The organism is Flavobacterium sp. 2755 (genome assembly GCF_031455715.1).
Lineage (GTDB): Bacteria > Bacteroidota > Bacteroidia > Flavobacteriales > Flavobacteriaceae > Flavobacterium.
Map to the genome: position 1 here is coordinate 403,700 of NZ_JAVDTG010000003.1, position 230,686 is coordinate 634,385.

Sequence of the window (230,686 nt, forward strand, 5' to 3'; positions counted from 1 at the left end):
ATCAAACTTGTTTAAAGCCACTAAATCGGCAAAATCAAGCATGTCGATTTTTTCCAATTGTGTTGCCGCTCCAAATTCTGGTGTCATTACATATAAGGATACATCAGAATGATCCATAATCTCGGTATCAGATTGTCCAATTCCAGAAGTTTCCAGAATAATCAAATCGTATTTCGCCGCTTTCAAAACCTGAATCGCTTCGGCAACATATTTAGACAAAGCCAAATTCGACTGACGAGTCGCCAGCGAACGCATATAAACACGAGGATTATTAATGGCATTCATACGGATTCTATCTCCTAAAAGTGCTCCTCCGGTTTTTCTCTTAGAAGGATCGACAGAAATTAATCCGATTGTTTTTTCAGGAAAATCAATTAAAAAACGACGAACTAATTCATCAACCAAAGAAGATTTTCCGGCACCGCCCGTTCCTGTAATTCCCAAAACCGGAATTATAGAATTGGTATTGCTTTCGTGAATTTTATCAAAAACTGGTTTTGCAATTTCCGGAAAATTCTCGGCTGCAGAAATTAAACGTGCAATTGCCGTGGGAACTTTATTTTCGATATGATCGATTTCTCCGTTTAATTTATCTCCAATAGGAAAATCAGACTGCTGTACCAAATCATTAATCATTCCCTGAAGCCCTAACGAACGGCCATCATCTGGCGCGTAAATTCGGGTAATTCCATATTCATGTAATTCAGAAATTTCGCTTGGCAGGATCACTCCGCCTCCGCCGCCAAAAATTTTGATGTGCCCCGCTCCTTTTTCATGAAGCAAGTCATACATATATTTAAAGTATTCATTGTGCCCGCCTTGGTAAGATGTCATCGCAATTGCATTGGCATCTTCCTGGATTGCTGTATTCACCACTTCCTCTACACTTCTGTCATGTCCAAGGTGAATTACCTCAACTCCTGTTGACTGAATTATACGGCGCATGATATTAATTGCTGCATCATGGCCGTCAAAAAGCGAAGCAGCGGTTACAATTCTTACTTTATTTTTAGGAATATATGGTATTTGTTGTTCCATTTTATGAATATGATAATTTAAAGGGAGCAATTTACAAAATATTTTAATATTTGATGATGATCAAACCTTTATGTTTTTAAAAAATATATCGATTTCGTTAATAACTAGGGTAACAAATATGCTAACCTGCTGATTTATACTATATAAACCTACAACATGGCAATCTTGCAAAATCTAAATGTAATAAAGCAACTCATTATCAATAACCTAAAGTAATTTAGCAGTGTAGAAAAGGCCCCAAATTTTTACCCAGAACTTTCGAATCTAAGTAGTAACGTAAAAATTGAAATGAAAATGAAAACAACATATCCACTAAGCATAATTTTAGCTCTAAGTTTCACTATATTATCTTTTGGAAAGCATAATAATAGTAACACCAGAGAAAACATAAGTTTAAATAAATCTTATCTAAATAATAATTCAGATACAAAAGTTGACAGTGAAGTATTGACTGATTTCTTTAAAAGATATTCTGATTTAAAAAAATACCAAAACGAGGTTGTTTCCTTATACAAAACAAGATCATACGGACCAATTTGGTTTGAAGATGACAAAATCAATGAGTTTGGAAAAACCTTGTATGATAAACTAAATGATACTTATGAGGAAGGTTTAATCTTTGAACTTCCTTATAAATATGAAATTGATCAAATTTTCAAAAAAGGATCAAGCGATAAACCATCAAAAGCTGATTCTGATATGCTTTTGACCTCTGCATACATAATATATATGAACCGTGTGTATGTTGGTTTAGATGCCGAAACTGCTAAGAAAACAGGATGGCTTCTTCCAAAAAAAGAAATATCTTATGATACTTTGTTAGATTCTCTAATGACTCAACCTACTTTATTAGAGAAAAATGACGAACTTCTTTTTAGCCAATACTATAAATTGCAAGACGCTCTTAAAAAATACAGAGAAATAGAAAAAGCTGGTGTTTGGAAACCTATTGTTGCCGAATCTCCATATAAAGATCTTCGACCTGATGCCAATACACCTACAATTGGACAAGTTAGAACGAGATTATTTATTTTAGGTGATTTAGATCATGATTCAAAAAGTAATTTTTATGATCGTGAATTAATGGATGGTGTAATGAAATATAAACTTAGAAATGGGTTTAAACCAAATTACATTCTGTCTGAAGATCATATTAAAGAAATGAACATTCCGTTGAAAGACAAGATTAATACCTTGATGGTCAATATGGAAAGATGCCGTTGGATTTCTCCAAAAATTCTAAAAGACAAAGAATATATTATTGTAAATATTCCTTCTTTTGAATTAGTATATGTAAAAAACGGAAAACCGGAACTTACTTCTAAAGTTTTTGTGGGATCTGCGGTGACTAAAACAACTATATTTAACGGAAATATTGATAAAATCGTTTTCAGTCCATATTGGACAGTTCCTCAAAGTATTGTTGATAATGAATTGAAAATGAAAATGGCTGCCGATCCTAATTATCTGGCAGAAAAAAATATGGAAATGGTTAATGGTCAAGTAAGACAAAAACCAGGTCCAAACAATTCTCTTGGATTAGTGAAATTTATTTTCCCAAATCCTGAAGATATTTACATGCACGATACTCCTGCAAAATCATTATTTGATTTTGAAAGAAGAACTTTTAGCCACGGATGTATTAACGTAAACAAAGCAAAAGAATTAGCTATTGCCATGCTTAAAGATTATCCGGAATGGACAACAGAAAAAATCAATACAGCAATGGAAGGAAAAACCGAAACTACTTTTAAACTGCCAAATAAAGTGCCTATTTACATTACTTATTTTACTTCATGGGTTCATGATTCCGGCGAAGTAAGTTTTTATCAGGATGTTTATGAAAAAGATACTGAGTTAAATAATTTCTTATTTCCAGTTGATGGCGTAGCTTCAAACTAATATAGAATAAATCATAAATAAGATAAAATCGGGAATTCACTTAAATGAATCCCGATTTTATGTTTTTAAAAAATAACCTAACTTGTTGTTTTTAAAACTTTTAAGTCTGTAAATATTTTGATTTCTGTCGCAACTTTGCAGTGTAATACTACCACTAATATTAATTGCAAAATCAATTTATCATGAAAACAGAAAATATCGATGGATTAACACTTTTTGAAATAAATTTATTAATTCAGCAAGGAGCAAGATTTGTAATGTTCCCTAATATGATGAGCAAATCTAAAAACTCAACTATTTATTTTGTTCGCCCTGAAGAAAAAACTTTTAAATATGCCATAAAACACTTTTTAAAAAATATAGCAAATTGCTGGCATACAATACCTTTTAGACCACTTTATCTTTCTAAATCTTTATTTTATTTAGCTATTGGCGGTCAAAATTACACTCATGCAGTACTAGCAGATTTAAAAACCATAAATCCTGTCTACAACCCAAACCTATACTGCTTACAATACGTTTAAACTGCCTTTTTTGTCCCTAAAAATCTTAGTTATAAATATGTTTCGGTAAACCAAAAGCTATCCAGCCATCAGGCAATCCCTACTCTGCCTAAAAAAAATGCTTATTAGTAATTTGTTTATCTGAAACAAACAAAAATCATCTTATAAAATTATAAGATGATTTTTTGTTATTAATGCCTACTGAAAATTTCCTGATTTTCTATATCTATAAAACTACATATAGATTTTGTTTGAAATAGCGCCCTCATTTTTTTGTCTTAAAATACTATTTTAAAATCATCTTGAGGCTTATAGGGTGATAGATTAAATAGAGATTTGCAGATTCCAAATCATCCATTTTCAAATGAAAAAATACATTTTAATTTTTAGTTTTATTTTAACAGCTTTACTTATTTCATGCAATAAATTTACAACAGAAAATGGGATTATATCTGATGGAATCAGCAATCCAAAACCACCAAAAGCTATAGGCCCTCCGCGTATATTATTTATAGGAAATAGCCAAATTGAATATTTTGTAAGTGCTCCTACTCTGTTTCAGGAATTATGTAATTGTAACAATAAACATATAAATGTACAGCAATTGGTAACAATGGGAGTTTCACTTGATAAAGTTTATTATACTAACAAAACAGAAGCGAATCAAATTTTTTCTAATATCGATAAGGATGGAAATTATTATGATTTTGTTGTGCTTCAGGAAGCGACGCCAATTGCATTAACAGATCTTGAAAAGTACAGATCAAATTTAAAATTAATTGTAGAAAAAATACATAAAAATAGTCCGGATGTTGCCATATATGTCTATCAAAATATGTCTCCATTACCCTATACAAATCCAGAATATGAAGATTATTACAAAGAATTGCAAAAGAATGCCATTTTAGCCGCCGCTTTTATTAAAAATGCAGGTTTATTGAGGGTTGGTGATGCTGTTAAAGATGCATATGACGGTAAAAGCGGTTATAAATATTTAAGTGATAATAAAGATAATCTTCGTTATGGTAAAAATATACTTCACTTTACAAACGATGGTGGTTTTTTACAGGCAGTTTTACTATACTCAGCTATATTTAACAAAACACCAATTATTCCCAAAAAACTTATTTTAAGCACTGGAACTGGAGAGAAGGACAACATGAGAAAACAAGAAGTGAATAAAGTAATCAGTAATCCAAAGGCTTTAGAAGAAATAGCTTTTAATAATCGTTAAACCTTAAAAACAAAAAATCATCTTATAGTTTATAAGATGATTTTTTTATTTTGTTTCATCTGAAAATTAATATCTTTCAGAAAATTAACCTGATAAAAAATTAACCTTCTATTACTATGAATGACGATTATCAACCTCAAAAAAATTGGTGGGACAGAAACTGGAAATGGTTTGTACCAACAGGATGTTTAAGCCTTTTAGTGCTTTTTGCATTATTTATTGGCGGAATATTTTTTGGAGTAACATCAATGATGAAAGATTCTGATGCTTTTAAAGAATCGATGGCAGCTGTACAGCACAATAAAGTTGTAGTCGAAAAATTAGGAAACCCAATTGAAACTGACGGAATGATATCCGGAAGCATCAGTACAAGCAACAATACCGGAAATTGCGATTTACAAATTCCAATAAAAGGCCCTAAAGGAAAAGCTACTTTATTTGTTGTTGCTACAAAAAGAGGAAAATGGAAATACGATCAATTGTCTGTTTATATCGAAAAAACAAAAGAAGAAATAGATTTATTGAAGAAATAGATTTTTAAAGATGCTAAGACACTAAGGTACTGAGATGCTGAGTTTTTTTTACTATTTGATTTTGTACTGAATTAAAATATTACGAATGTTAATAATAAAACAAAATGTTACGTGTCGTTAAATAAATTGTGGCTTTATTTTTGAATATGTAGTATTTTTGAACCTTAATAAACCCCAATAAATGAAAAAGATTTTTTTATTAGCTATTACCTTTTCTCTAACGTCATGTGCACAGGTACAGCAGACTTTAAATCAATTACCGCAAATATCTTCTCAGATTCCGGGAGTTGGCGGAGTTGATATCGCTTCTGGATTAAAAGAAGCCCTAAACAAAGGAATTACGCAGCAAGTAAGTAAATTAACCGCTGTAGATGGTTTTTATAAAAATGAAGCCGTAAAAATTTTAATGCCGGAAGAATTACAAAAAGTAGATGCTACATTACGTAAAATTGGTCTTGGCTCGCTGGCCGATGAAGGAATAAAAGTTTTAAACCGTGCTGCCGAAGATGCTGTAAAAGAAGCAACACCTATATTTGTTTCGGCAGTTAAAAATATGTCGTTTACCGATGCTAAAAATATCTTGTTAGGAAACGACAGTGCAGCAACAAGCTATTTACAAGGAACTACATCAACAGCTTTATACGGAAAATTTAATCCGGTAATTAAAAGCTCTTTTGCAAAAGTGGGTGCCGATGTTGTCTGGACAAAAATCATTAACAAATACAACACTATCCCGTTAGTAAAAAAAGTAAATCCTGATTTAACTGATTATACAACTAATCAGGCACTAGCCGGGGTTTTTAAAATGATTGCCGTAGAAGAAAAAGATATCCGTAATAACATCAGTGCAAGAACAACGCCTTTATTAAAAAGTGTTTTTGCAATGCAGGACGGAAAATAGTTTTGTTGAACTGTTTAATCGTTTAATTGTTTAACTGGAATTTACGATTTAGCATTTAAACGATTAAACAAATCAACGATTAACCGATTAACCAATAAAACCAAATGCAAAAAATAACCATTCTGATTCATTGCAAAGACCAAAAAAATATCATTGCATCAGTAACTACTTTTATTGCAAAAGTAGAAGGAAATATTACCTACATCGACCAGCATGTTGATGTGGAGCAAAATGTATTTTTTATGCGATTGGAATGTGAATTTACCAATCCTAAAATTACCATTCAATCCTTAAAGGAAGAATTCAATAAAACTCTCGCTGTCGATTTTAATATGTCATGGGATTTGTACAATCAGGAACAAAAGCCAAAAATGGCATTGTTTGTTTCTAAATATGATCATTGTTTATTTGATATTTTAGGACGATACAGCGCAGAAGAATTAAATATTGAAATTCCGGTTATTATAAGCAATCATAACGATTTACGATCTGTTGCAGAACGTTTTGATATTCCGTTTCACTGTGTTCCTTTTACGAAAGACAACAAGGAAGAAGGCGAAGCAAAACAAATTGAGCTTTTAAAAAGATATGATATCGATTTTATTGTTTTAGCGCGCTATATGCAGATTATTACGCCAAAATTAATTTCTCTTTACGAAAATAGGATTATCAATATCCACCATTCCTTTTTACCGGCATTTCCGGGTGCAAAACCATATCATTCGGCGTTTAAACGCGGAGTGAAAATTATTGGCGCAACAAGCCATTATGTTACCGAAGAATTAGATGAAGGTCCAATAATCGAGCAGGATATTGCTAGAGTTTCTCATATTCATTCTGTTGAAGATTTTATTATGAAAGGACGTGATTTAGAGCGTATTGTTTTGGCAAGGGCTATTAAATTACATTCTGAACATAAAACAATGGTTTATAGCAATAAGACGGTTGTTTTTTCTTAGATACTAAGGTTCTAAGATGCTAAGTTTTTTTCACAAAGGTTTTGTGTATAAGTTTGCCCACGGATTTAACTGATAAAACGGGTTTTCGCGGGTTTATTTTATTAACCTTTGAACCTAAATAAAAACCCGATGGGATTTTAAAATCTCATCGGGTTCTTTGTACATATAAAACTGGACTGAAGTCCAGTCCTACAATACGGGTCGAGCCGAAGGCTCTTTTATAGTTCCGAAGGAACAAATTATATTGTAGAGCTGGACTTCAGTCCAGTTTAAATTCATATTGATATCAAATAACAAACCCGACAGGTTTTAAAACCTGTCGGGTTTATTTTATTACATCCGAGAGAAACCTTAGAATCTTAGAAACTTAGTCCCTCAGAACCTTTTTTAACGAACCACAATCGATAATCTTGGATCGTCAAAAGTGTTTACTTCATCCATTGTTAAGCCTAGTGCATTTGCAACACCTTCTCCGTAAGCAGGATCAGCTTTGTAGCAGTTTCTGATATGACGAATCTGGATAAACTTTTGAGCACCTCCAACTTGTGCTGCGGTATTTTTAAACAACAATTGTTTTTTCTCTGGAGTTAATAAGTTGAATAATAACCCTGGCTGAGTGAAATAATCGTTATCGTCATCTCTAAAATTATGTGCCCATGCATCACCGTGAAGTTTCAATGGTGGTTCTTTAAATTCTGGCTGTTCCTGCATTTCGCCAAAACTATTTGGTTCGTAATGTTTTTTAGATCCGTTATTTCCGTCAACACGCATTGCTCCGTCTCTATGGAAAGTATTGTATGGGCATCTTGCTGAATTTACCGGAATTTGGAAATTGTTTACTCCTAAACGGTATCTGTGTGCATCACCGTAAGAGAACAAACGCGCTTGCAGCATTTTATCTGGTGAGAAGCTAATTCCCGGAACCACATGCGCCGGATTAAATGCAGCCTGCTCTACTTCTGCAAAATAATTTTCAGGATTTTTGTTTAATTCGAATTCTCCAACCGGAATCAATGGGAAATCTTTTTTCAACCAAACTTTAGTCAAATCAAACGGATGAAAACGATAATTTTCAGCTTGTTCTTCGGTCATGATTTGAACAAATAATTTCCATTTTGGGAAGTTTCCTTCTTCAATAGCATCAAATAAATCTCTTTGGTGGCTTTCTCTGTCGCCGCCCACTAATTGAGCTGCTTCTTCATCCGAAAGGTTATCAATTCCCTGTTGTGTTACAAAATGGAATTTCACATAATGTCTTTCATTTTGTTTGTTAATAAAACTAAATGTATGACTACCAAATCCGTGCATTTGTCTGTATGATCTAGGAATTCCTCTATCACTCATTACAATCGTCACTTGGTGTAAAGCTTCTGGTAATAATGTCCAAAAATCCCAATTGTTATCAGCACTTCTCAGGTTGGTTTTTGGGTCACGTTTTACGGCGTGGTTTAAGTCTGGAAATTTCATTGGATCTCTAAAAAAGAATACTGGAGTATTGTTTCCAACTAAATCCCAGTTTCCTTCATTTGTATAAAATTTCAAAGCAAAACCACGAATATCTCTTTCGGCATCAGCAGCACCTCTTTCTCCTGCAACAGTAGAAAAACGAGCAAACATTTCTGTTTTTTTACCAATTTCCGAAAACAAATCGGCTCTTGTGTATTTTGTAATATCGTGAGTTACCGTAAAAGTTCCGTAAGCGCCAGATCCTTTCGCATGCATACGACGTTCCGGGATTACCTCTCGATCAAAATGTGCCATTTTTTCTAAGAACCAAAAATCTTGTAATAAAACGGGGCCTCGCGGACCTGCTGTTTGAATATTTTGGTTGTCTGGAACTGGAGTTCCTGTAGCAGTTGTTAATTTTTTGTTTGAATCCATATCGCTGATTTTTAATGTTTTATCAAATATACAAACTAATTCCTACGATATTCATAAACAAAATTGATTGTTATTATATTTTAATAATCAAAAATTATTTAACGCTGCAGAAAGCTCAAAAACGGGTTTTGACAAATCTTAACTTATGGTCAACAAAGTAATAACAAAACCTTAACAGCTTAAGATTGATATATGTCGGACATTTGTAATGTAATAAACTGGTTATTTATTATTTTGGTTTTGGTTAGTTAAATGATGCCGGCGTCTTCGAGATGCCGGCATTCTTTTTTTATGAAATTTTGGTTTCAGGTTTCAAGTTTTCTTTGTTTCAAGTTGCTTACTTTGAGCATAATTTTAACCGCAAAGAGCGCTAAGTTTTTTTCGCAAAATTCACAAAGTTATATCCCTAAATCTTTAACATTAACTTATATCCAACAAAGTAATAACAAGAACTTAACAGCATAAGATTGATATATGTCGGATCTTTGTAATGTAATAAACTGGTTATTTATTATTTTGGTTTTGGTTAGTTAAATAATGCCGGCGTCCTTGAGATGCCGGCATTATTTTTTGTGTAAAGTTTGTTTCAGGTTTCATGTTTTCTTTGTTTCAGGTTGCTTTACGTTGAACGTAATTTCAACCGCAAAGCACACAAAGGTTTTTTATTTTTGAGTGTTTTATACAAACGCAAAGTTCGCAAAGCTTTGTGTAAAAAACTTTGCGAACTTTGCGTAAATCTTAGCGCTCTTTGCGGTTAAGCTTCCAAGAACTTGAAACCTGAAACTTGAAACAAAAGAAAACTAATTCTTCAATCTTTCGTGTAGTAGTTTAAAATAAGAGAAAGCTTTTAATAATCGGCTGCCGTGCCACGAGAACATTTCGCCGTCGACAAAAATTGTTTTGGCGTGATGTGTAAACCTTCCAATTTCAAAGGCATCTTCTTCTTTATAAGCGTACGGTTCTGAGGAAAGAAAGACGATATCAGGATCGCCTTCTAAACGTATTTTTTTAAGTTCGATTTCAGGATAACGTCCTTTATCTTCGTAAATATTTTTAAAATGATTCAGTTTTAATAACTCATTTATATAAGTATCTTTTCCTGCAACCATATAAGGATTTTTCCAAATAAAATAAGCTGCTTTCTTTACTTCAATATCCTGAATATATTTTTTGAAATCGCTCAAGGCGAAAGTCAATTTATCATTCCACTTTTGAGATTCGGTTCTGCAATTGAATAATTGTCCGAAATCTGAAATCATTTGGAAATTATCTTCTATAGAAACTATATTCGTAACCCAAACCGGGCAGATTTCCTGTAATTGTTTTACGATTTCTTCTGTGTTTTCTTCTTTATTACAAATGATAATATCGGGTTGTAATAGCTTTATTTTTTCGAAATGGATTTTCTTGGTTCCACCAACAATCTTCTTGGTAGATTTTAAATGATACGGATGCACGCAAAACTTCGTAATCCCGATGATCTTTTCTTCCAAACCTAAATCATACAATAATTCGGTTTGAGAAGGAACCAAAGAAATAATTCTTTTTGGAGCTGTCTCAAAAGAATGAACGGTCCCTATTTGATCAGTTAACTGTTTCATTTTATTTAGATTGTCTTTTTTAACCGCAAAGTTCGCAAAGATTTACGCTAAGAACGCAAAGTTTATTTCTTTGCGAACCTTGCGTTAAAACCTTAGCGAACTTTGCGGTTAATTTATTTATAAAGTTATTTAAAACCTAGCATCAATAATCTCTGCCATTTCTTTTTGAACTGATAAAGCCTCTTCCCTGGCCTTTTCTGCAAAGTCTGTTCCTTTTGAAGCGTAGATAATGGCTCTTGCCGAGTTTACCAGCAATCCGATTTTATCGTTCATTCCGTATTTGCATACTTCAGATAAACTTCCGCCTTGAGCACCAATTCCGGGAACTAGTAAAAAGTTATCTGGGACAATTTTTCTTATGTCGGCAAAATATTCTGCTTTTGTAGCTCCAACCACATACATTAAGTTATGGCTGTTTTTCCATGTTTTAGAGGTTTCTAAAACTTGTTTGTATAATTCTGTTCCGTTTGTGTTTAAAGTCTGAAAATCGAAAGCACCTTCGTTTGAAGTTAAGGTTAACATAATGGTATGTTTATTTTCGAAGGCAAGAAAAGGCTCAACAGAGTCTTTTCCCATATAAGGTGCAACGGTTACACTGTCAAAATTTAAATCTTCAAAAAAAGCTTTGGCATACATGCTCGACGTATTTCCAATATCACCGCGTTTAGCATCGGCAATCGTAAAAATATCAGGATAATTTTCGTTGATGTAATTGATTGTTTTTTGCAGAGACATCCATCCTTTTATTCCGTATGCTTCAAAGAAAGCGGTGTTTGGTTTGTAGCCAACGGTTAAATCGTGAGTAGCATCGATTATCGCTTTATTAAATTCAAAAATTGGATCTTCTGTTTCTAATAAATGCGGTGGAATTTTAGCCAGATCAGGATCTAAGCCTACGCATAAAAATGTTTTTTTTTGAAGAATTTGTTCGTGTAGTTGTTGTGTAGTCATATTGTTTTTTTAGTTCTTTTTCAAAGATTTTATTCTTTTTAGAAAGTATGCAAAAATAAAAAAAGCCACTCAATTAAGAATGGCTTTTTGGTTTTATATTCAACAGCAATTATAAATTACCTAAGTAAACAATTTCTGTTCTTCTGTTTTCGGCTCTTCCTAAAGCAGTTTTATTTGTTTTTACCGGTTTTGAAGCTCCATAACCTTTCGAAGTTAAATTAGCAGGATTTACTCCTTTTTCAATTAAAAGATCCATTACCGCTTTTGCTCTTGCCTCAGATAATTTCTGATTTGCTTTTGCATTTCCAACATTATCGGTATGTCCGTTAATTGCAAATTTAGCATTTGGATAGTTTTTCAAAATTTCTTTGATTGCGTCAAGTCTTCCTGAAGTTTCTCCCATTTTAGCATTGTCTAAAGTTGCTTTTCCTGTGTTGAAGAAAATAGATTTAGCTTCTACTTTTAATTGTGCTAATGTTTCTTTAGTTACTTTAGGACAGCCTTTATTATCAGCTGGTCCAAATACAAGAGGACAATCATCTTCTTTATCTAAAACACCATCTTTATCTGCATCAAGATCTGGACAGCCTTTGTTTTCTGCTAATCCAGCAACATTTGGACATGCATCATCTTTATCTAAAACACCGTCTCCATCTGTATCTGGCCAAGGGCATCCTTTATTTTCTACCGGACCTGCAACTGCTGGACAAGCATCAACATTATCTAACAAAGTATCTCCGTCAGAATCTTTCCACGGACATCCTTTGTTTTCTTTTGGACCTTTTACATCCGGACAAGCATCGTCTTTATCAAAAACTTTGTCACCATCTGTATCTGGCCATGGGCATCCATTATTTTCTTTTGGGCCGGCTACTTTTTTACAAGCGTCTTCTTTATCAATAATTCCGTCTCCGTCTGTATCTTTAAATTGTTTTTCGTAAACCGGAATTTTCATCCCAATATGAAAATCTGCTCCTTTTGATTCTTTTGAAACTAAATTGCTCAAAATAGAACCAGAACCTATAAAGAAAACTCCTGTGCGTATACCTGTACCAACTTGCATACCGCTGTATTCCATATACGTTACCGGAACATAAAAGCTAAACCATCTGCTTTCATAGCGAGGCGTTAACGTTACTCTGTCTGCGATTCCGTATGAATTTAATTTATCAGCAGAAACCATACTAATGTCTCCGTTAAGATTCAAATAGAATTTATTGTACATATTCCAGTCAACATCAGCATGAATGGCTGTTGGCAGATTTGTTTTAACTCCTTTTGAAGTTGAAACTTTAGTATAATAGTAGTTTAAAAAATCATATAAATTATCTTCATTATCAATCATTTGTCGTGTTACAACACCATCTATATTGTATGTATCTAATTTAGAATTTTTGTAGTTAATCGATCCAATATCTGTAACCGATAATCCGAAACGTAATTTGTATTTATTTAAATCTCTGAAATTATTATCTGCAGGTCTGGCATTTCTCAAATCGTATTGATCATAATCTGGTCTCCATTCGTAAACCAATCCAAAATCAAAACCAAATCCGCGTGAAGCAGAATCAAAATCATAATCTCGATTATTTTCCCAATCCTGACTCCCCCCTATTGTAATTTCTCCACTCGATTTTACTAATCCTAATTGGGGATTTGTTGTGTTCTCCACATAAGTTACACTAACATTTTTACCTTGAGCATAAGCATTAGCTCCCCCTTGTAGATATTTAGCGGTCAAACCTCCTTTTAAAAAGTGCTGATTGTTTTGGTATAAAACCGCCGCATACGAGATTCCTAATTCTCCCCAAGCATGTGAGGATCCGTTTGGGTTTCCTAAATTAAAATTAAAATCGCTTGCTTCATCTAAACCATCTTTTACCTGATCTACCAAATATCCGTTGATTTTCTTTGCATTTGTTATTGATCTTGCTCTTGTAAATACTGCAATTGTGTGTTTTGGAGCAATATTAAACATGAATGACGGTCCCATAACATCAACATTTACTAATGCATTATTGGCATTTTTTGGAAACATTTTAGACTCGCTGTCAAAATCATAACCTTTTTTATAAGTATCAAAAACTTTAACTCCGTACAAATCATTTTGTACAGATCCGCTAACAGAAAATATATTTATATCTGTTTTAAAACGGGAATCGGCTATAGAAGCCGGATTAAAAAGAACGCTTTGTACACCCGCGTAATTATCATGAAAATAACCTAAATAAGACTGTGCTTTGGCTGATACGGAAGTAATTAAAATAAATAAAATGAGTAACTGTTTTTTCATTAATCAGGGGTTTTAGTTTTAGTTGGCGGCAAAACTACAATTTTGAAATCATTAATATGTTATGAAAACATTGAATTCATGTAACATCTTTGGCTAATTATGTAAGATGCGCCAAGCTCTTCCTTTTTATTTTTGAATCGAACCCAAAAAACAACAATTATGACTCCACATATCGGAATATCTGCTTCAAACTTAAAAAAGAGCTCTACTATATTAGCCACGATTTTATCAAACGAAATGACACTTTACGTTAAAACGAGAAAGTTTCACTGGAATATTTCAGGAAATAGTTTTATGGAACTGCATAAATTATTTGAGGAACAATACCGAATTTTAGAAGCGCAGATTGATGAAGTTGCAGAAAGAATTAGTCAGCTTGGCGAAAAAACAATTGGTACAATGAAGGAATTTATCGAAAATTCGACTCTTAAAGAATCTCCAAAAGAATATACTTCGCAAAAACATATGCTTGAGGAACTTTTAGAAAACCACGAACAATTGGTTACAGAATTTAGAGGTTATATTCCGGTTTTTGAAAATGAAGCAAAAGATGCCGGATCTGCAGATTTTGTTACGGGACTGCTGCAGGAACACGAAAAAATGGCTTGGATTTTACGTCGTTATCAGGCGTAAATAAAGGCAAAATGTGAATTATGCAACGATCATCGAAATTCCTGTAACACCATTTTCATGTAGAAACTGCAACTTTACATTGTAATAATCACAAAACAAACGCGATCATGAATACTACAGAAATAAAAGGAAATTGGAATGAGTTAAAAGGAAAACTAAAGCAAAAATATGCTGAGTTGACAGATGATGATTTAATTTATGCTGAAGGAAAAGAAGATGAATTGTATGGAAAACTTCAGCAAAAGTTAGGTAAAACTAAAGAAGAATTTCATCAAATTTTGTCAGATTTGTAAACCTTCTGGCTCAATCAGGAAATACCGTCTAGTAATTAAATGTATTAGGCGGTATTTTTTTGAAACTTTTAGCGATTATTATTACTGTTTATCGATTTTTAAAAAACATTAAACGCGGTAACCCCAAATAATTTATTTATCTTTAACCAAATTTTTTACAAAAATGAAGCTATTTATAAAGTTCGACATAAATACCATCTGTTCACTTTATCTAAAACAAAACCTGGAAGAGCAAAATATTAATTTTACCAGTTTAGGATTTGGCGAAATTGAGATTGATGACAATCTTGATGCTGATGCACTCGAAACTTTAAAAAATAATTTAACCCCGCATGGTTTTGAAGTTGTCGAAAATCAGAAAAGTGTTTTAGTACAGAAAATCAAAGATGCTATAATTGAACTGGTTTTTATGGAAGACAGTAACAATTATAAAAGTTCTGTATTTTTAGCAGAAAAACTCAACCATAGTTATGGTTATTTATCCAATGTTTTTTCAGAAGTTACTTATTCGTCTATCGAAAACTTCATCATTTTACAAAAAATAGAAAGAGCAAAACAATTAATTATTATTAATGAAATGAGTTTGACAGAAATTGCTTTTTTGTTAAATTACTCCAGCGTTGCGCATTTAAGCACGCAGTTTAAAAATACGACCGGAATTACTCCGTCGGCATTTCAAAGAATAATTAAAAAACGAAGAGAAAATTTAAAATAAAAAACCAAATACCATACTAAAATGCAAAAAAACGCATTAAATATTTTACTGGCGGATGATGACGAGGATGATCGTCTTTTTTTTAAGGATGCTTTTGAGGAAATCAAGATACAAACAAACGTAGAGTTTGTTCATGATGGAATGCAGTTAATGGAGCATTTAATGGACCAGGATAACAAACTGCCTGATATTTTGTTTCTGGATTTAAATATGCCAAAAAAAACTGGTAAAGAGTGTTTGATTGAAATTAAAAAAACAGAGCATCTTAAAAATATAATTATTGCAATCTATTCTACTTCATCTTCTGAAGAAGATATTGAAGACACTTTTATTCAGGGTGCCAATATTTATATCAAAAAACCAAGCGATTTTAATACGCTGAAAAAAATAATTAATGAAGTCGTGACCGTAAACTGGCACTATCATACCTCTGGGTTAAATCGTGATAATTTCTTGCTGCGACTAAAATAAAAGTATACCAATGAAATGGATACCAAATTTTAATTCTTCAAACTCTTTGAGAGTTATTTTTGTAATCGCAGTTTTCATTCTGTTATTTCTTTCTTCTATTGCTTATAAACATAATCAGGACTTGAACGAATCAAGTAAACTGGTTATGCATACATACGAAATAAACATTCAGTTAGAAAGATTAATGTCGGCAATTAAGGACGCCGAAACCGGGCAGAGAGGTTATATTATTACCCGAAATGCCCGTTTTTTAACTCCTTATATTTATTCTCGCGATAAGGTAAACACTTCATTTATTACTTTAAAAAAATTAACTGCTGACAATCCCGTTCAGCAGGCAAATCTTCGAAGGCTATTCAAACTCATTATTCAGCGTTTTGTTTCTTTCGAAAATTGTTTAAAATACAGCGATCCCAAAACATATGATAAACGACGACTCGATAATCATATGTTTGGGGGACGAATCCTGATGGAAAACATTCGTTTTAAAGTAGACGAAATGAACGACATCGAGAAAACGTATTTAAAAAACAGACTTAAAATTTATGATGACGAAATTTCTTTAAGTCCTCTTTTCTCTATTTCTCTTTTTTTAACGGCTTTATTTTTTATCCTTTTAGCTTTCAGACAAATCAGCAAAGATTTCCAGCGTTTAAAAGTTTTCAATAAAAGGCTTTTAATTTCAAACGGATTAATTTCAGAATCTGAAACTATTGGAAAATTCAGTACCTGGCAATGGGATTTAGATTCTAATAAAATCGATTATTCAGACAATCAATATCGTTTATTGGGCCATGATCCGGGTTCATTTGTACCTGTAAAAGAAACTTTTTTAGATTTCGTACATCCTGATGATAAAGAAAATGTTTCCAATTCGATTGAAGGAATTATAAAAAACAGGCAACTTCCGTTTGTTTATTATAAGGTACTGCTTCCGAGCCACGAAATCAGATATTTTAAATCTACCGGAAAATTATTGACCGACCAGCAGGGAAGTAAAATTTTACTGGGAATTAATTTTGATATTACAGATGAGCATTTGCTAAATATTGAATTGCAGGAACGTAATAAAGAATTGGAAAAAAGTAATAAGGAATTGGCTTCTTTCAACCACGTTGCGAGTCACGATTTACAGGAACCGCTGCGAAAAATCCAGACTTTTATTTCAAGGGTTTCTGATGCTGATAAAGCGGTCATGTCCCAAAGTGCCAGAGATTATATTGATAAAATTGAAGTTTCGGCAAAAAGAATGCGTGTATTGATTGATGATTTGCTTTTATTTTCGAGAACGAATACGACTAAGAAAGAATTTATAAAAACGAGCTTAGAGGAATTGCTTGAAAATGCCGAATCTGAATTAACAGAAGTTATTGATGAAAAAAGCGCCGTTATAGTTTCTAATAAACTTCCTAAGCTTGCCGTGATTCCGTATCAAATTGAACAGCTTTTTATCAACCTGATTGGAAATTCTTTAAAATACAGCAAACCAAATGTTATACCTTCTATAACTATTGAAAGCAATAAAGTCAATGCTGAAGATTATCCAAAATTGGATCAAAATATTAAAAAATACCACAAAATAACTTTTACGGATAACGGAATGGGATTTGATCCTCAGTTTAAAGAAACGATCTTTATTTTGTTTCAGCGTTTACATTCAAAAACTGATTATCCCGGAACCGGAATTGGTTTGGCGATTTGTAAGAAAATCGTAGAGAACCATAAAGGATTTATTATGGCCGACAGTGAGCCAAATAAAGGTTCTGTTTTTACCATATTTCTTCCTGACTAAATTCGTCAGCACCCTAAAACACTACATTTTAAACGTTATATAAATTCTTTATGGGAATTATATAACGTTTCTTTTTTATGCTGTAAAGCAAAACGTTGTATTCGTTAGCATCTTTGTAATGTAATACTTTAAGAAGTAATAATGAAAAAAATTCAAGTACTAAAAGCAGCATTTTTTAAGGTACTAATTTTATTGATTATGATTTGTGTTTCATCATGCAGACAAAATAATTCAATAGAAAATACATTAAAAAAAAATGAAGCTTTTACCAAAAATGAAGAAGAAGAAACAACAGCCTTTTTTTTTATTGAAACGGCCAATCTTGGAAAAACAATTATTTCTAAAAGTCAAATTGCACAACAAAAAAGTTCAGACAATTCAATAGTGATTTTAGGTAAAAATATCGAAAGACATCAAAATCGACTGCTGCAGGAAATAACAGAATTAGCAAATAAAAAACTGATTATAATTTCTGAAATAAATGCAACACACAGAAGAGATACTTATGAATTGATTACCGCAAGTCCTAAGGATTTCAACAAAGTGTATTTAAATTCTATGAAAGAATGCCTGGAACAGCAAATTAAGTTATTAGAAACCGTTTCGAATGAAACTAACGATAAAATAATTTTAAAATTAGTATTAAAGTATTTGCCTGAACAATTTGATCTCTTAAGGGAAACCGAAAGAATCAGTAATGAAAAAAATTAAAAAAGAGAATTATTTAAAAGCCCGGATTACTAACTAAATTATTTTATTATGAAAATGCAAAACAATTTTTTATGCGCCTTAACCCTTTTTATCTCAGCTTCATTTGGAATGCTGCACGCTCAGGACAATAATGTAAACACAGAGTTTGGTGTAAAAGGAGGATTCAACATGTCTAACCTTTATGGTAGTGGAGAAGATGTAAATGACAACAATGTTTTATACGGTTTTAATGCCGGTGTTTATGCCACATTGCCAATTTCAGATTTTGTAGCTATTCAGCCAGAGGTTTTATTTACTACAAAAGGTGCTGAATTAGAATATGATAACGTTTTATCCCCAGGAACAGGAAACGCTAAATTCAAATTAAACTATATCGAAGTTCCTTTATTAGTGAGAGTTAACATTACTAAAAACTTTAATGTTCATGCCGGTGGATATGCATCGTATCTGGTAAGTTCTAAAGTTACAGGAAGCGGAGATATTGATTTTGATCAGAATATCGACACAGATGACCTAAACAAATTTGATGCGGGTATTGCTGCAGGTGTTGGAGTAGATTTTGACCCTATAAGCATCGGATTACGTTATAATTATGGTCTTACAACTGTTGGAAAAGAAAGAACTGATGCCGGAATAACTTATACTGTTCCAGACGCAAAAAACAGCAATTTGACCTTATACCTTTCGTATAAGTTAAATTAAAACATTAATTACTAACCCATTAAAATAAACAACCATGTCAAATTTATTATATACCGTAGCAGTAATACTTGTTATTCTGTGGGCTCTTGGGTTCTTTGTATACAGTTTCGGAAGTATCATCCATATTTTATTAGTAATCGCCATTATCGCCATTTTACTGAGACTTATCAAAGGCCGGGAGATTTAAAAATTAATCAACATTAAATAAATATATTAATCTATTAAAAATCAATATTATGAAAGCATCTAGCACAATTTTAGGAATCGTAGGAGCTGCAGCAGCAGGAGCATTATTAGGAGTATTATTTGCACCGGACAAAGGTTCAAATACCAGAAAAAAAATCAAAGATAAATCGAAAGATTACGGAGATAATATCAAAACTAAATTTGATGGTATTGTAAGCACAATCACTTCAAACGGTAAAGACATCATCGAGGAAGGAAAAGCAAAATTCAATCAGGTAAAAGATGATTTCAATACAGCTAAAGATGAAGCTAAAACTGTAAAATCAAACTACTAATACAAAGTGATTTTTTCAAACCATAAATACCAACATCATGGAACCAAATGCAACAACAAACCAGGACTTAAATCTATATGAAAAAGCTGAAAATTATACAAAAACGAGTCTTGAATTATTAAAACTCAAAACAATAAGTTCAGTCGCCGATGGTGTTTCATCATTAGCATCAAAGATAGCAGTGGGTGTTGTTGTTGCATTTTTTACTTTGTTCCTTAATGTTGGTTTAAGTTTATGGATTGGAAAAGAACTTGGGGAATATTATTTTGGCTTTTTTATCATGGCACTTTTCTATTTAATAGTGGCCATTGTACTGCACAAATCGCATCACAAGCTGATAAAAACCCCAATTGGGAACTCGATTATTTCGAGTATTTTAAAAGAGAAATAAAACTGATTTAAAACTATTAATAACTAAAAAAGACTATTATGGAGCCTATTTTCACTATTGATGAATTAAATCAGAGAATAAAACTATTAGAAGATCGTCAGGATACTGAATGGTGCGACATTAAAGACCATATCGAGGATATTAAAGAGAATTTAAAACCTATTAATCTCATTCGAAATACGGTCGAAGAAATCAACGAAACTGTTGGTTTTAAAAGCCATCTGGCACAATCTGCCATCAGCATCGGAATTGGATATCTTGCCAAAAGATTTATTGTAGGTAAAGGCGATTCGATGTTTAAAGGAATTTTAGGCTCAATCATTCAGCTTATAGTAACCAATCTGGTTTCGAAACCAAGCGAATCTTCGCATGATACTTCTGAAGAAGAATCATCACAATACGAACCATCTAGAGAGTAATTTGTTAAACTTAAATTTTAAACGTTATGGAAAAATTAAGCCACATAGTATTAAAAAACGGTGTATACATGTACTCTAATCTATATAAATGTTTTGAATACACACGAGTATTTTTTGGTATCTAACTCGTTTATACGTTTCTGCTATTACAAACGGTTAAACAGTTAATACTTTTAATATATTTTTAAGGTTCTGAGGTTCTAAGTTGCTAAGATTTTTAGTTTCTAAGTAATAAAGTTTTCTGAACCAAAAAAGAGATTGTTTCACATAAGTGGAACAATCTCTTTTTCATTTTAAACCTTAGTACCTTAGCACCTCAGAACCTTTAGTTGTAATTTTGATAAATTGGAAGTTTCAATCCAACATACACATTCGCAGCTTTTGAATTATCCGAAAACAAATTCGAAATCAAAGATCCAGAACCAATAAATAACGGGCCAGCCCTAAAACCAGTTCCTATCTGCGTTCCGCTATATTCCATATAAGTTATGGGAATATAAAAACTGAATTGTCTGGTTTCGTATCGAGGCGTAAATGTAACCGAATTTGCAATCGCAGTTCCGTTGATCTTTTTAGCATCAACTAAACTAAAATCGCCGCTTAAATTCAAGTAGAACTTATTATCAATATTCCAGTCAAAATTGGTGTGCAATGCCGTTGGCAAATTTGCTTTTACTCCTTTTCTCGATGAGATTTTGGTATAATTAGAATCAAAAAATTCGAAAATATCGCCTGCATTGTCAATGTCATCTTGAGTAACATTTCCAGTTAGATCGTATGTATTTTCAGTAAGATTTTTATAATTCAGTTTACCAATGTCTGTTACCGCTACAGCCGCTTTAAGCTTATATCTGCTACCTATACAAGTATGGCAATTAGTGCGGTATTCATAAGTAAATCCCAAATCAACACCCACGCCTGCCGAAGTCATATCAAACTCCGGATCTTTTCCGTTTTCATAATCATAGCTTGCAGCTGTTTTCAAAGTTCCTGTTGAGTTATAAGTACTCAAAGCCGGATCTGCATCATTTTTATTGAAGGCGACACTCAAATTATTTCCGTTGATATAACCGTTTACTCCTGCCATTAAATATTTTATGGTAATTCCAGCTTTAAGAAAGTGCACATCATGATCTAATAAAATCGTTCCGTAGCTGGCTCCAATTTCTGCCCACGAATTATTGACACCGTTAGGATTTCCTCCCGATATTAAAAAACTCTTTGACGCATCAATATCTTTATTGACCTCATCAACAAGCTGTCCGTTTACATCAACCAAATTGGTAATGCTTCGCACACGTGTAAAAACACCAATGCTGTGCTGCTCATTAATATTCATCATAAAAGAAGGACCAAGAATATCGACATTGAAATTCCCTCTGTTATTTGATTTGAATTTCTTTTTGGCATCGGTATCGAAATCGTAACCACCGTCAAGTAATTCGGCAAAATTAACCCCATACAAATCATTCTGTGCGGTTGCGCTTGCCGAAGCAATGGTAATATCAGCTTTGTATTTAGAATCTACAATTGCCGACGGATTAAATAAAACTCCCTGAATCCCGGCATAATTGTCGTCCCGAAATCCGAAATAAGACTGACTCCGGGCATAAAAAAAGCTTCCAAAGAAGCATAATAATAGTAAAGTTCTCTTCATAAATTGGCTATAATTGGTTGATTAGTAACGCAAATATGAAATAAAAAATGAGAATATAAAATTTTTTGGAAGTTTCTAAGGCTCTAAGATGCTAACGTTCTAAGTTTCTCAGAAAACCTTTATAATTAGAAAAGCTAGATTCGTAAAAAAGGGACAAAGATTCAAAGGTGCAGAGGGACAAAGTTTTTTTAATTAACAAAAAAAAGCCGAACGTTAGTTCGGCTTTAAATTTATATAAATGTCAAAGAGAAAAAACCTTTGAACCTTTGTAACTCTGTAACTTTGTACCTTAGATTAGTAAACTTCTGACGCTTCTTTCAATTTCTCCATATTGTTTACCAATTGTAATTCGGCAACAATTTTTTGGATATCACCATTCATGATGTTTCCTAGATCGTAAAGCGTTAAACCAACTCTGTGATCCGTTACACGACCTTGAGCGTAGTTGTACGTACGAATTTTAGCCGAACGGTCACCAGAACTTACCTGAGAACTACGTTTTGTAGCATCTTCCTCTTGTTTTTTGGCTAATTCCATTTCGTATAAACGAGAACGTAATACGATTAAGGCTTTATCTTTATTTTTATGCTGCGATTTCTGATCCTGACATTGCGCCACTAATCCGGTTGGAATGTGCGTTAAACGTACTGCCGATTTCGTAGTATTTACAGATTGTCCTCCAGGTCCAGACGAACAGAAGAAATCTACACGAACATCGTTCATATCAATTTGAACATCAAACTCTTCTGCTTCTGGCAAAACCATAACAGTAGCTGCCGATGTATGCACACGACCTTGTGTTTCAGTCTGCGGAACACGTTGTACACGGTGAACACCCGCTTCAAACTTCAAAGTTCCGTAAACATCCTCTCCCGAAACCTCAAAAATAACCTCTTTGAAACCTCCAGAAGCTCCTTCGTTCATATCAACAACCGAAGTTCTCCAGCCCATGCCTTCGCAATATTTAGTATACATTCTAAATAAATCCCCTGCAAAAATACTAGCTTCGTCCCCACCCGTTCCGGCGCGAATCTCTACCATTACATTTTTAGCATCTTCAGGATCTTTAGGAATCAACATAAATTTGATTTCCTCCTCTAGCTGCGGCAAGCGCTCTTTTGCTTCGTCAAGCTGCATTTTGGCCATTTCAACCATATCAGCATCGCTTCCGTCAGCAATAATTTCGTTTGCTTCGTCAATATTTGCTAAAACAAGAATGTATTCTTCTCTCTTTTCAACCAGTGCTTTTATGCTTTTATATTCCTGGTTAAGCTGCACATAACGTTTTTGATCAGCAATAACATCCGGCTGAATAATCAAATCCGAAATCTCATCAAAACGCTGCTTTACATATTGAAGTCTATCTAACATTTTCTAATTCCTTTTATTGGACTGCAAAATTACAAAATTTTTGTGGAAAATTCTAGTGTTGATTTTTTGGGAATTTTGAGAGGGATTTAATGATTTTTTCTTTTCTAAAATCAGGTGTTTTTACGTAGTGATAAATTTAAATTAAAGACGATGTTTGTTTTTATATTCAGATTTGTCATTTACCTAAAAAAGATGTTATTTCTGATACTTAGATCTTATAAATATTACAAACCCATAAAATACATGAATCAAACATTACTAATTATCATTTTATCAACAATAGTATTATTAATCGAAATATATTCGGAAACTCATTTAAAAAATTATGGAACCTTTTTAGAAAGAACTAATTATTTATTTAGTATTAAAACTCTTTTCAATATTTTAAAATTTAGTTCTTTATTTAGTTTTTGTTATATCTTATTAAAATTAGATAGAACAATTTTAGATAGTAATTTAATAACTACCAAGATAATAAATATTGATTTTGAAAACATTTTATCTTATTACATCCCATCTGGAATATTTTCTCTTTGTGTCATTTTTTCCAATTCTAATGAGTTATTTAGGCAATTTCAAGGATATTCAATTAGAAATGAAAAACTAAATCAATTAGCTGCTAATTTGAAATATATTGTTTTTAGATTTATTTCATTTACTTTAACGTTTTGTATTTTTAAGTACACTTTACAAAATATTATTAAACTTGATTTATATTTTAGTAAAAATAACTTATCATTATTTGATTGGCTTGAGTATAGTAAAAATGAAATAGATAATTATAATAGAGGTGTTTATTTTTCTCTTTTATTAACCATTATTATTTTCTTTTTATTCAACAACTGTTTTATAAAAAAAAATAGCAATTATTGGAATTATCGTGTACTAAATTTTATTTTTTTTAAATACTTTTTTATTTCAATAATTCTTTGTCTTGGGCTTTTCTTTGGAATTTTTTCAATTCTAAATGGTGTTTATAATATTTTTAACTCCAGTCTTACTCAATGGATAAGTAAGGAAAATATCTTAGGAATTTTACCTATTAGGATTTCTTCTATATTAATTGTAACATATTTGATTGGTTATATATATAAAGAAGTACTTCACAAAAATTTGATTAATTTCTTAGTATTAGGAATATTTCCCATTAGAACGCTTTCTAAATATCCTGAAAGTATAGTTTTTGAAAAAAGAGAAACTCTATTCTTTTCACAAATTTCATTTTATATATTAAATATCGCATTAGCAGAATTGTTTATTATTATTGGCTATAAAAATATATATTTAAGTATTTTAAATTTTGCAATATTATTTATTTTTGATGATTTTAAAATAATTAATGATTATTCTCGTGGATTAGTCAGCGTTTTACCTTCACATTTTTTTAGAATTTGGGTTTTTAATATAATAATGATTATAGTAGCTATGATATTACTAGCAAATAAAGAATACTATTGGATATTAATAACTTACTTATTGTTCACATCCATTTTATTTAGATACTATTTTAAAAATTTTCATTTAATATCTCTCAAATCTCCTTTTTTTTATAATTAAAACTACTCAACTAAAATTAATCTAATGAGTATAAACAAAATAATCGCTGTTGCTATAAATGAATACGATGATATTGAATTAAACAAAATACAGAATACAAAAAGCGATATTGAAGAAGTAATTTCTATTTTAACCAACAAATATGTCTTCGAAGATGTCGACTTTATCTTTGAAAAAGAAAACACCACTAGGAAAAAACTTTTCTCCATATTAAATAATTATTTTGTAAATGCTTTAGACGATGAAAATATTCTTTTAATTTTTGCAGGTCATGGTGAATATAATAGTGTTCTTGAAACTGCTTATTGGTTACCATCTGACTCGGATCCAAAAGATCCTTCTACATGGATTAATATTAATGATCTATTAACTTTTATTAATGCTTCCAAAGCATTTCATGTGGCAATTATTTCAGATTCATGCTTTTCTGGAGCAATTTTTGAAGCGCAAAAAAGAGGCGGGGGAGTTCAAGCATATGGGAATAAAAAATCAAGATTAGCATTAACTTCAGGAGGAATCGAAAAAGTTAGTGACGGTATTGGCGGACAAAAAAGCCCTTTTGCAGAAAATTTAATTAAGGAACTTTCTGAAAATAGTCTAGAAGAAATGCCTTTTAATGTTTTAGCAAATAATATAATTTTAACTTTTAATGAAGATCGCGCCCAAACTCCTATGTTTGGAGCTTTAAATAATGTAGGACACCAAGGAGGAGCTTTCATATTTAAATTGAAAGGTACTGAAACTGCTCAACCTGACAATTTAAATTTCTATTTAAAATCAAGATTAGGGAATTTATTTATTCCAATTTCAGAAGAACATATTCAAATTATAAAAAAAATCCAACCAATTAATAAAGAGAAGCATGAGCTTGTGAAAAAACAAAAATATGAACATGCTATGAAGTTGAGAGATGAAGAAAAAGCTCTTGAAGATATTCTTTATAAAACTTGTCCTGAATATATCGATAAAATATTTAAAGATGTAAAAATATCCGAAGAAGATTATTCCAGAATTAAAACGATAAAAAAAGAAATAGATGTTTTTGATAGTGAATACATAGGGAAAAAAGAGATTATTAATGAAACCCTAAAAGAATTAGAAATAGAACATTTAAAAACTAATAAAGAACTTTCGTCGGAAGATAGATTAATTTTAATAAATATTGCTGAACGAAATGCAGGCTATTTTGATTTTTTAAACCCTGTTAGAGATTTTTTTTCTAGTGAAAAAACTAACTTGATTGAAAAATATCTTCAGAATATTAACAGTTTATATGCTTATTTTTTACAAATCGAAGCAAAATCAAATATTAAATTTCTAGAGGAAAAAAAAATGACATTAAGAAATTTATTAATTAAGATATATGAGCTTCAAATAAAAATGCTTTATAGATGGTATACAGATGATATTGATGAATTTATTGCTTTAAAAAAAATCGATATGGAACTCCTAATTTGGATCAGAGGCTAAATATTTTCACTAAATAAACTACTCCATTCTAAAATTACAAACATTAAAAAGTTTTACTTCCTAAAATCCCTAATTGATCACCGAATTTTCTGATTTTCTTTTTTATTAGATGAGTTTGCAAAGAAATATGTTAACTTTGAGTGAGCTAAATTTTTCAAAAATGATGGAAAAAAAAATAAAAGTATATTGGCTAGTTCTAATTGTTATAATAATAATTTCTGTATTTGTTTTTATAGAAACTTCAAATGATAATTCAGATTTGGTGCAATATTTTAGTTTTGCTGGTTCAATTACTTCATTGGTTTTAGGATTAATTGCAATCTTTTATTCAATTATCTCAAATCAGGAAGCTACATCAAATTTTGGTAAGTTAAAAGAAGCTGTGACTAAAATTGAAGAAGGAGCAAATACAATTAAACAAGTTTCTGAAACAATTAACTCAAGACTTGATAGAATTTCAGATGATATTGTTAAATTCGGTACAAAAGAAAATCAGAATCAAACAACTGAAATTTCAGAATTAGTAAGTGAAGAGCAAATAATTTCCGATTCAGATGCAGATGTTCCTGATGAGAATAATGAAGAAGAAAGTAAACCTGAAAAAAAAGAGTCTCATGAATAATTTTTTGCATATATACATAAAACCAAGGAAAGAAATATCTAGGGAAACTATAGAAGAAAAAATCAGTTTAGCAATAGACTGGTATAGGTATGATGATGGGTTATACATTGTATACACATCTTCGGATGTAAGTAAGTGGCAAGATAGACTTCTACCTTTAGTTAAAAGTGAAGGTCGTCTTTTTATATGTGAACTTAATATTTTAAAAAGAAATGGTTGGTTTAATAAAGATCTTTGGGCTTGGATCAAAAAAAACAATAATAACATAAGTCCAAAAAAACGACCACACTAAGTTAATCTATAAATAAAAAGCTAAAAAAACTTGCTTATACACTAGTACGAGCGTTCGTTTCGCTCTTTCATTTAAAACGATAAATTCATAAGAAGATAATCAGTCAAGAGCGGAACACTCACACTCCGCAGAAAATTTATAATGTATCAGATTGTAAATAAACCTTATGCAAATCATCCAATAGCTCCATTTCTTCTTCCGGCAGAAGCTGTAATGCAATTTCAAGTAAAGTCAATACATTAATATCTGTTTCTTTATGGAAAACGGCTAAACTTCGGGCTTCTTTATTCATTAGAACAATACTTGCTTTAAGCAAATCTGAAACTATTAGATTTAATTCGTTATAAGAAGAAACTTTTAGCGGTATTGTAAATGAACTGTCTTCTTTATGCTCTTGTTTTAGTTTGGTGAAATAATTTCTTTTATTCATTAATTCTGATATTTTATCTTCATTTTGCGTTTTCATATATTATAAGATTTGATTTACAATTTTAAACAAATATATAAATTTCGGTTGAAAACAATCGATTTTTAACAATCATATCAAAACAATCTATTACTTGTAATTTCATTTCTATGAAAAGAGAAAGAAAAAGTGAAATTCCAGAAGTTGTAAAAGAACTGGGAATCAAGATAAAAGATGTAATTAATAACAATCAATTAAAGTCAAGAGAAGTTGCTCACGATGCCGAATTGGATGTAGAGAATTTAAGAAAATATATCAAAGGTTCTCAAGAAATGAAAATTAGTACTTTGTTTAAAATTGCTCAAGCTTTAAAAATTCATCCAAGTGAATTAATTAAAGATTTGTAATCTTATATTTATTTATATGAAGAATGTAGTTTACCTCATATTTTTTGTGATTTTTAGCGGCTGTAACAGTAACACTCCGAAGGATTTAACAAAAAAACCTGAACCAACAGAATTAATTGGAGAATGGAAGCTTGATTTAGCAAGTTACAATGCAATGATGCATTATGGTTATAAATGCAATGACGTTAGGTTAACATTAAATGAAGATGGAAGTTTTGAGACCGAAAATTTTCCTAATGTAATTAATAAAGTAACTAAGGAACAATATGCAGACTGTCAATCTATTGATGGAGAATGGAGTATCGAAAAAAGATTTTCTAAAGAGAAATGGGCTGTGCTTTTAAAATTTGATAAATATCAAATTTATGGAGGAAACAACTTAATTCTTTTTGAAGTATTAATGGAAAATAAAAAACTTATTTTAAGGCACTCTTTTTTAGATTACAAAGATTTAAATTCAGAGGAAAGACTGCAATTTTTTAAAATAGAACATCAAAATTCATCACGCTAGCAGGTTAAAAATATTCCGTAAGAAAAATCTATATTTACAAAGCAAATTTATAGGAAGATGAAAATACACACCACCAACTATTTTGATACTTTTATAGAAACAGCAGAAGACAGCAAAGTTTCTCACGGAACAAAACCGCCAAGCAAAGACAAAAAAACAGTTGCAGAAATGCAATACGAACTAATTAGCAAAAACCCGTATAAATATACCTCAGACGATGTTCTTTTTCAGGTATTTGCAGATCGAAATGATGTAACAAAAAGTGAATACGAAAAAGCCAGAGAAGATTTTTTTTCTAAGGGACAAGCTTGTTTTCGCGCCTCACCTCTTTCAAAAACATATGGTTTTGGAATCCATAATGACCATAATGGAAAAATAGCCATTTTCGGCATGGAAACAGATGAATACCTAAAGTTTTTAAAAGATCCCAAAATCAAAAAAGTAAAGGCCATGAAATCTGCTCGATAATTTCTCGCGTCAGTGACGAATACAGCGTGAGAAATTAATAATCAATCTCAATCCAAAATGAAAAAAATTATACCACAGCAAAAGTGGACTTATCACGACAAAACTTTAAAAAACAAGTTATTAAAACTTATAATATGCTGTTTTGTTAGTATAATTATCAACTTTTTATTTGACTCTAAAAATTTTGATAAAAGTGATATTGTATTTTCAATCATCTTTGCAATTGCAATGTGGGGACTTTTAATAGCACAGAAAAAAATCTAAAGAAAACTGTAATTCCAATATAAAAATGACTGAACCCAAAAAGAAAAACTGGCTCAAAATAATTGTCGAGAATTTATTGAGTTTTATTTTAGACTGGAAATAATACTTTGTTCTTTTTCGTTGTGTTCTCTTTCAAAATCAAGCCACAACACATTCCATATTTTTTTCTTCCATTATCTGCATATCGATTATTTTTTGAGCGACAGTTCCTCTTTCAAACAAACGGATGAATTTGAAAACAGCACTAACAAAATATCCTGGGTTTGAAACTAATCTGGCAATTTCTGTTATTCTTTCGTCTCTTAGTTTTGTACACGCTTCTCTTTCGTTTTCTGGAACTGCTACAAATTCGTTGGCAAATTTCCAGGCTCCGTTTCTTGCTTCTTCCATACTGAAATCAATAAAGAAATTATCTATTTTGCCTGTGTATTTTAATATCCATGTTAGCGTTGGCCAAATTTTGATTAAACATTTTTCGACACCTGCTACGAGACTGCTAAGAATAGCGTTTATTTGGTCAAAATCATGTTTTAAATCTGCGATGTCTTCAACGGTACTAATTTGAGCCGAGGCAATTCCTAAATCAAGGTTTACGTGCGCATTGATTCCGAGTAGTAAATGCTGCAAAACTATTGGCCAAAACTTTTCGGCTTGTTCAAAAGCAAATCCCCAGCATTCAGATGGTTTTTCTTTGGCCTGATATTGATAATAAGCTTTTAAGTATCTATTGGCAAAAATAACATCCAATTTTTCCATTCGCTCACCATTTTGAAAAGAACCAGCCTGAATTCCTTGTTTTACTTTTATTGTAACTTCACGATACAGAATAGCAAATAAACCTATATTGCTTTGGTCAATCTTTGATTTTTCTATTATTTCATCCAAAAACTGAATTACTTCATCAATAGTATTTGCTTGTTTCATAGTCGTTTATTGTTGGTTATTAGTCAAATTGAGAGCAACGAATATAATTATTTTAATCTTTCAATGTGCATTTTTTGAAGTAATTATCTTATTATTTTTTATCTTTAATACAATAAAAATCCCAAAAGAAAACTCTTTTGGGATGTTACTAACTTAAATCGAAAACAGCTGCATATTAAGCCTCTACTTCTACTTTTAAAATTTCTAATTTTAAATTGCCTTTTTTAGCCGGCCATTCTACAAGATCTCCAACCTTATAGCCAACCATTGCAATACCTTCATCAGAAAGAACCGAAATTTTGTTTTTACTCACTTTTACTTTTTCGGGACCAACCAGAAGAATTGTTTTTTGTTCATTATTGATATGGTCTTTGTAGGTTATTTTTCGATTTATGGAAACAATATCTTCCGGCAGATTTTTTCTCAATACCTGAGACGCATTTTTTAACTGACCCAGCAACAATTCTTCTTCCTGAGGCGTTACTTTTTTTCTTCTTACGTGATCTTTAATTAAATCGTATGTTCCTGTAGTTAATATAATATTTTGTGACATGACTTTCTTGTTTCTTCACTTTCATTGAGTATGATATACAACTCTTCACTGAATATCTTGCAGCTCCATCTAATTCAATGATATCACATCCTGAATGAAAATTGAAGATTAAATAAACGAACTTTATAAATAAAGGGTTTCCCTGCCTAGAGTTTTGACAGGGCAAAATGAATAAACTCTTTTGAGTTTTTTAAGAAAGTATCATCATGCAAATACAATAATGTACACATTAAGCACATTAAACAGCTGTTTACCAAATATGTATTTGCAGTTATCATTATTATAATTCTAAATGTTCTGCAAGATACATTTTATTTCTTACAAAAAACAATAAAAAAGCACCACCACATTACTTTTATAAAAACATAAATTTCATAAAAAATGCTTTACGGTTTTTCCGTAAAACAATTGTAAATAAATAAGTTAATTTTAACAAAGAGATTTATTATACAATTTAGCCTGTTAGTATTTTATTTCAAAAAACCTTAAAAACACAATCAAAACCACTTACATTTTTTAGGGTTTAACAACTAGATTTTATAATAAATACTTCAAAGAATTTCCTAAACAAATTAATTTGAAAAATTATGAAAAAAATGAAAAACCAATTATTTGGTAAATCAATGCTGTTTGCTTTTGCAATTTCAGCCCTGTTTTTATTTCAAAATTGTTCTGATGAAAATCCTGATTCGAACAGTACAGAAAGCGCATTAAAAGATTCCCCTGTTGTTGATAAACTTATTGAAATGGGGTTCGCAAAAGAAAGAATTACAGAATATGAAAATTTCTATTTGGTTGAAGGCGATTTAATGTTTTCTAAAGACATAAAATCTTATTCAAAAAGTATTACAGACAGACATGCACATACTAACAATTTGGTTTCACAAACCAATGTTACTTCTATGACAGTTTATGTAGCCCCGTCAATTCCAACTGGCGGATCCGACGACTGGAGAGCTGCCATTAACAATGCTATTAACGACCTGAATACTATTTCTGGATCTAAAGTTAATTTTGAAATTTCTACAAGCTCTTCATCTGATATAATTATTCAGAGTGACGGGAATCAATTGGCTGACAATGTTATAGCAAGTGCTGGTTTCCCAACAAATAACCAGCCTTATAATCAGGTTATTATAAATCTAGATTTCTTAAGCAATGTTACGGTTACCGAAAGTAGTAAACGCTACAATATGGTACACGAACTAGGCCACTGTATAGGTTTACGACACACAAACTGGGATATTAGAGGTGAAACAGCAGGAACTGTTGGTGCAAACCTGATACCGAATACGCCAAATCAGGATCCAAATTCTGTAATGAACGGCGGAACTGCCAATTACGAATGGAGCGGGTTTTCAACTTACGATTTAATAGCCATCAAATACTTGTACCCAGAGCCTGTAATTTTACCTCAAATAACGGCATCCGGTCCAAGTTATCTGTCATCTGGAATCAGTTTATTTACATGGACCTACACAGGAAATTTAGCAAATGCCGATTTAGACAGTATTATTTGGTGGTACTCAAAAGTAAATGGCGCCGGAGCTCCTTATGCCATTGGCTGGGGTGAAACCGGCTATTTTATGGCTGTAGCCGATACTTTTTATTCTGACCCTGGATTTCAAACTTCTAATTTTATAATTTATTATACTATACGAGATACAACCGGTAATCTTTACAGAAGCCCTGACTACAACATTATGAAAAAAGGAAAATTTAAACTGGAAGGTTCACTATAATAATACAAAAGCGCAAATGTCTCTGACTTTGCGCTTTTTTTATTTTCTTCCTCTGGATTAAACTTGTAAATACATCGTGAAAAAACTACAAGAAATATCTTATATTTGTTATAATTAAATCTATCTACAATGAATAAACTGATCTACTTAAGTTTTATTGGAGCGATTTTATTTCTTAGTTCCTGCTCTTCTTCAATGTCTCCAATCCAAGTGAATAATACACTTCCCTCTTTAACAAAATCAAAGTACATTTCGCAATCAGAAATAGAAACAAGCAATTGTAAATATCTAACTAAAAACAGAAGTTATACTGCTCCGATTGGGTTATTTGCAAAAGATGATTTAAGAAATGGAGCAAGAGGAATAGATGAATGGGTAACTTTAGATGGAGGAAATGCTTACATCTTAAGAAATTATAGATGGGTTAATGTAGGTGATGAAGCAACACAACTTCATTTAGAATTTGATACTCTGTTATGTGAATAAATAAAAACCAAACCATGGAAAATTTCGACTGGACATCTTTCACCAAAAAAATAGCAATTAAAGCTCAACTCAGCGACATTTATAATGCCTGGACAATTGCAGATGAATTAGAAAAATGGTTTCTCGAAAAAGTATCCTTTTTTGATACAAATCAAGAACCAATCAGCAAAGGCAAAAACGCTGTAGAAGGCACAACTTACGATTGGCTTTGGTATTTGTATAAAGATTCCATGAAAGGAAAAATTACTGCTGCCAATGGAAAAGACTATTTACAATTTACTTTTGAAGGAGCGTGTCTCGTAGATATAAAACTAACCGAAATAGATAGTTATACGATCGTTGAACTTCGTCAGCACAATATCGCTGCAGATGATTATTCTAAACAATATATCAGACTTGGCTGTTCAAATGGCTGGGGTTTTTATTTGGTTAATCTTAAATCTGTTTACGAAGGCGGTTTAGATTTACGCAACAAAGATGAAAATTTGAATCCCATGATTAACAATTAGAAACAACAATCAGTATCTCAAATATTTACCCAATAAAAATAACCTAAAATCTGGACTTTTAAAGACATAAAATTTGGACTTTACAGCAAAATAAGCTGTTCGTTTTAATCTGAACTTTGCAGTATTAAAACTTAAAAAAATGACAAATTCAGAAAAAGACAAAACAGTTTTGGTTACAGGCGGTTCAGGTTTTATTGCCGTTCATTGCATTTTAAAATTATTGAAAGAAGGCTATTCGGTAAAAACAACGCTTCGTTCCTTAAATAGACAAGACGAAGTAAAACAAATGCTTAAAGTGGGCGGTATTAGCACATTTGAGAATCTTTCATTTATTCAGGCTGATCTTTCAAGCGACAAAAATTGGGATGAAGCAGTAAAAGGCTGCGAGTTTGTACTACATGTTGCCTCTCCTACTCCGGCGATTCAGTTTACACACGAAGACGAATTAATTAATCCGGCAAAAGACGGCGTTTTAAGAGTCCTTAAAGCTTCAAGAGATGCCAATGTAAAACGAGTAGTTTTAACTTCTGCTTTCGGTGCTGTCGGTATGGGACACAAAAACCGTAAAAAGCCATACACCGAAGACGATTGGACAAACATTGACAGTAATATTCATGCTTATCAAAAATCAAAAACCATTGCAGAACAAACTGCTTGGGAATTTATAAAAAATGAAGGCGGAAATCTGGAACTTTCGGCAGTAAATCCGGTTGGTGTCATGGGGCCATTATTAGGTGCAGATTATTCGCATTCGCATCAAATGATTAAACAAATGCTGGAAGGCGACATTAAAGCCTGCCCAAAAATCAGTTCTTGTTATATCGATGTCCGCGACGTTGCCGATTTGCATTTACTGGCAATGACAAATCCTAAAGCAAATGGCGAACGCTTTTTAGCCACTACAGGAAATGTTTTATCCATGCTTGATGTCGCTAAAATTCTTAAAAAAAAATTAGGCAATGAAGCTGATAAAGTTCCAACTAAAGAGCTGCCTAACTGGGTTTTAAAAGCTAGCGCATTAAAAAAACCATCGTTAAAAATGCTGGTTACTTTACTGGGACAATACATGCAGGCCAGCGGAGAAAAAGCAAAAAAAACATTAAATTGGTCTCCTCGTTCGAATGAAGAAGCAATTTTGGCAACTGCCGAAAGTTTATTGAAATTAGGTCTAATCAAAAAATAAAAAGATGAAAGTAATCATAACAGGAGCCACAGGAATGGTTGGCGAAGGTGTTTTATTTGAGTGTTTAGAAAACGAAAATGTAGAAGAAGTACTGATCGTAAATAGAAAACATTACGATCTCGATCATCCTAAATTAAAAGAACTTCTTGTACCTGACTTTTTGCAGTTAGAAAATTTCTCTGAACAGTTAAAAGGTTATGACACCTGTTTTTACTGTGCAGGAATTAGTTCTGTCGGCATAAAAGAAGAAGAGTTTACCCGAATTACTTATGACACAACACTTGCTTTTGCAGACCAATTATTACAGTTGAATCCTGATATGATTTTCATTTTTGTTTCCGGAAACAGAACAGACAGTTCTGAAAAAGGAAAAGTAATGTGGGCCAGAGTTAAAGGCAAAACAGAAAATGCCCTGATGAAATTATATGGCAAAAATCAATACAATTTTCGTCCGGCGATCATGAAAGGAACTAAAGGACAGGTAAATGTAAAAGCAATCTACAAAATATTAGGGCCAATAATTGCACCATTTTTTCCGCAAAAAACATTGACACTTCAACAAGTAGGGCGCGCTATGATTCATGCTGTTTCAAAGAGTTATCCAAAACAAATTTTGGAGGTCGATGATATTGATCAATTAGCAAAACAATAAAAATTCTGAAAAATGAAAGAAACTACTATATCTGCCTGTTACGTAAGTCCTTCACTTAATAATGAGCAATTTGTTCCTGAACATTGCTTTATGTATTTAGTTTCGGGTTCGATGCTGGCTTACGACGGAAGTAAAGAATACAAAATTAAACCCGGAGATTTTGGTATTGCAAGAAGAAATCATTTAGCAAAGTATACCAAACAACCTGATAATGGTGAGTTTAAAAAAATCTACATTTTGTTTGAACAGGATTTTTTAAAAGAGTTTAATGAAAAATATCAATTTAAAGTCGAAAGTGAGAAACCGACAAATGGTATTATAGCATTAACTAAAAATGCATTAACTAAAAATTTCATTCAGTCGCTTACTCCTTATTTCAACGAAAAAGGCACAATTGACGAGCAGTTTTTGAATGTAAAACGCACCGAATTACTGCTTGTACTATTAAAAGTTAATCCTGAACTGGCCAATATTTTGTTTGATTTTGGCAGTCCCGAAAAAATAGACCTTGAAGCTTTTATGATTCGTAATTTCAGGTTCAACGTAAGTATAGAACGTTTTGCCTACTTAACAGGACGCAGTTTATCGGCTTTTAAAAGGGATTTCGAAAAAATATTTAATGCTACTCCAAGTCATTGGCTAGTTCAAAAACGACTTGAAGAAGCATATCATTTAATTGATAAAAAGAACAAAAGGCCGTCTGACATTTATCTGGACTTAGGCTTTGAGAACTTTTCCCATTTTTCGTTTGCCTTTAAAAAATTGTTCGGCCATTCGCCAACCCAGCTTATTGAAACGAAGAAAAATAATTAATTAAAATTGAAAGTTTAAGTCTGTAAACGCACCTTTTATTTTGGAGCATAACGATTGTGATCATACGATTTTCTCTCTGAGATATATTGTATAATAAGGTTCTTTTTCTGGTCGTCGGTCAAATTTTGAGTATAATTTTTAGCCACTACAACCTCAAGTCTGTTTAATTCATCCGTTGATAAATTATCAAAATAAGAAAGTACTAGTTCCTTATTTTCGAGCTCGTTAATATCAACATAAGGAACTACTTCCGGTCCTGTAGTAATTGCTTCCTTTTTCTTGGAAACATTTATTTTTTCTACTTTTTCAGATTCCTTCTGAGATGAAACTTTAGCTTTAGTAAGGTTCACATTTTCATTTATTTCAACTTTTAACGTCGAAGATAATTCAGCATAATTCATTTGAGAAGTCTCTTTCAAAATATAACCTAAAACTGCAGCCACAATTGCTTTTGGCAAAAATATAATGATATCACTGTCGATGACAGAAACTGCCTGCAACGCAGAACCAACTCCAAGTATAATAAGCGAAAAACCTAAAATCATGAAAAGATCTTTCAGAATAACATCAATTTTTCTGATACGGTTTCCTAATAAAATAGTAACCACTATCATTACAATATTAGAGAGAATCAGCAATATTGCACTCGAAATAGAGGTCGAAGCAAAAGAAGCTAATGAATTAAAACCTTGTTCTTCTTGTGCGAAATATATCGGTATTGAACTGAATAAAACTGAACCTAAAGAATAAATAGGTATTGCCAGGAAAACTAAAGATATAATTATTAATGAATCGGCCTTGCCATACTTAAGCACTCTATTTAAAAAAAGTTTAAAAACCAGTAGTATTCCAAACCAAACCGCAGCACTAAAAACTGCAAAACCATTTGCTAAAAAACCATGAAACCAGGTTTTGTCTACATAAAAAAATTGTTTGTAAATGGCAAATACAATTATTAAGGCAGCATAGATATAGGCAATTAATGCGGTAGTGTTATAAATTTTTGGTAAACTGGTTTCTTGGGTAGAGTTACTCATAAAGTTGGCAGGTTTCTGAAGTGGTTATTTGGGAGTTAAATTTTATTTTGATCAAAAATATATAAATTTAATTAGAAATCATTAGAAGATTTTTTTCGGTTCACAGAAGCTCTCTTTCGTAAATATAATCTGAATCTATTTTATCAGATTAGCATTTTTAATCGTATTTTCGTTTAACTAAAAATAGCATTTAACGTACTCCCAAATAAAAATGAAAACTTATTTTGTTGACTCATTTACCAATGAAAAATTTAAAGGAAATCCAGCTGCAGTTTGTCTTCCAGATATAGAATTAGACGCAGAAAGTATGCAAAACATTGCAACCGAAATTGGATTTTCGGAAACTGCCTTTATAAAACAAATAAAAGACAATACATATAGCATAAGATTTTTTAGTCCGAAAACAGAAATTCCGTTATGCGGACATGCTACATTGGCTTCGTCTAAAATTCTTTTCAGCACAACTTCTTTAGAAAGTATAAAATTTATCAACTGCGATAATGTTGAATTATTTATTGAAAAAGAAGCAAATAAAATCAAAATGCAATTTCCGGTTTATGACACAGAACAAACAGAAGTTCCTCAAAAACTCCTTGACGCTCTGGGAATTTCTGAAACTATAGAAAAAAGGTACAGCCCAAATAACAAAATAATTTTAGTTGAAATTGAAAGCGCTCAGGAACTGGCAAATTTAAAACCAGATTTTACAGCATTGATAAACTCACATACCGGAATAAACGGTGTGCTTGTAACTGCTGTTTCAGACAACGAAAATTTTGATTTTCATTACCGATATTTCTGGCCGTGGGCAGGAACTAATGAAGATCCTGTAACGGGTGGAATTCAAACCTTTTTGACAAAATATTGGGCCACAAAACTCAATAAAACAAAATTGAACGCATACCAATCTTCTTTAAGAACCGGAACTATGAGTACAGAACTTTCAAAAGATAAAGTTTATATTCTTGGAGAAGCAGTGATTGTTTTAGAAGGTGAATTTATTTTATAAATCTTTAAAAAAAAATATGAAAGCATTAATTACTACTTTATTTTTACTTTGCAACATCACTTTATTTGCACAATCAAATCAATTTGCGGGCGATTATTCCCGTTCACTTGGTGAAGAAGGAAAACATATAATTGAGTACAAATTGACCTTAAATCAAGATGGAACATTTGTATTTCATTCGTATTCTAAAATTCAAGGCGGAACTCCTCCAGAAGCAAATAAATACGGAAAAGGAAAATGGAGTTCAAAAGATAATCTGATTACTTTTTCTTCTAATAAAAAAGAAGATTTTGACGAAAAATATACTTTGGATTTTAATAATTCCACAGCCAGATTTGTCACTAAAAATCCCAGAGATAAAAGTGATAAAGTCGTAAAAACTAAACTTCAATTTTTAGAATCAGAAATTAACTGGATGCAGAGAATTGATGTTTTTAGAATATAATACACAATCTATGATAGAATTGTTAATAAGAAACAAAGACAATTTTATTTAATCAATCCAAATTGGCCTGAAAATAAGGCTTTAATAAAAAAGTGCGTAAAAAACCTTTGGCTTTTTTTACGTACTTTTTTTATACAATTCCCTTACCTGCCTCAAAAAACGGAAATCCGTAATTATTTTTCTCGTTTACGGATTTCCGTAAAACTACTGATTGTAAAGCCCTTAGTTTTGAATAACAAATTTATATCCTGATTTGTTTGTATGCTTTTATGTTATAAAAAAAGCCGGGTATTTTTTTGAAACCAAAAACTAAAACAGATACATAATCTTAAATTTTACAAACAATGAGCAGAAAATCAATTCAAGTAACCGACATTTTTTTGGCTATACTGGCTATATTATTAATTAGTGTAAGTTTTTACCAAACCTGGCTAGGATTAGATCAGATTTTTGGTCCGGCTTCTTTTATAATCGCCTTAGTCTTATCTTTCTTATTGTTGTTTTTAATCTGGATGATCAGAACTGCAAAAGCAGAAGGCCGCACTACTTCAAATTTGGTGGGAATTTATCTTTTTATTGCCTCATTTTGTTTCATAGCCAACTTTAATGCTTTATACACCAGATTCATGAAAACCGATATTTATACTACCGAATTAAGAGATATAAACGAACGTTTTAATAATCTGGAAGCTGATGTTCAGTCCAAACTAAGCTACAAATACAACAGACAAACTTCTCAGGATATCGAAATTAAAAAGAAGCAGATGATGGAGCAGATCAAAGATCCAGGAAATAAAGGAATAGGCACAAGAGCCCAGTCCTTAATACGGGACATTGAAAAACTAACGGGACAAAAGGTTGATTTCCTGACTCCGGTTGCTAATGATTATGATGATTTGGCAGAAAGAATGGGATTACAGATCGACAATATGATTTCTGACCTTTCGCCAGAAGAAAAAGCTTTAAAAACAGATATAAACAATGCCGTATTAAAATGGAATAAAAAGATTCAGGACTTATTACTGCTTTCTAAAAAAGAAAAAGACGATCTCTCTCAGGGATTAATCGATGATTCATTATCAGAATACAATAAACTTGGAAATCGTGCCCACTCCATTTTAGGTGACGACAAATTTAAATTTACTCCTGAAATCTCCAAAACACAAGATGTCGGCAAAATTGGTTTTGCCTTTGATCACGCCGTCAAAAATTTTGGAATGTACCAGTTTGTTGTATTAATGGGCTGTATTCTATTAGACTTTGTTATTGTAATTATTGTGTTACTAGCTACTCCAAGCAGCGGAAACAGCAGTAATAACTCCAGCATTTTTAGCGGTAGTAAAAGAAACGGAAAAGTATTAATTGCTAAAAACTAAACAAGATGACTGAAGACAACAACACCTTAAAACCTTTAACCCTGAGCAATGAAACATTAAAACCAATTTCATATGAAGCTCAAAATAATGCAAGACCAGATTTTGTTCCTTTGGCAAATGCCAGCACCAATCAAATTAAAAATAAGGAAAGTAACTTTATTTTCTTTTTTGGTGTAGGAGAATCAGGCAAATCGGTTATACTTTCTTCTATTTTGTATTATTTAAGTTCACAAGCCGGCGTTTTACGTCCTAAACTGGGTACTCCCAATACAAAAGAAGCACAGGTTTTACTAGCCGATTTTTTTGAAAACATAAGACAAGGTATTCTACCCAATAGAACTACCCGCGATCAGGTTACGAGACTGGACTTAATATTTGAACCAAACAATAAATCTAAAAAAGTTCCGCCTATAAACCTGACTTTTCTGGAAACTTCGGGAGAAAACCATAAAGATATCAGCAGAGGCGGTACTTATCACAGTAGTATTGAAGCATATTTGAATGCTAATATTCCACTGACTTTTATAATTGTGACCAGCTATGACAATGCACATCTGGAAGATACTTTAATAAACGAATTTCTGGACGAACTGGAGAGAAAAGGTAAAAATCTGAAATCAATAAACGTGATTTTAGTTGTTTCTAAATGGGACAAATCCGGCAGAACAGATGTTTCAAACGAAGATGAACTGGAAAATTTTATCAACGAAAGGCTGCCAAGAACCAATACCCGAATAAATTCTTATGAATTGAATAAAACCTATTTTACAATTGGCAGTATTGAAAACAATGGCAACGGAGAAAGAATCACACTTTTAAATTTAGCTCCTGCCGAAGTTTTGTCAAACTGGCTTTACGAAAGCATAGTAGGCTATCCGTTAGATTACGAAGGAACTTTTTGGGAACGATTAAAATTTAGCTTTTAAACTAATGACACAAAATATATACCTGCTGGCTTTTGGCACATTTGGAAACCCTTATGGTTTTAGACAGACCTTTTATTTAGGAAACCAAAATGTTGTGAAATCAATTAGAACTTTCGATCTCAATACAAATGCCATAAAACTATTCGAAAACAGCACCCTTTACTCCATTCGTAAAGAATCAGTAAACGGATTAAATGCCATTGCTTACTCCAAATACTCTTTTGCAAAAGAAAAAAATTCTGACCGAGGCGGAACCTTTGTTGGAGCCAGCATCCTGTTTACCAATGAAATTGCAGAAGATAATTTGACGATTACCAAGCTCAATGAATTTCATAAGATATTAGTTAGCAAAAATGTCGTTGATAAAACCATAATGGTGAATCATTCTGATGATTTTACCGTTGACATGCCTAAAGATTTTGATAAAATCAGCTTTCATCTTAAAAGTATTGACGAACCTTCTAATTTCAGGTTATCAAATTCAAATCTGGTTGTTTATTCTCATATAGATGAAAATTCACTACAGCAAAACCTGAAAAAATCATTAGAACTATTGAATAATTTTGACACTATCTTTTTTACTGACCATCAGGAAATTGCAAATTTCACTGTCGCTAAAAGTCTTTACAAAACAATAGATGAAAAAGGATTTAATGATGAAATACAAATTGTAAAAGAGGAAAAAAAGAAACAGCGACAGATTATACTTCATGATTTCGAAAAAGAATTTTCTGAACTTGAAGAAAACAAAAAAATGAGTATCAGGGTACTTAAAGACAGTATTGAGCAAAATATAAAACTGCATCAGGAAAATGGCAGAAAAATAGAAGAGTCAAAAAAACAAGTTGCTATTGTAGAAAATAAATATTCGGAATTTTCAAGGAAAATAAAAGAAGCAATAAGCTACATACACTCCGATAAAAAAATTGAGGAAATAAAACTATTTCACAATGAAAACAAACGTGAATTTATAAACTATATAAATGAAAATACTAAACCGCAATATCTAAATAGTTTAAGTAATATACAGTCAAAAACCAGCTCAACTCTTAGAAATCAACCAGCTCCAGATTGGCTTCAACCTGAGAACGAATTTAAAAGAAGAGAACAAACAAAAGAAAAATCATCCCGAACTTATATGTTCCTTTCGATTTTATTTTTCTCGTTATGGATTTTAACCTTTTTATATTTTCTTTTTTTAGATGAAATAAATAAGTTGCTTTTAAGTGCATAACTTTAGTGTTTGTCTTTATCGGCTTTGCGATTTCACGAGAACCAACACAAGAGCAGAAAAAACTTAGTGTCCTCGCGCCTTTGTAGCAAACCGAAAAAAAATCCTAACTTCGCTCTTTAAATAAGAAAAGGAGAAATGAAGGTCTGTATTGCTGAGAAACCAAGTGTAGCACGTGAAATCGCATCCGTTTTGGGCGCCAATACCAAACACGACGGATATTACGAGGGCAACGGTTATGCCGTAACCTACACTTTTGGGCATTTATGTACCTTAAAAGAACCTAACGATTACAAACCGCACTGGAAAAGCTGGGATTTAAACAATCTGCCTATGCTTCCCGAAAAATTCGAAACCAAAGTCGTTCAGAATTCGGGGATTCAGAAGCAGTTTAAAATCATCAAAAGCCTTTTCGACAAAGCCGAATTAGTCATAAACTGCGGGGATGCCGGACAGGAAGGAGAATTAATCCAGCGCTGGGTGATGAATGAAGCGCATTATAAAGGCGAAATAAAACGTCTATGGATTTCATCCTTAACAACCGAAGCCATAAAAGAAGGTTTTGACAACTTAAAACCTTCTGAAAACTACGATAATTTATTCTACGCCGGATTTTCAAGAGCCATTGGCGACTGGCTTCTGGGAATGAATGCTACACGTTTGTATACCGTAAAACATGGCGGTTACAAACAAGTATTGTCTATTGGACGGGTACAAACGCCAACTTTAGCAATGGTGGTTGACCGATTTAAAGAAATCGAAAACTTTAAACCTCAGCCTTATTGGGAATTGCAGACTTTATACAGAGAAACACTTTTTAGTTATGAAGAAGGGCGTTTTCTGAAAAAAGAAGATGGAGAAATTCTGGCTGAAAAAGTCAAAGAAAGTGATTTCGAAATTGTTTCGGTTGATAAAAAGAACGGAAACGAATATGCTCCAAAACTATTTGATTTGACAGGTTTACAAGTTTATTGCAATCAAAAATTTGGATTTTCGGCAGAAGAAACACTTAAAATTGCACAGACTTTATACGAGCAAAAAGCCATTACATATCCCAGAGTTGATACCACTTTCCTGCCGGGAGATATTTACCCAAAAGTGCCAGGAATTCTGCAAAAGCTGACTAATTATAGTCATTTAACAGAACCGCTTTTAGAAAAGAAAATAAAAAAATCGCCAAAGGTTTTCAACGATAAAAAAGTAACTGATCACCATGCAATTATTCCAACGGGAATCGAAATTAATCTGCCGTACAATCAGCAGCAGGTTTACGATATTATTGTAAAACGTTTTATTGCCGTTTTTTATGATGATTGTCTCGTTGCAAATACAACAGTTATTGGAAAAGCGGCCGATGTAACTTTTAAAGCGACAGGAAAAGAAATTCTAAAAAAAGGTTTCCGTGTTGTTTTTGAAGATCCAAATGCAAAAGAAAAAGAACCCGATTTACTGCCGAGTTTTGTTGTGGGCGAAAAAGGTCCGCACGAACCTTCTTTCCTTCAAAAAGAAACCAAACCGCCCAATCATTTTACCGAAGCAACTTTACTGCGTGCCATGGAAACTGCAGGAAAACAAGTCGACGACGAAGATTTACGTGAATTGATGAAAGAAAACGGAATCGGACGTCCGTCAACGCGTGCGAATATTATCGAAACACTTTTTAAACGTCAGTATATTGTTCGAAATAAAAAACAGGTTTTGCCAACAACAACTGGGATTCAGTTGATTGATACAATTCAAAATGAATTGATAAAATCGGCAGAGCTTACGGGTTCTTGGGAAAAACAATTGAAAGATATTGAAAAAGGAACTTTTACCGCCGCTGCTTTTATTAGAAACATGAAACGCATGGTTGAAGCTTTGGTTACCGAAGTTCGAAGCGAAACAAGACACGCTAATATTTCGCATGCTGCAACGATTCAAAAACCGGCTGTAAAACCAGAGAAAAAGAAAGCTGAAGGAATTTCGGCAGAAACTTGTCCGAAATGTCAGAAAGGGAATCTTATAAAAGGAAAATCGGCTTTTGGATGCAGTGAATATAAAGCGGGTTGTGATTTTGTGCTTCCTTATGTTTTTTTAGATAAAAAAATTACCGAAAGCCAGTATTTACGATTGGTTCAAAAAGGTTCAACCGTAAACATAAAAGGCTTTAAAACCGAGTCTGGAACTGTTGAAGGTTTAATTCGTTTTGAGGAAAATTACAAACTTAAATTAGAACCGAAGAAAACCGAAGCGAAAAAGACAAAACAAGAATCATCAGATTCTTTAATGTGTCCGAAATGTAAAAAAGGAACCATCTTAAAAGGAAAAACCGCTTACGGCTGTGCTGAATATAAATCGGGCTGTGATTTTAAAGTTACTTTTGATGAAGTCCGTGCCAAACTAAAAGATCAAAAACCAACGAAAGAACTGGTTTATTCAATTTTAGAGGAAAGCGTTTAGTTTTTTTAGCCACAGATTAAAGGGATTAAAAAGATTTTTTTTTCGCCACGAATTACGCGAATTTTCACTAATTTTTTCACGCAGATTCTGCAGATTTAAGCAGATGTGCGCAGATTTTATAATTCTGAATCAAAAATTAAATCTGCCTAAATCTGCAGAATCTGCGTGAAAAAAATCATTTTAATCCCTTTAATCTGTGGCAAAACAAATTCAGTTTTTCAAAAAGAAATTAGTGAAAATTAGTGCAATTCGTGGCAACAATTTTTTTCATACTTTAGTGCTTCCATTTAACATCAAAAACTCATAAATATGTTTCAGAAAATTACTCTTTTAGCGCTTGTATTAGCTGTTGTTTCTTGCCAGAAAAAAGAATCTGTTGAAAAAGATAAAATCAAAATCGCCGACTGGCTTATCGGAAACTGGGAAAATACTTCTCCGGATGGTGTTTTAACTGAAAACTGGGAAAAGTTAAACGACAGTACTTTCAACGCTTATTCTTATTATATAAAAGGAAAAGATACTTTGCATTTTGAAACTATTGTTTTAGCCCAAAAAGGCGAAACTCTAACTTATTTTGCAACCGTAAAAGGACAAAACGAAGATAAAGCAGTAGCTTTTCCATCAACTGCAGAATCTGACAAACAATTGGTTTTTGAAAATACAAAACACGATTATCCTCAAAAAATCACCTATACAAAAGTTGCAAATAATACTTTAACTGCTGAGATTTCCGGAAAGTTGAATGGAAAAGTGAGTTCTGAGAAGTTTGTTATGACGAAGAAATAAATCAATGAAACAAAAAATAAATTATATCCAGATAATTTTTCATTTCATTGCAACATATTTTATTATATTTTCTTTTCAGTCGTATTCATGGCTTCACGATATAAAATTGATTGAACTAACAGAAATTCATGGTGCTAAAAATATAATGGACAACCATGAAAAATATGGAATAACTTTAAAAGACATCACGTTTTTTAGTTTTTGGCCAAGTGTAGCTTGTTTAGCAGGAATTGTTTTTGCATTTGTAATATCAATTGTGATTTCAAGATTTAAAAAATGGTCTGTTTGGAATAGCTTCATCACTCTGATAATAATTTATCTTTTATACCGATTTGATCTTCTGGGTTGGGATTATCTTCGACCATTTTTATCACTTGGTCGATTTATAGATGATTATCAATCAAAATTTATAATTAATGGCTCATTTTTGCTACTTATTGGACTTGTAATTTTCTTTTCAAAAAGGACAAATAAATTAATTCAAAATCAATTTCAAAAACAAACTGAATGAAAAGATACTTTGTTTTATTTTTAGTTTTGTTTTTCATTCTCAGCTGCAGTAATAAAACTCAAAATACAATTGAGAATATTTTCGATAATTTTTCATTTAATACTACATTATCAAATAGTTCTGAAATAATTATCAAAGTTTACGACTCGACCATAACACACAATCGATCTGGAAGTCTTGAATCTCTTATTCCATTAAAAGAATGTAAAACAAAAACCAATCAGCAAATTCAAGATTTCAAAAATATTTTCGAAAATGCTGAAAAAACTGGTTATTGCTGCTGTCCAGTAAGTACTTATTCTATTCTTTTTTTTAACAAAAAAGACACACTTGCTCTTTTCTATGTTGATACCCTTGAATTTAAAAATAAGGTACGAATCTTCGAAGGAAGTTTTCAATATTCATATATCATTGAGAAACAAAAGTGGAAAAAATATCTTAAAGAAATAGAAAATTAAAAATGCTATAAACATTAAAGTGAATCAATCAAATCGAAAATTCGTTTTTGGAAAATTAGAAATTAGAAAATTTATAATTTCAGATTATTTATATCTGGCGGCTTATATAATTGGAGTTGTATATTATTTATTTGCTACCAAATATACCCCTGAAAATAAATTTGTAACCTCATGGATAGTATCCTTTGTAGTTGGCTTTCAAACCATTTCTTCTCCTTTTGGGTTAAGATTTAGAAACGTTTATTTTTCAATTATATGGCTAATACTTTCGCTAATTTTATTAATTGATAATTATTTTATATCATTAATGCCTATCTCTACTTTTATTTTATATCATATAATTAGGCTGATATTTTGGAAGAAAAACAAAAGAGAATTCATTCCATATGAAACTGGAAAAGGAAATATGTATCGATATAAAAGTTCTTTTGAAGGCAAATATGGAGATTTAAAAGATAAAAAATATACTAAAATTCTTTTAAGAATTGGTCTTTTAATAATCTTTCTTTGTTTTACCCAAATAATTGGATTAAAGGTTTAAATCGACAGAATACTCAATTTGAAACTCTTTGCAAATTAATTATTTTCAAAAAGAACCAAAGGTTCAACTAATTTTGTAGGGCCGGATTTTAATCTGGTCTACGCAAAAATTATGCACAATGCAAAAACCCCAGAACCGTAGAATATCAGCATCTTAGCAACTTAAAAACCTACTCATTCTCCCCGATCTTATTCACCATAAAAATCATCAGAATACCTAAAAGTGCCATAATCAAAAATGCCCATTTCATACTTAGATATTCAGAGATAAAGCCAACCATTGGCGGAACTAGCAAAAACCCAAGATAACCAATTGTAGATATAGAAGTTAAGGCAGAGCCACTGCTCAATTTTGAAGATCTTCCCGCAATACTAAACACCAACGGAACAACGCAGGAAACTCCAAATCCTATCAAAACATAACCAAAAATAGTTGGGTAAGCATACGGCAGAATAAAACAAAGAGCGAAACCTACCGTAATTAAAATACCGCTGTAAAGCAGAATTTTTTTAGTTCCAAATTTCATTACACCATAATCGCCAAATATACGTCCTAAAGTTACCGCTGTAGCAAAAAATACAAACGCTGCGCTGGTTAGCTTTGGCGAAGCTTTTAATATATTTTCAAAATAAATTCCGCTCCAGTCGTACATTGTATTTTCGCACGCCATTGAAACAAAACAAATCAAGGCAAACTTGACAAGATTTTTTTCAGGCATTGAAAAGAACTTCTTTTTAACCGGTACAGGTTCATTATGAATACTTAACGGATAAAAACAAGCCGTAAGAGCCAGCATAAAAACACTTACTCCTAATAAATGATGCGCCGGTGCAATATGCTGTGTAACCATTACATACCCCAAACCAGCTCCCGAAAAAACAGCAATACTCCAAACCGCATGAAAACGGGTTATAATTGATTTTGGATATAGTTTCTGCACTTCCAGAGATTGCGCATTAATCGATAAATTGAAAATATTACGTGAAGCGCCAAAAATTAAAAGTATAATAACCAGCTGCCATACAAAAGCGGCCAAACCCGGTAAAGACAGCACAATATTAAACATAATCGCTCCTAAAAGCATAATGTAACGGCTGCTGTATTTATTTAATAATTTTCCTGTAAACGGCATTGTGAGCATTAAACCTATTGGAAATGCAAATAAAACAGCTCCAAACTCAGCTTCGCTTAAATGCAATTGCGCTTGTATATGCGGAATTCTGGATACCCAGGAAGAATAGCCAAATCCGGAAAGGAAAAAAAACACAGTATTTGCTATACGGAATCCTCGAGGTGTATTTTGTATTTTTTTGAAGAAAGGTAAAATCATGAAGTCTGTTTTTCAGATTGCAAAAATAAAGCTTTTAAAGGGAATTACTGTTCTTTTTACATTTAATAAAAATCTGTAAATATTACTTTTATTCCTTCCATTTTCTTTTATTCTATGCTTCTATTTTTTTTCTAAAAATAGATTTCTATCACTAAATTTTAAAAATATTTTCTTTAAAAGTCCCGTATTTGTTGGTAAAGAGATTAAAATTTCTAAATTTGCGTTGTTTTTATTTATTCTAAATAATAAAACATATCCAAAAAAAAAGAAATCCCATGAATTATTCAAATGTCAGCTTTAAACAGGTCCTTACCAAAATCTGTTTGCTGCTATTCTTTAGCTGTAATGTATTTGCACAGCAAAACTTAGGTAAAATTAAAGGAGTAATAACTACATCTGACGGAGAACTTGCCGTTGGAGTTAACATCATCCTTAAAAATTCAAAATACGGCACAATTACTAATGAAGATGGTGCTTTTGAATTTAACCGCGTAAAACCTAATACTTACACATTGCAAGTTTCGCTGACTGGATATGAAACACTAGAAAAACAAATAAATGTAACTTCTAATGAAACAACTTCTCTTAATCTAAAATTGACGGTTTCTAACAAGCAATTAAAGGAAGTTATAATTACCAGTAACAGAGGAAAAGCTTTTCCTAAGCAAAGTACCTATGTTTCAAAACTGCCACTTAAAAATATAGAAAACCCACAAGTTTATAACATCGTTTCATCTGAATTGATGAAAGAACAAGCGATTACGAATTACGAAGATGCTTTGAAAAATGTTCCCGGAATTCAGAAATTATGGGAATCTACAGGACGCGGCGGCGATGGAGGTTCGTATTATTCGCTTCGTGGTTTTGAAGTTCAAGCGAATATCGTTAACGGATTGCCAGGTTTAACAAGCGGAACATTAGATCCCGCCAATATCGAACGCATTGAAGTTATAAAAGGGCCGTCTGGAACTTTATTTGGCAGCAGTTTGGTGAGTTATGGCGGACTGATTAATACCGTTACCAAAAAACCTTACGAAGGTTTTGGAGGAGAAGTTTCCTATCTTGTGGGAAGCTTTGGTTTGAACAGAGCTACAGCAGATATCAATACTCCTCTGGATGATAATAAGAATATTTTATTCAGGGTAAATTCTTCTTTTCAAACAGAAAACAGTTTTCAGGATGCCGGCTTTAGAACTTCATATTTTATAGCTCCAACTATCTCTTATAAAGTAAATGAAAGACTCTCTTTTTTATTGAATACAGAATTTATGCAGGAAGAAAAAACAACGCCGTCAATGTTGTTTTTAGGAAGAGATGCACCTTTGCAATATGCTAATTTGGCGGAGTTGAATTATAATACCAATTTGTCATTTTACAATGATGATTTATCAATAAAAAATCCCCGATTCAATTTGCAGGCTCATATGAATTATAAGATTTCATCTAAATGGAGTTCACAAACCGTATTTTCAAGAGGAACCTCTAAATCAAATGGTTATTATTCATACATCTATGATAATGAAGACGGTAACAAAGATTTTGGATTTTGGATTACCAAAGAAAAATCGCAGACTGCAACTACAGATATTCAGCAGAATTTTATAGGCGATTTTAAAATTGGCCCAATGAGAAACCGTATTGTAATTGGTTTTGATTATTTTAAAAGAGATGTGACTTTTGGAGGTACAGGTTATGCAAAACTTTATAATCTTACGGCACAAGGAGAAGTGAGACAATTTGATGATCTTAATCCAAATTATCTAACGGTAGAATCTGTAGATAAAGCTCTTTCTACAGAAGCTGGGCCTGATTATCATTCTAAGGATGCAACTTACAGCGCTTACGTATCAGATGTATTAAACATCACTCCGACTTTATTAGCGATGGCAAGTTTAAGGGTTGATTATTTTGATACTGAAGGTGAAGTAAAAACAAATGATGACAATTATAACCAAACGGCTTTGTCTCCAAAATTTGGACTTGTTTATCAGCCCATTAAAGATCAGCTATCTGTTTTTGCTAATTATATGAACGGCTTTAGAAATATTGCACCGTCGGCGATATATGATAATGATGGAAATTTTATCAAATCTCAAACTTTTAAGCCTGAGCATGCTAACCAGTTAGAAACTGGGATAAAAGCAGATTTATTTTCAGATAAATTAACGGCAACTGCAAGTTTTTATATTATTAATGTTGCCAATTTAGTAACAAGCAACCCAATGTACAGCGCACAAGGCGGTGAAGCCAGAAGCAAAGGTTTTGAATTTGATTTGAATGCTGCACCTGTAAAAGGTTTAAGTATAATTGCCGGATACAGTTACAATGACAGTAAAATTACAAAAGGAGATCAAGGAAATGTTTGGTTGGATCAAGGACAAAGACCTTTTTGGGCCGGACCAAAAAACTTAGTAAATCTTTGGGCAACTTATAGATTTAACGAAGGTTTATTAGAAAATTTCGGTCTAGGTTTTGGTGGAAATTATGCCAGTGATAATGCTATTTTAGATAGTTCTGTAACCGGAAAATTCATTTTACCGGCATATACAATTATAAACGGATCTGTTTTTTACAACTCAAATAAATTCCGCGTAAGCTTCAATGTAAATAATATTGCAAACAAAGATTATTTCAACGGAGGCTGGTCTACAGTAAATCCTCAAAAACCTAGAAATGTTGTAGCGAGTTTTGCTTATAAATTCTAAAAGATTTGTCAAGTGCAGCTTAAGCTTTGTCAGGCTGAGTGAAGTCGAAGTCCTTCGCACTATAAAGCCCTTCTACTTCGCTCAGGGCGACAGACGTTAAAAAAGGGACTATAAAAATTAGTCCTTTTTTAATTTTAAATTTATTATTAATAATTAATCTAAATAAGCATTGCGCAACGAATATTAAGCATTACATTTGTGACACAAAACAATAACCTATAAATCAAAAATTCTGAGTGTCCATCAGGATTTTTCAATATTAATTTTAAATCTCATTATCATGAAATCAAAAACTTTTAAATTAATAACATTTGCATTTTTAATGCTTTTTACAGCACCTCAGCTTTTTGCCCACGCTCTTTGGATCGAAACAAAAGCAACCGGAACAAAAGGAAAAGCACAGGAAATTTCAATTTATTTTGGAGAATTTTCTGAAAATGATATTACAAAAGCAGACAAATGGTTTTCTGATTTAAAAGATTTTACTCTAGTATTAGTTTCTCCATCAAAAAAAGAAACAAAACTTACTTCAAAAGCTTTAGACAATAAATATCAGGCATTTTTTACTCCAGATGAAGATGGAGTTTATACAATTGTGATGCATCATAAAGTTAAAGACGTTTATGGAAATATGGTTTTAGATTACAATTCCAGCGCAACTGTAGTTGTTGGAAATAAAACTGCAGGAAACTATGCAACGGCCAACAATAATATTATTGGTTTGTTCAGCGAAAACGCTGACATCGCAAAAAAGAATGTAAAAATTGATGGATTTGCTTTGTATGAAGGCGTATCTGCAAAAGAACAAAAAATCAAAGTAATTGCTCCAAACGGCTGGGAAAAAGAATTATGGACAAATGATAAAGGTCAATTTTCATTTACACCAATCTGGCCAGGAAACTATATGGTAGAGTTTGCTTATACTGAAAAAGCTGCCGGAGAACATAACGGTAAAAAATATGATGAAATCTGGAAAATGGCTACTTACTTAATTACAGTTAAATAATTTTCAAAACTTTTTTAGATTTTAATTTTCGATTAAACCTTATCCTTCGGGTAAGGTTTTTTTGTTTTAATGCCTTAAATTTATATATAATAAAAACATTAATAACAAATACTTAAGACAATCTTAAGGCAAAACTAATAAAACTTTAAGCAAGATAATCATCTCATAATTTTTTGTTAAGGTATTCGTGTTTCTATATTTGCATTCGATAATTTTTATTGAATCTAAATAAATACCATGAAACATAATTTAATTACATTCTTAGCCTTACTATGCTTTGCTTCTTCTTATAGCCAAAACTATACAAGTACAGAAAACAGTACAGCAGCCGATACCGTAAAAAACAAAAAAGGAGAAATCCTTAATGAAGTATTAATCACGGCAAATAAACCTAAAAAGCCAGTTGAAGCAGCACGTTCAGGTATTAAAGTAATGGACTTGCCACAAAGCGTTCAGGTTATTGGCAGCGAAGTAATCGAACAACAACAAGCAATTAGATTAAGTGAAGTAGTAAAAAACCTTAATGGTGTTTATGTAGGATCTGCTCGTGGTGGTGCGCAGGAATCATTCTTTTCAAGAGGATATGATATGAGTGCTAACAATATGTTTAAAAATGGTTTTAGATATAATGCCGGTTCAATACCTGAAGTTTCTTCTTTAGAAAAAGTTGAATTTTTAAAAGGAGGTTCAGCTTTATTATATGGAAATGTTGCTCCGGGCGGAATCATGAATTTAGTTACCAAAACGCCAAAATTTACAAGCGGTGGAGAAGTTTCTATGCAAATGGGAAGTTACTCTTATTATAAACCATCTATTGACTTTTACGGCCCCTTAAATAAATCTATTGCTTACAGATTTACAGGATCTTATGAAAATTCAGAAAGTTTTAGGGATTTTGTAAAGAACGAACGTATTTATATAAACCCTTCTTTCCTATTTCATATTTCAGATAAAACCCAAATTACATTACAAGGAGATTATCTAAGTGCTGACTGGACTCCGGATTTTGGAACCGGAATTTACGGAAAAACAATTTTAGACTTACCTCGTAATGAATTCTTCGGAGCACTTTGGTCTACTGCAAATACTAAATCTTCTAGCGCTTCTTTATTATTTAATCATGATTTTAATAAAAATTGGAAATTAAATTTTAATTCTTCTTACCAATCTTACAGAAGAACACAAACTTCTACAGCCCAATTAAGTACAATTGATGCAAATGGAAACTGGAAACGTGGTTTAACAAAAGCGGATGCTGCCGAACAAATATTTGGAGACCAATTAAGTTTACAGGGAAATTTTAATACCGGAAGCATTAAACATCAGATATTTACAGGAGTGGATTATGAAAATTCTCTTGCACCTAGTTATACTTTTGGATTTTATGCTCCTGGAAAACCTGCAGACCTTTTAACAACAGAAGCTACGGCTATAAATTTATATACTTATGATTATAGCACCCAAAGTACTGTTATTCCTTATCCAACAAGAACTACACAATTAACCAATACAGAAACACAGCGTTTTGGAGCTTATTTTCAAGATTTAGTTTCGGTTAATCAATACATTAAAGTTCTGGCAGGATTACGTTGGTCGTGGCAGCAAAGTGAAGCTACCACTACAAAAGAAGTGATTGAGAAAAAGAATAATGTAAATGTCATTACAACTGCTTATGAAGATGCAATACCTGTAACTGGTGCAAAAACTATAAGCAAAGCTTTTTCGCCTAAAGCAGGATTGGTTGTACAGCCAACTAAAGATTTATCGTTGTTTGCGAGTTACTCAAACTCCTTTACTCCAAATACAGGAACTACAGTAGATGCAAAACCATTAGATCCATCTATTATAGATCAATATGAAGTTGGTGTGAAAAAAGATTTTTTTAGAGGTCTTTTGACTACTAACGTTACACTATATCAAATTAGCAATAATAATTTAGCACAAACAGCTCAATTTTTATCAGACGGTGTTACACAAAACGTTAATACTAATCTAAAAGAATTAGTTGGAGCTACAAAAGGAAAAGGAGTCGAAATAGATATTACTGCGACACCTGTAGAAGGTTTGAACATTATGGCTGGTTATAGTTTTAACGAAACCAAAGTATCTAAATCATCTGGTACAAGCGGAAGCCTTGTTGTTGGAGATGTTTTAGCAAGAACTCCAAAAAACACTGCTAATTTGAGTTTTTTCTACAAATTGCCTAGCGGTTTATTAAAAGGAGTAACTTTTGGAGCGATTGGAAATTATGTTGGAGATCGTACAGGAGGTTGGAATGATGATTATTTATGGACAGAAAACACACCTTCAACCAATCCAAAAACATATACGGTAACAATTAGAGATCGTGATATTCCTTTAGAAGGTTATGTTACTGTAGATGCTTCTCTTGGGTATGAATGGAAAAAATTCTCCATCTTATGCAGATTATCAAATATAACAAACGAATTGAATTATACCGTTCACGAAAATTACAGTGTAAATCCAATTGCGCCAAGACAGGTAATGACAAGTTTACGTTATAAATTCTAAAATTTTGAATTAGATTTTTTCCATTCAGCATTTTCTGATTATGAAAAATTAGAATGTTTTTAGGAAACTTTAAACCTCATCTTGCAAAAGGTGAGGTTTTTTGTTTTGTTAAAAAATGTGTATCATTTTATAAGTACTTTTGTTCGTATAAACCATTCTAAATCGCAAAACCCAAATATGTCTGATTCTACAAAAACCCAATTAAAGAAAAGTTTAGGTTTAAGTTTTAATATTGCCGTATTAATTGGAGGAACAATTGGTGTTGGAATCCTACGCACGCCAGGCTCGATTGCAGATTTATTAAATAATTACTGGCTTATTCTTGCATCTTGGCTTTTTGGCGGTTTGTATGTTTTATTTGGCGCGAATTCGTATGCAGAACTTGCAACGATGTTGCCAAAAGCCGGAGGATCTTATAATTATATCAAAAGAGCTTTTGGTGAATATGCAGGATTTTTATCCGGTTGGTTTGATTATATTACAAATGCCATTCCGCCTGCATTTTACTGTATTGTAATAAGTGAATATATGATCATTTTGTTTCCGGCTCTTGCTAATTATTCAACAGTTATGGCGATTTCCTTATTGGCTGCTTTTGTATTGATTCATTTGAGCGGTGTAAAAAACGGAAGTGTGATTCAACAGATTACCAGTTTCCTGAAAGTGATTTGTTTTGTCGCTTTGGTTGTAGCCTGCTTTATGTATACTGGAGTTGAAATTCCACCTATAAAAACAGATAATTCGTTCTTTCAAATTGGTTTAGTATTTGGATTTTTCAAATCATTGCAATTAATAATCGGAACTTATAATGGCTGGAATGCCGTTTGCTTTTTTGCGGAAGAAAATGACGATCCTGGTAAAAATATTCCGAAATCTTTATACAGTGGTGTTTTACTTGTTGTAGCGATTTATGTTTTGGTAAATGCCGCCTTTTTTCATGTTTTACCTATTGAAACTTTAGCCAAATCAAATCTGGCTGCCGCCGATGTTGCTAAGATTTTATTTGGAGAAAACGGCGCAATTATCGTTACGGTAATTTCAATATTCTCTTTAATCAGTATTTTGAATGCTTTTATGATGATTCCGCCGAGAATCCTTTACGGATTAAGCCGCGATGGATTTTTTATCGAAAAAGGGACAACCGTAAATAAAGGCGGAACACCAATTGTGGCTCTTTTGGTTTCATCTGTTTTCAGCTTATTGCTGATTATTTTTGTAGGCTCTTTTGAAGTTTTGTTTGGATTCGCCGCTTTTATCTCGATTATCGTTTGGGGATTGGCCTATTTTTCGCTTTTAAAACTAAGAACTTCTGAGCCAGATTTACCAAGACCTTATCGTTCGTTTTGGTATCCGTGGACGACCATAATTGCTATTATTGCTTCGATTGCTTTATTGATTGGATTTATTTACAGCGATCCTAAAAGCTTTATTGTTATTTTGGGAATTACGATTGTTTCTTATCCTTTGTTTTTGGTTTTGAAGAAGAAGAAATAGAACTCTTTATTAGCCACGAATTCACGAATTTTATTTTAACCTTTCAGAGTAAAATTAATTCCTGAATTCGTCGCTATTATTTATCTCCTTGCTTTAAAATAGTCTTCAAAGGCATTACAACCAAAAGCTAACCTTTCATAATCATATTCATAATTTAATTCCAAATCCTTATAGTATCTATTTTTATTCCAAAGAAAAGTTTCATGATTTTTCTTTGGTTTATTATAATCATCCGGATATTTATGAGCTAATTTATTTGCCTCGCACCTGGCCATCATACTTAGACACAAAGCTTTAAACTTAGCTGTTTTAGCATTTTTATACGCCTGTGTATAATATTTTTTTGCCAGATTACATTCATAATATTCATTGTTATCTTCAATAGGAAAATCTCTAATATCAGTTGTTTCTCCTTGTCCGTAACGTCTCATTTGCCAAAGGCTTCCATAAATACTCATGTTATAGTAGCAGTTGGCAACCAAAAAATTATAATAATCTTTATTTTTCTCTGCAGGATTTGAAGCTTGTTTTAAATACAAAATTAATTTTTGAGTTATTGCATATTTATCAAACCTAAATATTTTTTTTTGCACAACAAATTCTGGCGTGTATTTTAAAACAAGAAAAGGGTCTTTTAATCTATAGTCACAATTTTCTTTCTCCCACAAACAATCAGAATAATTAATTTCTCTATATGATTTGTTATCATTTTTTTCAAAATAAAACAAAGCCTGTTCTAATTTATTCTGACGAATGTATTTTGTGCCTATTAAATCGTAAAGTCTTGGAATTTCTTTTTTAATAAAACTATGTTTCCAAGCAGAAAATTTATCTGAATCTTTTTCACTTTTTACAGTTTCATCAATTATGGTTTGAACTTGTTCCGGAGAATAAAAAACATTGATATAAGTAAAATAGTCCGAATAATAATCTGTGTAGTAACCAACTTTTGCCTTAGAACTTTTCCAATAAGCAAAATTATAATAATTATAATTATCTGGATGTTCCTCTAATTTCGAATATAGAAATGAAGCATCAATTCGATTTCCTTTAAATTCTAATTCTCTTCCAATAGCAAATAAAAATTTCTTGTGGTTTTTATTTTTTAGCAAAATAGGTTTAACATCATTCAGAATAACTGCTTTTTCGTTTTTTTGATTTGCTGTTAATGCCAAAGCTTTAATAATCTCAATCTGATTATAAAGTGAATCTTTTTTAGGTATGTTTTTCTCCAATTTTGAAATTTGATTTAAACAACCCTGATTATCCTTTGTTACAAATGACAAATAAGCTTTACAAGTTTTCCAAAAAATAGGATTTTGTACTTTTTTTAAATTAAGGTTCTTGATAAAATCCAATACTTCACCAGCATAAATTCGGTCCCTTTCTACACGTTTCATAATTTCCTTGACCGAATTCTTTTCATTTTCATCATAAGATACTATCGATGGATTAAAAAGAGAATAATAAGGTGTAAAAACCCAGTCTTCAATTTTATTGACTTCTCTTAATAGCAAAAATGAAAGCCCATCCAATTCAGGATTGTATTTATAAACCTGTTTTAGGTAATCAAGCGAACGGTCTGCTTTTTTTATTCCACCAAGTAAATAAACATTCGCTTTTTCCTTATTTGTTTTAGCGTATTTTAAAATTGCTTCAATTGGAATTTGTGAATTAAATGCAGATGAAACTACAAAACGCTTATCTGGTGCATTTGCAAAAACCTGCGAGGCATAAAAACTAGCAACAGCTTTGTCTGGTTCTGCAAACGTCCTGAAATACAAACTCCAATATTTTAATATATTATCTTGTTTTTGAGTTTCGAAAACCTTGGTATATAAAGTTCTGATTTTTGGAAAATCTCCATTGTAATACGCTAATCGTATGGCTAAAAAAGTATATCGTTGTTTAAGGTTTTTGTTTTTAATTGAATTTGAAACTAAAATTGCCTCATCAATACATTTTGTTCTGTTTTCAACCTTTAATGATGCAGGATTATGCTCCCAAAGATTCTCATTAAAAATATTAAAAACTTCGCATTTTTTGGCAAATTTCAAATAATTGACAGCGTCAATATCTTTGATTTTATAAAGGTAACGAAGCATTTCATTTGTACTTTTATCTGTAATATCTTCTAAAGTAAAATCAAGCAAAACCTCTTTTATCGATTCTAGAGAAACTTTGTTTCTGCAATATTGCCTCCAAAGTTTTTCATTTGCATCCATTTTTATTATTCCATCTGCAAACTTTTGATTTGGACAAAAAGAGTCTGAAGAATAATCAAAACCAGAATACCAGTAATAGTTGAAGTTTTCCGGATTAAAAAACGAAAAACGAACATCTTCGCCATAAGGATAAAATCCGCAAGCAAAAATAGCATTACTTGCTAAAATTAGTATAAAAACCAGAAAGTGCTTCATCGTTGTATTTACTTAATTGTTCTTCGTCTAAATGAAATAATCTTACAGTTGTTTCAGGATCAAAAACAACATTTTTCTTGATAATTTCAATGGCTTGGTTTATTTGTTCGGGAGTCAATACTTCATATTTAATTTTATCCCCTATTCTTAAATAAAAATCGCCTGCAAGCTGGTCTTTTGTGACTTCATACCACAATGGTTTTATTTTTTTTAATGATTCTAAAATTTCCTTTTGATTGTCATAAATTACTTTTGAGAATTTATTATTCTGATACACCTGCATCCAGGAATAAGTGGGCAATGCAATATCGAGATGCAACGGGTATTTTTTTTCTTTATTAAGATAAAGGCCTAATTCCTTAAGGTCCAGAATAGAATTTTTAGAATGATTATCCAGCGGGTTTACTAAGTTATAACACATCAAAGTTGCTTTGTCGACCGGCGGAGTTCCCATTTTTTCAGGATATTTATAAGGATACAATCGTAATGTACAACTTATTTGCTTTTTAGAAATCGCTTTTAATTTCTTCAAAAAATAGAAGTAATTGTCTTTTGTTTTTAAAGTCCAATCGCAATCCATTTGAAATTCAGTAACAGGATTAGCCTTCTCAAAATTCTCTTTTGTGTATTTATTTATAAGAAAGTTTACATTATCTGCCAAAGTATCCATTCTTTTTTCATTGGTATTTTTAAAGACTTCGTTTTTTATATATACAGTAGGAACAATAGTTAGTATTTGTTCTCCATAATAGCGCAAAGATGTTTTTGAAATAGGAAAATCTCCATAATTTTCATCATGATCTACTTCAAAAAATTTGACATATAGCTTGTTAACTTGTAAATCGCGCATTCTTGCCTTTTCATTGTCAGATAACTGCCAAGAATTACTTTTCCAGTAATAAAAAGATTTTTCAACGTTTTCTATTTTATTGGAACAACCCAAAAAAAGAGAAGGAATAAACACAAACAACATGATTTTTTTCATTCAGAAGACAGATTTTATTTTAATAGAAATCGTATTAAAATTATATCATTTTTGAGATATAAAATTTAAAAAATGAAAATATTTTTTAGCTAAAAACAGAATATTTTACAAATAAGAAACCCGACAGATTTAAAAAAAATCTATCGGGTTTTTATAATAAAAAAAGAAATTCTGATTCTTATTTCAAACCAGCTAAACTCTGCTCGATTGTAGCAATTTTTGCTAAAGCATCGGCTTGTTTTTGTTTCTCTATATTTAAAACTTTTTCTGGAGCTCCGTTTACGAATTTTTCGTTTGAAAGTTTTGCTTCAACAGATTTTAAGAATCCTTTTGTGTAATTTAATTCTTCTGTCAGTTTTGCGATTTCAGCTTCAACATCAATATTTCCTCCAGTAATTGGAATAAAATATTCATTTGATTTTACTCGGAAAGATAACGCTCCTTCAACTTTTGCAGAAACATATTCGAAAGCCGAAACGTTTCCTAATTTCGTTACGATTGAATCAAAATATGTCGTTATGTTCTCACTGTTGATTGCTTTTAATTCAATAGCATCTTTCATCGCAATGTTTTTACTTTTTCTAATGGTTCTAATTCCAGAAATTACTTCTGTAATATTATCAAAATCAGAAATTAAACTAGCATTGAATGGTTTTAATTCCGGCCAAGTTGAAACAATTAAAGCTTCTTCCGGCGTTCTGTCAGCAATTAACTGCCAGATTTCTTCCGTTAAGAAAGGCATAAATGGGTGAAGTAATTTCAAATTACTTTCTAACATTTCGATTGCTTTATCAAATGTTGCTTTATCAATTGGTTGTTGGTACGCTGGTTTAATCATTTCTAAGAACCAAGAACAGAAATCATCCCAAACCAATTTATAGATTGCCATAAGAGAATCTGAAATTCTGTATTTTTCAAAATTATCTTCAATGTCAACTAAAGTCTGCTGCAATTTCGCTTCGTACCATTCGATTGCCACTTTTGATGATTCCGGCTGCGGAATTGTTTCTGAAACTTCCCATCCTTTAATTAATTTGAAAGCATTCCAGATTTTATTTGTGAATGATTTTCCTTGTAGGCATAATTCTTCATCAAACATAATATCGTTTCCTGCAGAAGCGCTTAAAAGCAATCCTACACGAACACCATCGGCACCAAATTTATCAATCAAATCTAAAGGATCAGGAGAATTTCCTAATGATTTAGACATTTTGCGACGTTGTTTATCACGTACTAAACCTGTTAAATACACATTAGTAAAAGGTTTTTCGCCAGTATATTCATAACCTGCGATAATCATTCTGGCAACCCAGAAAAATAAAATATCCGGACCTGTAACTAAGTCGTTTGTTGGATAATAGTATTTGAAATCTTCATTTTCAGGATTTACAATACCATCAAAAACTGACATTGGCCATAACCATGCAGAAAACCAAGTATCTAAAGCATCAACATCTTGTCTTAAATTGTCGATTGTTAATTGTTGATTGTTAGTTTTTTCTTGTGCTAATTTTAAAGCGCCTTCGATTCTTTCAGCAACTACGAAATCTTCTTTTCCATCACCATAATAATAGGCAGGAATTCTGTGCCCCCACCATAACTGACGAGAAATATTCCAATCGCGAATGTTGTTTAACCAATGCGCATAAGTGTTTTCAAAACGTTTTGGATGTAATTTAATATCTCCTGTTTCTAAAACCGATTTAATTGCAGGTTTTACCAATTCTTCCATTTTCAAAAACCATTGATCTGATAATCTTGGTTCGATTACGGCTTTAGTTCTTTCAGATGTTCCTACTTTATTTAAATGGATTTCGGTCTTCGCCAAAGCTCCAATTTCTTCTAATTCTTTTGCAATTTCAGTACGAACTACAAAACGATCTTTTCCTTGATAATGTAATCCGAAGCTGTTTAATGTTGCATCTTCATTAAAAATATCAAAGATTTCAAGATTGTGTTTTTCTCCAAGAGTTTTATCGTTCATATCGTGTGCAGGAGTTACTTTTAAACATCCTGTTCCGAATTCAACATCTACATACTCATCTTCGATAATTGGAATTACACGACCGCAAATAGGAACGATGGCGCTTTTACCTTTTAAATGTGTAAAACGCTCATCGTTTGGATTGATACATATTGCGGTATCTCCAAAAATAGTTTCCGGACGAGTTGTGGCAATGGTCAAAAATTCCTCAGTTCCTTCGATTTTATATTTTAAGAAAAATAATTTTCCTTGTTGTTCTTCGTAAATAACTTCTTCGTCAGAAAGAGTTGTTTTAGCTTCCGGATCCCAGTTTACCATTCGGTATCCTCTATAAATTAAACCTTTGTTGAATAAATCAACAAAAGAATGAATTACAGCTGCCGACATATCTGGATCCATTGTAAATTTAGTGCGTTCCCAATCGCATGAAGCCCCTAATTTTTTAAGTTGTTCAAGAATTGTTCCGCCGTATTTATGCGTCCATTCCCAAGCGTGTCCCAAAAATTCTTCACGAGATAAATCATTTTTATTGATTCCTTCTGCTTTTAATTTAGCCACAACTTTTGCTTCAGTTGCAATAGATGCGTGATCCGTTCCCGGAACCCAGCAGGCATTGAACCCTTTTAAACGTGCTCTACGAATTAAAACATCCTGAATAGTATTATTCAACATATGTCCCATATGCAAGACACCAGTGACGTTTGGAGGCGGAATTACAATAGTATACGGCGTTCTATGATCTGGTTCTGAATGAAAATAGTTGTTTTTCATCCAGTAATCATACCATTTGTTCTCAATCGTCTTAGCGTCAAATTGTGCTGGAATTGTCATTTATTAGGTTGTTTAATCGTTTAACTGTTTAATCGTTTTTTTGTTTAACTGTTTAATTGATTTTTGCTTTTTCAAATCATCAATCGATTAAACGAATTAACGATTAAACAATTAAACAGAAAATTTGGTTCAATTTTTGTAATTATAATTGACAGCAAAAGTAAATAATTAAGTACACTATAAAAAGCGAATTAATAATTTGTGTGTTAATTAAAAGAATGTATATTTACTTACAACTTAAAAATAATTTCAAGATGAAAAATGTTGCCTCTTTTATTGCTGTCGTATTGTTTAGCGCAATAGGTTATGCACAAAATGGCCCAAAAATTGAATTTGCAGCCCCGGACAATACAATTGATTATGGAAAAATTTCTAAGACTGATAATGGAGTTCGCTCCTTTGAGTTTACTAACACCGGCGATGCACCGCTGTTAATTATCGGTGCAGAATCGACAGTTAGTTCTATAGTTGTTACAAAACCTGCAGCAGCTGTAATGCCTGGTAAAAAAGGAAAAATTGATGTTAAATATAACATGGCTGCCGGTCCAATTCGTAAAACAATTACGGTTGAAACCAATGCTGTAAACTATCCTGATGGCCGTGTTGCCTTAAAAATTAAAGGTGAAGTTTTATAACAAAAATAAAATCTGATAAATAGTAAAAGCCGTTTCTAAATTTAGAAACGGCTTTTTTATGTTGAGTTAAACCCGACAGGTTTTTAAAACCTGTCAGGTTTAGCAATCTTCTTTATTTCTTCACAGCACATTCAGCTGCTTCAAATTTATATTTTACTTGATCAAAATCGATTGGCTGGTCTTTTACTAAATAAGTAACTCCCATTGTAGTCTGCATTGTTCCGTTTCCTAAAATAAGCTGTTTGTCTTTCTTTAAAAATGCCATTGGATTTTTAAACGTTTTGTCCTTAGTTGCTAAATCCTTAAAAGTATAATCCGCGAATAAAGTATCTCCATGAAATTCACCTTTAATTTCACCCGTTCTTACGGTTGAAGGCGCCACTTTCATAATCATATTTCCGCTTAATTTTCCATTTTTTAAAGTGTTAAGCTTTAATTGAAGAGTATCTTTTTCATATACGGCCTGATAACACTCCGTTTTTAAAACTGTTTCTGCATCAGCTTTTGCTGTTTCTGCCTGTTTTTGTTTTTCTTCATTTTTACAGCTTTGAAATCCAACGCAGATAACTAGCAGACAAGGTAAAACTAGGTTTTTCATATTTTAATATTTTGTTTCAAGGTTATTTTATAAAATTAAAAAAAAAGAAGCCAAAATAAAGGCTTCTTAATTAAATTATTTGTTTTCACAGAATTTATAAATTCTTAATCACAAATTCAGATCTTCTGTTTAATTCATGTTCTTCTTCAGAGCACGCTTCATCGGTTTTACATTTTATAATTGGCACCGATTCTCCGTAACCTTTTGCTGTAACTCTTTTTGCATCAATTCCGGATTGGATGATAAACTCTCTGGTTGAATTGGCTCTTTTTTGAGATAAATTTTCATTGAATTTTGCATTTCCACGAGAATCTGTATGCGAACCAATTTCGATTACCATTCCCGGATATTTATTCATCAGCGCCACAACTCTTCCTAAAACAACTTTTGATTCTTTACGAATGTACCACATATTGTAATCAAAATAAATAGGATCTGTTTTAATAATTAATCTGTCTTTATCTCTTACAACATCTTTTTCCTGCTCTAAAATTTGTTTTACTTTTTCGTTCTTTTTGACTTCTGCGGCAGCAATTTCAGCTTCTTTTGCTTTTTTCTCTTTCTGCTTTAATTCTACAGCAGCAAGAACTTCTTTTTTCTTATTTTCTTCCTCTATAATAATTTCCTGCTGTCTTTTCTTTTCGGCATTTTCTTTTTCTTCGAGTTTGATTTTTTCCAAAGATTTTAATGCTAAAGATGCGTCATTTTCTTTATCTCTGATATTATCTAAAGTTATCGTTTTAGACTCATTTGTGTATTTTTCTTTAAAAGCCGAAACTTTATAAGAAGCTTCACAAGGAACTCTAAAACTAAACTTTCCGTCTGCAGAAGTTGTTGCTGTATTCAGGGTTTTATTATTTGAATCTTGCAGTATTACGGTTGCATTTTCTAAAACTAATTTAGTGTCAATATCTGTAATAATACCTGCAATTAACTGATGACAGTCTTCAACAATTAAATCTTTAGTTTCTTTAAATTGATAAATATCGTCGCCGCCCTTTCCTCCTTCTCTATTTGATGCAAAATATCCTTCTTTGGTTTCAGAATCAATATTGAATGCAAAATCGTCTAAGTTTGAGTTTAATGGAAGTCCTATATTTATTGGTTTTGAATATTCATTCCCATTTATTTCAGAAACAAAAACATCTAAAGATCCGTAACCTAAATGCCCGTCAGAAGAAAAATAAAGTTTATTATCTGCGGAAGCAAAAGGAAACTGCTCTCTTTTATTGGTATTAACTTCTGGGCCTAAATTCTTTGGAGTATCAAAAGCGCCTTTATTTATGTTTACCGAATAAATATCAAAAGAACCTATTGAACCCGGCATATCTGAAGCAAAATACAACACTTTTTCGTCAGCGCTAAGTGCAGGATGCTCTACTGAATAATTTGGACTATTAAACGGAAGCGATGTGATGTTTGTCCATTTTCCTCCAACTAATTCAGCCTTGAAAATTTGAAGATTTGAAATTTTCTTGTCGTCTTTCTTTTTCTTTCCGTTTTTAGAATTATTCCTTGTAAAGTAAATAGTTTTACCATCTTTTGTAAAAATGGCATTTGATTCGTGCATTCCAGTTTTTAATTCTTTGGCAAAATAATGTGTAATAGAATCTGCCGAATTAATATTTTTTAGCGGAACTGTAACCAAATTTAAATAGGTTTCACCATCCCATTTAAATTTTTTATCGAATATTCCCGGCTTCAATTTAACTCCTGCAAAAACTAAATTGTCTTTGTATTTAACTGCTCCAAACTCTGAATTTGGTGTATTTATTGGCAGATTTTTTATCTCAAATCGTTTTCCAATTGCTGAAACATTTTCTAGAGTTTTAATGTCTTTTTCGAAATTAACAACATCTTCCGGATTTGACGATTTTGCATAATATTCTTTTAAAACAGTATTTGCATCGTTGTAAGCATTTGTAGCTTTTAGAGTTTGCGCGTATCTAAAATAATATTCTCTATCTAAATTGTCATTATAATTTTGAACTAATAAACGATAATAACGCTGTGCTTTTATTAAATCATTTGTATAATAATAGGAATCTGCAAGGTTTTTTATTACTTCTTGCGATGGTTTTTCTTCGGCTAATTTTTCATATAAAATAATAGCTTCACTGTAATATGTTCTATCAAAAAATTTCTTTGCTCTAATCAATTCCTGATCTTGGGCATTTATAAACTGTATTGAAAATACGAATATAATAACGAGTAGTTTTTTCATATTTTTCATTTTAGAAGAATCTTGGTGATTTATCAAATCCTTTACCTAATAAATCCAAATCAAAAAGCAGCATAATTTCATGCGTTCCCGAGTTAAACTGACCTAAATTTGTAAGTGTGTAATCGTACGCATAACCAACTCTCAAGGTAGGCGTTACATTAAAATTAAACAAAGCACTTACCGAATCGTCAATTCTATAAGCTGCACCAAGTTCAAATTTTTCATTGTACAAAACATTGGCTGTTAAATCGATTGAAATAGGTGCTCCTTTTACAAATTTTGTCATAAATGCAGGTTTCACTTTCCACATATCATTTACCTGGAAAACATATCCAGCGGTTAGGAAAGTGTGAATATTTTCTGCCCCAAAAGCATTTACTCCTGATTTTTCTTCAATATATTTTGTTTTCAATAAGTTAGGCACCGAAAGTCCAACATATAAATTATCTCTAAAATAATAAGCCCCAACTCCAATGTTAGGTTTTGTAGCATTTATGTTTTCGGCGAAAGCCATATCTGTAGCAGGATCATTAAACTTAAATCCATTAAAATTGGTTTGCATTGATGATAATCCAGCTTTTAGACCAAGAGAAAGTTTATTTTTTCCTCCTAGTTTTAGAACGTATGCAAAATCAGCATAAATATTGTTTTCTTTTTTAGCACCATCACCAATATCATCTGATATAAAAGAAAGCCCAGCTTCAACTTTATCAGAAATCGCCGTGTGACCAAAAAAGGTAAAAGTTTTTGGCGCGCCTACTGCACCAACCCATTGTGTTCTGTACAATCCTCCAAAATTCATCATAGCAGGAACCCCTGTCGCATATGCCGGATTCACAACACTCATGTTGTACATATAATGTGTGTATTCAGGATCCTGCTGTGCAGAAACTGATGTTATATAGAAGAAGAAAGTTATATAGAGTATTATTTTTTTCATTTGAAATTTATATTAAAAATTATCGATTTAAATAAAGACGTCCTTGCTGTGGGGGTCTATTGTCTTTATTAAAATAGAGAATGTAAAAATATACTCCGTTTGGTGCTATTCCGCCGCCAATTCCACTTTGTTCGTAATTTATTCCATCCCATGCCGGCTTATTTTTAAAGCCTTTATACATTCCGTTTCCATATCTGTTAAAAATTTCCAGCGAATAATTTGGGTATAAAAAATCGATGTCCGGAATAGTAAAAGTGTCGTTAATTCCGTCTCCGTTTGGAGAAAATCCGTCGGGAACAAAAAATGTATATTCTGGAGAATCACAAACTATCAATGAAACCGTAACAGCAATATTTTCTTGTGAAACACAATTTTGTGTCGGCGAAAAATCAAACCCATAATAAGTTGCTTTATCTACTAAAGGAGTTGAAGCCGAAAGCAAGTTTCCATTATTTGGTGCGTCATACCAAACTATTGTTGAAGGTGATCCTGTATTATTTGACAAATCAAGAATTGTAGGATTGTCTAAGCCGCAAAAGTTTTGTCCATCCTGATTTAAAGTTGGCGCTGGTATATCATTTATTGTTACAGTAATTTGCGTCGCAGGAGATACACAACCAGCGGCAGAAGTTTCCTTAACAAAATAATCTTCCGATTTTAAAACATAAGTATTTGGGAGAGGTGTAACTTCGGTCGCAGAAATATACCATTTATACTGATTTCCCTGAGGTTGCAAATTGGCAATAGTGGCTTGATCTCTTTTACAAAATTCTTGATTGTTTACTGATGGTGCAGCTGGAATTGGATTTAATATTAGTGTACCCGATATTCCTGCTACATCATTTTCGCAGGTAGTAGTATTGTTTTTTATTTTAACAATGGAAATTATTGTATTACCAGAATTGACCAATAAAGAAGCGGGAACAATAAAACTTGCACTCCCATTTTCTGCAGTTAAATTAACTGTTTCTATATTAGACGTGTTTCTTCCTGACAGTATATAAGACAAAGTAACATCCGTTAAGGTCTGCAATCCAAAAACATTAACCCTCACAGCTTCACCAAAACAAACAATTGGAATCTCAAATCTTATAAGTGAACCGTTTGGTAAGGGATTAATTGTAATTTCTCCTTTTAAATTAGCAGCATTAACACATTGTGATATAACATGAGTGATTGCTGTAATTGTGACAATTGAGACACCACTTCTTGAATTAAATATTTCAGGCACAACAAAACTTGCATTTCCTCCTGACATTGTAATTCTGGTAGCTTGCGAAGGTATATTGTTTGCCCCTGATAAATTATAAATTATATCATAATCTCCATCAGCAAGTTTTACGGCATTTGAAATCTGAATTAATGCATCCTGATTTTGACAAGTCGCTACAGGACTAATTACAGCTCCCTCTAAATTTGGAATTGGGTAAATGATAAGATCATCTGACAAGTTATTTATAATGTTTTGGCACAATCTTGCACTGTTAGACAAAAATATATTCAAGATGTTTACTTTAAAACTTCCAGCTCTTTGAAAATAATCTGATTTTATAGGAAAGGTAGCGACACCATTTGTAAAATTAGCAGAGACAGTTTCTATTGTACTCGATCCTACAACATTGAAGGATACATAATATAATCCGTTTGGGATTGTGGTCGGTCCTCTTGTAATGGTTACTGTATAAGAAGCAGTTGGAATTTCTGTTTCACAAATATCTGAGTTAACTTCTACTATTGCACCTGTAAAATCTAGTTTATTTTCAAGACTGATTCTCACTGTAGTTTGATCATCTGGACAAACAAAATCACTAGAAGGCACTTTATAAGTAAAATTATAATTACCCGGGCCGTAATTATTATATATTTTTTCAATATTGATATTATGATCACCTGTAAAAGTTAATTCGTTAGTTCCGTTAGCTTCAACCCACGTACCCCCTGTATCATAATCTGAAATTAAAGAAAATAAATCATAGTTGGTATAAGCTGATAAACCATCACTTGCGCATAAACCTAATGGTATTGAATTTCCCGACTTTGGAGCTCTAAAGACTGATATAATTGCTGTTGAAGACATTGCAGGACAAGTACCAATTGCAGGCATAGTATATGTGAAATAAAAATCCCCTTCTAAATTTTCGACATTTACAGAAGAACCAATGTATTCATTTGTCGTATCATTGTGCCATTGTCCATTAGACTGTGGACCTAATTCGACACCATTAAAAGCCTGAAAAAGATTAAAATTAACTACAGAACTACAAACTGAAAAATTGGGAGAAGTAACACCTGAATATCCTCCTACTGTTATTGTAACAGTAGCAGAATTATCAACACACCCATTATTTCCGATAACAGTATAAGTGTAACGATACACACCGCTTGCTCTAATTAACTGGGCATTTAAAATTCCGGTTGCTACATTTAGTCCACCGGAAGAATTATCATCTTTCCAAGTTCCACCTGCAACAGGAGATCCACCTAGTAATGAGAATAAATTTATTGTTTTGCTGCTAGGATTAGGAATATCACAAACTGTTAAACTTCCGTCATCCCCTGCACATTGAGCATTTACTATTTGAGGCAAAAATGATAAAAAAACAAAAAATAAAATTATACGTAAGAAATCATTGTATTTTTTGGCCATAAACTGCTATTTTTTGATAAACTTAATAAATTATTAATGTTTCTTAAACAAAAAAGTAGTTTTAACACTTATTTTTTCACAAAATTCAAACAATTTTAAAAATCATTAATGAAACAAAACTTTTTAATCTAATAAATTAAAGAATCATAATCGGTAATTTATAACTCATCTTCAAGTTTAAATCTAAACTTCAAAATCAGACTGCTACGTTCTACTTCAAGATTAATCCATTTATCTTCTTCTGATTTTAAAAGCTGGTTAATTTGCTGTAACGAATATTTATAAGGTCGTTCACCATTTATGGAGATTATAATATCACCTTTTTGCAATCCGCATTTTTCTGCTGCAGATTGTTTTCTAATATTAACAATCTCATAAACAGGTTTTAGAGAAAATTTATATCTAAAATTTCCACCGTTATTTTGGTTTGGTTCTCCTTCTGTTAATGATGTAGAAACCTTTACTGTCTCTAAATGAACCGTTTCCTGAACCCACTGTAAGCCGTTATGCTGAATTGTAATTCCGCTTTTATTATAAGTAAAAGGATCTTTAAACTTGTGATTTTTTTTAAGATACAGCTTTTTATCAGCATAATCTAAAACTACTGTAAAACGCTTTAAGATTTCACCGCCAACAGAACCGATACGATCTGGAACCATCTTTACATTTCTAATAGATGTTGAATCTGGAAAAGCTACAATTGGCTTTTTAAATTCAAATTCATCAATTGTAAATTTTTGAATTCTCGCACGATGCCCTTCAATGTCTCCACTAAAGCCTTTTCCTAGAAAATCAGGAAAATTTCTTTTTGGAAGCTTTATTTTATTATTGTCAAAAATCCAAAAGGCGTCGCTATTACCAATATCAATTAATAATTTTGCTGGAATTTCCTTGTCATCTACAACTGCAGTTGTGTAAATATAAGGCTTAGATTTTTCAATTGTAATAGGAATAGCCCTAAACTTTTTATCGAGTTTTTTTCTAATTGATTCGTTATTTGAATGTACAATAACTTTTCGCTTTTCATAATTCACTTCCACAATATTGTTTTTAAAGAATTTATGCCCAATAATTCCATTTACCGGAATACCAATATGTGACGAAAGATTAAAACTTTGATCTAAAATTACAAACAACATATGATTATCAGATCTTAATCCGTGTGTTTCAAAAGTGTTTTTTGTCGATTTAAGCCCTTCAATTTCACTTTCAGATCCTAATCCTCTAAGTCTGATTTTTTCGACATTATTAAACTTAACCTCCTGCATTTCATCCATACTGAATAAAATAGTTTCTTCGACGCCGGAATCTAACAAAAAATTCAGCTCGATTCCATTCACTTTAATTGGAATAAAAATGAGGTTATTTATCAGTTTAAAAGGTATTACAGCCTTTTTTTTGTTGTTTTGAATAATGAAACTATCTTGAGCTTTTAAGCAAAAAGGCAGCAATAAGCCAAAAAATAGGACGATATATTTTTTCATTGACAATATTTTATTATAAAATTAGTAAATATATTTATTATTGTTAGATTTTTATAAGTCCATGCATTGTTTACGTTAAATTCGAAAAAAAAATGCATTTTTGCACTTCAATAAAAAATCTCATGCCAACAATTTCAAGCAAAGGCAGAAACATGCCCGAATCACCGATACGCAAGCTTGCTCCTTATGCAGATTTAGCAAAGCAAAAAGGACACAAAGTGTATCACTTAAACATTGGTCAACCGGATATCAAGACACCCGAAGTGGCCATCGAGGCGGTAAAAAATATTGATTTAAGTATTATAGAATACAGTCCGTCAGCCGGATATGAAAGCTACAGAAAAAAATTAGCAAAATTTTACCAGCGCCAAAATGTAAACGTTAACTCAGAAGACATCATTGTTACAACTGGTGGCTCTGAAGCCCTTTTGTTTGCACTGGCCACAATTACAGACCCTGGAGATGAGATCATTATTCCAGAACCTTTTTATGCTAATTATCATGCGTTTGCCTCTTCTACAAGTGCAACCGTAGTTCCTCTTGTTTCGACTATCGAAACGGCATTTGCTTTGCCAAGTATCGAAGAAGTTGAAAAGTTAATTACACCAAAAACAAAAGCAATTTTAATTTGTAATCCGGGTAATCCAACCGGATATTTATATTCAGAAGCTGAAATTAAACAATTAGCTGGTTTAATTAAAAAATACGATTTGTATTTAATTGCTGACGAAGTTTATCGTGAGTTTTTGTACGATGGCGATGATGTACATTATTCTGTTATGAATTTAGACGATGTACAGCAAAACGTAATCATGGTCGATTCTGTTTCAAAACGTTACAGTATGTGCGGAGCAAGAATTGGATGTTTGATTACTAAAAATAAAGAAGTACTGGCAACCGTAATGAAATTTGCTCAGGCACGTTTAAGCCCACCAACAATTGAGCAGATCGCATGTGAAGCTGCAATAGATACACCTCAAAGTTATTTTGATGAAGTAATTGGAGAATATAAAGAACGTCGAGATACTTTAATTTCAGAATTAAATAAAATTGAAGGTGTAGTTGTAACGAAACCAAAAGGTGCTTTTTACTGTATTGCTGAGCTGCCTATTGCAGATTCTGATGATTTTGCTCAATGGCTTTTAGAAAGTTACGACTTAAATGGCGAAACAGTAATGATTGCCCCTGCAAAAGGATTTTATTCAACTCCGGGAATGGGACTGAATCAGGTTCGTATTGCGTATGTTTTAAATAAAAAAGACTTAATAACTGCTGTAAATATCTTAAAAGAAGCGCTTTTGGCATACAACAGCAAATAAAAAACAAACTAAACTTAAACTTTCAAAAGACAATAGCCATTTGTGTTATTGTCTTTTGTATTTTAAAGAAGTCACAAAATTAGACCATTTTTAAATTATATCCAAAAAGGATCAATTAAATAGTAAAAACCATAGAAAAGGTTTCCTATTTATTAATTATCTTTACCGCCTTAAAAAGATATACCCATTATAATAGTAGTTTTTAATGATAAATAACGAAGATTTTTTAGACGAAATAGGTGACAGTCATTTCAGCAGTAATGCAAAAAACCCTTTAAGAGCGGACGCATTTGACATAACTGATGAAGAAAAAATAGAAAAAATTAAAAAAGATGTTGAAAACATTCTGCAAACGCTTGGGATGGATTTGACAGACGACAGCATAAAAGGTACTCCAAACCGAGTAGCTAAAATGTTTGTAAAGGAAATTTTTGGTGGTTTAAACCCTGCAAAACAGCCAAAAGCTTCAACTTTTGACAATAATTACAAATATGGTGAAATGTTAGTAGAAAAAAACATTACTGTTTATTCTACCTGCGAACACCATTTACTGCCAATTATAGGACGTGCTCACGTTGCATATATTTCAAGCGGAAGAGTTATTGGTTTATCAAAAATGAACCGTATTGTCGAATATTATGCTAAAAGACCTCAGGTTCAGGAGCGTTTAACAATGCAGATAGTTCAGGAACTTCAAAAAGCTTTAGGAACCGAAGATGTTGCCTGCGTTATCGACGCAAAACACCTTTGTGTTAACTCAAGAGGAATTAAAGATATTGAAAGCAGTACAGTAACTTCTGAATTCGGCGGAAAATTCAAAGATCCTCAAACAAAAAGAGAGTTTTTGGATTATATTAAATTAGATACTCAGTTCTAATTTTTTACGATATTTCTATTATATTTATGGTCTAGCCCTGATGGAAGCGGCATTGTTTTATGGTCTCGTCATTACGAGATAAAAGATACAGCGGACAGCAGGAATAGCTCCTAAAAAAATCAACTAAAAAAATATGCCTTTATATACAACGCAGCCACTAAAAATATACAATTCACTTTCGGGTGAAAAAGAAAATTTCAAACCAATCCATGAAGGAAATGTTGGAATGTATGTTTGCGGACCAACGGTTTATAGCAATGTGCATTTAGGAAACGTAAGGACTTTTATGTCTTTTGACGTGATTTTCAGGTATTTTTTACATCTGGATTATAAAGTTCGTTATGTCCGTAATATTACCGATGTTGGTCATATTGTAGATGATGTTGATGAAGGCGAAGATAAAATTGCTAAAAAAGCACGTTTAGAGCAGTTAGAACCAATGGAAGTTGTTCAGCGTTACACTGTTGATTTTCATGACATCCTAAAAGCTTTTAACTTTTTACCGCCAAGTATTGAACCAACTGCAACCGGTCATATTATTGAACAAATCGAAATTATCAAAAAAATCATTGATAACGGAATTGGCTATGTTGCCAACGGATCTGTTTATTTTGATGTTGTAAAATATAACGAAACCAATAATTACGGGGTTTTAAGCGGCCGAAATATCGAAGATATGCTGGCCAATACCCGTGATCTTGACGGACAATCGGATAAAAGAAATCCTCAGGATTTTGCACTTTGGAAAAAAGCAGAACCAGAACATATCATGAGATGGCCTTCTCCTTGGAGTGATGGTTTCCCGGGCTGGCACTTAGAATGTACCGCAATGAGCACTAAATATTTAGGAAATCATTTCGACATTCACGGAGGTGGAATGGATTTAAAATTTCCGCACCACGAATGTGAAATCGCTCAAAACGAAGCTTGCACTGGACAATCGCCGGTAAATTACTGGATGCACGCCAACATGCTTACGCTTAACGGAAAAAAAATGGCAAAATCTACCGGAAATAATATTTTACCGGGAGAGATTTTAAGCGGTGATAATACTATTTTAAGCAAAGCCTTTTCTGCTTCGGTAACTAGATTTTTCATGTTACAGGCACATTACAGAAGCATTTTAGATTTCTCTGATGATGCTATTACAGCTGCTGAAAAAGGATATAAAAGATTAATAGAAGCTCTTGAAGCATTACCAGCAATAACAGCCGGTTCTTCAAGTTCTGTTGATTTTGCAGCTTGGAAACAAGCTTGTTATGACGCAATGAATGACGATTTTAACACGCCAATTTTAATTGCGCAATTATTTGAAGGTGTTCGTTACATCAATTTATTAAAAGAAGGAAAAGAAACCATTTCTGCAGAAGATTTAAAATTATTTTCGACAGCTATAAACTCTTTTGTTTTTGATGTTTTAGGTTTAAGTGACGAGAAAGCTGCTGACAGCAATAATGATAAATTAGAAGGTGTTGTAAACATGCTTATCGGAATGAGAAATCAGGCCAGAGCAGATAAAAATTTTGCTCTTTCTGACCAAATTCGTGATCAGTTAATTGCTTTAGGAATTCAGCTGAAAGACGGTAAAGAAGGAACTTCTTTTAGTATTTAATAAAAAAAAGTATTCAGTGTTCAGTATTTAGTGATCAGTTTAACGCAAAGCACAAATCTGAACACTAAATACTGAACACTAATTATCATTGATTACTAAAAATATGTTTTCAAAAATTCTGATATATCCGTTTGTAATACTGGTGCGCTTTTATCAAACTGCGATTTCACCTTTTACTCCCGCTTCATGCAGGTTTGAGCCTACTTGTTCAACGTATATGATTCAGGCCTTGCAAATGCACGGATTATTCTACGGAGGATATTTAGGAATGAAACGAATTTTAAGCTGTCATCCTTGGGGAAGAACTGGTTATGATCCCGTTCCTGAAAAGAAATGTTCACATAAACATTAACTTTTTATAAAGACTTGCTCCACATTTAATATTTATTTTTACAACATATATAAAAACATTACTCTATATGACACAGCCTTTAAACATCGTTTGGAATCCTTCAGAAGGAATAGATTTAGGATTTTTTATGATTCGTTATTACAGTTTAATGTTCGTAATTGCTTTTGGTTTAGGATGGTTCCTAATGAAAAAGATTTTCGAACGCGAACATGAACCGTTAGACAAATTAGATTCGTTATTTGTTTGGACTGTTTTAGCAACGTTAATTGGAGCTCGTTTAGGTCATGTTTTCTTTTATGATTGGGAATATTTCAGAAATCATTTACTTGAGATTTTCTTACCAGTTAGGTTTGAACCAAAATTTGAATTTACAGGATTTCAAGGTTTAGCAAGTCATGGTGCTGCAATTGCTATTGTCCTAGCTATGTATTACTATAGCAAAATAATTTTAAAACGTCCATTATTATGGATTTTAGACCGTGTAGTAATTCCTGTTGCCAGCGGTGCTATTTTTGTTCGTATAGGAAACTTTATGAATTCAGAGATTATTGGACATGAAACTACATCGGCTTTTGGAATTCGTTTTTTACATGATAAATTCAGCAAAGCAGAAGCAGTGAATGCTACTCAAATCGCAAATCCAAAAGAGGCTTATACTGCAATAGCAACAGATCCTAAATTTGCTGATTTATTAGCACAAGTTCCTGCAAAACATCCAACGCAATTATATGAAGCTTTTTGCTACATTTTTGTATTTGCAATTTTGTATTTCTTGTATTGGAAAACTAATGCAAGACTTAAATCAGGATACTTATTCGGATTATTTTTAGTTCTTTTATTTGTAGTTCGATTTATAGTTGAATTTGTAAAAGAAAGCCAAGGAGGTATCGAAGAAGAATTAGGTTTATTCTCAACCGGACAATGGTTAAGTATTCCTTTTATTATAATTGGTCTTTTCTTTATTATTAGAGCACAAAGAAACCCTTTAGCGGCTTCTTAATTAAATTAGAATCTTAAAATATAAAAGTCCAGTATTTCGAAATACTGGACTTTTTTTATAGTCGATATGAAATCCCAAATTCTATATTTTTAGTATTATAACCTGCATTTGTACTACTCAATCCTGCATTAGAAACATGTCGTATTTCAGGACGAATATCAAATTGAACCTTCTGCACCCTAAAAGAAAAACCAAGCGCTAGAACATCTGCAAAAGCAAAACCTTTAGACATTCTTTCGGTTTCCGTATCTGTTATCATTGGACCAACACTTCCCAAAACATAAAAGGAGCAATTTTTATTGATTGGTTTCCGAATTAAAAAACCAAGATTCATTACATATTCCCGCACATCTTTTAATCGTGTATATTCATCTCTTTTTTCCTGATAATCGGGAGTTTCGGGTTTAACAAAATAAAAATTCAACAATTGATGTTTGGCAAAATTAATTTCGGGCTGAACCAAGATTTCGTATTGAAAATGTTTCGTCTCTTTCAATTTATAATATAACTGTACTTTATAAAAGTGATTTTCAAAAGTGTAATCTTTATTATTGAATTCACTTCCAAAACCATAATTAAAACCAATTGAGAATCGCGAGTTATCTTCTTGTGCAGTAATTCTTAATACTCCAAAAAGAAGCAATAAACATAAAAGTAATTTTCTACCCATAAATCATTTTAAGGTTCATTAAATATAGTACAAAAAAAAGATCCAGCTTTCACCGGATCTTTTTTATATAGTTTAAGCAATTAATTATGCTTTGTTGTGCTTGTCTTCGATTGTGTGTTTATCATCAGAAGAAATCGAATCTACCAATACTGGAGTCGCGATAAATAATGATGAATAAGTTCCCACAATAATACCAATTAACATGGCAAAGATAAATCCTCTGATTGATTCTCCACCAAAGATAAACATCGTTAATAATACAATGATCATCATTAATGAAGTATTCAATGTTCTAGATAATGTAGTATTAATAGAAGCGTTTACAATATCTTCGAAAGTACCTTTACGGTTTCCGATGATAAACTCTCTAATTCTATCAAATACAATTACAGTATCGTTCATAGAGTAACCAATTACGGTAAGAATCGCAGCAATAAAGTGCTGATCCATTTCCATGTGGAATGGCATGAACTTATAACATAAAGAATAAATTCCTAATACGAAGATTACGTCATGCGCAACAGCTGCAATCGCACCTAATGAATACTGCCATTTACGGAAAGAGATCATTAAGTATAAGAAAATAACTGCCATTGCTCCAAGGACTGCCCAGTAAGAGTTAGTTTTAATATCTTCAGAGATAGAAGCTCCAACTTTAGATGCTTGTAAAACCCCTACTCTTTTTCCGTCAAACGAGTTGATGAATTTATCGTAAGTTGTATTTGGGTAATACTTTTGTAATCCTTTGTATAATTTTTGGTTTACTTCTTCATCGATAGCAACACCGTCTTCTTTAATTTTATATTTAGTTGTGATTTTCAATTGATCATCATCACCTAAAATTTTAGCTTCAACAGGAGTTCCGAATTCAGCAGATAATTCATCTGATACTACAGTAGCATCAACTGGTTTTTCAAATTTAACCTGGAAAGTTCTACCTCCAACAAAATCAACACCTTCATCTAATCCGTTAACGAAGAAGATAGAAATTAAACTTACAACAACTACAATTGAAGAGAAGATATAAGTGAATTTTTTGATTTTAATAAAGTCAAAGTGGAAATTAGTAAACCAGTTTTTAGTAATGTTTGTAGAGAAAGTTAAATCACCTTTTCCAGCAATGTTTCTGTCAATGAAAATTCTAGCAATAAAGATAGAAGTAAACAATGAAGTTACGATACCAATAAGTAATGTTAAAGCGAAACCTTTGATTGGTCCTGTTCCAAAGATAAATAAGATCGCTCCAGTTAAAACGTGAGTAACGTTTGCATCAATAATAGAACGCATTGCACCATGCCATCCGTAAGATGCAGCTACAGCTTCAGATAATGATTTGCCTTCACGCAATTCCTCTTTTGCTCTTTCATATATAATAATGTTCGCATCTACCGCAGTACCTAATGTTAATACGATACCTGCAATACCTGGTAATGTTAATACAAAACCAAAACTTGCCATAATTCCGAATAAGAAAAGTAAGTTCAATAATAAAGCAAGGTTTGCATACCATCCAGCTTTACCATAATAGAATACCATCCAAACACAAACTAATAAGAATCCTAATACAGATGAAATTGTTCCTGCATCAATTGCAGCCTGACCTAAAGATGGTCCAACAACAGTAGATTGAATAATGTCTGCAGAAGCTGGTAATTTACCTGCATTTAATACGTTAGCTAAATCTTTAGTTTCAGCAACATCAAAAGAACCTGTAATTTCAGATCTTCCTCCAGCAATAGGGCCACTTGTAACACCTGGTGCAGAATATACGATGTTATCTAATACAATAGCGATATAACCTTTTTGAGAGAAAGCTCTTCCTGTTAATTCTTCCCAAACTTTAGAACCTTGACTGTTCATTTGCATAGAAACAGCTGGTTTACCCATTTGGTCAAAAGTATCTTTTGCATCAGTTACAACTCCACCGCTCATAGCTGGTATGTTATCTCTGTTACCTTTTAAAGCATATAATTCAACTGCTTCAATATCTTTAGCGCTTGCTAAATCTTTTGCTTTAGGATCTTTTACAGTTGTTGGTTTACTCCATACAAATTTTGCATAGTGTTGGTCAGCAGCCAATAAAATTCTGATTTCTGGTCTTTTGAAATAAGCATTGATTGTTGCAGTATCTTTTGTAGCGAAGTATCCTAAAACCGGACCGCCACCTTGAGTAATCATTTTGTCAAATAAAGGATTGTTTCCTTTTTTAGTATCAACTGAATCTTTAGCATCAGTTAATAAAGCATTCAATGAATCTTTAGCAACTGTTTTAGTTTCTACTTTTTTAACTTCAGTTTTCTTTAAAGCTTCGTTAGCAGCAACTAAGAAGTTACCAACTTCTTCAATTTTATAAGTTTCCCAAAACTCTAATTGAGCTTTTCCACCTAATAATTTTTTAATCCTGTCAACATCTTTAGCACCTGGAAGCTCCACTAAGATTCTTCCTGTTTCTCCTAATTTTTGAATGTTTGGTTGTGTTACACCAAATTTGTCGATACGCTCTCTTAATACTTTGTAAGCACTTTCGATAGACTCATCAACTTTTCTTTTAATTACTTTTTGAGCTTGTGCATCTGTCATTTGGAAATCAATTCCACCTTCACCTTGTAAACTTCTGTTTGCAAAGATATCTGGCGAAGCCAATTTTGTATTTCCGTTTGAGTTAGCTTCAAAAGCTTCAAAGAATTTATTTAAATAGGTCTTATTTCCTTCTAAATTTGCAGTTGCATCAGCTAATGATTTATTAAAAACCGGGTTTTTAGAATTGTTTGCTAATCCTTTTAAAACATCTTTAACAGAGATTTGAAGAATTACGTTGATTCCTCCTTCTAAGTCAAGACCTTTATTTAATTGTTTATTTTTTACTTCATTATAAGTGAAGTCAGTAAAACCAAGATTAAACACTTTTTCTTTACCAATAGAATCTAAATATTTTAGCTCTTTATCAGGATTATCTCCTGCAAAAGCTTTAGCCTCACTTTTGACATTATTTGCCACAAAAGTGAATGATAGTTGGTAAATACTTACCAATGCAAATAGAATTGCGAAAAATTTAATAAGTCCTTTATTCTGCATTATTACTAAAAATTAATTATGTTTTATGTTTGTTTTTGGTTTTAAATCCCCTAAAAATAAGCCCTGACATGAGTTTTTAAAACTAAAAAATCGAGATCACGAATTACTACATTTTTTTTAAATCGAGCAAATATATAATTAACGAAAACATTAACCAATTTATTTATTAATTAATCTCAAAAAAAAGACTGCAAAAGTGCAGCCTTTTTCTTTTTTTCCTGTTTTTATTATACTAAAATCGATTTTAGAGCATCATTCATGCCACGAACTGCATCTGCACTTTTGGCAAATAAAGCCTTTTCCTGGTCGTTTAAATGAATATCTACAATTTCTTCAATACCGTTTTTACCAATTATACACGGTACTCCTATACAAATATCGTTTTGTCCATACTCCCCTTCTACGAAAACAGAGCATGCAATCATTTTCTTTTGATCGTTTAGGATACTATCTACTAAATAAGCAACAGAAGCTCCCGGAGCATACCACGCAGACGTTCCTAAAAGCCCTGTAAGGGTTGCACCGCCTACCATTGTATCTGCAGCAACTTTTTGAAGTACTTCTTCTGAAAGGAATTGCGAAACCGGAATTCCGTTATAAGATGCTAAACGTGTTAACGGAATCATAGTGGTATCACCGTGACCTCCAATTACCATCGCAGAGATATCATTTGCCGGTTTATCTAAAGCAAGGGAAAGATACGTTCTAAAACGAGAACTATCTAAAGCTCCTCCCATACCTATAATTCTGTTTTTTGGCAATCCTGTAGCTTTCAAAGCTAAATAAGTCATAGTATCCATTGGGTTTGAAACTACAACTATTATAGTATCAGGAGAATATTTTAGTACATTTTCGGCAACTGTTTTTACAATTCCTGCATTTATACCAATTAATTCTTCCCTTGTCATTCCTGGTTTTCTCGGAATTCCTGATGTAATAACCACTACATCACTTCCGGCAGTTTTAGAATAATCGTTGGTTACACCAGATACTTTAGTATTGAACCCAGTATTTGTGGCGCATTGTGTGATATCCAACGCTTTCCCTTCGGCAAAACCTTCTTTAATATCCAACAACACTACTTCACTGGCAATTCCTCTATAAGAAATAACATCTGCACAAGTAGCTCCAACATTTCCTGCTCCTACAATGGTAACTTTCATATTTTTTACTTTATCGGTTATTAATTTGTTCGTTTGTTTTATAAATGACAATTCGCTTAATTGTTTAAGTAAATTTAAACAATTAAACGAATTGAAAGTTAATTTTTATTAGGCATCGATATTTGCGTAAACTGCATTTTTCTCGATAAATTCTCTACGTGGCGGAACTTCGTCTCCCATTAACATAGAGAATACTCTATCTGCCTCTGCAAGACTATCAATTGTAACCTGACGTAATGTTCTGAAGTTTGGATCCATTGTAGTTTCCCATAATTGCTCCGCGTTCATCTCTCCAAGACCTTTATAACGCTGGATAGCTGCACTTCCTCCCATTCTTTCATTCGCCTGATCACGCTGAACATCGTTCCATGCATATTCTTTTTTGTTTCCTTTTTTAACTAAGTATAAAGGTGGTGCTGCGATATAAACGTGGCCTTCTTCGATAAGTTCTTTCATGAAACGGAAAAAGAACGTTAATATTAAGGTAGAAATGTGACTACCATCGACATCGGCATCACACATGATGATTACTTTATGATATCTTAGTTTTTCAATATTAAGTGCTTTGCTGTCTTCTGCTGTACCAACTGTAACTCCTAAAGCAGTAAATATGTTTCGAATCTCTTCGTTTTCAAATACTTTATGATGCATCGCTTTCTCCACGTTCAAAATCTTACCACGTAATGGTAAAATTGCCTGAAAGTTTCGGTCACGACCTTGTTTTGCTGTTCCACCAGCCGAATCTCCCTCGACAAGGTAAACTTCACATCTTGCAGGATCCTGTTCAGAGCAATCTGAAAGTTTTCCTGGTAATCCACCGCCGCCCATAACGGTTTTACGCTGTACCATTTCACGAGCTTTTTTCGCTGCGTGACGTGCCTGAGCCGCTAAAATTACTTTTTGAATAATGATTCGGGCATCATTTGGATTTTCTTCCAAATAATTCTCTAACATTTCTCCAACTGCCTGAGAAACCGGAGAAACTACTTCTCTGTTTCCAAGTTTTGTTTTTGTTTGTCCTTCAAATTGAGGTTCTGCAACTTTTACCGAAATAATAGCTGTTAATCCTTCACGGAAATCATCTCCGGAAATTTCGAATTTCAATTTATCTAATAAACCAGAAGAATCTGCATATTTTTTAAGTGTTCTTGTTAAACCACTTCTAAAACCTTGTAAATGCGTTCCTCCTTCGTGTGTATTAATATTGTTTACATAAGAGAAAATATTCTCTGTGTAACTTGTATTATAGATTAAGGCAACCTCAACCGGAATTTCACCTTTTTCGTGATCCATGCTGATTACGTGAGAGATAATTGGCTCACGGTTTCCATCTAAATAACGAATGTATTCTTTAAGACCTTCGTCTGAATGGAAAACTTCGCTTTTGAATTCGCCTTTTTCATCAACTTCTCTTTTATCTGTAAACGTAATTGTGATTCCTTTATTTAAGAAAGAAAGCTCACGCATACGAGCAGATAAGGTATCGTATGAGAATTCTGTAGTTTGTGTAAAGATTGTATTATCAGGATAAAAAGTCTGACGTGTACCTCTTTTTTCTGTTTCCCCGATTTGTTTTACCGGATATAATGATTTTCCTCTTTCATATTCCTGCTCATAGATTTTTCCATCTCTAAAAACAGTCGATTTCATATGAACCGAAAGTGCGTTTACTACAGAAACCCCAACACCGTGAAGTCCTCCGGAAACTTTATAAGAATCTTTATCAAATTTACCTCCGGCACCAATTTTAGTCATTACAACCTCAAGTGCAGAAACTCCTTCTTTTTTATGTAAATCAACTGGAATACCACGTCCGTTATCTTCAACTGTAATAGAACCATCTTCATTAATTGCAACACCAATAGTATCACAATGTCCGCCCATCGCCTCATCAATAGAGTTATCAACAACTTCATAAACCAAATGATGCAGTCCTCGAACTCCCACATCTCCAATATACATGGATGGACGCATTCTTACGTGCTCCATTCCTTCTAATGCCTGAATACTATCTGCTGAATAATTGTTCTTCTTGATCTCTTCGCTCATATAATTTATTCTAAAAAATGTATTTACTGTCTAACACGCAAATATATAAAAACGCAAGGTATATACCCATAAAATTCCGACTTAAAGCACTTAAGTTATTAACACAATTGTCTTAAAAACCAAAAAATAAATCTAAAAGGCAAGTTTAAATTCCAATTTTAATAAATTCCAAATTCTAAAAATAGGAATAACATAAAAAATATCAAATTTCAAGTTTTAAAAATTCCAAATTCCAACGTTGAAACTGGACAATAAAAAACCGAAATAACATTATAAAATGCATTTCGGTTTTATATTTTAAACTCCTTTAAATTGGAATTTGGATTTTCTCAATTTTGGAATTTCTTTTTTTTATTGTTTTTTATTAAAATCCCCGGCATAAACAGAGGTCATTTTATCTAAAGTCAGGTATTTTTTCAATACTTTATTTACTTCATCCACTTTTAAAGCTTTTACTTTAGTCTCAAGTTGATCATAATCATCAAGAGTTATTCCGTATTGCAAATAAGTATTTACCAACTCCATTAAAGTATAATCAACCCCTAATCTTGTTTTTCTTTCATTTTGCCAGCTCACTAAATTTGATTTTAATTCTTCGGCTGTAAATCCATCTTTTAAAGCTTTTGCAATTTCCTCTTTTGCAGCTGTTTCAACAGCATTCTTTTTCGTAGGGTTTAAGAAAGCATAATAAGTCCAGGCTGCCGCATCATTGGTAATTGGTACATCAATAAAAGAACCTGCACCGTAACTAATACCCTCTTTTTCTCTTAATCTCATCGGAATTCTGGCGCTTAAAAAACCACCGCTCCCTAAAATTTCATTTGCCATAACAAATGCCGGATAATCTGGATTTTTTCTATCCATTTTAAAACTGATTCTTCCTAGCGCCACAGCATTTTCTTTATCTGGTGTAATAATATCTTTATCTAATTTTTGTGTTTCAAAATAAGCCGGCTGAGCAAGTTCGTATTTTGATTTAGAATTCCATTTTCCAAATGTATTTTCTAAAATCTCTCCTGTAGTTTTTGCATCTAAATCTCCTACTACACTTCCTATTCCATTATTTCCGCCTAAAACATTGGCATAGAAATCAACAATTTCAGCTTGTTTGATCTTTTTAAAAGCATCAATCTGCTCCTGAATAGTTGGTGTATAAAAAATACTTCCTTTTGGATATTTAGTAGTTATTCTCGAAAGTTCTGTAAATGCAACAGCTTGCGGATCATTTAAACTTGACTCCAAATAGGTGTTATATTCGCTGATTGTTTTAGTTAGTTCATTTTCAGGAAAAGTCGAATTTGCTAATAAATCTGCTAAAATTCCCATTACTTCTTTAAAATGTTCCTTATACGTATTAACGCTAACCGATAATGTTTGGGTCGTAAAATTAAAATTAATTGACGATTTCAATTGATCCAATTTATCCTGAATTTGCTCTTTAGTCTGCGTTTTAGTTCCTGTTTTTAACAATTGGGCCAAAATTCCGGCAATATCACTTTTACCAGTTAAATCTTTTTCATTACTAACCGGAAACTTAAAACTTGCCTGTACTTTTCCGCCTTTAATCTCTTTTTTGATTAAACCGTATTTGATACCATTTGTTAATTTTCCTTCAACAAGATTTTGTTTTAAATTTTTAATGGATGCTTCAAATGGTGCAGCTTCTTTCTCTAAAGCTTTCCCTTTATAATCTTTAGTAAGTGCCAACAATTGTTCATCAGTATATTCATTTGCTTTTACTCTTACCTCATCTTTAGATGGAATAAATACTCCAACTGTTCTATTATTAGGCTTAAAATATTTCTCAGCAACTCTTTGAATATCTTCTTTTGTTAATTTCTCAACAGCATCTCTGTATAAATAACCAAGTCTGTAATCGCCCGCTCCAATAATTTCGGTTAAATTAATAGCGTACGAAATAGTATTATTTTTTACAGCTTCTATTTGCTTGATAATTTTTGCTTTTGCTCTGCTTACGTCCTGATCCGTATATTTTGTGGTGGTTATTTTATCCAGCTCACTTCTTACAATATCTTTTGTTGCATATACATCTTTATCATTAGGAACTGCAACTCCAAAATAAATAAAACTTGCGTCTCTTACTGAAGGCTGCCAAAAATAAATATTGGATACTTTTTGTGTTTCAACTAATGTTTTATATAAATAGCCAGATGGATCTGCAGTTAAGATTTCTCCTAAAGCATCAATCGCTGCATAATCTTTATCTGCATAAGATACCGTATGATATAAAGCGCCAACATTTTTGCTGTCACCCGCTCTTTTAAGCTCTACATATTTTTCGCCGTCCTGAGCAGGTTCTATGGTATAGGTTTTATCTAAAACTCTTTTTGGTCTCGGAATTGCCCCAAAATACTGCCCAACATATTGCAATGCTTTTTGTTCATCAAATTTACCTGCAATTATTAAGGTTGAATTATCTGGCTGATAGTATTTTTCATAAAAAACGCGAAGTGTATTTGCTTTTACCCTTTCAATATCTTCTTTACTGCCAATGGTGCTGTTTCCGTAATTGTGCCATAAATAAGCCGAAGAAAGAATTCTGTCCTGCAAAACGCCGTCAGGATTATTTTCGCCTATTTCAAACTCATTTCTAACTACAGAAAATTCTTTATCAAGATCAGTTTGCAAAATGGTAGAATTAATCATTCTGTCGGCTTCCATTTCGATGCTCCATTTTAGGTTTTCATCGCTTGACGGAAAAACTTCATAATAGTTTGTTCTGTCAAACCAAGTAGTTCCATTGGCATTTCCTCCTTTGTCTGAAAGCATTTTTTTAATATCCCCTAAATTCTTAGTGCTTTTAAAAAGCATATGTTCTAATAAATGCGCCATTCCTTTTTCTCCATAACCTTCATTTCTGGAACCAACATTGTAAACAATATTGACTACCATATTACTTTGAGAAGCATCTGGAATTAAAAGAACTTTTAATCCATTATTTAAAGAATATTCTTTGACGCCTTCGACATTTGTGATGTACTTGGGTGTTTCCGCTTTTTGTGCATAAACTGGGCCCAATGAAACTAATGAGCAGCATAAAACTCCACTAAGAAATAGTTTTTTCATAAATTGTTTTTAAGGGTTATTTAATTGTTCGTGGTAATCAAATATAGTATTTTTCTGAAATACGATTTATTCTTATTAACTTACTTTTAGCAATTTACGGGAAACCACAAAAAAAGCCGAAACTACATTGTGAATGTATTTCGGCTTTTTATATTTTAGTTCCAAATTGAAATTCGGAATTTGGATTTTTTTTATTGAAATTTTCTATATTAAACAGCAACTCCAGATTTTACATTTTCAAAATTTCCCTGTAAGTGGGCTGCATTTGCTCTTCCGCTTGGATCAAGATTTTCCTGCCATTTCGGAATCCATTTACGAACCGTTTGCGCTGCACTAACCTGCGGATAGTATTTGTGGAAAATAGACCTGTAATAATACGCTTCTTTTGTTGTTGGGGTATTATAAGGAAACTCTGCACTTGCACCGGCCAATTGTTCATCTGTAACTTGTGTAGCACAATATTCGATTAATTCATCAACCCAGTTATATCCTACTCCATCAGAAAATTGTTCTTTTTGTCTCCATAAAACTTCTTTTGGTAAATAAGGATCATTTGGAGTATCAAAAGCTTTTCTTAAAATGTATTTTTCAATTCCTTCATACGTTTTAGGCTGTTTTTCTTCGGTTTTAATTCGAATGGTAACATCTAAAAAATCTGTATCTAAAAACGGAATTCGTGCTTCGATTCCGTTTGCCATAGTAGTTTTATCAACACGAAGTAAATCGGCCGTAAATAACTTCTGAACTCTTTCTATAGTTTCATCCTGAAATTCTTCTGCCGAAGGCGCATTTCTAAAATACAAATGTCCACCGAAAATTTCATCGGCACCTTCACCCGAAAGAATCACTTTTACTCCCTTATCAATTATTGCTTTTGATAATAAATACATTGGAACTCCTGAACGAACCGAAATAATATCGTACGTTTCAATATGCGAAATCACTTTTTCTAAAATCGCTACACCTTCTTCAACTGTAAAATGTATTTCATGATGATCTGTTCCTAAAAATTCAGCTGCTTTTCTTGCCGAAACATTATCCGGAGCATCAGCATCTAATCCGATAGAAAAAGACGGAAGTTTTTTACCATTTTCTTTTAATAATCTAGATGCGATTGATGAAATTAAAGAGGTATCTAAACCTCCTGATAATACAACTCCAACAGGAACTTCACTCATTAATCGTTTGCGGGTTGCTTCGATTAATGATTCACGAATTAAATCTAAATCAAGTGACTGAGTGGCATTTTTATGATCTTCGTATTCTGGATGATAATATTTTACAAAACCGCTTTTTGCTGTATAATAATGTCCCGGAGGAAAAGTCGAGAATGACTTACATTGATCTGCAATTGATTTCATTTCAGAAGAAAAATAAATCCTTCCTCTTTCATCTAAACCATAATATAAAGGTTTAACTCCAATAGGGTCTCTTCCTGCAATATATTTATCTCCGTCGATTATTACGAAAGCAAAATCTCCGTCTAGTTTATTACAAAAATCATATCCAAATTCTTCGTACAAATGCACAATTACTTCTGAGTCAGAATTTGTTCTAAAAGTATGATCTTTTAAAACGGTATTTTTTAATTCCTGATAATTATAAATTTCCCCGTCGTGAACCATCCAGGCTTTATCTGTTCCCTGAATAGGCTGTTTCCCCGATTTTAAATCGATAATAGAAAGACTTTCATGACAAAGAATACTGCCATTTTCCATAATGTGCAAATCGCTTTCATCAGGACCGCGATGCGACATTCTTTCAGAAAGTGCTTTTACAAGCTGCGGGTCTTTTCCTTTACCAATAACGGCCAATAATCCAGACATACTATTCTATTTTTTTATTTTTATTCTACTGTTTCAGACTTAAAATAAGCCGAACATTAAAAAATCATTAAAATTTTCTGCTAAAAGCAAAACTAAATATTATTTTTTGCTTTCCTACATTTTCAGTATTAAAATCTTAGGTATTTAACTTTTTTGGGGAATGCCAAATATAAAAAAAGTAAGTTAAATAATTGCCGAAATATTTTTATAAAGAACTGAAATATAGAATTTAACAATTTTAGACAAGAAAGACGTTCTTAAAGTAAGAACGTCTTTCTGCAATATATATACTAATTCTAATAATTAAACGTGTTTATGCTTTTACATAGGCATCGTCGTGAACGCTTGCCACTGCTCTACCAGAAGGGTCGTTCATGTTTTTGAATGCTTCATCCCACTCTAAAGCGATTTTTGTACTACAAGCTACACTTGCTTCCTGAGGAACGCATAATGCTGCTGCATCGCTTGGGAAATGTTCTGTAAAAATTGAACGATAGTAATATTCTTCTTTTGAAGTTGGCGTTTGTAACGGGAATTTAAATCTTGCGTTTGCCAATTGTTCGTCTGAAACTTCTCTGCCTACAACTTCTTTCAAAGTATCAATCCAGCTGTATCCTACTCCATCAGAAAACTGTTCTTTTTGTCTCCATGCAACACTTTCAGGAAGCATATCTTCAAAAGCTTTACGAACAACCCATTTTTCCATTGGATGTTCTTTGTTGATCATTTTATCTTGTGGGTTGATGCGCATGGCAACATCCATAAATTCTTTATCTAAGAAAGGAACACGACCTTCAATTCCCCACGCCGCTAAACTTTTGTTGGCACGTAAACAATCATACATATGAAGTTTACTTAATTTACGAACGTTTTCTTCGTGGAATTCTCTAGCGTTTGGCGCTTTGTGGAAATATAAATATCCTCCAAATAACTCATCTGCACCTTCTCCAGAAAGAACCATTTTGATTCCCATTGACTTAATAACTCTCGCCATTAACCACATTGGAGTCGAAGCTCTTACTGTAGTTACATCATAAGTTTCTAAGTTGTAAATTACATCACGAACAGCATCTAAACCTTCTTGAATAGTGAATTTAATTTCATGGTGAATAGTTCCAATATGATCTGCTACTTTTCTTGCTGCTGCTAAATCCGGAGATCCTTCTAAACCAACAGAGAAAGAGTGTAATTGCGGATACCAGGCATCTGTTGTATCATCTGATTCAATACGTTTTTGCGCAAATTTTTTGGCTACAGCCGAAGTAATAGACGAATCTAAACCTCCTGAAAGTAAAACTCCGTAAGGAACATCACTCATTAATTGTCTGTGAACTGCAGCTTCAAGCGCTTTTTTGATTTCAGGAATACTTGTTTCGTTGTCTTTAACCGCATCATAATCAACCCAGTCTCTTTTGTACCATTGTACAAATTCACCGTCTTTACTTGATAAATAATGTCCCGGAGGGAATAATTCGATTTTTGTACAATATCCTTCTAAAGCTTTTAACTCAGAAGCTACATAGAAAGTTCCGTGTTGATCCCAACCAATGTATAATGGAATAATTCCCATATGGTCACGAGCTACAAAATATTCATCTTTATCAACGTCATAAATTGCAAAACCAAAGATTCCGTTTAATTCATCAACAAAACTTACTCCTTTTTCTCTATATAATGCCAAGATAACTTCGCAGTCACTTTCTGTTTGAAAGTTATATTTTCCTTCGAATTGCTTACGTAAATCTCTGTGATTGTAAATTTCACCATTTGCAGCCAAAACCAATTTTTTATCTTCTGTAAATAAAGGTTGTTTTCCTGAAGCTGGATCTACAATAGCCAAACGCTCATGAGAAAGAATCGCTTTATCATTACTGTAAATTCCGCTCCAGTCTGGTCCACGGTGACGAATGATTTTAGACATTTCTAATACTTGAGGTCTCAAAGCTTCGGCTTTTTGCTTTAGATCAAAGGCACATACAATTCCACACATAATTTTATATTTTAAACTTTTAATTTTATTTTGATAAGGCAAAGATGCGGTATTGGTTATAATTGAAAAACACAAATATCAATTTCAGTTACAATTTTAAACAACAATTAAATATTTACATATAAAATGTAAAATTTTAGCATAAAAAAATGCCCGAAACTTATAATTTTCAATTTTGAAGGTAAAATGCGAGTAAAACCGAAGGTTTTGGAGAAATCTTTGAATTAAATTTTGAGATATTTCAGAATCGTTAAAGATATTTCAAACCATGAACAAATTCTCGAATAGAAATATGATTTTTCACAATATTGTCATTTCGAGGAACGAGAAACCTTCGTAAGAAACTCTACAAAGATTGACAACGTTATTATTCATATGTAGTCCCTAGGGACTAAACCTAAAACAATAAATCACAAAACACTTTCAATAGTATAATGTGTCTTATTAATCTCAAACTGAAACCCCGCTTTATTCCCCATCAAATGATTTCCCAAAGGTGACTGCGGAGAAAGCGCAATAACATTAATTCCGTCAATTGCTATTTTAGGAAGTGCAACACTTACATATAAATAGATTCCGTTTGCTTTTACCAAACTTCCTGAAATAATGTTTTCAGTATTTTTAGAAGGATCAATTTTATCTAAAATTGCTTTTTGAGCAATAGCTTCTTTAAGTTTATTGGTTAGTTTTTCCTGTTCGATATGCATCATCGACAAAGCTGTTTCGTGCTTATCGCCCGCCGAACCTTTAGCATCGTTTTTAGAATCTTCTGTCAATCCCGAAATCATGTCTTTAAAAACATCAATTCGGTCTTGAACCATTTGTAAATAATGAGAATGTATTTTTTCTTTGAAAGTCATTTTTTTTAAAGGTACTGAGGTTCTGAGGTACAAATGTGCAAAGGTTTTTCTTCTGTCGCAAAAAAATAGCCACGAATTCACGAATTTACTCCAAAAAATTCACGAACTCATGGCTAAAAAAAAGGCACTTTTTATATTTTATATACTCTTTGTGCCTTGGTGTTTTTGCGGCAAAACCTTCTTAAAAATCGAATTTATAATTCCCTCCTACTAAAACCTGGAATCCCTGAACAGGGTAATTCAGCCATCTTTCGTAAGCTTGGTTTCCGATATTATTTAATTTTAAGAAGAAAGTCAAACGCTCATTATATTTATATCCTAAATGCGCATTGGCATCAAAATAACTTTTTAAAGTCGTAATTACAGGATCTGTTCCAAAAGTCAGATTGGTCTGCATGTCTTTACGTTCTCCAACATAAAACACATTTAAACCTGCATACCATTGATCTGTAATATTTACATCAAGATTTGAACTCAATTTCATTGAAGGCAAATTCCACGCTTCTAATCCATCTGTTTTGTAGCTGTTAAAAGTTCCGTTGATTCCAAAAGAAACATTTTTAGAAAAATCAGCTTTCAATTCTCCGTAGAAACGGAAAGTTCTAACATCATCATAAATTACACTAAACGAGTTTCCGAAACCATAATTCTGGTTCGAAAAATCTTCTGTATAATCGTTGCTTTTAAATAATGCTTTGTCTTTTTCATTCAAATAAGAACCAGTTACGTTATAACTCACATTATTAGCCAGTTTTCCTTTTAAACCTGCAAAAACTGTATATTGATTACTGGTTGGCCTCATATTTAAAGTTGGAGACAAAAACGGGTTTTCGGTTACAAAATCAGCGTATGAATTTTGATTTAAACTTCCGTTAACTCCAGTATAGAAAATCATTAAATCACCAACTAACTTATATGAAGCATTTACTTTTGGGTAAATGTAAAATTTGTTTCCGCTGTTTTCAGAGTCCAAAGCATAAAACAAACCAGCCCCTAATTCTAATGTCCAGTCATTTTCATTAACCACAAAACTTGGTTCAATTCCAAAGTTTGTCAAACTATATTTTAAAGGTTCAATATTATCCCAAGCGTAATTATGTTCGAAAGAACCGCTAACATGATCTACAATAATATTAGTATTAATTGCCTGATCCATAACATCCACTTTAAAAGTCGGTTTTAGATAAAAACGATTTTCTGAAGAAGAAAAACTATCCGAAAAGTTCGTAAATCTTGTTGAAATTTTGCTAAAAATACCTTCCGTAAATTCAGCATTTCCACCTAAAGAAATTGTGTTATAAGAATGATTCGGATTAATGCCTCTAATCAAATCTTCCTGAGTTCCAGGTGCCAAAGTCATTCCGAAATCAGCTGGTAAACCATACCAATTGTATACTTGATTTTGATAACCTAAATCAACACCCCAAGATACATCACGATCTTTTACACCGTAACCAATATTTAAACCTGTATCGTAAAATTCATCGTTTAGATTTACATCTTTAATTCCGCCCTGAGAAGAATGATGACGCAGCATTCCGGCTAAATAATCGTTGTTTCCTAAATCCTGAGTTACGAATAATTCAGCATTTAGCGTTCCGTAATTTCCAACTCCAAGCGTTGCATAATTATTAAACAATCTTTCTTTTTTAGATTTATCTACAGCTTGCGCGTTTCCTTTTGACGGCGTAAAAGTCGAAGCCACAGGAACCGATAAAATACTATATTTAATAGTTTCTTTTGGCTGATTTCCCGCATCGTCCAGCGAAGGCGTTTCTTTCACTTTAAAAGCGTCGGATATTGTTGGCGAATAAGGTTTTACTACGTTTACCGTTTCAGTTCCAATGCTTTCATTCTTCTTAACTTGCGAAAACGAAAGCTGGCAGACAAACAACACTAGTAAAACGATAATTTTATTTCGGCACTTAATTTTCATATTTATTTCTTTTAAGAGAATAGAGAAAAGAGTATAGAAAATAGACTTACACTATTTCTTAATTCTTAACCTCAATCTCTTTGTTCAGTTTCTATATTCTAAAATCTATATTCTTTGTTCTTTATTCTATTTTCTCTTCTCTAAAAATCAAGCTTCCCACTCTCCTTTTGCAACAAACTGAGCTTTTCCTCCAATATTAATATCAAAGTGATTATCAGTTAATTTCCCTTTAAAAAAAATCTGAGACGGACGCCCAATATAATCTCCCTGATAATTCGTTAATTCAAATTCAGGTTTATGGTATTTTAGCAGAAAAGCTTCAAGACACGTACTTGCACTTCCTGTTGCGGCATCTTCTACCAATTGATTATGTTCAATGCATAACATTCGGCTAAATAGTTTTGAACCTTCCAGATAATAAAAATACAAGCCTCTGTGATCTGTTTTACAATGATTTCTCATCCAATGATCTGCTTTATCTTTATCTAAAACCAGATTTTCCAACGCTCTTTTACTGCTTAATCCAACCATTACAAAGGCGCTTCCCGTTGTAACTTCCTGGATTGGAAATTGATTTTCAAAATCTTCTTTTTTCAGATTACTGAATAATGTAAAATCTTCTTTAGAGAAAATATCCCAAAATTTTGGCTGTGCTGCTTTTAGCCAGATCAAATCTTCTGACTGCTGAATCTGAATAGGTCCAATCGGAACATTCAATGTTATACTTTCAGGCGAATTATCAAATATTTTATTGATCAAAACCCACGAAGTTCCAATTATTGGATGTCCTGCAAACTGCATTTCCTGGGCCGGTGTAAATATTCTTATTTCTGCTTTATTGTTTTCTCTGTCCAGTTTTGTTATAAATGTGCTTTCCGCAAAATTAATCTCGCGCGCCATTTGCTGCATTTCTTCTGAACTTAAATTCTCAGCTTCTAAAAAAACCGCCAATTGATTTCCGGCATATTTTTTATCAGCAAAAACATCAACTATATAAAAAGGTAAACTCATTTCTTTCTTTTTTCTTTAGAGAATAGAACCAAGATGAAAGATGAAAGACTTTCCAATCTTGCTTCTTGCCTCTTTCTTCTACAATTTTCTTATTTATTAATTGACGAATTCGTTTTTGATTCTTCCGCCTTAATCTCACTTAATTCTTTTTTCGCTTCTTCAACAACATCCGGATAATCTGTAAAATTGTTGATTACGTTATCCAGAATATAAGTTGCCTGATAACTGTCTTTTAATCCGTAGAAGTTTTTCGCCATTAAAACCAAACCTTTTGCTCCGTAATATTTGTATGCTGAATAGCTTTTTGCCAGTTTTTGAACTGCAGCATTCGACGCATCAAATTTTCCTTCTTTGGTTTTAAAATAAGCATCATAATACAACGCTTCTGCTGCTAATTCTCCTTTTGAAGTTGTAGACAGTTTTGCATACGCTGCTTTTGCTTTATCTTCATCTCCGGTTTGAATTGCCGCGCGTGCTACAATAATCTGCGCATCGGCTTTTACGTTGGCATCTGCTTTTGGATTCGCTAAAACTTTATCTGCAGCAATAACTGAATTGTCATAATCCTTTTTGTCATAATAACATTTCATCAGGTTGGCCTGAGCAAAGTTTTTGTTTTGCGGATAATCTGCTTCGCTTTCTAAACGAACTAAAACCGGAATCGCTTTATCACAATCTTTCGCTTTTAAGTAAATCTGAGCCAATCTGTTTAAAGCTTGTTCTGTAAATTCATTTCTTGGCTGGTCGATTACATATTGATAATTCTGAGTCGATTTTGTTTCAGATCCTTCAGCGTAATATAATTGTGCCAAATTGAAATTAGCTTCTAAAGCATGCAATCCCGAAGGAAACTTGCTCACATAACCTGCAAATCCTGTAATCGCTGCTTTGCTATTATTTTGACTGTATTGTTTGTTGGCCGCATCGTAAGTATCGTTATCTAACTCAGCATCTGTAACCGAAACGAAATCTAAAGTTCGAACCCAAGTTGCATATTCATCTACTTTTCCTGAATCAACATAAATTAATCTTGCTGTCGAAACGGCTTCAAGTGCTTCCGGCGTTTTTGGAAATTCAGCGGCTACTTTTTTGAATTTTGCCAGCGCTTGTTCATCACGATCTGAATTGTAATAAATCAAACCTTGTTTCAATATAGATTTTGAAGTAAAAGATCCGTTTTTGTATTCAGAAATCAACTGATCGTATGTTTTAATTGCCAAGTCATTCTTTTTATCCGCCACATATGTATTTCCTAATTCGAATAAAGCATCATCGCGATATTCTGATTTTTTATACATTTTTAGAAAGTTATTCAGCTCGTTGATTTTCTGATCATTTTTAGACATAAAACCATAGGAAAGTGCTTTTTGAAACTGAGCGTAATCGGCATCAACACTTTTTGCGTCCATTGCTTTTCCGTAAGCTTCATTTGCCTGCGCGTATTTAGAATTTACAAAACGTGAATCTCCTAAACGCAAATATGAATCATTTAAACGTACTTTATCAGAAGGAGAATTATCTATCTGCGCCTGAAACGAGTTCGCCGCCTGATCGTATTCTTTCAGTTTAAAATACGTGTAACCAATATTATAATTGATGTTTTTATACTCGTCTGTAGATTTTGCTGCAGGAAGTCCAGCGAATTGTTTGTATGTCAATAATGCATTCTGAAAATCATCTGAGACATATTCTGTTTCTGCTTTCCAGAAAGTGGCACGCGCTGTAAATTCAGGTGTTTTTTGTTCGCTTATCGCACTTTTAAACATTTTTCCGGCTTCCGTATAATTCGATTCATTATACAATTCAACTCCTCTGTAAAAAAGTACTTTTTGATACGCCGCTTTATTTTCGGCGCTTCTGTTTTTTTCTAATAAAGCCAAAGCTTCTTTGTAATTTTTAGTCGAAATATAAGAGTCAACTAAAAGTTTTTCTACTTCTGCCCTGTTTGAATTGTTTGGATATTTCTTTAAGAAATCAAGTAAAATTCCCGGAACAGTTTGGTAAGCGTTACCGATATCATAACTTACTTTGGCATAATTTAAAGCTGCATCTTCCTGAATTTGTGCATTGAAATCCATTTCTGAAGCATTTTTAAACGCGTTCAAAGCTTCTTGTTTTTTACCTGTATTTAAATAACTTAAACCTAAATGATAATAGGCATTTTGAGCCACGAAATCTTTTCCTTCAATAATTTTATTGAACTGAGAGATGGCTTTTTCGTAATTTTTCTGTTCGTAATACGCATAACCTAATTGGTAGAAATCGGTATTATTCCATTTTCCTTTTTTACCCGCGTATTGCTCTAAATACGGAATCGCTTTTTCGTATTGTTTTAAATTGAAATAACTTTCTCCGATAATTTTATTCAGCTCTGATTTTTCCATTTCATTTGATTTCGCCATTGCTTTTTGGCCCAAATCGATTGCTTTTTGAAAATTTCCTAATTTGAAATTCATATCAGCCTGATAATAAGAAAGCTTTTCTTGGTATTTTTCTTCGCCCGAAACTTCATCAAAATATTTTGTTGCTTCTTTATAATCGTCGCCTTCATAGGCCATAAATCCTAAATAATATTTGGCTTGCGAACCAAATTCTGGAGAATTCACGACTTTATTAAAATACGTTGTAGCTTCTTTTTTCTTTTTAGCTGTAAAGTAGCTGTATCCTTTCTGGAAATTAAATTTATCCGATTCTGATTTACTCATGTAACCTTCGTCAACTTTGTCAAACCATTGCAAAGCTTTTGGATAATTTCCCTGTTCAAAGAAATATTGTGCCACTTCAATATAAGCCTGATTTTGTTTGGTGCTTGTTGGATAATCTTCTACGAATTTTTCCATCAAAGCATCGGCGTTGGGCTGATTGGTTCTAATAGCGCAATTGGCGATATAATAAGCGCAGTCTGATTTTACTTCTTCTGTTTGTGCCGTATTATTTTTTACATACTCAAAAATATGTTGTGCCGAAGCGTATTGTTTGTCGTTATATAAAGCCTGTGCTTTGTCAAAATCCTTTAAATCGTAAGTATAAATAGCTGATTTTTGTGCCGAAACTATGGTCGAAGTAAGGATAATTTGGAATAAAAAGAACCAGGAAAGTCTACGCATTTTAGTTATATTTAGTATTCAAATTTATCATTTTATACCGTTTATAACGAAACGTTTCTTGAATTTATTATGAACAAACATGGAATAACAAACATTTTAGAGGTAGTTTGAAAAATTAAAATGAACCCTATAAGTTATATAAGTAATTATAAGCTAGTACCTTTTAGCAGATTAACTAAAATGAACTTACTTTACTTATATGGTTTAAATTTTCATTCCTTTTTCTACAAATTTTCTTAAGAAATGATTGAAATTTATTTTGAATCCAAACGTTATCTTATTACTTTTACCATTCAAATCAATTTTATTATGTCAGAAACCGTACTATCTCTTAAAGAAGTCACTATATATCAAGAAGGAAGAAAAATTTTATCTCATATTAACTTAGATGTTCAGCATGGAGAGTTCATCTACATCATTGGGAAAACTGGTTCCGGAAAAAGCAGCTTTTTAAAAACTTTGTACGCAGATTTACCTTTAACTGAAGGTGAAGCTCATATTGTTGACTTTGATTTGGCAACTTTAAAAGAAAAAGATATTCCGTATTTAAGACGTAAAATCGGGATTGTTTTCCAAGACTTTAAATTACTTCCAGATCGTTCTGTTCAGGACAATATGCTTTTTGTTCTTAAAGCTACTGGATGGACTGAAAAAGAAGCGATGGAATACAAAATCGACGAAGTTCTGGATAAAGTTGGGATGAAAGATTTCCTTAACAAAATGCCTCACCAGCTTTCTGGCGGTGAACAGCAGCGTGTTGCAATTGCAAGAGCTTTACTTAACGATCCTGAGTTTATCCTTGCAGATGAACCTACAGGAAATCTTGATCCGCAGACAAGTTCTGAGGTTTTAGAAGTATTAAAAAACATCAACGCACTTGGTAAAACTGTTATCATGGCGACTCATGATTATGCTTTATTGATGAAATTCCCTTCTAAAACATTAAAATGTGAAGATGAAAGAATCTTCGAAGTGGTTCAAAGAAGCGTATAAATCTTAAACTTTTTTTAGAATTAAAATATCCTGATAATCAAACAAGTCGTCAACTGCTCTGTTTGACCAGGTTCCGTATATCTTATTTTCTAATTTTAATTGACTTGTTTGAATCATCTTAAAAAGCAATTCTTCTTTAAAAGCAATATTTGCCGAAGGAACTTTTTCATTCATCAATCTGTAATTTTCTTTTTGATAAGGGAAACAGAATCCTTTATTTTCTTTTGAGATGTATTCTTCATTTTGATCATCATAAAGAAAGAAAGTCGAAAGACATTTTCCATCGGTTTTTAAAACTCTGTAAATTTCATTTAAATAGTTTTGAACTTCTTTTGGCTGCATGTGTGTAAAAACCGAGAACAGAAAAACGGTATCAAAAGAATTATCTTCATAAGGAAATTTAAAATTCTCTGCCTTTTTATTGGTTAGATTGTATAAATCATTATTGAGCGAAATGTGCTGAAAATTAAAATTAGAGAAATCTTTGCTGATGTTTTTTTGACACCAGTCAATTCCTTTTTTTACAACATCAAAACCTTCGTATTTTCCTTTTGTTGACAAATACTGCGTTAAGGGCACTGCAGCACGGCCAATTCCGCAGCCAACATCTAATACAGAATGATCAGGCTGCAACGAAGTGTATTCTTTTAAGAGTTCTAAATGATGTTTTCCTTGTGACAAAAAATCACCGGAACCAATAAAAATGTCTCCTTTTTTAGGCTCATATTTGTTTTTGTTTCTGCTTAAAGAGTACCAAAAATCAGCAGGAAAATAATAAATCTTACGAACAAGAAATCTTGACTTTGGAGAAATAGCATAATAAAGAGACCTTAAATTCATTTTTGATTTATTATTTTAATAAAAAACATTTCCTTTACAAATATATTTTAAAAAAGAGAATAAATGCTTTCTATTTTAATTCCGGTTTATAATTACAATGTGTTTTCGCTTGTAGAAGAACTTGCTGAACAATGCCGTTTTATTGGAATTAACTTTGAAATTCTGTGTCAGGATGATGCTTCAAATTCTGTACTGAATAAAGAAAATGAAAAAATAAATACTCTACAGAACTGTTCTTTTGTTTCTTTAGAAAAAAACATTGGGTTAAGTTCTAACAGAAATCTTTTAGCATCAAAAGCACAATACCAAAATCTTCTTTTTATTGATGGCGATTCTATCGTAATCAACCCCAATTACATACAAAATTATTTAGAAAATATACAGGATTTTGACATCGTATATGGCGGCCGAATTCATCCTGAAAATGTTTATTCAGACAAACAAAAATTACGCTGGAAATACGGGCGTTTAATTGAAGACAAAACGGTTTCTCAAAGAAATACCGCTTTGTATAAAACTCTGATGTTCAATAACACATTAATTAAAAAGGATTGTTTTAGCAGTATAAAATTTGATTCTAGTTTAATTAAATACGGACATGAAGATACACTTTTTGCTTATCAGGTAAGTCAGTCTGATTTTAAGGTAAAACATATTGAAAATGCGATTCAGCATGGCGATATTGACGAAAACCTTATTTATATATCTAAAGTAAAAAACAGCTTAGAAAACCTGCTTATTCTTGATCGCAAAAAACAAATTGATTCTGATTTTTTAAAAATACTGAAGGTATACCATTTACTGAAACGTTTTAAACTACGTTATCCGGCAGAGTTATTCTTCAAGACATTTAATGCCCTAGTTTTAAAACAGCTAAACTCTAAAAGCCCTTCTTTAAGGCTGCTTAATATTTACAAATTAACGTATTTGTGCAGTATAAAAACAAATTAGAAATTCTCTAATAAAGTTTTCCATTGTTTCATGACAGGATCAAGCTGATATTCTTTCATTTTTTCTTTTGATGCCGAGCCAAATTTTATTCTCAATTCTTCGTTTTCAATTAAAAAAGAAAGTTTTTCAGCAAATAAATCTAAATTTCCATCCGGGATTAAAAAGCCATTTTCATTATCTGTAAGGATAGATCTCGGCCCCGAAGGACAATCATAAGAAACACTTGGTAAACCTAAAGACATTGCTTCTATCAAAACCATTGGAAATGCTTCAAATCGCGAAGTCATAACTAAAATAGAAGATTCAAGATATTTCTCTTCTATATTTTTTACAAAACTAAAAATATTTATTGTGGAAGTTAATCCTAAATCAATGACAATATTGTTTAAAGAATCGACTTCATCTGTATAAATATCTAAAGTCCATTCTGGATGTTTTTGGGTTACTTTTTCCCAGATTAACAATATTCTGTCTAAACCTTTTTCATACGAATTTCTTGCAACAGCAATAACCCGTTTGTTTTTTAAAACTGCAGTATTTTCGGTTTTAATCCAGGTCGGATTCGGAATTATTACGGCGTTATTAATATGCCAATTTTTTAGATTTTCGGGAGATAAAGCCACTACTTTAGTATATTTTCTGGCACCAAAATCTTTGAATCGATATTTTAATTTTGAAAAGATATTTGGTTTTAATGATTGTCCTTCAATAAATTTAGAAGAATGAATCTCCAAAACAATTGGATTTTTCTCTTTAACAATCATTGGTAAAATAAAAGCTTTCAAACCATTATCAGCAACAAGAATTACATCTGGTTTTATCGCTGCAATTTTTTGATTTAACTGCTTTTTATAGGAATTTAGAAAATGAAAAGCATTTCCTTCCAAAATCATATTATGAAAGACAATCTTAGAACTGAAATCGTAAAAAGGTAAATTATCTTTTTCATTTTGTGACAGAATATGAACTTCGTAACCAAAGTGTTCAATAAAATAATTGGCTTTAATGGACAAAACTCTGGCAACTCCTCCCGCATTTTTTATGTTGGGAACAATGTAAAGCAGTTTCATTTTTTAGAATTCAAGAAAGTTTCATAATCCCGAATATAATCAGTCTCTTCAAAAACATCTGAAGCCAAAACCAGACAAACCGCGCCCGAAGAAAAGTTTTCTAACTCTCTCCAAATTCCTTTCGGGAGATACAATCCAACATTGGGTTTGTTGAGTAAATAGCTCTTTTTGTCTTTTCCGTCATTTACCGTTACTTCAAAACTTCCGCTTAAAGCGATCAAAACTTCATGCTGTTCAATATGCGAATGTCCGCCGCGAAAAGCACTGCTTGGAACATCAAAAAGATAATAAACACGCTTGAATTCAAAAGGCAGAACTCCGTTTTGAATAAAAGCCAAATTTCCGCTCAAGTCTTCGACAACCGGAATTTTAAGTAATGAAATATCTTGAATTGTTGTCATATTTTTAGTGTTCCTCAAGCAAATTTAACCATTGCTGACCAATTTTTTCTAATAAAAAAGGTTCAATACTTTTTAATGCATTTTTTTTACAATGCTGATATAAACTTTCATCAGCAGTAAATAAATTCATTGTTTCTGTTAGTTTGTCCCAATTTTGATTCTCAACTATAATACCATTTTCAAAAGAAGTAATCATATCTCTTGGCCCGAAATCACAATCAAAAGATACAACTGGAGTTTCGCAGGCTAAAGATTCTAAAATTACATTTGGAAAACCTTCATTTTTACTGCATAAAACTAAAAATTTAGCTTTGTGTACATATTTAAACGGATTATTTTGGTAACCCAAAAGATGAACAAAATGAGAAATATTATTTGCCGCAATTACATTTTCGAGTTTTGTTTCGTCACCATTTCCAATAATTACCAAATGAATCTGTTTTTGAGACAGATTAGATTTGCTGTAACTTAAAATCAGTTTATCAAATTGCTTAATTTCATTTTCATATTGGCCAATTGCAATTATAAAATCAAATTCCAACTCTATTTTTTCATCTTGTTTTTCCTTAATTTCTTTAAGATTCACCGGATTATGAATTGTAATTACATTTTGCAGTTTATGTGTACTTTCAATCAGCGTTTTCATTTCATCTGTAATTGCCACATTAGCATAACAATGATTGTACATTAATCGTGTCAGCCATGATTTTTTTGGCATATAATGATCGATTAAAAAACTGTGAACCGTAAAAATAGTTTTGGTATTGTATATAAATCGGGCTAAAATAAGTTCCTGTAATATTTTGGTACGAAAGCGGAAATCAATAATAAAATCAAATTTATTTTGGTGTAAATAATCACTTAAAGCCTTTAACCTTTTGACTTTATTAAAAAATCCGTTGCTTTTGTTTTTCAGCAATCCTAAGTTCACCAATTTCCCCGAATAAGGAAAACTAACTTCATCCAAAACAATAAGTATATCAACTTCAAATCCTTGGTTTTCAAAAAAAACAGACAAATTAGCCATTACTTTATCGCTTCCGCCTCCGCTTAAACGATAACCAATAAGAGCAATTTTCTTTTTTTTGTGAGATGATATCATTCTTGATTTCTTATTTTCGTATCAAATATATAACTCTAAAAACAATATGCAAGATAAATCAATAGTGAGCATTATATGCCTGTGCTATAACCATGAAAAATTTGTTTTGCAGAGTTTATTATCTGCTCTCAATCAGGATTATCCTTTTATTGAATTGATAATTGTTGATGATTTTAGTACTGATAATTCACGAGAAGTTATAAAAAACTGGATTGCAGATTATCCTGAAATTCAATTTATTGAAAATGAAACTAATTTAGGAAGTACAAAATCTTTTAATAAAGCCCTAAAACTTGCCAAAGGCGAATATATTATAGATCTGGCTTGTGATGATATTTTATTGCCAGATTGTGTTTCATTACAATTAAAAGCTTTCGAAAAAAACAGGTTTGAAAATCTTGGGATTGTTTACGGAAATGCTGAACTAATCAATGAAAAAGGCGATTCTTATTTTTATTTTTTCCCTGTTGATGAATCCAAAAAAACAATCGAAAAAAGAGAAACCGGAGACATTTATTTGAGTGTACTTTCGGGTGGAAATAGTATTTGCTCTGTTTCATCAATGGTTAAAAAATCGGTTTTTGATGATTTGCAGGGTTATGATGAAAATCTGGCTTATGAGGATTTAGATTTATGGATTCGTGCTTCACGTAAATATGATTTTGATTATATCGATGAAATTTTAATTAAAAAACGAATTACAACAACATCTTTAGGAACTCATTTTCATATCAAAAATGATTCAAGATCCAGGAAAATAAATTACTCTACTTATTTGATTATCAAGAAAGCGATTCAATTAAACAGAACAAAACAAGAGCATAAAGCCATTTTAAAACGAATCCATTTTGAAATGTTTTTGAACTTTAAAACCTCTAATTATAAGCTGCTGTTCAAATATATTGCTCTTGAAATAAAACAGCGGTTTCGTATTTTATTTAAGTGATAAAGCGATGTCTGGAATAGAACGCGGATTTTACGGATTCGCTAAAGCGAAGACGCGGATTAACACTGATTTTTTTTTATTAGTCAATTTAAAAACTTAGATAAAAAATCCGTGTCAATCCGCGTCTTTACGAAGTAAATCCGTAAAATCCGCGTACTTAAACACACATTTTTAAATTGTCAAAAAATCATCTAATTGTTGTTTTTCTCCGCTCCAATCGCGTGATATATTACTTCGGATTAATTTAGCGGGAACGCCCCCAATTAAGATATTTTCGCCAAGCGAAGTATAATCTTTTGTGCATAAACTATTTGATGCAACGGTGCAGAAATTTGGTGTTTGAGTTCCTTTTAAAATAGAAACCCTGTTGCTCATAAAATTATAATTTCCAATAGTAATTGGAGCTGATTTTTTAAGTTTTTCTCCGGTTTGAGTATCAATTAAATCATGGAAATTGGTATCAATAATCTGCGATTCAGAGCCGAAACGGGCATATTCACCCAAAACAATTTTTTCGGTACAAATTATTTTTCCGCTGGAAGCAATAGAAGCCATATTTCCAAGTTCGCAAACCGCATTTTCTCCAACGAAAACAAAACAATCTTTGCCAAACTGGAATTTTCCTTTAAAAATTAATTTTCCTAAAATATTGATTTCAGCGATGCCTTTATGAACAGTATTCAATTCATAAGGCTGACCAAAGCCAATCATTCCTTTTTGGATTTTTCCATCTAATTGAATTTCACCATAAATAGAAGTGAATTTTACTTTTCCGTAAAAGAAAACGGGCAGTTTTTTAGCGGTTGTAAAAGGAAATTTCTTAAAGTTAAAATACAGCGTTTTGATCCAGTTTACTTTCCAGTAAAACTTTAGTGTATGATAAAATGACCTGCATTTTCTATAACTATTCTGAATCATTATTCTCTTTTTTTCGCTGAACAAATGACGTAAATATTTCGCTTAAATTCATCTTTTTATCAATATGATATAAACTAAAACCAAAAGATATTAAAATCATAGCCGATAATAAACCATATTTTAAAACCGATATTTCGATAAATCGGAGTAAAAACGAAGTGATACAAATTACAAAACAAACTAGGTAAATTTGATAGAATTCAGTTTCAAAATAAAAATTATATCTTTTTTTAGTGATGATTTTTAAGCCGATAAAATGACATAAAAAATAAAGACAGAAACTAAAACCTAAACCTTCTAATCCGTAAAAATAATATCCTAAAACATTCATTACTAAAGACAAAACATTAAAACCAACGGCTGTTTTTATAAACATTTTAGAATCGCCTTTTGCAATTAAAATAAATCCCATTGCCCAGGAAACAGCGCGAAAAAGCATTCCTAAAATTCCAACGCAAATCATCGGTAAAATAGTTTCGAATTTTAAGGTATAAAGCAGCTTAACAATAACTGGGCTGAAAGCAAGAAACAAAACAATTATAGGCGTTATAATCAAAACCGAAATAAAAGCCTGCTGTTGTACACTTATTCTAACTTTATCATTATCAGAGTTTATAGAAGCCAATTTCGGGAAATAATCGGTGCTCATAACCGTAAAAATAATTCCCACATAGGAGTTTAGCAATGTAAATCCGGCGTTATAAAATCCTACTTGTTCCAAACCTCCGGTTTTTCCAATATAAATTTGAATTAGATAAGCAGTCAAAAGCGTTAAAACACTACTTATGGTAAGCATAAAACCTAATTTTATAATCGATTTTCCTTCGGTTACAAAGACATCTTTTGTAATTTCTCCTTTCTTATTTTCTACTCTTACTTTAGTTGAATAATAAAAAGAAAAAATCAATGAAGTTACGGATGCCAGCAAAATGGTTGGAATTATGGCATCGATCTTAAAATAAATATAGAGCGGAATTGAAAATAATAATCCGAATAAATTTCCATAAAAATTGGCTTTCGCCAAAAACTTCAAATGTCTTAAACCTTGCAAAACAGCCAATTGTCCAGAAGATAATTGTTTGAATAAAATAGTAAGAGAAAGAAATATAAACGAATATGTTTGGCTTGAATCGCCAAAAGTCAGAATACTTAAAGCTTTTGAGAAAATTATAGTCAATAGCATTCCTAATATTCCGGTAAAAAAAACAATTCTTTTTACAATCCGAATTGTTATTGAAACCATCCGAATATCGTCTTTATTGAAATTTTCTGAAATACTTTTGACTGCGCTGGTTTCAATTCCAAGACCCGAAACACTGCTTAAAACACTCAAAGTCGAATTTAGTAAAGCTATAATTCCCATTCCGGCCGGACCTATAAAAACGGCTATTAATTTGGTACGGATTATTGAAATTAAAATCGAAAAAAACTGAACGCCTCCAAAAAGTGAAGTTGTTTTTAAAATCTGCTGATATGATTTTTTGCTATCAGTCACGAATTAATACTGATTTAGAATTTCGATAATGTAATCTACTTCCGTTTCTGTCAAAACAGGACTCATTGGTAAACTTAAAACTTCATTGTGAATCTTTTCCGTAATAGGAAATGATAGGTTATTCCAGTCTTTAAATGCCTTTTGTTTATGCGGAGGAACCGGATAATGAATTACGGTTTGGATATTATTTTTGGTCAAATACTGCTGTAAATGCTCTCTGTTTTTAGTTCTTATAACAAACAAATGAAAAACATGATTGTTTGAAAAATCCCAAAATGGCAATTCAATTTTATCATTTTTAATTCCTGCTAAATAACGTTTTGCAACTGTTCTTCGCTTTTCATTATCAGCATCTAAATTGGGTAGTTTTTCGTTTAAAAATGCAGCTTGCAATTCATCTAATCTTGAATTTACGCCAATATATTCATTATAATATTTTTGCTCAGATCCATAATTTCGAAGCGAAAACAACACTTTTGCCAATTCAGGATCGTTCGTAGTAATTGCGCCGCCGTCGCCAAGACAACCGAGGTTTTTTCCGGGATAAAAACTATAAGCGATTGCAGATTTTAGATTGTAGATTTTAGATTTTAGATTTCTTTCTGCTCCGTGTGATTGTGCTGCATCTTCTACAACAATAAGATTATGTTCTTCTGCAATCTCGTTTATTTTATCCATTTCGGCTAATTGTCCGTAAAGATGAACGGCTAAAATGGCTTTTGTTTTTGATGTGATTTTTTCGAAAATTAAATCCGGATTGATGTTGTAGGTTTCTAATTTTGGTTCAACTAAAACCGGAACTAAATCTGCTTGTAAAATGGCTAAAATACTGGCAATATATGTATTTGCGGGAACAATAACTTCATCGCCTTTTTTGAGTTTTCCCAGTTCAATATAACCTTTAAAAATCAAAACTAAAGCATCAAAACCATTCCCTACTCCAATGCAATATTTGGTTTGGCAATATTCGGCATAAGCTTTTTCGAAGGTTTCAGTTTCTTTTCCTAAAATGTACCAGCCATTGTCTAAAACCAATTTCAGTTTCTCCTGAAAAGCGGTTTCATAAGGTTCATTAATTTTTTTTAGATCTAGAAACGGTATCATTTTATATCCAATTTATAAAAATCCTGATTGTAAACTGCACAGCCTAATTCTTCTTTCTGCTTTAAAAGACCAGAATGATAACCGGATTCATTTTGTTCATTTACAATTCCCATATCAAAAAAGTGTTTTCCTTTTCGTTTATATCGGTGAATCAAATTAATGAATAAAAAATCTAACGCCCGTGTTTCTTCTCCTTTTTTAGAAGTGGCGCCATATTGTGATTTTACTACATTTTGGGTTTCAAAAATGGTTATTCCGGCAATAATTTCATCATTTTGATAAACTGAAAATTGTTTGATGTTTTTTGGGAATCGCTCTTTTAAAAGCGCTATTTCTTCTTTTGAATGAACGGGTTTTTCATTAAACTTTTCTAATAATCTCGGTTCTAAAACTTCATTCCAAAACGGTTTAAAATCTTCTTCTTCAATAATATCCAAATCTAGATTTTCAATTCTTCTAAAATGTTTTAATTTACTTTTTGAAATTTTTAGAGGAGAATTTAAATTGGCTGCCAAATTCATTTCTTTTCGTTCTAAAACCGCTCCTCTTTTAAATAAAAAAAAGTCAAGTTCCTGATTTCCTTCGGGAAAATAAAAAATCGGAATGGGTTTGTAATAGAACGTTTTTATGGCGTTTTCTTTCAAAAATAATAAAACCGAATCCAGAATTGATTCCGTTTTTTCGGCATTTAATTTAGACGAAAAAACCAATCCTCCATAAGTAAGTCCCTGATGCGAATAAATGGAGTTTTCTTTTTTATTGGCTGGCAGAATGGCTCGTAGTTTTTCTTCTTCAAAAATTAAAAGGGAAAAATCTTCAAACCGATCTTTATGATATTCCATAAAATCACGATGAAATAAAAACGTTGCATTTTTGGCCTGAACAATAAAGTCATTCCATAATTTGTAATCGTTTTGATCGTATTTTTTTACGGTGTATATCGTCATCTTTTGGTTTGTTCTTTTTGCCACGAATTTCACTAATTTGCACTAATTTTTCCATTGCTGATTGTAAAATTTGTAATGCTTAATTACTACATTCAACCAATTAATTCGTGGAAATTAGTGAAATTCGTGGCAAACAAAAAATCTTTATTTATGTTCAAAAGCCGGCAGATACCATTTGTATTTTACCGCTAATAAACGAACTGAAATTATTACAACAGAAGTCACAAGGTACAAAACATCATCTTCTAAATTTAATTTCTTAAGCCCAAAGAATACGATACCGCCAAAAATACAGATTGTTGCATAGATTTCTCTTCTAAAAATTGTTGGAATTTCGGTACACAAAATATCCCGAATTACACCGCCAAAACAAGCTGTCATAGTTCCTAATGCCACACAAATTACTGGATGAAGACCCGTTAAAATTCCTCTCTCAAGGCCAATTAAAGTAAAAACTCCCAGACCAATGGTATCAAACAAAAACAGGGAAGTTCTTAGTTTGTCAAACTTTTTTCTGAAAATAATGGCCAGAAAAAAACCTAAAATAATAACATAAACATATTGAAGATTCATCATCCAGCCCACTGGAGTTCTTCCAATTAAAACATCACGAAGTGTTCCGCCGCCAACAGCCGTAACAAAAGCAATAATAAAAACCCCAAACGGATCGAGTCTTTTATGCATCGCAGTTAATGCTCCTGACATTGCAAATGCCATCGTGCCAATAATATCTAATAAGTGAAACATGCTTTAAGGTGCAAAAAATTTAAAGGTGCAGAGATACAAAGATTAAATTAATTGCAACTCCTCAATTTGTTATTTTTTTGTGTAAATAGGGCTTCTTTTCAATAAATAGGTAATCGAATCCATCCAGCTGTCTTTTATTGCTAAAAATGGTTTACGAGTCTGCGAATATATTTTTGAAGCATTTTTATACATGTCAAAATAAACCGTGTAATAGTAATAAACCTGTGTGCTTGCCGTTGTTGTCGAAACTTCATTCGCCTTAACCTTCTTGTTATTGTCGCTTACTTTTGCATCTCCGCTGCTGTAAGTTGTGGCAGTTGTTCCTGAATTCATAGTGTACGAAACTTTTGCTGCCACAATATTATCAACTCCAAGAATTTTTTCCAAATCTTCAATTGGTGTTTCATCAATATTATTATGATCAATTCCCGCTTTATGCAGTAAACTATTTGTAGTTCTTAAATCCTGAACCGTCAACGGAAAAATATTCGATGATTTATCAAGCAGTTTATTGTAAAGATCATTCTGGGCAAATTTTGCCATGTCTTCGGAACTTTCCTGTGTATCTGAATTTAAATACGGAACCGGAAGTACGGCAATAGTATTAGGCTTTGTTTCTGCAGCAGCAATAACCGATGAATTTGAAGATGCATTATTTCCCTGACTTACATCAAAAGTCTGCGAGCGTCCGCTTGCAAAATCGATTCTGGCTATTTGCGAAATATCGAGAGAAATGACCAGCGTTTCTCCGGGTAAAGAATATTCAACTGTTTTATCAGATATTTTGCTGATTGTACCTTCAATAATCTGATAATCCCTTTTAATAATTTTATCTAATTTTTTTCCGCCTTGAGCAAAACCAAAAAAAGATACAAAAAACAGTAATAATACGGCAGTTAATTTTTTAATCATCATATCATTTAGAATTTAATTTATAATCCGGATTTTCCACGTCTGATAAATTTATAAAATTTAAACGGATAATTAACACTAAGAAAAACAATGAATTAACTCTTGCCCATTCATTACATATGCTGCGTATAGAAATTGTAATCTTTTAAAATTACCCTGATAAAATCGTTATTATTACCTGATTGATTTTTGATTCCGGTTACACCTTCAATTTTGGCAACCAGTTTATAGATAATTTCGTGATCATTTTTAGCCAGCGCACTTTGGTACGTTTCTTTAATAATTCTCATATCATTATCAGATAATTTAATTACCAAAGGATAAGTCGGTACGTAAGCTTCGCCAATATCTTCCAGAATTGTATGGCTGATATTAATTTTATTTTTTAAAGTAATTACAGCTGTTCCGGCTGCCATATCTCCTAATCGCTGTGATTTTTTACTTGAAGCCACGGCAATTAAACCAATGATTCCGTTGAATAAACTAAAATCAATAATTCTAAAAAACCAACGAATTAGGTAATCACCAAAACTAGCCTGATAACCGTCTATTTTTACAACTTTAATTTTTACCAGTTTTTTTCCAAAGGACTGCCCTTCAAAAATACTTTCTAAGGTTATCGAGTAAATAATTAATGGAAAAAATAAAATTAGAAGTATTGCTCCTCTGGACCAAGTATCCAAATTTGTCATTAACCTATCAATGTCGATCCAGTAAAAAAACACCCAAATAATGAGGAATATATACGAAAGTTTAATGCCTGCATCAATGAAATAAGCACCTAATCGCTCGCCTACAGAGGCCGCGATAAAATTTATTTTAACATTTTGTGTTGTGTTAATAGATAATTCTGACATATTTTATATTTTAGCCCTCAATGAGAGAAGTTGCCTTTATAAAACAAAATAAAGAAAAATGGCTGGAATTTGAGCTAGCTATTTTCGGTAAAGCTAAGAAAAATCCTGACGAATTAGCTAATTTGTACATTCAATTAATGAATGATCTTTCCTACGCGCAAACTTATTACCCTAAAAGTAAGACAGTTATATATTTAAATCATTTAGCTTCACAGATTTATCAAAAGATTTATAAAACAAAGCGAACGGAAAAAAACAGAATTGTAGAGTTTTTTAAAATAGAAGTTCCTCTTTTGCTTTTTGAATACAAAAGATATCTTTTATATGCTTTTGTTCTCTTTTTTGCCACAGTTGCAATGGGTGTAGTTTCTGCACGCTATGATCAAAATTTTGTTCGATTGATATTAGGCGACGATTATGTCAATATGACTTTAGAAAATATCAAGAAAGGAAATCCTGTAGCTGTTTACGAATCCGGATCGAACTGGGGAAGTTTCATTGGCATTACGATGAATAATCTCTTTGTAGGAGCAAAATGCTATATGTATGGAATTTTTGCAGGAATTGGAACCTTTTTGGTAGCAATGAACAATGGTATTATGCTTGGGTCATTTCAATATTTCTTTTATGAACAAAATGTATTCTGGAAAAGTGTTCGCGGAATCTGGATTCATGGTGCAATGGAAATTTTTGGTATCGTAATTGAAACTGCTGCCGGGTTTATTTTGGGTGCTTCTATCCTGTTCCCTAAAACATATTCAAGAATTAATTCTTTTAAAATTGGTTTTAAAAACAGTTTTAAAATATTTTTAAGCACTTTCCCTTTTACCATTGGCGCAGGTTTTCTTGAAGGATTTATTACGAGATATTCTATCGATATGCCTAATTGGTTAAGCTGTTTTATTATATTATTTACTTTAGCAATAATTTCATTTTATTACTTGGTTTACCCTACTATTGTTTACAAAAAAGTGCATAAATTATCAGCCAAACCGAATTAATTAAACCAGTAATGAATAAAATTTTATTTATTTTATCTTTTTTCCTTTTCTGCAGTATTTCGAATGCGCAGGATTCTTTGGTGACGGAAGATCCTCCAAAAATTGCTGCGATAAAATACACTGAAAAAGATATTCAAATTGATTCAGACTCAATTGAAAGCAGGACTTTTTCAAAAAATTACCAGAAAAAATATACTGATCCAGATTTTGTTTACGAACATAAAGCTCCGGAAAAAGGGCTTTGGGATCGTTTTAAAGACTGGCTTGCCAGTATTTTTAGAAGCCTGTTTTCGTTTAGCACAAACGAAGCCTCTTTGAACTTTGTGGGTATATTGATCAGGATTATTTTGACTTTAGGAGTTATTTTAATGATTTATTTAATCGTTAAAGCAATTATTAATAAAGAAGGACAATGGATTTTTGGCAAAAATTCTAATAAAAGAACTGTTTATTATTCTGATATCGAGAAAAACATTCATCTTCTTGATTTCGAAAAACTGATAAAAGAAAGTCTCGAATCGGGTGAAAAACGTGCAGCAATTCGATACTATTATTTGTGGCTTTTAAAAATAATGGCTCAGAATAATTATATCGAATGGGATATCGAAAAAACAAATTCAGATTATTTATACGAGCTTCAAAGACCTGCTCATAGAGAAGAGTTTACATACTTATCCTATCTGTACAATTATATTTGGTATGGCGAATTTGAAATTGATGAAAACACTTTCAACAAGGCACAAAGTAGATTTAAGAATGCAATAAAAACCTTTAGTTAATGAATAAAAGTATCAAAATATACATTTCTGTTCTGGTTTTTATTTTCATCTTAATTCTGATTTCAGATTACGACAAACCAAAACCAATTGATTGGCGTCCAACTTATTCTGTCAATGACAAAATCCCTTTTGGGTTATATGTTTTTGATAAAGAAATTGGCGGTATTTTAAAAAAGCAAAAAATCCAGAGAATTTCAGCTGTAACGCCTTATGAATTTTTAGATTCAAAATACGATGAAGATTCATTGGTTGAAACTTATTCTGTAAAAGGGACTTTTGTTAATATTTCTGTACAGAATAATATTGACGATCAGTCGATGAAAGAAATTATGTATTTCGTTTCACACGGAAATAATGCCTTTTTAAGTATGGCAAATTTTCCAAAGCCTTTATTAGATAGTTTGAAGTTTGAGTATACTTCAAATTTCCGTCCAACAGATAGTTCATTAGTCTGGATGGCTAATAAAAAACTGAGTCGAAAAGCATACAAATCAACAGGTGATATTGCTGATTATTTCTCTAAGATTGATACACTAAACACAATTGTTTTAGGTTATCAGGGAAATCCAAAAAAGAAGAAAAACATCAATTTTATACAAATTCCGTATAAAAATGGAAATTTCTTTCTGCACATGCATCCTGTTGCTTTTACAAATTATAATCTGCTCAAAAAAGATCGTTATCAATACGCCGAAAATGTGCTTTCTTATATTCCAAAAGGAGATGTTTTTTGGTACACAAAATTGCAGACAGATGAAAACATTTCCGGGTCACCGCTTCGATATATACTAAGTCAGCCGGCCTTAGCATGGGCTTGGTATTTATTCCTTATTGGGATGCTGATATTTATGATATTTAATGCCAAAAGAAAACAGCGAATTGTTCCTATTTTACAGCCGCTCTCTAATTTGACAATTGATTTTACCAAAACAATTGGTAATTTATATTATCAGGAAGGCGATCACAAGAATATAATTGATAAAAAAATTATTTATTTCTTAGAAAGGATCAGAACTGAATATTTAATCGACACCACAAAACTAGATGACGAGTTTGTTAAAAAAATGCATCATAAAACAGGTAAAGATGAAAAAGATATTCAGGAACTGGTATTTTTAATTAACGAACACCGAAATAGTTATCATGACAGTATTGAACAGGATTTAATCCGAATTAATAATGCAATCGAAAAAATCATACATTAAAAATATTTGTCAAGATTTAAAATTAAAGAGTTAGCAAAAATCTTTTTTAATCCTAATAATCTTTGGCAAAAAAATAAAATAAAACGAATTAAAAAACACACCAAACATGGACGATATTAATACACCAGAAACAGAAATCACAAATGAAAATGTGAATTTTGAAACCAGAATAAATTTAGCACCGCTTTTAGATCACGTAAATGCAATTAAAAAAGAAATTGAAACCGTAATTGTGGGACAGCATAAAATGGTTGACCAGCTTTTGGTTGCTATTTTATCAAACGGTCACGTTTTATTAGAAGGTGTTCCTGGAGTTGCAAAAACGATTACAGCAAAATTATTGGCAAAAACATTAAATATTGGCTTTAGCCGAATTCAGTTTACTCCGGATTTAATGCCATCGGATATTTTAGGAACTTCTATTTTCAATTTAAAAAGTTCAGAATTTGAATTCAAAAAAGGGCCAATCTTCTCTAATTTAATTTTAATTGACGAGATCAACCGTGCGCCGGCAAAAACTCAGGCCGCTCTTTTTGAAGTTATGGAAGAACGCCAAATTACAATTGACGGTTCCGGATATAAATTAGAAACTCCGTTTTTGGTAATTGCAACGCAAAACCCAATTGAACAGGAAGGAACTTACCGTTTGCCAGAAGCGCAATTAGACCGTTTCTTGTTCAAAATCACTATCGATTATCCAAAATTAAACGAAGAAATCCTGATTATTCAAAGAGAACATTTATTGCAGGATCACGGGAAATTAGAAGCTATTCAAACGCTTCTTTCTTCTGCAGAAATTAATCAATATCAGGCTTTAGTTAAACAAATTAGAGTAGAACAAAATCTATTAGAATATATCGCAAGAATCGTAGTAAACACGCGTGAAAATGCCTTTTTATATTTAGGAGCTTCGCCTCGTGCATCGATTGCTATTTTGAATGCTTCAAAAGGTTTCGCTGCTATTCGCGGACGTGATTTTGTTACTCCGGAAGATATTAAAGAAGCTGCGATTCCTGTTTTACAGCACCGTGTTATCGTTGCTCCAGAACGTGAAATGGAAGGAATTACAAGTTCTGAAATTATCAAACAAATTATCGAAACAGTAGAGATTCCTAGATAATAAAAAAAGTTATCAGTTACGAGTTTTAGGTTATGAGTTAACCTGAAACTTGAAACTTTAAACCTGAAACTATAAAAAAAGTGAAATTCATAAAAAGTCTATATCTCAATAATTTCTTCTTCTATGTGCTTTTGGGCATTATAGCATTATTTGCCTGCGCTTTTATTTTTCCGAATTTGTACAATGCAGTTTGGTTTATTGTTTTGGTTTTGATCACTTTTGTAGGTTTGGATATTTTAATATTGTATCTGGCCAAAACAGGAATTGAAGCCAAGAGAATTACACCGGAAAAGCTTTCAAACGGAGATTTAAATCCAATAAACATTCAAATCAAAAATCATTATACCTTTCCAATTTTGGTCAGGATAATTGATGAAATTCCGTTTCAATTTCAGGTTCGTAATTTTAAAATTGCAAAAAGAATAAAAGCATCAGAAGAAAAAGAAATCGGATACGATCTTCGTCCAACAGAACGCGGAGAATATCATTTTGGTTATTTAAATATTTATGTTTCTTCGCCTTTACGATTAATTTCAAGAAGATTTTCATTTGCAAAAAATCAAATGGTGCCGACTTATCCGTCTTATATTCAATTGAGAAAATACGATTTAATAGCATTTTCGAATAATTTATATCAATACGGAATCAAGAAAATCCGCCGAATTGGTCATACCATGGAATTTGAACAGATTAAAGAATACGTTCAGGGTGATGATCTTAGAACTATAAACTGGAAAGCCACAGCAAAGAAAAATGCGTTGATGGTGAATCAGTTTCAGGACGAAAAATCACAGTCTGTTTATTTAGCAATTGACAAAGGGCGCGTTATGCAAATGCCGTTTGATGGTTTAAGTTTACTGGATTATGCGATAAATTCAACGTTAGTTTTATCAAATGTAATTTTGAAAAAACAGGATAAAGCAGGAATTTTTGCTTTTTCTAAAAAAGTAGAAAACAGAGTTTTTGCAGAAAGAAGAGGTTCGCAAATGCAAAAAATCCTTGAAACTTTATACAACATCAAAACCGACTTTTTTGAAAGCGATTACAGCCGATTATATGTTGATATCAAGAAAAATATCAACCAAAGAAGTTTAATTATTCTGTACACGAATTTTGAAACAATGGATGGTTTACATCGTCAGCTACCCTATTTAAAAGGAATTGCAAAAAGTCATTTATTGGTTGTTGTCTTTTTTCAGAATACGGAACTAAACGCTATCATCAATAAAAAAACTGATACGATTCAGGAAGTTTACGATAAAGTAATTGCCGAAAAATTCATGTTTGAAAAACGTCTTATTGCAAACGAATTAAAGAAATACGGAATCCACTCGGTTTTAACGCAGCCTGAGAATTTAACTTTAGATGCTATTAATAAGTATTTGGAGATTAAAGCGAGAGGGATTTTGTAGAAATTGTGAAATGTAGTTTATAAAAAGTAAGATGATTACAGAAAAACATTGATTTATGAATGAGCTCGAATCTCACGTTTTCACTTACATTGTTCAATTTCGCGGAGGAACATATTGCACTCAGGTTACATCTGAAAACATAGAAAATTCAGTTTTCAAATGGCTAGAAAAAATAAGAGAAGAAAAAAACGAAATACAATATTTAGGAAATAAAACACTTGAAAATTTAGAATTTCAAATACTTAATCAAATGGATTCCCCAACTAAACTTAATAGATTAAACAACGTTTGGTTTCTACAATTTAGTTCTAAATCAGGTTCTTTTTTTATAAATATTATAAAGACTTCTAATACTTAAAAAGCATTATTAAAATTTAAGCTTTAGAAATAGAACCATTTTATTCTCTGTTAATTAATGGTTATATTTAAAAATATGAATTAAGTTCATTTGAATTATTGATTAGTTTTGGATATCAAATAACTTCTAAATCATTAAAAAATGAAAAAAGCAATTCTAATTGTATTCATTTTAACCAGCCTATTTTGTTCTGCACAAAAAACAGAAAACATTATCATCATTACTACTGACGGTTTTAGATGGCAGGAAGTTTTTAAAGGATTAGATCCGGCGATTGCCAATGATAAAAAATTCAATCAGGGAGACAGTACTTATATTTATAAAAAATACTCCGCTTCAGATTTTGCTGCTTCACGCCAAAAAATCATGCCTTTTTTCTGGACAGAAATTGCTTCGAAAGGTCAAATTTACGGAAATCGCGACCTTGGAAGTAAAGTAGATGTTTCAAATCCCTATTGGTTTAGTTATCCTGGTTATAGCGAAATCATGACCGGAAATGTTGATGTTCAGATAAATTCTAATGGTTACAAACCCAATCCAAACGTAAATGTTTTGGAATTCCTAAATAAACAATCTAAACTAAAAGGAAAAGTTGCTGCTTTTGGTGCATGGGACGCTTTTGACCGAATTTTAAATGAAGAAAGAAGTGGCTTTCCTGTAATTTCGGCTTTTGATAATGTAGGCGGAAACAAACCTACAGCCTCTCAAAAATTATTAAACGAAATGCGAAATAATTCGTTTAAACCTTTTCATGAAGATGAATGTCTTGATGTTTTTACGCATTATGAGGCAATGGACGAACTTAAAACCAAGAAACCAAAAGTACTATATATCTCTTACGGAGAAACCGACGAATGGGCACATCATGGTCACTACAGATCGTATCTTGATGCCGTAAATCAGGTAGATAAATGGATTAAAGAAATCTGGGATTTTGTACAAAATGATCCGCAATACAAAAACAAAACGACTATTTTTATAACTGTTGATCACGGTCGCGGCGACAAAATAAAATCACAATGGACAGATCACGGAGCTGATGTTGCTGGCGCATCGCAAATTTGGTTCGCCGCAATGGGACCAGAAATTGCCCCAAAAGGCGAAATCAAAACAGATTCGCAATTCTACCAAAAACAATTCGCCCAGACTTTTGCAAAAATCATGGGATACAATTTCACCACAGATCATCCTGTTGAAACTGAAGTTAAAGAAATCTTTGAAAAATAGTTTTTTTTGCCACGAATTACACGAATTTTCACTAATTATAATTGAACACAATCAAAAGAAATTAGTGAAAATTCGTGTAATTCGTGGCAAAACCTATAACAATTCAAAACCTACAAGGTTTTAAAAACCTTGCAGGAAGAAAAAAACTCTGTACCTTTGAGCCTTTGCAACTTTGAGACTCAAAAAAAATGAAACAAATAACTTCAGTTCAAAATCCGTTTATAAAATCGCTTGCTTTATTACAAGAAAAAGCAAAAGCCAGAAAACAAACCGGAACATTTTTAATTGAAGGACAACGCGAAATTTCATTAGCCATAAAAGGCGGTTACGAAATTGAAACCGTTTTATTTTTACCCGATTTAGTTACAGAAAGTCAAATTAACAAACTAGTTGCTCAATCAGTTCAGTTAATCGAAATCAACAAAGAAGTTTACCAAAAACTAGCTTATCGTGATACAACCGAAGGTATTTTGGCTGTAGCCAAAACCAAATCCTTAAAATTATCTGATTTAAAATTATCTGATAATCCATTAATTTTAGTGGCGGAATCTCTGGAAAAACCCGGAAATGTTGGTGCAGTTTTACGTACCGCAGATGCCGCAAATCTTGATGCCGTTTTAATTGCTGATCCCAAAAGCGATTTATACAATCCGAATATTGTCCGCTCCAGCGTTGGCTGTTTGTTTACCAACCAAATCGCAACCGGAACAACCGAAGAAATCATTGCTTTTTTGAAAGAGAAAAAGATCAATTTTTATTCGGCTACTTTACAAAATTCAACTTCCTATCATACCCAAAACTTCACTACTCCAACCGCTTTAGTTGTTGGTACAGAAGCAACTGGCTTAACGCAAAAATGGCGTGACGAAGCAACACAAAATATTATTATCCCAATGCAGGGCGAAATCGACAGCATGAATGTTTCTGTCGCTGCAGCTATTTTAATTTTTGAAGCAAAAAGACAAAGAGGGTTTTAGATTTTAGATTTTAGATTTTAGATTTTAGATTTTAGATTTTAGATTTTAGATTTTAGATTTTAGATTTTAGATTTTAGATTTTAGATTTTAGATTTATAAAAAATCGCTTTGCTCTTTTTTATTGGGATTTGGAATTTAAAAAATTGGAATTTATTTTCTGTCAGGCTGAGCGAAGTCGAAGCCATTTTCAACGACGAAAAATTCAAAATCAAACCCTCAAAAATCTAAAATCTTAACTCTAAAATCAACAATCCATTCCCTTGCGTATGTTCTAAGTTATTCTTATTTTTAGTACTTGAACTATGCCGTTATGATAGAAATAGATATTGAAAAAGAAAACAAAGCAATTACGCACGAATACAAGGAATTACTGCGAATTAGTTACCAGACTTTAACCCCTGCCGACAAAAAATTAATTCGGAAAGCTTTTGATGTTGCTGTTGATGCTCATAAAGAACAAAGACGTAAATCTGGTGAAGCGTATATCTTTCATCCTATTGCAGTTGCGAAAATTGTTGCCTCAGAAATTGGTCTGGGAGCGACCTCTATTGCTGCGGCTTTATTACACGATGTTGTCGAAGATACTCCTATAACTGTTGAAGATATTGAGCGTTTATTTAACCCAAAAGTAGCGCAGCTTGTTGAAGGTTTAACTAAGATTTCATTAGTTCAAAAAGACTTAAATGCATCCATGCAGGCGGAGAATTTCCGCAAAATGATTCTGACCTTGAACGATGATGTGCGTGTAATTTTGATAAAATTAGCCGATCGTCTTCACAATATGCAGACGATGGATTCGATGGCAGAATATAAACAGACGAAAATTGCTTCTGAAACGCTTTATATCTACGCTCCTCTCGCCCATCGTTTGGGACTTTACAATATCAAAACCAAATTAGAAGATTTAGGGTTAAAATACACAGAACCTGCTGTATACGAAGACATTGTAAGCAAAATTAGAGAAACTAAGGAAGAACAGGATGCTTACATCAAAGATATTTCGGATGTTTTGAAGAAATCTCTTGATGCTGAAAATATAGATTATATCATAAAAGGCCGCCCGAAATCTATTTATTCAATTCGTCGTAAAATGCGCGCGCAAAACGTAAGTTTTGATGAAGTCTACGACAAATTTGCGCTTAGAATTGTTTATAAATCAGATCCGCATGATGAAAAATTCATCGCCTGGAAAATATATTCCATCGTAACCGATCATTACAGACCTAGCCCGAGTCGTTTGCGTGACTGGATTTCATCTCCAAAATCAACTGGTTATGAAGCACTTCACATTACCGTTATGGGACCAAAAGGACGCTGGGTTGAAGTTCAGGTTCGAAGTGAACGTATGGATGAAATTGCCGAAAAAGGTTATGCAGCACATTACAAATATAAAAATGGCGCAAGCGAAGAAAGCGGCTTGGATGTCTGGCTGAATTTACTTCGCGAAGCTTTAGAAAATCCTGAAACAAATGCGGTAGATTTTGTGGAAGATTTCAAAATGAATTTATATTCAAAAGAAATTTTCATATTTACCCCAAAAGGAGAAATAAAATCATTGCCAAAAGGAGCAACTTCGCTTGATTTTGCTTTTAGTATTCACTCAGAAATTGGAATTAAAACAAGAGGAACCCGCGTAAACGGGCGTCTTGTGCCTTTGAACCATGAATTAAAAAGCGGTGATCAGGTTGAAGTTATTACATCGGCAAACCAAAAACCTACGGTAAACTGGCTGGAATATGTAACGACTTCAAGAGCAAAAAATAAAATCAAAAACGTTCTTAACGAGAACACGAAAAAAATTGGTGAGGAAGGGAAAGAATTACTTACCCGAAAACTTAAACATTTAAAAATTACACTTAACGAACAAGTTACAAACGAGTTAGTTAACTTTTTTAAATTAAAAACCAGTTTAGATTTATTTTATCGCGTTGGAATTGGCGCTATCGAAAATCAGCAGTTAAAAGATTACGCAGCACAAAAAGGAAATACGTTTATCAATTTCTTTAAAAATAAAATTAAAAGAAATAAGGACAATACCGCTGCCGAAGATATTCACAAACCAGTCATTAGCAGTAATTACGACATGTTGGTTTTTGGAACGGAACATGATAAACTTGATTATAAACTTTCGCAATGCTGCAACCCAATTCCGGGTGATGATGTTTTTGGTTTTGTGACCATAAACGAAGGAATTAAAGTGCATAAAAAAGATTGTCCAAACGCTATTGGAATGCAGTCTAATTATGCCTACAGAATCATGAGTGCTAAATGGATAGATTCTTCTCAAGAAGAATTTAAAGCCATTATCAATATTACCGGTATGGACGTTTTAGGACTTACAAATCAATTAACTCGTGTAATTTCAAACAATATGAGCGTTAATATTCAGAGTATTTCTTTGAGTACTGATGCCGGAATTTTTCACGGTCAAATTGCTGTAATTGTTCAAAACAATACCATTTTGAAAAAAATGATTAATGCTATTAAGAAAATTGACGGCGTTGATAAAGTTACCAGAGAATATAGAACCTAGCTTTTAAAATATTTTACAAATTGAGTTATGAGTAATGAAAACCTAGAAATTCCCGAAGTTGTTTTTGATGAAAATGGAGAACTTTTAATTGTTGCTTCTAAATCTTCCTCAAAAGATGATTTCGATTTTTTTCAGGGAAAATCGGTTATTCGTAACAAAAAATTAAAAACAAGATTTGCCAATTGCACGGAGTGGATTGAATTTCCATCAACTCAGGAAATGTATAAAATTTTAAACGGAATTGGCAATATTGATAATTTTCTTGCCACTTTTGATGGTGAACCTTTTGAAGGAATGACCGTTAGATTATTTAATCCGAAAACAAAATTGTGGAGCATCTATTGGGCCGATTCCAATTCAGGAACATTAGACAAACCCGTTGTAGGCTCTTTTGAAGATAAAATTGGACATTTTTTCTCTAAAGATATTTATGAAGGCAAAAATGTAATTCAGGTATTTAGATGGGATGCCCGTGACGAAAATAATCCGGTGTGGAGTCAGGCTATGTCTGACGATGAGGGAAAAACATGGGAATGGAACTGGTACATGTATATGTCAAAAACGAGCTGAAAATCTGTTATTTTTATCCCAAATTAAAATAATTATGTTAATTAAGTTCTGTTGGACTTTGTAAAATATAATAGCGCAAAAGCCTGAATTTGGTACATTCTCTGTTATCAAATTCCAGTTTAAACGTTAAACTTTAAACCCGAAACTTTTATTCATTAAAAATAAAAAATTATCTTTGCAGGATATGACACTTATTTCAACTGACAACACTAAGAATCAAGAAATTGTAAAAAATGTTTTTACAATGTATCTTGAACAAAAAGGGCATCGCAAAACTCCTGAGCGTTATGCTATACTTCAGGAAATTTACGATAGCGAGGAGCATTTTGACATAGAAAACCTATACATCAAAATGAAAAACAAAAACTACCGTGTGAGCAGGGCTACGCTTTACAACACGATTGAGTTATTGTTAGACTGCGCTTTGGTTAGAAAACATCAATTTGGACAAAATCAGGCTTACTACGAAAAATCATATTTTGATAAACAGCATGATCATATCATTATGACAGATTCTGGTGAGGTAATTGAATTTTGCGATCCAAGAATTCAAACCATCAAAAAAACTATCGAAGAGATATTTGATATTGAAATCACAAATCACTCGCTTTATTTCTACGGAAACAAAAAACAGAGTTCACAGTCTTAAAACAAAGACTTTTTCAAAAAATTAAAAAAAGAAAATTAACTACATAATCAGTAGGACAGCTTTTAATTGTCCTAACGCAAATTAAAAACAGAATGACGGTAGATTTATTACTAGGATTACAATGGGGAGATGAAGGTAAAGGAAAGATTGTTGACGTTCTTACCTCAAATTATGATATTATTGCACGTTTTCAAGGAGGACCAAATGCAGGACATACATTAGAATTTGATGGAATTAAGCACGTACTTAGAACTATTCCTTCTGGAATTTTCCATAAAGATTCAATAAATATTATCGGAAATGGTGTTGTAATTGATCCTGTAGTTTTTCAAAAAGAAATTGAAGGTTTAGAAAAATTCAACCTTGACATCAAAAAGAAATTAATCATTTCAAGAAAAGCACATTTAATTTTACCAACACACCGTTTGCTTGACGCGGCTTCTGAAGCATCAAAAGGAAAAGCAAAAATTGGTTCTACTCTTAAAGGAATTGGTCCAACTTATATGGACAAAACTGGTAGAAACGGTTTACGTGTAGGTGATATTGAATTAGAAGATTTTAACGAGCGTTACAGAGCATTGGCAGACAAGCACGAAGCTATGATTGCTTTCTATGATGTTGCTATTCAATACAATTTAGCAGAACTTGAAAAAGAATTTTTTGAAGCTATAGAAGAATTAAAAAAATTAGATTTTATTGACAGTGAAGAATATATCCACCAAGCTCAAAAAGCAGGTAAATCTATTCTTTGTGAAGGAGCTCAGGGTTCATTATTAGATGTTGATTTTGGAACTTATCCTTTTGTAACTTCATCAAATACTACTGCTGCGGGAGCTTGTACTGGTTTAGGAATTGCTCCTAACAAAATCAAAGAGGTTTACGGAATTTTTAAAGCTTATGTTACTCGTGTTGGTAGCGGACCTTTCCCAACAGAACTTTTTGACGAAGTTGGTGCAACAATGGCGAGAGTTGGTAATGAATTTGGATCTGTAACCGGAAGACAAAGACGTTGCGGATGGTTAGACCTTGTGGCTTTAAAATATGCTGTTCAGGTAAATGGAGTTACTCAGTTAATGATGATGAAAGGTGATGTTCTTTCTGGTTTTGAAACTTTAAAAGTTTGTACAGAATACAACTATAAAGGTCAAAACATTGCTCACTTTCCTTATAACATTGAACCAGAAAATGTTACTCCGGTTTATAAAGAGTTTAAAGGATGGAAAGCAGACTTAACAGGATTGACAACTTATGATGCATTGCCAATCGAGCTAAAAGAATATATTGAGTTTATTGAAAAAGAAATCGAAGTGCCAATCAAAATTGTATCGGTTGGACCAGACAGAAAGCAAACAATAACAAAATAATACATTTAAACGCTCTGATAATCAGGGCGTTTTTTTATGAAACTATTTTCGAAATGAGAAAAAATCCAGAAATTGAGATTACAGAAACCAAGTTATTATCAGACAATTGGTATGTATTAAACAAAGTTACTTTTAACTATAAAAAGGAAAACGAAAAAGTAGAATCGCATATTCGTGAAGTCTATGACCGCGGAAATGGTGCTGGCATATTATTATACAATACTGCAAAAAAAACGGTTATACTAACCAGACAATTTCGTTTGCCCACTTTTCTTAACGGAAATAAAACAGGAATGATGATCGAGGTTTGCGCCGGACTTTTAGACAAGGACAATGCAGAACAAGCCATCATTCGTGAAACGGAAGAAGAAACAGGTTATCGCTTAAAAAAAGTTCAAAAAGTTATTGAAACCTACATGTCTCCGGGTTCTGTAACAGAAATTCTATATTTATTTGTAGGAGAATATGATGAAAGCATGAAAGTAAGTTCTGGCGGCGGGCTTGATGCTGAACAAGAAAATATTGAAGTTCTGGAATATACTTTTGATGAAGCATACGCTATGATTGAATCTGCTGAGATTACAGACGCTAAAACTATTTTGTTATTACAACATGCAAAAATTAAAGGTTTGATATAGTTTTTTGAGTATTTTTAGATTCTAAAAACTTTAAAATGTTCCAATCTAAAATATTCTTTTTCTTGTTTTTTCCGTTTGTTCTAATGGCGCAAAATGAAAAACTGCCAGCCGAAAAACTAAAACAAGATCTTACTATTTTTAAAGAAATAAGAGAAAAAGCGAATTCAGGTTTATACAAATACCGCACAAAGCAACAAATTGACAGTATTTATTCCTGGGGATTTTCACAAATAGATAAACCTGCAACGCTGCTGGAATTTTACAAAATCATTTTAAAAATTACTGATTTTGAAGGCAGCGTACATAATGATACTACTCTTCCTGATGAATTTCAGAATAAATTTTCATCAGGAAATGTATTTTTTCCATATCCCGCTAAACTTATTGAAGACAGATTAGTTATAAATTTTCAAAACGATGAAATTCCGTTAGGTTCAGAAGTTCATAGCATTAACAAAATTAAAACCAATAAAATAATAAAGGATTTCTATAAATATTACACCACCGACGGTTATAATATTTCTGGAAAATATATTGGATTAACTGGCGCGTTTGGGAAATATTTTGAAATGGAATATGGACCTCAACAAAGTTTTTTGGTAGAATATTCTCTTCTTAATAGTTCTAAAAAACTCACTAAAAAAATTACAGCAGTGTCTAATGATATTCGAAAAGAAAATTTCAAAAATCGTTTTTCTCTTCCTATTGACAGTCTGCAGTTTAACAAGGCTAAAAACAAATATTCATTTAAGATTATTTCTAAAAATACTGCCGTACTTTCTGTTCATACCTTTTCAATTGGTAAAAATGCAAAAGCAAAAGAGCATTTAGCTTATAAAAAATATTTAGACAGCTGTTTTCAATATTTAGGCAAAAACAACCAAATAAATAACTTAATTGTAGATGTAAGGAACAATGGCGGCGGCAGCGATCCAAATGATATTCTAACCTTTTCATATCTTACACAAAAGCCGTATCGCGAAAATGCTGCTGCATATGTTAGTTTTCAGGAAATTCCGTTTGCAGATTATTTTGTTTATGATGAAACCGAACCTCAAAAAAAGCTGGAAGAAAAAAATGATTTTGAAGCTGATTTAAAAGAAGAATTTCCGAAATTAGAAAACGGAAAATACATTCAGGATGAAAAATTCAATCAATTATTACATCCTGACACAAACAAATTTAAAGGACAAATCTACTTATTGATAAGTCCGAGAATCGCTTCTGCAGGATCATTATTTGCTTCTTTAGTGACAGGAAATACAAATGCCATAGTTATTGGTGAAGAAACTATGGGCGGTTATTTTGGACATAACGGCCACACTCCTATTGAATATGAATTGCCAAACACAAAAATTAAAACAAAATTTTCGATTGTAAATTTAGACCAAGATGTTCCTAAAAAAGCCAATCAGATTTTTGGCAGGGGCGTTATACCAGATCATGAAGTCAAACAAACTTTAGAAGACTTTTTACAAAATAAGGATACGCAGTTTGAATATACTTTGAAATTAATTGAATCGAAATAATATGAATATCTGGAACCAATTTGCAAACCAAACTAATGGAACTTTTAAAGAAGGTTATTCCTGGCAATCAGATTCCGTTGAAATTGAATATAAAAACTGGAAAATTGTTTTTGATAATTATACACTTTGGTCTGGAAAATACGGTGCCGAAATGACAAGAGTTATTGTTCCGATTATTTTGCAGAATAATTTTAGGTTCGAAATTTACAGAGAAGGATTTGTTCGTAAAATTGAAAAAATATTTGGTGCACAGGATATAGAAATCGGTTATGCTGATTTTGATAAATCCTTTACAATCAAAAGCAATAATGAATCTAAAATAAAAACATTATTACAAAATAACAAGATAAGAAACTTTATTGCTTCTCAAAAAGATGTAAACATTCAAATCTCTGATCAAAAAGGGATTTGGGAAGGAAAACTTCCTGAAAACGAATTTGAGCTATCTTATTTTATTGATGGAGAAATTCGTGACATCAATACTTTGAATCAATTATTAGAGCTTTTTATACTTATTCTCGATGAAATGTTTCAAATTAATGTTATAGCTGTCAAATGAAAATCCAGCAAACAATTCAAAAAATTATGTAACCCTTTTTAACTATCATATGTATAATTTTATTTCTATAAAAATTACGACCTATGAAAAAGTTATATTATACAGCAAACGTACTACTTATATTGATTTTAGGATTATTAGTTTCTTGCAAAAAAAGCGATACTATAAATCTGACTGATAATAAAGCAGATAAAAAACCTAAAAAAACAATCGAATATAAGAAACCAGAATCTGCAGTTTCTTATCAAATTTCTAAAACAAAAGACTGGCTTAAAACTAACGAAGCCGACAGCAGTAAACTGGATATTGTTTATGCAGTAAACAGAACTGATAAGGCAAATTTTAAAAAATTAGATTCGGTAGTTATACCGGCTGATTTTAGCGGAGATTTGGTTTATTATTTACCATTTCCACTGCATGTTGGTGCTTTAGAAGAAGTTTCGAAAATCATTATTTTCTCCTATCCTACTCAGACTTTTGCTGCTTACGAAAACGGCGAACTGGTTTACACAGGACCAACAAACATGGGAAGAAAAAAAGATCCAACACCAACCGGATTGTTTTTCACCAATTGGAAAGCAGAAAAAACAACGAGTACTTTTAATGACGAATGGGATTTAAAATGGAATTTCAATATCGAGAACAAACTTGGAGTTGGTTTTCACCAATATGAATTACCAGGTTATCCTGCATCACATTCTTGTTTGAGATTACTGGAAAAAGATGCTAAATATCTTTACAAATTTGCCGACGAATGGATTTTAAAAGACAAAGAAAATGTAAAAGTAAAAGGAACTCCCGTTGTAGTTTTTGGAAGTTATAATTTTGACAGCCCAAAACCGTGGCTGCAATTGGCCTCTGATCCAAAAGCTTTAAATATATCTGAATCTGAAATTGAGAAAGAGGTAAAACCTTTTATTCAGAAGATTTTAGATAATCAAAAATTAAGAGAGGCGGAACAACAAACTACTGCTCTTTAAAACAAGATCTATATTTAATAAAATCAGCTAAAGCTTAAAAGGTTACAGCTGATTTTATTATTTAAAAGAAAACATAATGTTTAAATATCTTTTTAGTTTATATCAGCTTGTTTTTATTTGCTATTTTAGTTTTATAAATACAACCTTCCAATCCTTACATACAAAATGTCTAAAAAATTAATCTTACTATTTTTACTATCAAGCTTTTTCGCGATAGGACAAACCAAAAACACTTCGAAATCAGAAACTTATACTAGTCGAAAAAATATTTACGAGATAAAATACAATCCTGAACATTGGATAAAAAATCCTGAGTCACAAAATTGGGATGTTGAATTTCATGATAGATATAATTTGATAAGTGCTTATTTTATTGAATACGATCATTTTATACCTGATAAAAAACTCAAAAGTACTATTGAAGAACAGTACAAAGAGTTTGGAAAAATTAAAAACCTAAAAATTTACAAGAAAAAGATAAATAATATTGAAGTAAATTACTTTGATTGTGAGTTAGATTACAATGATTATTTATACAAATATCAAGGTTTTATTTACAACGGAAAAGGCGGTTCGATACAATTGCAATATAGCGCTCAAGCCGAAGCATTGGAACAAAATCAAAATATTATTGATGAATTGAATAACGGAATTTCAATTATCAATTGAAATTAAAAAAGGCATAAGAATCAAACTCTTACGCCTTTTTTTAATATTTGAAAAACTAAAAATTATCTAGAATAATTTGGAGCTTCTTTTGTAATAGTTACGTTATGAGGGTGACTTTCAGTGATTCCGCTTGACGTGATTCTAACAAAACGTCCAGATTCTTGTAAAGTTGGAATATCTTTTGAACCACAATATCCCATTCCGGCACGAAGACCTCCAATAAACTGAAGCATACTTTCGTTTAATTCACCTTTGTAAGGAACACGACCAACAATTCCTTCCGGAACTAATTTTTTAACGTCGTCTTCAACATCCTGGAAATAACGATCTTTTGAACCAGTCTGCATTGCTTCAACAGAACCCATTCCGCGGTATGATTTGAATTTTCTTCCTTCAAAAATAATAGTCTCACCCGGAGATTCTTTTGTTCCTGCTAATAATGACCCTAACATTACACAGTCAGCACCTGCAGCGATTGCTTTAGGAATATCTCCAGTATAACGAATTCCACCATCAGCAATAACCGGAACTCCAGTTCCTTTAATAGCCGCAGCAACTTCTAAAACTGCTGAGAACTGAGGGAAACCAACACCTGCAACGATACGTGTCGTACAGATAGAACCAGGTCCGATTCCTACTTTTACACCATCAGCGCCATTTTCTACTAAATATTTAGCAGCTTCCGGCGTTGCAATGTTTCCAACCACTACATCTATTTGAGGGAATTTTGATTTTACTTCTTTCAATACATTTACCACACCTTCAGTATGTCCGTGTGCTGTATCGATAATAATAGCGTCTACACCGGCAGCAACTAAAGCCTCAGCTCTTAAAACTGCATCTCCGGTAACGCCAATTGCAGCGGCAACTCTCAAACGACCAAAAGTATCTTTGTTAGCGATTGGTTTTTGAGTCAGTTTTGTAATATCTCTAAACGTAATTAAACCAACTAATTCGTTTTTAGCGTTTACAACTGGTAATTTTTCGATTTTATGGCCTTGTAAAACTACTTCGGCTTGTTCTAGTGAAGTTCCTTCGGCAACAGTAACTAAGTTTGCACTTGTCATTACTTCAACGATTGGTCTTGCTCCATTTTTTTCGAAACGTAAGTCACGATTGGTAACAATTCCTTTAAGGATTCTGTTTTCGTCAACGATTGGAATACCGCCAATTCCGAATTCTCTCATGGCGTTTTTAGCGTCTGCAATAGTTGAATTCATTGGTAATGTTACCGGATCGATAATCATTCCTGCTTCAGCGCGCTTTACTTTTCTAACCTTCGCAGCTTGCTGCTCGATTGTCATGTTTTTATGTAAAACTCCAATTCCGCCTTCTTGTGCCATAGCGATTGCCATTGCACTTTCGGTCACTGTATCCATAGCAGCAGATACGATTGGAACGTTTAATGTTATGTTTCTTGAAAATTTTGATTTGATACTCACTTCGCGGGGAAGCACATTCGAGTAGTTAGGTACTAATAATACATCGTCGTAAGTTAAACCTTCGCCGATAATCTTGGAGTTGTGTGCTATCATGGTGCAATTTCTAGTTGAATTGCGTGCAAATATAGTGAATAAATTGCTAACTTAAATACTAACTTATTCATAAATTTAAGTTTACAGGAAAGTTCCTGCAATTATTTGAACCATATAAGTGATATAAGAAAATTTAAGATATGTTCTAATTTCTCTTGAACAGACAGTAAAATTAAATGAAACTTATATCATTTATATGGTGAAAAACCTATTCTTTTTTATCTTGAAAAATGAAGTTTAAGCCAAATTGAAACGCAAGACTATGCGCTTTTGTGACATCTTTATATTCTAAAACATTATCGAATAGAGCGTAAATATTAAATTTTCCGAGAGTTCCGGAAAGCCCCAAACCAATATTTTTATTCGAATACGGATCGAATGTATAAGTTATTTTCGCATCTAGCTTTTCAAAAATACTGCGTTGATAAAAAGCCGTTAAAGCAACGTACGGTGTTTCAGGCATTGTCATTAAAAATAATTGTGCGCCGACTGCGTTTAAATATTTTCTTTCGTTTTCAACTTTACAATTACACTCTCCGTCATACCTGGATTCTCCAAATGAATATTGAATGGAAGAATTAAATTTTACCGGTCGCCAGGTTGTATATTTAGCATAAGACGTATCGCGCGGAATGGCGGCATCAAATTCATCAAAAATATTTTCCGGTTCATTTACAGCATCAAAATTTGGATTTACTCCATCGTATCTGTACGTTCCTTTATACCTTAACGTCTCAATATCTTTAGTATGTTTTATAAAACCAACATCAAGGATACTTGCCGTAAGCTGCAGATTTTCTTTAATATTATATGTAATACCAGCATCAAATCCCAAACCTAAACTTCCATTGAGAAAAGTATTGTGTGCAATATCACCCGGAATACTTCCTTCATATTCATCTTTTGTAAATTTTCCGATGCCCGAAGTTTTAAGTTCTAAGTTTGATTCGATTATTTGGGTATACAAATTTGTTCCCGTTCCTTGTCCGGTGTAAATATATCCTGAATTTTTAGTCGAAGTTGCATTGGCACCGCTTGAATAAATTTTTGCTCGTCCGCCTAAAACCAGTTTTTTGTTTATCTTTTTATGAAATCCGACATGGAAAACAGAAAGCACTTCGGCACGTAAATTTAAATCGGCTAAATTGAATGATTTTCCAATATGATTTTGATTTCCGTCTACGCCTAAAATGGCGAGATCTTTTGGAAAATACATTAAAAAATCAAATTCCTGATAAGCACCAAACGAAATATACGATTGGCTATCCTGGCCTCCTACTCTAAATCCGCCGGAAAAAATTTCTAACTGTTGGTTTACCTGAGTTTTATCATTTGGGGATGATTTATTGATAATATTTCGGACTTTATCATTAAAATCTACACCATTATCAGCAAATAAATCATAGGCAGAAAAACTGCTCGAACCAATATTTGCCGAAACTCCGGACAAAAGCGGCACGCCAAAATAGTATTTATACGAAACATCGGCACCAGGATTTACAAGCAATGACTGCGGAATCGAAGTAAAATTGTACAACACTTGTTTATTTTGAGAATAACAAAAGAGCTGCAGCATCAGTATCAAAATTAAAAGTGCTTGTCTCATTTTATTTTCATATAAACGGTTGCACCTGATTTGAATTTTAAATTACCTGTAATATCTCCCGATCCAGATCCTGTTACGGTTGTTACTATAAAACCTATTTTCATGGTCTTTTTTAATAAATTCAACTGTTCTCCTTCAAAAACCTCTGTTGGATATTTTATGATATTTGAGCCTCCTGTGTAGGTTGGAACAGCTAAATCAATAGTTTCTAATACCTGGTTATCACCATCTATAAACTGCAATTCAATTTCAAAAGCTCTGTTTATTGTATTTTCGATTTCGAAATTAAGTTCGGCTTTTGCCAGATTATCAGTGAAAAATTTCTTTTTAAAAATATCAAAATCTTCAACATCAGGCGGTATTTGCTGTCCTGATCCATTATCATCGATTTCGTCAGCAGAAACATCAAAGTAAGCTAGATTTGCTACAAAAACAGGTTCAAGTACAAAATCATCGATTTGGTCAAAGTCTAAATCACTTGAACAAGAGAGTAATAAAACTGCAGAAAAGAGTGTTATAGAGATTCTATTTAAAAGATTTCGTTTCATTTTTTAATTTTAATTAAAGATAAATAAAAACGCCTTTTCTTGTCAGATATTACTTATTTTACATTATTTTTTCAATGAAATTTTCCAAATAATTTAGATGCTTCATTATAAGCACTTTCAAAACTTAAAGAATTAAGTGCAGATTATAATTTAATATTATTCTTAATTACTATGCTTGAGTTTAATATGACTTCCAGATTGTCAGTTTTTAATAAATCTTCAATTGTTTTTTCTATACAACTTCTAGTTAATTCCTTTACAAATAAATCAGGCGGAATTACATATAAACCTTCGAGATTATTTCCGTTCGTTTTATCATATTCTACTGCTGTTTTCAGAAATTCATAAGTCCAAACATTCATTCCATATTTCCTGCCATCAGCTAACTCAACATTTATATTGCAAAAATCATTATTGATCTGCCAATTATCTGGATTTACTTCTTCAAACTCTAACCAAAGTTTAAAATCACTCATAATTTCATCATTTTTTAATGAAATTTTCCAAATAATTTAGATGCTTCATTATAAGCACTTTCAAAACTTAGAGAATTAAGTCCGGTTATTTTTTTATTGGCAGTAAAATACGAAATCAATTTTTCTGTCGGCATGTTTCCAGTCAATTTATCAGTCGCCATTGGGCAGCCTCCAAATCCCTGAATTGCTCCGTCAAAACGTATGCATCCGGCTTTTGATGCTGCATCGATTTTTTCAAACCAGCTGTCTGGCGTAGTATGCAGGTGCGCTCCAAATTCGATTTCAGGATATTTGGGAATTAAATTTGAAAACAAATACGTAATAACATCTGGTGTAGAACTTCCAACTGTATCTGAAAGCGATAAAATTTTAACGCCCATTCCAGCTAGTTTTTCTGTCCATTCGGCAACAATTTCAACATTCCACGGATCTCCATACGGGTTTCCAAATCCCATTGAAAGATAGGTTACAACTTCTTTATTTTTTTTATCGGCGATTTCCAAAATTTCTTCCAAAGTAATTAAAGATTCGGCGATTGTTTTATGCGTATTACGCATCTGAAAATTTTCAGATATCGAGAAAGGAAATCCTAAATATTGAATAGCTTCATGTTCTGCAGCCTGAGCTGCGCCTTGTGTATTGGCAATTATCGACAGTAATTTACTGGTTGTTTGCGACAAATCTAATTGTGCCAAAACCTCGGCAGTATCTTGCATTTGCGGAATTGCTTTTGGAGAAACAAAACTTCCAAAATCGATTGTATCAAACCCTACACGAAGCAAAGCTTGTATATAAGTTACTTTATTTTTTGTTGGAATAAAGGTTTTGATACCCTGCATGGCATCTCGTGGGCATTCGATAATCTTGATCTCTTTATTCAAAGCTTATTCTTTTGTAAAAGCTAAGTTAGCTTCTTTTTTAAAGAAATAAAAATTAACTCTTTGCGAATTATTTATTTTAACCTTATCGGGCTTTTTTTTTAAAACCATATAAGTTATATAAGGTCATTTAAATTTTAATGCTGGATAGTTTCTTGTAAGTTACATATAAGTGTAACTTTCTTTATTACGCTATATCATAATAACTATTATTATTACATAAAAACGTAATATTTTAAAATATTACCAAAAAGTGTAATAATTAAATTTATTACTTATATTTGTAATAGAATTTTTATTATTTTTTAATTATATTTGATTATGACTAGTGTAATTACAGGTGACATAATTGGTTCAAGACAGCAGGAATCGCAGCATTGGGTCGAAGATTTAAAAAAAATCCTGGCTCCGCTTGGCAAAACACCAAGCGAATGGGAAGTGTACCGTGGTGACGAATTTCAAATTGAAGTTAAAAATCCCGAAGATGCTTTGTTGACTGCGATTTTGGTAAAAGCACATTTACGAACCATAAAATCTGATGCGCGAATGAGTATTGGTTTTGGAAATAAAACGCATAATGCTGAAAAAATTTCAGAAAGTAACGGAACGGCATTTATCAATTCGGGGGAGCTTTTTGAGACTTTAAAAAAACAAAAAGTGACTTTAGCATTGCGAACAGGCGATATTAATTTTGATGAAAAAATGAACTTAATGATTCAGCTTGCTTTGACTTTTATGGATAACTGGCTGGTACAATCGGCAGAATTTGTTGCAAAGGCAATAGAAAACCCAAGCCTTTCGCAGGAAGAATTGGGACAAAAATTAGGTATTAATCAAGCTGCAGTAAGCCGAAGACAAAAACGCGCTCAGTTTGATTTGGTTATGAATTTAGATCGTTATTTTAGAACACAAATAAAACAACTTACAGCCCCATGATTTTATTTATAAAACTGTTTTTGGCCCATTTATTAGGCGATTTTATCTGGCAGCCTAATTCCTGGGTTACCGATAAAGAGAGTAAAAAACACAAAAGTATTTACTTATATATTCATGTTTTATTACACGGAGTTTTAGCCGCGATTTTGGCTTGGGAAATAAGTTTTATTCCGTATGCGGTTTTAATTGCAGTTGCACATGGGATAATCGATTTAATCAAACTCAATTTTCAGAGAGAGAAAACAAAACGTACTTGGTTTATTGCAGATCAAATTGCGCATGCTTTGGTTTTAATAGGCGTGGTACTTTTATATCAAAATAAAGGCATTATTTATTTTTGGCAGGATAATACATTCTGGATTTTGATTACCGGAGTATTACTATTGACGAAACCAACTTCTATTTTCATCAAAACTATTATTTCGATCTGGGCTCCCGAAAACGAAAACAGCCATCAGGATAACTCACTGATAGCTGCCGGAAATTATATTGGTATTTTAGAACGCTTATTTGTGTTCGGATTTATCTTAACCGGACATTTTGAAGCAATTGGATTTTTATTGGCTGCAAAATCTATTTTTAGATTTGGAGATTTAAAAGAAGCCAAAGACAGAAAACTAACCGAATATGTTTTAATTGGCACATTAATCAGTTTCGGAATTGCAATTCTTGCCGGAATACTTGTTCAGGCGCTTCTTTTACAATTGCCTTAAAACTTTTTTATTGATTGCTTTTATCAACGCTGGTCCTTCATAAATAAAACCGGTGTATAACTGCACTAAACTTGCTCCTGCATTTAATTTTTCGATGGCATCATCGGCAGAGTGAATTCCTCCTACTCCAATAATTGGGAATGCTTTATTGCTTTTTTCCGAAAGAAAACGAATTACTTCTGTAGAACGTTTCGTTAATGGTTTCCCGGACAAACCTCCGATTTCTGATTGGTTTTGAGATTGAAGTCCGTCTCTTGAAATAGTCGTATTTGTTGCAATTACACCCGCAATCTGTGTAGTTTTCACAATATCAATAATATCTAATAATTGCTCATCTGTAAGGTCTGGAGCAATTTTTAATAAAATTGGTTTTACTTTTTGAGTGCTTGTTTTTTGCTTTTCGACATTTCTATTTTGTAACGTTTGTAATAAAGCTGTTAAAGGCTCTTTGTCCTGTAATGCTCTTAAATTTGGCGTATTTGGCGAACTTACGTTTACTACAAAATAATCTACATGGTCAAAAAGTGCATCAAAACAAATGATATAATCGTCAACCGCATTTTCGTTTGGTGTCACTTTATTTTTTCCGATGTTTCCTCCAATTAAAACGCCCGAATTCTTTTTCAAACGCTCTACCGCTTCCAGAACTCCGCCATTATTAAATCCCATTCGGTTAATAATCGCCTGATCTTCTTTTAAACGAAATAAACGTTTTTTAGGGTTTCCTTCCTGACCCACCGGAGTTACGGTTCCTATTTCGATAAAACCAAAACCAAAATCAGAAAGCTCTTTGTACAACTTCGCATCTTTATCAAATCCTGCCGCAAGTCCCACCGGATTTTTGAATTTAATTCCGAAAACTTCTCTTTCTAATCGAGTATCTTTTACTTCATAAATTGATCTTATAATTGCCGAAACTCCAGGGATTTTTGAAATGAATTTTACAAATGAAAAAGTAAAGTAGTGCACTTCTTCCGGATCAAACCAAAAAAGTATTGGGCGAATTATCAATTTATACATAAGAGTTGTGTTGTTGTTATTTTGGCTGCAAATTTAAATATTATAGTTTAAAAAGGTACTGTTTTACAAAAAACAAATTAATAAGAGGTTGCAAGTTATAAAATGAAACAATTTCAAACCTTTTAATACCCTTCACCGGCTTATTTATTCTTTAATTTTGAATGAATTACAAAAAATCTTGTTATAAATTTTTCATTTCAAGAATTAGAAATTATGCAAAATGAAAGGAAAACAAGCTTCAATTATCATCTTACAGAAATAGTTTTTACTGTAATACTATTTTATTTGACTGGCTGTACTAAAATTACAGCTCAGGAAAGTGAAGAAAAATCTTTTAGTCCGCATCATCAAATAGGAATTTCAATAAATCATGTACATGTTTTTGAAGGAAGGGATGATGAAGGAAATCGTGAAGTTTTAAGTCTTCCTGCATGGGGAATTGATTATACTTTTCAGTTTCATGAAAAATGGGCAATTGGTCTTCATACAGATTTTGTAATTGAAAAATTCAAAGTTGAGAAAGTTTACGCAAACGATGAAGACAATGAAACTGTAGAACGAAGTTATCCTGTTGCTCCTGCCTTAATGGGAATTTATAAACCAAACGAGCATTGGAGTTTTCTTTTAGGTTTTGGAGGAGAATTTGCAAAAGAAGAAAACTATTTCTTAACGAGAGTTGGTACAGAATACACCTATGAACTTTCAAAAAATTGGGAAGTTTTTGGAACATTAAGTTATGATCTCAAATGGAATGCCTATGACAGCTGGGGAATTGGTTTAGGAATTGCAAGAAACTTTGGAGGAAAATAATTTTACACAACCCATTTGAACTTATGTACAGTGCAAAAAAAACAAATCGTATTTCGAAAAATCTATTTTTAGTTTTTATCTTATTGATTGGTTTTAAAGGATTTTCTCAGCAAGAAAAAGACACCACAAAACTGCTTAACTTTCGGTACGGCGATAAAGGAATTGAACTTCGTACCAATGACAATAAATTTCTTTTTCAACTGCAAAGCCGGCTTCAGTTTCGGTTTTCTACACCAAATGATACAGATCCTTTGACTTATGACGATTACAGTCAGGATAAAAAAACTACTTTCAAAATTAACCGCGCGAGACTCAAAGTAGGTGGTCACGCTTTTGAGCCTTGGTTAAATTATTATTGGGAATATGAACTCAGCCAGTCTAATTTATTAGATTTTAGAATTATGGTGGAGAAATGGGAATGGCTTAGTTTTAAAGCCGGACAATGGAAAGTAGAATTTACAAGAGAACGTTTCATTAGCAGCGGCGAACAGCAAACCGTTGATCGTTCCTTAATCAATCGTCCCTTTACTGTAGACAGGCAAATGGGAGTTGAAATTTACGGTCATTTAAAAGGAAAAGGCATTGCCGATTTTAATTATTGGGCCGCAGCTCTAACGGGAACTGGTCGGGGAAATACTTCTAACGACGATAATAATTTGATGTATTTCGGAAGAGCACAATGGAATTTTTTAGGAAGGTTTCTTGATTTTGAAGGAAGTGATCTGGAATTTCATGAAAAATTAACTCCAATTATTGCCTTTTCAGGTTTAACAAACCGAAGCCCTTACACCCGATTTTCACAATCTGGCGGAGGATATTTAGAAGGATATGAAGATGGTGCGCCAGGACAATACAGGGTGAACCAATGGAATTTAGAAACCGCATTTATGTATCGGGGTTTTTCCTGGCAGAGCGAAATGCATACCAAAAAAATCATCGATAAATTAAACAATGATGACGAAACAACATTAAAAGGCTACTATGTTCAGGCGGGATATTTTTTTCATAATGCTTTTGAATGGTGGCCCAAACATTTAGAAATGGCAGGAAGGCACGCCGCTTACAGACCTGATAATACTATTAGGCAAAACCGACAAGATGAAACCACTATTGCTTTTAACTGGTTTTTTAAAGGACACAAAAATAAATTGACTTCAGAAGTGACTTATTTCAGCTTTCAGGATAAAACACTTCCTCTTGAAGCCGGATGGAGATTTAGGATACAATGGGATATTTCATTGTAAAATTCTTACTTCTTTTTTTAATATAAATTCATTTTTTTAATAACTTTATCTGACTTAAAATACTGAAAATGAAAAATATAAACAAAACAATAAGAAAAGCAGTAACAATATGTCTGGCTGGATCGTTTTTTTTGATTTCTATTGACAGCATAGCACAACGTCGTGTAGGCGGCGGTGGCGGCGGCGTTCACAGACCTAGTGGAGGAACTCATACAAGACCATCGGTAAACAGACCGGCTAATCAGTCACGACCAGCAGTAAACAGACCTTCTGTAAATAAACCTGCGGTAACAAGGCCGGGTTCAAATGGTTCAGGAACTAAAGTTACCAGACCCAATAATGGTTCGAACACAAAAATTAGTAACAGAACTAATAATTCTAACCGAAATTCTAATAACAACATACGAAACTCCGGTAATAGAAATACCAATATAAGCGGTAATACCAGAAACGTTGACAGAAGCAGGGACATCACAATAAATAATAACCGAAATACTGTTGTTAGACGAAATACTGTTGTGTACGCTCGTCCTCCTTATGTATATGGCGGTTACAGATATCATGCTTACAATCCGTATTACTTTCATCCTTACAGACCCTTTTATTATGGTCCGGTTTGGCATCCGTGGGGATTTTTTGTTGCCACTTTAGCCGTAACTGCGATAGTTGTAAGTGTTGAAAGTACGCAATATCATTATGATCAGGGAGTTTGGTATGCACCTTCAAATGGAGGTTATACTGCTGTTCCTGCACCAGTTGGAGGAACTGTAAACAATATTCCGAGTGGAGCGCAAACTGTTAATACAGGAACGGTCAACAATTATTATTACGGAGGAACGTATTATGAAAAGGACGGCAGTACGTACAAAGTTGTACCGCCAACAGCAGGAACGGTTGTTGACAATTTACCAGAAGGTGGTGAAGAAGTTACCATTGGCGATGTAAAATATGTTAAGTTTGGTGAAACTTACTATCAACCTGTAAAAGTTGACGGAAAAGATAAATATGAAGTAGTTTTGGTTGAACAAGATAAATAACAAAATACAATTATTTTATTAATTCTATCAAACTAATATAACTTTAAAAGTTATTTTCATACTTTTGATTCAACTTATTGACAACCAATACAGCTTAAAAAACCATCACAATGAAAAATAAAACTTTTTGGATTTTTGCTATTCTTACAATCTCCATAATTTCAATTACTTACGGTGTAACCAAATTAATTACGCCTAAACCCAAAGTAACAGAAGCGGCTTTAGATTGTCATGAAACTCCAAATACGTCAGAACCATCGGCATTTAAACCTACAATTGAAAATAAAAATAAACCAGCAGGAAAAGCCCCGGAAGGAATGGTTTGGATTCCGGGCGGCGAATTTTCAATGGGAAGCAATGTTGCAGATGAAAGTTTATGCAGTTTATCTGGCGTTACAAAAGATGCTGCTCCTATTCATCGTGTGTATGTTGACGGCTATTATATGGATAAAACCGAAGTGACAAACGAAGAATATGAAAAATTTGTAAAAGCTACGGGATACATTACAGTTGCAGAACAAAAGCCAACTAAAGAAGAATTTCCAACCGCTGCCGAAGAAGATTTAATTACAGGTTCTGTAATATTTACACCTACGACATCAGCAGTAAATTTGAATAATTTTCTGCAATGGTGGTCTTACGTTGGCGGAACGGACTGGAAACATCCACTTGGGCCTCAAAGTTCTATAAAAGGAAAAGAAAAATACCCTGTTGTTCATATTACTTATGAAGATGCTGCAGCTTATGCAAAATGGGCAGGAAAAAGACTTCCAACAGAAGCTGAATGGGAATTTGCAGCCAGAGGCGGAAAAACGGGAGAAATTTACGCTTGGGGAAACACACTGAAACCAAACGGAAAATTTCAGGCTAATATCTATCAGGGACATTTCCCAATTAAAGATGGTGATACTGGAGAAGATGGTTTTAAAGGCATTGCTCCTGTCGCACAATTTGCTCCAAATGCTTACGGATTATATGATGTTGCAGGAAATGTATGGGAATGGACAAATGACTGGTACAGTGTTGATTATTATAAAACATTAAGCGAAAGCGGAAAAACAGCTAAAAATCCACAAGGGCCGGATGCTTATAATGATCCTAACGATCCAACGCAGATAAAAAGAGTGCACCGCGGCGGATCTTTTTTATGTACAGATCAATATTGTACCAGATATATGGTGGGAACCAGAGGGAAAGGCGAAATTAGATCTGCAGCTAATCATCTTGGTTTTAGATGTGTGAAAAGTATTTAAAAGATAAAAAATTACCATAAAAAAGGATTCTCGAAAACAGAATCCTTTTTTTATTTTTGAAGATAAACCGCAAATTTACCTGCTAAAAAAAATGTCTATATTTGCTAAAAATAAAAAGAAATGCAACATATCATAGATCGTTTTATCAGTTATGTAACAATTGATACAGAATCAGATCCGAATTCAAAAACAACCCCAAGTACAGAAAAACAATGGAATCTTGCCAATAAATTAGTTGAAGAACTAAAAACAATTGGTTTAACAGATGTTACAATAGATGACAAGGCTTACATTATGGCAACTTTGCCAAGTAATGTGGATCATGAAGTTCCAACAATTGGATTTGTTTCTCACTTTGATACTTCGCCAGACTTTAGCGGAGCAAATGTAAAACCTCAGATTGTAGAGAATTACGACGGAAAAGATATTGTTTTGAATGCAGAGAAAAACATCATTCTTTCTCCAAACTACTTTAAAGATTTATTGCAATATAAAGGGCAGACAATCATTACAACCGACGGAACAACTTTGTTAGGTGCCGATGATAAAGCCGGAATTACCGAAATTGTTTCGGCAATGGAATACTTAATCCAGCATCCGGAAATTAAACACGGGAAAATTAGAATTGGTTTTACTCCCGATGAAGAAATTGGACGCGGTGCGCATCATTTTGATGTTGAAAAATTTGGTGCTCAATGGGCTTACACCATGGACGGAAGCCAGATTGGTGAATTAGAATATGAAAATTTTAATGCTGCCGGAGCTAAAATTACTTTTAAAGGAAAAAGCGTTCACCCTGGTTATGCAAAAGGAAAAATGATCAACTCAATGTTGATTGCTAATGATTTTATCAATGAACTTCCAAAAGGTGAAACACCTCAGGAAACAAAAGGTTACGAAGGCTTTTTCCATGTTCACCATTTAACGGGAAGTATTGAAGAAACCGTTTTAGAATTAATTATCCGCGATCATAATAAAAGCAAATTTGAAAAACGTAAAGATTTAATTGGAAAAATTGCCAAAAAAATCAATAAGAAATTTGCGAAACAATTTGGTGAAGATATTGTAACTACTGAAATTAAAGATCAGTATTACAATATGAAAGAAAAAGTACTTCCGGTAAAACATATTGTTGATATTGCCGAGAAAGCAATGCGTGAATTAAACATCAAACCTATCATTAAACCTATTCGCGGCGGTACAGACGGATCTCAATTATCCTATATGGGATTACCTTGTCCGAATATTTTTGCAGGCGGTCATAACTTTCACGGAAAATACGAATATGTTCCTGCAGAAAGTATTCAAAAAGCGACTGATGTTATTGTAAAAATTGCTGAACTTACAGCAATTCCGGGAATTTTTGATTCAAAAGAAAAACCTAAAGCGAAAAAATAATTGGAACCAGCTTCTGAAAATAAAGGCATGTGGAAATATAGCGGTCAATGGGAAGAAGAATTGCTTCTCCTAAAAGCTATTATTGACAAAACCGAACTGACAGAAACCACAAAATGGGGCGGTCCGGTTTATGTTTATGAGAAAAAAAATGTCATTGGTTTAGGAGGTTTTAAAGATTATTTTGCGATTTGGTTTTTTAATGGTGTTTTCCTGAAAGATGATAAAAAGAAACTTATCAATGCACAAGAAGAAATTACAAAATCCTTGCGTCAATGGCGTTTTACTTCAAAAGAAGAAATAAACGAAAAAGAAATTTTAGAATATATCTTAGAAGCTATTGAAAATGAAAAACAGGGAAAAATCATTAAACCTTCAAAAAAAGAAGCCATAGTTTCTGAACTTCTTAATGCAGAAATGATTAAAAATCCAGCTTTGGCAGCAGCTTTTGAAAAGTTTAGCCCTTATAAACAATACGAGTTTCTGGAATATATTGAAACTGCGAAACAGGAAAAAACAAAACTTTCGAGAATTGAAAAAGTGATTCCGATGATTTTGGCGAATGTTGGGTTGAATGATAAATACAGGTAAAATTTAAAATTCCAATTTTTTAAATTCCAAATTCCAAGCTATATAAGACCTTTGTCAAAGTTTAAAACTTTGACAAAGGTCTTTTTCTTTACACAAAGTATTGTCATTGCGAGGAACGAAGCAACCGCACTAGGTGAATTGACAAAGATTGACGACAAACTTTGCGGAGTTTCTTGTGCGATTTCTCCCTTCGGTCGAAATGACAAAATTGCGTTATCCCTTCTACTATGAAGTATTCAATACAATAATTCATGTTTTTGTCATTCCGAGGAACGAGGAATCTTCGTAAGTGGCTCGACAATCTATATCCTCAATCTTTGTAGAGTTTCTTGCGAAGATTCCTCGTTCCTCGGAATGACAAGATTGCGGGGTATGCAATGCGTCTAAGCATTTGCGATAAAGATCGTGAGATTGCTTCGTTCCTCGCAAAGACATTCCAGACGTTTAGCATAAACAAAAAAAATCCCAAACTCCATTTGGAATTTGGGATTTTAAATATTTTAATTAAAAAAGCTTAAGCCTTTTTATTCAAAGCAGCGCTTAATTCTAAAGAAATAGCAGAACGCTCTAATTTTAATTTTCCTGACATAGTTTCGATTACTACAGTAGTTTCTGCTAATTCAGCAATTTTACCGTGGAAACCACTTTTAGTAACTATTTTATCACCTACTTTTAGGCTGCTTTCAAATTCTTTTTCGTTTTTTGCTCTTTTTTGCTGTGGTCTGATCATGAAGAAATAGATTACCACAAACATTAATAGAAATGGCGCAAATTGAGTTAATTGTCCCATAATTTAAATTCTGTTTTTTGATTTATTATTAATATTTTATTTTTGGACTGGCTCTTCGACTTCGTCCAGAGTGACAGCACAATTTCTTTTATTTTTACATTAAACCTCGACCTACTTTTACCATCTTTTTATTGGCAGTAAGTTCTTTTACAAGGTTATCTAAAATTCCGTTGATAAAAATACTACTTTTTGGTGTAGAATACTCTTTTGCAATTTCTAAATATTCGTTAAGAGTTACTTTTACAGGAATTGAAGGGAATTTCAAAAATTCGCAAATTGCCATTTTCAGGATAATCGTATCGATTTCGGCAATCCTTTCGCTGTCCCAGTTTGGCGTTTTATCGTCGTATTCTTTTGCTAAAACAGCTTCGTTTAAAACTGTTCTTCTAAATAAATCTTTAGCAAAATCTTTATCCTCAACATCTTTATACAATTTAGGAACTCTAAAATCATCTGGATCTTCGGTTTTAATTGCTTTCAATTGCTTAATGATATGCGTATTTACAACCGGAATATCATCAACCCAAGTCAATTTATCATCTTCTAAATATTCGTATAATTTGTCATTTGGAACAATAACCTCAGCAAATAAATCAGCAATAAATTGTTTGTCTTCTTCAAAAGTATTGACATTATTGCTCATGTATTTTTTATACAAATCGCTTGCTTTAATATCATTTAAAAGCAAAATAATATAATCGTCGTTTAATGACCAGTTGTTGATTTTACGGTTTTCTAAAGCGATGCTAAGGGAATTACTTTCGGCAAGAAGCTGAAAGATTTTGTTTTTGATGAACTTTTCGTTCGGGTTACGTTCTGCTGCAGTAGCAAGATGTTTTTTGCTCGAAAGATGCAAGAATACAGATTCTTTTTTGCAAATTTCAATCAATGAAGAAAGCATTATAAGATATAAGTCCTGAATATTATCAATACTGTAAAAAAGAAATTTCTCTTCTTTTTCCATATTATCAGAACCGCTTTGGTGCATTGCATAAATGGATTGCATTACTTTAACGCGTATGTGTCTTCTATTTACCACCTTGTAAGAACATTTAAAAATTAGTCTGCAAAAGTATAACTTTTAAGGCATATTTTAAAATTAATTCGCAAAAAAGTCATGGTTTTAGTGGTCAGTTTTCAGAATTTAGTGGTCGGTTGCAGTTTTCAGTGATCAGTTTTCAGGATTTAGTGATCAGTTGAAATATATAGAAAAAAAATCTCAGTTTACAGACCAAACTGTAAACTGAGACTGAATACTATAACTGAACACTAAAAAAAGTGAACACTGAACACTAATTATTTCTTAGCGTTTTCAATTTTTCTCGCATCGATACGATTTTGAGCAATTGTAAGTGCAGCTTTGTGAGTTGTCATACCGTTTTTCACAGCATAATCGATAATTTCTAAAGTAGTATTGTAGATATTTTCGGTTTTAGCCATGATTTCAGCTTTACCATAATGCTCTAATTCAGCATAAACATTGATGATTCCACCAGCGTTGATCAAGAAATCAGGAGCATATAAAATTCCTCTTTCCTGTAATCTTGGACCGTGAACATTTTCATCAGCTAATTGGTTGTTTGCTGCACCAGCAATAACTTTAGCTTTAATTTTGTTTACTGTATCATCATTAATTGTTGCTCCCATTGCACAAGGCGCATAGATATCAACATCTGCTGTATATAAATCTTCACCAGTATAAATTGTCGCATTGTATTTTGAAGCAACCTGATATAATTTTTCTTCGTTAATATCAGTAATTGTTACCTGTGCTCCTTCTTTAGTTAAATACTCAACCAGAGTTTCACCCACGTGTCCAATTCCCTGAACCAAAACTTTTTTACCATCTAAAACATCAGAACCAAACTGACTTTTAGCAACAGCTTTCATTCCTAAATAAACTCCGTAAGCTGTTACAGGTGAAGGATTTCCAGATCCGCCTCTTTCTTCAGAGATTCCGGTAACATAAGGCGTTACGTCTCTTACAGTATCCATGTCTTTAGTTTCCATTCCAACATCTTCAGCTGTAATATATCTTCCGCTTAAAGAGTGAACAAACTCACCAAACTTACGCATCAATTCAGGAGTTTTCTGCGTTTTAGCATCACCAATAATTACTGCTTTTCCACCACCAATATTTAAACCGGTAATTGCAGATTTATAAGTCATACCTCTTGAAAGACGTAAAACATCGTTTAATGCTTCCCATTCAGTATTGTAATTCCACATTCTAGTACCTCCTAAAGCTGGCCCCATAACTGAATTATGAATACCAATAATTGCTTTTAAACCTGTATCTTTGTCATTGCAAAATACAATTTGTTCGTGATCGTCAAAAGATAATTGACCAAAAACAGGATCCATTTTTTGAAGTTCCTTTCCAGTTGCGAAAGTTGCATCCATAGCGTTACTATTTAGTTGTTTAAAATTATGAATTTGTCAAAAAGACAACTCAAACATAAACAAAAAATATACATGTGCTAATTTTTTATCTTTAAAATAACAATTATACAAAATATTTATTTTGATTAGATTGCATTTTATTATACTTTTAATTAAGAATAATTCATAAAATTAAATCAAGTCAATATTGAATCTCTTAAAAAAATGAAAGAATTAAGCTATTTAAACAAATATTTCATTAAATATAAATTCAGTTTTTCCTTCGGAATTTTAATCACCATAATCGCACAAATATTCTTTTTATTTACTCCCAAGCTGGTTAGCCATTCTTTTGACGTTATCGAAAAGTTTTTAAAACTATCCGATGCCGATAAAAAATCTTCTATGCTTGTAGACTTTTATCAGCAGGAATTAATTCATAACGTGCTCTTAATCACCGGAAGTGCAATTGTTGGAGGATTCTTAACTTTTTTAATGCGCCAGACTTTAATTGTAATGTCTCGCCATATTGAATTTGATTTAAAAAATGAGGTTTTTAGACAATACGAAAACCTTTCTCAAAATTTCTACAAACAAAACCGTACGGGAGATTTAATGAACAGAATTAGTGAAGACGTTTCTAAGGTTCGTATGTATGTAGGCCCGGCGGTAATGTATACCATAAATACGTTTATTCGTTTTGCCATTGTAATATTATATATGTATAATGTTTCGCCTTTGCTGACATTGTATACAATTTTACCATTGCCAATTTTGTCTTATTGTATTTTTAAATTAAGCTCAGAAATCAATAAACGAAGCACTACTTTTCAGCAGTATTTATCTAAGGTTTCGAGTTTTACCCAGGAAATATTTTCAGGAATCAGAGTTATAAAAGCTTATTCTTTAGAAAATCAGCATCAAAATAATATGATAAATCTTTCGGATGAAAGTAAACGCAAGAGTTTAGATTTAGCCAAAGTTCAGTCGCTGTTTGGGCCTTTAATGATTGCTCTTATCGGAATCAGTAATTTGGTTGTAATTTATTTTGGAGGCGTAATGTACATCAACGGAACGATTCCGAATATTGGTACAATTGCCGAATTTATTTTATATGTAAATATGCTAACCTGGCCTGTTGCTTCTCTTGGATGGGTTTCGTCTATGGTTCAGGAAGCAGAGGCTTCTCAAAAACGTTTAAATGAGTTTTTGAAAATCGAACCGGAGATTAAAAACAACAATCAAAATGCATCAGATATACAAGGTTCAATTGCTTTTGAAAATGTAAGTTATACGTATGAAGATACTAATATTGAAGCTTTAAAAAATGTAAGTTTCACGGTAAAAAAAGGAGAAACACTTGCCATTTTAGGAAAAACCGGCTCCGGAAAATCTACTATTTTATCTTTGATTTCCCGTCTTTATGATGTTACCGATGGTAGAATTACAATTGATCAAAACGAAATCAGTTCTTTAAATTTAAACGATTTAAGAAACAGCATCGGAATTGTTCCTCAGGATGCTTTCTTGTTTTCGGATACCATCAAAAATAACATCAAATTCGGAAACCAAAATGCAACTGATGAAGAAGTTGTAAATGCTGCAAAAAATGCTGTGGTTCATGATAATATCATTGCATTTAACAAGCAATACGATACTATTTTAGGAGAAAGAGGAATTACACTTTCTGGCGGACAAAAGCAGCGTGTATCGATCGCAAGAGCCATTATAAAAAATCCGGCGATTTTACTTTTTGATGATTGTTTGTCTGCTGTTGATACCGAAACTGAGGAAACAATCCTACATAATTTGTTTGAATTTTGTAAAGATAAGACTACGATAATTGTCAGTCACCGAGTATCTTCTGCCAAAAACGCTGATAAAATCATCATTATTGAGGATGGCGAAATCATTCAACAAGGCTCTCATAATCAATTAATAAATCAGGAAGGTTACTATGCATCGTTATATTTAAAACAACTTTCGGAAAAAGAATTACTTTAATTGTTGCGTAATCGATAAATTTTTATGATTTTTGAGTACTATTAATTACCAAAAATGATAGAACGTATTATGAGAGAAAATGACATGTTAGAAAAAGAAGAGATTTTTTCTAAAGTATTACGAGCAGGAAGAAGAACTTATTTCTTTGATGTGAGAGCTACTAAGGCTGACGATTACTATATCACGATTACCGAAAGTAAAAAGTTTACAGAAGAAGATGGTTCTTTTCACTTTAAAAAACACAAAATTTATTTATACAAAGAAGATTTTAGTGCTTTTGCCGAAATATTAGAAGAAATGACTTCATACGTTTTGAACCACAAAGGTGAAGAAGTAATCTCTGAAAGACATCAAAAAGATTTTAAAAAAGAATACGGTTCTGATAAGGCTGAAACACCAAGATCTAGCTTTACTGATATTGATTTTGACGATATTTAATCTTATATAACTTTTCTAAAAGTTCAAGTCCAATATGTGCAGCATTTTTGGACTTTTTTTATACTTTTAAATTCTATAATTTTAGTCGAAGATCCAAATTTTAGATTTCTGACTTTAGATTTTAGATTTATTCAAACTCTTATAAAATGAAAAAATTAATTCTATTACTTAGTTTCATTTTGATTACTTTTTCAGCATCTGCTCAAAAAACAGAATATGAAACAAAATCAAACATTCAATATTATTCTTCAGAAATAAATAAATCCGACAGTTACATTAATGAAAGATGTGTTCTGGATATTTATTACCCAAAAAACACAAAAGGCTTTGCTACAATTGTCTGGTTTCATGGCGGAGGTTTAACAGGTGGAAATAAAGAAATTCCCGAAGCTTTAAAAAATAAAGGTTATGCCATTATTGGCGTAAATTATAGATTGTCTCCAAAAGCAAAAACTATTAAAGCAATTGAAGATGCTGCAGCAGCTGTTGCCTGGGCATTTAATAATATCAGCAATTATGGTGGTGATTCTTCTCTAATATTTCTTTCTGGTCATTCTGCCGGAGGATATTTAGATATGATGATTGGTTTAGATAAAAAATGGCTGCAAAAAGAAGGAATTGATGCTAATAAAATTGCAGGGCTTATTCCGTTTAGCGGACAATGTATTACGCATTTTGAAGTTAGAAGAGAAAACGGAATCCCGGAAAAACAACCTACAATTGATGCTTTTGCGCCTTTATACCACGTTCGCGCCGATGCTCCGCCACTTTTATTAATTACCGGAGATCGTGAACTGGAAATGTTAGGCCGATATGAAGAAAACGCATACATGGCACGAATGATGAAATTAGTTGGTCATACACAGACTAAACTTTATGAATTAGACGGCTATGGCCACGGAATGACTGAACCTGGTTTTCCGTTATTGTTAAACGAAGTCAACCGAATTTTAAAAGAAAAACAAACTAAAAAATAAACATATAATTCCACGGCAATGGAAACACAACTTTTAATTTTACCGGGATTAGGAAATTCTGGAGAGAAACACTGGCAGACCTTTTGGCATGAAAAATTTAAAAATTCAATTCGTTTGGTTCAGGACAATTGGGACGAGCCTGTTCGCGAAGATTGGATTGCTCGTTTAAACGAAGCTGTTTCTAAATTGGAAAGTCCAACGATTTTAGTAGCGCACAGTCTTGCCGTTTCTTTAGTTTTACATTGGGCAGAAAACAATTCTAATAAAAATATTATCGGCGCTTTATTAGTTGCTCCAGCCGATGTTGATTCACCTGAACATACACCAGATATTATTAGAAATTTTGCACCAATGCCGCTTTATAAACTGTCTTTTCCGTCGATAGTTGTGGCGAGCGAAAATGATCCTTACGCCTTATTTGAAAGAAAACAATATTTCGCCGAAAAATGGGGAAGTGATTTTGTAAACGTTGGAGAACAAGGACATATTAACTCTGACTCTGATTTAAGATATTGGGAAGAAGGACAGTTGATTTTACAACAATTAATTACAAAAATAGATCCTAAAAACTAAAGCTTTGCAAGCGAATTTAATCGCAAAGCACGCAAAGGTATTACGCAAAGTTCGCAAAGTTTTTATTTAAAGTTTGCTGAATCTTTGATTCAATAAAGATCACAAAGCTAGGGTTTAAAGAATAATTCGTGTAAATTAGTGTAATTCGTGGCAAAAATTCACCTCAACATCAAAATCCTTTTAATCTGTGAAATCTGTGGCAAACTTAAAACTGAGACTGCGACTGTAAACTAAAACTAAAACTACCCTATTCGAAGACCATTTGGTATTTTAAAATCAGGAGATAATAATATCACATCTCCCTCCTCGCCTACAGCGCCGAGAACCAGACATTCGCTCATAAATTTTCCAATTTGCTTTTTAGGGAAATTTACAACCGCTACGATTTGTCTGTTTACTAAATCTTCTTTTTTGTAGCGTTTTGTAATTTGTGCAGATGATTTTCTGATGCCAATTTCGGTACCAAAATCTATGGTGAGTTGAAATGCAGGTTTTCTGGCTTCGGGAAAATCATTTACTTCGATGATTGTTCCTACGCGCATATCTGTTCTTTCAAATTCGTTCCAGGTTAAATCCATTTTAAAATTGTTTATTTACAAACCTATAAATTTTGTAAGTAATACAACTAATTCTATAACCTATTTTTTTAGACTCTATTTAATTTTACTAGACATGTATTAGTAACTAATTAGTAAAAAATATAAAAATGGAAAATAGTGTAATAAATGCCAATCCGACTCTAAGAGATTTAGATTTTGATATCCATCAATTAAATACAGATAAATTCATTGAAACTGCCAAAAACGTAAAGCTTTATGTAAAAGATTATGGAGAGGGAAAACCAGTTATTTTAATTCACGGATGGCCGCTTTCTAACGAAATGTGGGAATATCAGGTTGAATATTTGGTTAAAAATAATTACCGTGTAATTGCCTACGACCGCCGTGGTTTTGGTAAATCGTCACAGCCTTGGGAAGGATATGATTATGATACTTTAACGGATGATTTAAGCGAAATTATAAATCAGCTGGAATTAGAAAATGTGACTTTGGTTGGATTTTCAATGGGCGGCGGCGAAGTGGTTCGTTATTTTAGCAGATATCAGGGGAAAGGTGTTGCAAAAGCAGCTTTGATTTCGTCGATTATTCCTTTTTTATTAAAAACAGAAGATAATCCAGACGGACATCCAAGAGAAAAAAGTGAAACTACCGCAGCAGCAATCAAGGAAGACAGAATTGGATTTGTTGATAATTTCGGAAAGACATTCTTTGGCGTAAATATTATCAATAAACCGTTAAGCACAGCTTTATTAGAATATTACAGAATGCTTTGTTCTTTTGCTTCGCCACACGCAACTTTAAAATGTGCCGAATCTTTTTCATTTACTGATTTTAGAGACGAATTAAGTACTATAACAGTTCCAACTTTAATCATTCACGGAAATGATGATAAAATTGTTCCAATCGATCTAACGTCTAAAAAAGCATCAGAAGCTATTGCAAATAATACGTATATCGTTTACGAAGGCGCTCCGCATGGTTTGTTTTATACTGACAGAGATAAATTAAATGAAGATTTACTTGAATTTTTGAATTCATAAAAACAATATGACCCACAGATTTAACGGATTAAACAGATTATTAAGTTTTGAAATTAATTTTAATCTGTGAGAATCGGTTTAATTCGTTAAATCTGTGGGCTATTCTTCTTTGTGCTCTTTTTTATACAGAATTTAAAAGCTATTTTTGAATATTAATTTCTGTAAAAATGGCACGCACTCCTTCAAATATGATTCCGCTTGGGACAATTGCTCCAGAATTTTATCTAAAAGATACAAATTCGAATCACATTTATTCGTTTGAGGATTTAAAAGGATCAAAAGGAACACTTGTTATTTTTATGTGTAATCATTGTCCTTTTGTGCTTCATGTTATTAATGAAATTGTGATGATCTCTAATGATTATCGCGTTCAGGGACTTGGTATTATTGCTATTTCAAGTAATGATGTTGTAAAATATCCGCAGGATTCTCCAGAATTAATGACTGATTTTGCTTTACAGCATAAAATTGATTTCCCTTACTTGTTTGATGAAACGCAGGAAACAGCAAAAGCATACGATGCAGCCTGTACGCCCGATTTTTATTTATTCGATAATCAGGATAAATTGTTTTACAGAGGTCAATTAGACGATTCCAGACCGGGAAACGGAATTCCGTTAAGTGGAACTGATTTAAGAAATGCCATTGACGCTTTGATTTACAACCGAATTTTAAATGAAATTCAGAAGCCAAGCATTGGCTGTAATATCAAATGGAAATAAAATTTGTAAGAATCAAAAAACTTTACCTATCTTTGCAGATCATAATTAAAATCACTCATTGTGAACACTATAACAATATTCACAGTTTTTAGATCTACGTTTTCTTGTAAGAGAAAACCGCTTTCGGCTGTATTTATTTCACATAGTAAGGCCTTTATTAATTAGGCCTCCGTCTATTTCAATTCTTCTTTCAGGCGGAGGATTTACATCAATTTAAACATTTACTTATTTGACAAAATTTAAGTTTTGGTCAGATACTTTTTTGTTTTTCAAACTAAATACTTTACACGTTTATCTTGTTTTTAACAAGCTGAGCTACAACTCGCTTTAGAAAGCATAAAAGAAGAAAAATCATTCAAATTTTTAAAACAATAAATTCAATATAGATATGAAACCAACACCCACTTTCTGTAAATCAGATTATCAATTTTTAAGGGAATTGATTTTAAAAAGTAAAAATTCGACAAATACAAAAGAAGCAAATCAACTTTCGCAAGAACTGGATCGTGCTGTAATAAGCAAGGAAAGCGAACTCGACAACACCGTTATCAGAATCAATTCTGTTGTAACGATTGAAGACGTAATAGCGAAGAAGCAAATGAAAATTCAGATTGTTTTACCTTCATCTGCAGATATAAAGCAATCAAAAATTTCAATTCTGGCACCTTTAAGTGTTGCTATTATTGGTTTTAAAGAAAATGACGAAGTTGACTGGGAAATGCCGGCTGGTATCAAAACTTTAAAAATTATCGCGGTAGACAATACGGCTGTACATCATTCCTAACTTTTTAAACACCTCATTTTGTGAAGGTGTTTTTTTATATCTATTTGAAAACAAAAAACCTGTTCAATGATTTGAACAGGTTTTTTGTTATGTTTTTTTAAGATACAGAATTACAATTGTGAATCAATATAATTTGAAATTGATGCCATTTGGGTTTCATCTAACTTAGCTTTTTTGCCCATTCTAACCAAAATTGGTCCCCATTCTTCTTTTGTATATTTCTTTGGATCTTTCAATTTGTGGCATTTTGCGCAATTGTTTTCATACAAATCTCTACCTGCTTCTAATTCAGGAGTTAATGCTACCGTTTTTGCAGGTTCGGCAGGAGTAGCTGCAACAGCTGTTGTTTTTTGAGTTCCGCAGGAAACTGCAAATAAAGCAAGTGCTGCAAGGATTAAAAAATTTTTCATTGTCTCTGGTTTTTATAGTAAATATAAAAAAAATCCCATTCGGCTTGCGAATGGGATTGCTATTTAAAACAATACTAAATTGCTTGTAAATCCTTATTTTACGTCCATTAATTCAACGTCAAAAATCAAAGTTGCATTTGGCGGGATAACTCCTCCAGCTCCAGATGGTCCGTAAGCTAAATCAGATGGAATTACAAAACGAGCTTTGTCTCCAACTTGTAATAAAGCAATACCTTCGTCCCATCCTTCGATAACTTGTCCAACTCCTAATTTGAATTCGATTGGTTTTTTACGTGGGTAAGATGAATCGAAAACTTTTCCGTTTTCTAAAGATCCTTCGTAGTGAACAGAAACTGTTTTTCCAGCTTCAGCTCTTTTACCTTCACCTTTTTGGATCATTTTGTAACGTAAACCGCTTTCTGTTTTATCAAAACCAGCAGCTAATTGTTCCATTTTTGCTTCAGATTCTGCTTTTAAAGCCGCTTCACGTTTAAGGCGAGCACCTTTTAAACCAATGAAAGCTTCAATAGCATTCCATTTTTGAGCTTCTTCTCCAACTCTGATGATTTCTAAAGTCTCTAAAGCATCACCTTGAGCAACAGCATCAACTACATCTTGTCCTTCTACAACGTGACCAAAAACACTATGTTTTCCGTCTAACCAAGGAGTTGGAACGTGTGTAATAAAAAATTGAGAACCATTACTTCCAGGTCCTGAATTTGCCATAGATAAAACTCCCGGACGATCGTGTTTTAAACTTGGATCAAATTCATCATCAAATTTATATCCCGGATCTCCAGTTCCAGTTCCTTTAGGACATCCACCCTGAATCATAAAATCAGGAATTACTCTGTGAAAGTTTAATCCGTCATAGAATTTTTGTCCTTGAGGTTTTACTTTATTTTCCATATTTCCTTCTGCAAGAGCTACAAAATTCCCTACGGTTCCTGGTGTTAAGTCGTGTGTAAGTTTAACTAAAATCGAACCTTTGCTTGTGTTGAATTTAGCGTATATTCCGTTTTCCATGTTGTTATTTTTTAATTGAACGCAAATTTACAAATTAATTTTATATCAATTTGTGCTTTCTATTTTTTAGTCCCGACACTTCGGGATGATTTATAAGTAAGTCCGTAAACAGTTAATGATAGTGCAGATAAAACCATACAGCCAATTGTTACAGCGTGCCATCCGCCCAGTTTCCACAATAATAATCCGTAGGCAGATCCCGCAGCAGTTCCCAAAAAGCTAAACGACATAAATACTGTGTTTAGTCTGTTTCTGGCATCTGGCAATAGTGAATACACTCTGGTTTGGTTTGAAATATGAACGCCTTGAATTCCGATATCAATAAATACAATTCCAATCGCAATTCCGATTACGCTTTCTATTGAAAAATAAAAAATCAAGAAGCTTATTAGAATTAATAAACAGCCGTAACCAACTGCAATTCTTGAATTTCCTTTATCGCCAATTTTCCCAACCAAAGGTGCGGCTAAAGCTCCCGATGCACCAACAATTCCGAATAAACCAATTGTGGCACTATTAAAATGAAACGGTTCTCCAGAAAGCAGTAATACCATTGTAGTCCAGAAAGCTCCAAACTGAGCAAAACTAAAAACATTGATTGCCGTAGCTTCACGCAAAACCGGCTGTGTTTTTATAAGTGTAAATAAAGACTGGATTAATTGACCGTAAGTTCCCTGAAACTGTGGTTTGTTTACCGGGAATTTACTCTGAATTACGAAAAAGATTAAAAGACAAATTCCGGCGGCGATATAAAACATCGATCTCCAGCCTAAAACTTCTCCAATAAAACCACTTAAAGTTCTGGAAAGCAAAATTCCGACTAATAAACCGCTCATAATAGTTCCGATAACTTTTCCTCGCTGTTCTGGCGTACTTAACGAAGCTGCTAAAGGCAAAATAAGCTGCGGTACAATCGAAGTAATTCCGATTAATAAAGAAGCAATTTGTAAAATAAGAAAACTTTTTGCTGTTGCTGCAATCAATAATGCAATTACAGAGGCGAAAGTGGTGATTAAAATCTGCTTTTTTCGTTCTAATTTATCACCAAGCGGCACCATAAAAAATAACCCAATAGCATAACCCGCTTGAGTTAAATACGTTATAGTTCCGGCGCTGGCTTCTGGAATTTTAAATTCATTGGCAATTAAAACAATTAAAGGCTGGCAGTAATAAAGATTTGCGACTATAAGACCAGTGCAAACTGCCATAAACAGGACGTTGGTTTTAGATAAATTCATTTTGCAAAAATACCATCAATATTTATAATTAAAGTTATTTTTTTTTATAAAATCTGTCTAAATCTGCGTCTTCGCGATAGCGAATCCGTTTAATATGCGTCAATTTTTAGAACGCGGATGACGCAGATTCGCTATCGCGAAGACGCGGATATTTACTGATTTTCTTTATAATTTATTTTAAGAAATCTTCTCTTGCGGGGCTAAAAACGTCTGTAAGCATGCCGCTTTCTAAACAAACAACTCCATGAATTGCGTGAGGCGGAATATAAAAACTATCGCCTTCTTTTAAAGTTTGTGTAACACCGCTTATAGTTACGTCAAATTTTCCGCTTGCGATATACGTTACCTGAGAATGATAATGTTCGTGTAAAATGCCAATTCCGCCAGTTTCAAAATGAACATTTACAAGCATCACTTTATCATCAAAAGCCAGGATTTTACGTTTGATTCCTTCACCAACTACTTCCCACTCTATTTCGTCTCCTTTTATAAATTCTTTGCTTGTTCCTATATTCGACATAACTTTAAAAATTGATTTTTACAAAAATAAGGCTTTTTAATGGTTTGGTTTTAGATCAATTCTTTTGAAATAAAATCAGAGCTTGTTTTAATGGATTGAAAAGAATCTCCAGCATAATTATTTTCCTGCTCTACAAAAAAGTGAACCATTCCGGATTGTTTTGCCTCTTTGAAAAAAGGCTTAAAATCAATTGATCCTGAACCAATTTCGGTGTTTAAAGCCGGATTTGTTTTGTCCATGTCTTTTACATGCCACAATTTAAAACGCCCCGGATTTTCTTTGAATAATTTTAACGGATCATTTCCCGAACGAACTACCCAGTATAAATCTAGTTCAAAATAAACCAGGTTTTTATCAGTTTCATTTAATAAGATTTCATAACCCGTAACGCCATCATGTTTTTGAAATTCGAAATCATGATTGTGATACGCTAATTTTAACCCCACTTCTTTGCACATTTTTGCGGCCTGATTCAAACGCAGCGCAATCTTTTTATAATCTTCTATTTTTCTAAAAGGTTCATCGATCCACGGAACGGTTAAAAATTCATTTTTTAAAATCTTTGCGGCTGCAATTGCTGCAATTAATTCCGCTGTATTTCCGTCATATAAATAACTCCCTAAATTATAATGTCCGCTAACTGCTTTTAATTTATTATCGTCTAATATCTTTTTCAATTCAACTGGAGACAATCCCCAAAACTGATCTTTAATAGAAAAACCATACGTTTCTACATTTGTATATCCTGACGCAGCAACTTTTTCTAAAGTTTCTTTTACATTTTTCGGAAGTTCTTCACGCAATGTATATAACTGCAAACCAATTTCTTTTTTATTCATAGAAAATGCTAATGACGGTAAAGCCAGAACAGCCGTAGCAGCCAGACTTGTGTTTATAATAAAGTTTCTTCTTGTAACCATTTTGATCAAATTTTAGAAAGTAAATCTAATATAAAAATTGATTCTCAAAATTATTTATAAAGTTTTGAAGCGCAATTTCTGTTTCTTCGTTTATAATTTTTCCTTCAGCATCAATTTTACCACGAATTCCCTGAATTAAAAGCTGTGTATTATTGTCAAATTTAGCTTCAAGGGTTTTCATAATTAATAAAAGCTGTTCATGTCCCATTTCTCCAGAAGCAGAAGCGGTAATCAATCCAGCTTTTTTATCAGAAAAAATAGTAGTCGACACACACCATTCTAAAGCATTCTTTAAACTTCCGGGCAGGCTAAAAACATATTCCGGAGTGCAGATTATAATTCCGTCGGCCTCCATTATTTTATTTCTGAACAAACTTATTTCTTCCGGCGGATTCTCTGTATCTAGATCTGGATTAAAATGTGGAATTCGATCTAAATCTTCAAAAATCTCAACTTCAAAATTCGGTTTTATATGTTCTGAAATATATTTTAGAATTTTATAATTACTTGATTTTTTTCTTGTACTGCCTGTTATGGCAACTATTTTTATCGCTTTCATTTTTATTAGATAACTGAAATATCTTTCTTCATTGCATCAGATTCCTCAGTCAGGTTATTTCTTTTAAAAAAATTGTCTAAGTCGGTTAATCTCTTTTTATTGTCATATTGAATACATGAATTTAACTTTCTCTGGCAGACAGAGCACAATCGTATCGTACTTCTATCAGTTTCAGATAAACTGTTAGTACCATTCATTACACAATCAGCATTAATACAATGGTGCATTCCAAACATATGTCCAATTTCATGAGAACTCGTTTTTAGTAATCTTACTAAACATAAATCAAAATTTTCTGCTGTAAGTTCACCATCCTGAAATCTGTAAATAGAACTTACACCTACTTTATCTCTATAGGAAGCAAGTCCAAAAACATAATTCCATTCCGGTTTAGGATATAAATCCAATTCTGAAAGTCCCATTAATGCAATTCTATTCTCCGGTTTTTCTTCTTTTAATATATCATTTAAAAGATATCCTGCCAGTAATTGTTCATGACCTTCCGTAGACATTCTTCTTGCAGAATTTGGAACTATATCATTAGAAATTGGTTCTAATGTTTTTGTTTTTAATTGAAAAAAGAGCTCTAAATACTCATTAACAAGCTGAATCTGTTTCTTTTGCAGGGAATTAAAATTCCCAATCGGTTTTATGTAAATAATATTCTCCTCTTTAGTAGGAACAATATGCTTAGATCTAAAATATTGTTCGAAAGTCTGTCCATCTTCAGGATGAGAAAACAGCCAATCTCCATAACTTGGTTTCGGCAATTTAACATCATTAGTTTTGATGTCTTTAAAATAAGACGCTTCTTCTGGAATTTGTTTTGGAGCTTCTTTTGAGGTTAATTTCGCTTTTTCCTTGTTACAAGCGCATAATAATATAAGAATGAAGAAGGTTATTTTTTTCATTTACGTTTTGGATATAATTAAAAAACCAATTTTAGATTAATTCCTTAAAAATAAACTTTTCATCATAATCAACTTCAAATTTTTCGAGAAAATTGATGTATTCCTCTTTAAAAGTTTTCTTTTTATGATGTTCTTCTTGATTCTCTATATAGTCAGCAACTGCGCTTAATTGAGATTTACTATATGAAAATGCTCCATAGCCTTCCTGCCATTCAAAATGAATATTGGTGAATTTATTTTCGTTTATCCATTTGGAAGAATTTTGCTTTATGCTTTTCATTAATTCAGATATTGATTGTGCCGGTCTTATCCCGATTAAAATATGAACATGATCAGAAACACCATTGATTGCTAAAACCTTATGATTGTTGTTTCTAATAATTCCAGAAATGTATTTATATAAATCATTTTTCCAGTTTGTATGTATAGCCGCTTGTCTATATTTTACAGCAAAAACAAAATGAATGTGGATTTGTGTATAGGTATTTGCCATAATAATGTGTAGTCCCTAAGGGACATCTTTTCTTAAATATTATTTTTCTACCGATATGTTATTCCTAGCGGAATATTTTTTGATCGTTTTCAAATATATAAAAAAGAAAGAATATTCTTTCTTTTTATTTTAATAGAAATGTATAGTCCCTAATGGGACATTATGAATGTTGATCCATTTTTTTTCTACCGATATTTTATCCCTAGCGGGATATTGTATTGATTTTAATTGGAATTTATTGAAATGAGATTATGCTAAAAAGTTCCGCTAGGAACAAAATATCGGTAGAAAAAATATCGGTACGTTTTTTTGTTCCGTAGGGACTATACACCTAATCTAATTCCTGAGTTTCAATAAAAATGGTGAAATTTTATCAATAATATTATTTCATTAAATACTATACATCCAAAAAACAAATTGTTCCGCTAGGAACATAATATTGGTAGAAAAATTTGTATCAACATGATTTTTTGTCCCGTAGGGACTATACATTTTACATCTTCATTTTTAACTTCGTATCTTTGCCCAAATTATTGAAGAAAAAATGAGAATTGACATTGTTACACTTTTACCTGAATTATTAAGAAGCCCTTTTGAGGCATCGATTATGAAACGTGCCATTGATAAAGGCTTGGTCGAAGTACATTTTCATAATCTTCGTGACTACAGTACTAATAAACAAAAAAGTGTAGACGATTATCCTTTTGGCGGCGGTGCCGGAATGGTAATGACAATTCAGCCTATTGATGATTGTATTACGCATCTTAAAAGTCAGCGTGAGTATGACGAGGTAATTTATATGTCTCCCGACGGTGAAACTTTAAACCAAAAAATGGCCAACAAAATGTCAATGTACGAAAACATTATCATTTTATGCGGACATTATAAAGGTGTTGACCAGCGTGTTAGAGATCATTTTATTACTAAGGAAATTTCGATTGGTGATTACGTTTTATCTGGCGGAGAATTGGGCGCATTAGTTTTATCAGATGCGTTAATCCGTTTAATTCCTGGTGTTTTAAGTGATGAAACCTCAGCGTTGACCGATAGTTTTCAGGACAATTTACTTTCAGGACCAATATACACAAGGCCTGCCGATTATAAAGGATGGAAAGTTCCGGAAGTTTTAACCAGCGGTCATTTTGCCAAAATAGATAAATGGCGCGAAGATAAAGCCTACGAACATACAAAAAACAGACGTCCGGATTTATTAGAAGGAAACTAAAGTTGTTTCAAGTTTAAAGTTTTTTTTGCTTCAAGTTCTCACACAAGAACAACTTGAAACCTGAAACTTGAAACAAAAAACGCCCTTAAACATCATTTTATCAACAACTTAAAATAATTTCAAATTTATAATTCATAATTTATAATTATTTTTTACATTTGCACCCGAATTAGACTAACCTCTGGCGAGATCCGTGAATGTTACTCTATTAAAACTATAATAATAAAATTATCATGGCAGATTTATTAAAATTCGTTCAAGACGAATTCGTTGCTAGAAAAGATTTCCCTGTATTTGGAGCTGGAGATACTATCACAGTATTCTACGAAATTAAAGAGGGTGAAAAAACAAGAACTCAGTTTTTTAAAGGAGTTGTTATTCAAAGAAGAGGTTCTGGTAACACAGAAACTTTCACGATTCGTAAAATGTCTGGAGCTATTGGAGTTGAGCGTATCTTCCCAGTAAACTTACCAGCTTTACAAAAAATCGAAATCAACAAAAAAGGTGCAGTTCGTAGAGCTAGAATTTTCTACTTCAGAGAACTTACTGGTAAAAAAGCTAAGATTAAAGATAAAAGAAGATAATCATTTATCAATCTGTTATAAAAAACTCGTTTCATACTATTTGAAACGAGTTTTTTTTATGACTCTATTTTAAGCAATATCAAAACCGTAATTTTTTAATATCAAAATCATCGATTTAGCAATTTTACGAAATCGTATTAGCAATCTGATAATTTCAGCAATTATCAGGAAAACTAAACCGTTTTCGGACTGTTTTTATTATATTTGCTCCGCTCATTTTGAGCCAACTCATACCTTTTACATCGCCATTCTTTGACGACACGATTATAAAAAAAAAAAAAAAATGACACAGAATTCAAAAATTTTTTACACCTTAACTGATGAGGCGCCTTTATTAGCGACTTATTCTTTATTACCTATTGTTCAGGCTTTTACTTCAACAGCTGGTATTGCTATTGAAACTAGAGACATCTCTTTGGCAGGAAGAATTTTATCTAATTTTCCTGAGTCTTTAACAGATGCTCAAAAAACAGTAGATGCTCTTGCTGAATTGGGTCAATTAGCAACAAAACCAGAAGCTAACATCATCAAATTACCAAACATTTCAGCATCTGTACCACAATTAAAAGCTGCTATTGCTGAATTACAATCTCACGGTTACAACGTTCCTAATTTCCCGGAAGATCCGCAAAACGATGCTGAAAAGGAAATTAAAGCAAAATATGCAAAAGTATTAGGTTCTGCTGTAAACCCTGTTTTACGTGAAGGAAACTCTGATCGTAGAGCGCCAAGAGCCGTTAAAAACTTTGCAAAAGCAAATCCACACTCAATGGGTGCATGGTCTGCTGATTCAAAAACTAAAGTGGCTTCTATGCCAAACGGTGATTTTTACGGAAGTGAGCAGTCACTTACTGTTGCTGAAGCTAACGATGTAAAAATCGAGTTTGTTGCAAAAGACGGAACTACAACTGTTTTAAAAGCAAGTACACCGCTTAAAGCTGGTGAAATCATCGACAGCTCTGTTTTAAGTGTAAAAAAATTAAAAGCTTTTGCTGCTGATGCTATTGCAGAAGCTAAAAAAGAAGGTGTTTTACTTTCTGTGCATTTGAAAGCTACAATGATGAAAGTTTCAGATCCAATTATCTTTGGCGCTATCGTTGAAGTATATTTTGCTGATCTTTTCAAAAAATACGAAACTTTATTTGCAGAATTAAATATTGACACAAGAAATGGTTTAGGTGATATCTACGCAAAAATTGCCGGAAGACCTGAACAGGCTGAAGTTGAAGCTGACATTACGAAAGCTATCGAAAACGGACCAGCTTTAGCAATGGTTAATTCTGATAAAGGAATTACAAACTTACACGTTCCATCTGATGTTATTGTTGATGCTTCTATGCCGGCAATGATCCGTACTTCTGGACAAATGTGGAACAAAGATGGTAAGGCACAAGATACAATCGCAGTTATTCCAGACCGTTCTTATTCTGGTATTTATACAGCAACTATTGATTTCTGTAAAAAACACGGTGCTTTTGATCCTAAAACAATGGGAAGTGTTCCTAACGTTGGATTAATGGCTCAAAAAGCAGAAGAATACGGATCTCACGATAAAACTTTCCAAATAAAAGGTGACGGTGTTGTTCGTGTTGTTGATGCAAACGGAACTGTTTTAATGGAACAAAACGTTGAAACAAACGATATTTTCAGAATGTGTCAGGCAAAAGATGCTCCTATTCAGGACTGGGTTAAACTAGCTGTAAACCGAGCTCGTTTATCTAGCACTCCGGCTGTTTTCTGGTTAGACGAAAACAGAGCGCATGACAGAGAATTGATCGTAAAAGTTCAAAAATACCTTAAAGATTACGATACTACAAACTTAGATATCCGTATTTTAAACCCGGTTGCTGCTACTGAATTTACTTTAGACAGAATCATCAAAGGTTTAGATACTATTTCTGTAACAGGAAACGTTTTACGTGATTACTTAACAGATTTATTCCCAATTTTAGAATTAGGAACTTCTGCAAAAATGTTATCTATCGTTCCGTTAATGAACGGTGGTGGGTTGTTCGAAACTGGTGCTGGAGGATCTGCTCCAAAACACGTTGAGCAATTTACAGAAGAAGGATATTTACGTTGGGATTCATTAGGAGAGTTTTTAGCTCTTGGTGCTTCATTAGAGCATTTAGGACAAACTTTAGATAATTCTAAATCAATTGTTTTATCTGAAACTTTAGATCAGGCTAACGATAAATTCTTAGCAAACGATAAATCTCCAGCTCGTAAAGTTGGACAAATTGATAACCGTGGTTCTCACTTTTACCTTGCATTTTACTGGGCTCAGGCTTTAGCGGCTCAAAATAAAGATGCAGAATTAAAAGCGATCTTTACTCCTATTGCTGCAGAATTTGAAGCAAACGAAGCTAAAATCGATGCAGAATTAATTGGTGCACAAGGAAAAGCTCAAAACATTGGCGGATATTACCAGCCAACTCCTGAGTTAGTAAGCAAAGCAATGCGTCCTAGTGAAACATTCAATGCAATTATTGCAAAAATAAAATAAGAAATGCACGTTGTGTATTTTTAAAATATAGACAAAAAGGGCAGCTTTTATAAGCTGCCCTTTTTTATTCTTAACTAATGTTTAACAATAGTTGGACTCTAATATTTAGTAAGAATCGCTAACTATGTAACTCAAAACCAAAAAGATGATTACAAAAAAGATTAGTTTCCTTCTTATCATTATTTTTACCACACTTCATTCTTTTTCTCAGGATAAATTTACGCTAAGCGGTACTATTAAAGATTCAAAAAACAACGAAACCTTAATTGGTGTCAATATTTATATTCCGGCTTTAAAAATAGGAACTACGACAAACGAATACGGATTTTATTCTATTACAGTTCCTCGCGGCGAGCATGAAATCGAAATTAGTTATGTGGGGTATCAAACTATTCAGCAAACTATCATTTTAAACCAAAATACCAAAAACAATTTTTCCATCAGCGAAAGCGGCGAAGAACTTCAGGAAGTTGTCATTACAGATAAGAAAGGAAAAATAAATATCAAATCGCCAGAAATGAGCGTTAACAAACTCTCCATTTCAACCATAAAAAAAATGCCCGTAGTTTTAGGCGAAGTGGATGTTTTAAAATCAATTTTATTACTTCCCGGAGTCACAAATGCAGGCGAAGGCGCTTCTGGATTTAATGTTCGGGGCGGCGGTGCAGATCAGAATTTAATTTTGTTAGATGAAGCAACAATCTTCAATTCCTCTCACGTTTTTGGATTTTTCTCAGTTTTTAATCCTGATGCGATTAAAGATTTAAAATTGTATAAAGGCGGAATTCCGGCGAGATTTGGAGGAAGAGCTTCTTCTGTTTTAGATATTTACCAAAAAGACGGAAGCAGTAAAAATTTCCACATGAATGGAGGAATTGGTTTAGTTTCAAGCCGATTGCTTCTGGAAGGTCCAATTGTAAAAGACAAAGGTTCTTTTTTAATTGGCGGAAGAGGATCTTATGCCCATTTATTTTTAAAACTTTCAGAAGACAACAAAGACAATTCGGCTTATTTCTACGATTTAAATGCTAAACTGAGTTATAAATTAAACGATAATAACAATTTGTATTTATCGGGATATTTTGGCCGAGATGTTTTCAGCTTAAACAAAAGTTTTACTAATATTTACGGAAATTCAACTTTAAACCTGCGCTGGAATCATTTATATTCTGATAAATTATTCTCTAATTTATCTCTTATTTACAGCGATTATTATTACGGACTTGACTTGGATTATGTTGGGTTTAAATGGGATTCGGGAATTCAGAACTATAATATCAAATACGATTTCAAACATTATATTTCAGATAAATTCAAACTGAATTATGGTTTAAATGGTATTTACTACGAATTCAATCCGGGAACTATTATTCCAAGTAATACTACTTCTGGAATTAATCCTGATCAATTGGATAAAAAATATGCGTTTGAACCTTCGATTTATTTAGATGCCGAAAATCAACTTTCGAAGAGAATAACATTGGCGTATGGATTACGTTACAGTTTATTTTATCGCTTGGGTTCTTCAACTATTAATTATTACGACAATAATAATCCGGTAGTTTTCAATTCAGATACAGAAGTTTATGAAAAAGGAGTTCCAACTTCAACAAAATATTTCGGTAAAAATAAAGTAATTCAGGATTATAATAATTTCGAACCAAGACTTTCGATATCCTATCAATTAAATGATGATCAATCCATAAAAGCGAGTTACAATCGTATGGCGCAGTATCTTCAGTTAATTTCAAATACTTCATCTCCTACTCCACTTGACGTCTGGATGCCAAGTGATAATTATATCAAACCTCAAATTGCAGATCAGGTTGCTTTAGGATATTTCCGAAATATAAAAGAAGGCGCTTATTCGCTGGAAGTTGAAACGTATTACAAAAAAATACAGAACAGATTAGACTATATTGACGGTGCCAATTTAATTGCCAATAATGCCATCGAACAAGTTATCCTGAACGGAAGAATGCGTGCTTATGGTTTAGAAATTATGGTTAAAAAAAATGAAGGTAAATTCAATGGCTGGGTTTCGTATACTTTATCAAAATCAGAACAGCAAACGCCTGGAAGAACTCCGGAAGAAATTGGAATCAACAACGGGCAATGGTATAGTACTCCTTACGACAAAACACATAATTTAGCCATAACGTCTGCTTATAATTTAAACGAAAAATGGTCTTTTGGTGCTAACTTCGCTTTGCAATCCGGGCAGCCGGTTACATATCCGAACTCGCAATATGAATATTTAGGAATTACAGTTCCAAGTTACGGCCTTCGAAATGAAAATCGTCTTCCGGCTTATCACCATTTAGATATTTCGGCAACTTTAACACCCAGAAGCAATAAAGGCAGAAACTGGAAAGGTGAATGGGTTTTCAGCATTTATAATTTATATAACCGAAGCAACGCAGCTTCAATCAATTTTAGGCAAAATGCTGACACAGGTTTAAATGAAGCGGTACGATTATCCATCTTCGGAGTTGTGCCGGCAGTTAGTTATAATTTCAAGTTTTAAAAAATTCATTTCCGTAAAGAAAATAAAAAGATATAGTATGAAAAAAATAATCGCATTAATCGTCTTATTTACCTCGGTTTTCTTCACAAGCTGTGAAGATGTTGTAGATGTTGAGCTGGATACCGCGCCTCCAAAATTAGTAATCGAAGCGGCCATAAACTGGCAAAAAGGTACGACAGGAAAACAACAGGTTGTAAAATTAACAACAACTACTGGTTATTTTGAATCGGTAATTCCAACGGTTTCCGGAGCAACTATTTATATTAGGAACAGTAAAAACGTGCAATTTAATTTTACCGAAGTTCCAAAAACGGGACGCTATCTCTGTAATAATTTTGCACCTGAAATTAATGAAACTTATACACTAACCGTTATTAGCGGAGGAAATACCTATACAGCCTCTGAAACTTTAAAATCTGTTGCGCCAATTACGCATATTGAACAAAATAACGAAGGCGGATTTACAGGAAAAGATATCGAAATAAGAGCTTATTTTAATGATCCCGCAGATGTAGACAATTTCTATTTATACAAATATGTGTACTCTAATAAAGTTACTTCTAATTTTTATGTTGATGAAGATAAGTTTTTTCAGGGAAATGAATTCTTCAGTGTTTCTGATGATGATGAACTTAAAGCTGGAGACGAATTAGAAATAACACATTTCGGCATTTCAAAGCAATACTATAATTACATGAATATTTTGGTAAGTATTGCCGGCAGTAATGTTGGCGGGCCTTTTCAATCGCCGCCCGCAACCGTAAAAGGAAACATCATCAATACAACCGATAAAGCAAATTATCCTTTAGGTTATTTTTCGCTTAGCGAAAGTCAGACAAAAAAATTCAAAATAGAATAATAAAACATGGAAGCCAGAATTGAAACTTTAACCGAGAAAAAACTGATCGGACAATACATTGAAATGTCATTTATCGAAAATAAAACATTTCAATTGTGGAGTAATTTTATGCCAAAACGAAAGCAAATCAAAAATACCATTAACGAGAATTTATATTCACTTGAAGTGTTTTCTCACGGTCATTTTGATGACTTTGATCCAGGCAAAACATTTCAAAAATGGGCTGCTGTAGAAGTCGGAAATTATGACGAAGTTCCATTAGAAATGGAAACTTTAATTATTCCAGATGGTTTATATGCCGTTTTTATACATTACGGTCCTGCTTCAGAAGGACATAAAACCTATCACACAATTTTTGCAGAATGGCTTCCGAATTCAAAATACACAGTTGACGACAGGCCGCATTTTGCCGTTATGGATCATAAGTACAAAAAAGAAGATCCGGAATCAGAAGAAGAAATCTGGATTCCGATAAAAAACAGAGATTAAACGCTTGCCTACAAATTATTCTTTTTAATCTTCAAATAAAAAATATGTTAATCGAAACACTAAAAATACTTTTTAACAGGGATTTAAATAAACTCAAATTTGAAATTGAATCATACGAATTCGAAAAGCAAATTTGGGCAATTGATAAAAACGTTTCTAATTCTGCCGGAAATCTTACGCTGCATTTAGTTGGAAATCTAAACACCTACATTGGAGCGCAAATTGGAAAAACAGGATATATTCGAAATCGTCCTTTAGAATTTTCTCTTAAAGATATTCCAAAATCAGAATTAATCGATAAAATCGAAAATACAATTATAGTTGTAAATGACGTGCTGGATATCTTAACTGAAGAAGATTTAAGCAAAATATATCCTGAGATTGTTTTTGAAAAAGAAATGACAACCGGATTTTTCTTAGTTCATCTTTCAACACATTTAGCGTATCATGTTGGGCAGATAAATTATCATAGAAGGTTACTTGATTTCTAACTTAGAATTTTGTTAAAAGAATAATTATAATTTATTTAAAAGAGAAAGGCTAACAGGAAAGTATTAATATATTTGCATTTTAAACCCAACTATATGAAACAAAAATACTTTCTGTTTTCTTTTCTTTTTATTATATCTTTTGCAAAAGCACAAATTTCTTCAGATCCTGATCCAACTTTTGATTCCAGAGATGTACTTCCAAAATTAACTTTATTTACAAGAGAATTTGCGGCACAACCTGACGGAAAAATAGTGGTCGTTGGAAATTCATGCTCCTATACCTCATATAATGATATTTTAATTACGCCTGGTAAAAACATCATAAGATTAAACAAAGATTTATCTGTTGACGAAACCTTTAATATAGGAACCAGTTTTGACACACCTCCTAGAAATCTTGCAATTCAGCCAGATGGAAAAATACTTGTCTGTGGAGATTTCGCAAGATATAATGGCAAATCAGTTGGAAGAATTGTTAGATTAAATAACGATGGATCATTAGATAATACATTTAGTTTCTCTGGTGCTTCTAATATAAAGGTGGTTAAGATATTAGCCAATGGAAAGATACTAGCAGGTGGAAGTATCGGCTTAAAAAGTGTGGCACGTTTAAACTCAGACGGAACATTTGATCAAACTTTTAATCAAACTGCTAAGCTTCCTCTTTTATATAAACTTGACGTGCAAAAGGACGGAAAAATTATTATAGTTGGTGCTTCTGGGCGCAGCTATAGTATCAATAGAATAAATGCAGATGGAAGTACAGACACTTCTTTTAAAACTATTGACGAATTTGAATCAATTTGTGTATCAAATATTTCAGGATATAGCAATATGGATGACTGTAAATTAGCTATTCAAAGTGATGATAAAATATTATTTGGCGGATGTTTTAATATTTTTAAGACTTCTGACGTAAGTGGTTTTATAAGATTCAATGCTGATGGAACTCTAGATAAATCTTTCAAATATGTTTATCCAGGAACGCCTCGAGCTACCGTAAAAGATTTTATTTTATTTCCTAATGATAAAATATTAACGTTCGATTTAATATCAGTTAACACAGATGGAAGTGTAGATCCTTCACAAATTGCCAAACTAGATGCAAACACTACCGGAAGCAAAGTTTTATTATTGCCAAACAATGAATTATTGATATGTTCTAATAATGAAACCAGATTAGATGGCAGAATTTTAAGCTATCATAAGTTTATTAAAGTAGATTTAAACACATCTAAAATTAATGAGATTTCTCAACCCTCAACCTATTTTGCAGGAAACGATATTATAGAAAAACCTAATGGCGATATTGTTGTTTTAGGATATAGTAACACTATTCATAACACAAAATATCATGATGGATTAAAACTGCTAGATAAAAATGGAAAATTAATTACTAATAGTGCTTTATACAACAATGTTTTTGGAGCTCCATTAAATGAAAAAAATTATTTTAAAAAGGGAATTGCTCAACAAGATGGTAAAATAATTGTATTTAAAATCGAACCGAAAGGAAATGGCGGCGGTCTAATAAGATATAACGCTGACTTTACTATTGATAAATCTTTTCCAACTACTTATGGCGGCATAAATAATTTATTATTACAACCGGATGGAAAAATAGTAGTTATTAAAACTGATTCTCCTAGTCTTATAAGATTAAATGCAGACGGTTCTAAAGATATTACATTTAATAAAATAAAAGACTTTGACAACATTTGCAACACAGCAATTCTTCAGCCTGACGGAAAAATAGTTGCAGCTGGAAATTTCACTACTTATGATGGAATTAAAAATAATAAAATAGTCAGATTTAATACTGATGGAACTTTAGACAATACCTTTCAGGCAGATCCTGTATATGGAAATATACATTCTTTAGGTCTTCAATCTGATGGAAAAATTATAGTTGGCGGTAAATTCGAATTAGATGAAATACTTAAAAAAAATTGCGTTATAAAACGTTTAAATACAGATGGTACTGTCGACAAATCATTTAAGAATTATTTTTCTGGTATTGTACCGCAATATGCCAAAGGAATAGTAATACAGCCGGATAATAAAATTATATTTTTTACTAATTTAGAAAGTACAACCAATTCATCAAAAAATGATTTCAAAAGATTATTAGGTAACGGAGAAATAGATAATACGTTTGACGCCGGTGATGCTTTTGATGGAAATATTAATACGATAAAATTTCAAAAAGACGGAAGCCTTCTTGTTACCGGAAATTTTACTAAATATAAAAATACCTGGGTTAACGGAACAATTCGATTACTTGGAAATAAAAATACGTTAGCAATACCTGATTTTGAACTAAACGATAATAAATCTTCATTTATCCTACATCCAAATCCCGCTTCAAATGTTTTAAATATAGAAGCTGACGAAAATATATCGATAAACTCAATAGAAATATTTAATATTCTTGGGCAATCAGTATTAAATCTTAAAAATCAAAAAACATTTTCAAGTATAGATATTTCAGGTTTAAATAAAGGAATTTATTTTATTCGAATAAACTCAAATAAAGAAATAACAACAAAGAAATTTTTTAAAAACTAGAAAATGCCCTCATAAAGAGGGCATTTTTTTATACCGTTATGGCACTTGCAAAAGCGAATTAAATCACAATATCCTCTACGAATATCTTTCGTATATTTGCGCTACATTCAAAAAAACTCACATGTCATCACATCATATAGTTCGCGACGATCAGGAACCAGCTTTAATAATTGCAAACGGAGCGGCCTGCGATCCTGAATTATTAGGACAATTGCTAGAATGGTCTCCGCTCGTTATCGTTTTAGATTCGGCAATAGAAAGAGTTATTGAATTGGGTATTAAAGTTGATGTGCTTTTAGGAGATTTTGACCGAGGTTTTGATCCTGAAATCTATAAAACGTCACAATATCCGTTAGAAATTGTTCATACTCCAGATCAGGATAAAACCGATTTAGAAAAAGCTTTTGATTATTTAGTTAAAAGAAAAATTCCTGCCGTAAATGTAGTTTGGGCAACCGGAAGACGTGCAGATCATACGATTACCAATTTAACTAATATTGTTCGTTACAGAGATTTACTTAAAATTGTAATTCTTGATGATCATTCAAAAATCTTTTTGCTTCCAACAAAATTTGAAAAATGGTATACTGCCAAAACTCCAATTTCTCTAATCCCAATTGGTGTTGTAAACGGCATTTATTCTACCAATTTAGAATATCCTCTGCAAAATGACACCTTAACAATGGGTTACAGAACCGGAAGCAGTAATTCTGTAGCAAAAGATGGCTTAGTTACAATTAACCACACAAACGGCGATTTGTTATTGATGGAATGTTTTGATTAAAGAGTCGAAGGCTCGGTTTATATTGTAAGACTGGATTTTAATCCAGTCAAAAAGGAATGCGTACCTTTGCATCGAAATAAATCAAAATGAAAGCAGAAAACAATTCCCAAAAAGACAATTTACATCCAAGAAATCTTCATCGTTCCAGATATGATTTTGAACTTCTAATTTCAAATTGTCCCGAATTAAAGGCTTTTATTTCCATTAATAAATACGGAATCGAAACTGTTGATTTCGCTAATCCAAATGCGGTAAAAACTTTAAACAAGGCTTTATTGCAAACTTATTACGATATTCAAAACTGGGATATTCCTAAAAATTATCTTTGTCCGCCAATTCCGGGCCGAGCCGATTATATTCATTACATAGCCGATTTATTGGCCGAAACAAACAATAATCAAATTCCAGAAGGAAATTCTGTTTTAGGATTAGATATCGGATCGGGTTCAAATTTAATCTATCCGATATTAGGGAATTCCATTTACAACTGGAGTTTTGTTGCGACTGATATTGACAAAAAAGCAATCGAAAACTGCAGTAAAATTATCGAAGCTAATCCAAGATTAATCGATGCAATCAGCTTACAACAACAAACCGAATCTCGATTTATCTTCAAAAATATTATAATTCCCGAAGACCGATTTACATTCACAATGTGTAATCCGCCTTTTCACGCATCGGCAGAAGAAGCCAATAAAAGCACTTCCAGAAAAGTTTCGAATCTAAATCCAAAAGAAAAAAGAAATACAAATCCTGTTTTAAACTTCGGAGGGCAAAATGCAGAATTGTGGTGCAACGGCGGCGAAATTGGTTTTGTAACCCAAATGATTTATGAAAGTGCAAAGTATGCTTCGCAAGTTTTATGGTTTACGACTTTGGTTTCTAAAAAAGAGAATCTTTCTTCGATTTACAAAACTTTGAAAAAAGTAAATGCTGTTGAAGTCAAAACAATTGAAATGTCGCAAGGTCAGAAAAATAGCCGTATTGTAGCGTGGAGTTTTTTAAATGAAGCTCAACAAAAGTCTTGGAAATTAGATAATCACAAAAAATCATCTGAAAACTATTCACAAGAATATAATGACGATTTAGAAACTGCTGAAGAAAATATCAAAAAAAGTAACTTTCATTCACATAATGAAATGAAAGGCAAAATTGAGCAATGGAAAAAGAAGTAATTTAGAAATTTACTACTTACAATTTAAAATTTTAGACCAACAAAACAACACCCTATATTACTGATTTTCAACTAAACTCTTGATTATATAATTTGGTTTTGCTAAATTTAGTAAACTATTTAAAATCAAGGTTATGGCAGAATATATTGGTTATCTCGCATCTGTTTTTATTGTTGGAGGTTTTTTGCTTAAAGATCTTAAAACAATACGACTCATAAACTTATTTGGATGTATTTGTTTTGTAGTTTACGGCATCTTTTTAAAAGATTACAGAGATTTCAATCAATGGCTTTTACCGATTATTATCCCAAATGCAATTTTATCATTTGTTCAAATCTATCATTTGACAAAAAAGCATAACAGATTGTAATTATGATATTTTAAAACAAAATTCTGATACAATTTCCTTTTTCGATAATCGTAACTTTAAGTTCAAATTGAACTTATAACCATGTCAAAATTATACTCCAGATTAGCAATACTCTTATTTTTAGTAACAAGCTGCGCTTCAACAAAAAAGGCAAAATTTGAAGATTATGTTTTTAAAACCAAAAGCGAAGAACAAAAATATGAAACCGCTTATAACAAGGCTTTAAAACTTTGGGATATTCCGTATACCGAAGAAAATGTAAAAACAAGTTTTGGAACTGCCCATGTTATTATCGCCGGACCAAAAAACGGAAAAGATTTAGTTTTACTCCACGGAATGGACGCCAGTTCAACGATGTGGTATCCTAACATTAAATCTTTAGCCAAAAATCATCACATTTATGCCATTGATTTTTTGATGGAACCTAACAAATCACATTTAACAGCAAAACCTCTTTCATCCGAAGAAATTATCGTTTGGTACAACGAAATTTTCGATCATTATAAATTAAAGAAATTTGATATTATCGGAGCTTCCCGAGGCGGCTGGATTGCAACATTACTGGCGACACAAAAAACCAATTCTATAGATAAAATTATATTGTTAAGTCCTGCGCAGACTTTTAAATTTATAGATAAACCAAGAAAAACATCATCGGCTTTAATGTTAAAATTTTTTCCTAGTGAAAAGAAATTCAGCAAAACATTAAAAGCATTTTCTACGCATCCGGAAAAAATAAGTCCTATCTATAACAGGCAATTTTATTTGGCTAATAAATACGCCAAATCAAATTCGAGCATGTTAAAAATGACGCCTTTTTCAGATAAAGAATTAGAATCAATCAATAATCCGGTTCTGGTTTTAATTGGCGATAAAGATGTTATTAATTCTGAAGAAAGTTTAGAGCGGGCACAAAAACACTTAGTTAACAGCAAAACAAAAATCATAAAAGATGCCGGTCATTTTTTGACAATCGATCAGCCAAAAATTATAAATGATGCTGTTATTAATTTTTTAGATTAGCATTCAAACTTTGTATCTTTACAAAACCAACTTTTCATCAGTAACAAATGAATTTCCAAGTATCTTCAGAATATAGTCCAAAAGGAGACCAGCCGCAAGCCATACAAAAACTCGCACAAGGTGTGGTTGATGGAGAAAAATACCAAACATTATTAGGAGTTACAGGATCTGGTAAAACATTTACAGTAGCCAATGTTATTCAGGAAGTACAGCGTCCTACCATAGTTTTGGCACACAACAAAACTTTGGCTGCACAGCTATATTCAGAGTTCAAACAATTTTTCCCGAATAATGCGGTTGAATATTTCGTTTCTTACTACGACTATTATCAGCCAGAAGCTTTTATGCCAGTAACAGGAGTTTTTATTGAAAAAGATTTATCTATCAATGAAGAGCTTGAAAAAATGCGTTTAAGCACCACTTCTTCCCTACTTTCAGGAAGACGCGATGTTTTGGTTGTAGCCTCAGTTTCGTGTTTATACGGTATTGGAAATCCTGTTGAGTTTAAAAAGAACGTTATTGAGATCAGCAGAGATCAGGTTATTTCTAGAACTAAATTACTCCACAGTCTTGTACAAAGTTTATACGCCAGAACAGAAGCCGATTTTAATCCGGGAACTTTCAGAATTAAAGGCGATACGGTTGAAATTTATCCAAGTTATGCTGATGACGCTTACAGAGTTCATTTTTTTGGAGATGAAATTGAAGAAATAGAATCTTTTGATGCAAAGACTTCTCAGGTAATTGAGAAATTTAAAAGACTGACGATTTACCCGGCCAATATGTTTGTGACTTCGCCTGAAGTCCTTCAAGGCGCAATTTGGGAAATACAGCAGGATTTAGTCAAACAAGTAGATTATTTTAAAGAAATAGGCAAACATTTAGAAGCAAAACGTTTAGAAGAAAGAACCAATTTCGACTTAGAAATGATTCGTGAATTGGGTTATTGCTCTGGAATTGAAAATTATTCCCGTTATCTTGACGGAAGACAAGCTGGAACAAGACCTTTCTGTTTGTTAGATTATTTTCCAAGTGATTTTTTAATGGTTGTTGATGAAAGCCACGTTACGGTTTCGCAAGTTCACGCCATGTACGGAGGCGACCGCAGCCGTAAAGAAAATCTGGTTGAATATGGTTTCCGTTTACCGGCTGCAATGGACAACAGACCTTTGAAATTTGAAGAGTTTGAGGCTTTGCAAAATCAGGTAATTTACGTTTCGGCAACTCCGGCAGATTATGAATTACAGAAATCGGATGGAATTTATGTCGAACAGATTATTCGTCCAACGGGATTATTAGATCCGGTTATTGAAGTGCGCCCAAGTTTAAATCAAATAGATGATTTAATTGAAGAAATTCAGGTTCGCTGTGAATTAGACGAAAGAGTTTTAGTGACAACTTTGACTAAAAGAATGGCCGAAGAATTGGCCAAATACTTAACTAAAGTCAGCATTCGATGCCGTTACATCCATTCTGAAGTTGATACTTTAGAACGTATCGAAATCATGCAGGATTTACGAAAAGGAATTTTTGATGTTTTAATTGGAGTAAACTTACTTCGTGAAGGTTTAGATTTACCCGAAGTTTCGCTTGTAGCAATTCTAGATGCTGATAAAGAAGGTTTCTTAAGAAATTACCGTTCGTTAACCCAAACAATTGGTCGTGCAGCAAGAAACTTAAACGGTAAAGCGATTATGTATGCCGATAAAATTACGGCGAGTATGCAGAGAACAATCGACGAAACCAATTACAGAAGAACAAAACAAATCAATTTTAATGTCGAAAATAATATAATACCTCAGGCATTAAACAAAAAAATAGAAAGTGCTTTTACTAAAAATCCTTTGGTAGAATACGAATTAGGTCACACTTTGTCAGTCGCTGCAGAACCGGAAACGGCATATATGTCTAAAGCTGATCTTGAAAAAATGATTCGTGAGAAACGAAAATCAATGGAAAAAGCAGCTAAAGAATTAGACTTTATGCAGGCCGCAAAACTGCGTGACGATATCAAAAAACTACAGGAACAATTACCTTAATTGTGTTGTTCCTGAAAAACTCTTAATAAAACTTTAGGCTCTATCATGGCATTTGGAGCCTTTTTCATTAAATCTAAAATGCGTTTTACTGCACTTGGGTTCAATCCCATTTCGATTGCAATTTGCTGAATTCCTATTGCCTCTTTTTCATGTAAAATTCCGTCGCAGTGCATAATCAAAGCCAATCTGTAAAACTGCTGAATGCGCTGAAATTCTGATTTTACAACTACTGGTTTCGTTTCCTGATGAAATAAATCATGAAAAACATCCAAATCAATCTTTAATTCCTGAGCAACGTGCCACAAAAAATCATATTCTCTTTTATGCAATTGCCCATCAACTGTAGAAAAGGCAATCAATTCTAAAAGTAAACTTTTCTTTTGTGCTTCGGTATTCATCAATTTATTATTTTTAGCTAAAATATTGCTTTTAAATTAAAAATACAAAATCTAATGATGAGGGGATTTTTCATATTTATATTTCTTTGGATGATTTCCGGAAATGCACAAAGTACGGCTTCAAAAAACGTATCTACTTTCGAAATTGACGCACCTCAATTAAAGACTAAAAAGAAAATCTGGATTTATCTTCCCGAAAATTATTTGGCTTCTGCCAAAAAATACAGCGTGATCTATATGCACGACGCTCAAAATTTATTTGATGCAAAAACTTCTTATGTAGGCGAATGGAATGTCGACGAAAAACTAGACAGTTTAAAAGCGCAGGTGATTGTTGTTGGGATTGAACACGGAAATGAAAAACGTATCGAAGAATTAACGCCTTTTAAAAATGAGAAATACGGTGGAGGAAATGCCGATAATTATTTAGAATTTATCGTAAAAACATTAAAACCTTATATTGATAAAAACTACAGAACCAAAACAAAAGCTAAGAACACAATAATTTTTGGAAGTTCATTGGGCGGTTTGGTTTCGTATTACGGAGCTTTAAAATATCCCGAAGTATTTGGTAAAGCCGGCGTTTTTTCGCCTTCATTTTGGTATACAAACGATATTTTCACTTTTACAGAAAAGATACCAAAAATTAAAACCAAATTTTACTTTTTATGTGGCGATAAAGAAGATGAAAATATGGTGAAAGACATGACCAAAATGGAAAAATTATTAGACACAAAGCGTTGTTACTGTCTTCATCTTACCAAATCTAAAATTGTAAAAGGCGGCGAACATAATGAAAAATTGTGGCGGGACGGTTTTGTAAAAGCGGTTCTTTGGCTTAATTATTGAGAAAAAACATAAAAAAAACAGCACAAAAATCATGAAACTAATTTTAAGAGAATATAACCTAAAACTAAAACACACTTTCACGATTTCAAGAGAATCAATTGATTTTCAGCCTTCGCTGATTGTTGAATTGCAGAGTGATGGTTTTTCAGGTTTTGGAGAAGCAACTTCAAATCCGTATTACAAAACAACGGTTCCAATGATGATGCAGGATTTAGAAAAAATCAGAAGCATTATTGAAAATACTGGAGATGAAACTCCAGATGTATTTTGGGCAAAAATTCATCCGTATTTAAAAGAGGATATGTTTGCACTTTGCGCTTTAGATTTGGCTTATAATGATTTGTATGCTCGTAAAAAAGGCAAAAAATTATACGAATTATGGAATTACACAACCGAAAGAAATCCGCTTACTGATTATACTATCGGAATTGCTTCTATTGAAAAAATGGTTTCAAAAATGCAGGAACTTCCCTGGCCTATTTATAAAATTAAATTAGGTACCAAAGAAGATATTGCCATTATAAAAGAACTTAGAAAACATACCGATGCTATTTTTAGAATCGATGCCAACTGCGGATGGGGCGTTGAGGAAACTATTAATAACGCCATTGAATTAAAAAAACTGGGCGTTGAGTTTTTAGAACAACCTATGAAAGCAGATAATTGGGAAGCCCATAAAGAAGTTTTTAAACATTCTGTTCTTCCTATAATTGCTGATGAAAGTTGTATTATTGAGGAAGATGTAGCCAAATGTCACAACCATTTTCACGGAGTAAATGTGAAATTGGTAAAATGCGGTGGATTAACTCCCGGCAAACGCATGATTGAAGAAGCTAAAAAATTAGGTTTAAAAACAATGGTAGGCTGCATGACGGAATCTACTGTTGGAATCTCTGCAATTGCCCATTTATTACCTCAGCTTGATTATGTCGATATGGATGGCGCATTACTTTTAGCACAAGATATTGCAACCGGAGTAACCATAAAAAATGGCGCTGTGAGTTATTCTGAACTTAACGGAACCGGAGTTACACTTCTATAAAAATGATAGTAGAAAAATTTCCCGACCGTATTATTGAAATTGACCAAGAACAGTATTTGTATTTTGGCGGAACTGCTTATTTAGGATTGCCAACAAACAAAAGTTTTCAGGATTTGGTGATTAAGAACATTCTTAATTGGGGAACTACTTACGGAAGTTCCAGAACAGCCAATATCAAATTAAAGGCTTACGATGAAGGAGAAAAGTTTTTAGCCATTCACATAGGCTCAGAAAGTACGGTTACAGTTTCTTCAGGAATGCTGGCCGGAAAATTGGTTATAGATTTAATGAAAAAGCAGACAGATTGTTTTTTTCATTTTAATGATACGCATAATGCAATCAGAATTGAAAATAGTCTTCCGTTATTCGTTAATGACAAATTAAATGAACGTTTATTAGATTCCAAACGGGAGAAAATAGCAATTCTTACTGACGGTGTTCCTTCTTTTGAAACAAAGCCCGTTGATTTATCATTTTTAAAACAAATTCCAAGTCATAAAGAAGTTACTTTAATTTTGGATGAATCCCATTCTTTTGGAATTTTAGGCGAAAATGGAGCAGGAATTTATTCCTCAATTCAATATCCAGTTAAAAGAAAAATCATGGTTTCTTCCTTAGGAAAAGCTTTCGGATTAACTGGAGGAGTAATTGCTTCCGATTTTGATTTTATCAATGAAATAAAAGAAATGGAAACTTTTACAAGTGCTGCGGGAATGAACCCTGCTTTTGTACAAACCCTTTCTGACGCTGCAGAAATTTATGCTTTGCAGCACATCAAACTACTGGATAATTTAAAGTATGTGGATTCGATTTTAGGCAAAAATAAGAATATCAAGTTTGATAAGAACTATCCTTTGATTTATCTTTTATCAAAGGAATTAGTGGAAAAATTAAAAACCGAAAAGATTATTATTGCCAGTTTTAAATACACAAAAAACGCTGAACCTTTAAATCGAATTGTAATTACAGCCAACCATCTCAAAGAAGATTTAGATAAACTTGCTGTGGTTTTAAATTCTTAATATTATTTAAGGTTGCCACGAATTACACTAATTTCCACGAATTAATTTTTATGCTTTTTGCCACAGATTAAATGGTTTTAATGATTTTTTTAAGCAATTTATAAATCCCGATAATCTTTTTAATCTGTGGCAAAAAAATTAGTGGAAATTAGTGTAATTCGTGGCAAAAAAAATAAATAGCCCGAATTGTTTTTAAACCGTACCTTTGCAAAAAATAAACGATGACAAATAACGATATACTTAAAAAACTTCGCGTGGCTTTGATGCTCCGTGATGACCAAATAGTTGAGATTTTAGAATTAGTAGATTTTAGAATTTCAAAATCAGAATTGGGTGCTTTTTTTAGAGCTGAAGATCATCCTAATTATATGGAATGCGGCGATCAGGTTTTAAGAAACTTCTTAAACGGATTAGTTATTCATTTAAGAGGAACAAAAGAAAATCCTAAAAACCCAACGGATGTTTTAGCGAAACATAAAGCAGAGATTCCGAAGAAAGAAACTTCTAAAGAAAGACCTGAGTTTAAGGCTGCTCCAAAAGATTCTGAAAGAGCTAGAGGCGATCAAAGTCCATCAAAGTCGGGTTCATCAGCTGGAAAACCTAAAAAGAAATCATTCCCAAAAGGAAACGGAAAAACATCTGTTGTAGAAAAAGTGGTTTACAAAAACGGTAAGAATAAGAAATAATCAATATTACGATATCATAATTTCATAAAATCCCTTCGAATATTTGAAGGGATTTTTTATTACACATCATTTATCGTAGAGACGCACAGCAGTGCGTCTACGTCTCGGCAATCCATAATGAGAAATACGTTGCGTAGACGCACTGCTGTGCGTCTCTACGATATACTTTGTCTTAAAAAATATTCTCAAACAAAATGCTTTTTGACATAATTTCAAAAAAAATCCCTCCGAATATCGAAGGGATTTTCTATATAAATTTATTTCTTATTTAATTAAGAAAGAGCAGCTTTAACTTGATCAGCAGCTTCTTGGAATTGAACAGCTGATAAGATTGGCATACCAGAATTGTCAATTAATTCTTTTGCAATCTCAGCATTTGTTCCTTGTAAACGAACAATGATTGGCACTTTAATAGCATCACCCATGTTTTTGTAAGCATCAACAACACCTTGAGCAACACGGTCACAACGAACGATTCCTCCAAAGATGTTAATTAAAATAGCTTTTACGTTTGGATCTTTTAAGATAATTCTGAAAGCTGTTTCAACACGTTTTGCATCAGCAGTTCCTCCTACGTCAAGGAAGTTAGCAGGCTCAAAACCAGCGTATTTAATTAAATCCATAGTTGCCATTGCAAGACCTGCTCCGTTTACCATACATCCTACAGTACCGTCAAGATCTACATAGTTCAATCCTACTTCTTTAGCTTCAACTTCGATTGGATTCTCCTCACGGATATCTCTCATTTCAGCATATTTAGCTTGTCTGTATAAAGCGTTATCGTCGATATTCACTTTAGCATCAACAGCTAAGATTTTGTTATCAGATGTTTTTAAAACCGGGTTGATTTCAAACATAGAAGCATCAGAACCAATGTAAGCATTGTATAATGCATCGATAAATTTCACCATTTCTTTAAAAGCATTTCCAGAAAGACCTAAGTTAAAGGCAATTCTTCTTGCTTGAAAACCTTGTAAACCTACAGAAGGATCAACTTCTTCAGTAAAAATTAAGTGAGGAGTATGCTCAGCAACTTCTTCGATATCCATTCCACCTTCAGTAGAATACATGATCATGTTGCGTCCTGTACCTCTATTCAATAAAACAGAAACATAAAACTCAGAAGTTTCACTTTCACCAGGATAGTAAACATCTTCAGCAACTAAAATTTTGTTTACTTTTTTACCTTCAGGCGGAGTCTGAGGTGTGATCAATTGCATTCCGATGATTTGTTCTGCTAACTCTTCAACTTGCTGTAAGTTTTTTGCCAGCTTAACTCCACCACCTTTTCCACGACCACCTGCGTGAATTTGTGCTTTTATTACGTGCCATCCTGTACCAGTTTCGGCAGTTAATTGTTTTGCAGCAGCTACAGCTTCAACCGCATTGTTAGCCACAATTCCGCGTTGAGTGCGTACTCCGTAACTTGCTAAAATTTCTTTTCCTTGATATTCGTGTATGTTCATAATATAGAATTTGTCTGGTTCTGAATTTAGTTCAGAATAAAAGTCGGACAAAAGTAACAAAATACAACTTAATAGTAAAATCTTTTTCTATTAAAAAATGACACATATAGGTATTAAACGTTTATTCTTTTTCAATGCAAAGAAATAGTTACCGAAACGATTTGTTAAAGTTAACTCAAAACCACTAAAACGTTTGATATTTAACAAAAACATCACCGTATTTATTAGCCTTGAGACGATTTTTCTTAATATATTTTAATTTGGATTATCATTTTATCATTTCGCAATGGTTAATATAATAATATTATCAATTAAGAAGCCTTTTTCTAATATTACAACAAAAATGTAAGCTAAAGTATAATTTCACTACATTATGTTTAACGAAATCTTTATTTTTGTAGAAAAAATATCAAGAATGAAAGTTAAAGAACAAGGGCTTTATCTGCCTGAATTTGAACACGACAATTGTGGTGCAGGATTTATTTGTAATTTGAATGGTATTAAATCAAATGATATTATTCATAAAGCATTAGACATCTTAATTAAATTGGAACATCGTGGTGCCGTTAGTTCTGATGGAAGAACTGGAGACGGGGCGGGAATCTTATTTGATATCCCTCATGATTTTTTTAAGAAAGTTTGTGACTTTGAAATCCCGGAAACGCGTGAGTATGCAGTAGGAATGGTTTTTTTACCAAAAAGCAAAAACCAGGTATCTTTTTGTATCAATGCATTTGAAGCAACTATTAAAGATCAAAATTTAAAGATCTTAGGTTGGAGAGATGTACCTGTTGACGTTGAAAATTTAGGGCAGATCGCCGCAGAAAAAGAACCAACAATTAAACAAGTTTTCGTTTCTAAAAACGGACAAGATTTAACTGAACAAGAATTTAATGCAAAACTTTTTGCAGCTAGAAAAATTGCTGAACATGCAGTAAGAGGTTCGAAGACTTCTGAAAGCCACATGTTTTATTTTACTAGTTTATCGACAACTACTATAATATATAAAGGTCTATTGATGCCGGAAGACATCAGCCGTTATTATATAGATTTGAAAGATCCGGACTTGGTGACTCGTTTAGCGCTTGTACACCAGCGTTTCTCTACAAATACATTCCCATCCTGGGACTTGGCTCAACCGTTTAGATACATGTGTCATAATGGTGAGATCAACACACTTCGTGGAAACGTAAGCCGTATGCGTGCTCGTGAAGAGCTTATGCAGAGCAAAGTTTTTGGCGATGATATCAAAAAATTATTCCCAATTATCTTAGAAGGAAAATCAGATTCTGCTTCTATGGATATGGTGGTTGAACTTTTATTAATGACAGGTCGTTCGTTGCCAGAAGCCATGATGATGGTGGTTCCTGAAGCTTGGGAAAAACACCAGACAATGTCTCCGGAGAAAAGAGCATTCTACGAGTTTAACGCTTGTATCATGGAGCCTTGGGACGGTCCGGCTTCTATTCCGTTTACAGATGGTAACGTAATTGGAGCTTTATTAGACAGAAACGGATTGCGTCCTTCTCGTTATACACTAACACATAGTGGTTTCGTAATCATGTCATCAGAAATTGGTGTATTAGATATCGATCCGGAAGATGTAATTCAGCACGGTCGTTTAGAGCCAGGAAAAATGTTCTTGGTTGATATGAACGAAGGCCGTATTATTGAAGACGAGGAAGTTAAAAAAGCAATCGTTACAAAACGTCCGTACCAAGAATGGTTAGATGCCAACTTATTGCCTTTAGCAAAAGTTCCTTATACGAACAATCCAACTCCGGTTGAAAAATTAGATTTCCAGACAAGACAGCGTTTATTTGGTTATACAATTGAAGATTTAAAAACAATCATCAACCCAATGGGAGGACAAGGGGCTGAAGCAATCAGTTCTATGGGTAACGATACGCCTTTGGCAGTATTATCAGAGCAGCCTCAATTGTTGTATAACTATTTCAAACAATTATTTGCTCAGGTTACTAATCCGCCTTTGGATGGTATTCGTGAAGAAATCATTACCGATATTAGTTTAGCTGTTGGAGGAGATTTCAATATTTTTGAAATTGAATCTAAACAATGTAAAAAATTAAAAATCCAAAATCCGGTTATTTCAAACGAAGATTTAGATAAAATTAGAAACATTGATCACGTAGATTTCAAATCGGCTACAATTTCTACTTTATATAAAATAGAAAAAGGAGTTAACGGTTTAGAGCGTGCGCTTGAAAAATGTGTTCAGGCAACTTTCAAAGCTGTAAATGAAGGATGTAATGTCATCATTCTTTCTGATAGAGGCGTAAGTGAAGAATTAGCTCCAATTCCTATGTTATTGGCTTGTTCTTACATTCACCACTCATTGAACATTTTACAAGTTCGTTCTAAATTCGGAATCATCATTGAATCTGCAGAACCTCGTGAACCTCATCATTTTGCTTTATTATTTGGATACGGTGCAAGTGCAATCAATCCTTACATGGTAAACGAAATCATTCACGATCAGGTAGCGCAAGGTTTCATTACCGGAGTAAAAGCTGATTATGCTGTTGTAAACTACAACAAAGCGATTGCAAAAGGTATCGTTAAAATCATGAACAAAATTGGTATCTCTACATTACATTCATACAGAGCTGCCCAGATTTTCGAGATTTTAGGTTTAAACAAAACATTTACTTCTAAATACTTCCCTTACACTCCATCAAGAATTGAAGGAATTGGTTTAATGGAAGTTGAAAAAGAGGTTAAAAAACGTTTCCAAAAAGCTTTCCCAAATTCAAAAGTAGCAAGTTTGCTTTCTTTAGAAATTGGAGGTATTTACAGATGGAGACGCGGTGGAGAAAAACACATGTTTAACCCAACCACTATTTCTAAATTACAACAGGCAGTTCGTTTAAACAGCCCTGAAAGTTATAAAGAATACTCAAATGCCGTTAACGAGCAAAGCTCAAACTTAATGACTATTAGAGGTTTATTTGAATTCAACAATTTGGATCCAATTTCTATTGACGAAGTAGAACCTTGGACAGAAATTGTAAAGAAATTCAAAACGGGTGCAATGTCTTACGGATCTATCTCTAGAGAAGCACACGAGAATTTAGCGATTGCAATGAACAGAATTGGCGGAAAAAGTAACTCTGGAGAAGGTGGAGAAGATCCAAAACGTTTCCAGAAAGAAATCAACGGAGATTCTAGAAACAGTGCTATCAAACAAGTTGCTTCGGGACGTTTTGGTGTTTCGATCAACTATTTGACAAACGCTAAAGAAATCCAGATTAAAATGGCTCAGGGAGCGAAACCTGGTGAAGGTGGACAATTACCTGGAGAAAAAGTGGTGCCTTGGATTGCTGAAACAAGAAACTCAACGCCTTATGTAGGTTTGATTTCACCTCCTCCTCACCACGATATTTACTCAATTGAAGATTTATCTCAGTTGATTTACGATTTGAAAAATGCAAACCGTGAAGCGCGTGTAAACGTAAAATTAGTATCTGAAGTTGGAGTTGGAACCATCGCAGCCGGTGTTGCCAAAGCAAAAGCTGATGTTATCTTAATTTCTGGTTACGACGGAGGAACGGGAGCTGCACCATTAACATCTTTACAACACACAGGTATTCCGTGGGAACTTGGTTTAGCCGAGGCGCAGCAGACTTTAATCTTAAACGATTTAAGAAGCCGTGTAGTTTTAGAGTGTGACGGACAGTTGAAAACAGGTCGTGACGTTGCTATCGCAGCTTTATTAGGAGCTGAAGAATTCGGTTTTGCAACTGCACCGCTTGTAGCTTCCGGATGTATCATGATGAGAGCTTGTCACTTAAATACTTGTCCGGTTGGTATTGCAACTCAGGATCCTGAATTAAGAAAAAATTTCAAAGGAACTCCAGAGCACGTAATCAACTTTATGTATTTTATTGCTGAAGAGTTAAGAGAAATCATGGCTCAGTTAGGTTTCAGAACTCTAAAAGAAATGGTTGGTCAGTCACAAAAGTTAAATGTGAACAAAGCGATCAAACATTACAAAGCAAATGGTTTAGATTTATCACCAATTCTATACAAACCGGAAAAAGCTAAAACACAGCCAAATCACAATACAACACAACAAGATCACCAACTTGAAAACGTATTAGATTTTGACATCATTAAAGAAGCAATTCCGTCTATTTATAGAAAAGAGAAAACAAGAGTAACATTTAAAATTAAAAATACAGACCGTTCTGTAGGTGCGATTTTGAGTAATGAAATCTCAAAAATTTATGGCGCACAAGGATTACCTGATGACACTATTTTAGTTGATTTTGAAGGTTCTGCCGGACAAAGTTTTGGTGCTTTTGCAACAAACGGATTGTCGTTTAAAATTCACGGAAACTGTAATGATTATTTAGGAAAAGGTCTTTCTGGAGGAAAACTAATTGTAAAAGTCCCTCCTACTGCAACTTTCAAACCTGAAGAAAATATCATTATTGGAAACGTTGCCCTTTACGGAGCTATTACCGGAGAGGCTTATATTAATGGAATGGCCGGAGAGCGTTTCTGTGTTAGAAATTCTGGAGCAACAGCAGTTGTTGAAGGAATTGGAGATCACGGATGCGAGTACATGACCGGTGGTACAGTAGTAGTTTTAGGAAAAACAGGAAGAAACTTCGCAGCTGGTATGAGCGGTGGTGTAGCTTATGTTTACGATCCAAATAAGAAATTCGACTCAACAGTTTGTAACATGGAAATGGTTGCATTCGACCCTATGGAAGAAGAAGATCTTACAAAACTAAGACGATTGATCAAAAATCATTCATTGTACACAAGCAGTCCATTAGCAAAAAGAATTTTAGCAGACTGGGAAAATCAACAAAAGCACTTCGTAAAAGTGATGCCAACTGATTATAAAAAAGCATTACAAAGAATTGCAGAAGAGAAAAAAATAGAAGAATTAATAGCTTAATTAAAAGGTTCTGAGATACAAAGGTGCAGAGGTGCTAAGTTTTCTAACTCACCTCTCACATTTTACAACTCACAACTAAATTTATTTAAATGTCATGGGTAAAATAGGCGGATTTAAAGAATATAACAGAGCCGACGAAAGTAATTTAGCAGTAGCAGAACGTGTTTCGAACTACAACGAATTTACTATTCCGTTAGCAAAAGATAAAGTAAAAGAACAAGGTTCAAGATGTATGGATTGTGGTATTCCTTTTTGCCACAGTGGTTGTCCGTTAGGAAATTTAATTCCAGACTTCAACGACATGGTACATCAGGAAGAATGGCAGAGCGCATTAGAGATTTTACAATCGACTAATAACTTTCCGGAATTCACAGGTCGCTTATGCCCTGCTCCATGCGAAAAAGCATGTGTATTAGGAATCATTAAAGATCCGGTATCAATCGAAAACATCGAGAAAAACATTGTTGAAATTGGTTTTGCAGAAGGATGGATTAAACCTCAGCCTCCAAAAACAAAAACTGGTAAAACAGTTGCCGTTATTGGTTCAGGACCTGCGGGACTTGCAGCAGCGCAGCAATTAAACAGAGCCGGACACACAGTTACGGTTTTTGAAAGAGACAATGCTATTGGAGGTTTATTACGTTACGGAATTCCGAATTTCAAATTAGAAAAAGGAATCATCGACAGACGTGTAGCAATCCTTGAAGCTGAAGGAATCACTTTTAAAACAAATGTAAACGTTGGTGTAAACTTTAGCGTAGCAGAATTAAACGAATTTGATTCTATAGTTTTATGCGGAGGAGCAACAGAAAGAAGAAGTTTGCCAACTAAAGGAATCGAAAGCAAAGGCGTTGTTCAGGCAATGGATTTCCTTACACAACAGACTAAAGTTTTATACGGAGAATCAATTCCGGACCAAATTAAAGCTACTGGTAAAGATGTAATCGTTATTGGTGGTGGAGATACTGGTTCTGACTGTATTGGAACTTCAAACAGACACGGAGCAAAATCGGTAACTAACTTTGAGATTTTACCAAAACCTCCAGTTGGAAGAAGCGAATCAACTCCTTGGCCTTTCTGGCCGCTGCAGTTAAAAACATCTTCTTCTCACGAAGAAGGCTGCGACAGAAACTGGTTAATCAATACTAAAGAATTCATTTCTAATGATAAAGGTGAATTAACTGGATTAAAAACAGTTGAAGTGCAATGGAAAATGACTCCTGGTCAACGTCCTGAATTAATCGAAAAAGAAGGCTCAGAAAAAATCTGGCCTTGCGATTTAGCTTTATTGGCTCTTGGATTTACAGGTCCGGAGAAAACATTAAGCGAGCAATTAGGTCTTGAGTTAGATTTTAGAAGCAATTACAAAGCGCATAATTATCAAACAAACGTTCCTCACATTTTCACGGCAGGTGATATGCGAAGAGGACAATCATTAATCGTGTGGGCTATTTCAGAAGGTCGCGAAGCAGCAAGAGAGGTAGATTTGTTCTTAATGGGATCTACCAACCTGCCTACTAAAGGAAGAGGAGATTTACCGAGTTTATAATTTTTTATAGATTCTAAGATACTGAGATGCTAAGGTTCTAAGTTTTTTTCCTTGCATTTTATTTAATCTTTATTCCAATAAACAACATAACTACTAACAAACCCTTGAATTTATATTCAGGGGTTTTGTTTTTAAATTTAGCCCGCAGATTTCGCAGATTAAACAGATTTAAGCGGATTTATTTTTATCTTTATTTAAATCTGTGTTCATCCGATTGATTCGTACAATCTGTGGGCTATTTTTTTTATAAAAATCCGAAATAAAGCACTTTTTGTTTAAAAACAAACAATTTGTTACAATTTGTTATTTTTCTACAAATAATTTGCAGATAGTTAAAAGTGTAATAACTTTGCCCAAAATGATTTAAAAATGCAAGCAAAAGATTTACTGCAGTTAGCAGACCAATTTGGAAGTCCATTATATGTTTATGATGCCGAAAAAATCCAATCTCAGTACAATAGGTTAACTAAAGCTTTCTCTAAGGTAGAAAACTTAAGAGTTAATTACGCCATGAAGGCATTGTCAAACGTTGCGATTCTTCAGCTATTAAAGAACATGGGGTCTGGTTTAGATACTGTATCAATTCAGGAAGTTCAGTTAGGACTTCATGCTGGCTATGAACCCGAAAGAATTTTCTTTACACCAAACGGTGTTTCTCTTGAAGAAATTGAAGAAGTTGCCGCAATGGGTGTACAAATCAATATCGATAATTTATCTATTTTAGAACAATTCGGAACAAAACATCCTCATATTCCGGTATGTATTCGTATTAATCCACACGTAATGGCGGGCGGAAATGCTAATATTTCTGTTGGACATATCGATAGTAAATTCGGAATCTCTGTACATCAAATTCCGCATATATTGCGAATTGTTGAAAATACAAAAATGAGCATTGTTGGAATTCACATGCACACAGGATCTGATATTTTAGATATCGAAGTATTCTTGTATGCTGCCGAAATTTTATTCGATACTGCAAAACATTTCAAAGATTTACAATTCTTAGATTTCGGAAGCGGATTCAAAGTTCCTTACAAAAAAGACGATATCGAAACTGACATCGAAGAATTAGGTAAAAAATTATCAAAAAGATTCAATTCTTTCTGTGCAGAATATGGCAGAGATTTAACCTTGATTTTCGAACCAGGAAAATTCCTTGTTAGTGAAGCCGGTTTTTTCTTAGCAAAAGTAAACGTGGTAAAACAAACAACATCAACAGTTTTCGCCGGAATCGATAGTGGTTTCAACCACTTAATCCGTCCAATGTTTTACGGTTCACAACATTATATAGAAAACATCTCTAACCCAAAAGGAAAAGAGCGTTTTTACTCCGTTGTAGGATACATTTGCGAAACTGATACTTTTGCCAACAACCGCAGAATCTCTGAAATTACCGAAGGCGATATTCTTGCTTTCAGAAATGCTGGAGCATATTGTTTCTCAATGTCATCCAACTACAATTCAAGATATAAACCAGCCGAAGTTCTATGGATGAACGGACAAGGAATCTTGATTCGTGCACACGAAACATTCGAAGATTTACTTAAAAATCAAATTCCGTTACCGCAAGAAGTTGCAGCAACAGTTTAAAATAAAAAAAAAGAGAATATCACTCGAAGTCCCGTTTCTTAATTGAGGCGGGATTTTTTTATTGTAGATTTTAGAGTTCAGATTTTAGATTTATAAACACCTGTCAGGCTGAGCGAAGTCGAAGCCTGCGCAAAGTAACCGCAGGATTTGGGATTTAAAAAAACCGAACCATTAAAAACATAACCACTTGATAAACAGGTAAAAATACTCGATTACAATTAAAAAGATATAAGTATTTTTGACTTATCTACCTGATTTATAGAAACATAAATCTTCGTTACTACTATTTGCCAAAAAATAGAAATATTAGTCTTCTCCACAATAAATAAACTATCTCGCCAAATACTTGATAAAATTTATATTAACTAATAATTCAATTTAAAGTTATGAAACTTATAAAAATTGGCTCAACAGGAAATGACGTTAAAAAATGGCAGTTTTTTTTAACCGGTTTAGGATTGTATAAAGGAACTGCATCTGGAGTTTTTGATGAAGCTCTGGATTTTTCGACTAAAGAATTTCAAAAAACACACAATTTAAACCCAGACGGTAAAGTAGGAAATTTTACGATTGGAGCCGCTATGTTACTCGGTTTTGGCGTTGTTGTAGATGATGAACAAAATATTACGAATGACAGTTTTCCTCCAAAACCAAATTTTGAACCTATTGTTTCAAATGCCGAAAAACAAAAAATATTTGGAGAACTAAAATTTAAATCTGCTCCTTTACCAGATAATCCCGAAAATATTATAGTTACTAATAATTGGGATAAAGAGAATATTATAAAAATCAAAATTCCACAGCTCATAAAAATTAAAGGTACAGACACCGTTTATTTTCATAAAAAAGCCGAAAAACAATTAATAAACCTTTGGGCAGAATGGGATAAAAACAAACTACTACATCATGTTTTAACTTGGGAAGGCTCATACAATCCAAGATTTATTAGAGGAAGCAAGACAACTTTAAGTAATCATGCATTTGGCACAGCATTCGACATAAATTACAACTGGAATAAACTAGGCGCAGTTCCTGCTTTAGTTGGACAAAAAGGATGCGTTAGAGAATTAGTCGAAATTGCAAATGCAAACGGTTTTTATTGGGGCGGACATTTTACAAGAAGAGACGGTATGCATTTTGAAGTTGCGAAAATTTTAAAATAATTCCATGTTTCACAAAGCAACCGTCATGTTTGTCATTTCGACGAAGGAGAAATATCCGCAACGTAACCACAACGCTTGGAATTTAGAAAATTGAATTTTATTTGGGCATCTCCCTACGGGCAGGGATTTCGGCTATATCTTTTGCTCCGTTTCACTTCACAAAAGGATAACGCCTCTATCCCTGATGCAAAATCGTTTTCATTACAAACAAACTTATTTAGCAAGAAATATTATATTTGAAATAAATACAGAAATAAATCGCAATATTTTTATAGCCTATGAATTCTTTTGAGACGATTTATGATTTTGCATCCGTAGATGGATTTAAAAAATTTCAAGTATTGTTTATACCAATTGGCATTTTTTTATTTTTAAAATTTATTTTATTCTTGATCGAAAACGATGAGGAAGAAAATTTATTTAAAGATCCCGAACGCCAAAAATTCATTGTAAAAATATTCCAGTATCTATCGATATTCCTTTTTTTACTATTCTTAGTACTATTTGGTCGCGGATATTACAAAACAAATGATTTATACAATAATGCCAAATTGCAAACCGAAGGATTTGTAACTAATTTTCATCCAATGCCATCTGGAGGTCATGATAATGAAAGATTTATTGTTAACGGAGTAGAATTTGAATTTTCAGATTTCGACATATCTGAGTTTGGATACAATAATTCGAAGTCACATGGAGGAGCGATTGATGCAAATAAATATGTTCGAATAAGTTATATTAAAATAAAAAATTCAAATCAAATTTTAAAATTAGAAGTACGAAAATAAAAATCAAATTAATATATATACACAAACGAGATACTTAAATAGCTAGTGAACTTTAACCCTAGCTAGCACGAGCGTCCCGCTCGTGAACATTAGTTGAGCAAATCAACAACATAACAACTTTGCCGGCACGAGCGGGACGGTCGCGCAAGCAAGTGAATAAAAATTTCTATTATGAAGATTTCCCGATTTGATTTGTAATCCTTTCATGAATATTGGCAACAATTTTAAAATTTTAAAATGTCTATAACTAAAATTATACTATTATTGATTTCTTTCTTTATATGGTCAAATAATATTCATGCTCAGGACACAATAAAATTGAAGAAAAAACCAAAAGTTATACTTCATAGCTGGTATCCAGAATTTAAAGAATTTCCCAAGCTCAAAGTCGGAGAAAGTAAGGTCCTTTTTTCTGTAGTTCCTGAATTTGAAAAATTAGCTATTCGAAATAACCACATAGATTTAAAAACAGCAAATAGCGATATTCAAATTGAAGAAACTGAAAAAAGAAATCAATATGTAATTACTGTACATTCAACAAATTCAAAATATATTGAATTTGAAGTATGGTTAGATTTAGGAGATGAAAAAATTCTAATCATACAAAACGGGCAATGGAAAAAGATTACTGAAGTTTACACTACTAAAGACAATAGAATTTTATTAGATATAATAAAACTAGAATTAAAAAAATAATCCCAATTAAATTCTATGAAAATCATAATACGAATATTATTTTTTATTGGGCTTTTTCTTTTAATTGTCAGCTATTTTATTACTCCGTATATTATCAACGATGGAGAATATATAGTGGTTGACGAAGATGGAATAGGATTCTTAAAAATGTTATATATCATTACTAGTATTATTTTTGGATATCTATCTTTTACATTTCTTAGAGTTTTTAAAAATAAAGGTTATTTAATTTTTTCTTTCGTTTTTCTTATTCTTAGTTTAATATATTTAGGCAAAATGTTTTTGTATTTTGATAAATTTTTAGCGTGAATACAAGTTTTCAAACATAAACTAAACACTAGAATTAGCAGGTAAACTTTAAAAACAATATACACTTCCTACACTTCACTATGAAAAACCCATTTCTACTAATTTTAATCACTACCATCAGCTTTTATTCACAAACTAAAATAGAACTAAGAGATTTGACTTTTCAGGTTCCAAGTGAATTTACACAAGTAAAAAAAGAAAATGGAGGATTAAATTATAGTGACTTTTATGAAAATGGAAAAATTTTTATTGATTCTACTAATATAGAAGGATCAACGTTCATTGGATATCAGTATTATGAAAATTTGTATGCAGGCGAAGAAAGATCTGAAAGTGTGCTAAAAATGCTTAACAAAATAACTGCAGAAGACTATAAATGTGACACTTTAATAATTGACGCCAATAAAAATTATTCACTTGCCAGATATAATGTATTCGGAAAAACATTATTTGAAGCAAAGGGCCTTGGAGAAAAAGGCTGGATTAATATTCAACTTTTTGCGGATCCTAAAAATGACAAATCAAATTTTCAAAAAATGTTGTTCGTTCTGGGAACTATAAAACATTCAGGTCCTTATGGCAAAGAATATCAAGAGCGAATGAATGAGTCCGGAAATGCTTCAAAATTTGCAATTTTAGCATTTATTGTCTTTTTAATAATTCATTTTTTAAGAAAGCAAATGAATAAAAATAATGCATAACTAGTATTGGAAATTCTCAATATAAGAATTATATCACTGAAATTATTTACATAACTTGCATTAACAAAAACAAACAAAATGAAACCACAAATACGAATCCTCTTTTATTCAATTCTCTTCTTTTTATATCTTACTGCAACTTCCCCTTTATTGTTGCTGGGCGAAAAATTAAAAACAGATCCTTATTTAACTTTAGGTTGTGGATTTGCCGTTCTTAATCTTATATATGCATTTTTAGCCTTAAAATGGAAACCTTTACTAAATATACTTTTCGCTGTTGGGATTGCTGCTTTGGCTTTATTTCTGGCTCTGAAGTTTACAAACTTGCATTTGCTTTTAAATTACGATCCGTATCAGGTTAAAACTGCCATATTTGCAAATGCTGTATTTTCAATTATTTTTTGGGAAATTGTTTATCAGGTGAAAATTAGAAGAGGATAAAAAATATGAAAAACCTACTTTTCTTAGTACTCTTTTTATTCTTTTTCCAAACATCTTATTGCGATGTTGTTCCTCCAAACACGCATTATTATGGAAAATGCGTCAAAATAATAAACATAGATGAGTTTCCGGATTATTCTTTTATTGGCTATATAAAACAAGTTTCAGGAGACCACTCTACTGAATCGTATATTATAAATTCTAAAGATTGTATTCACAAAGGATATAAATTCAACATGTTTTATATCGTAGCTGCCAAAAAAAGTTATCTTTTAAATAAAAATTTAGATACTCTGAATTGGTTAGAGGATAAAAATGTTCTAAAAGCTAATATTTCTATTGGCAGCGAGGGCGGATATACTGATAATGACGACCCTATGTCTTTTCTCGAAGAACAGTATAAAATTGTAAAACTTACCAAGACAAGAATTATATTATATAAATGCAAAGAATTATTTGAATATAGTAATGGAGAACCGTTTTCGGTAAAAGAATATGCTTATGAAGAACAAAGCAAAAGCGATGTTTATCCTTTTAAAAATGACGACAGAGTAATTGAAATTTATCCAAACACTAAAATATTTCATTTTTTACTCGCATTGCTGGTTACCATTTTCATTGAAACTCTTGTTTTATTTCTTCTATTTAAAACCAAATACAAGAAACTAAGCATAACAAATAAGCTGTTATTAATTACAGGATTTATAACTTCATTTTCAACATTACCTTATGTTTGGTTTGTTTTTCCTGCCTTTATAGCATCTCGATTTCCTTATATCGCATTTAGCGAATGTTTTGCAATCATAATTGAATCGGTTATAATTTATAAATTATTAAAAGTAGATTATAAAAAGGCGCTTTTAACTTCTGTAATCTGTAATGTAATCTCATTTTCAATCGGACTGCTTATTAATTGGAATAGTGTTTATGATATTATTGTGAATTTTATAAACTAATAAATAATTTACCAAGATTAAAATTGATAATTTAAAGACCAGTAAAAAATGAATTTTTTCAAAAAAATAATTCAAACAATAACACCAGAGCCGACAGTAGCTTTAACAGCAATTACACGAACTGAAACAATCGAAGGTTTTTCGGTGCCCGGAATCATATTAAATATGCAGTATCATTTTACAGATCTTCAAATTTATAGTGACGGACTTATTTCGTGTTGGGAAATGGTTGATTTACCAATGTTCAAGAATAAACTAATGACAAGCTGGGTTGTTACATCAATTCCTGATGGGCAGACTATTTCTATATTTAATCTTGGAAGCTGGGTAATTGAAAACGGAGATTGGACTTACGATGAAGAATCTTATTATAAACATGTAAAAGGTTTAATTAAAAAACTAAATCCAAATCTTGAAAATCTGCACAATTATAATGGTGATAATTGTAAAATGATTGGTAATGTAAGTGTAGCAAAACATTTCTCAGATAATCCAAAACCATATTATTATGATAATCCAAATTCATTTTTATCTAAAAGAAATGATGGAGAAAACTTCCATATTTTTTACAGAAATGATGATGGCAAAACTTATCTGGCTCAATTGTCAATATACAAAACCGGACAAGTTGAAATTACAAATCTTCCCATTAAAAAGATTTTCAAGTTTGATGATATTAAAAATTTAATAAGTAGTAATCAACTAACTACAGAAGTAAATATAGGAGAAAATATTACTATTCTTGGTTTAGGTTCTTTTACAATTAAATCTGGACAAGGAGTTAATATTTCTTTTAAACACAATGAATTTGCTGACAAATACAGCCAGTTAAATGGTAATGAAGATAGTATTTCAAAATGTGCAAGAATTTTTGCTGCATATAAATTAAATCCAACTATTGAATTAAAACAGCAGCTCAAAAAAGCATATGAAGAAGTTCCGGAACATCGAAGGATGTTTGTTGGCGATATGGACACGAAGGATTATGAAGTACGTCAAATAATTTATGGTGATATTGTAAAAAAAGAATGGCAAGATCATTATGGTTATGATTATCCGTATGATGATATGCCAAACCCTATTGATGAATAATGTATATAGTAACAAACTTAACCTAAATCAAAACCTAAAACCTATGAAAATTACGATTCCCCTATCGGCATTATTTTTATTATTTACGGCAAACGTATTCAGTCAAACCCTCGCAGATTTAAAACTAAAAGCTAAAGAAATTCCAAAAGGCTACGCAGCTAACGACGGTCAGATTTGTGTTACTCCTCAGGCTTGTAATTTTTATACAGATATTGAAACGTACAGCAACATTGTTGGAACCGTAAAAAGCAAACAAATTCAGAGTTTTAAAAATAGAGCAGACAGCGGATCTATCATGTATTTTGAATTTGATCACGTTTTTAAAGGCGATCGATTTCTACAGGGATTATTATGGGGAAAAGACGGTCAGCCAACAGATGAACATCCGGAAGAATATCTGGTAAAAGGAAAATTTCTAATCATCTGGAGTTTTCATCCTGACAGCCCAATCAAAGAAAAATCTGAAGCCAAAATAGAGGCGATTTTGAATAAGATATAAAACCTAACCTGAGTTATTCTAAATGGGCAATTTTAATTGCTTTAGATCCCGAAAATAAAAATTTATGATGCCCTATTCGATTATTTTTTACTGGGAATACTTTTACAAAAAATCATTAGATTTACTTTTAAGTATTTAAAAATCAAAATCATGAAACGACATCCATCAATCGACATTGTTCGCGGAATTGTAATGATTATTATGGCTCTTGATCATGTGCGTGATTTGATGCATGTCAATTCGATCACGCAAAGTCCCACCGATTTAGCGAATACTTCACCTTTATTATTTTTTACCCGTTTTATTACACATTTATGCGCACCCACTTTTGTTTTCCTGGCAGGAACTTCGGTTTATCTTTCAATTCAAAATACAAATAATTTTACCGAAACCAGACAGCTTTTATTAAAAAGAGGTATTTGGCTCATTCTGCTTGAATTTACAATCGTCAATTTTGGATTGTTCTTCGATATTGGTTTTCACACACTTTTATTTGAAGTGATAGCTGCAATAGGTTTTGGTTTTATAGCTTTAAGTTTATTACTCAAAATCCGTTCTAAAACACTTGGAATAATAGGATTGCTGATTCTCGCTTTTCACAATCTTTTACCGCTTATTCCATTTGCAGAAAATTCAGTTATAAAAACTGTTTTAGCACCTTTTTTTAGTCCGGTTGTGTTTCCGTTTTCAGGAAGAGCTTTCATTATGGGATATCCGCCGATTCCTTGGCTCGGAATTATGCTTGTTGGTTTTGCAGCAGGAAAATTCTTTGAATTGGCAGAAGAGAAAAGGAAAAAACTATTCACAAAAATTGGTTTAAGTACTTTAGTCCTATTTACAATAATTCGCTTTATAAATATTTATGGCGACCCCGCTTTATGGACAATACAAAAAAATGCTGTTTTTACATTTTTGTCTTTTTTTAATGTGACCAAATATCCGCCTTCACTCCTATTCTGTTTAGTTACTTTGGGCATTACTTTTTTACTTCTTGCTTTTGCAGATCAATTTCACAACAAAGTTAAAAAGGTGACTTTAGTTTACGGAAAAGTACCTTTATTTTATTTTGTCAATCATTTTTATGTTATTCATATTTTAACCTTAGGCATGCTTATTATACAAGGTTTTGATTGGTCACAATTTGAATTTGCTTCTGGAACTTTCGGAAGACCTAAAGGCGTTGAAAGCGGCTTACCACTTTGGGCTATTTATTTGATTTGGATTTTTGTTGTTGGATTGCTTTACAAACCTTGTCAATGGTTTGGAAAATATAAGGCCGAAAATAATTTTTGGTGGCTGAAATATATTTAAATAATTAATGAAAAAATAACATCTTAAAGGACTTAAGAACTCAAAAAAACAACGGTAAATACGAATGGGTTCAGCAGGAATAAATCAATTCTTATTATAGATTCTAAAATATTGAAATATGAAAAACACTGTAGAAATTGCCAATCGTTTTAGAGAAACTATTTTAAACGGAACTTGGATTGCGAATACCAATTACAAACACCAGCTCGAAAATTTAGACTGGAAAATTGCTGTGACTCCGGTAAAAAACCTCAATACCATTTCAATTTTGGCACAGCACATTCATTATTATATCAACGGAATCAATAATGTTTTTAAAGGCGGGCTGCTGGACATAAAAGACAAATTTAGCTTTGACTTCCCTCCCATTACTTCGCAGGAAGACTGGCAGACTTTTTTAGATAAATTCTGGAATTCGTCCGAAGAATTTGCCTCTTTTATAGAACAAATGCCCGACGAAAAATTAGATCATGTTTTTGTAGATGAAAAATACGGAACCTACAAAAGAAATATCGAAGCCATGATTGAACATAGTTATTACCATTTAGGACAGATTGTTTTGATTAAAAAGCTTCTAACACAATAATTAAACAAGAAACAACAATGAAAAAATTCTATGTATTGCTTTTAATGATTATTTCAAATTTTGCAATATCTCAAACCATAAATGAGATAGATTCAGTTTCAATAACAATGTGTAATTATTTGCAAACTACACGAAACATTAAAAACGATACTTTAAGAATTAAAGATTTATATGAAACTAAGTTTTTTCCTTATCTCGAAAAAATAGATTCCTCAAAAGTGCAAAAAGTTGGTATACAAGCTTATTACAGACTTCAAAGAAACTGTGTTGAATTTAGAAATTTACTGGATAGACTTGAACCTCCTAAAGAGGCTGTTGTAAGGAAAACGACAAAACCTGTTTCAAAAATGACAAAAAAAGATAGTGAAAAATTTAAAAATCAAATCAAGTTTAAATATTTTGAAGTTAACGGAGATACTACTTACGTTACAATGCAAAATAATATCTGGCTCGAAAAATTTAAAGATGATACCTATTCAAAACTAGAATATAAATGGCTAAACGATACTGAATTTATATTGACTTTTATTGAAAGCAATAATGAAACAAGATCTAATTTTAGTATCAAAGGAGATCAATATATTTATTATATAATTTCTAAAGAAAAAGACCATTATCTAACAAGTTCTAAGACACCCGGCGAAGATATTTATGAAGAAGCTAAAATATATTTTGAATAAATTAAAGGCGAAAGCGGGACAAAAGGTTATGATGAAAAACGAAATTCCCTGCTCCTAAAAAAACTAAAAAAGGCATAGTTGTTGAAAGTTAAAAAAGATATATTTACACCTTCAAAATGAATATCATGCAAAAAATTACTTTTTTATTTTCTATACTATTTTTAGCCTTTTCTTCATGCGGCGTTAAAACAACTCAAGCTTTAATAAGCGATGGTAATTACGACGGCGCAATTGATCGTGCTGTAGAGGCTTTGAGAACCAATAAAGATTCTAAAGGAAAACAAGATTATGTGTATTTGCTTGAAGAAGCGTATGCAAAGGCAAAAGACAGAGATTTGCGCGATCTTGATATGATGTCTAAAGAAGCCAATCCGGCAAATGCAGAACGTATTTACAATACTTATTTACAGTTAAATAACCGTCAGGAAAAAATTCGTCCTTTACTGCCTCTTCGTTTATTGAAACAAGGAAAAAATGCGAGTTTTCCGTTTGATAATTATTCAGATCAAATTGTGAGCAGCAGAAATGCACTTTCGAAATATTTATACGAAAATGCTTCGGCACTTTTGAAATCAAAAAACAAACTGGATTTCAGAAAAGCATATGATGATTTTTTCTATTTGGAAAGCATAAATCCGAATTACAAAAACACCAAAAAACTGATGGACGACGCTCAGTTTAAAGGAACTGATTTTGTGGATGTTTATGCTAAAAACGAAACCAATATGGTGATTCCGAAACTGCTTCAGGATGATTTACTGGATTTTAAAACATACGGACTGAACGATAAATGGACGGTTTACCACAATGCGCGACAAAAAAATGTAAATTACGATTATAGTTTAATCATTAATTTTAAAGAGATTTTTATTTCGCCAGAACAGATTAAAGAGAAGGAATTCATTAAAGAAAGACAAATTAAGGACGGTGTAAAAACACTTCTTGACAGTCGCGGAAGACCTGTAAAAGACAGTTTAGGAAAAGAAATAAAAGTAGATAATTACAGAACGCTTCGTGCCAATATTTACGAATTCAGACAATTTAAATCTTGTCAGGTAACGGCAAAAGTAGATTATGTTGATTTAAAAACGAATCAGTTACTGCAGACTTTCCCCGTAAGCAGCGAGTTTATTTTTGAAAATATTTATTCAACTTATAAAGGCGATCGAAATGCCTGTGACGACAACTACGTTTCGTATTTTAACAAACGTGCCGTTCCGTTTCCTAATAACGAACAAATGGTTTATGATACGGGCGAAGATCTAAAAGCAAGACTAAAAGATATTATTGTTCGAAATAAATTTAGAGGATAATTTAACACTACACAAAAGACGCATTTTATGCGTCTTTTTTCTTTTATAAAAATCTCACATTAAAAAAATTGCAAAAAAATAATTGCGCAACCAAAAAGTTGCTTATATTTGCAACTGATTAGTTGCGTAAATTATATTTAAAATGAAACGAGATATATTTCAGGCCATTGCCGATCCTACACGAAGAGCAATTTTAGTTTTGGTTTCTGCCAATGCATTAACGCCAAATGCTATTGCAGATCAATTTAATACGACAAGACAAGCGGTTTCGAAACACATCAAAATTTTAAATGAATGTGAATTACTCGACGAAAAAAAAGTGGGCAGGGAAATTTATTATCAGCTCAAAATTGAAAAAATGAAAGAAGTTGATCAATGGCTGGAGCAATTCAAAAAGATTTGGGAAAGCCGATTTAGTCAATTAGATCAAGTATTAATTAATCTAAAATCTAAAAAAAATGAAATCTAATCTATTAATGAATTTTGAGGTTGACAAAGAAAATAAAACCGTAAATATAAAACGTGAGTTTGACGCATCGCTTTCAGATGTTTGGTCTGCGTGGACAGAAGCAGAAATTTTAGACCAATGGTGGGCACCGGCTCCGTATAAATCTAAAACAACAGTTATGGAGTTTAAGGAAGGCGGAAAAAGGCTTTATGCCATGGTTGGCCCGGAAGGTGAAGAACGCTGGAGTATTTTTGAATATAGTTCGATTTCACCAAAAACAAATTTTAAACATGCTACCACCTTTTGCGATGCCGAAGGAAATCCAAATTCAGCTTTTGGAAGTTCATATTGGGATTTAACGTTTTCTGAGCAAGGCGATTTGACGGTTGTTGATATTGCAATTAAACGAGACAGCTTTGAAGAATTAGAAAAAATCATCGAAATGGGTTTCAAAGAAGGAATTACAGCTACAATGCAAAGCCTGGATAAAATCTTTGAAGCGCGAAAATAAAATAGTTTCAATAAAGTAAGAATGAATTTAAAATCTAGAGAATTATGAAATCAAATCTTTTAATGAATTTTACTGTAGACAAAGAAAATAGTACTGTAAATGTAAAACGTGAGTTTGACGCATCATTAGCAAACGTTTGGTCTGCATGGACAGAACCTGAAATTTTAGATCAATGGTGGGCACCGGCTCCGTGGAAATCCAGAACAAAAAGCATGGATTTTAAAGAGGGCGGACGCCGAATATATGCTATGGTTGGCCCTCAAGGCGAAGAGCATTGGGCAATTGCTGATTTTACATCGATTAGTCCGAAAACTAATTTTAAATATCTGGACGCTTTTAGCGACAGCGAAGGAAACTTAAATACTGATTTTCCGAGATCAAACTGGAATGTAAATTTTTCTGAGCAAGGAAATTCAACCATTGTTGATATTGCCATCAAACATGAAAATTTATCTGATTTGGAAAAAATCATAGAAATGGGTTTCAAAGAAGGTTTTACTATTGCAATGGAAGGTTTAGACAAGATTTTTGCCGACAAAAAGAAATAAATCTGTTTAAATGGTATGAAAGGCGAAAGCTGCAAAAAATAAAAATTGTAACTTTCGTCTTTTTACAAATCATTTTTACTTCTATAATGAACAAGTTTTTTATCCTCACTTTTTTACTTTTTTCTTCAACTCTAATTTTCAGCCAAAACAACAAACCTAAAACCACAGAAACCACTAAACCTTTTGTTTTGGGCGTTATAGATGAAATTCAATCTAAAGAATTAGGCGAAAATAGAATTTTAAATATTTATCTTCCTGAAGGTTATAATCCTAAAGATCAGGAAAAATATCCCGTTATTTATTTATTAGATGGCTCTGCCGATGAAGACTTTATTCATATTTCAGGTTTAGTGCAATTTAATAGTTTTGAATGGATCAATCAGGTTCCAAAATCGATTATTGTGGGTATTGCAACTGTCGACAGAAGAAGGGATTTTACTTTCCCAACAACTGTTGAAAAGGATAAAAGCCGATTTCCAACAACCGGGCATTCCGATAAATTTATTGCTTTTATCGAAAAAGAATTACAGCCTTTTATTGATAAAAAATACAAAACAAACAATTCTAAAACGATTATCGGTCAATCTTTAGGCGGATTACTGGAAACCGAAATTTTATTTAAAAAACCTTCTCTTTTTAATAAATACGTAATTGTAAGCCCAAGTTTATGGTGGGACAATGGTTCTATTTTAAATCTGGATTCTGAAATTTTTCAGGAGAACTTCAATCAACAAATAGAGATTTACATTGCTGTAGGTAAAGAAGGACTTGCACCAACTCAGATTCCGAGAGTTATGGAAGTTGATGCTAATTTATTAGCCGAAAAAATAAAAGCATCAAAAAGCAAAAACATCAAAAGCTATTTTGACTATTTTCCTGCAGAGAATCACGGTACGATTTTACATCCGGCAGTTTCGAATTCTTTTAAATTCTTTTATCCGCAAAGCAAAGAATAAAATTAACAATACAGAAGAAAATAAATTAGATAATCCCGTTTGGAATTCGTTGTCTGAAAGCCATGATAAATTTGCTTTTGACTATAACGGAACCAAATTTTATAATCCTGATTATTGTCCGTTTGGAGGATTTTTTGAGCTTGAGAGTACTTTAGAGTCAGCAGAAAAATATGCTGCATTATGTGAAACCTTTTTTATTGTTGGAGAAAAACCTAAAATCTCCGATACTTTAAAAATTATAAAAGAACTAGTTTGTCTTCAAATGATTATCCATGAAAAGATTCAAATAACATTTGATAATGAAATTATTAAACTGAGCGGAGAGCATTCAGCAGAATTATTCGATTTAGTAAATTTAGTTCAGCCTGGGTATTTTAAAACCAAAACATCTTCATTAGGCAGTTATTACGGAATTTTCAATGATGGAAAATTAGCCGCAATTGCTGGTGAACGTATGAAAATGAATAATTTTACAGAAGTCAGCGCTATTATTACGCATCCGGATCACACCGGAAAAGGTTATGCTAAACAGCTGACTTCGCACGTTGCAAATAATATTTTTGATGAAGGTAAAATTCCGTTTTTGCATGTTGTTGAAAGTAATATAGGTGCTATAAAACTATATGAAAAATTAGGTTTTGTTACCCGAAGAAAGATGAGTTTCTGGAATATTTCTAAAAAACTCTGAAATTTACCTTTCATTAAAGAACTAATTCAAGGCTCAAAAAATAATAAGAAATTTCACTTGAAAAAAAACAACAGATTATTAAAAAACTCTATATTTAACCAAAATTAAACATTACCAAAAACCACTATTTTGAAACAAATCAAACTACTTAAATTTTTATTTCTTGCATTGTTTATAACTTCTTGTTCTAATGATGACGCACCTGTAAATAATCCAGATAATGAATCTTTAATTACAGAAATAGACCCTTATTTATTTTTATCGAGATTTTTACCTATTTACGGGGAAGCAATGAAATTTACTTTAGAATATGATTCAAACCAAAGATTAACGAAAAAAAATGGTGGCTTTATAGATGCAAGTACTTCAACTGGTTTCAATAAAATGTTCTCAAATGAAGTCTACACTTCATTCACTTATGCAAACAATACGGTAACTATCGAAAATTTTTCCACCTCTCCTATTTTTACTGTTCAAAAAGAGACCAAATTAATAACTTTAAACTCTTTAAATCAAATTGTAACAAAAGAAATTCCAAACACATTCAATGCTCGTCTCTCCAAAAAACAAAACTTTACATATAACGGAAATAAACTTGTACAGATAGTTACAACCTATCCAAATATACCTTTTGATGCTTCTGATCCTGACGATTATATTTGGTCATATGTAGAGAATTTTTATTACGATGCAAATGGTAACCTGACAAAAGCTGAGTACCTTGAACAACAAAACGGAGTAAATAAAGGCAAAAAAATCATACGAACTTTTGAAGATTATGACCACTCAACAAATCCCTTTAAAAAGTTACAATTGTTAGATGATACTTTCTACCGTTCTCTTTCAAAAAATAATTACAGAAAGTATACAGAAAACCAATACTCTGATGATGTTTTAAGTTTTGAAAGTACAACAACCTGGGGTTTTAATTATGACTCAAATGGACAAATGATTTTTAAATAACATGATAAAAAAATTACTGCCTTTCGAAGAATTATTTTACCGTTCAAAACTAACAAAAGAAGAACTTTTATTGCATTTACAAAACGAAATTGAAGCTGAAAAATCTTTTGGTTTTGGCGCCAATAACTTTTCGTATTCTAAGCCTTATGTTGGTAAAATTTTTAATAATAGTTTTGAGATTAAAAGAGCTATAAACTATAGAAATTCGTTTTTGCCTATCATAAAAGGAGAAATTAAAGAAGATATAAATGGCTCTAAAGTAATTGTAAAAATGAGTTTGGTTGAACTTGTAAAAGTTTTTATGATTATTTGGCTTGGCGGTGTTTCTGTTGCCTGCATAGCCGTAACATACAATATTTTATTTAACAACGGACTTAATTCTGAAGCTGGATTTTTTATGTTTATTCCTTATGTAATGTTTATATTCGGAATTGCAATGGTTGGATTTGGTTTTAAAATTGAAAGTAAAAAAAGTACTCAGGATTTAGAAAGAATTCTTCAGGCAAAAATAATAGAACGATAAAATAGTAATTAACTTTATTTCTTTCTTATTATGACACCAAATAAACAAACCGTAAACGAATACATGGCCGCTTTTAGAGTAAGTGATCATGATAGGGTCCTTGCCTGCCTTACTGATGATGTAATTTGGGAAATGCCCGGAATTTATCAGCATGTGGGAAAAGAAGCATTTGATAAAGAAATTGAAAATGACAATTTTATAGGCAGTCCAACGATTCAGATTATAAAATTAATCGAAGAAAATGATATCGTAATTGCCGAAGGTGCAGTTCAGGGAAACATGAAAAACGGAAATAAATTAGATGCCGTTTTTTGCGATGTTTTTGAAATGGAAAATGGAAAAATTAAAAAGCTTACCTCCTATTTAATGTCGAAAAATGCCCATTTAAAATTTGAATAATCTGAGATTCAAATCTTAAAAAAATATTTTTTATATCTTTGCATCATCAAATAAACCACACAAACTCTATGTGAATAAAAATTTCTTTCGGACAATTTTAAGGTAAGCCCAAAAACGGCTTGCTCATTTGTTTATTCCTTAAAGAAAGAAATTATGGTTATTTTACAGAATATCTCATACTTACATTCAAACAAAGATTTGTTGTTTGATAAAATTACTTTTACAGTTAATCATCACGAAAAAATTGCTTTAATTGGCAATAACGGCGTTGGAAAATCAACATTATTAAAAATTATTTCGGGTGAATTACAGCCTGCCGATGGTTTATTAAAAACAGATTCAAAACCATATTATCTGCCACAAATATTTGGGCAGTTTAATCATCTTACAATTGCTGAGGCTTTGCAGGTGGAAAATAAGTTGAATGCGCTTCAGGAAATTCTTAACGGAAATGTTTCTGAAGAAAATCTCAACACTTTAAACGATGATTGGACAATTGAAGATCGTTGCAATGAAGCGTTGCAATATTGGCAATTGCAGGATTTAGATTGGAACCAAAAACTGGAAACATTGAGCGGCGGGCAAAAAACAAAAGTTTTCCTTGCCGGAATTTTAATTCATGAACCTGAACTTGTTTTACTTGATGAGCCGAGTAATCATTTGGATATTTCGGGAAGAGAATTATTGTATGGTTTTATCAAAAACACTTCATCAACTTTAATTGTAGTAAGCCACGATAGAAAGTTACTGAATTTATTAAATTCTGTTTACGAATTATCGAAACATGGAATTACGGTTTACGGCGGTAATTATGATTTTTATGCTGAACAAAAGCAGATTGAAAATAATGCTTTGAGTCAGGATATTCAGAGTAAAGAAAAAGCTTTACGCAAAGCAAAAGAAAAAGAACGTGAAACGCTGGAACGTCAAAACAAACTGGATTCTCGTGGCGAAAAAAAGCAGAAGAAAGCCGGAGTTTCAAGAATTATGATGAATACTTTACGCAACAATGCCGAAAACAGTACAGCAAAAACAAAAGGTGTTCATGCAGAAAAAATTGGCGGAATCTCAAAAGATTTACAAGAATTGCGTTCGGCTTTGCCTGATATTGATCAAATGAAATTTGGCTTTGACAAAACCAATCTTCATAAAGGAAAAATACTTTTTACAGCGACTGAAATTAATCACAGTTATGAAGATCAATTGTTATGGAAAAATCCACTTAGTTTTCAAATTGTAAGCGGACAGCGTATTGCCTTGAAAGGTTTAAACGGTTCCGGAAAAACGACTTTGATAAAAATAATCATGGGCGAATTTCAACCCAAAACAGGAACTGTCTACAAAGCCGATTCCAAAACAATTTACATTGATCAGGATTATTCGCTTATTGAAAATGAAATTTCGGTTTATGAGCAAGCTCAGAAATTTAATGTTTCTGTTTTACAGGAACATGATATAAAAATGAAACTGAATAAATTTCTGTTTTCGCAAAATGACTGGAACAAGCCTTGTTTTGCTTTAAGCGGAGGAGAAAAAATGCGTTTAATGCTTTGCTGTTTAACGATTAATAATCAGGCTCCGGATATTATCATTCTGGATGAACCAACAAATAATCTTGATATTCAAAATATCGAAATCCTGACAGCTGCAATTAATGAGTACAAAGGAACTTTAATTGTGGTTTCGCATGATGTTCATTTTTTGGAAGAAATCCATATTGAGGATTTTATAGAGTTGAATTGAAATTAAGCGTATAATTTGTCATTCCGAGGAACGAGGAATCTTCGCAAGAAACTCGACAAAGATTGAGTCTTTTGATTGCAGAGTTTCTTGCGAAGATTCCTCGTTCCTCGGAATGACAAGATTGCGCAGAACTTTGTCAAAGTTTTCACCTCAAAGTATTACAATCTAAAATCAGAAATCTAAAATCAATTACCCCAGCCATCCTTCACGATCCAAACTTCTATATTGAATAGCCTCCGCAATATGCTGCGAAATTACAACCGGAGCATTATCTAAATCAGCAATCGTTCTGGCAACTTTAGTCATTAATATTAATATATGGTTCATTTAATTTTTATACTTTTACAAAAAATCATAAGTAAATGAAAGCAGTCGCATATCTTCGAGTAAGTACACAAGAACAGTCTTTAGAGAGACAATATGATGATATTTATGAATTTGCATCTAAAAAGAATTTACAGCTAGTAAAAATGTTTGAGGATAAAATCAGTGCTACAAAAACAAAAACTGACGAAAGGTTCGGGTTTAATGAAATGAAAAGATACCTTGAACTGAATGAAGATGTTAGAAACATTTTGGTTTTAGAGATTTCTAGGCTTGGAAGAAAGAATAATGATATTCAAAATGTGGTAGAGGATTACACCGAAAAGGGAATTAACATTCATATTAAAGATTTAAATATATCAACTCTTGACGATTACGGACAACGATCTTTTGCATCTGAAATGATGATCTCAATGCTTGGCGTAATGTCTTCTAATGAGACACGTCTATTGAGCTCGAGAATAAGCTCGGGAAAAATGTCCCGTGCAAGAAAAAATTTAGCATTTGGAGGAAAAATTATTGGTTATAAAAAAGGTGAAAATGGCACTCCAATAATTGATGAAACGGAAGCACCAATGATTCGAAGAATATTTGAACTTGCATCAAAAAATCTCGGTATGCGTAATATTTCTACATTGATTGAATCGGAGTTTAAAAGAAAAATAGCTATTGGGACACTAAGCGGGATTATTAGAAACTCATTCCATAAGGGTGAAAGAAAATATATTGATTTACAATTACCTGTTCCCGAGATTGTTTCAAAAGAATTATGGAAAAAGGCAAATGATTCTATTAATAACAGGAGTAAATTTGGAAGTAGAACGAATGTAAATCCTAACATTCTGCAAGGGAAAATCACTTGTGAGTGCGGCAACGTCATGCATCAAAAAGTAATTCCTCAAGGAAGAATTGATAGTTTTATTTGCAAGGATGAAAAATGTAAAAATTCGATTAATAGACCTTGGCTATTTAGGATGACTCGTAAAATAGTTGAACGACATGCTCAAAAAACTAAAGATGAACAAGTTCGCGAAAACTACAAATTACAAATGTCATCACATAAAATTAAAATTGAATTAAATAGCAAAGAAATTGATAAGCTTGAAAATAAACTACAAAGAGCTAGAAACCTTTATATAGATTTAGACTTGAGCAAAGAAGAATATAATGCAACTAAAGCCGAAATAAGTACAAAAATTGAGCATTACAATCAAGCTAATAAAAAGCTTACAGAATTTATCATAACTTCTGAAAATGCTTTAAAAACAGATATTAAGCATTTTAGCGAAGACTTAAATCTATTTAAAAATGAAATTAAAGATATTATTGAAGAGGTGATTATTAACAAAGAAATGGTTGCAATAAATATCTATGGATGGACACCATATTGCCTTGACAAGCCCAATCCAATTAAACTAGGCTGGGAAGCTCGAAAACCAGTACAAGAGAGATATCTTGAAGAAAAATTACCAATAAGGCATCCGTTTAGCAAAGACGATTTAGAGCTTATGGTAGATGACTATCTAAAAATCCATCCAACAGCCTAAAAACTAAAGGAATTACAATCCTAAATCAAAAAGTGTTTTTAACTCTATTTCAAGTGCTAAAGAAAGCTTTATGGAAGTAGTTAAAGTTATATTAGTACGTCCATTTTCAATTCTTGAAACTGTAGTTTTATCAATAAGAGGCTCAGAGCTTAACTCATTCATAGCAGTTGCTAAATCTAGCTGAGTCATGTTTTTCGATTCTCTAATCTTCTTTAAATTGATTCCGAATTGCTTAACGTAAAAATCGATATTTATTGACTCTTTTGACATAATTGTCAATAATAGTTTATATATTTATCCCTCAGGTAAACATATATGTCAACAAAATTCAATTTTCATTTATAGCCTGAAAATTATAAAAACATAAATTATTAAAAATCAAAGAAATGAAAAAATCCTTACTACTATTTTTAACATTATTATGCTCATCATTAGTTAATGCTCAAATTATTGACAACAAAACAATAGAACCAAAATTTGTGACAAAAGCATCTATAATGGGTGCTACACTAATAGAAGCTAACTGGTATGACCATTATACTTCTTTTACATTTCAAGATGCAAAATATCGAATTTTAGATGTCCAAGCTAAATTTATATTGACTCCTCAAGAAATTGATTCTTTTTACAGCGAAGTTAAAAATCGCTTTAACAAAGACGAATATACAGATAATGAAGGCTTTGTTTTTCAAACTAAAGAAGGAACAGCCGTACATGCAAATTTTAAAAAATCGATGGGAACTAAATCATTATATATTGCAATCTCAAAAAACAATGTAGTTTCCTTAGGCATGTATTTAACCCAAAAGCAGACTAAGAAACTCTTTAATGATCAATCAAAATAGCAATGTAATATACAATCCTAAAAAAAAAGAGACCATCTCACAAACTGTGGATTAGTCTCTTTTTCTATTTTTGAATTCCTGTGAATATCATTGTCTAAAATATTCCATTCCCTTAGACTTAAATTTTTCCAGTATTTATACTGTAAAGTTTTATACTATTTATTTCTTATGTTTGTCGTGATAGACTTAACATATTACATATAAGAACAATGCCTAAATCTAATTTAGAATTCTGGATAGACTTGTTAACCTACATTCTTCCATTTTTACAACTTTTAATACTTGTGATTCCATTTCTAGGAGAAAGACCTCTGTTTGATTTACAGAGGGATTTTTGGAATATCTTTTCTAAAAGAGGATATGCAATATTATTTTTGGGAGCTTTATTAACATATTTCACGATAAAGCAGAGTATAGTAACAAAAGATTTAGCTGTCATAGATGCTCAGGAAGTAAAAGACGCGGAAATAAAACGAGATAAATATAATCAAGCAAAAATAGATTCTGCATCTCAAAAAACGAATGAAATGCTTGCAAAATATGGATTCAAAGTTGACTCTAAAAACGAAGAAATAGTAAAAATATTACAAGACCCTAATCTTAAAAAACTTACTATTGTTAACGGAGAATCACCTCTGCTTTCTATAACTGATGTAATTTTTGATAAAGAAAATAAAAACAAATTAACATTCAAAATTCGTTCATTTGATGCATCAAGCTATGATTTAAATCTTCGCCTTGATATATTCGGCTTAACGAATAACGATAAAGATTTTATTTTATTGACAAAAGATTTTAATTTATTTGGCACAGTAAATATCGTTAACAAAGATCAAAGCCTTGAATTATATAAAGAATTTAATTTTATAAAATCTTATAACGTCTTATATTTTAGATTACATGGTACATATGAAAAATACGATGGAACATTAATACCAATCGACAATTACGCAATGTTGAATAAAAGTCAAAACGATGGTAAATTACAGATACCGACTTTAGAATCTGTAAACCAAATAAAAATTTATCTAAACACAAGAGGATTAAAATAGCATTAGAAATAACTAAAAAAAACGTCAATTTAATATTTTTCTAATCTTAATAATTGTGTTATTTGATAAATTCGTAATTGATGCGAGTTTTCTTATTGAATATTTGTTATCCTTTATTAATTCTAAATGAGATTGATTGTATTTAGACAAAAACTGTTGAGGTGTTTCAATAGTATTTAATCGCCTTCCCTTGTAAACACCTTTTGCTTTTGCAATAATGATACCTTCCTTTTGTCTTTCTAACAATGATGCACGTTCCATTTCAGCAACATTGCTCAAAACATCAGTTATCATTTTAAAAATAGAATTAGGTTTGTTATCTATCATTGAGTATAAACCTATATTTTCTACATAGACATTAATACTAAGGTTACTTAATGTATTTAATGTTGTTTGAATATCAAAAGCATTTCTTCCTAATCTATCTATTGAATGCACTACTAATGTATCAATTTTTTTATTAAGCAAATCACTCATTAATTTTTTTGCATTCGGACGTTCGTTGAATGGAATAGAGCCACTACATTTATCAACGTACTCTTTATGATTTGAGTTAGATTGTCTATCTATGTTTTGATCTGTCGTACTAACTCTTATATATTTTGCTGTTTTCATAGTTGTTTATTTTTGTTGAAGTAAAGGTAAAAATTTATTTAAATTGTATCATTTTTAAGGTTGTTATTTTTAACACAATTAAAACTCAATAAAACTGTTTATATTTTAGTTTGAAATTGTACTAGCACTAACCCATAGTCTAAAATAGGTACATAACAAATTACTAAAAATCTCAAAAAACTCATACAAGCAAGTTTCTTCAAAAACAGGTAAAAACACTTAGCAAGCAATTTAAGAAAGAGTAAGATATTTGTTTAGAACTAATTTTAAATATATTTATATGAGTGTCAATTTACACAGCGTTGATAACGCAGAAAAACCACAATCAGAATTTGTATGGATTGAAGCAACAGCCAAAACCAATATGAAGGGTTACGCCTTAGTTGATCGAACCTTTAACTCAAGTGATAAAGTTTCAAATGAGTTTCGTCACATTTTTATCTTTCCTGATCTTGAAGTCGAAAAAGGTGAATGGATAAGAATTTGCACAGGTAATGGTAAATACGAAAAAGTGAAAAGCACGAGTGGGGCTTATGTTCACAAATTATTTTGGAACTCAAGTGAATGTGTTTGGAATAATAACGGAGGAGACACTGCCACATTGATAAAGTATTCTGTAATTAAGAGCGTTAAAGTAGCAGCAGTAAAGAAATAATTTTTGATTTCATATAGTCACAGCTATAATTAGAGCCTTACTTGATAAATATCAATGTCGGGCTTTTTTTTAAAACCAACCACAAAAGTCTTTACCACTGAAAATTAATACATTAAACCTAGCAAACAGAATTATCTAAAGAAAATTTTGCCCAACTTTATACACCCCAAAGTACACATATTCAGCTTCTGGGGGAGTATTGTGGTATTTAAAGTTATTATTTGTAAGCTTAAGTTTCGCTTTCAACTCTTTACCTTTGAGAACCATCTTTGTACCATTTCCAATTCTATTGCTTAAATCATTCAATCTGTAACAAACATAATTGTAATCAACCTCATCATTTAATTTTTTCATATTATCAAAATTAGTGACTTGTCCAATATTAAAGACGTCGCCAAAACCTTTTGTCAACTTTATGAAGTTAAGCTCTTGAAGTCTTTGCCAATTAAAATAATAATACAAATTTGTGTGTTTTCTCTGAGCTCTTTCTGCCACTACCATTTTATTATCGATCATGGCTTTTACAAATATTAAATTTAAAGATTCTAGTTTATCACGTTCCTTTCTAAAAGTAGGATTTGAAACATTCAAAACTCTACATAATTCCTCACTCAATGTAAAAGAGTAATGGCGCATATTATATTTCTTGTGATTACAAAGTAAGATTAAAAGAAGAGCCTTTTGGTTAGAGTTTGTTAAAATTTTTGATGATAAAACGTTCTCTAAAATCGTTTCAAAATCTTGTTTAGGTCTAATTGTATTCATATATCAGTTGTTTTAAGTTTAAGATTTAATTTAAAATTTGGTACTTGAAAGCTTGCAGATGACATCTACATTAAAAGATTTTTTCAACAAGGAATTTCGAAAAATCGTTGAGAAGCTCAATGAGGTAAAGGCTTAAGGAAGTCTCATTGAAAATATTTTTTAATTATATAGTATTTCTTTAGAAATACTTTACGAGCCGATACCCGATAAAAGTATCTAAAGTTGTATCAATCATTGTTTTTACACTTGTGAATGATTGTTTTGCATTTATTTTAAAAACGACTTTTCTATCTACTGAGTGGAGTAAAACTTAAAACACTGAATACCAATAGCTTTATATTTCCACTGGAATCCTAACGTTGGAACCAACTGAAAACAAAAAAACAACTACAAATTTTAAAGAAAGTAAGAGATTAATAAAACCTATCTTTAACGCGTTTTTAACATTTTTAAGCCATTGTTTTACCTAAATAGATAACAGCATCCAAAACAACCCAAAAAGCCTTTAAAAACCTTTAAAATCATTTTGCATTATTAAAGTCAATCTTTATGAGCTATATCTAGTTAATAATAACTTTTTCAATTAAAACTTAAGTATATTGCGATTATTTGAAACACAGTCAATCCTAAGCTCTATTTAAATTTAAGTAAGTATAGTAAACTCTATTAAATTCTTCAATTGACTGATAGCCTAAAAATGAATGCCTTCTTTTTTTATTATACCAATTTTCAATGTATTCGTAAACTTCGACCCTCATCTGTTCCCTCGTTATTAGTTTGTTCCCATTAATTAATTCTCTTTTAAAATTAGCAAAGAAGCTTTCTGAAACAGCATTATCGTTATGATTTTGCTTACGGCTCATACTGCGTCTAACAAACTTATATGAGTCTAAAGTTTTAGTGAACATTTTATTAGCATATTGAACTCCTCTGTCAGAGTGGAAAATTAAATCCTTTGTAATAGCTCGGTTTTGAACCGCCATTTGCCAAGCGGGTAAAGTAGTTTCTTTAATGCTCATGCGGTCGCTTAAACTCCATCCAACGATTTTCCTGTCAAATAAATCCAAAACAATTGTAAGATATAAGAAACCCTTTATTGTTGCTATATATGTAATGTCTGAAACCCAAGCTGTAGCAGGCTCACTAACCGTAAATTTTCTATTTAAAATATTTGGTGCAACATAATGATTGTGAATTGAATCAGTTGTTATCCTAAATCTTGTTTTAGCTTTTTTACGCAGACCGAGCATTCTCATATAAACTTTTATCTGACCTTCTCCCACTTTAAATCCTCTAAGTTGAAGTTCTTTTGTAATTTTGAGATATCCATATGTTTTCTTAAACTCATAATAGACAGACAGAACTTCTTCTTTCAGTAAAATTATCCGAGCTTGTTTATCTGAAATTTCTTGTTTTTTTCTTTGATAATACGCGCTTGGAGACATTTGCAATACTTTACACATTCGCACAATAGAATATTTAGATGAATTGTTTTCAATGAATCGTTTAGTCATTATTTTTCCTTGAGCAACGTACTTACTCCCATTTTTTAAAATTTCCAGCGTAAGTTCTGAATCTTTAATTTTTTTGTTGAGTTCTACAATTATAGCATCTTTTGGATCCAATTTTAGATAGGCAAATTTTTTTCGCCATCTACCCAAACAACTTCGAGTTATTCCAAACTCTCTTTCAATACTTCTGATTTCCCCCCGCTCGTAGCTTAATCTAACTGCCTTCTCTTTAAGGCTAGGTTCATATTTATTTTTCATAACATGAAGTTTGATAATTTATAACGTGATGACTTTTTAATGTAGATTTTCAATATATTCAGATATTTTTTCTTCCAAATGTTTTTCCGTAAGAAGCATATTTAGATCGACTAGTTCAGATTTAAGGGAAACAAAAAAACTTCTAGGAATTGGATTATCTAAATGGTTCCCTGTTTGGCTCATACTTCGTTTAACATGCTTATAAGAGTTTAATTTACGAGTGAATACTTTATTAGCATATTGAGATGATCTATCAGAATGAAATATTAACCCCTTCTTTGTTTTACGATTACGAACAGCCATTTCCCATGCTGGCATTGAAGTTTCCTTTATTGTCAGTGTTGTACTCAAATTCCATCCAATAATTTTCCTGTCAAATAAATCCATAATAATTGTTAGAAATAGGAGCCCATTTACTGTTTCTAAGCTTGTTATACCCGATACCCAAATCTGAGATGGCTCGTCAGCTTTAAACTGTCGATTTAGAACATTAGGAAAAATCCAAGGATTATGGGGAATAAATCGTGAACCAGATTTGACTTTATGTCTGCAACTATGCTTACTGACAAGCCCCAGTCTTTTCATATATAAAGTTACTGAACACTTTTTTAATTGAATACCTCGGTTTTGTAACTCTACTGCAATTCTTTCATTACCGTACATCTTTTTATATTCATAAAATATAGAAGATATTTCTTTTTCTATTGAAATTCTATGAGATTCTCTTGGAGAAAGTATTTTATCTCTCCATCGATAATAAGTACTTGGAATTATACCTAAAACTTTACACATTTGCCAAAGGGGATATCTATCTAAATTCTTTTCAATAAAATGAAAAATCAATGGTTTTCCCTCAAGAATATACTTACTCGCATTTCTAAAAATCTCAATTTGAAGTTCTGTATATTTAAGCTTTTTCTTAAGTGTCCTTTTAAGTTCTGATAGTGTTTTTTGCTTGAGGTTTCTAAAATGACCACATCCACAAAAACTATCTGTTCCATATTTTTGAAGTTCAGCTTGCCATCTATAGATATTCGTGGTAGCTATGCCCAGTTCTTTCGCTACTTTAAAACGATTTGTTTTAAGAGCCAATTTGACCGCATTTATTCTGAAATCACGGTCGTAAATTTTACGTTTCTCCATTTCATAAACTCTAATTCTATAATATGTGAATTTAAGAAAAATCACGCATAAAGACAACATATTACCCATCAACATAAATAATTGCTATAAATAAAAAAGAATTTCAACAAAATAAAACCATGACTTACAATAAGTTGAAACAATATAAAATGAACTATACATTAAAAAGTTTAATATTCAAAATTCTGTCATACGCTCTTGCAGAAAGGTTTAAGCGTTCCATGGCGTTTTTTAAAAGTTCTTTTGACTGTTCGTCTAATGCACAAAACTCACGGATTAGTTTACTGCTCATTTGAGCGTTGTAATGGATATTTTCTATGTCTGCAAAACGTTTGGTTTGGATTTCGCGTGCAGCGGTTACACGTTTACGGATTTCTACACTGCTTTCGGCTTTGCGGTCGTCTGCCAGTTTATCAAACGGAACCGGAGTAACTTCAATATGAATATCGATTCGGTCTAAAAGCGGACCAGAAATTTTACTCATATATCGCTGCATTTCGTGTGGTGATGAAGTATTTGGCATACTTGGATCATTAAAAAATCCACTTGGACTTGGATTCATACTCGCCACAAGCATAAACGACGACGGATAAGTTACCGTAAATTTAGCACGTGAAATCGTAACTTCACGATCTTCAAGCGGCTGACGCATCACTTCTAAAACATCACGTTTAAATTCCGGCAATTCGTCTAAAAACAAAACGCCATTGTGCGCCATCGAGATTTCTCCCGGCTGCGGATAACTTCCGCCGCCAACCAAAGCAACATTTGAAATAGTATGATGCGGACTTCTAAACGGACGCTGGTTCATTAACCCAACTTCTTTTAATTTTCCGGCTACACTATGAATTTTAGTCGTTTCAAGTGCTTCACGCAAAGTCATTGGAGGCAAAATACTCGGAACACGTTTTGCCAACATTGTTTTTCCGGCTCCGGGCGGGCCAATTAAAATAATATTATGTCCACCTGCAGCCGCAATTTCCATACAGCGTTTTATACTTTCTTGTCCGCGAACGTCAGAGAAATCAAATTCTGGGAAATCCAGGGTTTTGTAAAATTCGGCTCTTGTATCAATTACGGTTGGTTCAAGTGTTCCTTTTCCTGCGAAAAAATCAATTACTTCTTGCAGATTCGAAACACCGTAAACATCTAAACCGGCAACAATTGCAGCTTCTTTTACATTTTGAATCGGCAGAAAAAAACCTTTATAACCTTCTTCTTTTGCTTTTATGGCAATAGGCAAAGCACCACGAATAGGCTGTAAACTTCCGTCAAGGGAAAGTTCGCCCATAATAACATATTGTTCAATTTCTGGTGCTTTTATCTGATCTGAACCCACTAAAATTCCCATTGCAAGAGGCAAATCATAAGCAGAACCTTCTTTTCGAAGGTCGGCGGGTGCCATGTTTATGGTGATTTTTTTCCCGGGAAAACTTAAATTATTATTTTTGAGGGCTGCCGCGATTCGGTAACTGCTTTCTTTTATCGCATTATCCGGAAGACCAACTAAATGATAACCAATTCCTTTATCCATATGAACCTCGATCGTAATCGTTGTTGCTTCTACTCCAAAAACGGCACTTCCGTAAACTTTTACTAACATAATATTCCTTTCATTAATTGTTTTTAAAACTAATGAAAAAATATTAAATTGTAAATATTTTATTACAAATAAAGAATTTTAAAATGGAAGCTTAATCTGCGTTTTAATATCTTCCACAATCTTACTCAAATCCAAACTATTTTGATGTGACCAAAATTCACTTTCAATTTGATTATTTCTGACACAATTGTTACACTCAATTATTTCATGAGCATATCCTTTCCCAAGAGTTGGCAAATTATAAACTGATTCTTGTTCCTCTTTAAAAACAGAATATCCATCGGCCATAAACCATGGTGAATTTAATTCAATTCGGCCTTGTGTTCCACTAATCAAAGCTTTCATATCAGATTCTGAAACTATGGAAGAATGTAAAATTGATTGCGCTTTTTCATATTGCAAAATCATTGAAGTCTGTAAATCAATTCCATTTTTATGATGAACAGCTCTTGCGATTATCTCTTTCGGAATCCCGAATACTATATAGGAGAGAAATAATGGATAAACGCCAATATCAAATAATGCGCCGCCTCCGCGGTTTTTATTAAAAAGCCGGCTTCCTTCTACATCATTTCCTATAAAAGCAAAATCGGCTTTTATGTAATTGGGTTCGCCAATAATTCCACTTTCAACTTTTGCCAAAACATCTAGCACAGCCGGAATAAAACGTGTCCAGAAAGCTTCCATAAAAAACTTATTATGTTTTTTAGAAGCCTCAATCATACGTTCGGCATCTTTATAGGAAAGTGCAATTGGCTTTTCGCATAAAACATGTTTACCACTTTCAAGTGCTTTTATAGATAATTCAGCATGAGAATCGTGAGGCGTTGCAATATATACAATATCAATTTCCTTGTCTTCAAAAATTAAATCATAAGAATTATACATTCTCATAGCATTAAATTTTGCTCCAAATTCCTCTGCTTTTAAAATATCTCTTGAAGCTACGGCCGTCAACTCAGCATCTTCAATCAATAATAAATCTGCTGCAAATTGATGTGCAATGTTTCCCAAGCCAATTATTCCCCACTTTATTTTCTGATTTTTCATTCTTAAATTTTAATTATAAAAAGTGTTAAAAACATTAAATATAATTCAACAATAAATCTAATTAGATGTTTTTAGATAACAAACAACAAGTTTAACTCAAAAAAGTGTATTAAAAAAATAGGAAAAATATTCGATTTGAAAATCAAGTAAAAAAAAACGCTGCTAAAATGTAAATTTTAAGTCTGTTTTAACAAATACATTCAAAATTGAGGGGGTTAAATTTAAAAATTAACAAAAATTAAACATTAGACTCTATTTTATTAGGGGGTATTAAATCATTTTATACTTTTATCAAAAATTTTAAAACTAAATAACTATGCGAAAAATTATTTTAAGTGTGATTCTTATCACTATTTTGGTACTAACCTTTATATCGAATTTCATTATTGCCGATAACCCAATTCCGGCAGAAGCTGTAAAGTTTGATACGGGAGATACGGCTTGGATGATCGTTGCAACTGCTTTTGTATTGTTAATGACTCCAGGATTAGGATTTTTCTACGGAGGTATGGTAGGTAAGAAAAACGTTATCAGTACTATGCTTCAAAGTTTTATGGCAATGGTAATTGTTACAATTTTATGGGTTGTTGTTGCTTTTGGATTAGCTTTTGGTCCTACAATTGGAGGAATCATCGGAAATCCATCTTCTAATTTATTCTTTGAAGGTGTTGGAACAAACACTGCATGGAGTCTTGCACCAACGATTCCGTTTATGTTATTCGCATTATTTCAGGCCAAATTTGCCATCATTACTCCTGCGTTAATTACAGGTGCTTTTGCAGAACGTGTACGTTTCTGGGCTTATTTGTTATTCATGGTTTTATTCATCATTATTATATATGCTCCTTTAGCTCACATGACTTGGCATCCTGATGGAGTTTTCTTTAAAATGGGAGTTCTTGACTTCGCTGGTGGAACTGTAGTACACATGAGTGCTGGTTGGGCTGCATTAGCCGGAGCAATCTTTTTAGGAAAAAGAAAAGTTCAAAAAGTTAATCCTGCGAGAATTACCTATGTATTATTAGGAACAGGTTTACTATGGTTTGGATGGTTTGGGTTCAATGCAGGATCTGCATTAGGATCAAATGGTTTAGCTGTACAGGCTTTAGGAACAACTACTGTTGCTGCCGCTGCTGCTGCAATGGCTTGGGTTTTCCTTGATAAAATTTTAGGACACAAATTATCTGCACTTGGAGCTTGTATTGGAGCTGTTGTAGGTCTTGTTGCTATTACGCCTGCTGCTGGTTTCGTAAGCATTTCTCACGCAATCTTTATCGGAGCTTTTGCTGCAATTGTAAGTAACCTGGTAGTGAGCAAATTCCCTAAAGGAAAAATTGACGATGCTCTTGATGTATTTGCTTGTCACGGTGTTGGAGGTATGGTAGGTATGTTATTAACTGGAGTTTTCGCTTCAAAAGCTATTAACCCTGTTGTTGGTGATAACCAAGGTTTAATCTTCGGAACTCCTACTTTGTTCATCAACCAATTAACTGCTTTAGTTATCGTTTCAATCTTCGCTTTTGTAGGTTCTTATATTTTATTCTTCATTGTAAATAAAATTACTCCTCTAAGAGTTACTGAAGAAAAAGAAGAATTAGGTTTAGATATCTCTCAACACGGAGAATTCTTATAAGAAAATAATTTTTATATACTACTTGCTGATAAAAAAAGCACTCTATATTATTTAGAGTGCTTTTTTGTTTGAATTAACCTTTTATATTTTAGATTTTAGAGTGTAGATTTTAGATTAAAGCTTCATATCCAAAGTTGAGCTTAAACTTCTTAAATATAGCCCGCGGTTTCAACCGTGGGACGCATAGAAAAGAAGTTTGATCATTGTGTTCCCGAGGTTGAAACCGCGGGCTATGTTTTAATATCAGATTCTAAATTACCAAGAGATTAAGAATTAGAATATCTCTTAATTCATAATTCATAACTCAAAAGAACTTATTTAAAGTTCGCTATACCTTCTTTTAACCAATTTAAATATTCATCTGCACTTACATAACTAATTGTTGGTTTAGAAGTATGCAGATTGTTTCCTTCTAAGTCCGTAATAACATATAAAGGCTGTGTATTGGTTTTATATTTTGAGATCATAAAATCTGTCCATTTATCGCCAACTGTAATGATTTTGTCTCCTGCAGCAGTTACAAATTGCTCTTCTTTTGGCAATTCGCGTTTGTCGTCAACATAAAGAGAAATCAAAACAACATCATTTTTCAGGATTGGTAAAATCGTTGGTTCAGACCAAACGTTGTTTTCCATTTTTCTGCAGTTTACGCAAGCATAACCTGTAAAATCTAGCATAATTGGTTTATGAATTTCTTTTGCGTACGCTAATCCATCTTCGTAATCGTGGAAAACCATAATGCCGTGTGGACCTAACTCTGCTCCTTCAGGAAGTCCTTTTACATCGGCACTCAAACCTGAATTACCAGATCCTCCTACTCCAAACGGACTTTCGCTGTATTGCGGCGGCGGCGGAAATGCGCTAATTAATTTCAACGGTGCTCCCCAAAGTCCAGGAATTAAATACATCGTAAATACTAAAGTAAGTAATCCTAAATATAATCTTCCAACAGAAATATGCTGTAGCGGACTATCGTGAGGCAAAGTAATTTTTCCGAATAAATATAAAGTCAATGCCGCGAAAATAGCAATCCAGATTGCAATGAAAACTTCTCTTTCTAAAAAATGCAATTGTAAAACTAAATCGGCATTTGATAAAAATTTAAATGCTAAAGCCAATTCTAAAAATCCTAAAACCACTTTTACGGTGTTTAACCATCCGCCAGATTTTGGTAATGAATTCAACCAGCCCGGGAACAAAGCAAACAACATAAATGGTAAGGCTAATGCCGATGAAAATCCTAGCATTCCAACAACCGGAGCAATTCCTCCGTTTGAAGCTGCTTCAACCAATAAAGTTCCAACAATTGGCCCTGTACATGAAAAGGATACAATTGCAAGAGCTAAAGCCATGAACAATATTCCAACTATTCCGCCTTTATCTGCCTGTTGATCTGCTTTATTTGCCCAAGAATTTGGAAGCATAATTTCAAAAGCTCCCAAAAATGAAGTTGCAAAAATGATTAAGATCACGAAGAAAATCAAGTTAAACCAAACATCTGTAGACAATGCATTTAAAGCATCGGCACCAAATATTTTAGTAACAATAAGACCTAAAATTACATAAATAGCAATAATAGAAAATCCGTAAATAATAGCATTTCTAATTCCTTTTGCTCTGCTTTTACTTTGTTTGGTAAAGAAACTTACCGTCATAGGAATCATTGGGAAAACACAAGGTGTTAGCAACGCTGCAAATCCTGATAAAAATGCAATAAAAAAGATCGACCATAAACTTCTGGCTGGTGCCGGAGCAGGAATTTCTTCTTTTACCGCTTTTTCAGTTTCTGCTTTTACTGTTTCAGCTTTAGTTACTTCTGTTTCTTTTTTAACGGTATCTATTGCTAAACCAGCTCTTTTAGTTTCGTCCAATTGCGCTGGCGCTATAACTGGAACTTCATCCATTTTAAAGGTTGAAGGAACTGTAATAGAAAATTTCTTATTTGAATTGATACAAACTTCTTTACAAACCTGAAAATCAAAATCAACATCAACCGTTTTTAAATTTGGGTTAATGATTTTAATTTCCTGCTCGATATGTGCTTTTCCTTCAAAAAAAGTTTCATTTACACCAAAAACGTCATTAAAAGCAGTTCTGGTTTTACCTTCTTTTGCTTTTCCTACTAACTCGTAATTTCCTTTTTGGTTTTTAAAAGCGATTTCTAATGCAAGTGGTCCGCCTTCTGGAGTGAATTGCGAATACATATGCCAGTCTTTTTCGATTGTTCCGTCGAAAATTAAAACGGCATTATTTCCTTTTTTTTCAATTTTAGAAGTCCATTTTACCGGCTCTAAAATTTGAGCATTACTTGCCAAAGCAAAAAAGAAAAACAGAAAAAAGACAGTGATTTTATTCCAGATATTTTTAGAAAATATCATTTGATGGTTTTGATTAAAGTTCATTATTGCAATTCTATTTTAAGTATTTTATTTGTGGTCTTTTTTATTTTAAAACGTTCATCCTGCCTGATTCCAACAACCCAGACTATTTGATTATCAGACGCTAAAATCCATGTTTTTTCCTTTTCGATCAGCGATAATTTTTCGTCTTTAAAAAGTTTGCTTACTTTTTTAGACTTTCCATGCATTCCAAAAGGCTGAAAAACATCTCCCTCATTCCATCTACGCAAAATCAAAGGAAATTGGATTTTTTCGGCGTCTACAAAGATAGCTTTATTTGAATCTATTGTAATGTCGTCTACCTGACAAAGCTTCAAATTTAAGGGAAAATTAACTTCTGTTTCGTTTGAAGCAATTTCAAATTCTTCTTTTTCTGATATTTCTGAAACCGGGCTTAAAATCAAAATTTCTCTATTTTTCAATAACCGAAATTCTGAAGAAAGAACTTGTTTACCGGATTGTCCTTCGACTAAATCGTAAATATCATTCCAGGCCGAAAAGCCAAATTCATTCAGCCATTGGTACAAATACGATTTATAATTGGGAAGTTTTTTCAATTGATTCAAATCGAAATGAATATCGTCGCCGACTTCTTTTGCAACTTGCTGATAAATCATAATCGACGCATCTTCAACCATAACCTGCGATTCCTGCAAGTAGGATTGTGTTTTTTGAAATGCGTTTAAAAAATTGGGATTGATTTCTTTAAGAATGGGAACTAAATCGTGACGAATTTTATTTCGTAAATATTTATTAGAAGCATTACTGCTGTCTTCTCTCCATTCTATATTATTTTCTTCGGCATATTTCAGAATTTCTTCTCTTGAAAATGGCAAAAGCGGTCGTATTATTTTGTCGTTTTCTTCTGGAATTCCGGTTAATCCTTCTAATCCCGTTCCTCGGGTTAGATTAATAATAAAGGTTTCGAGATTATCATCTGCATGATGCGCTGTTAAGATATAATCGAAGTTTTTTTCTTCCAGAAGTTCATAAAACCAACTGTAACGAAGTTCTCGCGCTGCAACTTGAGTCGATAGTTTATAATCTTTTGCAAATGCTTCGGTATCAAACTGCGTTATAAAAACGGGAATGTTATTTTGATCGCAATATTCCTGAATAAAATTCTGATCACCGAAACTTTCTAAGCCGCGAAGTTGGAAATTGCAATGTAAAACGGCAATTTCATACGGCAATTGTTGCAGCAAATGCAATAAAACCATACTGTCTAAGCCCCCGCTAACAGCGAGAAAAAGCTTTTTCTCGGCTAAAAATGGAAATCTGGATGTGATATGGTTTTGTAATTTTGAAAGCATTTGATAAAAGTAACAAATTAAATTTTATCTATTTTTAAATGAAATGTTAAGCAGTGGTTTTTTTGTTTGCAATGAATTGCACTAATTTCCACGAATTATTTTTTTGCCACAGATTAAAAGATTTACGCAGATTTTTTTTTAAATCATTTTAATCCTTTTAATCTGTGGCAATATTTTTTCACATCAAATTGAAGAAAATAATTCGTGGAAATTCGTGTAATTCGTGGCCACCCAGCTTTACTGCAAAACTTCGTGCATTGCTTTAGCTTTTAGTAAACACTCTTCGTATTCTTTTTCGGGAATTGAAAGGGATGTTATGGCGCTTCCTACTGAAAATGAAGCGTATTGCTTTTCCTGATTGTATAAAATACTACGAATAACGACATTGAAATCAAAATCACCTTCTGGTGTGAAATAACCAACAGCACCGCTGTAAAGTCCGCGTTTGGTTTCTTCCAGATTTTCGATGATTTTCATAACCGAAATCTTTGGCGCGCCTGTCATACTTCCCATTGGGAAAGTTGTTTTTAAAACATCAACCGGAGAATATTGAGGATCTAATTTTGATGTTATCGTCGAAATCATTTGATGAACCTGCAGGAAAGAATATATTTTGCAAAGTTCTTCAACTTCAACAGAACCTTTTTGTGCTGTATGCGATAAATCATTTCGAACCAAATCTGTAATCATGATATTTTCAGCACGTTCTTTTGCGTCAGATTCTAGAAATTCTTTTGATTTTTGATCTTCTGCCGAATCCAAAAATCGTTTTGAAGTTCCTTTTATAGGCTGAGAAATAATTTTATCTCCCACTTTTTTCAGATAACGTTCTGGCGAAGCAGAAAGTAAATATTGTTTGTGATTTTTGAAGAAAACCGAAAATGGTGCTTGTGAAATTTCATTCAGCTTCTCAAATTTTTCTAACGGATTAATTATAGCATTTTCGGCAAAAAATTCCATACAAAAGTTTGCTTCATACATATCGCCTTTATGAATATGATCGAGCATTTTAGTTACTTTTTCAATATATAATTCTCTGGAAATACGCTGCTCAATTTTTAAAGATACAGCACTTTCGACTTTTGTCCCAAGGCTTCGGGATTGACTTTCAACTATCTCATTAAAATCATCTTCCACCTCATCATCACAAAGCAGTAAATATTGAATTTCAAGCTGATTTCCTTTCAATACAAATATTTTTTTGGGTTGAAAAAAGAATAAATCCGGAAATTCTAATCCGTCAAAATTATTTGATTTTAAGTCTTCAATATCATTTTTTAAATCATAAGATAAATAGCCAAACAGCCAGTCTTTTGTAGTTTGCTGGTATTGTTTTAAGTCATCAAAAGCGTTGTGAAAATCTGTTTTTAATGATGTAAAAGCGTCAACAGCCAATAAACAATCAAAACTTGAATATTGCTGCGGATAGGAATTACTGTCTAAAAAAATGACTTCACGAAATTGCTGTGCCCAGGTTAAAAGCTGTTGTTTAAACTGCTCTGGGTTTGAAATAGGCTTGGTAATAGAAACTCTCAAAAATGAATGGATTTTTAAATTTCAAAATTACAATAAAAAAAGACCTTCGATAAAAGATTACATAAAAATTATTGGCACGCTTTTTAGTACATCGATTTTATATTAATTCACAAACGTTTTAACAAATCAACCGAATTAATATCAGCCAAACATTTTATTCATTAATCAAATTTTTAAACCTTTATGAAAACAACTGCAAAATTAGGTTTGACCGCCTTAACTATTATTACTTTATTATTTTCCTGCAAAAAAGCAGATTACGATTCTGGGGAATTAGCTGATGCTAAAATGGCCGCAGATACTACTGCAATTTCCTCTTCTGCTGCCGTCGAACAAAAAGACAGCAAACAGAAATTTATTCGAACTGCTGATATAAAATTCAAAGTTAAAAACGTCGTCAAATCTACTTATGCAATTGAAAACGCTGTTCAAAAATTTGGAGGTTTTGTTACTTATACCAACTTGCAAAGTAACATTCACGATCAGATAAAAACTAAAATCAGTCAGGACAGCACACTTGAAACTACTAAATATTCTGTAGAAAATAATATTACAATTCGCGTTCCTAATACAAAGCTTGATACTATTATTAAGACTATTGCCAAACAAATTGACTTTTTAGATTACAGAATTATAAAGGCCGATGATGTTTCCATAAAATTACTTGCCAATCAGCTTTCGCAAAAAAGAGGCGCTGTAAACGAAAAAAGAGTCGAAAAAGCGATTGATACTAAAGGCAAAAAAATAAACGATGTTATAGATGCTGAAAATGCGCTGGCTAATCAAAAAGAAGAAAACGATAATCATATTATTGAGAACTTATCGATGCAGGATCAAATCAATTTCAGCACCATTACTTTACAGCTTTATCAAAATGAAACTATCAAACAAGAAATAATGGCGGGCGAAAAAGACAGTGCGGCTTATAAACCTAATTTAGGTATTCAGATTATTGATGCTTTAAAAAACGGATGGTACATTTTGCAGGCAATATTAGTTTTCTTTGTTAATCTTTGGCCAATTATATTACTGATAATCAGCGGATTCTTTCTTTATAAAAAATATTATAAAAAATAAGAAAAGTGTTAATAAAACAACAATTTCATAATAAAAAATTCATTATATTTGATATAGCATTAAACTAATCCCAAAATAGAATATTATTGATTGTTAAATTCTCAATGAAACGAAGTTTAAAAATAGATTTCAGCGTTTTATTTGAAGAATATTGATTTGAATTATCAGCACACTAATTATATCATTTTAACCTATTAAAATTCTAAGTATTATGAAAATTGCTACTATTATTGTCCGCGTTTTGATCGGCCTTCTTTTGCTGTTTGCTTCTATTTCGTTCTTTTTTAAACTTGCGCCGGAACCAGAAACAACAGGTAATTTTAAGGCTTTTAATATGGGTTTAGTTGCTTCAACTTATTTGCTTCCCCTTGCAAAAACAGTTGAATTGCTTTGTGGTCTTTCATTTGTAACAGGTCGTTTTGTGACCTTAGCAAATATTCTGATTTTACCAATTACGATCAACATCTTATTTATTAATTATTTTTTAGCTCCGGAAGGTCTGCCAATTGCCGGCTTACTTTTTCTGGCTAATTTATTTTTAATCTACAGATATTGGGATAATTATAAAACTGTATTTACTCCTTGAGTTTGTAAAGTATAAAAACTAATAAAACCCGACATTTAAAATGCCGGGTTTTTTATTTAATTTGATTTATCGTGTTTTACCCAAACCAAGTCTGATATATTATATCCTATTTCCTGGGCTTTGATTAAAAAATCTGCTTTAATGCTTTCTGGCATTGTAGTTTCTCTGGAAAGTATCCACATGTATTTTAGGCTCTCGCCTGCGACAAGTGCATATTTGTAATCGCTGTCTACTGCAATAATATTGTATCCTGAATAAAAAGGACCAAAAAATGAGACCTTGAGCATACCAACATTGTCTTTTTTGACAAACCTGGCTTTCCCGATGCTCTGTTCCCATCTGTCTTTTTTGACATCATAGCCCTTATTATCGACTCTAATGGTACCGTTATCGTTAAGAGAATATTCGGCGGTAACATTATCTAAGTTTCTTTCCCATTTGTAATCTAGTCGTGCGATTTCAAACCATTTTCCTAAATACTTTGCCTTATCAAAATTGGTAACTGCAATAGCTTTTTTAGGAATAGTTGAACCACAAGAATAAAGAACGAATGCAATTCCTGCCCCTAATAGTACCGGAGCAATATATTTGTTTTTCATGATGTAATCTTTTTATTATCATAAAGATACCATCTGAATTACACATCTAATTTACAAAATTTTTCTTGAAGTTTATATTTTTTCAGGCTAAAATTTAAACCAAAATAAAAACCCGTCTCGTTAAAAAAGAGACGGGTTTAAAATATGATTTACGTAAAAAATTATACGTGTATTGCTCTATTTTCAGTAGCTGCCAATGCTGCTTCTTTTACCGCTTCCGCGAAAGTTGGATGCGCATGGCTCATTCTTGAAATATCTTCAGCAGAAGCTTTAAATTCCATTGCAGTAACCGCTTCAGCAATTAAATCAGCTGTACGCGCTCCAATCATGTGAACTCCTAAAACCTCATCTGTTTTTTCGTCAGCCAAGATTTTTACAAATCCGTCTAAGTCAGCACTTGCTCTTGCACGTCCTAACGCTTTGAAAGGGAAGCTTCCAGATTTGTACGCCACTCCTGCCGCTTTCAATTGCTCTTCAGTTTGTCCAACTGCAGCAACTTCTGGCCAAGTGTAAACTACACCAGGAATTAAGTTATAATCGATGTGTGGTTTTTGACCTGCTAAGATTTCAGCAACCATTGTTCCTTCTTCTTCAGCTTTGTGTGCCAACATTGCTCCACGAACAACATCACCAATTGCGTAAATGTTTGGAACATTAGTTTGTAAATGATCGTTTACTTCAACTTGTCCTCTGTCTGAAATTTTTACTCCAGCTTTGTCAGCGTTTAATCCGTCTGTGTAAGGACGACGACCAACAGAAACTAATGAATAATCTCCTTCAAGGGTAATTGTTTCTCCTTTTGCATTTTCAGCCTGAACAACCACAGCATCGCCGTTTCTTTCAACTGATTTTACTTTGTGAGAAACGTAGAATTTCATTCCTTGTTTTTTCAATACTTTAGTTAATTCTTTAGACAGAGAACCGTCCATTCCAGGAATGATTCTGTCCATGAATTCAACAACAGAAACCTGAGCTCCTAAACGAAGATAAACTTGTCCAAGCTCGATTCCGATAACTCCTCCACCAATGATTACTAGGTGTTTTGGAACTTCTTTTAAAGCTAAAGCTTCAGTAGAAGTGATGATTCTTTCTTTATCAATTTTGATGAATGGTAAAGAAGATGGTTTTGATCCTGTAGCAATTACAGTATATTTTGCTTCAATAGTTTCTGATGTTCCGTCTGCTTTTGCAACTGCGATGTGCGTTGCATCTACGAAAGAACCTAAACCATTAAAAACGGTAATTTTATTTTTTTCCATTAAGTAGTTGATACCACCTACGGTTTGATCTACAACGGCTTGTTTGCGTGCGATCATTTTCTCTAAATTGATTTTTACATCTCCAGAAACCTCGATTCCGTGATCTGCGAAATGAGCAATTTCAGCATAATGATGAGAAGAAGATAATAATGCTTTTGAAGGAATACAACCCACGTTAAGGCAAGTTCCGCCTAATGAAGTATATTTTTCTACAATTGCAGTTTTGAAACCTAATTGTGCGCAACGAATTGCTGATACATATCCTCCAGGACCTGAACCTATAATGACTACGTCAAATGAACTCATAGTATTTTGTTTTTATTTTAGCGGTTACAAAATTAAGGAATAAAGTTTTGTTTAAAGTTTAATTTTCAATGTTTTTTGCGTGAAATTTTGGGTTGTGGTTTTCTGCCGCGAAGGCTCGAAGACGCAAAGTTTTTTTGTTTTTTTAATCTCGCAATCCCGATAGCCACCGGGAGCAAAGTCGCAAAGTTTATACGCAAGCTTGTCATCCTGAGGAACGAAGGATCACACTAGAAGCTCCTCATGCAAAATCGCCAACCTTTGTAGAGTTTTGTTTGTAATCTTTCGTTCCTCAGGATGACAAACCGGGCGTTAGACGCACTGCTGTGCGTCTCTACAAAAAATCTTTGAACCTTTGCCACTCTTTAGCCTTGTACCTTCTCACTAAGGCTTCCTTTCAGGATTTATTGAAGTATGAAAAACAGAATAAATTATAACTTCATCGTTAATAATTTCATATATAATAACGAAAGGAAATTTTACCAAAGTTAGTTCACGATAACCTGGCTCTTTCTTTATTTCAAATAATTCCGGATGAGTTTTTAAAACTTGTAGGTGTGATTTTAAATAAGTTAGAAATTGTTTTCCTAAACCTTTACTTCTGTTTTCATAGAATTCAATAGATTCATCAATTTCATTTTCTGCTAAGGGTAAAATTTTGATTTTAAAAACCATATTTAGTATTCAAGCGTTGTTCTACTTCTTCCCAAGAACTTGCTTCTTTTTCATTTGAAAGATATTTTTCTCTCTCTTCGGCAACTAAATTGTAATGAGAATCGGAAACAATTGATTTCTTTTCGTCATGATTTATAGCATCAAAAACACTTTCTAAAATTTCTAATTTAGAATCGTCTTCAATGAATTTTCCAAAATCCTTTATAAGCTTACGTCTTAATTCTTTCGTTTCCATTTGGCTTTTATTTAAACTCAAATTTAAAGTTTATAATTATTCAATTGTGTTAAAACTTATTTTTTGCCACAAAGTCAATAAGTCTCAAAGAAAAATCTTAGAATCTTAAAACGAAATCACCGTCGAATTCTTTACTTCACTAATCATAAACATACTTTGTGTACTTCCAATATGCTGTAACGAAGTCAGTTTGGTAACTAAAAATTCCCTGTAAGCTTCCATATCTTTTACTAAGACTTTCAGAATATAATCGTAATCGCCGCTTACATGATGACATTCTAAAACTTCATTTAGTTTAATGACTTCGCTTTCAAATTTGGTTAAAAATTCTTTAGTATGCTGAATTAATTTTAAATGGCAGAAAACTACAAATCCTTTTTCAATTTTAGATTTATCGACTAAGGCAGCGTAGTTTTTAATTATGCCTTCGCGTTCGAGTTTTTTGATTCTTTCGTAAACCGCGGTTACGGATAGATTGAGTTTTAAAGACAATTCTTTGTTTGTTTTTTTACTGTCGGTTTGCAGTAAAACCAAAAGTTTTTTATCTATTTCGTCTAAAGCCATAGTTATGTCATTGCGAGGAACGAAGCAATCTCATCCTCATAGTTATTGAAATGAAAGAAAATCTATTTAAATATACTTTCTATATCAAATTTAGATTAAAAATCATTATAAATACATTTTTATAGTTTTAAAATCTAATTATAAACTTTATAGTTGATTAATTTTCTAATTAGACTTTATTTTGAATAAAATTTCTTTTGAAAACGAGAGTCCTAGCCCAGATTGAAGTGGAAAGCCCGGAGGAAAAAAGGCATAAGTTTCTTGTTTTAAAAAAGCGACCAACAGAAGCTCTTTTTAGAACATTAGAAACTTTTGACTTTTTTACGAGGACTTGAAACGTAAAGCTGGAATAGCTCCTAAACAATAATACTAACCAGAGGAAGATTGCTTCGTTCCTCGCAATGACAAAAAAATGAAAGACTTTAACCCAGCAGACAAAATTCAGGATTTGCAGTACTTTGGTGAATTTGGCGGTGTGAATCCGTCGATTTCTGATTCTTCGACTTATACTTTTCTTTCGGCGAAAACTATGTTTGATACTTTCGAGGGAAATATGGAAGGCTGTTATTTGTATTCCCGCCATTCATCGCCAAGTAATTTGTATTTAGATCAGGCTTTGGCAGCGATGGAAGGAACGGAAACAGCAAACGTTTCGGCTTCGGGAATGGGCGCAATTACACCTACTCTATTACAGCTTTGCGGTGCGGGCGATCACATCGTTTCCAGCCGAACTATTTATGGTGGCACTTATGCTTTTTTGAAAAATTTTACGCCAAGATTCGGGATTGAAACTAGCTTTGTGGACATTACCAAACTGGATGTTGTAGAAGCTGCAATTACGCCAAATACAAAAGTTTTGTATTGCGAAACAGTTAGTAATCCGTTATTGGAAGTGGCTGATATTGCAGGTTTAGCTAAAATTGCTAAAAGACATAATTTGAAATTGGTTGTCGATAATACTTTTTCACCTTTATCTGTTTCTCCTGCTAAATTGGGTGCTGATATCGTGATTCATAGTTTGACAAAATATATTAACGGAAGCAGCGATACTGTTGGTGGCGTAACTTGTGCTTCGAAAGAGTTTATTAATTCGTTGAAAAATGTAAACTCTGGCGCTAGTATGCTTTTGGGACCAACGATGGATAGTTTACGTTCGGCAAGTGTGATGAAAAATCTTCGTACGCTTCATATCCGAATTAAACAACACAGTCATAACGCGCATTTTCTAGCGGATCAATTTGAAAAAGACGGTTTAAAAACGGTTTATCCGGGATTAAAAAGTCATCCGAGTCATGAATTGTACAAAACAATGATTAATCCGGAATATGGTTTTGGGGGAATGCTGACAATTGATGTTGGTACTTTGGAGAAAGCGAATGAATTAATGGAGTTGATGCAAGCCAGAAATTTGGGTTATTTAGCGGTAAGTTTAGGTTTTTATAAAACGTTATTCAGCGCGCCGGGAACCTCAACTTCTAGTGAAATTCCGTTAGAAGAACAACACGAAATGGGATTGACGGATGGTTTGATTCGTTTTTCGATTGGTTTGGATAATGATATTCAGCG

209 protein-coding genes and 3 pseudogenes (2 of these 212 cut by a window edge) are annotated in these 230,686 nt (G+C 32.5%); 134 read left to right on the top strand and 78 right to left on the bottom strand.

The window, feature by feature from the left end:
• A protein-coding gene (locus J2Y38_RS09070) for a methylmalonyl-CoA mutase family protein (protein ID WP_309841441.1) crosses the window boundary here: on the bottom strand, positions 1 to 1,038 show its start. Its footprint begins 2,403 nt before the window's first position; 1,038 of the gene's 3,441 nt are visible here — the first part of the coding sequence; its start codon is at positions 1,036 to 1,038; its stop codon lies off the left edge, out of view.
• Positions 1,039 to 1,332: 294 nt separating this feature from the next.
• Here J2Y38_RS09070 and J2Y38_RS09075 point away from each other — a divergent pair, with 294 nt between their 5' ends.
• From J2Y38_RS09075 to purU, 6 genes are all read left to right on the top strand, one after another.
• Entirely contained in the window at positions 1,333 to 2,940 is a 1,608-nt protein-coding gene (locus tag J2Y38_RS09075; RefSeq protein WP_309841444.1) for a L,D-transpeptidase family protein, read from the top strand.
• A gap of 182 nt (positions 2,941 to 3,122) precedes the next feature.
• Complete coding sequence (locus J2Y38_RS09080) at positions 3,123 to 3,464, top strand: hypothetical protein (protein WP_309841446.1); 342 nt, start codon at positions 3,123 to 3,125, stop codon at positions 3,462 to 3,464.
• A 343-nt stretch (positions 3,465 to 3,807) separates the two neighbouring features.
• Positions 3,808 to 4,677, top strand: coding sequence for a hypothetical protein (locus tag J2Y38_RS09085; RefSeq protein ID WP_309841448.1), 870 nt, complete (start codon positions 3,808 to 3,810; stop codon positions 4,675 to 4,677).
• Positions 4,678 to 4,793: 116 nt separating this feature from the next.
• Positions 4,794 to 5,210 carry a cytochrome c oxidase assembly factor Coa1 family protein gene (locus tag J2Y38_RS09090; protein ID WP_309841451.1) on the top strand — a complete coding sequence of 139 codons (417 nt, stop codon included), beginning with the start codon at positions 4,794 to 4,796 and terminating at the stop codon, positions 5,208 to 5,210.
• Between the two features lie 181 nt (positions 5,211 to 5,391).
• Positions 5,392 to 6,111: a DUF4197 domain-containing protein gene (locus tag J2Y38_RS09095; RefSeq protein ID WP_309841453.1), complete on the top strand. Its 720-nt coding sequence runs from the start codon at positions 5,392 to 5,394 to the stop codon at positions 6,109 to 6,111.
• Positions 6,112 to 6,215: 104 nt separating this feature from the next.
• Complete coding sequence (gene purU / locus J2Y38_RS09100; RefSeq protein ID WP_309841456.1) at positions 6,216 to 7,070, top strand: formyltetrahydrofolate deformylase; 855 nt, start codon at positions 6,216 to 6,218, stop codon at positions 7,068 to 7,070.
• Positions 7,071 to 7,457: 387 nt separating this feature from the next.
• Here the strand turns inward: purU and J2Y38_RS09105 are convergent, their stop codons facing one another.
• The 4 genes from J2Y38_RS09105 to J2Y38_RS09120 all read right to left on the bottom strand — a co-directional run bounded on the left by J2Y38_RS09105 (position 7,458) and on the right by J2Y38_RS09120 (position 13,796).
• On the bottom strand, positions 7,458 to 8,951 hold the full coding sequence (locus tag J2Y38_RS09105; protein ID WP_309841459.1) for a catalase: 1,494 nt from the start codon (positions 8,949 to 8,951) through the stop codon (positions 7,458 to 7,460).
• 800 nt (positions 8,952 to 9,751) lie between these two features.
• Positions 9,752 to 10,552: a helical backbone metal receptor gene (locus J2Y38_RS09110; RefSeq protein ID WP_309841461.1), complete on the bottom strand. Its 801-nt coding sequence runs from the start codon at positions 10,550 to 10,552 to the stop codon at positions 9,752 to 9,754.
• A 129-nt stretch (positions 10,553 to 10,681) separates the two neighbouring features.
• Positions 10,682 to 11,503, bottom strand: coding sequence for an orotidine-5'-phosphate decarboxylase (gene pyrF, locus J2Y38_RS09115; protein WP_309841463.1), 822 nt, complete (start codon positions 11,501 to 11,503; stop codon positions 10,682 to 10,684).
• A gap of 109 nt (positions 11,504 to 11,612) precedes the next feature.
• Positions 11,613 to 13,796 (bottom strand): DUF5723 family protein, encoded by a 2,184-nt coding sequence (locus J2Y38_RS09120; protein WP_309841466.1) that lies wholly within the window; start codon positions 13,794 to 13,796, stop codon positions 11,613 to 11,615.
• A gap of 159 nt (positions 13,797 to 13,955) precedes the next feature.
• Here J2Y38_RS09120 and J2Y38_RS09125 point away from each other — a divergent pair, with 159 nt between their 5' ends.
• The 11 genes from J2Y38_RS09125 to J2Y38_RS09175 all read left to right on the top strand — a co-directional run bounded on the left by J2Y38_RS09125 (position 13,956) and on the right by J2Y38_RS09175 (position 20,444).
• Positions 13,956 to 14,429: a DNA starvation/stationary phase protection protein gene (locus J2Y38_RS09125; RefSeq protein WP_309841469.1), complete on the top strand. Its 474-nt coding sequence runs from the start codon at positions 13,956 to 13,958 to the stop codon at positions 14,427 to 14,429.
• A 107-nt stretch (positions 14,430 to 14,536) separates the two neighbouring features.
• The gene (locus tag J2Y38_RS09130; protein ID WP_053474138.1) at positions 14,537 to 14,722 is read left to right on the top strand and encodes a CsbD family protein; all 186 of its coding nucleotides are present in this window, start codon (positions 14,537 to 14,539) and stop codon (positions 14,720 to 14,722) included.
• A 163-nt stretch (positions 14,723 to 14,885) separates the two neighbouring features.
• The gene (locus J2Y38_RS09135) at positions 14,886 to 15,437 is read left to right on the top strand and encodes an AraC family transcriptional regulator (protein ID WP_309841474.1); all 552 of its coding nucleotides are present in this window, start codon (positions 14,886 to 14,888) and stop codon (positions 15,435 to 15,437) included.
• 21 nt (positions 15,438 to 15,458) lie between these two features.
• Positions 15,459 to 15,908, top strand: coding sequence for a response regulator (locus J2Y38_RS09140; protein WP_053474140.1), 450 nt, complete (start codon positions 15,459 to 15,461; stop codon positions 15,906 to 15,908).
• A gap of 10 nt (positions 15,909 to 15,918) precedes the next feature.
• Positions 15,919 to 17,700: a CHASE3 domain-containing protein gene (locus J2Y38_RS09145; RefSeq protein ID WP_309841477.1), complete on the top strand. Its 1,782-nt coding sequence runs from the start codon at positions 15,919 to 15,921 to the stop codon at positions 17,698 to 17,700.
• Between the two features lie 141 nt (positions 17,701 to 17,841).
• Entirely contained in the window at positions 17,842 to 18,411 is a 570-nt protein-coding gene (locus J2Y38_RS09150; RefSeq protein ID WP_309841479.1) for a DUF4142 domain-containing protein, read from the top strand.
• 48 nt (positions 18,412 to 18,459) lie between these two features.
• Complete coding sequence (locus J2Y38_RS09155; RefSeq protein ID WP_309841482.1) at positions 18,460 to 19,113, top strand: porin family protein; 654 nt, start codon at positions 18,460 to 18,462, stop codon at positions 19,111 to 19,113.
• Between the two features lie 34 nt (positions 19,114 to 19,147).
• Positions 19,148 to 19,300, top strand: a complete 153-nt coding sequence (locus J2Y38_RS09160; RefSeq protein ID WP_291149249.1) for a lmo0937 family membrane protein — start codon at positions 19,148 to 19,150, stop codon at positions 19,298 to 19,300.
• A 49-nt stretch (positions 19,301 to 19,349) separates the two neighbouring features.
• A complete protein-coding gene (locus J2Y38_RS09165) occupies positions 19,350 to 19,634 on the top strand; it encodes a YtxH domain-containing protein (protein ID WP_309841485.1) in 285 nt (94 codons plus the stop codon).
• 37 nt (positions 19,635 to 19,671) lie between these two features.
• Complete coding sequence (locus J2Y38_RS09170) at positions 19,672 to 20,025, top strand: hypothetical protein (protein WP_309841487.1); 354 nt, start codon at positions 19,672 to 19,674, stop codon at positions 20,023 to 20,025.
• Between the two features lie 38 nt (positions 20,026 to 20,063).
• The gene (locus J2Y38_RS09175; RefSeq protein WP_309841490.1) at positions 20,064 to 20,444 is read left to right on the top strand and encodes a hypothetical protein; all 381 of its coding nucleotides are present in this window, start codon (positions 20,064 to 20,066) and stop codon (positions 20,442 to 20,444) included.
• A 325-nt stretch (positions 20,445 to 20,769) separates the two neighbouring features.
• On the opposite strand, the gene J2Y38_RS09180 is transcribed toward J2Y38_RS09175, so the two are convergent.
• Entirely contained in the window at positions 20,770 to 22,101 is a 1,332-nt protein-coding gene (locus J2Y38_RS09180) for a DUF5723 family protein (RefSeq protein WP_309841492.1), read from the bottom strand.
• A 294-nt stretch (positions 22,102 to 22,395) separates the two neighbouring features.
• Positions 22,396 to 23,472 (bottom strand): peptide chain release factor 1, encoded by a 1,077-nt coding sequence (gene prfA / locus J2Y38_RS09185; RefSeq protein WP_309841495.1) that lies wholly within the window; start codon positions 23,470 to 23,472, stop codon positions 22,396 to 22,398.
• A 243-nt stretch (positions 23,473 to 23,715) separates the two neighbouring features.
• Here prfA and J2Y38_RS09190 point away from each other — a divergent pair, with 243 nt between their 5' ends.
• The 4 genes from J2Y38_RS09190 (at position 23,716) to J2Y38_RS09205 (ending at position 27,413) form a co-directional block, all read left to right on the top strand.
• Entirely contained in the window at positions 23,716 to 25,029 is a 1,314-nt protein-coding gene (locus J2Y38_RS09190) for a hypothetical protein (protein ID WP_309841497.1), read from the top strand.
• A gap of 24 nt (positions 25,030 to 25,053) precedes the next feature.
• A complete protein-coding gene (locus J2Y38_RS09195) occupies positions 25,054 to 26,499 on the top strand; it encodes a UvrB/UvrC motif-containing protein (RefSeq protein ID WP_309841499.1) in 1,446 nt (481 codons plus the stop codon).
• Positions 26,500 to 26,659: 160 nt separating this feature from the next.
• Positions 26,660 to 27,121 (top strand): hypothetical protein, encoded by a 462-nt coding sequence (locus J2Y38_RS09200; RefSeq protein ID WP_309841501.1) that lies wholly within the window; start codon positions 26,660 to 26,662, stop codon positions 27,119 to 27,121.
• Positions 27,114 to 27,413, top strand: a complete 300-nt coding sequence (locus tag J2Y38_RS09205) for a hypothetical protein (RefSeq protein WP_309841504.1) — start codon at positions 27,114 to 27,116, stop codon at positions 27,411 to 27,413. The genes J2Y38_RS09200 and J2Y38_RS09205 overlap by 8 nt, the downstream gene beginning before the upstream one ends.
• 136 nt (positions 27,414 to 27,549) lie before the next feature.
• Here J2Y38_RS09205 and J2Y38_RS09210 read toward each other — a convergent pair whose 3' ends face one another.
• Complete coding sequence (locus J2Y38_RS09210) at positions 27,550 to 27,879, bottom strand: hypothetical protein (RefSeq protein WP_309841505.1); 330 nt, start codon at positions 27,877 to 27,879, stop codon at positions 27,550 to 27,552.
• A 110-nt stretch (positions 27,880 to 27,989) separates the two neighbouring features.
• Between J2Y38_RS09210 and J2Y38_RS09215 the strand changes: the two genes are divergently transcribed.
• Genes J2Y38_RS09215 through J2Y38_RS09225 form a run of 3 tightly spaced genes read left to right on the top strand, consistent with a single transcriptional unit; the run spans position 27,990 to position 29,205 of the window.
• Positions 27,990 to 28,226, top strand: coding sequence for a helix-turn-helix transcriptional regulator (locus J2Y38_RS09215; RefSeq protein ID WP_309841507.1), 237 nt, complete (start codon positions 27,990 to 27,992; stop codon positions 28,224 to 28,226).
• A gap of 16 nt (positions 28,227 to 28,242) precedes the next feature.
• Positions 28,243 to 28,737, top strand: a complete 495-nt coding sequence (locus J2Y38_RS09220; RefSeq protein ID WP_053470944.1) for a hypothetical protein — start codon at positions 28,243 to 28,245, stop codon at positions 28,735 to 28,737.
• A 57-nt stretch (positions 28,738 to 28,794) separates the two neighbouring features.
• Complete coding sequence (locus J2Y38_RS09225; protein WP_309841514.1) at positions 28,795 to 29,205, top strand: DUF6157 family protein; 411 nt, start codon at positions 28,795 to 28,797, stop codon at positions 29,203 to 29,205.
• Between the two features lie 402 nt (positions 29,206 to 29,607).
• Here J2Y38_RS09225 and J2Y38_RS09230 read toward each other — a convergent pair whose 3' ends face one another.
• Together J2Y38_RS09230 and J2Y38_RS09235 are read right to left on the bottom strand one after the other, a co-directional pair.
• Positions 29,608 to 30,393 carry a DUF5995 family protein gene (locus J2Y38_RS09230; RefSeq protein WP_309841515.1) on the bottom strand — a complete coding sequence of 262 codons (786 nt, stop codon included), beginning with the start codon at positions 30,391 to 30,393 and terminating at the stop codon, positions 29,608 to 29,610.
• A 175-nt stretch (positions 30,394 to 30,568) separates the two neighbouring features.
• Positions 30,569 to 30,946 (bottom strand): GreA/GreB family elongation factor, encoded by a 378-nt coding sequence (locus tag J2Y38_RS09235; RefSeq protein ID WP_309841518.1) that lies wholly within the window; start codon positions 30,944 to 30,946, stop codon positions 30,569 to 30,571.
• A gap of 596 nt (positions 30,947 to 31,542) precedes the next feature.
• Here J2Y38_RS09235 and J2Y38_RS09240 point away from each other — a divergent pair.
• From J2Y38_RS09240 to J2Y38_RS09265, 6 genes are all read left to right on the top strand, one after another.
• Positions 31,543 to 32,688: a M57 family metalloprotease gene (locus J2Y38_RS09240; RefSeq protein WP_309841520.1), complete on the top strand. Its 1,146-nt coding sequence runs from the start codon at positions 31,543 to 31,545 to the stop codon at positions 32,686 to 32,688.
• A 129-nt stretch (positions 32,689 to 32,817) separates the two neighbouring features.
• Positions 32,818 to 33,174, top strand: coding sequence for a hypothetical protein (locus J2Y38_RS09245; protein WP_309841522.1), 357 nt, complete (start codon positions 32,818 to 32,820; stop codon positions 33,172 to 33,174).
• A gap of 14 nt (positions 33,175 to 33,188) precedes the next feature.
• Entirely contained in the window at positions 33,189 to 33,683 is a 495-nt protein-coding gene (locus J2Y38_RS09250) for an SRPBCC domain-containing protein (protein WP_309841525.1), read from the top strand.
• 139 nt (positions 33,684 to 33,822) lie between these two features.
• Positions 33,823 to 34,866: an aldehyde reductase gene (locus tag J2Y38_RS09255; protein WP_309841528.1), complete on the top strand. Its 1,044-nt coding sequence runs from the start codon at positions 33,823 to 33,825 to the stop codon at positions 34,864 to 34,866.
• Between the two features lie 4 nt (positions 34,867 to 34,870).
• The gene (locus tag J2Y38_RS09260; RefSeq protein ID WP_309841530.1) at positions 34,871 to 35,518 is read left to right on the top strand and encodes an NAD-dependent epimerase/dehydratase family protein; all 648 of its coding nucleotides are present in this window, start codon (positions 34,871 to 34,873) and stop codon (positions 35,516 to 35,518) included.
• 12 nt (positions 35,519 to 35,530) lie between these two features.
• Positions 35,531 to 36,331, top strand: a complete 801-nt coding sequence (locus tag J2Y38_RS09265) for an AraC family transcriptional regulator (protein WP_309841531.1) — start codon at positions 35,531 to 35,533, stop codon at positions 36,329 to 36,331.
• Positions 36,332 to 36,366: 35 nt separating this feature from the next.
• On the opposite strand, the gene J2Y38_RS09270 is transcribed toward J2Y38_RS09265, so the two are convergent.
• Positions 36,367 to 37,368 (bottom strand): hypothetical protein, encoded by a 1,002-nt coding sequence (locus J2Y38_RS09270; protein WP_309841533.1) that lies wholly within the window; start codon positions 37,366 to 37,368, stop codon positions 36,367 to 36,369.
• 211 nt (positions 37,369 to 37,579) lie between these two features.
• On the opposite strand from J2Y38_RS09270, the gene J2Y38_RS09275 reads away from it, so the two are divergent.
• The 10 genes from J2Y38_RS09275 (at position 37,580) to J2Y38_RS09320 (ending at position 47,093) form a co-directional block, all read left to right on the top strand.
• Entirely contained in the window at positions 37,580 to 38,377 is a 798-nt protein-coding gene (locus tag J2Y38_RS09275) for a PhzF family phenazine biosynthesis protein (RefSeq protein WP_309841535.1), read from the top strand.
• A gap of 16 nt (positions 38,378 to 38,393) precedes the next feature.
• Positions 38,394 to 38,822 carry a copper resistance protein NlpE N-terminal domain-containing protein gene (locus tag J2Y38_RS09280; RefSeq protein WP_309841537.1) on the top strand — a complete coding sequence of 143 codons (429 nt, stop codon included), beginning with the start codon at positions 38,394 to 38,396 and terminating at the stop codon, positions 38,820 to 38,822.
• A 344-nt stretch (positions 38,823 to 39,166) separates the two neighbouring features.
• On the top strand, positions 39,167 to 40,198 hold the full coding sequence (locus tag J2Y38_RS09285; RefSeq protein ID WP_309841538.1) for a hypothetical protein: 1,032 nt from the start codon (positions 39,167 to 39,169) through the stop codon (positions 40,196 to 40,198).
• 5 nt (positions 40,199 to 40,203) lie between these two features.
• Positions 40,204 to 41,124, top strand: a complete 921-nt coding sequence (locus J2Y38_RS09290) for a hypothetical protein (protein WP_309841540.1) — start codon at positions 40,204 to 40,206, stop codon at positions 41,122 to 41,124.
• A 4-nt stretch (positions 41,125 to 41,128) separates the two neighbouring features.
• Positions 41,129 to 42,358 carry a hypothetical protein gene (locus J2Y38_RS09295; protein WP_309841542.1) on the top strand — a complete coding sequence of 410 codons (1,230 nt, stop codon included), beginning with the start codon at positions 41,129 to 41,131 and terminating at the stop codon, positions 42,356 to 42,358.
• Positions 42,359 to 42,493: 135 nt separating this feature from the next.
• Positions 42,494 to 44,797, top strand: a complete 2,304-nt coding sequence (locus J2Y38_RS09300) for a DNA topoisomerase 3 (RefSeq protein WP_309841545.1) — start codon at positions 42,494 to 42,496, stop codon at positions 44,795 to 44,797.
• Positions 44,798 to 45,106: 309 nt separating this feature from the next.
• The gene (locus J2Y38_RS09305) at positions 45,107 to 45,583 is read left to right on the top strand and encodes a DUF6265 family protein (RefSeq protein ID WP_309841547.1); all 477 of its coding nucleotides are present in this window, start codon (positions 45,107 to 45,109) and stop codon (positions 45,581 to 45,583) included.
• A 4-nt stretch (positions 45,584 to 45,587) separates the two neighbouring features.
• Entirely contained in the window at positions 45,588 to 46,094 is a 507-nt protein-coding gene (locus J2Y38_RS09310; RefSeq protein WP_309841548.1) for a hypothetical protein, read from the top strand.
• Positions 46,091 to 46,552, top strand: coding sequence for a hypothetical protein (locus J2Y38_RS09315; RefSeq protein ID WP_309841551.1), 462 nt, complete (start codon positions 46,091 to 46,093; stop codon positions 46,550 to 46,552). The genes J2Y38_RS09310 and J2Y38_RS09315 overlap by 4 nt, the downstream gene beginning before the upstream one ends.
• Positions 46,553 to 46,571: 19 nt before the next feature.
• Positions 46,572 to 47,093, top strand: coding sequence for a hypothetical protein (locus J2Y38_RS09320; protein WP_309841553.1), 522 nt, complete (start codon positions 46,572 to 46,574; stop codon positions 47,091 to 47,093).
• 169 nt (positions 47,094 to 47,262) lie between these two features.
• On the opposite strand, the gene J2Y38_RS09325 is transcribed toward J2Y38_RS09320, so the two are convergent.
• A complete protein-coding gene (locus J2Y38_RS09325) occupies positions 47,263 to 48,423 on the bottom strand; it encodes an MFS transporter (protein ID WP_309841556.1) in 1,161 nt (386 codons plus the stop codon).
• A gap of 275 nt (positions 48,424 to 48,698) precedes the next feature.
• Between J2Y38_RS09325 and J2Y38_RS09330 the strand changes: the two genes are divergently transcribed.
• The 4 genes from J2Y38_RS09330 to J2Y38_RS09345 all read left to right on the top strand — a co-directional run bounded on the left by J2Y38_RS09330 (position 48,699) and on the right by J2Y38_RS09345 (position 56,160).
• Complete coding sequence (locus J2Y38_RS09330; protein ID WP_309841558.1) at positions 48,699 to 51,128, top strand: TonB-dependent receptor; 2,430 nt, start codon at positions 48,699 to 48,701, stop codon at positions 51,126 to 51,128.
• A 280-nt stretch (positions 51,129 to 51,408) separates the two neighbouring features.
• Complete coding sequence (locus J2Y38_RS09335) at positions 51,409 to 52,134, top strand: hypothetical protein (protein WP_309841561.1); 726 nt, start codon at positions 51,409 to 51,411, stop codon at positions 52,132 to 52,134.
• 237 nt (positions 52,135 to 52,371) lie between these two features.
• Positions 52,372 to 54,666, top strand: coding sequence for a TonB-dependent siderophore receptor (locus J2Y38_RS09340; RefSeq protein WP_309841564.1), 2,295 nt, complete (start codon positions 52,372 to 52,374; stop codon positions 54,664 to 54,666).
• Positions 54,667 to 54,843: 177 nt separating this feature from the next.
• Complete coding sequence (locus J2Y38_RS09345; protein WP_309841567.1) at positions 54,844 to 56,160, top strand: APC family permease; 1,317 nt, start codon at positions 54,844 to 54,846, stop codon at positions 56,158 to 56,160.
• Between the two features lie 80 nt (positions 56,161 to 56,240).
• On the opposite strand, the gene J2Y38_RS09350 is transcribed toward J2Y38_RS09345, so the two are convergent.
• The 3 genes from J2Y38_RS09350 to J2Y38_RS09360 all read right to left on the bottom strand — a co-directional run bounded on the left by J2Y38_RS09350 (position 56,241) and on the right by J2Y38_RS09360 (position 62,380).
• Positions 56,241 to 58,580 carry a hypothetical protein gene (locus J2Y38_RS09350; RefSeq protein ID WP_309841569.1) on the bottom strand — a complete coding sequence of 780 codons (2,340 nt, stop codon included), beginning with the start codon at positions 58,578 to 58,580 and terminating at the stop codon, positions 56,241 to 56,243.
• Positions 58,540 to 59,565, bottom strand: a complete 1,026-nt coding sequence (locus J2Y38_RS09355; RefSeq protein ID WP_309841571.1) for a hypothetical protein — start codon at positions 59,563 to 59,565, stop codon at positions 58,540 to 58,542. Before J2Y38_RS09355 ends, J2Y38_RS09350 begins: the two co-directional genes overlap by 41 nt.
• Before the next feature lie 178 nt (positions 59,566 to 59,743).
• Positions 59,744 to 62,380, bottom strand: a complete 2,637-nt coding sequence (locus J2Y38_RS09360; RefSeq protein ID WP_309841573.1) for a valine--tRNA ligase — start codon at positions 62,378 to 62,380, stop codon at positions 59,744 to 59,746.
• Between the two features lie 254 nt (positions 62,381 to 62,634).
• Here J2Y38_RS09360 and J2Y38_RS09365 point away from each other — a divergent pair, with 254 nt between their 5' ends.
• The gene (locus J2Y38_RS09365) at positions 62,635 to 63,015 is read left to right on the top strand and encodes a DUF1573 domain-containing protein (RefSeq protein ID WP_053471178.1); all 381 of its coding nucleotides are present in this window, start codon (positions 62,635 to 62,637) and stop codon (positions 63,013 to 63,015) included.
• A gap of 112 nt (positions 63,016 to 63,127) precedes the next feature.
• Here the strand turns inward: J2Y38_RS09365 and J2Y38_RS09370 are convergent, their stop codons facing one another.
• The 5 genes from J2Y38_RS09370 to J2Y38_RS09390 all read right to left on the bottom strand — a co-directional run bounded on the left by J2Y38_RS09370 (position 63,128) and on the right by J2Y38_RS09390 (position 70,908).
• The gene (locus J2Y38_RS09370) at positions 63,128 to 63,613 is read right to left on the bottom strand and encodes a hypothetical protein (protein ID WP_309841577.1); all 486 of its coding nucleotides are present in this window, start codon (positions 63,611 to 63,613) and stop codon (positions 63,128 to 63,130) included.
• 94 nt (positions 63,614 to 63,707) lie between these two features.
• On the bottom strand, positions 63,708 to 65,837 hold the full coding sequence (locus J2Y38_RS09375; protein ID WP_309841579.1) for an OmpA family protein: 2,130 nt from the start codon (positions 65,835 to 65,837) through the stop codon (positions 63,708 to 63,710).
• Positions 65,838 to 65,847: 10 nt separating this feature from the next.
• On the bottom strand, positions 65,848 to 66,777 hold the full coding sequence (locus tag J2Y38_RS09380; protein ID WP_053470973.1) for a type IX secretion system membrane protein PorP/SprF: 930 nt from the start codon (positions 66,775 to 66,777) through the stop codon (positions 65,848 to 65,850).
• Between the two features lie 19 nt (positions 66,778 to 66,796).
• Positions 66,797 to 69,424, bottom strand: a complete 2,628-nt coding sequence (locus J2Y38_RS09385) for a gliding motility-associated C-terminal domain-containing protein (protein ID WP_309841582.1) — start codon at positions 69,422 to 69,424, stop codon at positions 66,797 to 66,799.
• 158 nt (positions 69,425 to 69,582) lie between these two features.
• A complete protein-coding gene (locus tag J2Y38_RS09390) occupies positions 69,583 to 70,908 on the bottom strand; it encodes a PDZ domain-containing protein (RefSeq protein ID WP_309841585.1) in 1,326 nt (441 codons plus the stop codon).
• A 122-nt stretch (positions 70,909 to 71,030) separates the two neighbouring features.
• Between J2Y38_RS09390 and J2Y38_RS09395 the strand changes: the two genes are divergently transcribed.
• The 5 genes from J2Y38_RS09395 to lgt all read left to right on the top strand — a co-directional run bounded on the left by J2Y38_RS09395 (position 71,031) and on the right by lgt (position 76,068).
• Entirely contained in the window at positions 71,031 to 72,227 is a 1,197-nt protein-coding gene (locus tag J2Y38_RS09395; protein WP_309841587.1) for a pyridoxal phosphate-dependent aminotransferase, read from the top strand.
• Between the two features lie 205 nt (positions 72,228 to 72,432).
• Entirely contained in the window at positions 72,433 to 73,104 is a 672-nt protein-coding gene (gene folE, locus J2Y38_RS09400) for a GTP cyclohydrolase I FolE (protein WP_091495932.1), read from the top strand.
• Between the two features lie 133 nt (positions 73,105 to 73,237).
• Positions 73,238 to 74,716 carry a cysteine--tRNA ligase gene (gene cysS / locus J2Y38_RS09405; RefSeq protein ID WP_309841595.1) on the top strand — a complete coding sequence of 493 codons (1,479 nt, stop codon included), beginning with the start codon at positions 73,238 to 73,240 and terminating at the stop codon, positions 74,714 to 74,716.
• A gap of 103 nt (positions 74,717 to 74,819) precedes the next feature.
• Positions 74,820 to 75,068 carry a membrane protein insertion efficiency factor YidD gene (gene yidD / locus J2Y38_RS09410; protein WP_053470979.1) on the top strand — a complete coding sequence of 83 codons (249 nt, stop codon included), beginning with the start codon at positions 74,820 to 74,822 and terminating at the stop codon, positions 75,066 to 75,068.
• Between the two features lie 67 nt (positions 75,069 to 75,135).
• Positions 75,136 to 76,068: a prolipoprotein diacylglyceryl transferase gene (lgt, locus tag J2Y38_RS09415; protein ID WP_309841598.1), complete on the top strand. Its 933-nt coding sequence runs from the start codon at positions 75,136 to 75,138 to the stop codon at positions 76,066 to 76,068.
• Positions 76,069 to 76,123: 55 nt separating this feature from the next.
• On the opposite strand, the gene J2Y38_RS09420 is transcribed toward lgt, so the two are convergent.
• From J2Y38_RS09420 to J2Y38_RS09470, 11 genes are all read right to left on the bottom strand, one after another.
• Positions 76,124 to 76,738: an acyloxyacyl hydrolase gene (locus J2Y38_RS09420; protein WP_309841600.1), complete on the bottom strand. Its 615-nt coding sequence runs from the start codon at positions 76,736 to 76,738 to the stop codon at positions 76,124 to 76,126.
• Positions 76,739 to 76,822: 84 nt separating this feature from the next.
• Positions 76,823 to 79,813, bottom strand: coding sequence for a protein translocase subunit SecDF (secDF, locus tag J2Y38_RS09425; protein ID WP_309841603.1), 2,991 nt, complete (start codon positions 79,811 to 79,813; stop codon positions 76,823 to 76,825).
• A gap of 227 nt (positions 79,814 to 80,040) precedes the next feature.
• On the bottom strand, positions 80,041 to 80,976 hold the full coding sequence (gene mdh, locus J2Y38_RS09430) for a malate dehydrogenase (RefSeq protein WP_053470983.1): 936 nt from the start codon (positions 80,974 to 80,976) through the stop codon (positions 80,041 to 80,043).
• 108 nt (positions 80,977 to 81,084) lie between these two features.
• Entirely contained in the window at positions 81,085 to 83,025 is a 1,941-nt protein-coding gene (gene gyrB / locus J2Y38_RS09435; protein ID WP_232681293.1) for a DNA topoisomerase (ATP-hydrolyzing) subunit B, read from the bottom strand.
• A 351-nt stretch (positions 83,026 to 83,376) separates the two neighbouring features.
• Positions 83,377 to 86,112 carry a pitrilysin family protein gene (locus tag J2Y38_RS09440; protein ID WP_309841607.1) on the bottom strand — a complete coding sequence of 912 codons (2,736 nt, stop codon included), beginning with the start codon at positions 86,110 to 86,112 and terminating at the stop codon, positions 83,377 to 83,379.
• Between the two features lie 209 nt (positions 86,113 to 86,321).
• Positions 86,322 to 87,938, bottom strand: coding sequence for an asparagine synthase B (asnB, locus tag J2Y38_RS09445; protein WP_309841609.1), 1,617 nt, complete (start codon positions 87,936 to 87,938; stop codon positions 86,322 to 86,324).
• A gap of 313 nt (positions 87,939 to 88,251) precedes the next feature.
• Complete coding sequence (asnB, locus tag J2Y38_RS09450) at positions 88,252 to 89,928, bottom strand: asparagine synthase B (RefSeq protein ID WP_309841610.1); 1,677 nt, start codon at positions 89,926 to 89,928, stop codon at positions 88,252 to 88,254.
• A 410-nt stretch (positions 89,929 to 90,338) separates the two neighbouring features.
• Positions 90,339 to 90,788, bottom strand: a complete 450-nt coding sequence (locus tag J2Y38_RS09455; RefSeq protein ID WP_309841611.1) for a hypothetical protein — start codon at positions 90,786 to 90,788, stop codon at positions 90,339 to 90,341.
• A gap of 181 nt (positions 90,789 to 90,969) precedes the next feature.
• Positions 90,970 to 92,724 carry a TonB-dependent receptor gene (locus J2Y38_RS09460; protein WP_309841614.1) on the bottom strand — a complete coding sequence of 585 codons (1,755 nt, stop codon included), beginning with the start codon at positions 92,722 to 92,724 and terminating at the stop codon, positions 90,970 to 90,972.
• A 147-nt stretch (positions 92,725 to 92,871) separates the two neighbouring features.
• On the bottom strand, positions 92,872 to 93,735 hold the full coding sequence (locus tag J2Y38_RS09465; RefSeq protein WP_309841617.1) for a PhzF family phenazine biosynthesis protein: 864 nt from the start codon (positions 93,733 to 93,735) through the stop codon (positions 92,872 to 92,874).
• Between the two features lie 89 nt (positions 93,736 to 93,824).
• A complete protein-coding gene (locus tag J2Y38_RS09470; protein WP_309841618.1) occupies positions 93,825 to 96,842 on the bottom strand; it encodes a tetratricopeptide repeat protein in 3,018 nt (1,005 codons plus the stop codon).
• Positions 96,843 to 97,151: 309 nt separating this feature from the next.
• On the opposite strand from J2Y38_RS09470, the gene J2Y38_RS09475 reads away from it, so the two are divergent.
• Entirely contained in the window at positions 97,152 to 97,835 is a 684-nt protein-coding gene (locus J2Y38_RS09475) for a cell division ATP-binding protein FtsE (RefSeq protein WP_053471180.1), read from the top strand.
• 3 nt (positions 97,836 to 97,838) lie between these two features.
• On the opposite strand, the gene J2Y38_RS09480 is transcribed toward J2Y38_RS09475, so the two are convergent.
• Positions 97,839 to 98,675: a class I SAM-dependent methyltransferase gene (locus J2Y38_RS09480; protein WP_309841621.1), complete on the bottom strand. Its 837-nt coding sequence runs from the start codon at positions 98,673 to 98,675 to the stop codon at positions 97,839 to 97,841.
• Between the two features lie 63 nt (positions 98,676 to 98,738).
• Here J2Y38_RS09480 and J2Y38_RS09485 point away from each other — a divergent pair, with 63 nt between their 5' ends.
• A complete protein-coding gene (locus J2Y38_RS09485; RefSeq protein ID WP_309841622.1) occupies positions 98,739 to 99,626 on the top strand; it encodes a glycosyltransferase in 888 nt (295 codons plus the stop codon).
• Here J2Y38_RS09485 and J2Y38_RS09490 read toward each other — a convergent pair.
• The 3 genes from J2Y38_RS09490 to J2Y38_RS09500 are packed head-to-tail and all read right to left on the bottom strand — an operon-like array spanning position 99,623 to position 102,199.
• Complete coding sequence (locus tag J2Y38_RS09490; RefSeq protein WP_309841623.1) at positions 99,623 to 100,696, bottom strand: glycosyltransferase family 4 protein; 1,074 nt, start codon at positions 100,694 to 100,696, stop codon at positions 99,623 to 99,625. The two genes, J2Y38_RS09485 and J2Y38_RS09490, sit on opposite strands and share 4 nt — an antisense overlap.
• Complete coding sequence (locus J2Y38_RS09495; protein WP_309841626.1) at positions 100,693 to 101,097, bottom strand: FdtA/QdtA family cupin domain-containing protein; 405 nt, start codon at positions 101,095 to 101,097, stop codon at positions 100,693 to 100,695. The genes J2Y38_RS09490 and J2Y38_RS09495 overlap by 4 nt, the downstream gene beginning before the upstream one ends.
• Positions 101,098 to 101,101: 4 nt before the next feature.
• Positions 101,102 to 102,199, bottom strand: coding sequence for a glycosyltransferase (locus J2Y38_RS09500; protein WP_309841628.1), 1,098 nt, complete (start codon positions 102,197 to 102,199; stop codon positions 101,102 to 101,104).
• Between the two features lie 46 nt (positions 102,200 to 102,245).
• On the opposite strand from J2Y38_RS09500, the gene J2Y38_RS09505 reads away from it, so the two are divergent.
• The gene (locus J2Y38_RS09505) at positions 102,246 to 103,145 is read left to right on the top strand and encodes a glycosyltransferase (RefSeq protein ID WP_309841631.1); all 900 of its coding nucleotides are present in this window, start codon (positions 102,246 to 102,248) and stop codon (positions 103,143 to 103,145) included.
• 171 nt (positions 103,146 to 103,316) lie between these two features.
• Here J2Y38_RS09505 and J2Y38_RS09510 read toward each other — a convergent pair whose 3' ends face one another.
• The 7 genes from J2Y38_RS09510 to J2Y38_RS09540 all read right to left on the bottom strand — a co-directional run bounded on the left by J2Y38_RS09510 (position 103,317) and on the right by J2Y38_RS09540 (position 110,125).
• The gene (locus J2Y38_RS09510; RefSeq protein ID WP_309841633.1) at positions 103,317 to 104,063 is read right to left on the bottom strand and encodes a transferase; all 747 of its coding nucleotides are present in this window, start codon (positions 104,061 to 104,063) and stop codon (positions 103,317 to 103,319) included.
• On the bottom strand, positions 104,050 to 105,558 hold the full coding sequence (locus J2Y38_RS09515) for an oligosaccharide flippase family protein (protein WP_309841635.1): 1,509 nt from the start codon (positions 105,556 to 105,558) through the stop codon (positions 104,050 to 104,052). The genes J2Y38_RS09510 and J2Y38_RS09515 overlap by 14 nt, the downstream gene beginning before the upstream one ends.
• 3 nt (positions 105,559 to 105,561) lie before the next feature.
• A complete protein-coding gene (locus J2Y38_RS09520; protein WP_309841637.1) occupies positions 105,562 to 106,662 on the bottom strand; it encodes a DegT/DnrJ/EryC1/StrS family aminotransferase in 1,101 nt (366 codons plus the stop codon).
• The gene (locus tag J2Y38_RS09525) at positions 106,659 to 107,609 is read right to left on the bottom strand and encodes a FemAB family protein (protein ID WP_309841640.1); all 951 of its coding nucleotides are present in this window, start codon (positions 107,607 to 107,609) and stop codon (positions 106,659 to 106,661) included. Before J2Y38_RS09525 ends, J2Y38_RS09520 begins: the two co-directional genes overlap by 4 nt.
• A gap of 144 nt (positions 107,610 to 107,753) precedes the next feature.
• Positions 107,754 to 108,356, bottom strand: coding sequence for a trimeric intracellular cation channel family protein (locus J2Y38_RS09530; RefSeq protein ID WP_053471006.1), 603 nt, complete (start codon positions 108,354 to 108,356; stop codon positions 107,754 to 107,756).
• Between the two features lie 69 nt (positions 108,357 to 108,425).
• A complete protein-coding gene (locus tag J2Y38_RS09535; protein WP_309841643.1) occupies positions 108,426 to 109,271 on the bottom strand; it encodes a hypothetical protein in 846 nt (281 codons plus the stop codon).
• A 110-nt stretch (positions 109,272 to 109,381) separates the two neighbouring features.
• Positions 109,382 to 110,125 (bottom strand): RDD family protein, encoded by a 744-nt coding sequence (locus tag J2Y38_RS09540; RefSeq protein ID WP_309841645.1) that lies wholly within the window; start codon positions 110,123 to 110,125, stop codon positions 109,382 to 109,384.
• Between the two features lie 20 nt (positions 110,126 to 110,145).
• Here J2Y38_RS09540 and J2Y38_RS09545 point away from each other — a divergent pair, with 20 nt between their 5' ends.
• The 17 genes from J2Y38_RS09545 (at position 110,146) to J2Y38_RS09625 (ending at position 127,695) form a co-directional block, all read left to right on the top strand.
• Positions 110,146 to 111,126 (top strand): stage II sporulation protein M, encoded by a 981-nt coding sequence (locus J2Y38_RS09545; RefSeq protein ID WP_309841648.1) that lies wholly within the window; start codon positions 110,146 to 110,148, stop codon positions 111,124 to 111,126.
• Positions 111,127 to 111,137: 11 nt separating this feature from the next.
• A complete protein-coding gene (locus J2Y38_RS09550) occupies positions 111,138 to 111,905 on the top strand; it encodes a DUF4129 domain-containing protein (protein ID WP_309841650.1) in 768 nt (255 codons plus the stop codon).
• Positions 111,905 to 113,110 (top strand): DUF4350 domain-containing protein, encoded by a 1,206-nt coding sequence (locus tag J2Y38_RS09555; protein WP_309841651.1) that lies wholly within the window; start codon positions 111,905 to 111,907, stop codon positions 113,108 to 113,110. The genes J2Y38_RS09550 and J2Y38_RS09555 overlap by 1 nt, the downstream gene beginning before the upstream one ends.
• Positions 113,111 to 113,216: 106 nt before the next feature.
• Positions 113,217 to 114,230: a MoxR family ATPase gene (locus J2Y38_RS09560; protein WP_073482939.1), complete on the top strand. Its 1,014-nt coding sequence runs from the start codon at positions 113,217 to 113,219 to the stop codon at positions 114,228 to 114,230.
• Between the two features lie 80 nt (positions 114,231 to 114,310).
• The gene (locus J2Y38_RS09565) at positions 114,311 to 115,642 is read left to right on the top strand and encodes a DUF58 domain-containing protein (protein WP_309841653.1); all 1,332 of its coding nucleotides are present in this window, start codon (positions 114,311 to 114,313) and stop codon (positions 115,640 to 115,642) included.
• Positions 115,643 to 115,697: 55 nt separating this feature from the next.
• Positions 115,698 to 116,000: a hypothetical protein gene (locus J2Y38_RS09570; protein ID WP_309841656.1), complete on the top strand. Its 303-nt coding sequence runs from the start codon at positions 115,698 to 115,700 to the stop codon at positions 115,998 to 116,000.
• A 141-nt stretch (positions 116,001 to 116,141) separates the two neighbouring features.
• Complete coding sequence (locus J2Y38_RS09575; RefSeq protein WP_309841658.1) at positions 116,142 to 117,227, top strand: phosphoglyceromutase; 1,086 nt, start codon at positions 116,142 to 116,144, stop codon at positions 117,225 to 117,227.
• A 188-nt stretch (positions 117,228 to 117,415) separates the two neighbouring features.
• Positions 117,416 to 118,204, top strand: coding sequence for an RNA methyltransferase (locus J2Y38_RS09580; RefSeq protein WP_309841660.1), 789 nt, complete (start codon positions 117,416 to 117,418; stop codon positions 118,202 to 118,204).
• Between the two features lie 310 nt (positions 118,205 to 118,514).
• A complete protein-coding gene (locus tag J2Y38_RS09585) occupies positions 118,515 to 120,737 on the top strand; it encodes a bifunctional (p)ppGpp synthetase/guanosine-3',5'-bis(diphosphate) 3'-pyrophosphohydrolase (RefSeq protein WP_053471017.1) in 2,223 nt (740 codons plus the stop codon).
• 27 nt (positions 120,738 to 120,764) lie between these two features.
• Complete coding sequence (locus J2Y38_RS09590; protein WP_309841663.1) at positions 120,765 to 121,307, top strand: hypothetical protein; 543 nt, start codon at positions 120,765 to 120,767, stop codon at positions 121,305 to 121,307.
• A 184-nt stretch (positions 121,308 to 121,491) separates the two neighbouring features.
• Entirely contained in the window at positions 121,492 to 121,956 is a 465-nt protein-coding gene (locus J2Y38_RS09595) for a Fur family transcriptional regulator (RefSeq protein ID WP_053471018.1), read from the top strand.
• Between the two features lie 92 nt (positions 121,957 to 122,048).
• Complete coding sequence (locus J2Y38_RS09600; RefSeq protein ID WP_053471019.1) at positions 122,049 to 123,320, top strand: adenylosuccinate synthase; 1,272 nt, start codon at positions 122,049 to 122,051, stop codon at positions 123,318 to 123,320.
• Positions 123,321 to 123,373: 53 nt separating this feature from the next.
• Positions 123,374 to 123,958: an NUDIX domain-containing protein gene (locus tag J2Y38_RS09605; protein WP_309841668.1), complete on the top strand. Its 585-nt coding sequence runs from the start codon at positions 123,374 to 123,376 to the stop codon at positions 123,956 to 123,958.
• Between the two features lie 35 nt (positions 123,959 to 123,993).
• Complete coding sequence (locus J2Y38_RS09610) at positions 123,994 to 125,487, top strand: S41 family peptidase (RefSeq protein ID WP_309841671.1); 1,494 nt, start codon at positions 123,994 to 123,996, stop codon at positions 125,485 to 125,487.
• A gap of 1 nt (position 125,488) precedes the next feature.
• On the top strand, positions 125,489 to 126,046 hold the full coding sequence (locus tag J2Y38_RS09615; protein ID WP_309841673.1) for a hypothetical protein: 558 nt from the start codon (positions 125,489 to 125,491) through the stop codon (positions 126,044 to 126,046).
• Between the two features lie 83 nt (positions 126,047 to 126,129).
• Positions 126,130 to 127,026 (top strand): L,D-transpeptidase, encoded by an 897-nt coding sequence (locus J2Y38_RS09620; RefSeq protein WP_309841675.1) that lies wholly within the window; start codon positions 126,130 to 126,132, stop codon positions 127,024 to 127,026.
• Between the two features lie 165 nt (positions 127,027 to 127,191).
• The gene (locus J2Y38_RS09625) at positions 127,192 to 127,695 is read left to right on the top strand and encodes a hypothetical protein (protein WP_309841677.1); all 504 of its coding nucleotides are present in this window, start codon (positions 127,192 to 127,194) and stop codon (positions 127,693 to 127,695) included.
• A 62-nt stretch (positions 127,696 to 127,757) separates the two neighbouring features.
• Here J2Y38_RS09625 and guaB read toward each other — a convergent pair whose 3' ends face one another.
• The 5 genes from guaB to J2Y38_RS09650 form a co-directional block, all read right to left on the bottom strand.
• A complete protein-coding gene (gene guaB, locus J2Y38_RS09630) occupies positions 127,758 to 129,230 on the bottom strand; it encodes an IMP dehydrogenase (RefSeq protein ID WP_309841679.1) in 1,473 nt (490 codons plus the stop codon).
• 208 nt (positions 129,231 to 129,438) lie between these two features.
• Positions 129,439 to 130,836, bottom strand: a complete 1,398-nt coding sequence (locus J2Y38_RS09635; RefSeq protein ID WP_309841682.1) for a DUF5723 family protein — start codon at positions 130,834 to 130,836, stop codon at positions 129,439 to 129,441.
• Entirely contained in the window at positions 130,833 to 131,384 is a 552-nt protein-coding gene (locus tag J2Y38_RS09640; RefSeq protein WP_309841684.1) for a hypothetical protein, read from the bottom strand. The genes J2Y38_RS09635 and J2Y38_RS09640 overlap by 4 nt, the downstream gene beginning before the upstream one ends.
• Before the next feature lie 143 nt (positions 131,385 to 131,527).
• Positions 131,528 to 131,860 carry a hypothetical protein gene (locus J2Y38_RS09645; RefSeq protein ID WP_309841686.1) on the bottom strand — a complete coding sequence of 111 codons (333 nt, stop codon included), beginning with the start codon at positions 131,858 to 131,860 and terminating at the stop codon, positions 131,528 to 131,530.
• A gap of 14 nt (positions 131,861 to 131,874) precedes the next feature.
• Complete coding sequence (locus tag J2Y38_RS09650) at positions 131,875 to 132,741, bottom strand: hydroxymethylglutaryl-CoA lyase (protein WP_053471029.1); 867 nt, start codon at positions 132,739 to 132,741, stop codon at positions 131,875 to 131,877.
• A 318-nt stretch (positions 132,742 to 133,059) separates the two neighbouring features.
• On the opposite strand from J2Y38_RS09650, the gene J2Y38_RS09655 reads away from it, so the two are divergent.
• A complete protein-coding gene (locus tag J2Y38_RS09655) occupies positions 133,060 to 133,674 on the top strand; it encodes a SatD family protein (protein ID WP_309841689.1) in 615 nt (204 codons plus the stop codon).
• Positions 133,671 to 134,387: a DUF3307 domain-containing protein gene (locus J2Y38_RS09660; RefSeq protein WP_309841691.1), complete on the top strand. Its 717-nt coding sequence runs from the start codon at positions 133,671 to 133,673 to the stop codon at positions 134,385 to 134,387. Before J2Y38_RS09655 ends, J2Y38_RS09660 begins: the two co-directional genes overlap by 4 nt.
• Here the strand turns inward: J2Y38_RS09660 and J2Y38_RS09665 are convergent.
• The gene (locus tag J2Y38_RS09665) at positions 134,373 to 135,407 is read right to left on the bottom strand and encodes a quinone-dependent dihydroorotate dehydrogenase (protein WP_309841692.1); all 1,035 of its coding nucleotides are present in this window, start codon (positions 135,405 to 135,407) and stop codon (positions 134,373 to 134,375) included. The two genes, J2Y38_RS09660 and J2Y38_RS09665, sit on opposite strands and share 15 nt — an antisense overlap.
• Positions 135,408 to 135,620: 213 nt before the next feature.
• Here J2Y38_RS09665 and J2Y38_RS09670 point away from each other — a divergent pair, with 213 nt between their 5' ends.
• The 6 genes from J2Y38_RS09670 to J2Y38_RS09695 all read left to right on the top strand — a co-directional run bounded on the left by J2Y38_RS09670 (position 135,621) and on the right by J2Y38_RS09695 (position 141,737).
• Positions 135,621 to 136,217 carry a hypothetical protein gene (locus J2Y38_RS09670; RefSeq protein ID WP_309841695.1) on the top strand — a complete coding sequence of 199 codons (597 nt, stop codon included), beginning with the start codon at positions 135,621 to 135,623 and terminating at the stop codon, positions 136,215 to 136,217.
• Positions 136,218 to 136,240: 23 nt separating this feature from the next.
• Entirely contained in the window at positions 136,241 to 137,461 is a 1,221-nt protein-coding gene (locus tag J2Y38_RS09675) for a porin (RefSeq protein WP_309841697.1), read from the top strand.
• 68 nt (positions 137,462 to 137,529) lie between these two features.
• Entirely contained in the window at positions 137,530 to 138,498 is a 969-nt protein-coding gene (locus J2Y38_RS09680) for a DUF6515 family protein (RefSeq protein ID WP_309841699.1), read from the top strand.
• A 110-nt stretch (positions 138,499 to 138,608) separates the two neighbouring features.
• Positions 138,609 to 139,751 (top strand): formylglycine-generating enzyme family protein, encoded by a 1,143-nt coding sequence (locus tag J2Y38_RS09685; RefSeq protein WP_309841700.1) that lies wholly within the window; start codon positions 138,609 to 138,611, stop codon positions 139,749 to 139,751.
• 120 nt (positions 139,752 to 139,871) lie between these two features.
• On the top strand, positions 139,872 to 141,149 hold the full coding sequence (gene pepT, locus J2Y38_RS09690; RefSeq protein WP_309841702.1) for a peptidase T: 1,278 nt from the start codon (positions 139,872 to 139,874) through the stop codon (positions 141,147 to 141,149).
• A 27-nt stretch (positions 141,150 to 141,176) separates the two neighbouring features.
• Entirely contained in the window at positions 141,177 to 141,737 is a 561-nt protein-coding gene (locus J2Y38_RS09695) for a YdeI/OmpD-associated family protein (RefSeq protein ID WP_409025138.1), read from the top strand.
• Positions 141,738 to 142,251: 514 nt separating this feature from the next.
• Here the strand turns inward: J2Y38_RS09695 and yajC are convergent.
• The 3 genes from yajC to J2Y38_RS09710 form a co-directional block, all read right to left on the bottom strand.
• Complete coding sequence (gene yajC / locus J2Y38_RS09700) at positions 142,252 to 142,527, bottom strand: preprotein translocase subunit YajC (RefSeq protein ID WP_053471036.1); 276 nt, start codon at positions 142,525 to 142,527, stop codon at positions 142,252 to 142,254.
• 94 nt (positions 142,528 to 142,621) lie between these two features.
• On the bottom strand, positions 142,622 to 143,533 hold the full coding sequence (nusB, locus tag J2Y38_RS09705; protein WP_053471037.1) for a transcription antitermination factor NusB: 912 nt from the start codon (positions 143,531 to 143,533) through the stop codon (positions 142,622 to 142,624).
• Positions 143,534 to 143,823: 290 nt separating this feature from the next.
• Entirely contained in the window at positions 143,824 to 144,930 is a 1,107-nt protein-coding gene (locus J2Y38_RS09710; RefSeq protein WP_309841716.1) for an amino acid dehydrogenase, read from the bottom strand.
• Between the two features lie 204 nt (positions 144,931 to 145,134).
• On the opposite strand from J2Y38_RS09710, the gene J2Y38_RS09715 reads away from it, so the two are divergent.
• The 4 genes from J2Y38_RS09715 (at position 145,135) to J2Y38_RS09730 (ending at position 148,901) form a co-directional block, all read left to right on the top strand.
• Complete coding sequence (locus J2Y38_RS09715; protein ID WP_309841717.1) at positions 145,135 to 146,913, top strand: ABC transporter ATP-binding protein; 1,779 nt, start codon at positions 145,135 to 145,137, stop codon at positions 146,911 to 146,913.
• Between the two features lie 69 nt (positions 146,914 to 146,982).
• On the top strand, positions 146,983 to 147,351 hold the full coding sequence (locus J2Y38_RS09720; RefSeq protein WP_053471040.1) for a PUR family DNA/RNA-binding protein: 369 nt from the start codon (positions 146,983 to 146,985) through the stop codon (positions 147,349 to 147,351).
• A gap of 146 nt (positions 147,352 to 147,497) precedes the next feature.
• A complete protein-coding gene (locus tag J2Y38_RS09725; RefSeq protein ID WP_309841718.1) occupies positions 147,498 to 148,328 on the top strand; it encodes an alpha/beta hydrolase in 831 nt (276 codons plus the stop codon).
• An 18-nt stretch (positions 148,329 to 148,346) separates the two neighbouring features.
• Entirely contained in the window at positions 148,347 to 148,901 is a 555-nt protein-coding gene (locus J2Y38_RS09730; RefSeq protein ID WP_309841720.1) for an alpha/beta hydrolase, read from the top strand.
• A gap of 242 nt (positions 148,902 to 149,143) precedes the next feature.
• Here J2Y38_RS09730 and J2Y38_RS09735 read toward each other — a convergent pair whose 3' ends face one another.
• Positions 149,144 to 149,479, bottom strand: coding sequence for a tRNA-binding protein (locus J2Y38_RS09735; RefSeq protein WP_309841721.1), 336 nt, complete (start codon positions 149,477 to 149,479; stop codon positions 149,144 to 149,146).
• Positions 149,480 to 149,607: 128 nt separating this feature from the next.
• On the opposite strand from J2Y38_RS09735, the gene J2Y38_RS09740 reads away from it, so the two are divergent.
• The 3 genes from J2Y38_RS09740 to J2Y38_RS09750 all read left to right on the top strand — a co-directional run bounded on the left by J2Y38_RS09740 (position 149,608) and on the right by J2Y38_RS09750 (position 152,007).
• Entirely contained in the window at positions 149,608 to 150,501 is an 894-nt protein-coding gene (locus tag J2Y38_RS09740) for an alpha/beta hydrolase (protein ID WP_309841724.1), read from the top strand.
• Between the two features lie 167 nt (positions 150,502 to 150,668).
• Positions 150,669 to 151,223: a thioredoxin family protein gene (locus J2Y38_RS09745; RefSeq protein ID WP_309841727.1), complete on the top strand. Its 555-nt coding sequence runs from the start codon at positions 150,669 to 150,671 to the stop codon at positions 151,221 to 151,223.
• Between the two features lie 388 nt (positions 151,224 to 151,611).
• Positions 151,612 to 152,007, top strand: a complete 396-nt coding sequence (locus J2Y38_RS09750; RefSeq protein WP_309841729.1) for a GreA/GreB family elongation factor — start codon at positions 151,612 to 151,614, stop codon at positions 152,005 to 152,007.
• Between the two features lie 110 nt (positions 152,008 to 152,117).
• On the opposite strand, the gene J2Y38_RS09755 is transcribed toward J2Y38_RS09750, so the two are convergent.
• From J2Y38_RS09755 to tnpA, 8 genes are all read right to left on the bottom strand, one after another.
• Complete coding sequence (locus tag J2Y38_RS09755) at positions 152,118 to 152,417, bottom strand: cytochrome c (RefSeq protein ID WP_309841731.1); 300 nt, start codon at positions 152,415 to 152,417, stop codon at positions 152,118 to 152,120.
• Between the two features lie 93 nt (positions 152,418 to 152,510).
• Positions 152,511 to 153,443 carry a peptidylprolyl isomerase gene (locus J2Y38_RS09760; protein WP_053471046.1) on the bottom strand — a complete coding sequence of 311 codons (933 nt, stop codon included), beginning with the start codon at positions 153,441 to 153,443 and terminating at the stop codon, positions 152,511 to 152,513.
• A gap of 59 nt (positions 153,444 to 153,502) precedes the next feature.
• Positions 153,503 to 154,651, bottom strand: coding sequence for an MFS transporter (locus tag J2Y38_RS09765; RefSeq protein WP_309841736.1), 1,149 nt, complete (start codon positions 154,649 to 154,651; stop codon positions 153,503 to 153,505).
• Between the two features lie 202 nt (positions 154,652 to 154,853).
• Positions 154,854 to 155,201 (bottom strand): cupin domain-containing protein, encoded by a 348-nt coding sequence (locus tag J2Y38_RS09770; protein WP_309841738.1) that lies wholly within the window; start codon positions 155,199 to 155,201, stop codon positions 154,854 to 154,856.
• Between the two features lie 50 nt (positions 155,202 to 155,251).
• Positions 155,252 to 156,121 carry a sugar phosphate isomerase/epimerase gene (locus J2Y38_RS09775; protein WP_309841739.1) on the bottom strand — a complete coding sequence of 290 codons (870 nt, stop codon included), beginning with the start codon at positions 156,119 to 156,121 and terminating at the stop codon, positions 155,252 to 155,254.
• A 25-nt stretch (positions 156,122 to 156,146) separates the two neighbouring features.
• On the bottom strand, positions 156,147 to 156,680 hold the full coding sequence (locus tag J2Y38_RS09780; protein WP_309841741.1) for an NAD(P)H-dependent oxidoreductase: 534 nt from the start codon (positions 156,678 to 156,680) through the stop codon (positions 156,147 to 156,149).
• Positions 156,681 to 156,685: 5 nt separating this feature from the next.
• The gene (locus J2Y38_RS09785) at positions 156,686 to 157,591 is read right to left on the bottom strand and encodes an archaemetzincin (RefSeq protein WP_309841742.1); all 906 of its coding nucleotides are present in this window, start codon (positions 157,589 to 157,591) and stop codon (positions 156,686 to 156,688) included.
• Between the two features lie 31 nt (positions 157,592 to 157,622).
• Positions 157,623 to 158,084 carry an IS200/IS605 family transposase gene (gene tnpA, locus J2Y38_RS09790; RefSeq protein WP_309841743.1) on the bottom strand — a complete coding sequence of 154 codons (462 nt, stop codon included), beginning with the start codon at positions 158,082 to 158,084 and terminating at the stop codon, positions 157,623 to 157,625.
• A gap of 544 nt (positions 158,085 to 158,628) precedes the next feature.
• On the opposite strand from tnpA, the gene trmD reads away from it, so the two are divergent.
• The 13 genes from trmD to uvrB all read left to right on the top strand — a co-directional run bounded on the left by trmD (position 158,629) and on the right by uvrB (position 174,724).
• On the top strand, positions 158,629 to 159,309 hold the full coding sequence (gene trmD / locus J2Y38_RS09795; protein WP_309841746.1) for a tRNA (guanosine(37)-N1)-methyltransferase TrmD: 681 nt from the start codon (positions 158,629 to 158,631) through the stop codon (positions 159,307 to 159,309).
• Between the two features lie 233 nt (positions 159,310 to 159,542).
• Positions 159,543 to 159,893, top strand: coding sequence for a 50S ribosomal protein L19 (gene rplS, locus J2Y38_RS09800; RefSeq protein WP_309841749.1), 351 nt, complete (start codon positions 159,543 to 159,545; stop codon positions 159,891 to 159,893).
• Between the two features lie 283 nt (positions 159,894 to 160,176).
• On the top strand, positions 160,177 to 162,399 hold the full coding sequence (locus J2Y38_RS09805) for an NADP-dependent isocitrate dehydrogenase (protein WP_309841751.1): 2,223 nt from the start codon (positions 160,177 to 160,179) through the stop codon (positions 162,397 to 162,399).
• Between the two features lie 145 nt (positions 162,400 to 162,544).
• A complete protein-coding gene (locus tag J2Y38_RS09810; RefSeq protein ID WP_309841753.1) occupies positions 162,545 to 164,926 on the top strand; it encodes a TonB-dependent receptor in 2,382 nt (793 codons plus the stop codon).
• A gap of 37 nt (positions 164,927 to 164,963) precedes the next feature.
• Positions 164,964 to 165,785: a DUF4249 domain-containing protein gene (locus J2Y38_RS09815; RefSeq protein WP_309841756.1), complete on the top strand. Its 822-nt coding sequence runs from the start codon at positions 164,964 to 164,966 to the stop codon at positions 165,783 to 165,785.
• 6 nt (positions 165,786 to 165,791) lie between these two features.
• The gene (locus tag J2Y38_RS09820; protein WP_309841758.1) at positions 165,792 to 166,274 is read left to right on the top strand and encodes a GyrI-like domain-containing protein; all 483 of its coding nucleotides are present in this window, start codon (positions 165,792 to 165,794) and stop codon (positions 166,272 to 166,274) included.
• 44 nt (positions 166,275 to 166,318) lie between these two features.
• Positions 166,319 to 166,765: a DUF1572 family protein gene (locus J2Y38_RS09825; protein ID WP_309841760.1), complete on the top strand. Its 447-nt coding sequence runs from the start codon at positions 166,319 to 166,321 to the stop codon at positions 166,763 to 166,765.
• A 93-nt stretch (positions 166,766 to 166,858) separates the two neighbouring features.
• Entirely contained in the window at positions 166,859 to 169,333 is a 2,475-nt protein-coding gene (locus J2Y38_RS09830; protein ID WP_309841763.1) for a T9SS type A sorting domain-containing protein, read from the top strand.
• 121 nt (positions 169,334 to 169,454) lie between these two features.
• A complete protein-coding gene (locus J2Y38_RS09835; RefSeq protein WP_073487316.1) occupies positions 169,455 to 170,117 on the top strand; it encodes a thiamine diphosphokinase in 663 nt (220 codons plus the stop codon).
• A gap of 86 nt (positions 170,118 to 170,203) precedes the next feature.
• On the top strand, positions 170,204 to 171,292 hold the full coding sequence (rlmF, locus tag J2Y38_RS09840) for a 23S rRNA (adenine(1618)-N(6))-methyltransferase RlmF (RefSeq protein ID WP_309841766.1): 1,089 nt from the start codon (positions 170,204 to 170,206) through the stop codon (positions 171,290 to 171,292).
• A gap of 133 nt (positions 171,293 to 171,425) precedes the next feature.
• Complete coding sequence (locus J2Y38_RS09845) at positions 171,426 to 171,662, top strand: uroporphyrinogen decarboxylase (RefSeq protein WP_309841767.1); 237 nt, start codon at positions 171,426 to 171,428, stop codon at positions 171,660 to 171,662.
• Between the two features lie 81 nt (positions 171,663 to 171,743).
• Positions 171,744 to 172,685, top strand: a complete 942-nt coding sequence (locus J2Y38_RS09850) for an alpha/beta hydrolase (protein ID WP_309841768.1) — start codon at positions 171,744 to 171,746, stop codon at positions 172,683 to 172,685.
• Between the two features lie 47 nt (positions 172,686 to 172,732).
• Entirely contained in the window at positions 172,733 to 174,724 is a 1,992-nt protein-coding gene (uvrB, locus tag J2Y38_RS09855; RefSeq protein WP_309841770.1) for an excinuclease ABC subunit UvrB, read from the top strand.
• Here uvrB and J2Y38_RS09860 read toward each other — a convergent pair.
• Positions 174,721 to 175,122: an excinuclease ABC subunit B gene (locus J2Y38_RS09860; RefSeq protein ID WP_309841771.1), complete on the bottom strand. Its 402-nt coding sequence runs from the start codon at positions 175,120 to 175,122 to the stop codon at positions 174,721 to 174,723. The two genes, uvrB and J2Y38_RS09860, sit on opposite strands and share 4 nt — an antisense overlap.
• Before the next feature lie 57 nt (positions 175,123 to 175,179).
• Between J2Y38_RS09860 and J2Y38_RS09865 the strand changes: the two genes are divergently transcribed.
• The 4 genes from J2Y38_RS09865 to J2Y38_RS09880 all read left to right on the top strand — a co-directional run bounded on the left by J2Y38_RS09865 (position 175,180) and on the right by J2Y38_RS09880 (position 178,721).
• Entirely contained in the window at positions 175,180 to 175,971 is a 792-nt protein-coding gene (locus J2Y38_RS09865; RefSeq protein WP_409025139.1) for an alpha/beta hydrolase, read from the top strand.
• Between the two features lie 31 nt (positions 175,972 to 176,002).
• Positions 176,003 to 177,013 carry a dipeptide epimerase gene (locus J2Y38_RS09870; protein WP_309841775.1) on the top strand — a complete coding sequence of 337 codons (1,011 nt, stop codon included), beginning with the start codon at positions 176,003 to 176,005 and terminating at the stop codon, positions 177,011 to 177,013.
• A gap of 2 nt (positions 177,014 to 177,015) precedes the next feature.
• Positions 177,016 to 178,035, top strand: coding sequence for an aminotransferase class I/II-fold pyridoxal phosphate-dependent enzyme (locus J2Y38_RS09875; protein WP_309841778.1), 1,020 nt, complete (start codon positions 177,016 to 177,018; stop codon positions 178,033 to 178,035).
• Between the two features lie 221 nt (positions 178,036 to 178,256).
• On the top strand, positions 178,257 to 178,721 hold the full coding sequence (locus J2Y38_RS09880) for a DUF1456 family protein (protein ID WP_309841781.1): 465 nt from the start codon (positions 178,257 to 178,259) through the stop codon (positions 178,719 to 178,721).
• Positions 178,722 to 178,993: 272 nt separating this feature from the next.
• Here the strand turns inward: J2Y38_RS09880 and sucC are convergent, their stop codons facing one another.
• Positions 178,994 to 180,187 (bottom strand): ADP-forming succinate--CoA ligase subunit beta, encoded by a 1,194-nt coding sequence (gene sucC, locus J2Y38_RS09885; protein WP_073487296.1) that lies wholly within the window; start codon positions 180,185 to 180,187, stop codon positions 178,994 to 178,996.
• 415 nt (positions 180,188 to 180,602) lie between these two features.
• Here sucC and gltB point away from each other — a divergent pair, with 415 nt between their 5' ends.
• From gltB to abc-f, 24 genes and pseudogenes are all read left to right on the top strand, one after another.
• Positions 180,603 to 185,117 carry a glutamate synthase large subunit gene (gene gltB / locus J2Y38_RS09890; protein WP_309841784.1) on the top strand — a complete coding sequence of 1,505 codons (4,515 nt, stop codon included), beginning with the start codon at positions 180,603 to 180,605 and terminating at the stop codon, positions 185,115 to 185,117.
• A gap of 94 nt (positions 185,118 to 185,211) precedes the next feature.
• The gene (locus tag J2Y38_RS09895) at positions 185,212 to 186,666 is read left to right on the top strand and encodes a glutamate synthase subunit beta (protein WP_309841786.1); all 1,455 of its coding nucleotides are present in this window, start codon (positions 185,212 to 185,214) and stop codon (positions 186,664 to 186,666) included.
• Between the two features lie 366 nt (positions 186,667 to 187,032).
• A pseudogene (lysA, locus tag J2Y38_RS09900) lies at positions 187,033 to 188,259 on the top strand (diaminopimelate decarboxylase); the annotation flags it as partial.
• Positions 188,260 to 188,645: 386 nt separating this feature from the next.
• Entirely contained in the window at positions 188,646 to 189,422 is a 777-nt protein-coding gene (locus J2Y38_RS09905; protein ID WP_309841788.1) for a M15 family metallopeptidase, read from the top strand.
• Between the two features lie 389 nt (positions 189,423 to 189,811).
• On the top strand, positions 189,812 to 190,210 hold the full coding sequence (locus tag J2Y38_RS09910; RefSeq protein ID WP_309841790.1) for a hypothetical protein: 399 nt from the start codon (positions 189,812 to 189,814) through the stop codon (positions 190,208 to 190,210).
• 237 nt (positions 190,211 to 190,447) lie between these two features.
• Positions 190,448 to 190,906 (top strand): hypothetical protein, encoded by a 459-nt coding sequence (locus tag J2Y38_RS09915; protein WP_309841792.1) that lies wholly within the window; start codon positions 190,448 to 190,450, stop codon positions 190,904 to 190,906.
• Between the two features lie 389 nt (positions 190,907 to 191,295).
• Positions 191,296 to 191,916, top strand: coding sequence for a hypothetical protein (locus J2Y38_RS09920; RefSeq protein WP_309841793.1), 621 nt, complete (start codon positions 191,296 to 191,298; stop codon positions 191,914 to 191,916).
• 78 nt (positions 191,917 to 191,994) lie between these two features.
• A complete protein-coding gene (locus J2Y38_RS09925) occupies positions 191,995 to 192,357 on the top strand; it encodes a hypothetical protein (RefSeq protein WP_309841794.1) in 363 nt (120 codons plus the stop codon).
• Between the two features lie 5 nt (positions 192,358 to 192,362).
• Positions 192,363 to 193,313, top strand: a complete 951-nt coding sequence (locus J2Y38_RS09930; protein WP_309841795.1) for a hypothetical protein — start codon at positions 192,363 to 192,365, stop codon at positions 193,311 to 193,313.
• A 48-nt stretch (positions 193,314 to 193,361) separates the two neighbouring features.
• Entirely contained in the window at positions 193,362 to 194,405 is a 1,044-nt protein-coding gene (locus J2Y38_RS09935; RefSeq protein WP_309841797.1) for a hypothetical protein, read from the top strand.
• Between the two features lie 43 nt (positions 194,406 to 194,448).
• Positions 194,449 to 194,904, top strand: a complete 456-nt coding sequence (locus J2Y38_RS09940) for a hypothetical protein (RefSeq protein ID WP_309841800.1) — start codon at positions 194,449 to 194,451, stop codon at positions 194,902 to 194,904.
• A gap of 150 nt (positions 194,905 to 195,054) precedes the next feature.
• Positions 195,055 to 196,215: a heparan-alpha-glucosaminide N-acetyltransferase domain-containing protein gene (locus tag J2Y38_RS09945; protein ID WP_309841802.1), complete on the top strand. Its 1,161-nt coding sequence runs from the start codon at positions 195,055 to 195,057 to the stop codon at positions 196,213 to 196,215.
• A 118-nt stretch (positions 196,216 to 196,333) separates the two neighbouring features.
• Positions 196,334 to 196,801: a DUF1572 domain-containing protein gene (locus J2Y38_RS09950; RefSeq protein WP_309841805.1), complete on the top strand. Its 468-nt coding sequence runs from the start codon at positions 196,334 to 196,336 to the stop codon at positions 196,799 to 196,801.
• 17 nt (positions 196,802 to 196,818) lie between these two features.
• Positions 196,819 to 197,481 carry a hypothetical protein gene (locus J2Y38_RS09955; RefSeq protein ID WP_309841808.1) on the top strand — a complete coding sequence of 221 codons (663 nt, stop codon included), beginning with the start codon at positions 196,819 to 196,821 and terminating at the stop codon, positions 197,479 to 197,481.
• Between the two features lie 125 nt (positions 197,482 to 197,606).
• Positions 197,607 to 198,794 carry a hypothetical protein gene (locus J2Y38_RS09960; protein ID WP_309841810.1) on the top strand — a complete coding sequence of 396 codons (1,188 nt, stop codon included), beginning with the start codon at positions 197,607 to 197,609 and terminating at the stop codon, positions 198,792 to 198,794.
• A 142-nt stretch (positions 198,795 to 198,936) separates the two neighbouring features.
• Positions 198,937 to 199,263: a helix-turn-helix transcriptional regulator gene (locus tag J2Y38_RS09965; protein ID WP_053471085.1), complete on the top strand. Its 327-nt coding sequence runs from the start codon at positions 198,937 to 198,939 to the stop codon at positions 199,261 to 199,263.
• Entirely contained in the window at positions 199,253 to 199,753 is a 501-nt protein-coding gene (locus tag J2Y38_RS09970) for an SRPBCC domain-containing protein (protein ID WP_309841813.1), read from the top strand. The genes J2Y38_RS09965 and J2Y38_RS09970 overlap by 11 nt, the downstream gene beginning before the upstream one ends.
• A 44-nt stretch (positions 199,754 to 199,797) precedes the next feature.
• Positions 199,798 to 200,301, top strand: a complete 504-nt coding sequence (locus tag J2Y38_RS09975; RefSeq protein ID WP_309841816.1) for an SRPBCC domain-containing protein — start codon at positions 199,798 to 199,800, stop codon at positions 200,299 to 200,301.
• A gap of 86 nt (positions 200,302 to 200,387) precedes the next feature.
• A complete protein-coding gene (locus J2Y38_RS09980; RefSeq protein ID WP_309841818.1) occupies positions 200,388 to 201,257 on the top strand; it encodes an alpha/beta hydrolase-fold protein in 870 nt (289 codons plus the stop codon).
• Between the two features lie 49 nt (positions 201,258 to 201,306).
• Positions 201,307 to 201,945, top strand: a complete 639-nt coding sequence (locus J2Y38_RS09985; protein ID WP_309841822.1) for a GNAT family N-acetyltransferase — start codon at positions 201,307 to 201,309, stop codon at positions 201,943 to 201,945.
• A gap of 129 nt (positions 201,946 to 202,074) precedes the next feature.
• Entirely contained in the window at positions 202,075 to 202,908 is an 834-nt protein-coding gene (locus J2Y38_RS09990) for a hypothetical protein (protein ID WP_309841825.1), read from the top strand.
• A 1-nt stretch (position 202,909) separates the two neighbouring features.
• Positions 202,910 to 203,431 carry a hypothetical protein gene (locus J2Y38_RS09995; protein WP_309841828.1) on the top strand — a complete coding sequence of 174 codons (522 nt, stop codon included), beginning with the start codon at positions 202,910 to 202,912 and terminating at the stop codon, positions 203,429 to 203,431.
• Positions 203,432 to 203,461: 30 nt separating this feature from the next.
• Entirely contained in the window at positions 203,462 to 203,830 is a 369-nt protein-coding gene (locus tag J2Y38_RS10000; RefSeq protein WP_309841830.1) for a nuclear transport factor 2 family protein, read from the top strand.
• Between the two features lie 153 nt (positions 203,831 to 203,983).
• Positions 203,984 to 205,573, top strand: coding sequence for a ribosomal protection-like ABC-F family protein (gene abc-f, locus J2Y38_RS10005; protein ID WP_309841831.1), 1,590 nt, complete (start codon positions 203,984 to 203,986; stop codon positions 205,571 to 205,573).
• Positions 205,574 to 205,762: 189 nt separating this feature from the next.
• On the opposite strand, the pseudogene J2Y38_RS10010 reads toward abc-f, so the two are convergent.
• Positions 205,763 to 205,873: pseudogene (locus tag J2Y38_RS10010) on the bottom strand (ATP-binding protein); the annotation flags it as partial.
• Between the two features lie 62 nt (positions 205,874 to 205,935).
• Between J2Y38_RS10010 and J2Y38_RS10015 the strand changes: the two are divergent.
• Positions 205,936 to 207,444: a recombinase family protein gene (locus J2Y38_RS10015; protein ID WP_309841834.1), complete on the top strand. Its 1,509-nt coding sequence runs from the start codon at positions 205,936 to 205,938 to the stop codon at positions 207,442 to 207,444.
• A 12-nt stretch (positions 207,445 to 207,456) separates the two neighbouring features.
• On the opposite strand, the gene J2Y38_RS10020 is transcribed toward J2Y38_RS10015, so the two are convergent.
• The gene (locus J2Y38_RS10020) at positions 207,457 to 207,714 is read right to left on the bottom strand and encodes a helix-turn-helix transcriptional regulator (protein WP_309841837.1); all 258 of its coding nucleotides are present in this window, start codon (positions 207,712 to 207,714) and stop codon (positions 207,457 to 207,459) included.
• Positions 207,715 to 207,830: 116 nt separating this feature from the next.
• On the opposite strand from J2Y38_RS10020, the gene J2Y38_RS10025 reads away from it, so the two are divergent.
• Both J2Y38_RS10025 and J2Y38_RS10030 read left to right on the top strand, forming a co-directional pair.
• The gene (locus J2Y38_RS10025) at positions 207,831 to 208,289 is read left to right on the top strand and encodes a hypothetical protein (RefSeq protein WP_309841839.1); all 459 of its coding nucleotides are present in this window, start codon (positions 207,831 to 207,833) and stop codon (positions 208,287 to 208,289) included.
• A 209-nt stretch (positions 208,290 to 208,498) separates the two neighbouring features.
• The gene (locus J2Y38_RS10030) at positions 208,499 to 209,341 is read left to right on the top strand and encodes a hypothetical protein (protein ID WP_309841842.1); all 843 of its coding nucleotides are present in this window, start codon (positions 208,499 to 208,501) and stop codon (positions 209,339 to 209,341) included.
• Positions 209,342 to 209,365: 24 nt separating this feature from the next.
• Here J2Y38_RS10030 and J2Y38_RS10035 read toward each other — a convergent pair whose 3' ends face one another.
• Positions 209,366 to 209,956: a recombinase family protein gene (locus tag J2Y38_RS10035; RefSeq protein ID WP_309841845.1), complete on the bottom strand. Its 591-nt coding sequence runs from the start codon at positions 209,954 to 209,956 to the stop codon at positions 209,366 to 209,368.
• Between the two features lie 280 nt (positions 209,957 to 210,236).
• On the opposite strand from J2Y38_RS10035, the gene J2Y38_RS10040 reads away from it, so the two are divergent.
• The gene (locus J2Y38_RS10040; RefSeq protein ID WP_309841847.1) at positions 210,237 to 210,611 is read left to right on the top strand and encodes a hypothetical protein; all 375 of its coding nucleotides are present in this window, start codon (positions 210,237 to 210,239) and stop codon (positions 210,609 to 210,611) included.
• 135 nt (positions 210,612 to 210,746) lie between these two features.
• On the opposite strand, the gene J2Y38_RS10045 is transcribed toward J2Y38_RS10040, so the two are convergent.
• From J2Y38_RS10045 to J2Y38_RS10065, 5 genes and pseudogenes are all read right to left on the bottom strand, one after another.
• Positions 210,747 to 211,376: a hypothetical protein gene (locus J2Y38_RS10045; RefSeq protein ID WP_309841850.1), complete on the bottom strand. Its 630-nt coding sequence runs from the start codon at positions 211,374 to 211,376 to the stop codon at positions 210,747 to 210,749.
• Between the two features lie 626 nt (positions 211,377 to 212,002).
• Positions 212,003 to 213,145, bottom strand: a complete 1,143-nt coding sequence (locus tag J2Y38_RS10050; RefSeq protein WP_309841852.1) for an IS3 family transposase — start codon at positions 213,143 to 213,145, stop codon at positions 212,003 to 212,005.
• A gap of 36 nt (positions 213,146 to 213,181) precedes the next feature.
• Complete coding sequence (locus tag J2Y38_RS10055) at positions 213,182 to 214,288, bottom strand: IS3 family transposase (RefSeq protein WP_309841854.1); 1,107 nt, start codon at positions 214,286 to 214,288, stop codon at positions 213,182 to 213,184.
• Between the two features lie 172 nt (positions 214,289 to 214,460).
• Positions 214,461 to 215,891, bottom strand: a pseudogene (locus tag J2Y38_RS10060) (YifB family Mg chelatase-like AAA ATPase); the annotation flags it as partial.
• A gap of 78 nt (positions 215,892 to 215,969) precedes the next feature.
• Positions 215,970 to 216,941: a Gfo/Idh/MocA family oxidoreductase gene (locus tag J2Y38_RS10065; protein WP_309841855.1), complete on the bottom strand. Its 972-nt coding sequence runs from the start codon at positions 216,939 to 216,941 to the stop codon at positions 215,970 to 215,972.
• Between the two features lie 316 nt (positions 216,942 to 217,257).
• Between J2Y38_RS10065 and J2Y38_RS10070 the strand changes: the two genes are divergently transcribed.
• Positions 217,258 to 218,574, top strand: coding sequence for an ammonium transporter (locus tag J2Y38_RS10070; protein WP_309841857.1), 1,317 nt, complete (start codon positions 217,258 to 217,260; stop codon positions 218,572 to 218,574).
• A 314-nt stretch (positions 218,575 to 218,888) separates the two neighbouring features.
• On the opposite strand, the gene J2Y38_RS10075 is transcribed toward J2Y38_RS10070, so the two are convergent.
• From J2Y38_RS10075 to J2Y38_RS10085, 3 genes are all read right to left on the bottom strand, one after another.
• Positions 218,889 to 220,952, bottom strand: a complete 2,064-nt coding sequence (locus tag J2Y38_RS10075; protein ID WP_409025137.1) for a cytochrome c biogenesis protein CcdA — start codon at positions 220,950 to 220,952, stop codon at positions 218,889 to 218,891.
• A gap of 23 nt (positions 220,953 to 220,975) precedes the next feature.
• Complete coding sequence (gene tilS / locus J2Y38_RS10080; RefSeq protein ID WP_309841861.1) at positions 220,976 to 222,286, bottom strand: tRNA lysidine(34) synthetase TilS; 1,311 nt, start codon at positions 222,284 to 222,286, stop codon at positions 220,976 to 220,978.
• Between the two features lie 237 nt (positions 222,287 to 222,523).
• Positions 222,524 to 223,822 carry an anthranilate synthase component I family protein gene (locus J2Y38_RS10085; RefSeq protein WP_309841862.1) on the bottom strand — a complete coding sequence of 433 codons (1,299 nt, stop codon included), beginning with the start codon at positions 223,820 to 223,822 and terminating at the stop codon, positions 222,524 to 222,526.
• A 183-nt stretch (positions 223,823 to 224,005) separates the two neighbouring features.
• Between J2Y38_RS10085 and J2Y38_RS10090 the strand changes: the two genes are divergently transcribed.
• Positions 224,006 to 224,899, top strand: a complete 894-nt coding sequence (locus tag J2Y38_RS10090) for a DUF4349 domain-containing protein (protein WP_309841864.1) — start codon at positions 224,006 to 224,008, stop codon at positions 224,897 to 224,899.
• Positions 224,900 to 225,110: 211 nt separating this feature from the next.
• Positions 225,111 to 225,485: a DoxX family membrane protein gene (locus tag J2Y38_RS10095; RefSeq protein ID WP_309841866.1), complete on the top strand. Its 375-nt coding sequence runs from the start codon at positions 225,111 to 225,113 to the stop codon at positions 225,483 to 225,485.
• A gap of 56 nt (positions 225,486 to 225,541) precedes the next feature.
• Here the strand turns inward: J2Y38_RS10095 and J2Y38_RS10100 are convergent, their stop codons facing one another.
• The 5 genes from J2Y38_RS10100 to J2Y38_RS10120 form a co-directional block, all read right to left on the bottom strand.
• The gene (locus J2Y38_RS10100) at positions 225,542 to 226,084 is read right to left on the bottom strand and encodes a lipocalin family protein (RefSeq protein ID WP_309841868.1); all 543 of its coding nucleotides are present in this window, start codon (positions 226,082 to 226,084) and stop codon (positions 225,542 to 225,544) included.
• A 161-nt stretch (positions 226,085 to 226,245) separates the two neighbouring features.
• Positions 226,246 to 227,649: a dihydrolipoyl dehydrogenase gene (lpdA, locus tag J2Y38_RS10105; RefSeq protein WP_309841869.1), complete on the bottom strand. Its 1,404-nt coding sequence runs from the start codon at positions 227,647 to 227,649 to the stop codon at positions 226,246 to 226,248.
• A 381-nt stretch (positions 227,650 to 228,030) separates the two neighbouring features.
• Positions 228,031 to 228,321 (bottom strand): type II toxin-antitoxin system RelE/ParE family toxin, encoded by a 291-nt coding sequence (locus J2Y38_RS10110; RefSeq protein WP_309841870.1) that lies wholly within the window; start codon positions 228,319 to 228,321, stop codon positions 228,031 to 228,033.
• On the bottom strand, positions 228,311 to 228,556 hold the full coding sequence (locus J2Y38_RS10115; RefSeq protein WP_053471103.1) for a hypothetical protein: 246 nt from the start codon (positions 228,554 to 228,556) through the stop codon (positions 228,311 to 228,313). The genes J2Y38_RS10110 and J2Y38_RS10115 overlap by 11 nt, the downstream gene beginning before the upstream one ends.
• A 105-nt stretch (positions 228,557 to 228,661) precedes the next feature.
• On the bottom strand, positions 228,662 to 229,120 hold the full coding sequence (locus J2Y38_RS10120; RefSeq protein WP_309841872.1) for an Lrp/AsnC family transcriptional regulator: 459 nt from the start codon (positions 229,118 to 229,120) through the stop codon (positions 228,662 to 228,664).
• A gap of 412 nt (positions 229,121 to 229,532) precedes the next feature.
• Between J2Y38_RS10120 and J2Y38_RS10125 the strand changes: the two genes are divergently transcribed.
• On the top strand, positions 229,533 to 230,686 hold the 5' portion of the coding sequence (locus J2Y38_RS10125; protein ID WP_309841874.1) for an aminotransferase class I/II-fold pyridoxal phosphate-dependent enzyme. It continues 79 nt past the right edge of the window; only the first 1,154 of its 1,233 coding nucleotides appear in the window; the start codon lies at positions 229,533 to 229,535; its stop codon lies beyond the right edge, outside the window.

Bases quoted from the DNA above. Each gene is read 5' to 3' on its own strand.
- J2Y38_RS09730 (WP_309841720.1), top strand. From the start codon at position 148,347: ATGGAAACACAACTTTTAATTTTACCGGGATTAGGAAATTCTGGAGAG.
- J2Y38_RS09295 (WP_309841542.1), top strand. From the start codon at position 41,129: ATGACACAAAATATATACCTGCTGGCTTTTGGCACATTTGGAAACCCT.
- J2Y38_RS09135 (WP_309841474.1), top strand. From the start codon at position 14,886: ATGAAGCTATTTATAAAGTTCGACATAAATACCATCTGTTCACTTTAT.
- J2Y38_RS09740 (WP_309841724.1), top strand. From the start codon at position 149,608: ATGGAAAATAGTGTAATAAATGCCAATCCGACTCTAAGAGATTTAGAT.
- J2Y38_RS09745 (WP_309841727.1), top strand. From the start codon at position 150,669: ATGGCACGCACTCCTTCAAATATGATTCCGCTTGGGACAATTGCTCCA.
- J2Y38_RS09940 (WP_309841800.1), top strand. From the start codon at position 194,449: ATGAAAATTACGATTCCCCTATCGGCATTATTTTTATTATTTACGGCA.
- sucC (WP_073487296.1), bottom strand. From the start codon at position 180,187: ATGAACATACACGAATATCAAGGAAAAGAAATTTTAGCAAGTTACGGA.
- J2Y38_RS09365 (WP_053471178.1), top strand. From the start codon at position 62,635: ATGAAAAATGTTGCCTCTTTTATTGCTGTCGTATTGTTTAGCGCAATA.
- J2Y38_RS09945 (WP_309841802.1), top strand. From the start codon at position 195,055: ATGAAACGACATCCATCAATCGACATTGTTCGCGGAATTGTAATGATT.
- J2Y38_RS09750 (WP_309841729.1), top strand. From the start codon at position 151,612: ATGAAACCAACACCCACTTTCTGTAAATCAGATTATCAATTTTTAAGG.
- J2Y38_RS10035 (WP_309841845.1), bottom strand. From the start codon at position 209,956: ATGAAAACAGCAAAATATATAAGAGTTAGTACGACAGATCAAAACATA.
- J2Y38_RS09455 (WP_309841611.1), bottom strand. From the start codon at position 90,788: ATGACTTTCAAAGAAAAAATACATTCTCATTATTTACAAATGGTTCAA.
- J2Y38_RS09180 (WP_309841492.1), bottom strand. From the start codon at position 22,101: ATGAAGAGAACTTTACTATTATTATGCTTCTTTGGAAGCTTTTTTTAT.
- J2Y38_RS09350 (WP_309841569.1), bottom strand. From the start codon at position 58,580: ATGAAGCACTTTCTGGTTTTTATACTAATTTTAGCAAGTAATGCTATT.
- J2Y38_RS09545 (WP_309841648.1), top strand. From the start codon at position 110,146: ATGAGAGAAGTTGCCTTTATAAAACAAAATAAAGAAAAATGGCTGGAA.
- J2Y38_RS09625 (WP_309841677.1), top strand. From the start codon at position 127,192: ATGTCTAAAAAATTAATCTTACTATTTTTACTATCAAGCTTTTTCGCG.
- J2Y38_RS09760 (WP_053471046.1), bottom strand. From the start codon at position 153,443: ATGGAAAACGGAATATACGCTAAATTCAACACAAGCAAAGGTTCGATT.
- J2Y38_RS09765 (WP_309841736.1), bottom strand. From the start codon at position 154,651: ATGGCAGTTTGCACTGGTCTTATAGTCGCAAATCTTTATTACTGCCAG.
- J2Y38_RS09660 (WP_309841691.1), top strand. From the start codon at position 133,671: ATGATTTTATTTATAAAACTGTTTTTGGCCCATTTATTAGGCGATTTT.
- J2Y38_RS09655 (WP_309841689.1), top strand. From the start codon at position 133,060: ATGACTAGTGTAATTACAGGTGACATAATTGGTTCAAGACAGCAGGAA.
- prfA (WP_309841495.1), bottom strand. From the start codon at position 23,472: ATGTTAGATAGACTTCAATATGTAAAGCAGCGTTTTGATGAGATTTCG.
- J2Y38_RS09380 (WP_053470973.1), bottom strand. From the start codon at position 66,777: ATGAAAAAAATAATACTCTATATAACTTTCTTCTTCTATATAACATCA.
- J2Y38_RS09395 (WP_309841587.1), top strand. From the start codon at position 71,031: ATGCCAACAATTTCAAGCAAAGGCAGAAACATGCCCGAATCACCGATA.
- J2Y38_RS09285 (WP_309841538.1), top strand. From the start codon at position 39,167: ATGAGCAGAAAATCAATTCAAGTAACCGACATTTTTTTGGCTATACTG.
- J2Y38_RS09165 (WP_309841485.1), top strand. From the start codon at position 19,350: ATGAAAGCATCTAGCACAATTTTAGGAATCGTAGGAGCTGCAGCAGCA.
- J2Y38_RS09865 (WP_409025139.1), top strand. From the start codon at position 175,180: ATGAGGGGATTTTTCATATTTATATTTCTTTGGATGATTTCCGGAAAT.
- J2Y38_RS09965 (WP_053471085.1), top strand. From the start codon at position 198,937: ATGAAACGAGATATATTTCAGGCCATTGCCGATCCTACACGAAGAGCA.
- J2Y38_RS09820 (WP_309841758.1), top strand. From the start codon at position 165,792: ATGGAAGCCAGAATTGAAACTTTAACCGAGAAAAAACTGATCGGACAA.
- J2Y38_RS09275 (WP_309841535.1), top strand. From the start codon at position 37,580: ATGAAAACTTATTTTGTTGACTCATTTACCAATGAAAAATTTAAAGGA.
- J2Y38_RS09520 (WP_309841637.1), bottom strand. From the start codon at position 106,662: ATGATACCGTTTCTAGATCTAAAAAAAATTAATGAACCTTATGAAACC.
- yidD (WP_053470979.1), top strand. From the start codon at position 74,820: ATGTTTTCAAAAATTCTGATATATCCGTTTGTAATACTGGTGCGCTTT.
- J2Y38_RS09580 (WP_309841660.1), top strand. From the start codon at position 117,416: ATGAAACAAATAACTTCAGTTCAAAATCCGTTTATAAAATCGCTTGCT.
- J2Y38_RS09140 (WP_053474140.1), top strand. From the start codon at position 15,459: ATGCAAAAAAACGCATTAAATATTTTACTGGCGGATGATGACGAGGAT.
- J2Y38_RS09255 (WP_309841528.1), top strand. From the start codon at position 33,823: ATGACAAATTCAGAAAAAGACAAAACAGTTTTGGTTACAGGCGGTTCA.
- J2Y38_RS09620 (WP_309841675.1), top strand. From the start codon at position 126,130: ATGAAAAAGTTATATTATACAGCAAACGTACTACTTATATTGATTTTA.
- J2Y38_RS09960 (WP_309841810.1), top strand. From the start codon at position 197,607: ATGCAAAAAATTACTTTTTTATTTTCTATACTATTTTTAGCCTTTTCT.
- J2Y38_RS10090 (WP_309841864.1), top strand. From the start codon at position 224,006: ATGAAAACAACTGCAAAATTAGGTTTGACCGCCTTAACTATTATTACT.
- J2Y38_RS09675 (WP_309841697.1), top strand. From the start codon at position 136,241: ATGTACAGTGCAAAAAAAACAAATCGTATTTCGAAAAATCTATTTTTA.
- J2Y38_RS09950 (WP_309841805.1), top strand. From the start codon at position 196,334: ATGAAAAACACTGTAGAAATTGCCAATCGTTTTAGAGAAACTATTTTA.
- J2Y38_RS09490 (WP_309841623.1), bottom strand. From the start codon at position 100,696: ATGAAACTGCTTTACATTGTTCCCAACATAAAAAATGCGGGAGGAGTT.
- J2Y38_RS09125 (WP_309841469.1), top strand. From the start codon at position 13,956: ATGACTCCACATATCGGAATATCTGCTTCAAACTTAAAAAAGAGCTCT.
- J2Y38_RS09785 (WP_309841742.1), bottom strand. From the start codon at position 157,591: ATGAAAAAAATAACCTTCTTCATTCTTATATTATTATGCGCTTGTAAC.
- asnB (WP_309841610.1), bottom strand. From the start codon at position 89,928: ATGTGTGGAATTGTATGTGCCTTTGATCTAAAGCAAAAAGCCGAAGCT.
- J2Y38_RS09235 (WP_309841518.1), bottom strand. From the start codon at position 30,946: ATGTCACAAAATATTATATTAACTACAGGAACATACGATTTAATTAAA.
- uvrB (WP_309841770.1), top strand. From the start codon at position 172,733: ATGAATTTCCAAGTATCTTCAGAATATAGTCCAAAAGGAGACCAGCCG.
- J2Y38_RS09570 (WP_309841656.1), top strand. From the start codon at position 115,698: ATGAATGAGCTCGAATCTCACGTTTTCACTTACATTGTTCAATTTCGC.
- nusB (WP_053471037.1), bottom strand. From the start codon at position 143,533: ATGCAATCCATTTATGCAATGCACCAAAGCGGTTCTGATAATATGGAA.
- J2Y38_RS09420 (WP_309841600.1), bottom strand. From the start codon at position 76,738: ATGGGTAGAAAATTACTTTTATGTTTATTGCTTCTTTTTGGAGTATTA.
- J2Y38_RS09190 (WP_309841497.1), top strand. From the start codon at position 23,716: ATGAATCAAACATTACTAATTATCATTTTATCAACAATAGTATTATTA.
- J2Y38_RS09710 (WP_309841716.1), bottom strand. From the start codon at position 144,930: ATGGATGCAACTTTCGCAACTGGAAAGGAACTTCAAAAAATGGATCCT.
- J2Y38_RS09090 (WP_309841451.1), top strand. From the start codon at position 4,794: ATGAATGACGATTATCAACCTCAAAAAAATTGGTGGGACAGAAACTGG.
- J2Y38_RS09475 (WP_053471180.1), top strand. From the start codon at position 97,152: ATGTCAGAAACCGTACTATCTCTTAAAGAAGTCACTATATATCAAGAA.
- J2Y38_RS09245 (WP_309841522.1), top strand. From the start codon at position 32,818: ATGAATAAACTGATCTACTTAAGTTTTATTGGAGCGATTTTATTTCTT.
- J2Y38_RS09550 (WP_309841650.1), top strand. From the start codon at position 111,138: ATGAATAAAATTTTATTTATTTTATCTTTTTTCCTTTTCTGCAGTATT.
- J2Y38_RS09895 (WP_309841786.1), top strand. From the start codon at position 185,212: ATGGGTAAAATAGGCGGATTTAAAGAATATAACAGAGCCGACGAAAGT.
- mdh (WP_053470983.1), bottom strand. From the start codon at position 80,976: ATGAAAGTTACCATTGTAGGAGCAGGAAATGTTGGAGCTACTTGTGCA.
- J2Y38_RS09925 (WP_309841794.1), top strand. From the start codon at position 191,995: ATGAAACCACAAATACGAATCCTCTTTTATTCAATTCTCTTCTTTTTA.
- J2Y38_RS09485 (WP_309841622.1), top strand. From the start codon at position 98,739: ATGCTTTCTATTTTAATTCCGGTTTATAATTACAATGTGTTTTCGCTT.
- J2Y38_RS09310 (WP_309841548.1), top strand. From the start codon at position 45,588: ATGAAACAAAAAATAAATTATATCCAGATAATTTTTCATTTCATTGCA.
- J2Y38_RS09500 (WP_309841628.1), bottom strand. From the start codon at position 102,199: ATGATATCATCTCACAAAAAAAAGAAAATTGCTCTTATTGGTTATCGT.
- asnB (WP_309841609.1), bottom strand. From the start codon at position 87,938: ATGTCTGGATTATTGGCCGTTATTGGTAAAGGAAAAGACCCGCAGCTT.
- J2Y38_RS09825 (WP_309841760.1), top strand. From the start codon at position 166,319: ATGTTAATCGAAACACTAAAAATACTTTTTAACAGGGATTTAAATAAA.
- J2Y38_RS09635 (WP_309841682.1), bottom strand. From the start codon at position 130,836: ATGAGACAAGCACTTTTAATTTTGATACTGATGCTGCAGCTCTTTTGT.
- lpdA (WP_309841869.1), bottom strand. From the start codon at position 227,649: ATGAGTTCATTTGACGTAGTCATTATAGGTTCAGGTCCTGGAGGATAT.
- J2Y38_RS09230 (WP_309841515.1), bottom strand. From the start codon at position 30,393: ATGAAACAAGCAAATACTATTGATGAAGTAATTCAGTTTTTGGATGAA.
- J2Y38_RS09375 (WP_309841579.1), bottom strand. From the start codon at position 65,837: ATGAAAAAACTACTCGTTATTATATTCGTATTTTCAATACAGTTTATA.
- J2Y38_RS09240 (WP_309841520.1), top strand. From the start codon at position 31,543: ATGAAAAACCAATTATTTGGTAAATCAATGCTGTTTGCTTTTGCAATT.
- J2Y38_RS09290 (WP_309841540.1), top strand. From the start codon at position 40,204: ATGACTGAAGACAACAACACCTTAAAACCTTTAACCCTGAGCAATGAA.
- J2Y38_RS09465 (WP_309841617.1), bottom strand. From the start codon at position 93,735: ATGAGTTTACCTTTTTATATAGTTGATGTTTTTGCTGATAAAAAATAT.
- J2Y38_RS09805 (WP_309841751.1), top strand. From the start codon at position 160,177: ATGACACAGAATTCAAAAATTTTTTACACCTTAACTGATGAGGCGCCT.
- J2Y38_RS09875 (WP_309841778.1), top strand. From the start codon at position 177,016: ATGATAGTAGAAAAATTTCCCGACCGTATTATTGAAATTGACCAAGAA.
- J2Y38_RS09325 (WP_309841556.1), bottom strand. From the start codon at position 48,423: ATGATTTTACCTTTCTTCAAAAAAATACAAAATACACCTCGAGGATTC.
- J2Y38_RS10050 (WP_309841852.1), bottom strand. From the start codon at position 213,145: ATGAAAAATAAATATGAACCTAGCCTTAAAGAGAAGGCAGTTAGATTA.
- J2Y38_RS09250 (WP_309841525.1), top strand. From the start codon at position 33,189: ATGGAAAATTTCGACTGGACATCTTTCACCAAAAAAATAGCAATTAAA.
- J2Y38_RS09150 (WP_309841479.1), top strand. From the start codon at position 17,842: ATGAAAAAAATTCAAGTACTAAAAGCAGCATTTTTTAAGGTACTAATT.
- J2Y38_RS09535 (WP_309841643.1), bottom strand. From the start codon at position 109,271: ATGATGATTAAAAAATTAACTGCCGTATTATTACTGTTTTTTGTATCT.
- J2Y38_RS09870 (WP_309841775.1), top strand. From the start codon at position 176,003: ATGAAACTAATTTTAAGAGAATATAACCTAAAACTAAAACACACTTTC.
- J2Y38_RS09685 (WP_309841700.1), top strand. From the start codon at position 138,609: ATGAAAAATAAAACTTTTTGGATTTTTGCTATTCTTACAATCTCCATA.
- abc-f (WP_309841831.1), top strand. From the start codon at position 203,984: ATGGTTATTTTACAGAATATCTCATACTTACATTCAAACAAAGATTTG.
- J2Y38_RS09610 (WP_309841671.1), top strand. From the start codon at position 123,994: ATGTTCCAATCTAAAATATTCTTTTTCTTGTTTTTTCCGTTTGTTCTA.
- J2Y38_RS10100 (WP_309841868.1), bottom strand. From the start codon at position 226,084: ATGAAAAACAAATATATTGCTCCGGTACTATTAGGGGCAGGAATTGCA.
- J2Y38_RS09860 (WP_309841771.1), bottom strand. From the start codon at position 175,122: ATGAATACCGAAGCACAAAAGAAAAGTTTACTTTTAGAATTGATTGCC.
- J2Y38_RS09460 (WP_309841614.1), bottom strand. From the start codon at position 92,724: ATGAAAATTAAGTGCCGAAATAAAATTATCGTTTTACTAGTGTTGTTT.
- J2Y38_RS09955 (WP_309841808.1), top strand. From the start codon at position 196,819: ATGAAAAAATTCTATGTATTGCTTTTAATGATTATTTCAAATTTTGCA.
- J2Y38_RS09735 (WP_309841721.1), bottom strand. From the start codon at position 149,479: ATGGATTTAACCTGGAACGAATTTGAAAGAACAGATATGCGCGTAGGA.
- J2Y38_RS10055 (WP_309841854.1), bottom strand. From the start codon at position 214,288: ATGGAGAAACGTAAAATTTACGACCGTGATTTCAGAATAAATGCGGTC.
- J2Y38_RS09845 (WP_309841767.1), top strand. From the start codon at position 171,426: ATGGCAGAATATATTGGTTATCTCGCATCTGTTTTTATTGTTGGAGGT.
- J2Y38_RS09915 (WP_309841792.1), top strand. From the start codon at position 190,448: ATGTCTATAACTAAAATTATACTATTATTGATTTCTTTCTTTATATGG.
- J2Y38_RS09480 (WP_309841621.1), bottom strand. From the start codon at position 98,675: ATGAATTTAAGGTCTCTTTATTATGCTATTTCTCCAAAGTCAAGATTT.
- J2Y38_RS09810 (WP_309841753.1), top strand. From the start codon at position 162,545: ATGATTACAAAAAAGATTAGTTTCCTTCTTATCATTATTTTTACCACA.
- J2Y38_RS09615 (WP_309841673.1), top strand. From the start codon at position 125,489: ATGAATATCTGGAACCAATTTGCAAACCAAACTAATGGAACTTTTAAA.
- J2Y38_RS09145 (WP_309841477.1), top strand. From the start codon at position 15,919: ATGAAATGGATACCAAATTTTAATTCTTCAAACTCTTTGAGAGTTATT.
- J2Y38_RS09905 (WP_309841788.1), top strand. From the start codon at position 188,646: ATGAAACTTATAAAAATTGGCTCAACAGGAAATGACGTTAAAAAATGG.
- J2Y38_RS09095 (WP_309841453.1), top strand. From the start codon at position 5,392: ATGAAAAAGATTTTTTTATTAGCTATTACCTTTTCTCTAACGTCATGT.
- J2Y38_RS09815 (WP_309841756.1), top strand. From the start codon at position 164,964: ATGAAAAAAATAATCGCATTAATCGTCTTATTTACCTCGGTTTTCTTC.
- folE (WP_091495932.1), top strand. From the start codon at position 72,433: ATGATAAATAACGAAGATTTTTTAGACGAAATAGGTGACAGTCATTTC.
- J2Y38_RS09645 (WP_309841686.1), bottom strand. From the start codon at position 131,860: ATGAGTGATTTTAAACTTTGGTTAGAGTTTGAAGAAGTAAATCCAGAT.
- J2Y38_RS09850 (WP_309841768.1), top strand. From the start codon at position 171,744: ATGTCAAAATTATACTCCAGATTAGCAATACTCTTATTTTTAGTAACA.
- J2Y38_RS09280 (WP_309841537.1), top strand. From the start codon at position 38,394: ATGAAAGCATTAATTACTACTTTATTTTTACTTTGCAACATCACTTTA.
- J2Y38_RS09075 (WP_309841444.1), top strand. From the start codon at position 1,333: ATGAAAACAACATATCCACTAAGCATAATTTTAGCTCTAAGTTTCACT.
- pyrF (WP_309841463.1), bottom strand. From the start codon at position 11,503: ATGACTACACAACAACTACACGAACAAATTCTTCAAAAAAAAACATTT.
- J2Y38_RS09170 (WP_309841487.1), top strand. From the start codon at position 19,672: ATGGAACCAAATGCAACAACAAACCAGGACTTAAATCTATATGAAAAA.
- J2Y38_RS09525 (WP_309841640.1), bottom strand. From the start codon at position 107,609: ATGACGATATACACCGTAAAAAAATACGATCAAAACGATTACAAATTA.
- J2Y38_RS09335 (WP_309841561.1), top strand. From the start codon at position 51,409: ATGAAATCAAAAACTTTTAAATTAATAACATTTGCATTTTTAATGCTT.
- lgt (WP_309841598.1), top strand. From the start codon at position 75,136: ATGACACAGCCTTTAAACATCGTTTGGAATCCTTCAGAAGGAATAGAT.
- J2Y38_RS09725 (WP_309841718.1), top strand. From the start codon at position 147,498: ATGAAAAAATTAATTCTATTACTTAGTTTCATTTTGATTACTTTTTCA.
- J2Y38_RS09160 (WP_291149249.1), top strand. From the start codon at position 19,148: ATGTCAAATTTATTATATACCGTAGCAGTAATACTTGTTATTCTGTGG.
- J2Y38_RS10015 (WP_309841834.1), top strand. From the start codon at position 205,936: ATGAAAGCAGTCGCATATCTTCGAGTAAGTACACAAGAACAGTCTTTA.
- J2Y38_RS09640 (WP_309841684.1), bottom strand. From the start codon at position 131,384: ATGAAACGAAATCTTTTAAATAGAATCTCTATAACACTCTTTTCTGCA.
- J2Y38_RS09345 (WP_309841567.1), top strand. From the start codon at position 54,844: ATGTCTGATTCTACAAAAACCCAATTAAAGAAAAGTTTAGGTTTAAGT.
- J2Y38_RS09510 (WP_309841633.1), bottom strand. From the start codon at position 104,063: ATGATTCAGAATAGTTATAGAAAATGCAGGTCATTTTATCATACACTA.
- J2Y38_RS09355 (WP_309841571.1), bottom strand. From the start codon at position 59,565: ATGAAAAAAATCATGTTGTTTGTGTTTATTCCTTCTCTTTTTTTGGGT.
- J2Y38_RS09195 (WP_309841499.1), top strand. From the start codon at position 25,054: ATGAGTATAAACAAAATAATCGCTGTTGCTATAAATGAATACGATGAT.
- J2Y38_RS09315 (WP_309841551.1), top strand. From the start codon at position 46,091: ATGAAAAGATACTTTGTTTTATTTTTAGTTTTGTTTTTCATTCTCAGC.
- J2Y38_RS09225 (WP_309841514.1), top strand. From the start codon at position 28,795: ATGAAAATACACACCACCAACTATTTTGATACTTTTATAGAAACAGCA.
- J2Y38_RS09105 (WP_309841459.1), bottom strand. From the start codon at position 8,951: ATGGATTCAAACAAAAAATTAACAACTGCTACAGGAACTCCAGTTCCA.
- J2Y38_RS09980 (WP_309841818.1), top strand. From the start codon at position 200,388: ATGAACAAGTTTTTTATCCTCACTTTTTTACTTTTTTCTTCAACTCTA.
- J2Y38_RS09340 (WP_309841564.1), top strand. From the start codon at position 52,372: ATGAAACATAATTTAATTACATTCTTAGCCTTACTATGCTTTGCTTCT.
- J2Y38_RS09265 (WP_309841531.1), top strand. From the start codon at position 35,531: ATGAAAGAAACTACTATATCTGCCTGTTACGTAAGTCCTTCACTTAAT.
- J2Y38_RS09575 (WP_309841658.1), top strand. From the start codon at position 116,142: ATGAAAAAAGCAATTCTAATTGTATTCATTTTAACCAGCCTATTTTGT.
- J2Y38_RS09200 (WP_309841501.1), top strand. From the start codon at position 26,660: ATGATGGAAAAAAAAATAAAAGTATATTGGCTAGTTCTAATTGTTATA.
- J2Y38_RS09205 (WP_309841504.1), top strand. From the start codon at position 27,114: ATGAATAATTTTTTGCATATATACATAAAACCAAGGAAAGAAATATCT.
- J2Y38_RS09385 (WP_309841582.1), bottom strand. From the start codon at position 69,424: ATGGCCAAAAAATACAATGATTTCTTACGTATAATTTTATTTTTTGTT.
- gltB (WP_309841784.1), top strand. From the start codon at position 180,603: ATGAAAGTTAAAGAACAAGGGCTTTATCTGCCTGAATTTGAACACGAC.
- gyrB (WP_232681293.1), bottom strand. From the start codon at position 83,025: ATGAGCGAAGAGATCAAGAAGAACAATTATTCAGCAGATAGTATTCAG.
- J2Y38_RS09995 (WP_309841828.1), top strand. From the start codon at position 202,910: ATGATAAAAAAATTACTGCCTTTCGAAGAATTATTTTACCGTTCAAAA.
- J2Y38_RS09270 (WP_309841533.1), bottom strand. From the start codon at position 37,368: ATGAGTAACTCTACCCAAGAAACCAGTTTACCAAAAATTTATAACACT.
- rplS (WP_309841749.1), top strand. From the start codon at position 159,543: ATGGCAGATTTATTAAAATTCGTTCAAGACGAATTCGTTGCTAGAAAA.
- yajC (WP_053471036.1), bottom strand. From the start codon at position 142,527: ATGGGACAATTAACTCAATTTGCGCCATTTCTATTAATGTTTGTGGTA.
- J2Y38_RS09695 (WP_409025138.1), top strand. From the start codon at position 141,177: ATGTGGAAATATAGCGGTCAATGGGAAGAAGAATTGCTTCTCCTAAAA.
- tnpA (WP_309841743.1), bottom strand. From the start codon at position 158,084: ATGGCAAATACCTATACACAAATCCACATTCATTTTGTTTTTGCTGTA.
- J2Y38_RS09720 (WP_053471040.1), top strand. From the start codon at position 146,983: ATGAGAGAAAATGACATGTTAGAAAAAGAAGAGATTTTTTCTAAAGTA.
- J2Y38_RS09495 (WP_309841626.1), bottom strand. From the start codon at position 101,097: ATGACAACAATTCAAGATATTTCATTACTTAAAATTCCGGTTGTCGAA.
- J2Y38_RS10115 (WP_053471103.1), bottom strand. From the start codon at position 228,556: ATGGAAACGAAAGAATTAAGACGTAAGCTTATAAAGGATTTTGGAAAA.
- J2Y38_RS09590 (WP_309841663.1), top strand. From the start codon at position 120,765: ATGAGTAATGAAAACCTAGAAATTCCCGAAGTTGTTTTTGATGAAAAT.
- J2Y38_RS09155 (WP_309841482.1), top strand. From the start codon at position 18,460: ATGAAAATGCAAAACAATTTTTTATGCGCCTTAACCCTTTTTATCTCA.
- pepT (WP_309841702.1), top strand. From the start codon at position 139,872: ATGCAACATATCATAGATCGTTTTATCAGTTATGTAACAATTGATACA.
- J2Y38_RS10095 (WP_309841866.1), top strand. From the start codon at position 225,111: ATGAAAATTGCTACTATTATTGTCCGCGTTTTGATCGGCCTTCTTTTG.
- J2Y38_RS10030 (WP_309841842.1), top strand. From the start codon at position 208,499: ATGCCTAAATCTAATTTAGAATTCTGGATAGACTTGTTAACCTACATT.
- J2Y38_RS10025 (WP_309841839.1), top strand. From the start codon at position 207,831: ATGAAAAAATCCTTACTACTATTTTTAACATTATTATGCTCATCATTA.
- J2Y38_RS09540 (WP_309841645.1), bottom strand. From the start codon at position 110,125: ATGTCAGAATTATCTATTAACACAACACAAAATGTTAAAATAAATTTT.
- J2Y38_RS10020 (WP_309841837.1), bottom strand. From the start codon at position 207,714: ATGTCAAAAGAGTCAATAAATATCGATTTTTACGTTAAGCAATTCGGA.
- cysS (WP_309841595.1), top strand. From the start codon at position 73,238: ATGCCTTTATATACAACGCAGCCACTAAAAATATACAATTCACTTTCG.
- J2Y38_RS09970 (WP_309841813.1), top strand. From the start codon at position 199,253: ATGAAATCTAATCTATTAATGAATTTTGAGGTTGACAAAGAAAATAAA.
- J2Y38_RS09215 (WP_309841507.1), top strand. From the start codon at position 27,990: ATGAAAAGAGAAAGAAAAAGTGAAATTCCAGAAGTTGTAAAAGAACTG.
- J2Y38_RS09260 (WP_309841530.1), top strand. From the start codon at position 34,871: ATGAAAGTAATCATAACAGGAGCCACAGGAATGGTTGGCGAAGGTGTT.
- J2Y38_RS09560 (WP_073482939.1), top strand. From the start codon at position 113,217: ATGGACGATATTAATACACCAGAAACAGAAATCACAAATGAAAATGTG.
- secDF (WP_309841603.1), bottom strand. From the start codon at position 79,813: ATGCAGAATAAAGGACTTATTAAATTTTTCGCAATTCTATTTGCATTG.
- J2Y38_RS09120 (WP_309841466.1), bottom strand. From the start codon at position 13,796: ATGAAAAAACAGTTACTCATTTTATTTATTTTAATTACTTCCGTATCA.
- J2Y38_RS09605 (WP_309841668.1), top strand. From the start codon at position 123,374: ATGAGAAAAAATCCAGAAATTGAGATTACAGAAACCAAGTTATTATCA.
- J2Y38_RS09440 (WP_309841607.1), bottom strand. From the start codon at position 86,112: ATGAAAAAACTATTTCTTAGTGGAGTTTTATGCTGCTCATTAGTTTCA.
- J2Y38_RS09110 (WP_309841461.1), bottom strand. From the start codon at position 10,552: ATGAAACAGTTAACTGATCAAATAGGGACCGTTCATTCTTTTGAGACA.
- J2Y38_RS09670 (WP_309841695.1), top strand. From the start codon at position 135,621: ATGCAAAATGAAAGGAAAACAAGCTTCAATTATCATCTTACAGAAATA.
- purU (WP_309841456.1), top strand. From the start codon at position 6,216: ATGCAAAAAATAACCATTCTGATTCATTGCAAAGACCAAAAAAATATC.
- J2Y38_RS10045 (WP_309841850.1), bottom strand. From the start codon at position 211,376: ATGAATACAATTAGACCTAAACAAGATTTTGAAACGATTTTAGAGAAC.
- J2Y38_RS09300 (WP_309841545.1), top strand. From the start codon at position 42,494: ATGAAGGTCTGTATTGCTGAGAAACCAAGTGTAGCACGTGAAATCGCA.
- J2Y38_RS09595 (WP_053471018.1), top strand. From the start codon at position 121,492: ATGACACTTATTTCAACTGACAACACTAAGAATCAAGAAATTGTAAAA.
- J2Y38_RS10065 (WP_309841855.1), bottom strand. From the start codon at position 216,941: ATGAAAAATCAGAAAATAAAGTGGGGAATAATTGGCTTGGGAAACATT.
- J2Y38_RS09770 (WP_309841738.1), bottom strand. From the start codon at position 155,201: ATGTCGAATATAGGAACAAGCAAAGAATTTATAAAAGGAGACGAAATA.
- J2Y38_RS10075 (WP_409025137.1), bottom strand. From the start codon at position 220,952: ATGATATTTTCTAAAAATATCTGGAATAAAATCACTGTCTTTTTTCTG.
- J2Y38_RS09305 (WP_309841547.1), top strand. From the start codon at position 45,107: ATGTTTCAGAAAATTACTCTTTTAGCGCTTGTATTAGCTGTTGTTTCT.
- J2Y38_RS09600 (WP_053471019.1), top strand. From the start codon at position 122,049: ATGACGGTAGATTTATTACTAGGATTACAATGGGGAGATGAAGGTAAA.
- J2Y38_RS09755 (WP_309841731.1), bottom strand. From the start codon at position 152,417: ATGAAAAATTTTTTAATCCTTGCAGCACTTGCTTTATTTGCAGTTTCC.
- J2Y38_RS09920 (WP_309841793.1), top strand. From the start codon at position 191,296: ATGAAAAACCCATTTCTACTAATTTTAATCACTACCATCAGCTTTTAT.
- J2Y38_RS09585 (WP_053471017.1), top strand. From the start codon at position 118,515: ATGATAGAAATAGATATTGAAAAAGAAAACAAAGCAATTACGCACGAA.
- J2Y38_RS09975 (WP_309841816.1), top strand. From the start codon at position 199,798: ATGAAATCAAATCTTTTAATGAATTTTACTGTAGACAAAGAAAATAGT.
- J2Y38_RS10110 (WP_309841870.1), bottom strand. From the start codon at position 228,321: ATGGTTTTTAAAATCAAAATTTTACCCTTAGCAGAAAATGAAATTGAT.
- J2Y38_RS09935 (WP_309841797.1), top strand. From the start codon at position 193,362: ATGAATTTTTTCAAAAAAATAATTCAAACAATAACACCAGAGCCGACA.
- J2Y38_RS09370 (WP_309841577.1), bottom strand. From the start codon at position 63,613: ATGAAAAACCTAGTTTTACCTTGTCTGCTAGTTATCTGCGTTGGATTT.
- J2Y38_RS09715 (WP_309841717.1), top strand. From the start codon at position 145,135: ATGAAAGAATTAAGCTATTTAAACAAATATTTCATTAAATATAAATTC.
- J2Y38_RS10040 (WP_309841847.1), top strand. From the start codon at position 210,237: ATGAGTGTCAATTTACACAGCGTTGATAACGCAGAAAAACCACAATCA.
- J2Y38_RS09390 (WP_309841585.1), bottom strand. From the start codon at position 70,908: ATGAAAAAATATATCGTCCTATTTTTTGGCTTATTGCTGCCTTTTTGC.
- J2Y38_RS09085 (WP_309841448.1), top strand. From the start codon at position 3,808: ATGAAAAAATACATTTTAATTTTTAGTTTTATTTTAACAGCTTTACTT.
- J2Y38_RS10000 (WP_309841830.1), top strand. From the start codon at position 203,462: ATGACACCAAATAAACAAACCGTAAACGAATACATGGCCGCTTTTAGA.
- J2Y38_RS09220 (WP_053470944.1), top strand. From the start codon at position 28,243: ATGAAGAATGTAGTTTACCTCATATTTTTTGTGATTTTTAGCGGCTGT.
- J2Y38_RS09665 (WP_309841692.1), bottom strand. From the start codon at position 135,407: ATGTATAAATTGATAATTCGCCCAATACTTTTTTGGTTTGATCCGGAA.
- J2Y38_RS09470 (WP_309841618.1), bottom strand. From the start codon at position 96,842: ATGCGTAGACTTTCCTGGTTCTTTTTATTCCAAATTATCCTTACTTCG.
- guaB (WP_309841679.1), bottom strand. From the start codon at position 129,230: ATGATAGCACACAACTCCAAGATTATCGGCGAAGGTTTAACTTACGAC.
- J2Y38_RS10070 (WP_309841857.1), top strand. From the start codon at position 217,258: ATGCGAAAAATTATTTTAAGTGTGATTCTTATCACTATTTTGGTACTA.
- J2Y38_RS09930 (WP_309841795.1), top strand. From the start codon at position 192,363: ATGAAAAACCTACTTTTCTTAGTACTCTTTTTATTCTTTTTCCAAACA.
- J2Y38_RS09360 (WP_309841573.1), bottom strand. From the start codon at position 62,380: ATGACAATTCCAGCACAATTTGACGCTAAGACGATTGAGAACAAATGG.
- J2Y38_RS10120 (WP_309841872.1), bottom strand. From the start codon at position 229,120: ATGGCTTTAGACGAAATAGATAAAAAACTTTTGGTTTTACTGCAAACC.
- J2Y38_RS09830 (WP_309841763.1), top strand. From the start codon at position 166,859: ATGAAACAAAAATACTTTCTGTTTTCTTTTCTTTTTATTATATCTTTT.
- trmD (WP_309841746.1), top strand. From the start codon at position 158,629: ATGAGAATTGACATTGTTACACTTTTACCTGAATTATTAAGAAGCCCT.
- rlmF (WP_309841766.1), top strand. From the start codon at position 170,204: ATGAAAGCAGAAAACAATTCCCAAAAAGACAATTTACATCCAAGAAAT.
- tilS (WP_309841861.1), bottom strand. From the start codon at position 222,286: ATGCTTTCAAAATTACAAAACCATATCACATCCAGATTTCCATTTTTA.
- J2Y38_RS09680 (WP_309841699.1), top strand. From the start codon at position 137,530: ATGAAAAATATAAACAAAACAATAAGAAAAGCAGTAACAATATGTCTG.
- J2Y38_RS09505 (WP_309841631.1), top strand. From the start codon at position 102,246: ATGCAAGATAAATCAATAGTGAGCATTATATGCCTGTGCTATAACCAT.
- J2Y38_RS09175 (WP_309841490.1), top strand. From the start codon at position 20,064: ATGGAGCCTATTTTCACTATTGATGAATTAAATCAGAGAATAAAACTA.
- J2Y38_RS09780 (WP_309841741.1), bottom strand. From the start codon at position 156,680: ATGAAAGCGATAAAAATAGTTGCCATAACAGGCAGTACAAGAAAAAAA.
- J2Y38_RS09210 (WP_309841505.1), bottom strand. From the start codon at position 27,879: ATGAAAACGCAAAATGAAGATAAAATATCAGAATTAATGAATAAAAGA.
- J2Y38_RS09080 (WP_309841446.1), top strand. From the start codon at position 3,123: ATGAAAACAGAAAATATCGATGGATTAACACTTTTTGAAATAAATTTA.
- J2Y38_RS09555 (WP_309841651.1), top strand. From the start codon at position 111,905: ATGAATAAAAGTATCAAAATATACATTTCTGTTCTGGTTTTTATTTTC.
- J2Y38_RS09530 (WP_053471006.1), bottom strand. From the start codon at position 108,356: ATGTTTCACTTATTAGATATTATTGGCACGATGGCATTTGCAATGTCA.
- J2Y38_RS09835 (WP_073487316.1), top strand. From the start codon at position 169,455: ATGTCATCACATCATATAGTTCGCGACGATCAGGAACCAGCTTTAATA.
- J2Y38_RS09330 (WP_309841558.1), top strand. From the start codon at position 48,699: ATGAATTATTCAAATGTCAGCTTTAAACAGGTCCTTACCAAAATCTGT.
- J2Y38_RS09775 (WP_309841739.1), bottom strand. From the start codon at position 156,121: ATGGTTACAAGAAGAAACTTTATTATAAACACAAGTCTGGCTGCTACG.
- J2Y38_RS09130 (WP_053474138.1), top strand. From the start codon at position 14,537: ATGAATACTACAGAAATAAAAGGAAATTGGAATGAGTTAAAAGGAAAA.
- J2Y38_RS09880 (WP_309841781.1), top strand. From the start codon at position 178,257: ATGACAAATAACGATATACTTAAAAAACTTCGCGTGGCTTTGATGCTC.